Raw genomic sequence first — 230,686 nt, 5'->3', positions numbered from 1 at the left:
GTTGGTATATACGATTCCTAATTTATTTGGTGAATCGCCAGCGGTACAAATCAGTCCTGCAAGAGCCACGCTTAAGGCAGATCAAGCACTGCTAGGTAAAGTTGAGGCAGCACTAGAACTAGCAGGCATTCCTTTTGATGGCATTTATCTCGATGCTTCTGGCGTTAAAGTACGATTCAACAACCCTGAGGAACAACTAAAAGCCAAAGATAGGCTGATTGAAAACTTAGGTAAAGACTATACGATTGCATTAAATTTATTATCCCAAACACCCGATTGGCTGCTAGCGCTAGGTGCAAAACCAATGTATCTGGGTTTGGATTTGCGTGGCGGGGTACATTTTTTATTGCAAGTTGATATGCAAGCAGCATTAACAAAGTCTGTAGAAAGTACGGTTGGCGATTTTCGTTCGGCACTGCGTACTGAAAAGGTAAACTATACTGGCGTATCGCGTGAAAATCTCGAAGTAGAAGTAAGCTTTGAAAACGAAGCAGAAAGAGAAAAGGCCCGTAGATTACTAGCGACTACCTATCCAGATATGACTTATAGCACCAGCGGTAGTGGCGCAGATCTAAAACTAAAAGCAATCCCAAGTGAGCAAGCAAAAAAACAAATTCAAGAATTTGCGCTAAAACAAAACTTACTCACTTTACATAACCGTATTAACGAACTCGGCGTAGCAGAGCCAATTGTGCAACAGCAAGGTTTTGACCGCATTGTAGTCCAATTACCTGGTGTGCAAGATACGGCAAAAGCAAAAGAAATATTAGGTCGCACCGCAGCACTTGAAGTACGCATGGTTACTGCGCACGGCACGCGTAGTGATGCGAGAGATTTTGATCCTAAAAAAATAGAGGATGCACTTAAAGGCATCATACCAGCAGGTAGCGAGCTCCTTTATTCCAGAATCCAGGAGCCACTACTGGTTTCTAAAAGCATGGTATTTTCTGGAGAGAATTTAGTATCTGCTAGCCCTAAACCAAGTCAACAAGGTGCAGGTGCTGAGATCGCTGTTAGTTTAGACTCTAAAGGTGCTGGGTCGATGAAGTTAACAACGCGTGAAGGCATCAACCGCAGAATGGCTGTTATCTTGGTCGAAAAAGGTAAAAAAGAAGTCTTAACCGCACCAACCATTCAAGCCGAGCTTTCATCTCAGTTTGTCATTACAGGCATGTCCAATTTGCAGGAGGCGAATGATTTGGCCCTGCTCATGCGTGCTGGTGCTTTGGCAGCGCCGATGGAAATCATCGAAGAGCGTACTGTTGGTCCAAGCATGGGTGAAGAAAACATTAAAAGTGGTGTTAACTCTACCTTGTGGGGCTTTGCAGCGATTGCTGTCATGATGATGCTTTATTACATGCTGTTTGGTGTTGTATCAGTCACAGCGTTAGCGATTAATTTATTGTTATTAGTTGCCTTGCTCTCTATGCTACAAGCAACCCTGACACTTCCTGGTTTAGCTGCGATTGCTTTAGCTCTCGGCATGGCTATTGATGCCAATGTATTGATTAATGAGCGTATTCGCGAAGAGTTGCGTGACGGTAACACGCCACAAGCGAGTATTCGAATTGGCTATGAGAAAGCCTTCGGCACTATTATGGACTCGAATATTACCACCCTCATTGCTGGCGCTGCCTTATTTATGTTTGGCACTGGTCCAATCAAAGGCTTTGCCGTTGTGCATGTGCTTGGTATCCTTACTTCAATGTTTAGCGCCGTGACCATTTCACGCGGGATTGTGAACTTAGTTTATGGATACCGTCGTAAAATCGATAAACTTTCTATTGGTCAAATTTATAAAGCCGATTAACTGTCAGAATTGAATGAGTCAATAACTATGGAATTTTTTAGAATCAAAAAAGACATCCCGTTTATGAGTTATGGTCGTTTAACAACAACCATCTCTTTGGTGACTTTTATTTTAGCCGTCTTCTTTTTAGCTAGTCGCGGCTTAAATTATGGGGTTGATTTTACTGGCGGTACCGTAATGGAAGTCAGCTACCCACATGCAGCAGATATTGACAGCATTCGCCAAGCAATTGATGCGATTGATTTAAAAGATGCAACCGTACAAAATTTTGGTACGAGCCAAGACGTGCTAATTAGGCTACCAATTAAAAAAAATCTTTCGATTGCGCAATTATCTGAAGAAGTAACAGCAGCACTAAAAACGGCAGATAGCGAAGTAGAAATACGCCGTGTTGAGTCTGTAGGTGCCCAAGTAGGTGACGAGCTATTTGAAAATGGTGCATTAGCTTTGTTGATTGTGCTTATTGGTATTGCTGGCTATCTTGCGATGCGTTTTGAATGGCGCTTTGCTATTTCTGCCATTATTGCCAATATGCATGATGTGGTGATTATTTTAGGCTTCTTTGCTTTTTTCCAATGGGAATTTAGCCTTACTGTGTTAGCGGCAATCTTGGCAGTCTTAGGCTATTCGGTGAATGAGTCTGTTGTGGTTTTTGACCGCGTCCGTGAAAACTTCCGCAAAATGCGAAAAGCAAACACAATCGAAGTGATTGACAACGCCATTACAAGGACACTTTCTCGAACAGTCATTACGCATACCTTAACACTGACCATGGTTGGGTCAATGCTACTCTTTGGTGGCGAGGTATTGCATTACTTTTCACTCGCATTAACAATTGGTATTTTATTTGGCATTTATTCCTCTGTCTTGGTTGCCTGCCCAGTTGCGCTCTTATTGGGAGTGAGTCGTGCCAACTTAATTGGAGAAGTTGGTAATAAGAAAAATGAGCATGAAGATGAAGAGGCTATCGTTTAGCTTGTGTTAGCATCAATAAGCATTAACAACCACCCTTTTTAAGGGTAAACTAAACCATTACACAATAAACTTAACTAGCGCTTGGACAACATTCCTATTTCTTGGCAGTTCGGTGGATTAATTCTACTGCTGTTGCTATCGGCATTTTTCTCAATGTCTGAAACCGCGTTGATGTCAATCAATCGCTATCGATTACGTCACTTAGTCAAACAAGGACATCGAGGTGCAAAATTAACCCATGCGCTGTTGTTGCAGACAGACAAGCTGCTCGGTGTTATTTTGCTGTGCAATAACTTTGTTAATACTGCATTAGCAACTTTAGTCACCATCATTACTGTCAACTTATTTGGTGAAGGCAGATGGGCATTGATGTATAGCACCATTACAGTCACGTTCGCCATTCTTATCTTTAGTGAAATATCCCCAAAAATCATTGCTGCTGCCTATGCAGAAAAAGTGGGTATTTATGTCAGCTATATTCTATACCCACTGCTACGTGTGTTGTATCCAGTGGTGTGGTTTGTCAATCTGTTTGTCAAAGCCTGGCTTAAATTACTTGGCATAAAAATTAATTTTGGCGACGGTGTTAAATCACTCAGCATGGATGAGCTGCGCAGCATTGTAACGGATGCTGGGAAATTTTTACCGAACAAACATCGAACCATTTTACTCAATCTATTTGAGCTAGAAAAAATTGAAGTTGACGATATCATGACAGCGCATACGCAAGTTGAAACAATCAACTTTGATGCTTCATTAGATGAAATATTGGCTCGCATCAGCAATAGTCATCACACGCGACTGCCTGTTCGTGAGGGTGATAATGATGAGATTTTTGGTATATTACATATCCGTAAGGTGCTTAATCAGCTCCGCTTACATCATAAAAAAGAAGAGGATGAATTATCTAAAGAGTCGCTACGCTCGGCCATTTCTGCGCCTTATTTCATTCCTTCCGGCACCCCGCTGTATACACAAATTCAGCAGTTCCAAGAAAATAAGGAGCGTATAGCGCTAGTAGTTGATGAGTATGGTGAGTTGAAAGGATTGATTACCTTAGAAGATATTCTAGAAGAAGTTATTGGTGATTTTACAACCCAATCGCCAAGTCGTATTGGCAGTTTCCATCAAGAAGAAGACGGCGGATGGCTGGTAGATGGCAGTAGCTCATTACGTGAACTCAATAAAAAATTAATGCTATCGTTACCTTTAGATGGGCCGCGCACCCTGAACGGCTTAGTGCTTGAACACTTTCAAGACATACCTGAAGCAAGCACTAGCTTCAAAATTGGCGATCATATTTTAGAAATTGTGCAAACACAGGATAGAGTTGTCAAAAGCGTCAAAATATTCCCTTAATATTGTCTTTTTTTAAACCCCTATTGATATTAGGCTTGAATTTTCTTTGATTTAGCTCAAAATAGACATTAAAGTATTATTAAAAGAAGCGCATGGCTACAAAGCAACCCACTGGTGATATCGCAATAGAACCAAGCAAGATTGAAACAAAACTGCCAAACATGTTTAAAGTTTTATTGCAAAATGACGATTACACTCCTATGGAGTTTGTCGTAGAAACAATTCAACGCTTTTTTAACAAATCGCGGGAACAAGCAACAGATATTATGCTCCAAGTACATACAAAGGGAGTAGGTGTTTGCGGCGTGTATCCAAAAGATATTGCAGAAACAAAAATGAACCAAGTACTAAAAAGTGCACAAGAATCTCAGCACCCATTACAGTGCGTAATAGAGCCAGCGTAACAGCAGAAAAAGAGGATATACATGATTGCACAAGAACTAGAAGTTAGCCTACACATGGCATTTATGGATGCTAGGCAAAATCGCCATGAACTGATCACAGTAGAACATTTATTGTTGGCAATGATAGACAATCCAACAGCGGCTAATGTATTGCGTGCTTGCGGTGCTAAGTTTGAAGTATTGCGTGCTGAGCTCAATCAACATATTGCGGAACACACACCGATTGTTACGGGTGAAGATGAAGTTGATACGCAACCAACATTGGGATTCCAACGCGTGATTCAACGTGCAATGCTCCATGTACAATCATCAGGAAAAAAAGAAGTAACAGGGGCAAACGTGCTTGTTGCTATTTATGGCGAGAAAGATTCTCATGCCGTATTCTTTTTACATCAGCAAGGTATTACCAGACTAGATGTAGTTAATTTTATTTCTCATGGCGTAGCAAAAATGCCCGGTGAGAATGCAAGCAGTACGGAAGGTGCAGAAAATGCAGCGGAGAGCGAATCTACACCAAACACTGCATTGGAAAACTACACACTCAATTTGAACCAAGAGGTGATGTCTGGCAGAATTGATCCATTAGTTGGTCGCGAAGGTGAAATTGAACGTGTCATTCAGACGCTCTGCCGTCGCCGTAAAAACAATCCGCTTTTAGTAGGAGAAGCCGGAGTAGGTAAAACTGCAATTGCAGAAGGACTGGCGCATCGTATTGTTGAAAATGATATCCCGGAAGTACTAGAAAATGCCACCGTGTATTCTTTAGATATGGGAGCTCTACTGGCTGGCACTAAATACCGTGGCGATTTCGAGCAACGTTTAAAGGCTGTCATGAAACAACTAGAGCAAGAAGAAGGCTCTATCTTATTCATTGACGAAATTCATACTTTAATTGGCGCTGGCGCTGCAAGTGGCGGCACACTCGATGCCAGCAATTTACTAAAACCAGCCCTATCCAGTGGAAAATTAAAATGCATTGGTGCGACAACTTATCAAGAATACCGCGGTATTTTTGAAAAAGACCATGCACTCTCTAGGCGCTTCCAAAAAGTAGATGTAGTTGAACCGAGCATTGATGAAGCAATTGCAATACTGAAGGGACTAAAATCTAAATTCGAAGAGCATCACAATGTCAAATACAGTGCAAGCGCACTGACAACGGCTGTTGAATTATCGGCTAAATATATTAATGATCGTTTTCTACCCGATAAAGCCATCGACATCATCGACGAGGCTGGTGCAGCACAACGTATTTTACCCAAGCCAAAGCGCAAAAAAATTATTGGCAATAAAGAAATCGAAGATATTGTGGCAAAAGTTGCGCGCATACCACCCAAAAACATATCAAATGACGATAGAAGCACGTTAAAAACATTAGAACGCGACTTAAAAGCAGTGGTGTTTGGACAAAACAAGGCGATTGAGACATTAACTTCTGCCGTAAAAATGGCCCGCAGCGGTATTGGTCAAGGCAATAAACCCGTCGGTAGCTTCTTGTTTAGTGGTCCAACAGGTGTTGGCAAAACGGAAGTGGCTAAACAGCTTGCTTACATCATGGGTATCGAACTTATTCGTTTTGATATGAGTGAATACATGGAGCGTCATGCGGTCTCTCGTCTTATTGGCGCGCCGCCAGGCTATGTTGGTTTTGAGCAGGGCGGCTTGCTCACTGAGGCTATTACAAAAAAACCGTATTCTGTGTTGATTTTGGATGAGATAGAAAAAGCACACCCAGATATTTTTAATATTTTGCTTCAAGTAATGGATCATGGCACCCTCACCGATAATAATGGGCGTAAAGCCGATTTTAGAAACGTCACTATTATCATGACAACTAACGCAGGTGCGGAAAGTCTATCAAAAGCCAGCATTGGCTTTACTAACGCAAAAGAGGTTGGCGACGAAGCAGCCGATCTTAAACGCTTATTCTCACCAGAGTTTCGCAATCGTTTAGATGCTATCGTTTCATTTGCGCCACTTTCACAAGAAATCATTGTTCGTGTGGTTGATAAGTTCCTCATGCAATTAGAAGATCAATTGCATGAGAAAAAAGTAGAAGCCACATTTAGTGACGAGCTGAAGCTGCATTTAGGTAAAAAAGGGTTTGATCCTTTGATGGGCGCGCGTCCAATGTCTCGCTTAATTCAAGATACAATTCGCAAAGCCTTAGCAGATGAATTACTGTTTGGTCGACTTGTGAACGGCGGTACAGTACACGTTGATATTGATGAAAATGAAGAAGTTAAATTGTCGTTTCCATCAAACAAATCCAGCGATCAGAAAGACTTGGCCACTGAAACTGAGTAAATCTGATTGTGCTTAGCGAGCCCAAATCAAACACCCAATTTATGCAAGATAAGTTGGGTGTTTTTTCATGATGCTGTCGAACAAATCTGATTGAATAAGCGAGGTTAGCCACTGGTTGACGTTAACATAGGGCGCGTTATCGAACCAATCGCTATCCACGCCTTTGAATTGTCTAATAAATGGAAAAATAGCAATATCTGCGACAGTGAGCCGCTGACCACATAATCGGTGATGTTGCTCAAGTCGTCTTTCTAACTGCTCAAGAAAAACTTCTCCGGCTGCGCGATGCTCGGCTATTGTTTTTTCTGGATATCGATCTGCATATTTATAGGCATCTAAAGCGTTTTTAAACCATCCATCATTGGTTTTTATTAAGTCTTTTGCTTCTGCTAAATTAACATCCAGCCAGCCATCAGTATCTTGCTGATTTAAGGCCCAAAACATAATCTCTAGGCTTTCATCTATGACTGTTTTATCAGGCAAAACCAACACAGGCACGGTCGCTTTGGGTGAAAAAGCGATCATCTCTTGAGGTTTATTACGTAGCGATATTTCACGAATTTCAACAACGATACCAGCATACTGAAGCGCCATTCTAGCGCGCATGGCATATGGGCAGCGCCTATAGGAATATAAAATAATTTGCGCCATGCGCATTAACCTAAGGTTTTACAAACAGCAGTTATTAATGCAGGCCCTTTATAAATCAACCCACTATAAATCTGCACTAAACTAGCACCAGCCGCTATTTTCTCAACGGCATCCGCCCCAGAAGAAATACCGCCTACACCAATAATTGGTAATGCTCCCTGTAACTGCTTAGATAGCTGCTGAATAACAATTGTCGATTGATGTCGCACTGGAACGCCTGAAAGGCCACCGCTTTCCTCCGCGTGCGGTAGACCTTGGACTGCGTCTCTAGATAACGTAGTATTGGTTGCGATGACTGCATCTATTTGATGCTGCATTAATAAATCTGCAATTTCAACCACTTGCAATTGTGTTAAGTCTGGTGCAATTTTTAACGCAATTGGCACATATTGACCGTGTAGCTGTGTTAACTTGACCTGTTCCTGTTTGAGTGTAGCAAGCAAATGAGATAGCGCTTCTTTTGCTTGTAAATCACGTAAGTTTTTTGTATTCGGAGAAGAAATATTCACTGCAATATAACGCGCATGTGCATAGACTTTTTGCATACAAATCAAGTAATCATCAACCGCTTTTTCATTGGGGGTGTCAAAATTTTTACCAATATTAATTCCAAGAATGCCGCGATATTTGGCAGACTTGACATTCTCTACTAATTGATCGACCCCTACATTATTAAAACCAAAACGATTAATAATACCCTCTGCCGATTTGACTCGAAATAAACGTGGTTTATCGTTTCCTGGTTGTGGCCTCGGCGTTACAGTACCAACTTCAATAAAGCCAAAGCCTAAGGCGGCCATTCCATCAATTACTGCGCCATTCTTGTCCAACCCTGCTGCCAAACCGACAGGATTAGCAAAAGTGAGCCCCATTACTTGTCTAGGCTGACAAATCGGCTGTTTGATTACTTTTAAGAGCCCTAATTGTTGTGCTAGCTTTAAGCTTTTGAGGGTAACATCATGTACATATTCGGCATCTAATTGGAATAAGATTGGTTTTGCAATCGCATATATATTCATAGGCATATTTTACGCGATAAATAAAAAAAGTAATTGCTTTGTGACATATTCACATGATGGTCTTAACAGATGCCAATCTTGCTTTATAAATCGCTTGTTTAATGCAGTCTGGCTCAACATATTGTTTTGCAATTTCTCCTGCATTAATTTGCATGGCAGCGGCAAGGGCTTTACGCATGATATCAGCTTCAGGCAATGCAGTATTTTCCAAACCTAATCGACCTCTTGAATCTGCTTCACATGCCTGCAAAAAATACGCAAACCGCTCTGGCTGACGTATCGCATCCAGGTCTATTAAAAACTTAAGCAGGGTTTCTGCTCTCATGGCCAGCACCTGATGCGCTTTGATATGAAATTTAGCAACCATATGCGCCAAAGCATGACAGTCATTTGGCACACGCAAGCGCTTACTCACTTCAGTAACTAACTTAGCACCTCGTATATCATGTCCAATATGTCTTGGCAGCACCTCTTTTGGTGTCGTTCCTTTACCTAAGTCATGCATCAACACTGCATAGCGTACAGCTAAATTAAATTGTTGTTTTGCTGCATAATCCACTGCCATCATCACATGAATACCCGTATCAATTTCTGGGTGATATTGCGCTGTTTGTGGCACTCCCCATAAACAAGCCAACTCTGGGATAAGTCGCTCTAAAGCCCCACAACGTTGCAAAACATCAAACATGCGACTAGGCTGTTTTTCCATCAACCCTTTGGCTAATTCCTGCCATACGCGTTCAGGTACTAAGGCATCCACTTCTCCATCACTAACCATTTGCTGCATTAACTGCATTGTTTCAGGTGCGATAGTAAAATCTACAAACCGCGCTGAAAATCGTGCCGCACGTAAAATGCGAACGGGATCCTCAACAAATGCTTGCCCAACATGTCTGATTATTTTTTGCTGGATATCCAGTTGCCCATTAAAAGGGTCAATTAACTGGCCATCAGCTGCTTTTGCAATCGCATTTATCGTAAAATCACGTCTTGCCAAATCGGCTTCTAATGTCACATCAGAGTCGGCATGAACAACGAATCCTTTATAGCCTTTACTGATTTTGCGTTCGGTTCTGGCTAGCGCATATTCTTCGTGGGTTTTAGGGTGCAAAAAAACAGGAAAATCTTTACCAACAGGTTGATAGCCACGTTTCAGCATTTCATCCACGCTACTGCCAACCACAACATAGTCACGGTCTTTGACTGGCATGTTTAACAATTCATCGCGTATTGCACCACCAACACAATAAACAATTAAGGGCTTATCTTCTGGCATTAATCACCCTACCCGCCGCAGCACGATATTGATCATACGCTGCACGTGGTGTTTTGTTCTGGATATAGGTAGGCATGACTGCATCCAATGGTGTGAGTGTCTGTTGAATCTCTTTTGCCATTGGTCCTTCAGCAGTGCTATTGACTGCCATAGAGCGCACATTATCTCGGCTCATGAGCTTGATTGGCAACCACTCCATCATCCAAGCTTGCAAATATGACAGGCGGTCACCCAATCCAATAATCGGCCGCCGCTTATTCAGAGTATGCATCACTTTCTCAACCAGTTGCTGCAAAGTATAAGTATCTGGTCCTGCGAGGTCATAACGGTTGCCAAAAGTATCATCATTTTGCAGGCTATTGACGAAGATATTGGCTACATCCTCTACCCAAATAGGTTGAAATTTAGCTGCAGGTTTTGCTAATAGAATAATAGGTAAGTATTGGATTAGTTTGGCAAACAAGTTTAAAAATTGATCATCGCGACCAAATATAACAGAAGGTCTAAAAATCGTCACATTGATTGATTGTCTGAAACGATTTAACGCTGCCTCACCGTGCGCTTTAGAGCGTAAATATTGGCTTGGCGCATTCTCTGACGCCTGCAATGCACTCATGTGTATCAACCGCTTAATCCCTAACTGAACACATATTTTAGCAATGCGTTCGGGCAGTTGATGGTGAATGATGTCAAATGTACTGTGTTTACTTTCATGCAAAATCCCTACCAAATTAATCACTGCATCACAATCTTTTAGAGCATCTGCTAACGCACTATCATTATGCACCTGACAATTAGCCACTTGCACATTTGGCAATAAAATTAAATGTTTTGCCCGCTCACGATGACGCGTCAATACTTTTACTTGATAGCCAGCCGCATCTAATTTGCTAACAATGCTGCTACCCACAAATCCAGCACCACCAATTACTGCTATCCGTTTATTTTTCATGCTATTTTTCCATTACTTTATCAATTATTGTCAATTGTTAAGCGTCTTTGCAGGGGTACTACCCATTAGCTGCTTAAGCGTCATATTGGTCATTCCTGCTTGCTTCTTATACATATACATATTTGCCATCACTCGTTGCACATAGACTCGGGTTTCATCAAAAGGAATTGTCTCTGCATAAATAGCCCCTTCCAAACGATACGGCGCAAGCCATCTTTTAGCCCTACTCGGACCCGCATTATAGCCCGCTGTAGCCATGACTTTATTCCCATTCATGACACTTAAAGTATGACTTAAATAATAAGTGCCAATCGTGATATTTGTATCCAAGTCATAAATCATACTCCCTTTATAACGATGAATACCTGCTGATTTTGCAGCCCATCTTGCTGTCGTTGGCATTAATTGCATTACACCTGCTGCTCCTGCATGTGATTTTGCATCATGCACAAATCGACTCTCTTGTCTGGCAATAGCATGGGTCCATGCCGCATCAATTTGCTGCTGTTGAGCGGCTTTTACCATTTGCTGTCTATAAGGCATCAAATATCGCATCGAAAAATCATGTGTGCTACTTGTATCATCCGCTGTATTAATGGCTAGGTCGTACCATGATTGCTGATTTGCAAAATAAGCTGCTGCAAGTAATTTTTTATCATCTAAAGATGCCATTGCGTTTTTCCACTCAAGCTTTCCCTCCCAGCGTAAATCTAAGTCTAATAATGCTTTTGCTCGCATGATTGCTGGCAATTTGCCGATGTCAGCAACTTCTTTCGAACTTGGTCGATATTGTAATGATGTCGCTTGGCTATCGTTTTTCAGTTCACTTTGTGCCAACCAGCCATAGTAATGCCGCTCTGAAGCAAGATTAGTTAATATATCAATTGCTTGCTTATTCTCTTGTTGCAGTGCAATGAATGCCCGCGCCTTCCAATAACGCCAGCGCGCTTCTTCTGCTATTTCTGGTTTCATTTGGCTAATCACGCTAAGTAAATGTGTCCAATCTGAAGCACGTAAACAGGCGCGCGCGTACCATGAGACTTGTTCATCAGTCATTGATGTCATACGCGCTTTTTCTAACAGCGATAGCGCCTCTGGCTCATGTCGTTTAGCAGCGGCAGTGCCCAGCGTTGCGTAGAAATAGCTTTTTTCATCATCACTCATCTGAGCTTCAATCGTTTTAAACGCATTAGTCGCTTGCCCCGTGTCTTTCTTTGCCAACTGCGCGAGCGCAAACAAATGCACTTCATGATGAAACTTTTGCTTAAAAGATCCAATTGATGTTTTCAACAATCTATCAGGTGATTGATAGGCAGTAGCTAATAATTTTTCTTGATTAGGATGGTAGTCTTTACTGCGCTTTAGAATCGCTTTAGCCAGGCCAATTTTGGCTTGTGCAGTTGCCATTCTAAAACGTTGCCAAATTGACTCTTCGTCAATTATCCCGTTAGCCAGCATCACTTCAAACAAGCCATCACAGTGGGTTGGCTGGTCTTTTCCAGTCAGCCACAGATGTTTTACAGAGATCAAATCATCTTTGCTTTGCACTGCATTTTTTGCTTCAGCGGCAAGACATTCTACAGCAGCGTTATCCTTTGATTGATAGCGTGCATATTCTTGGTCAAATAATACCCACTCTTTTTGCTTCCCTAACTTCTTTAAGAAATGACCGCGCAACAGGCGTGCAAACGCATAATCTTCATGTTGACTTAAAAAAGCAGCAATATCTTCATTATTTGTGTTGTCCAAGTTTAACGACATTAGCCAAAACTGTGCATAAGGTGCAAGAATATGCTTTTCCAATTGCAATTGGTCAGCATATTTTGCTAATGCCGTGACATTTTCTTTGTCATAAGCCTCACGTGCTTTGAGAACAATCATATCGTTGCTGGCTGCAACGCTAGCGCTTGCAATGATGCTGGTCATGCACAAGACTAGCAAACGAATGCGTAATAATTGATGGAGATTTTGCATTTACAACTTAATCACCCGTGAAATTACACTTAATAAAATGACAATAACGCCAAACCAAGCGACATATTGATATAGCCGTTTAATCGCAATGAGGTAATTTTTGTTTCGAGAGAAAAAATAGCCGGCCACCAGCACAAAAGTAGCAATGAGTAGCAAAGCGACTATTATGCGTACAATGAACACTGTGTGTCTAAGCCTCTAATTAAAATGCGGCATCAGATTCGGCGTGAAGTAAGCAGTCTGCTCTTTAAAACCAACAGGCGCTTCATTGATATCATTGAATGTCACATATTCCCATGCATCTGCGTCTGCTAATAATGCACGAATTAGTTTGTTATTAAGCCCATGTCCAGATTTATAAGCAGTAAAAGCACCCAATAAAGGATGGCCTAACATATACAAATCGCCTATTGCATCTAATACCTTATGTTTTGCAAATTCATCTTCATACCGTAAACCATCGCTATTTAATACACGAAACTCATCTAGCACAATCGCATTATCTAAACTACCACCACGCGCCAAACCATTTGCCCGTAGATATTCAACCTCGTGCATAAAACCAAATGTGCGTGCACGACTAATTTCAGCAATATAAGAATTGTCGGCAAAATCGATCTTGACATTATTACCCGATTCTTCAAACACAGGATGCGCAAAATCAATGGTGAAATCCATTTTAAATCCGTGATAAGGCTCAAATTTAGCCCATTTATCTTGTTCAATAATTTCCACATTTTTTTTAATACGCATGAATTTTTTAGCTGCAGCTTGCTCAACAATGCCAGCCGATTGCAATAGAAAAATAAAAGGGCCTGCGCTTCCATCCATAATCGGTATTTCCGAAGCATCCAGTTCTACAATCACGTTATCAACGCCCAATCCTGCTAACGCAGACATTAAATGCTCTACAGTAGCAACACGCGCACCATTTTTCTCTAGGGCAGAGCACATGCGCGTATCACTCACCGCATCGGGCGTTGCTGGTATTTCAGGCATGCCGGGCAAATCGGTTCGTCTAAATACTATACCAGTGTCGATTGCAGCAGGCAGAAGCGTCAGCTTGACTTTCTCACCATTGTGCAACCCAACGCCTGTGGCACTGACTTTTTTTTGTAGGGTTCTCTGTTTTAACAATTATTTTCCTATTCACTCGAACAGTTCCGCTTGATGAAGCGCATTTGCTTCATATAGTAGCATAATCCAATATTGCTACTGCATTTGTCAGTTGCGCCTAATCAGCCTGTTTACGTAAAAATGCAGGAATGTCATACTCTTCTACACCATTAGATTTCATTGCATCCACTTGAGCACGACGACTGTTAGGACTAAACACAGCTGGTGCATCATCCTCTTCTACATAAACACTATTGTTTGTACCATTTCTGACTGTGGTCATCACGCGTAGTTCTGGTTTTTGTTCACGTTTAGCAATGGCACCATTCAAACCTGTTGCAACCATCGTTACACGCAATTTATCACCAATACTCTCATCCATGACAGTACCCAGTATGACAGTTGCATCTTCTGCAGTGAACGCTTTGATGGTGTTCATTACATTGTAATACTCTTTCATTTTCAGGCTACTACTTGCCGTGATATTCACTAAGACACCGCGTGCATTCGCCAAATTCACATCTTCTAATAATGGACTCGCTACTGCTTGCTCTGCTGCTATCACTGCACGATTATCGCCGCTGGCTTCTGCAGACCCCATCATCGCCATGCCCATTTCACTCATCACTGTACGGACATCAGCGAAATCCACATTGACCAACCCTGGGCAATTAATAATTTCCGCGATACCTGAAACGGCATTATGCAACACATCATTGGCCGCACGGAATGCTTCTAGGAAAGGTACATCTTCACCCAGCACTTCCATTAACTTTTCATTAGGGATGACAATTAATGAGTCTACATATTGTGACAGCTCTGCCAATCCTTCTTCTGCCACCTTGGTGCGCTTACCTTCAAATGCGAATGGCTTAGTCACAACTGCCACAGTTAAAATACCCATTTCTTTTGCTACTTCCGCAATAATAGGTGCGGCGCCAGTACCAGTCCCGCCACCCATGCCGGCAGTAATAAACAGCATGTCTGCACCTTCAATCATTTCTGCAATTTGATCACGATCTTCAATGGCTGCTTCGCGCCCAATTTCTGGTTTTGCGCCAGCACCTAAGCCCTTAGTAATATCTGAACCTATTTGCAATGTTCTGGCCGCTCCGCTTTTCAGCAACGCTTGTGCATCAGTATTCGCGCAGATAAATTCTACGCCACCCACTGCTTTACTGATCATATGATCAACTGCATTACCACCGCAGCCACCAACCCCGATCACCTTAATCACTGCTTCTTGTGAATCTTTTTCCATAATTTCAAACATTTTATATCTCCTTTTTTGCCTACATGTTTTGAGCTTATTTTCATAAACTCTGCCCTGTTATTACACTTTGTTTTGTTAGTGATTACTTAAAAATTACCTTTAAACCAATCTTTCATACGTTCAAAAACACGTAGTACGGAATGAATTTCCATTTGCCCAGTTAATTCACGTTCAATTTGTTGTTTGCCCATCAACACCAATCCAACAGCTGTCGCATACCTAGGATTATTGATGACTTCCGTCAAGCCTTCTATGTAGCGTGGCATGCCTAGTCGCACTGGCATATGAAAAATTTCCTCACCCAACTCAATCATGCCGCGCATCATTGAAGAGCCACCTGTAATCACAATGCCTGAGGCAATCATTTCCTCCATACCACTTCGACGCAGCTCTTGTAAGACCAATTCATAAAGCTCAACAACTCGAGGCTCTATCACCTCTGCCAACGTCTGCAAGGAAAGCTGTCTTGCCTCTCTCCCATCAACACCTGGCACCTCCACAGTTTCACGTGGGTCTGCTAATTGTCGCAAAGCGCAACCGTGTTTTACTTTAATGTCCTCGGCCGATTGTGTGGGCGTTCGAAAAGCCACTGCAATATCATTAGTCACTTGATCACCTGCAATTGAAATAACTGCCGTATGTCGAATTGAACCACTTTTAAATACCGCAATATCAGTAGTACCGCCGCCAATATCGACTAAACAAACACCCAATTCTTTCTCATCTTCGGTGAGTACTGCGTTGCTAGAAGCCAATGGCTGTAAAATAAGGTCACTGACATCCAAACCACAGCGTTTAATGCATTTCACAATGTTTTGAGCAGCTGCAACGGCGCCGGTGACAATATGCACTTTTACCTCTAGCTTTAAACCACTCATCCCCATTGGTTCACGCACATCGTCTTGTCCATCAATAATGAATTCTTGTGTCAAAATGTGCAGTATCTGTTGATCCGCAGGCAATGCAATCGCGCGCGCTGTTTCCACCACTCTATCGATGTCCATTTGTGTTACTTCTGCATCTTTAATTTTTACCATGCCGTGTGAATTAAGACTTTTAACATGGCTACCTGCAATACCTGTAAACACGCTAGTTATCTTGCAATCCGCCATTAATTCAGCTTCTTCTATAGAGCGCTGAATCGCTTGCATAGTTGAATCTATGTTAACAACAACACCTTTTTTAAGCCCTCTAGACGGATGCTGTCCTAGCCCAATGACTTTTGCACTGCTATCTGGCAATAACTCTGCCACTATCGTCACAATTTTAGATGTGCCGATATCCAACCCGATAATCAGGTTTTTACCTTCGCGCACTTTACTCATTTACACTCCCTTTTCATGTCTGGCCAACTATGTTCATCTGTCTTAGAGGCGGTTGTTGCATTGATTGTTTGTTCGTTTGAAGCAGCGAAAATCCATTCGGATAACGCAAATCTGCATATTGTATTGTTGTGTTCAAATGGCTTAATACCGTTTGGTAGGCGATTGAAAACTGAGCCAATCTTGCGTTCATATGCTCTCTTCCCAGTGCTATCGATACATTTTTATCGGTTTTAATTTCCCAGGAAAAACGTGGTGACAAATTAACTTGTGTGACTTGCATATCAATATCGAGCAAAATTTCTTTAAATTGCGCATACTGTTGAGCGACCTCTTTTACTGCGTTACCTGCGCCATAAAATACAGGCAAATCGTCATCAGAAGCGCCATGAAATAATTCGCCATAGGTGTTCACCAATGCAATATCTCCCCATCTGGCCAATGCTTTATGCTCCTCTATTTCCACATTGATCGTACTAGGCCAATGTCTACGCACACTCACGTTTCTTGTCCATGGCAATTTTTCAAATGCATCGCGCGTTTTCTTTAAATCCAATGTAAAAAAATTACCTGTTAAGTGTTCTTCTACAATCAATTCCACTTGCTTTCTACTCACGTGTTCAAGCTGACCACCCACTTCGACTACATTAATCGGAAAAATAGGTAAGCGTATAAAAGCGATGATGAGTCCATACAACAACATCATGATTGCTGCTGCATATAAACAATTTGCAAGCCAATTCAATTGATTAGGCTGATGCCACATCGCTCACCCTCTTGTTTAATGTCATCTGTAAAATAGTGACAACCAATGTATCAAAATCAATACCTGCCGCTTTTGCTGCCATAGGGACTAAACTATGGTCAGTCATACCTGGACTGGTGTTCACTTCTAAAAAATAGTAATTGCCTGACTCATCCATTAAAAAATCAACCCGCCCCCAACCACTACACCCAATCGCGTTAAAAGCATATAAAGCTTCTTGTTGAATTTGTGCCTCAAGTTCTGCACTTAAACCACTAGGACATAAGTACTCAGTATCGTTACGGAGGTATTTCGCTTCAAAATCATAAAACTCCGTCTTTGGCACAATACGTATAATCGGCAGTGCTTTTTGACCCAAAATCCCAACCGTATATTCACCACCACTAATACAGGCTTCCGCTATCACAAGTGGATCTGCTTTAGCCGCTATTGCATAGGCTGCTTTCAGCTCTCCCGATTGTTTTACTTTCGTAATACCAATGCTTGAACCCTCATTTGCAGGTTTAACAAAAATTGGGAAACCTAATTTTTGTTCTATTGCTGCAAAATCGCTTTGTGCATGGACCAGCTCAAATGCTGGTGTTACCACTCGCGCCTCATCCCACTTTAATTTGGTTTGCCATTTATCCATACCAATTGCTGAAGCCGTAACGCCACTACCCGTATAAGGCACTTCCATTGCATCTAATATGCGTTGAATGGTGCCGTCTTCACCATATTTACCGTGTAATGCAATAAACACACGGTCATAATTTTCCAAATCAGCAACGTCTTGCTGACCAGGGTCAAATGCCACAGCATCCACACCCTGTCGAATTAATGCCGCTAACACAGCATGACCACTCTTGAGCGATATTTCACGCTCTCCAGATTCACCACCTAGCAGCACTGCAACACGGCCAAATTGATTCATCTCTTGTTTATGCATGTTCACCAATCACCTTTACTTCTTGTTGCAACATAACGCCTTGTTCTGTAAATACTGTTTGTTTTACGTGTTCTATCAGAGACTCAATGTCTTGCGCAGTACAATCCCCAAGATTCACGATAAAGTTGGCATGCTTTGGTGATACTTGTGCCTGACCTATTTGAAAACCTTTTAATCCACTTGCTTCAATTAACCTTGCGGCAAAGTCACCTTCAGGGTTACGGAAAGTCGACCCACCGCTTGGATAGTTCAGTGGCTGACTAGCCAAACGCTTTGCTAATAAATCTTTAATTCTGTTAGTTGATGCTCTTGGATCACCTTCTGCCAACTTAAACCAAGCAGCAGCAAACCATTCATCTGCAACTGGCATACTGACACTGCGATAGCCGGTCACAAACGCATCTGCTTTTCTAATATGTGTATTACCGTATCGATCAATTGTTAATACTTGTTCCACAATATCCCACGTCACTCCGCCATAACAACCCGCATTCATGGCCAAAGCGCCACCAACAGTACCAGGAATACCTGCCATAAATTCAGCACCCATTTGGCTATTAGCCGCACTAAATTTGGCTAGCTTGCCGCAAGTAATGCCTGCTTCTGCATAGAGATAAGCACCATCTATTTTAATAGTCTTCAATGCTTGATGCATCACAACAACCGTGCCACGCACACCACCATCTCTGACTAATAAATTACTGCCTAAGCCAATAAAACAAACTGACTCATCTGGATCTAACTCAGCCAAAAATGCAATCAACTCATCTAAACCATCCGGCACAAATAAAGTATCTGCTGCGCCACCAACACGCCAGCTGGTATAACGTGCCAAAGGTTCGTTTTTCAACAGTCTCGTGTTTAATTCGGTTTGCATCATGTCATCAGCGCTTTCGTTCTGTGTGCAACTTGACCAATACTGCCAGCCCCCATCACAATCACCACATCATCTGCTTGTACAACATTCATAATGGCTTCTGGCAATGCTTCTGTTGTTTCTATATAAATGGGGCTCACCTTATCCAACACCTTAATTGCGCCAATCAGCGTCTGTGTATCGGCGGCCACTATAGGTATTTCTCCCGCAGAATACACTTCTGTTAACAATGCAACATCCACGCTAGAAATCACCTGCACAAACCCCTCAAAACAATCTCGGGTGCGGGTATAACGGTGTGGCTGAAAAGCCAAAACCAGCCGTCTATTGGGAAAAGCATCGCGCGCTGCAGCAATCACTGCACGCATCTCAACCGGATGATGACCGTAATCGTCAATCAAAGTAAACGTTCCACCTTTACCGGTAGAGACTTCACCATAACGTTCAAAACGACGGCCAACGCCTTTAAACTCTGCCAATGCTTTGATAATGGCGGCATCTGACACATTTAACTCACTGGCAATGGCAATAGCAGCCAAGGCATTTAATACATAGTGTTTACCAGGTAGATTTAATGTCACATCTAACTCTGTGACCACGCCATTTGTACGCGTTACTTTAAAATGCATTTTGCCGTTATCTGCACGAACATCAGTTGCACGAATACCTGCATCATCACTAAAACCATAGGTAGTGACAGGCTTGGTAATACGCGGCAAAATTTCACGCACATTGTGATCATCAATACACACCACAGCCATGCCCCAAAAAGGCAATTGTTGCAAAAATTCAACAAAGGCATTCTTCAGCTTATCAAAGCTATGCTCATAGGTTTCCATATGGTCACGGTCAATATTCGTCACCACCGCTAATATTGGGCTCAAATGTAAAAACGATGCATCAGACTCATCAGCCTCAACCACAATATGTTCGCCTGCCCCAAGTCTTGCGTTCGTGCTGGCCGACTCGAGTTTTCCGCCAATCACAAAAGTTGGATCCATGCCTGCTTCTGCTAATATGCTAGCCACCAAGCTAGTTGTCGTTGTTTTGCCGTGGGTGCCTGCAATCGCAATACCTTGCTTAAAGCGCATCAACTCTGCCAACATTAAGGCGCGTGGCACTACTGGTATATGATGCTCTCTAGCGGCAATCACTTCAGGATTTCGCTCACTCACCGCTGTTGAAACAACCACCACATCAGCATCGCCTAGATTTTCTGCCGCATGACTTTGATACAACTTTGCCCCAAAACTTTCTAATCGCTTGGTCGTCGCATTACTCACTAGGTCGGAACCACTGACCTTAAATCCCAAGTTAATCAACACCTCAGCAATACCGCTCATGCCGATACCACCAATACCAACAAAATGAATATTTTTTACTTTATGCTTCATGCTGTGATTCCCGCTAATCCGATGCATATATTGGCCACAGACACAGCAGCATCTGGCTTTGCTAAGGCGCGCGCTTTGTTTGCCATTGCTAAACAATCATGCCGTGTGAGTTGCTTCAATATTTCGCTGGCTTTTTCTACACTAAAGGCTGTTTGCTGAATTAATATCGCCGCGCTCTTTTCACTTAAATAGTGTGCATTGCCTGTTTGATGATCATCCACCGCATGCGGGAAAGGAACCAAAATACTCGCAACACCAACGCAAGCTAATTCAGCCACGGTTAATGCGCCCGCTCTACAAACCACCACATCAGCCCATGCATAGATAGTGGCCATATCTTGGATATAAGCTTTAGTTTCGGCGACCACGCCCGCCTGTAGATAATTAGCTTCCAAGGTTGCAATATGTTTTTCACCTGCTTGATGCACCACTTCCGGACGCTGCGCTTCTGGCAAGGTCGCTAGCGCCTTTGGCAAAACATCATTCAAAGCAGCAGCACCCAAACTACCACCAAGTACTAACAATTTTATTTTTCCTGTTCTTTGTGCGTAACGTGTTTCAGGTAAGGGCAACTCGGTAATATCCTGACGAACTGGGTTACCTACCAATTCAGCTTTAGCGCCAAATGCTGCTGGGAAAGCAGCCAGCACCTTATTGGCTAGCACACTTAATGTTCGATTGGTCAATCCCGCAACTGCGTTCTGCTCATGAATCACCAAAGGCTTACCTAACACTTTAGCCATTAATCCGCCTGGAAAAGCGGCAAAGCCACCCATACCCAACACGACATCCGGCTGATACTGCATTATTGCCGAGACGCTTTGCTGACATGCAATGAATAATTGAAATGGTAAAAATACCCAACCTAATAAACCTTTGCCTCGTACACCACGCATAGTGATCATCGCTTTGCGATAAGCTTTGTCTGCAATTAAACGGTTTTCCATTCCACCTTCAGTAGCAAGCCAAACAATTTGCCAGCCTCGTGATTGCAAATAATCAGCGACCGCAATTGCAGGGTAGACATGACCGCCCGTGCCGCCAGCCATTACCATTAATGTTGGTTTTAGTTGCTTAGCTGTCATAGTGGCAAGCCTTTTTGAATCAGTCTATTTTCATAGTCAACCCGCATTAACACAGCGATTCCAACACAGTTAGCCAAAATACCACTGCCACCAAAAGAAAGTAGTGGCAGCGTTAATCCTTTTGTTGGGAGTAGCCCCATATTGACACCAATATTGATAATGGCCTGCACGGCAATCCAAACGCCAATGCCTTGTGCTAGTAAAGCTGAGAAATATCGCTCATTTGCATTCGCTTCTTTACCAATCCCAAAGGCACGAATGACTAACCAAGCAAACAAAAATAATACGGTTAACACACCAACAAAACCAAGCTCTTCTGCAATAACAGCAAATAGAAAATCTGTATGCGCTTCTGGCAAATACAATAATTTTTCTACGCTGGCGCCTAATCCGACACCAAACCATTCACCGCGACCGAAGGCAATTAAAGCATGTGAAAGTTGGTAGCCTTTGCCAAAGGGGTCAGCCCATGGATCCATAAAGCCGATGACACGTTGTAAACGATAAGGCGAGCTGACAATTAAAAAGTAAACAGCAACTGGTAACGCTGCTATCAGGCCAATAACTATCCAAACATTAATCCCCGCCAACCATAAAATAGCAATTGAAATACTGGCGATTACTGTAAGGGCACCAAAATCTGGCTCTCTGAGTAATAAAAATCCAACCAATACCATCACTGCCAACATCGGCAAGAAGCCGTTAACAATACTGTCCATTTGCGCTGATTTTCGCACTGCATAATCTGCAACATACATGGCTGCAAAAAGCTTCATTAATTCAGATGGCTGTAAATTAATCACAAACAGGGACAACCAGCGCTGACTACCATTAATGTTTCGACCAACACCTGGTATTAATACTAAAATTAATAAAGCAATGGCAAATACAAATAAATAAGGTGCCAATTTTTGCCACCATTCCATTGGCACTTGAAAAGCAATATAACCAGCAACAAGACTAATGCCGATAAAAATAGACTGTCTGACTAAATAATAAGTACTTTGATGTCCAATTGATGCATTTGCTTCTGCGATGGCAATTGAGGCTGAATAGACCATCACCAGACCCAAGCCAAGTAATATCAATGTAATCCATAACAACAATTGGTCGTACGAATTGATAGTCGCTTGCTGTGGCGTGGATATTTTGTTTAGCATGTCACTGCCTCTTGCTGTCTGACTGCATCAATAAATGCTTCTGCCCTATGTATATAGTTGGTATACATATCAAAACTGGCACAAGCAGGTGAAAGCAGTACCGCATCGCCAGCTTGCGCAATGCGTCGTGCAATAACAACCGCTTCACGCATATCTTGCGCGTGATACATTGGCACATCTGTTGTAATCAATGCTTGCTCAATCAAACTGGCATCGCGCCCAATTAATATCACTGCGCGCGCATGTTGACTAACAGGTGCTTTCAATGGTGTAAAGTCTTGTCCTTTACCATCACCGCCTGCGATTAAGACCACTGTTTGCGGCAATCCTGAGATAGCAGCGCAAGTAGCACCAACATTGGTTCCTTTTGAATCATCAAAATAATCAACGTCATCTACCGTAGCAACCCATTGCACGCGATGCGCTAAGCCTTTGAAGTTATATAAGGCATTTAATAAAGGGGCATATTCCAAGCCAATAGCTCGACAAAGCGCGATTGCCGCTAATGCATTGGCAGCATTATGCGCACCTTTAATCGGTAAATCCGCTACATTCATTAAATGTTGCTGACCATCGCACAGCCAGATTTCATTATGTTCATCATGAATACCAAATGCGTTTACATCAAAATCCAAACCAAAGGTCGTCACTATTGCGCTTGGGCGTTCCATAATCATGCTCCAAGCGTCGTCGCGGTTTAGCACTTGGTGCTTGGCTTTATAAAAAATATGGGCCTTAGCAGCGGCATAGGTAGCCATATCACTATAGCGATCCATATGATCTTCTGTGAGGTTCAACATTGTTGCGGCGTCAACCACCAAATGATGCGTGGTCTCTAGTTGAAAACTAGACAGCTCTAATACATAAACATCTGGCGTTTCCATAGCAAGCGTAGCCAAGACTGGCAATCCGATATTACCAGCCACAATCGTTTTTAAGCCCGCGGCTTTACACATTTCACCCACCAATGTCGTCACTGTTGTTTTACCATTGGAGCCAGTAATTGCGATTACTTTTGCTTCAGCAGGCCGATAGCGTGCGAACAATTCAACATCACCAACCACCGAGACCCCAGCTAATATGGCTGCTTGAATCGCCGGCTCTGATAACGCAACCCCTGGACTAACAACCAATAAATCCGCTTTTTTCAAAGTCTCCTCATCTAGGGCGCCTAAGAACAGATTGATATCAGGAAATTCAGCTTCCACCAGTTCTTTATTTGGTGGATGATCACGCGTATCAGCTATAGCGACACGTGCACCTTGTGCAGATAACCAGCGCAATGCGGATAGGCCCGTTTCACCGAGTCCTAATACCAATACGTATTTATTTTGTAAGTGGTTCATCATCTAATTTTTAATGCTGATAGCCCAACTAAAACCAACATCATGGTAATAATCCAAAAACGCACAACAACCTGGGTTTCTTTCCAGCCTTTTTGTTCATAATGATGATGTAAAGGCGCCATCAAGAAAATTCGCTTCCCAACGCCAGTTTTGTATTTGGTATATTTGAAATACAGCACTTGCATAGCAACAGAGCATGTTTCAACAACAAAGACACCGCCCATAATAAACAGCACTATTTCTTGTCGCACGATAACCGCAACAATGCCCAATGCCCCGCCTAATGCCAATGCACCCACATCACCCATAAACACTTCTGCGGGGTAAGCGTTAAACCATAAAAACCCTAAACCGGCACCAGCCATCGCTGCACAAAACACCATTAATTCACCGGCACCAGCCACATAGGGCACACCAAGATATTTTGAAAAATACACATGGCCGGCAACATAGGCAAAAATACCCAAAGCACTGCCGACCATCACAGTTGGCAATATGGCCAAACCATCCAAACCATCTGTCAAATTGACAGCATTGCTGCTGCCAACAACAACCATATAAGTGAGCGCTAAAAACCCAACAAACCCCAAGGGAAGCGCTAGATTTTTCATGAATGGAAAGATCAGCGTTGTTTCAATCGGTGATGCTGCTGTTTTATAAAGAAAGATAGCAACGCCAATTCCAATCAGACTTTGCCAAAATATTTTTGCTTTTGCAGACAATCCCTTCGGGTTTCTATGAACGACTTTACGATAATCGTCAACCCAGCCAATTGCACCAAAACCCAAGGTGGTCACCAATACCACCCATATAAATCGATTATGCAAATCAGCCCACAACAATGTCGAAAATGCGATTGCCACCAGTATTAATGCGCCGCCCATGGTTGGTGTGCCTGCTTTAATCAAGTGGGTTTGCGGTCCATCATCACGTACTGATTGCCCAACTTTGTATTGGGTCAGTTTTTTAATCATCTTAGGCCCGATGATAAATGATATGATGAGCGCCGTTAACGTTGCCATGACAGCACGAAGTGTAATGTAGTTAAATACGTTCAACCCTTTGATATCTTGCGCCAAAAAACGGGCTAGCTCTAATAGCATTAATGTGCTCCCTCTATATTTTTATTGCCAACTATAGCGTTAACAATTCTCTCCATCCTCATCGAACGCGATCCCTTAACCAGCACACAAGTATCAACTTGCATGTCTGCTTTAATCGCTGCAACCAAAGCGTCTAAAGAAGTAAAGTGTTTACCTCCTCTGCCAAAAACGGCACTTGCTTGTTGACTCATCTCACCAAAGCTCAGCAAACAAGAAAGCCTTTTTGCCTTTGCATACTCACCAATCTCGATATGCATCGCACTTGATTCATGTCCTAACTCAGCCATATCGCCCATCACAAAAATCAATTTCTTAGCATGCGTATTGCCTTGCGAAACCAACACATCAATCGCGGCTTTCATCGAGTCTGGATTTGCATTGTATGTATCATCAATGACGGTTGCTTGTTGATAACCAGTATAGAAAAACAAACGGCCTTGGACAGCATGAAAGGCAACAAGACCTTGTGCAATCAATTGATTGGGAACACCTAGCGCAACAGCAACAGCACTAGCCGCCAACGCATTTAATACGTTGTGCTTTCCTAAAGCGTTCAAATCGAATGCGATTGTGCCTTCTGGCGTTTTAAGTCGAATGTTGGTGTGGGAATCTAGTGAAGTATATTCAGCGGTTACATCGGCCGATTTATCGACACCAAAGGTGATAATTTTTCGTCCTTGATTCAACGAAAACCAATAAGCAACAAAATCATCATCTGCGTTAATGATGGCCGTACCATCACTTGCTAAGCCCTCAAAAATCTCTCCCTTTGCTTGCGCAATTGCTTCACGTGAGCCTAGCTCGCCAATATGTGCAGTGCCTGCATTATTAACGACAGCCACTTGTGGACGTGCAAGATGCGATAAATAGCGAATTTCATTTAAATGGTTCATGCCCATTTCAATGACTGCACAGCGATGTTCTGCGCGCAGATTAAGTAAAGTGAGTGGTACGCCAATATCGTTATTAAGATTGCCTCTCGTTGCTAAAACATTGCCTTTAGCCAAATGCAAGATACTAGCAATCATTTCTTTAACCGTTGTCTTGCCATTACTGCCTGTCACCGCCACAACCGGTAATGTGAATTGATTACGCCAATACTGAGCAAGCGTTCCTAAGGCAATACGGGTATCTTTTACTAAGATTGCGGGAGTTGCATCACTGTGCTCATCAGAAATTAACGCAGCAGCAGCACCAAGTTTAATGGCTTCTGTTGCAAAATTGTTTCCGTCAAAGCGCTCACCTTTGATGGCGACAAATAGCTGCTGATTGACAATAGCTCGACTATCAGTTCCAACACTTGTTATGTTAACGTCAACACCGTTGATTGATGCATTGAGCGCGGCTGCAATTTCTGACAACATCATCATACAGATCCTTCCTGATAGTGCTTTAATGCTTGTTCCACTTGCTCCACATCGCTAAAGTGATATTGCACCCCCGCTACTTCCTGATACGCTTCATGGCCTTTTCCAGCGATTAGCACAATATCTTCTTTGTGTGCATTGCCTATCGCCATTGCAATTGCTTTCGCCCTATCAGCCTCAATAACGCAAGTACCTTCTACTCCCTTTACGATGGCTTGAATAATGGTATCTGGACTTTCATGGCGCGGATTATCACTGGTCACAACCACCTTGTCAGCAAACGTACTCGCCACCTTACCCATCATCTCGCGCTTGCCGGCATCCCGATTGCCGCCGCAACCAAACACACAAATCAATTGTTGCTTGGCTTGCACCCTTAAAGTCATCAACACATTTTGTAAAGAGTCTGGCGTATGCGCATAATCAACAACAACCAATGGCATGTTGCCACCACCAAACTGCTGCATACGACCATGTAGCACTTTTAATTGTTTAATCGCATGAATTGCATCTTGTAAGCACACATCTGAGATTAGCAGTGTCGACAACACCGCCAACACGTTATAAACGTTAAATCGCCCAACCAAATCAACTTCTACATCAGCCGCTCCATATGGTGTTGTCACCTTGAATTGCATAGCGGCGTTTTCAAAACGAATATCAGACGCACGCACCTCACCACTATCGATACCATACGTCAATATGTTGACTGAGGCTGTACTGCATTTTTGCTTAATCCGCAAACCAAAATCATCATCACTATTCAATACCACATGCTTCAAACTATCCCATTTGAATAACTTCTCTTTAGCAGAGGCATAATTTTCAAACGTACCGTGATAATCAAGATGATCTCTGGTTAAATTAGTGAGTACGGCTACATCAAATTGCACCCCATTCACCCGACCTTGACTCAAGCCATGAGAGGAAACTTCCATCGCAACAACATCAATTTTTTGCTCGACGTAACCTGCCAATAGCCGCTGCAGTAATAAAGCATCCGGTGTGGTATTTGATGTGGGTGTTAACTGGTTTAATACACCATTGCCAAGCGTACCAATGACCGCCGACTGCCTGTTTAATACATCAAAACACTGCCCCAACCATTGAGTAACGGATGTTTTACCGTTAGTTCCTGTTACCCCAATCATCCATAATTGGCTTGACGGCTCTGCATAAAAGTTGGCTGCAATCTTACCTGCTTCTTGTTTTAAGTTGGTTACCGGAAGATTCTCTATTTGCCAATGCTTATCCCAAATAAAACCTTCCGCCTCCCATAAAATGGCGCTGGCACCATTATTAATGGCATCTATAATATATGAGCGACCATCAGTCGACTCTCCAGGATATGCCAAGAACAATGCACCAGGCACCACTTCTCGACTATCCGCAGTGATTGCACTCGCTTTAACATGCCTCAGATAATCAGTCATACCATCTCCTGAACATCATCATCAGCAAATTTTGGCACGATCACATTGGCATTGGGCGCATCCTGTGGTATCGCCAAGAGCCTCAACACTTCTGACATCACACTGCTAAATATAGGTGCCGCTACGGTCCCACCATAATACTGTCCATTGGTTGGCTCATCTACCATGACCGCCATAATCAAACGCGGATTGGACGCAGGCGCAAGCCCAACAAACGAACCTACATATTTATCCCGTTCATATCCATTTGCACCTAATTTATGCGCAGTGCCTGTTTTACCCGCTACGCGATAACCTGTAACTTGCGCTTTTGTGCCAGTGCCGCCATCTTGCACCACCAATTCCAGCATATCTTTGACACTATTTGCCACGGCAGCAGAAAATACCGACTGCCCCTCGGGCGCCTCGTCTAATTTAATTAATGATACTGGTTTTAATTCACCATTATTTGCGAATACCGTATAGGCCCTGGCAAGCTGTAATAAAGTGACACTAATCCCATGCCCATAAGACATCGTTGCCTGCTCAATAGGTCGCCAAGTCTCATAATCTCGCACCTTTCCACGCACTTCACCTGGAAAACCGATATCAGTTTTCTCACCAAAACCCAATTGATTGAATACTGTCCATAATTTCTTTTTATCTAAACTGAGCGCAATTTTTGCAGACCCCACATTAGAAGACTTTTTCACCACTTCAGACACCGTTAATTCTGCGTAAGCATGCGTATCATGTATGGTTGCCGGTCCAATTTTCATATACCCAGGCGCTGTATCCACTTTTGTTTCTGCAACATACCCGCCAAACTGTAAAGCCGCGGCAGCGGTTATGGGCTTCATCGTTGAGCCAGGCTCAAACACATCAGTTAAGGCGCGATTGCGTGTTTTACCTTTTATATTGGTTGGATTGTTAGGGTTGTAAGTTGGCAAATTAACCATCGCCAGTACTTCGCCCGTTTTGGCATCTAACACCACTGCAGAACCTGCTTTGGCTTTATAGTATTCGATTGATTTAGATAGCTCTCTAAAGACCAGATATTGGATGCGGCGATCAATACTTAAAACCAACTCATTACCATCACTGGGTTGTCTGACTACCTCTAACTCTTCAACGATTTGACCAGACCTGTCTTTAATAACGCGGCGCTGGCCTGCTAAACCAGCAAGCTCATCGTTACGTACAAGCTCGAAGCCTTCCTGCCCATTACCGTCAACCCCAGTAAAACCAACCACATGAGACACAACATCTCCAGCTGGGTAAAATCGCTTATAGTCACGCTCCAAAGCAATACCTGCGATATTAAGCTTTTTTACTTTTTCTGCTAAATCAGGCGCAATACGTCTTCTGATATAGACAAACTCTTTTTGTTTATTACTGATTTTTTGATCAATGACTGCCACACGCATGTCTAGCAATTCTGCTAACGCTTTTTTTTGCTTTTCACTCATCTGAACAACTGAAGGGTTTACCCAAACAGATGCAACAGGACTACTTCCAGCAAGAATTTCACCATTTCTATCTTTTATTTTTCCTCTATCAGCTTGGAGCTCTAATGTACGGATATAACGATCTCCGCCTTTTTTCTGCAAAAAATCCTTATTCATACTTTGCAAATAAACACTTTTAACAAGCAACAAGACAAAACCAAACAAGACTGCAATCAACAATAAGCGTCTACGCCATTCTGGCAAGCTTAGTGCTTTTAGTTGTTGCTGCTGTTGTCGTTTAAATTCCATACTACTGAACACCTTTGTCTAACACGATGACTTGAACTTCTTTTGGGATCGGCACTTTCATCTGTAATTTTTTTGTTGCCATTTCTTCAATACGGGAATGCATTGCCCAAGTGCTTTGCTCTATCTGCAACTGCTCAAACTCTGTTTTATATTTTGCCGCCACTACCACTAATTTTTCATGTTCGGCATGTAACTCGCGCGCTTCATGTTGTGATGTCACCACACCCAAACCAATAACAACCAATACTAAATATAAAATTAAGTTCAGCTGCATTACAGTACCGCCGTTCGCATTGCCACTCTCATCACCGCACTTCGAGACCGAGGATTTAATGCTACCTCACGGTCACTGGGCTTCACTGCCTTTCCCACACTCACCAACCGCGACTGCGGTAAATCTTTCGCTTTGACTGGAAAGTTGGATGGCAAGTCATCACGATTCGACTCACTCTTGATAAAACGCTTCACCACTCTATCCTCAAGCGAGTGGAAACTAATCACCACCAAACGTCCACCCTCTGCCAATAAATTCAAACATTGCGGCAACACTAACGACAACTCTTCAATCTCCTGATTTGCGAAAATCCGTAAAGCTTGAAAGGTGCGCGTTGCAGGGTTCTTGCCCGGCTCAATCTTTGGGATTGCATTTGCCACGATCTTGGCAAGCTGCCCTGTAGTGGTGATGGCGCGCCCGTCATTGCGCTCCTTAATAATCGCCCTTGCAACCTGCTTAGCAAACCGTTCTTCACCATAATCTTTTATGACCTCCCCTAGTTGTTTTTCTGTTATCGTCTCTAGTAACGTTGCTACCGTTTTGCCACGCGTTTGATCCATCCGCATATCCAATGGACCATCCAACCGAAAACTAAACCCTCGCCCACTCACATCCACTTGCGGCGATGAAATACCCAAATCCATCAAAATACCATCGACACTGGTTAATTGATGCTTTGCCACCAACTGATCCAACTCTGAAAAGTGCAAATGCTCCATATAAAAGCGCGCATCATTAATCTCATGCGCAGCTGAAAAAGCGGCCATATCGCGATCAATGGCAAACAAACGACCTTTAGGTCCCAATTGACTCAGAATGCTTCTACTGTGTCCGCCGCGGCCGAATGTACAATCAATATAAGTACCCTCTTTTTTAATTGCCAATGCATCCACCGCCTCAGCTAACAAAACGGTAATATGTGATGCTTGTTCAGCATTTGCCTCCCCCAATACTGAAGAGGGCGCCACTTCAGCGCCCTTTGTCATAGTGAGAAACCCTCTAGTTCCGATGGCATTTCAAAGTCACCGTCCTCATTGACCGCTTCCTTACTCTGCCTAAACCAAGCTTCCTTACTCCACAGCTCAAAGTGACTTCCTTGACCAATCAACATCACTTCCTTTTCGAGCCCTGCTAATTCGCGCAAGGCTGGAGAAACCAATAGTCGACCTGCACTATCCAAGCTGACATCTTCCGCGTAACCAACCAAACGGCGTTGCAAAGCAGCCGACTTTTTATCAAAACTAGACAAGCTCATGATTTTTGATTGAATAGGCTCCCAAGCGGATGTTGGGTAAAGCAACAAACATGGATGCGAATGCGCAGTGAGCACAATCTCGCCCGCAGATTGCGCGAGTAACGCCTCTCGGTGTTTAGTTGGAATGACTAAACGCCCTTTTGCATCCATATTGAGATTTGTTGCACCCTTAAACACGTTAATTCGCAGCCTTTATGTGCTTGTTAAATAAATAAGCAGTAAAAAAAGAAATAGTTAAACCATACACACACTAACGTCTATACAAGTTATATTTCCCACAAAATACCACTTTCCCCCACTGCTGACCACTATAGATAAAAAAAAAGTGCTTTGCAAGCACTTTTTAATGTTTTTTCTTTACAAGACAATGACTTAGCGGTTTTTTGCACAAAAAACAAATTTCTTAATAAACATATAGTTATATGATTTACTGAATGTCATGTGTCAGCAGTTTTTGATAGGTGTTTGAATTAGTTGATGTGTAAAAACTAATCTGGTTAATATACTAATACGCTAGTGATTTGGATGTTAAAATGCTCTTCAAGTTAGCCAGACAGTCGCCGCTTAGTAATAAGGGGAGGAAAGTCCGGGCTGCACAGAGCAGGATGACGGCTAACGGCCGTACGCCGTGAGGCGAGGAACAGGGCCACAGAGACGAGCGTATTAAGTTACGGTGAAACGCGGCAACCTCCATCTGCAGCAAGACCAAATAGACTGGCAATAGGCGTTGCTCGCGCTGCTAGTGGGTAGGTTGCTTGAGCATGTGAGTAATTGCATGCCTAGATGAATGACTGTCCGTGTAGCAGTACATGACAAAACCCGGCTTATCGGCTAACTTTTTTTACTCGATTTGAGGCAATGCTTGCTGGCGCATTCTCCTAGCTGCATCCAATGCAGCAGCCAAAAAGACCCAGCGCACCAATGCTTTCACAAGCGCTTTCCAAACACTTTATTTGGCAAATATTCATCAATAAAAAGTAGAGCGGGCATCATCATCGACTCTTTATGGCATGCGATAACAACTTATTTCATTTTCCACTCAACCATTTCGCCGGCCCTAAACGGCACAAGCATATCACCTGCATAAGGATAGCACTCAGGCACTTGCCAACTTTCTTTTACTAGCGTCACTTGCTCAGTATTTCGTGGCAGGCCATAAAAGTCGGGACCATAAAAACTTGCGAATCCTTCCAGCCGATCAAGCGCGTATGATGCTTCAAATACTTCTGCATAAAGTCCTATTGCCGCATGTGCGGTATACATGCCAGCACATCCACAAGCACTTTCTTTGGCATTTTTTTCATGTGGCGCACTATCAGTGCCTAAAAAGAATTTGGGACTACCAGAAATCGCCGCTTTCACTAAGGCCTGCCTATGCTCTTCACGTTTTAATACTGGCAAACAATAATGATGTGGTCGAATGCCGCCTTTGAACATGGCGTTGCGGTTCATCATTAGATGATGCACAGTAATCGTGGCAGCAACATTATCTGGGGCAGTAGCAACAAACTCTGCTGCATCCTTGGTAGTAATATGCTCGAAAACGATTTTTAATGCTGGATATCGAGCTATTAATTGCTTCATGTGCTGATCAATAAAAACTTTTTCTCGATCAAACACGTCGACATCAGCATCGGTAACTTCTCCATGCGTCAGCAGTGGCATACCAAGCGCTTCCATTGCCGCCAACGCGGGCGCACATTTATCCAAACTGGTTACACCAGAATCTGAATTGGTAGTTGCGCCAGCAGGATAGAGTTTAATACCATGAATAATGCCGCTATCTTTGGCTTTTTTAATTTCTTGGGCAGTCGTATTATCTGTTAAATACAAAGTCATTAGCGGCTTGAAATCTACACCCGCGGGCAATGCTTGCATAATGCGCTGACGATAAGCTATAGCAAGATCCGTCGTTGTTACTGGAGGGCGTAAGTTAGGCATCACAATGGCTCGAGCAAACTGCTTTGCGGTATCTGCGACAACAGCCTTAAGCTGCTCACCGTCTCGTAAATGTAAATGCCAGTCATCTGGCCGTGTTATGGTGATTGATTTTGTCATACTTTCGTTTGCCTTATTGTTCACTCTGTCTTTTTTAACGCTAACGCGTGTTGGTACAAATCATTTTTTTTGACTCCTGTAATCTCAGCCGCAAGTTTCACAGCCTGCTTCAAAGGTAGTTCCGCCAGTAGCGTTTTAAGGTGACGCTCAGCATTTTCATTAATTGCAGCTTCTGCTTTAAGTGGCGCAGCCTCAATCAGCAACACAAATTCACCGCGTTGCTGATTAACATCATGTTCTAGCCAAGCCTTGGCATCACTTAACAGACAGCGATGAAAAGTTTCAAATGTTTTGGTCAGCTCACGCGCGATCGTCACACGACGCTCTGGTCCTAAAATATTAGCCATATCCTCTATACTCTCAACAATCCGATGCGGCGCCTCATAAAAGACGAGCGTATGCTGTAATGCGCAGAGCATGGTTAATTTTTTTCTGCGCTGAGAGCCACTCGCCGGCAAAAAACCAATAAAACTAAAGCCATTATCCGTAATGCCAGACGCTGATAGCGCAGCAATAACAGCACTTGCGCCTGGAATAGGCACCACATCTACACCCGCGTTGCGTAGCACGTCCACAACAATCGCACCAGGATCACTAATACCAGGCGTGCCTGCATCTGTGACTAATGCAATACTTTCACCCGCTTTTATGCGTGCTAGCAAAAGCTGTGCTGATTGATATTCATTATGCTCATGTACGGCAATCAGGCTTTTTGTAATGCCAAAATGGTTAAGCAACCCAGCCGTATGGCGCGTATCTTCAGCCGCAATTGCATCAACCTGCTTTAAAATATCTAAAGCACGCAATGTAATATCGGCTAAGTTTCCAATTGGGGTTGCAACCACATATAATATGGCTTGTTTTGGTATCGCTTGCGTCATTTATCAAATTTTAACGCGAAGCCTTTATAACACCTATTAAAAAAATAAAAACAAGTAATGAAAATAAATAAAAACAATGCAGGCCTTGAAGCGGAAAAAATAGCCGCAACTTTTTTAGTCACTCAAGGCCTTATTTTGATAGTAGAAAATTATCATTGTCGATTTGGCGAAATCGATTTAATTATGCAAGAAGCCAAAACACTAGTCTTTATTGAAGTAAGACTGCCATCCAACAATCAGTTTGGTGGCGCAGCAGCCAGTATTACGCGACAAAAACAACAAAAATTGATTGCTACAGCACACCACTTTTTACAAACTCAACCGAGTTGCGAATGCCGTTTTGATGTAATTTTGATGGACACACTCAACCCCAATCGTATCCAATGGCTACGTAATGCATTTGACGCATAATCAGCGTATCATGCACAATCATTCATCTATTCTCTATTTATTAGATAGGAAAACGCAATGACCTCTATTTTAAAATCTTTTATTTATCCATTTCTACTGCTTGCGATGACCTCTCAACTGACTGGTTGCTTTACTGCAGCAGTTGGTGGCGCTGCCATAGGTGTTGCGATAGCAACCGACAAACGAACATCCGGTATTTATATTGAAGATGAAAATATTGAAATTAAGGCCTCTCAACAAATCCGTAAAACCTTAGGCGAAGAAGCGCATATTAACGTGACGAGCTACAACTTGAATGTGCTGTTAACAGGTGAGGCGCCTAACGAGACAGCGAAAGCTGAAGCAGAAAGCATTACTAGAGCAGTTGAACATGTAAAGCACATCACAAATGAAATTGTTGTGGGTCCAAAAAGCCGTATTAGAGACCGCGCCAACGACAGTTACATTACTTCCAAAGTGAAAGCAAAGTTTCTTGCAGAAAAGAATTTTTCTGCAAATGACGTTAAAATAGTGACCGAAGCAAGCGTTGTGTATTTGATTGGCATTGTGGGCCCCCGCGAAGCGGAGTTAGCCACGGAAATTGCTCGCACAACCGATGGCGTAACCAAAGTAGTCAAAGTATTTGAGTATCAGAATTAAATCCGTTTAAATGAGGGCGTTAACGTAAATTATGGCAAACAATCCTGAAGAAATCATTATTCAAAGTCTCACCCGTGCTGGCAAACCTTTCCGCCCTAGCGATTGGGTAGACCGCATTTGTAGCAGCTACGCCACATTTGGCGATGATCGCAAGTTACGCTACTCACCTTATCTAAAACCTGAAATGATTGACGGCATTCGTTGCTTGGCGGTCGATTTGGAATTGCGCAACGCCAATCCAGATGGGTTTGCAGAGTTAATGCAGTTCGCTGAGGAAAATCAGCTCAACATTCTTAATAGTGAAGGTGAGTCAATCAGCCCGCCTAAAACACTAACACCAGAATCTGACGCTTAGTTGAGCTGCTAGTTTACTCACATGATGCTGTCTAGCATGATAGTTTCTAGATAATGTCTAGAAACTATGCCTCGCTTGGCTCTGATCATTGCTCCTTGGGGATTAAAGATGTAGGTCGTTGGTAATACAGCTGCACTACCAATTTGTTTGACTATCGCTTTATCTCCTAACACAACTGGGTAAGCGATCAACATATCATCAATGTAACGCTTCACTTCTGCTACATTTTCATAATCAAACACAACACCAATCACCATTACATCATCAGCACTACGTTCATCATATAAAGCAACCAACTCTGGAATTTCCTCTAAGCAGGGCGGACACCATGTTGCCCAATAATTGACGATGAGCCACTTACCTTTATATTGTGCAAGACTGTGCTGCGTTCCCGACAGGTCATTCAACACAAAGTTACTTGGAGGATCGGCATTAACAACTGTCGCAGCAAACAGCAGCCAAGCTACAATCAGCTTTCTTATTAATCTCAAATCGCCTCGCCCCTTTTAAAAACAACACGCTAAACTCATATTAACTTAAGGCAATTAAGAGCGGTGCTTAAATCAATTGTAATAGCGCTTGATATTTTATCAATGGTATTGTTATACTCTCCTTAAGGTTATAATAGCAATTCTGTTAGAATATAAGCGTTAGCATTTACATTATTATTTACCAAATTAAATACCAGGTCATACTGACATCTTCGATATTATAATTTGCTTAAACCTGGTTTAACCTAAATATTCAACCGTTGAGGTACTCATGAGCGAAAAAATCATTCATCTTAGCGATACTAGTTTTGAACAACAAGTACTGCAATCACAACTACCCGTTTTAGTCGACTACTGGGCAGAATGGTGCGGTCCATGTAAAATGATTGCCCCCATTTTGGAAGACATCTCAGAAGAGTATGGCGAGCGATTAGTCATCGCAAAATTAAATATCGATGACAATCCACAAACCCCACCCAAATATGGCATTCGAGGCATTCCAACATTAATGTTGTTTAAAAATGGTAACGTAGAAGCCACTAAAGTAGGCGCCTTGTCAAAATCTCAATTAATGGCATTTATTGACAGCAACATTTAAATATACACCTAGCTTCTTGCAAAACTTAGAAGCTAGATTCCTTTAACTTCCTGTTTTATTAAAAATCCTTCCAGCGAGTTTCTTGATGCACCTATCTGACCTTAAACATTTACCCGTTACCGAACTAGTAGACATGGCAATTGCCGAAGGCGTCGACAACGCCAGCCGTATGCGAAAGCAAGATGTTATTTTTGCTATTCTCAAAAATAAAGCTAAAAATGGTGACAATATATTTGGCGATGGCACATTAGAAGTACTACAAGATGGATTTGGTTTTTTGCGCTCACCAGATACCTCCTATCTAGCAGGCCCTGGAGATATTTACGTTTCGCCTTCACAAATTAGACGCTTTAATCTACATACGGGTGATAGCGTGCAAGGTGAGATTCGCACGCCAAAAGATGGTGAACGCTATTTCGCATTGGTTAAAGTGGATATGGTGAATGATGAAAAACCAGAAAACACTAAACACAAAATTTTATTTGAAAACTTAACGCCGCTTTTTCCAACCGAACCGCTAACATTAGAGCGCGATATTAAAGCAGAAGAAAACATTACCAGCCGCGTCATTGATATGATTGCACCAATCGGTAAAGGACAGCGCGCCTTGTTGGTCGCCAGTCCCAAAAGCGGCAAAACGGTAATGATGCAAAATATTGCGCACGCCATTACTGCTAATCACCCAGATGTAACTTTAATTGTATTATTGATTGATGAGCGCCCAGAAGAAGTAACTGAGATGACTCGGTCGGTAAAAGGTGAAGTGGTTGCTTCTACTTTTGATGAGCCTGCAGCACGACACTTACAAGTGGCAGAAATGGTGTTAGAAAAAGCAAAACGTTTGGTCGAGCACAAAAAAGATGTTGTCATTTTGCTAGACTCCATTACCCGCTTAGCGCGTGCTTATAACACGGTCATTCCATCCTCAGGCAAAGTATTAACAGGTGGTGTTGATGCTAATGCGTTACATAAACCTAAACGTTTCTTTGGTGCGGCACGTAACATTGAAGAAGGCGGCTCACTGACCATTATCGCAACAGCATTAGTTGATACTGGCTCGCGTATGGATGATGTGATTTACGAAGAGTTTAAAGGTACTGGCAATATGGAGATTCACTTGGATCGCCGTATGGCTGAAAAACGTATTTACCCAGCGATTAATGTCAATAAATCAAGTACACGTCGTGAAGAATTGCTGATCGAAAAAGATGTGTTACAGAAAATTTGGGTTCTACGTAAACTGCTTTATCCAATGGATGATTTAGAAGCGATGGAGTTCTTGCTAGATAAAATCAAACAAACGAAAAATAATGCAGATTTTTTTGATAGCATGAGACGCAGCTAACATCAGGTCAAAACTCAACATTTATACTTGCCTAGCTTGATAAAAAGCAATACAATGCTGAGTTCTCGAAAAAGAATTTAATCTTAGCGGCTATAGGCAGGCTAACAACAAAGATAAGGTTTATTATGAAAGATGGTATCCACCCAGAATACAGAGAAGTCGTGTTCCAAGATATTGGTGCAGATTTTAGTTTTATCACACGCTCAACCATTGCTGCCAAAGATACAATCAAGTGGGAAGATGGTAAAGAGTATCCTTTAGTTAAGATTGAAGTATCATCAAAATCTCACCCGTTTTACACTGGTAAACAAGTGATTTTAGATACTGCTGGTCGTGTTGATAAGTTTCGTAAAAAGTACGGCATGTAGATTAAATCGACATGTTGACAAAAAAGGCAGCTACGCTGCCTTTTTTTATGCATATCAGCCATTGGCGCTATGAGAATGTTAAAATCACTTGAGAAATTGACACGAACAAAACCATTAATAATGAAATTTGCAATTAAATCCTATGCGTTTTAATCTTGAGCATGACTGGCAAGGCAATATGTCCACTCCACCCACAAGGGTAGGAGAGCGTGCCAAAATTCGTTTACTCATTTTGCTGTGTGCGGTTTGGTTACTGATGGGACTTATTGGTCATGAGCCATGGAAGCCACTAGAATCTAATGCCATTAGTACTATTAAAAACCTATTAGATAATGGCATGTTACTTGCACCAACATCTGCCAGCAGCAGTCAATTATCCAATCCACCACTGTATTACTTAAGCGCAGCGCTATCAGCCAACATATTAAGTAATGTACTACCGCTGCATGATGGTGCGCGATTAGCTACTGGAATATGGATGCTACTTACCTTGGTAGTGATTGGCATGACAGGTAGAGAATTATGGGGAAAGGGATTTGGACGTCAAACCACATTTATTTTCATTAGCTCAATTGGTTTAATTATCAGCGCACACACTATAACACCAGAAGTTGCCGCTTTAACTGGTGTTGCAGCTTGCTTTTATGCACTTGCCTTATCAAGAAGACGCCCATATCGAGCAAGTCTATTATTAGGGCTAGGCATGTGTGTTGGCTTTTTATCTACGGGGCTACTTTCAGTTACCATGGTCTTACTAACCTGTATATTATTACCTCTTTTCTTTAATCATTGGCGTACAAATAGTTTTGCTAAAGTAGTCAGCATTGCTATTTTAGTTGCTACGCCCATAATAGGGGCTTGGTTATTATTATTCTGGCATGTTGCACAATCATCGTTTAATCATTGGTGGCTGTCATCTTTAGTGAGCTTTAATGCATCCTCACACCTCTACTTTCTCAATATATTACTTTGGTATGCCTGGCCATCCCTGCCTTTAGCGGCATGGGGATTATGGCGATATCGCACGCGATTATTGCATCAGGCCAAATTTCAACTATGTATTATTTTTTTTATTAGCGCTTTTTTGACTACTGGCTTCCTCGGCGAAAGTAGGGATCTTTATGCCATGCCTTTTCTTATCCCCTTAACTGCATTAGCAGCAGGTAGCATAGAAACATTAAAACGCGGGGCAGCTGGGGCATTAAATTGGTTTGGTTTAATTCTATTTGGATTCATGGGTTTTTTAATCTGGCTTGGTTGGGGCGCGATGATGTCAGGAAATCCTGCTAAACTAAAAGAGCGCCTTATCTTTTTATCTGGATTACCACAACTCAACTTTAATATGCTTGCTTTCTCAGTCGCTTCAGCAATGACTATCATTTGGCTGTTTGCAACATTACGCTCGCAACACTCTAACCGTGCCGCAGCAACCAACTGGGCAATTGGCATGACATTTGTTTGGACCTTATTGATGTCATTATGGCTACCCATGATTGATTCTGCTCGAAGCTATCGCGATGTTTTTGGTAGCTTAAAAAATAGCTTACCGCCACAATACTCCTGTCTGTCAACTGAAAACCTAGGTGATTCTCAACGCGAACTACTCCATTACTATGCCAACATTAAACCCTATTCATCTTTTACAGAAGCAAGCAAAAACTGTGATTTATATCTTATTCAAGATGAAAAATATCCAAAAGTAGTGAGTCTTGGCGATAAGTGGGTACAGATTTGGCATGGCAAGCGTGCGAGTGAAGGTAAAGAAAGCTTCAGATTATTCCAACAAATACATTAAGCAGTTAAGATCATTTTGCTACCCGCAACGAGGAGCACCAAAGCAAGTAGCCGCCGGATTATTGGATTTGCTAAACGACGACTGCCATATTCAGCACCAATTGCGCCTCCGATTACCGCTGCCAAAGCCCAGAATAGCAATCCTTCTGGTAGTGTAAACCCCTTTGTAATCACGCCTGCGAGACCTGATAAAGAATTAACTAAAATAAATGCAGCTGCTATACCAGAAATCATTTTAGTTTCAGCCCAGTTCATCAAAATTAAGATTGGACTTAAGAAAATGCCTCCACCAACACCAGTTAAGCCAGATAACAACCCCAAGCCAGCTCCCATGCCAACCAAAGCAATTTTAGAGGGTCTTTGATGTATCTGTGTTGAATCGCGCTTGGCTCTTACAAATATCTGCCATGCAGCCAATATTAATACCAGCCCAACAATCGGCTTATAGAGGTGAGATGGTAATGAAATCAGACCGCCTACAAAGGCAAAAGGCACCGAGCCTACAGTAATAGGCAATAGCAACTGCCATGAAAATGCTTTAACACGATAAAATTTGTAAAGCGCTATACTACTCACCAACACATTTAAGATTAATGCCGCGGGTCGCATGGTTTCTGGTGCAACAGTAAGCAATGCCATCACTGCCAAATAACCAGATGCTCCGCCATGTCCAACTGATGCATACAATAAAGCAGCAAAAAAAATTAAAAGAACAATCAGTGAGTTACCGGAAACAATATCCATTAAAAGATTTAAGCTAAATGCAATTTGATAGCGTCAATTACTCTTGGATGCAACCCTTTTCCTTGATGCTGTTGAACGTGCTTAACAATGGATTGGATCATGACAGAGTTCCAAAAACTATGTAAGTGATTGGCTATTCCTGCCATAGCTTCTGCTTCACTTGGGTAAGCCTCGAAAAAGTCGCCAATTTGATTGGCCATTGCGATTAATTTTTCCGTTTCCATACAGTACCTATTCTATTATTCTATGGGCATGACTATATGCCACGTATTGCTGTTCTCGTACAAAACCCAATAATGTAATGCCATACTCTTCTGCTATCCGAACTGCCAAACCAGTGGGTGCGGATATAGCAGCCAATACATCAAAACCAACCATGGCTATTTTTTGTACCATTTCATAACTGGCGCGGCTGGACGTTAAAATAAATCCACCTTGCTGATGATGTTGGTGCAAAACGCCTATGAGTTTATCTAAAGCGTTGTGTCTGCCGACATCTTCTCTGATAAATTGAATATTGCCCTCAGTATCTGCCCATGCGCAAGCATGGGTAGCGCCCGTTAGCTGCTGCAGCGTTTGTTTTTGCTGAATCGTATCGTGCGCTTTAAACACACTGCGCATACTTAACATTGTCTGCACTGAGTCATGATGAGATGCTGGCAAGTGAAAAACTTGGTTTAAACTTTCTGCACCACACAGCCCACAACCCGTTCTCCCTGCCATATTGCGCCTACGTGATTTAAGCAAAACGAATCGTTCAGTGGCAATATGTAAATGTAATTCAATGCCATTATCCTTCAACTCAACTTCAACACTATAAAGGTCTTTTTTATCTTGCAAAATACCTTCTGTTAAAGAAAAACCTAAAGCAAACTCCTCTAGATTTTGTGGTGTCGCCAACATAACAGCATGTGACACTCCGTTATAAATCAGTGCAATCGGCACCTCTTCTGCTAACTGATCGTTTGTGTGCGTCAGCTCACCCGCTTTCCAGCGTTGTATCGCATACGGTCGTGTTGGTGCGCCAATATCTGCTGCGAACCTTGCCATCATTGATTAGTGCTCAATGACAGCAGGCTTACTGGGTAATATACCTGTTAATTCAATTTGGGTTTCACTGAAGGTTTTATATTCTTTTTGCCAATCTGATACTTGATTTACTTTTTTCACCTGGACTGCAGTGACTTTATATTCAGGGCAATTAGTCGCCCAGTCTGAGTTATCAGTAGTAATGACATTCGCACCAGACTCAGGATGATGAAAGGTGGTATACACCACGCCAGGCTGTACGCGCTCCGTGATTTTAACGCGTAATACCGTCTCACCTGATCGACTAGTCACACCAACCCAGTCACCATCTTGTATCGCTCGTTCTTGTGCATCATGCGGATGTATTTCAATAATATCTTCATGGTGCCATGCAACATTTTGCGTACGCCTTGATTGTGCACCCACGTTATACTGACTCAAAATACGCCCTGTGGTTAAAATTAACGGATATTTACCATTCACTTTTTCGGTCGTTGGGACATATTGAGTAATGAAGAACTTACCTTTGCCACGCACAAATGTATCAACATGCATAGTGGGAGTACCGCTAGGCGCCTCATCATTACAAGGCCATTGTATGCTACCTAATTCATCTAATTTTTTGAAACTAACACCTTTAAAAGTTGGTGTTAATTCGGCAATTTCATCCATGATATCGCTCGCATGACTGTATTGCATTGGATAGCCAAGCGCTGTTGATAGCTTAGCGGTAATTTCCCAGTCTTCCATACCGTTCTTAGTTGCCATGACTTTACGTACTGGGGATATACGGCGCTCTGCATTGGTAAAGGTGCCATTCTTCTCTAAAAATGAAGCACCAGGGAAAAACACATGCGCGAACATTGCCGTTTCATTTAAAAACAAATCTTGCACAATGACGCATTCCATACTTTCCAATGCATGAGTCACATGCGTAGTATCTGGATCTGACTGTGCAATATCTTCACCCACGCAATATAGCGCCTTAAAGCTTCCCTCTGCTGCTAAATCGAGCATATTTGGTATACGCAAGCCTGGATCAACACTTAACTTGACTCCCCAAGCACTTTCAAACTCTGCACGCGCTTGATTGTCATTAACATGACGATAACCAGGGAACTCATGCGGCATAGAACCCATATCACAAGAGCCTTGCACATTGTTTTGACCACGCATAGGATTAACGCCAACGCCTTCACGACCAACATTACCCGTTGCCATTGCTAAGTTTGCAATAGCCATCACTGCAGTCGATCCCTGACTATGCTCAGTTACGCCTAAACCATAATAGATAGCCGCATTTCCACCTGTGGCAAATAGGCGAGCTGCTTCTCGCACTTTCTCTGGCGATACGCCTATGTCTTTTTCTAGTGCTTCAGGAGAATTTTCTGGCTTTGCCACAAAATCACGCCATAACACAAATGAATCCCACTCACAGCGTGATTTAACAAAATCTTCTTTTACTAGACCTTCTGTCACAACAACATGTGACATAGCGGATAGCAATGCCACATTGGTACCTGGGCGTAAATTCAAATGATAATTGGCACGGATATGCGGTGAACTTTCAACCAAATCAATTGCTCGTGGATCAGCTACAATTAGCTTTGCACCTTCACGTAAACGACGTTTCATTTGAGAACCAAATACTGGGTGTGCATCTGTCGGATTAGAGCCAATCACAAAAATCACATCTGACTGCATAACAGAGTCAAATGTCTGCGTACCTGCTGACTCGCCTAAAGTTTGTTTTAAACCATATCCAGTAGGGCTATGACAAACACGCGCACAAGTATCAACATTGTTGTTGCCAAAAACAGCACGAACGAGTTTTTGTGTGACATAGACTTCTTCATTGGTACATCTTGATGAAGTAATGCCGCCTACCGAATCTCTACCATATTTCGCTTGAATGCGTTGAATCTCGCTTGCCGCATATTCAATCGCCTCATCCCAACCTACCTGCTGCCATTCATCATGAATACTTTTACGTATCATTGGCGTAGTAATACGATCTTGATGAGTAGCATATCCCCAAGCAAAACGGCCTTTAACACAGGAGTGTCCATGGTTTGCACCGCCTTCTTTATTGGGTGTCATACGCACAACTTCATCACCCTTCATTTCCGCATCAAAACTACAGCCAACGCCGCAATAGGCGCAAGTTGTAGTGACTTTATGCTCTGGAGTACCTGCTTCAATTACCGTTTTTTCCATCAAAGTTGCCGTTGGACAAGCTTGTACACATGCACCACAAGAAACACATTCTGAATCCATAAAGTCTTTATTACCTGCAGACACTTTACTTTCAAAACCACGACCTTGTATGGTTAATGCAAATGTGCCTTGCGTCTCTTCACACGCACGAACACAGCGCGAGCAAACAATGCATTTAGACGGATCAAAAGTAAAGTATGGATTGCTTTCATCTTTTTCAGCTTTTAGATGATTCTCGCCTTCATAGCCATACCGCACTTCGCGCAAACCAACCGCTCCTGCCATGTCTTGCAACTCGCAATCCCCATTAGCAGCACAAGTTAAACAATCTAACGGATGATCTGAAATATACAACTCCATTACACCACGACGGGTATCCGCTAATGCTTTGGTTTGCGTTTTGACTTTAATACCTTCTGCAACGGGTGTGGTGCAAGAAGCTGGCATACCACGACGACCTTCTATTTCAACCAAACACAACCGACATGATCCAAACGGCTCTAGAGAGTCAGTCGCACAAAGCTTGGGCACGGTAACTCCACTCAATTGCGCTGCATGCATAATAGAAGTGCCTTCTGGCACAGTCACATCAACGCCATCAATAGTGAGCGTGACTAAAGTTTCACTGTCTTTTTTTGGCGTACCATAATCTTTTTCAGGATCGTATTTTAAGATATTCGGTTTAACTGTCGTATATTTAATATCATCCATGATGTTATCCTTTGTCGTATTTAAACGACACTCTCTTTTTCATTAAGTCCAAAATCTTCACCGAAATGGTTTAGCGCGCTAATAACCGGATAAGGCGTCATACCGCCTAGCGCACATAGAGACCCATTCAACATAGTATCGGACAAATCTCGTAAAACTTGAATATTTTTTGAGTGCTCAGTGCCTGCGGTTATCTTATCCATTACTTCCACCCCACGTACTGCGCCGATACGGCAAGGCGTACATTTACCACAACTTTCTACTGCACAAAACTCAAATGCATAGCGTGCCATTTTTGCCATATTGACAGTATCATCAAAAGCCACTATTCCGCCGTGACCCAATACTGCCCAAATACTAGAAAATGATTCATAATCAACAGGTGTATCAAATTGACTCTCTGGCAAATAAGCACCCAGCGGCCCGCCTACTTGTACAGCGCGAATTGGCCGACCACTGGCTGAACCACCACCATAATCATAAAGCAATTCCCTGAGTGTAACGCCAAATGCCAGCTCAACCAAGCCGCCTTGTTTGATATTGCCCGCTAATTGAATGGGCAATGTACCACGTGAACGTCCCATCCCATAATCAGCATAATACTGTGCACCTTTATCCAAAATAATTGGCACAGTTGCTAAGCTGATGACATTATTGACAACCGTTGGTTTCCCAAATAACCCTTCTATTGCAGGTAAAGGTGGTTTAAAGCGCACTAAGCCACGTTTGCCTTCTAGGCTTTCTAGTAATGAGGTTTCTTCTCCGCATACATAAGCACCAGCTGCGCGACGTACTTCTAAATGAAAGCGCTTACCAGAACCACATATATCATCGCCTAAATAATGACTAGTATAAGCCTTGGCAATTGCTTCATTTAATATATGCAACGCATGTGGGTATTCACTACGCAAATAGATATAACCTTGCGTGGCACCCACTGCGAGGCCTGCAATCGTCATACCTTCTATCAATACAAATGGATCGTTCTCCATAATCATGCGGTCAGAATAAGTGCCAGAATCACCTTCATCTGCATTACATACGATATATTTTTGCTCGCCTTGCGCACCTAAAACGGTGTTCCATTTAATCCCTGTAGGAAATGCTGCACCGCCACGTCCACGCAAACCGGAGTCTGTCACTGCTTTCACGATATCGGCTTGTGTCATCGCTAGCGCGTTGTTAAGCCCTTTGTAACCGTCATGCGCCAGATAATCGTCAAGCGAAACCGGGTCAGTAATACCGACGCGAGCGAAGGTTAAGCGCTGCTGATTTTTTAAATATGGGATATGGTCCGTTAATCCAAGACAAAGCCTATGCTCACCACCATGAATAAAATCAGCTTCAAATAAGCTGACAACATCACCCGCCTTAACGGGCGCATAAGCTATCCGACCTTTTGCCGTTTCAACCTCGACCATTGGCTCAATCCAGAACAAACCACGCGAGCCATTTCTAATTAACTCAATATCAATACCACGTTTTTTTGCTTCTGTTTCAATCGCAGCTGCTGTGCGATGAGCGCCTAGCGAGAGTGCGCTCGAATCTCTTGGAACAAATACTTTAATCTTAGCCATTTTTCACCTCGCCGACTAAAGTAGCAACTGCTTGCGCATCCACTCGACCATAAACCTCGTCATCCATCATAACTGCAGGGGAACAGGCGCAATTACCTAAGCAATACACTGGCAATAATGTTATCTCACCATCGGCTGTCGTCTCATGATAATTCACGCCTAATTGCGCCTTAATATCAGCTTCTAACTTTTCAGATCCCATTGCTTGGCAAGATTCAGCACGACAAACTTGCAGCACATGCTTACCAACTGGGTGCGTTCTAAAATGATGATAAAAGGTGACAAAACCATGCACCTCAGCAACAGACAGTGCCAATGCTTGTGAAATTTGTGTATAAATCTCTTCAGGGACATAACCAATATCATCCTGAACGGCATGTAACAAAGGCATTAATCCTCCAGGCATGCTTTTATAAGCAAGAATATGTGATTCTATTTTTTTCAAATCACTGTTAGAAAGCTGTTTAGCCAAACTGATCCCCAAAAATGTTACACAATTGTAAATAATCTCTAATGATATACCTAAAACACTACTTGTTAAACCCCAAAAATGGCATAGAATAATGACTTAATTCTCATATCAGCACCGCCAATTTACATTATGGTCAACTCCCAACAACAGCTTATCGATCAATTCGGCAGAAAAATCGACTATATTCGCCTGTCGATTACAGATCGTTGCGACTTCCGCTGTCAATATTGCATGGCTGAAGATATGACCTTTTTACCACGCATAGACTTATTAACTTTAGAAGAATGTGCGCGTATTGTTAAGGTATTTGTCCAGTTAGGTGTCACAAAAGTTCGCATTACTGGAGGAGAACCTTTGGTTCGCAAAAACGCATTATGGCTATTTGAAACAATTGGTCAGTTAAGCGGCTTAGATGCATTAGTCATGACAACCAACGGCAGCCAACTAAGCAAGCAAGCACAACAGTTAAAACAAGCGGGCGTAAAACGTATTAACATTTCATTAGATAGCTTGCATGCGGAGCGTTTTAAAGCCATTACGCGTACCGGCGATTTAGCAAAAGTATTATTAGGCATTGATAGCGCCATTGAGCAAAGGTTTGAAGGTATCAAACTCAATACCGTTTTAATGCGCGGCATCAATGATGACGAAGTCTTCGATTTAGTACAATTTGCCATTGATAAACACATCGATATTAGCTTCATTGAAGAAATGCCCTTAGGCGATGTCAACCATGACCGCGAAAACACTTTTGTGAGTAATAATGACACACTAAATCAACTAAAAAGTAAGTACTTGCTACTACCAAGCACAGAATCGACAGGTGGTCCAGCTAGATATTGGCGTGTAGCTGATAAGCAAACAAAAATTGGTTTTATCTCGCCACATAGTCATAACTTTTGCGAAAGCTGCAACCGTATCCGCATCACATGCCAAGGTGAACTCTATTTATGCCTTGGTCAAGAAGACAATATAGAGTTAATGCCTTTATTAAGGAACAATCCCAATAACGACGCGCCATTAATGGAAGCGATTATCAACAGTATGAAAATCAAACCTAAAGGCCATGATTTTGATTTGCAACGTGCAACGCCTGCTGTGGTCAGATTCATGTCACATACTGGCGGATAAGTTTATCGTCATGACTGCCATTTCAGCTATTATTCTTTCAGGTGGTAGAGCAACAAGAATGGGGGGGGTTGATAAAGGTTTGGTTCGGTTACAACAACAGCCTTTTATTCAATATGTTATTGATCGGCTAAAACCACAAGTTGATCAAATACTCATTAATGCCAACCGCGAGATTAGCCAATATCAATTACTTGGCTTGCCTGTATTGCAAGATGAGCAACCACACTTTATCGGGCCTTTAGCTGGGTTTAGTGTTGGACTACAACATTGCAAACATGCTTATCTGTTAACCACGCCATGTGATTCTCCATTCATACCTGAAGACTTATCTAGCCGGCTATTGCATAGTCTTACAATGCAAAATGCTGAAATTGCAGTTGCCACAAGTGGCGGATTTGCTCACCCTGTTTTTTGCTTAATGAAACAATCCGTACTCCCCTCTCTGACTGCATTCATTGCGCAAGGTAACCGCAAGGTAAACCTATGGCAGAAAAGTTTGGCGTACACCGAAGTTTCATTCGACGATTGCAATGACGCTTTTGTCAACGTGAATACGGTTGAAGATTTGGAAACTTTGGCATTAAAATTAAGTCATGATTAAGTTACCAATTTTAGGCATTGTTGCAGCTGGCAGCAATGCAGGCAAAACCACCATCATTACGCAGCTTATTCCTTTACTAGCAGCAAAACAGATTCGTGTTTCGGTGATTAAACATGCGCATCACAAATTTGATATTGACCATGTTGGTAAGGATAGTTACAACATTCGCGAAGCGGGTGCCGTGCAAACACTCATTGCTTCAGACAGACGCTGGGCACTCATGACAGAGATGCAAGGCACCTCTCATCACAATGGCGAAGCGGATTTAACAGCGATGATTGAACAACTAAACAATGCGTATGCTGACTTAGTCTTAGTGGAAGGTTTTAAACAAGCTAATATCCCCAAAATTGAAGTACACCGACCTGGTTTAGGTTTACCGCTATTGGTTGAAAATGATGACAATATTATTGCGGTGGCTTGTGATAAACCAATAGTCTGCACAAAGCCGCAATTACCACTGAATGACCCGCAAGCAATCTGTACGTTTATTTTAAAATGGATGCAAAAACAGCATGACTAAAACAACCTTAACTCAACTCGCTACCAATCCAAGTTGCATGGATGATTACGATCCAAATGCCATGTCTGTGCAACAAGCACGTCACTTTATTCAACAATTTTTGAATCCAATTGTGGAGACAGAAACGCTATCTATACGTGATAGTTTAGGATATATCTTAGCAGAAGATGTTATCTCCCCCAGCAATGTTCCCAATCATCATAATAGCGCGATGGATGGCTTTGCTTATCAACATAGTGACGGCATCAAAATGATTAAAATCATCGGCACTGCATTTGCGGGCAGACCATTTAGCCAAAACGTAAAAGCGGGAGAATGCGTCAAAATTATGACAGGTGCGATGATCCCACAAGGCGCTGATACCGTAGTGATGCAAGAAAAAACCGTTAATAAGGGCGAGTATATTCATGTTTTAGAAGCGCCAACAAAAGGGGCTAATGTACGTTTGGCTGGTGAAGATTTAAAAATTGGGGAGGTGGTCTTACACAAAGGACATCAAATACAAGCTGCCGACATGGGATTGCTGGCTTCTTTAGGCATTGATCAGATTGCGGTCAACCGTCAATTAAAGGTGGCTTTTTTTAGTACAGGTGATGAACTAGTCAGTGTTGGCAAGCCGCTGAAAAAAGGGCAAGTTTATGACAGTAATCGCTACACAATTTACGGTATGTTAAGCCAATTAAATACCTGCATTACAGATTTAGGCGTAGTGCCAGATATACCAGACTTACTTGAAAAAACGTTATTAGACGCAGCTCTTCATCATGATGTCATCATTACCAGTGGCGGCGTTTCAGTCGGCGAAGCTGATTATATGAAGACATTGCTTGCAAAGCATGGAGAAGTTTTATTCTGGAAAATCAATATGAAACCAGGCCGCCCATTGGCGTATGGCAAAGTAGGTCATGCGCATTATTTTGGATTGCCAGGAAACCCTGTTTCTACTATGGTGACATTTTATCAATTTGTAAAACAAGCCTTATGGCAGCTTATGGGGAGGACCACAAGCACATCGCCGATGTTTATGCTCCCTTGCTCCGCACCCATTAAAAAGGCTAAAGGGCGCACTGAATTTCAGCGTGGCGTGTTATTTGAAGAAAATAAACAGTGGAAAGTAAAACCCTTAGCCAATCAAGGCTCCGGCATTTTAAGCAGTATGAGCAAAGCTAATTGCTTTATCGTACTGGATGAATCCGTAGGTGATTGCGAAATCGATACGCTAGTCAACATACAACCTTTTAGTGGAGCAATCTAGCACCTTTGATGATGTTGACGATAGTGGCGCACATTGCCAAGTTAACAAAGTCACGCCAGCCATAGTATAATCAAACGCTTAACTTTTAAAAAATATTGCTTTGGATATAATAATTAACCGCCAGCGCCTTGATGGGAGGGGCATCATTTGGGCTGTAACAGCCTCAATATTTGTGCATGCACTTGCTGTAGTGGTCGTGCCTAACTTTGATTTTTCTGACGCGAAACAAGAAATACAAATATTAAAAATTGAGTTGCTACAACCAGAACCAGCTGCATCAGCAGCTATCGAAGAACCTTCACCTCCAGTTGAAGTGCCTGAGCCGCCAAAACCAAAGCCCATTAAAAAAAAACCAAAGCCAATCATTAAGCCAACACCAATTAAGCAGATTACACCACCAGATCCTGCCCCGCAAACAGAGGATGCGCCCAGTACTGAGATTGAAGAGGTCATTGCGGTAGCGCCAACCACAAACCGAAAATCAGAATTCGTCGCACCAACACCCCCAACCGTTATAGAGCCCCCTCCCGGGCCTAGTCAAGTTGACATTGATAGTGCCAGAAATGCTTATGGAAACTTATTGGGACGTGCCATTGCAAAGCATAAATCTTATCCTAAAATTGCTGAGAGACGAGGCTGGGAAGGCACTGTTGTACTGGATCTTCAAATTGATAACCATGGCAATGTATTGTCTGCCATCGTACGCGAAAGCAGTGGATACGACGCTTTGGATAAACGCGCATTAGAAATGGTTGAAAAAGCATCTCCTTTTCCTGCACCGCCAAAAGTACTTCAAGGCAATATATTCAATATCTCAGTCCCTGTTGCCTTTAAACTCGCAAATGGCTAGGCTGACCAATATAATCAAAAAAAAATCGCTGAGAGACTTGCTTTTAGCTCATGAGTTAATTTTTATCATATTGATTTTGCTGGCAGTCATGGGGGGTGTTTTCGGCATTCATTTATGGGATAAGTCAGCTAAAGAATCACAGCGGATTCATATTCTAGTGCAGGAAATTCAACAAACCCGTGGTGATCTCTACCGTCAAATGAAAGAACTATTTGATGCCTTCCTTTTGAGTGACAACAACGCAATTGAAGAATACAACAGCTATACGCAATCTATTCTGATACATTTTAAAAGGTTAGAAAAATTAGCAGTTGGTTCTGCTGAGCAAAAAGCCATTGCCGATTTGAAAGAAAATTATCAAGTGTTTGTTGCAGAAGCACCTAGTATGTTTCTTCAGTATCAAGCTAGCCCTAACAGCGAATCTCGCAAAAGACTCTATCACGATATGGAAACTGGCATCTTTAGTCGTTATGAAACTGTTTCTAAACGCGCAGAAAACTTACTAACATTAAAGCAAAATGAACTAAAAATGCGCCTAGAAGACGCCAAAAAAGCCTCAATTATCATATTAATCATCCCTGTTTTATTGGCTGGTCTTTTACTGATCGTGTCCCGTATTTTTCTAAAACGTGCCATTGTTAATCCAATTCATGCCATGATGAAAGCAACAAGAGAAATTAGTGCTGGCAATTTAGCGCATCAAGTGCCCAGCACGGGAGCGGAAGAACTCTCGATTCTATCCCTAGAAATTAATAAAATGGCTGACGATTTAGCAGAAAGCCGCAATGCCTTAGTGCGCACAGAAAAGCAAGCCGCCCTTGGTCTGCTTGTCCCAATGCTGGCGCACAACATCAGAAATCCACTCGCTAGCATCCGGGCAACGGCACAAGTGATTGATGTGAATAAGGACGACAAAGATACGCAGGAATCAATCAATGGCATCATTAATACCGTGGATAGGCTAGAGCGCTGGACCACTTCTTTACTCGCTTATTTACATCCCGTAAAACCCGCTTTTAGTCATGTGTTATTCAAAAAAATCGTAGACAGTGCCATTGTGCCATTGCAACCAAAGCTGCAAGAGAAGCAGATTAAGCTGGTGATAAGCGTCAAGCCCGAAAAACAATACTTGCTAACTGATGAACATTTACTGGAACAAGTGTTTTATAACCTGATTTTGAATGCGATTGAAGCATCCCCTCCAAATAGCCAAATTCAATTCAGCACTTCATTAAAACAGAAGATATTCGAAATTAACATTATAGATCAAGGCGGCGGGATGCCTTTTACTCCCTTAGCTAATGCATTTAGTCCAGGCAGATCGACTAAAAGATTTGGCACAGGCTTAGGTATCCCTTTCGCTTTTAAGGCATGTGAGGTGCTGAATGGCACGATTAAGTTTCAAACAACGGCACATCCTGGCACCCAAATTACATTGCAATTCCCGCAGTAGTAGCATGCTGTAACCACCAATTCAATAACACCATCATAAGAATAAATTTCTTTCGATTCTACTTGCTTTAATTGCTAATTTTTACAACAATAGAACTGTCTTTCATATAGCCACTCAAACAAATATCGTGACTATCAATCATATAGATAAAATAAATTTATGCTTAATCAAACTGTTCCAGATTTCGAACTTCCCGCAACCAGCGATCACACATTTAAACGCTCAAATTATTTAGGTAAAAATCTAGTCATCTATTTTTATCCCAAAGATGCTACGCCTGGCTGCACTACACAAGGCATGCAATTTAGAGATTTTTATTCTGCCTTTCAGGCGGCCAATACAGAAATTGTTGGCATTTCTCGTGATAGCTTACCATCACACGAAAACTTCAAAGCTAAGTTTAGCCTGCCATTTGAATTGCTTTCAGATGCAGAAGAAGAAGCCTGTCATTTATTTGATGTGATTAAAATGAAAAACATGTATGGCAAACAAGTTCGTGGCATCGAGCGCAGCACTTTTGTTATCGATAAAAACGGCACCCTCATTAAAGAATGGCGTAAAGTAAAAGTGAACGGACATGTAGAAGAAGTCTTGGCATTTATACAATCCATTTAACCATTTATACTTAATCATTTCTCTTATGGCAAAAAAAAATTCGACATCCACAAAACTCTTTGTATTAGATACCAATGTATTGATGCACGATCCATCCTCACTGTTTCGGTTTGAAGAGCATGATATTTTTTTACCAATGGTCACCCTTGAAGAGCTTGATAACAATAAAAAAGGATTGACGGAAGTTGCACGTAATGCTCGGCAAGCAAGTCGTTATTTAGAAGAAATTGTTGGCACTGATTTAATTGATTTAGCTAAGGGTTGTCCGCTTGCTATCCAAGGCAACCGACATGTCACTGGACGACTCTTTCTTCAAACTAATCAGATCAATACAGAATTGCCCGGTTTGGCTGGTAGCAAAGCTGACAATCAAATTATCAGCGTTGTCCTTAATCTACACACACAACAGACCAATCGTGAAGTTGTTTTGGTTAGTAAAGATATTAATATCCGCATCAAAGCCCGCGCTATGGGGCTACTGGCAGAAGACTACTTCAACGATAAAGTATTAGAAGATACTGACTTACTTTACTCTGGCAGTAGAGAATTACCAGAAGATTTTTGGGAAAATCACAGTAAAGATATGGAATCATGGCAAGACTCTGGCAATATGTACTATCGCATTACAGGCCCGTTGGTCAGCAGCTTTATGGTGAATGAATTTATTTATTATGACTATGAAAAACCATTTCATTCCATCGTCCGTAAGATTGAGAATAACAGTGCCGTTTTACAAGTCATTCAAGATCACTCACAATCTAAACACAATGTATGGGGCATTACTGCACGTAATCGTGAGCAAAATTTTGCGCTTAATTTGCTCATGGATCCAGATATCGACTTTGTCACGCTGCTTGGCCAAGCAGGCACGGGAAAAACACTGTTAACATTAGCAGCCGCGCTTACACAAACCTTAGATAAAAAAATCTATTCAGAAATTATTATGACACGCGTTACCGTGCCAGTTGGTGAAGATATTGGATTCTTGCCTGGTACAGAAGAAGAAAAAATGGCGCCTTGGATGGGCGCTCTCGAGGATAACTTAGATGTTCTCAATAAGACGGATGAAGAGGCTGGTGAATGGGGTCGTGCGGCAACCCAAGATCTGATTCGGACTCGAATTAAAGTAAAGTCTCTTAACTTTATGCGCGGACGCACTTTTTTACATAAATTCCTGATTATTGATGAAGCGCAAAACTTGACACCAAAACAAATGAAAACCCTGATTACACGCGCAGGGCCAGGAACAAAAGTTGTCTGCCTGGGTAATATTGAGCAGATTGATACGCCATATTTGACAGAAGGTAGCTCTGGACTCACTTACGTAGTGGATCGGTTTAAGGACTGGCCACACAACGGCCATATGACACTAATCCGAGGTGAACGCTCTCGCCTAGCTGATTTTGCAGCGGAAGTATTGTAAAGAAAACCAATAGACGATGCTTTCACAACAATCACTGGTCTAGCTTGATGAATAAGCAGTTTCATATTATCTTGATAGCACAGTTTTTATCGGCGCTTGCTGACAACGCATTGTTATTTACTGCCATTGCACTCCTGTCAACCTTGAGTGCCCCAGACTGGCATACCCCGTTGCTACAGCAGTTTTTTGTTATTTCTTATATTGTACTTGCTCCTTTTGTTGGTTCTATTGCCGATGCTTTCCCAAAAGGCAGTGTCATGTTTTGCTCAAATCTGATTAAAGTCTTTGGCTGTGCGGCGATGATATTTGGCATGCCCCCTCTCTATGCTTATGGTATTGTCGGTATCGGCGCTGCGGCTTACTCACCAGCCAAATATGGCATATTGACTGAATTATTACCTAGCAATCAACTTGTCGCAGCGAATGGCTGGATGGAAGGCTCAACTGTCACAGCCATTATTTTTGGCGCTATTCTTGGTGGTATGCTAGCTACTAATCATCTTCAAATAGGCATGTGGATGATTGGTGGTTTATATTTAGCTGCCGCTGTCTTTAATTACTATATTCCAAAACTACCAATAGATCACAAACCAGAACAAAAGCGTTTATTCTTTATTATCCAGGATTTTTTACATGCTTTTCGAACGCTATGGAAAGATCCGCTAGGACAAGTTTCTTTGGCTGTGACAACGTTATTCTGGGGCGCCGGGGCAACACTGCGATTAGTCGTGCTATCTTGGGCCGCTATTATCTTAAACTTTACAATTGAACAGTCAACGCAGCTTATTGCCATGGTCGCTATCGGCATTGCGGTTGGTTCTATCATCGCATCGCGTTACATTACCCTAGAAAATTCCGTAAAAGTATTACCAGCAGGCATCGTGATGGGTGGACTTGTTATTGCAATGGTGTGTATTACTAACTGGGTGATTGCTGGTATATTATTGTTTATCATTGGCGTATTGAGTGGCTTTTTTGTGGTGCCCCTGAATGCATTACTGCAACACAGAGGTCACTTACTCATTGGCGCTGGCCACTCTATTGCAGTCCAAAATTTCAATGAGCATATTGGTATACTTATTATGCTTGGGCTTTACTTAATGATGGTAAAAAGCAATATTCCTATTAACTCAATCATAGCAATTTTTGGTCTATTTATTATTATTAGCATGTCTATTATTAACCGAGTTTATCGCAATACTAAGATGACTAACTAATGCAACTTCACCTGCGGCTCAGTTCTTCGTGAAATAAATCTTCCTAGCGATTGCAATAGTACCGAAAAGAATCCATGTAATGCCACCAAATGCATTTGATAGAGTGATCGATACATCAGACGTGCAATCAGACCTTCTATATACATAGACCCCCCAGATATAGCACCCATTAAACTACCGACTGTTGTGTAACGCCCCAAATTAACTAGGGAACCATAGTCTCTGTATTTATAGGTTGGTAATTTATGTTTGCCTGCTACTCTTTGTTTCATTGTCTTTATCAGCAATGATGCTTGTTGATGGGCAGCTTGCGCCCGTGGCGGTACATTTGACGTATGTCCAATCCATGGGCAAGCTGCACAATCGCCAAATGCAAATATATTTTCGTCTAACGTAGTTTGTAGCGTTTGCTGAACCACTAACTGATTAATACTATTTGTTTCTAATCCATCTATATGCTTAAGAAAATTGGGTGCTTTAATACCGGCAGCCCAAACAACCAGCGCTGATGGAATAAAGCGGCCACTATGGGTATGCACGCCTTTTGCAGTCACCTCTGTTACTCGCTCACCTGTATTCACTTGCACACCCAATTTATTAAGCTCCAATGTAACAGAGTCAGCCAACTGCTTAGGTAATGCAGGCAACACTTGTTCACTCGCCTCAATGATTGTTATCTTTACATCTTTATCAGCATTGATATTATCTAAACCATAGGCGGCTAATTCACGCGTTGTATTATGTAGCTCCGCAGCCAATTCAACACCCGTTGCGCCAGCGCCTACAATAGCAACATTGAGTTGCCCCTCTTCAATAGGTGTTGTTTGTGTTTGTGCTCTCACTAATGAGTTATGCAGTTTACGATGGAATCGCTCAGCTTGATCTTGTGTATCTAATGCAATTGAATGCTCTAGTGCACCTTTAATACCGAAATCATTTGTTGTACTTCCAACAGCAATCACTAATGTATCGTAATGAATACCCCTTGCAGGAATAACCTCAAAACCATCCTCATCGTGATATGGCCCAAGTAGCACTTCATTATTCTTTCTATCTAAACCATTCATACGCCCTAAACGGAACTTAAAATGATGCCAATGTGCCTGGGCGAGGTAATTAAGTTCATGCTTTTCTGGATCCATACTACCCGCAGCAATTTCATGTAATAACGGCTTCCATACATGAGTGCGGCTACTATCGATGAGAGTAATTGCTGCCTTTTTTTTCTTACCCAAAGTATCGCCAAGGCGAGTAGCGAGTTCTAGCCCACCTGCGCCACCACCCACAATAACAATATGATGTAATTTTTTTTCCACTGTCATTTCATTCACTCTTCTGAAAACTTGCGTCTAAAAAAACGCGCTTACAAATCTAGTTGGTAAGCGCGTCATCGCTAATCATATAAACTGGTCAATTAAGCGCATGTCTAAGAAGCGCCGCCCAGCATTATTCCAACCATGGCTTGCCGTCTGTACCTTCGTAATGGGTGCGAATATAAGCAATTGCTTGTAATATTTCATCGGTGGTTAAACCATCACCAGTATGTCCTTGAATCTGCTTATGCCATTTAAACATTACACCTTTTTCTGATTTACCTGGAGTTCCGGCTGCAATCGTTTGAAACATACCTTTATCTGTCGCATTTTCTGGGTAAACCCATTGGTTATCCCATATACTTTGACCACCTTGAGGTTGCTTTTTCAGTCCAGGTGCCATCACACCTTCTAATTTACCACCGTGGCATCCTGTACAGTTATTATAATTGTAAGCACGCTGACCAAGTTTTTTTAATTTTTCAGGGTCATTTGCGAAAATTTCATTGTATGGATTTTTACACGTTTGCAAAAATGTTTTTGCAGCCTCTGAATCTTCGGCTGCTACTTTAATGTTCAAAGGGCTACCATCAATCATTGAAACGAGATTGCAACCTGCACCATCCGCTTCCGCAACCGCATTGCTTTCTGTAGCACTATCTTCTTTACCGCCACAACCCGTTAATATGGTTACCAATGCCAATAGAGCAATACCAAATTTAACTTCTTTCATTCCTAACTCCTTACTATTGATTAAATAATGATGTTATTAGCGATGTCTATGAAAGAGCATAGTTTACCTGCTATTGGTCAATTATCAAAAAAAAACGGCCACACTTGATGTGTAACCGTTTTGAATATCTACTCTAGATTGCAGAGGTTATTTCAACCAAGTTTTACCATCCGTACCTTCATAGTGAGTACGAATGTAAGCAATTGCTTGTAATATCTCATCCGTCGTCAAACCATCACCGGTATGGCCCTCAACTTGCTTATGCCATTTAAACATAGCACCTTTTGCAGATTTACCAGGTGTGCCGCCAGCAATTGTTTCAAACATACCTTTATCTGTTGCATTTTGTGGATAAACCCACATGTTGTCCCATTGACTTTGACCACCAACTGGCTGTTTTTTCAAACCAGGCGCCATCACACCTTCTAATTTACCACCATGGCAACCTGTACAGTTATTATAGTTATATGCTCTTTTACCTAACTTCTTAAGTTTCTCAGGATCTTTTGCGAAAATTTCATTGTATGGATTCTTACATGTTTCCAAAAATGTTTTTGCTGCTTCTGAGTCTTCAGCTGTTACTTTAATATTTAACGGACTACCATCAATCACTGAAACTAATTTACAAGCAGCACTTGCTTGAAAAGAAACTGACATTCCTGCGATTGTTAACAAGCCAACCATTAGAGTTGACTTCAATGTTTTGTTACCTAACATGTGATCTCCCTGTATCTACTTAACAAAATGAGTGTCGTTAGTTTTTACACTTACCGTATTAACCACGTACAAACATTAAACGAACAATAAATTATTTGGTTGACAGAACTTTTGATTTTGCATAACTCAAATAAGCCCAACATTTTACCTAAGTTTTAAGCCTTAGTCACCCGACTTTAGCTGTTTCTTTTTATTATCTTTAAAGGTTTTCATAATATTGTCATCTTCAACAACTGGCACGGTCGGAATGCCATAATCTGCCAAAATTTTCATGATTTTATCGTGGTTGCGATCTAAAGCGCCTTGTATTAATTTCATACGCTCTTTATCGCTATGACGTACACCAATTGACATATTCCAGTAGGTTTTTCCACGCGCATTGACCTTCTCATATTCTGGTGCAAGCCTTACTACCATTGGCACTGTAGATTGCTTTGCAAAATAACCACCAATTGGTCCCCACGCAACTGCTACATCAATTTCACCTTTTGCAAGATCATCAATCATCTCACTAGGTTTTTTGTTCAAATCACGCTGAATTCGATAAGGCTTAGCGTTGCCAATAATATCATTATCATTCAGTGGAACTGTTGTAGGTGATTTATCTGTTGTTCCAACTAATCCTTTTTTAAGGTCCGGAGAATCCCACCCATTAATGTCATAAGCACTTTCTTCACGCCATACAAAGACATGGCCAGTGCGATAATAAGGTTTAGAGGTTTTTACTGGGTCATAATCCGGTGGTACACCCATCAATACATCACAGCGTCTTGCATTAATAGTGTTTCTTAAAAATCCAAAACGGTTGAATGCATACATAAATGATAATTTCTGTCCTAAATCTTCTGCAAGCACTGCTGCAATCTTATCTTCAAATCCTTCTTGTTTGTTATTTGAAAAGGGCATGTTATCTGGATCTGCACATACTCTAAACTCATCTAAGCTTGGCACTCTTGCCTGCTCACCAGGTCTTCCTTCATCTGGGTTTAACGGTGGAATTTCATCAATTGCATCTGCATAACTAAAACTCGAAATCGTCATAAAAACTGTTGCTAAGCCCAGCTTTTTTAATTTATTTAACATTATTTATTTCCTTTTGGATTCAAGAATGAATTTTAATACTTTCCAACTAAAGATAGAGTATAACCAGCACTAAAAGTTCTTACCTTAATTAAAACCATGAATATCTGCACTGCGATTTAAACCTATATCACTCACGATGTACCACTTTTTTTATACGTAATATTTTTGTGATAGCACCTAGATTAATTAGCAGGAAGCACAGCTATAAAAAACAAACACCTCGCCGAAGCGAGGTGTTTTTATTACTTCATACTAAACTGAATTTAGCTATAAATTATAGACTAAACACTGTTAATGCACCGCCACCAGGAGCAGCGTTGTATTTCACTAGTTCAGCATAACCACCAGCAGCACCAAGTGCGTCTGTTGGTGTAGTCAAGCCAAGGTTCATCGCAACGCCAGCCCAGCCACCAATACCTGATAGTGTACCAACGTACTGTTTACCTTTATGACCATATGTAAATGCATTACCAATCACACCAGAACCAACTTGGAATTTCCATAGTTCTTTACCTGATTGTGCATCTAAAGCTTTAAACCAACGATCAAGAGTACCGTAGAACACTAAGTTTGAAGCAGTTGTTAAAGCACCACTCCAAGCAGAGAATTTCTCTTTGTTGTACCATACTTTTTTGTTGGTCATTGGGTTATAAGCAGCAAAACCACCCATTACACCGTCTGGACCTGGGAACATAGTCAATGTAGCACCAACCCATGGTTGACCTGCAACATATTTAGACTCAACTGGCTCGTATGTCATACATACGTGGTTTAGTGGAGAATAAACAAGACCTGTTTTAGGTGAGTAAGCAGCAGGCTGCTGATCTTTAGTACCTAACGCAGCTGGGCAGATGCCTTTTGCGTTGTAGTCTTGGTGAGTTGAAGCTGATGCCACTTTTTGTGGAACACCAGTTTTCATGTCAACGTGTGTTGCCCAGTTAACAAATGGATGTACTTTCTCAGCAGCGATTAATGAACCATCGTGTGCGTTGAATGTATATGCAAAACCGTTACGGTCATGATGCCAAGCGTATGTTTTGCCACCTTTGTCGAACAAGATTACTTCGTTAATACCATCATAATCCCACTCATCGTGTGGAGTCATTTGATAGCCCCATTTAGCAATACCTGTGTCTAGGTCACGTGCAAAAATAGTCATTGACCATTTGTTGTCACCTGGACGTACATCTGGGTTCCATACTGAAGGGTTACCTGTGCCGTAGTAAACTAAGTTTGTACGTGCATCATATGGCCACCAGCCCCATGTAGAACCACCACCATGTTGCCAACCATCTTTAACTGCTTGTGGTTTCAACCATGTACGTGTACCAAGTTCTTTTTCGCCGATTTTCATCTCGCCAAGTTTAAGTGCTTCAAAAGAACCACCTTCTTTGTTACCACCGTTGATGTCTTTGTATACTGACAACGCACTGTATTGTGGGTTTGCAGAGTTGAAGTCATCACCGATTAGCATTTCAGCGTCAGGACCTGTTGAGTATGCTTTCCATGCCAATGAACCATCTTTAGCATTGTAAGCAACTAAGAAACAACGTACACCAAACTCAGCACCAGAACAACCAGTGATGATTTTGTCTTTGATTACGTGTGGAGCATTTGTGTTTGTTGCACCAACTTTAGGATCGTTAACCAATGTTGACCATTGTTTAGCACCAGTTTTAGCATCTAAAGCAACTAAGTTACCGTCATTTTGTTGCAAGTAGATTTTGCCATCACCATAACCAAGACCACGTGATACGTTATCGCAGCACAATACAGCTTGTACTGATGGATCTTGTTTTGGGAAGTATGACCATACGATTTTTTGATTATCGTTCAAATCAAGTGCGTATACGTTGTTTGGGAATGCTGTATGTACATACATCATGTTACCAACAACAACAGGTGAACCTTCGTGACCACGGTTTACACCAGTAGCGAATGTCCAAGCTGCTTTAAGGTTTTTAACGTTACCTTTGTTGATTTGCGCTAATTCACTAAAGCCGTTATTCGTGTGATTTCCACGTGGATGCGCCCAGTTGTTAGCGTTTTTAATAGCTGCTTCTTGGTCAGCAGCAGCTGAAGCAACCATTGGCATTGCCATTGTTGCAGCTACTAAGCCTAAAGCTAGCTTAATTTTATTTACTTGCATGTTTTTCTCCAAAGTCAATTACTAAGGGTTTAAAGAAGTACTGTTCAAATTTAAGGCTTTAGTTTTAACTACAAAATCACTAAGGCTTCAAATTTTTACCGCACCTTTTATTTCACATTTAACATGTGAGGATTGCAATATAAAACAATTAAATTATAAATGCAACACTTTGGTTACAATTTATTTACATTTTAACAAAAAAAATTTCATTATTATTCGTGTAAAATAAAATACTTAATAAAATCAGATAGAAAGCGTTAATTTAAAATGTGTCCATCCACTTACAATTTATATCCTGAAATAGATAGTTATCACAAGAGTTGGCTAAAAATAGATGATTTGCACGAAATTTACTATGAAGAATCAGGCAATTCAACTGGCAAACCCGTTGTTTTTCTACATGGAGGACCTGGCAGCGGTTGCAACCAAAGCCAGCGGCGCTTTTTTGATCCAACGCATTATCGCATCATCTTGCTAGACCAGCGTGGGTGCGGTAAAAGTAGACCGCAAGGTGAGCTTTTGAACAATACCACAACTGATTTAGTCAATGATTTAGAGGCGTTGCGCCAACATTTAAATATTGACAGCTGGCATGTATTTGGGGGTTCATGGGGAAGTACACTTGCTTTAGCTTATGCAACCGAACATCCCCAGCATGTCATTTCTTTAACATTGCGCGGTATTTTTCTTAGTCGACAATCCGAATTAAATTGGTTTCTGGGCGATATTAAACACTTTTATCCAGAAGTATGGCAAACCTTAGTTGATTATTTACCAAGTGATGAACAAGCGGATGTCTTAACTGCCTTTGAAAAACGAATAGCCTCTGAAGATAGAGCGATTAGCCATCCCGCTGCGATTGCATGGAATAATTACGAAAACAGCATCATGCGTCTCGATCCTATTGCTTCAAAAGCAACGCCTAGCAAACTGACAGCATCGGAGCAAATTGCAGAACAACTTGCTGATATTGCACGCGCTCGCGTACAAATTCATTATATTCGTCATTTGTGCTTCGTTAATGGTGAAGCGATATTACAGCGTGCTGCTTTGCTATCAAGCATCCCTACAGTGATTGTACAAGGGCGTTATGATATGGTGTGCCCGCCATACACGTCTTGGCTACTTGCACAGGCAATGCCACATGCAACCTATGTTATTGTGCAAGATGCGGGCCATTCTGCAATGGAACCAGGCATTACTTCCGCGCTCGTTGCTGCCACAGAACAATTTAAAGCATTGTAAATTAATGGTTAATTAACCAATATTAAGCGAATAACCTTGAATAAATTAAGCGCCGTCAAAGCAGGTATCAAAAAATTTGCAAAGCATCCCGCCATTAGCAAACCACTTGTCGCCTACTCTAGAAAAGAATACGCAACACTCTTGTTTATTTTTCGCGAAACCTTAGCGGGCTTTGGCAGACACAATGTGCTTGGGCTATCTGCATCGCTATCGTTTTATGCTTTATTTGCGCTTATTCCGATGGTATTACTCATTTTTTACTTATTAAGCCGCCTTGTGTTTTCATCTGATTATGCAATTGTCAAGTTAGCTATACTCACCAGCAATATCATGCCAGACTTTAGCGGTAAAATTATGACCGAAGTGTATAACGCCTCAACAACCAAAGCCGCTTGGGGCGCACTTGGTCTATTTGTTTTATTTTGGACAATTACGCCACTTGCACGGGCAATGCGCACTTCTTTTTATCATATTTCATCTGTCACTGAGAAGCCTTCATTTTTTAAAAGTAAAGTTGCAGATATTGCTTCTGTGCTCGGGATTTTGTTGCTATTTTTTTCATTTACTGCGGCAGGCTATGTAGTAGAAGGCATTGTGCAATTTTTGGCAGAACTCTTACCAAAAAAGACACTTAGCTTTATCGGTGACGCCATCACCCTATCATTGACAACCTTATTCATTGCATTGTTCTACAAGATGTTTTTTCCGATGCGCGTGATTATGCGTCATATTTTAATGGGCGCGTTATTAACGGCTTTATTATGGCTTTTGATGCGTCCGGCATTCACGCTATTCTTCTCACTTAATCCCAATTATGGCGCTGTATTTGGCAGCATGAAAAATATGTTTGTTTCCATTACTTGGCTATATGTCAACTTTGCAGTTTTTTTATTGGGCTCAGTCTTCATTGCTACCCTACGAAAACAAGATGTATTATTGCTCAAAGGCTTATTTGATGAGGCATCTGACAAACGAAACTATATAGAAGCGCTGATGCAACGTTATGGTATTACGCTACAAGCAAATGACTGTGTATTTAGCATTGGTAATACAGAGCGCAATCTTTATTATTTAGTATCAGGTACGGTTGATTTGACGATAGATCATACTGTACTGCGTACAATCAGGCCGGGACAATATTTTGGTGAAACGGCAATCTTGACGCAACATCCAACTGCAAATAATGCCATTGTAACTTCTGTACAAGCGCATATTATTGTTATCTATGCAGAAAATATTGATACGATGTTGACAGATTATCCAAGTATCGCCATGCGCCTGTTGAAACAATTGGCTGCAAGGCTGGAGAGCGCAAGTGCCTGATACAATGACTTTTAACGCAACAGAATATTGAGTAATATGACAATCCAACCAACTAAAACTGTACGATACAATCAATACTATGGCAAGCACAGCACAACCTAGTCAACAAGCAACTCAAGACCTGATTCAACAACTAAACAATGGTCAACTGGCGCTAGCTGAACAAACAGCAAACAACTTAATCGTCCAGTATCCATCCGCTTTTATATTACATCACATCCTAGCATTAGCTTTAGATGGGCAACAGAAATTTGCAGCCTCTATCAGTAGTTACCAGCATGCGATAAAGCTACAACCCAATTCACCTGATTTGTACTTTAATTTAGGAATTGCCTTAAGCCATGAAAATCGACTTGAAGAAGCCATCGATGCTTATCAACAAGCGATTAAACGCAAACCAAATTTTTTTGAAGCGTATGGTAACTTAGGCACTGTATTACAGCGATTAGGTCGTTTAGAGGAGGCGGTGACTAGCTATCAAAAAGGTCTAAAGATCAACCCACAAGATGCCCGCGGCTACTTCAATTTAGGCACAGCATTGCGCGATAAAGGCAACCTAACTGATGCTATTGCCAGTTATCAACAAGCCATCTCGCTTTTTCCTAACTATACCGATGCCTATAACAACCTAGGCGAAACACTACGCGATCATGGCGACATGGATGCTGCAGTTAAGCACTATCAGGAAGCATTATCACGCAATCCTGATCATCCCAATGCTAATTACAATATGGGCGAATTTTATTATCTGGCTAAGCAATATCGCGCAGCAGCCAGTTACTTTGAGCGTTCTCAGCTTGATGACTGGCAAGCGCGTCAAATGTACTCACTTTATAAAGGCGAGTATTTTGATGATTTTAAATACCTATTAGACGATGTTGTTAATAACAGCCGACACACATCGCCATTTATCGCCACATTAGCAACCCATTATGCAACTAACTTTGATCAAGAAGATAGATATAACTTTTGCAAAAATGGGTTTGATTTCGTCTATCAAAATAGTATTCAAGCATTAGCTGAACCGAATAGTCCTTTACGAAAACAATTACTACATGACATTGAGTTTGCCGATATTGCTCAACGTGTGCAAGGTATGCTACATCATGGCAAACAATCCGCTGGTAATTTATTTAAACGCCCTGAGGATTCATTTAAACAGCTGGCAGCGCTCATCAAGCAAGAGTTCATCAATTACAAACATCAATTTGCACATGCCAATTGCTCGCTCATTCAAGACTTTCCAGAAGAACTTGAGTTCACCAGTTCGTGGTATGTCAGTATGCAACGCGGCGGGCACTTAACTGCACATATCCATGAAATTGGCTGGATTAGTGGCGCTGTATATTTATCTATGCCAAGCCCTGAAGGCGTAGAAGGCGCCTTTGAATATGGCATTCACGGTGACAATTACCCTATTCAACCACCTAAAAGTGAACTAGACTTTCCGACTAGATGTTTACTACCTAACGTTGGTGATATTGTGCTCTTTCCCTCTTCACTTTTTCATCGCACCATTCCCTTTAATGCAGATGAGAAGCGCATTTGCATTGCATTTGATTTAAAGCCGCATATTCGGTCAAACTAGCACGGTCTTTAGCCAAGATAAGTTGTTTAAAAATAGACAAATCGCCACCCAAGTTAAACACCGCTTCATCTTGAGAAGCAAGAACAAGATAATTAACTTGATGCAAAGCACCTTCATATGCAATCTGACCTTGTGTATTAAGTAAGGCAGTTTGTCGTTGCAATAGACTTTGCATACAAGTTTTATTAAAACATGGCCTTGGTGTTGGTCGCATCAGATACCACATAACACCAAATTCACGCTCGAAACGGCTATCAACTTGCTCAGCGCTAAGATTAAGCTGGTTAAAATCGAGGATATTATTCATATTAAGCTCCTGTAGTGATTGCATTGAAAAAACTAATCTTTTTCTTTTTCATTCATGTTTGTTCTCCGCCTTACCCAGCCCACTTAAACATGAGACCAAAAAATACATCAATAAAAATAATATAAGCAATTGATTTAAATAAGTTATATATATTTTTGATGTATCGTTTACTTATTATTAGGTTAATATCAAAATACTACGCGTATTTTGAGAGATTAAACACCTCCGTACTGAAGATTTAAACCAAAAAAAACGGCTTACATTTGTATAAGCCGTTTTTTATTTTCTTGCGTGCAACGATTAGATTGCGTCTAATTAATCACGATGAAGAGGGTTGTGGTGATGACTTTCTGCCCGGTGCTGCTGGTGGTATATAACCAGAAATTCTGCACAGGCGGCCTTCAATGGCAACGCCGTTCTCAAAATTAGTAACGCTGCAACTAGACACTGCCTTACTTGATTCCAATTGTGTAATTGAATCGTGTACTTGCTCAAGAGAAATACCAGTCTGTTGCGCAATTTCTCTATCTAGCTTCTGTCCATGTTTTTTAAGGTATTCGAGTACTAATGTTGTATTCAATTCATGCTCCTCTGATGTGTAATGATAAGAAAACAAATTTTGCATTGTTAACAATGTGTGGTGGCCCCCCCGTGAGTCGAACACGGCACCAACGGATTATGAGTCCGCTGCTCTAACCAAGCATGAGCTAGAGGGCCAAAAACCTTTATTTCAATTAATCCTGACCTGTTTCTAAAAAGCTTTTTAATCTTTCAGAACGCGTAGGATGTCTTAATTTACGTAGCGCTTTTGCTTCAATTTGACGTATGCGCTCGCGTGTCACATCAAATTGTTTGCCGACTTCTTCAAGTGTATGATCGGTATTCATCTCAATACCAAATCGCATACGCAATACTTTTGCTTCACGTGGTGTAAGCGACTCTAATACCTCAGAAGTTGCGTCTCGTAAACTACCATAAACTGCAGCATCCATTGGTGCCAATGTTGTCGTATCTTCAATAAAGTCACCTAAGTGAGAATCCTCATCATCCCCAATTGGCGTTTCCATTGATATTGGCTCTTTGCTGATTTTTAAGATTTTACGGATCTTATCTTCTGGCATTTCCATTTTTTCGGCTAATAAAGCTGGATCAGGCTCTTGTCCTGTCTCTTGTAAAATTTGACGACTAATACGATTCATTTTATTAATCGTTTCTATCATATGGACAGGAATACGAATCGTACGCGCCTGATCAGCAATAGATCTTGTAATCGCCTGCCGAATCCACCAAGTGGCGTAAGTAGAGAACTTAAAACCACGGCGATATTCGAACTTATCAACCGCCTTCATCAAGCCAATATTACCTTCTTGAATTAAATCCAAAAACTGTAAGCCACGATTGGTATATTTTTTCGCAATCGAGATCACCAAACGTAAGTTTGCTTCAATCATTTCTCGCTTCGCACGACGCGCCCTTGCTTCGCCAGTTGTCATTTGCTTATTAATATCTTTTAGTTCTTTAATAGGCAAACCCACTTTTTCTTGTAAAAAGATCAAGCGATCTTGCTGATCGATCACCGAGTCTTTGTAGCGAGCCAAGACTTCAGTATAGGGCTTATCAGAAGCTAGCTCATCATCCAGCCAGTTTAGATTCACTTCATTGCCAATGAAACTTTTAATAAAGTGTTGCCGTGGCATTCCAGACTTATTCACACAAAACTCTAATACTTTACGTTCATGCATACGAATGTCTTGTACCAGATTACGCACCTGATTACACAACAACTCAACTTGTTTAGCAGAGAAACGGAACACCATTAACTCTTGCAATACTACTTCATGTAACTGTTTATACTCAGGATCCTGAGAGCCTCTTGATTCGCGGATTACGTTCATCTTGGCATTTGTTTCACGTATCACAGCAAAGCGAGTAATCACTTCTTCTCTTAATTTAGACAGCGCTTCTGCAGAAATTGCCTCAGCCTTTGCTTCAGCCTCTTCTTCATCGCCATCATCATCGCCATCATCGTCACTATCATCGTCCGTTTTAGCAACTGCGGCATCTGCAACAAATGCTTCATCCAGACCAATATCATTGTCAATTAAGCCATCAACAAGCTCTTCGACGCTAATTTCTTCACTCTCAACACGATCAACAATACTCAGCAGTTCAGTAATCGTTGTTGGGCATGCAGCAATCGCTTGCACCATGTGTTTCAAGCCATCCTCGATACGACGAGCGATTTCAATTTCACTTTCGCGCGTCAACAAATCTACAGTGCCCATCTCACGCATATACATACGTACAGGGTCTGTGGTGCGTCCAAACTCGGAGTCGACGGTTGCTAGCGCTTGCTCTGCCTCTTCTACAGCATCATCATCAGCAATTGGCGTAGGCACATCATTCATTAACAAGGCTTCTGCATCAGGCGCCTGCTCATATACTTGAATACCCATATCGTTAATCATACCGATAATGCCGTCTATTTGATCGGTGTTGGATACGTCGTCAGGCAGGTGATCATTGATCTCTGCATAGGTTAAATAACCGCGCTCTTTACCCAGTACAATTAAGGTTTTTAATCGCGTGCGTCTTGTCTCTGCATCCAGGGCAACAGCTGCAGGGTCTTTTAGCGCTTCAGTCGCAAGCTTTTGCTTTTCTTTTTCTAAGGTTTTCTTTGATTTAGGTCTAGCCATGCACGTCCTTCAATTCTCTTTAAGTATCGGCAACAAACAGTTAAAAACGAGAGTAATGATTAATTTCGGGTAACCGCGGATTATACATGATTTTAACTTCTATTAACATGCAAAAACAGATAAAAACACAGCAATCTCATTACCTCTTTTATTGATCATTTTAAACAGGTTATTGTTTTATTTCACTCCCAGCTTTTTCAACAACTCACGCTCTTCTAGTGTCAATGCGCTAACTGGCTTTTCTTTAATCTGGTTCAATAATTGCGTCTCTTTTATTTGCTGCATCTCCCCTGAAAGCTGGGCACGCACACCATTAAATTCAAGAGCAAAATCCACATTTTCTTCTAACAAATGCAACTCTCTTTCAATTTCTGTCTGTAGCTTTATATCAACGTTCTTAATCGCATGCAGAAGCGCGGCGGGCTTAAAGCTCGGATTCGCTAAACAAACATACAATACTTCTCTTAAAAAAGTATCCTCTATCATGCCACTTTGAGCTAAGGTCAAATCTTGACTGACCACCAAGTCTGGTCGCATGAGCGCCATTAGAATAAATCGTTTTTTTAAGGATACTGGCAACCTTGATTGTCTTTGCATTCCCTTTTTGGGTGCCATAACTGGCTTAGGAAGTTTTAAGTGTCTTTGCATTTCCTCTTCTGTTAGCCGCGCCAATTCAGCAATTTTTTTACGCAGCATTAAAGCAAGCATGGGCGCTTTAATTTGCCCCAGAATTGGCTCAGCGTCTTTTAACAACCTTATTCTATCTTCATCGGAATGCAAAGGATTATGCTCACTCAAATGTTGCACAATATATTGTGAGAGAGGCATCGCATTTTGAATTTCAGCTTCAAATTTTTCCTTACCAAATTCACGCACATAAGAATCAGGGTCATGTGCATTTGGTAGAAACATAAAGCGAAGCTTTAAACCGTCTGTCAATGCTGGCAATGCATTCATCGCGGCTCGCCAAGCTGCTGTGCGCCCCGCATGATCGCCATCAAAGCTAAATACAATTTCATCTGTCTGACGCATCAATTTAGTAATATGAAATGGCGTCGTTGCCGTTCCCAAAGCAGCAACCGCATAATCAATACCATACTGCGCGAGTGCTACGACATCCATGTAACCTTCCACCACTAACGCGCGACCAGCATCTCGAATCGCACGTCGTGCTACGAATAAACCATATAATTCATGCCCTTTTTGAAAAACTGGCGTTTCGGGAGAGTTGTAATATTTTGGTGTATCTTCAGGGTTGATGACGCGCCCACCAAAGCCAATCACTTCACCCTTTTGATTATGAATTGGAAACATAATGCGATCACGAAAACGGTCATAGCGTTTCCCTTGCTCATTTTCTACTACCAACCCGGCAGTGGCTAATACTTCGTTGTCATATTGTGGGAAAACGCTTTGTAGATTTTGCCAGCCTGCCGGCGCATAACCCACCTGAAATTTAGCCGCTACTTGACCACTCAAACCACGTCCTTTTAAATACGCAATCGCACGCTGTGATTTTTTAAGTTCCGCCTTATAATAAATAGCCGCTTGTTGCAAAGCATCTTGTAAGCCTACCACTCTTTGTTGTCTTGGCTTATCTGGATCATGTGCTTGTTGCGGCACTATCATGCCCACTTGCTTGGCTAAATCATGAATCGCTTCCACAAAACTTAAACCGTTATATTCCATTAAAAAAGTAATCGCTGTACCATGCGCGCCACAACCAAAACAATGGTAAAACTGCTTGGTAGGACTGACTGTAAAACTTGGCGATTTTTCATTATGGAAAGGACAGCATGCTGAGTAATTTGCACCTGCTTTTTTAAGTGGAACGCTTTTATCCACAACATCGACCACATCGACGCGATTGAGTAGCTCTTGGATAAACTGTTCAGGAATCATAGTCTGAAATATTATGGTGTTGTATGATAATAGCGTAAATAAAAAAAAGGAGCTATTCGCTCCTCTTTTACTTTTGATTGCCCACTAGGCCAATCGAGATTTAATCAAGCCAGATATCTTACCCATATCGGCTTTACCAGCAACTAACGGCTTAATTGCTGCCATTACTTTGCCCATATCTTTCATATCAACCGCTGCTGTGTCTGCAACCACTTGCTCTAGCAGTACAACCACTTCATCATCAGTTAATTGCTTAGGCAAATAGGTTTGTAATACCACCACTTCTGCTTTTTCAATATCGGCCAAATCAGCCCGATTGGCGGACTCATAAGCAGTGATAGAATCTCTACGTTGTTTGAGCATTTTTTCTATCACAGCAATTACGTCGGCGTCGTTTAGCTCAATTCTTTCATCAACTTCACGCTGTTTTATTGCTGCTTGTAACAATCGGATTGTGCCTAAACGCGTGCTATCTTTAGCGCGCATTGCAGTCTTCATGTCCTCAGTTATCTGAGTCTTTAATGTCATCAGTAAGCGCGAATGAACTAATAAAGTTTTGTTGGCAATTGTTGATTACGTAAACGACGATATTGACGTTTAACGGCAGCAGCCGCTTTACGCTTACGCTCCCATGTTGGCTTTTCATAATACTCACGCGCACGCAAGTCATTAATCAAACCAGTTTTCTCAATCAAGCGTTTGAAGCGGCGTAGCGCAACATCAAACGGCTCATTCTCTTTAACGCGAATTGAAGACATTAAATCACCATTCCTTAAAAATTCTTTATCAAAAATCAACACTACATTGATGTAGCGTCGAAAACCGCGTATTCTAACGCGTTAATTCAGTTTAAGCAAATTTTATATGGCAATATTCGCATGTTAGTTTTAGGTATAGAGTCGTCCTGCGATGAAACCGGCATCGCTCTCTATGATACTGAGCAAGGTCTATTAGCAGATGCATTACATTCGCAGGTGGCAATGCATGCTGACTTTGGCGGCGTGGTGCCAGAATTAGCTTCGCGTGATCATATACAACGCGCATTACCGCTTACGCAGCAAGTGCTAGAAAGCGCCAACAAAACTTTACAAGACATTGATGGCATTGCTTATACGCAAGGACCGGGTCTATCGGGCGCGTTACTCGTCGGAACTAGTATCGCACAATCACTTGCGTTTGCGCTTAATGTGCCAAGTATCGGCGTCCATCATCTCGAAGGGCATTTATTAGCGCCTTTGTTGGAAGATAACCCGCCACAATTTCCATTCGTCGCACTACTTGTTTCAGGTGGACATAGTCAATTAATGCGCGTTGATGGCATTGGCCAATATCAACTATTAGGCGATACTTTAGATGATGCTGCAGGTGAGGCTTTTGATAAAACAGCCAAGCTACTCGGACTCGGGTATCCAGGAGGTCCGGCATTGGCAACAATTGCTTTGCAGGGCAAACCTCGATTTACTCTACCAAGACCCATGTTGCACAGCAAAGATTTAAATTTTAGCTTTAGTGGATTAAAAACTGCTGTTCTCACTTTGGTTAGTAAGCATCAGCCACTAGATAAACAAGCGCAAGCCGACGTTGCTTGGGAGTTTCAAGAAGCGGTGACTGAAATATTAACCACAAAATGCATGACGGCTTTACGTGAAACTGGCCTAGATAATTTGATTGTATCCGGTGGCGTTGGCGCAAATACGCGATTGCGTGAGCGCTTAAATAAAGCAACAAGCCGTAAAATGTGCACAGTGAGCTATCCACGCTTAGCATTTTGTACAGACAATGGCGCTATGATTGCGTTTGCTGGTGCCCAAAGATTAAAAGCAATGCAACACAACGTGCAAAAAGACTATAGCTTTGGCGTGCGTCCGAGATGGGATTTAGCTGAACTAATGGCGCCGTAAAGGATAAAAAAGGTTACTTTTTCTTTTTAAAGCCATCTTCCGTACCATTTAACAGTTTTTTAATATTGCCTCTGTGTCGCCAAATTAATAAACCTGACAACACTAATAACATAAAAAAGAAATCTTTATATGGTCGCAAATAATAATAAGAATGAATGGGCACAAATAAAGCCGCGACAATACTGGCTAATGAGGCATAGCGACTAAATGCAAACACAATCACCCATGTTACTAATGCTGCCAAGCCTAACAGCGGCGAAATAGCAATCATCATGCCCAATGCAGTCGCAACACCTTTTCCACCTTTGAATTTAAAATAAATCGGGTATAAGTGTCCTAAAAATACCGCAATACCCACCCAGCTGACTACCCACATCAACTGATTTGATTGCAACGCCAACCACACAGGTAACCACCCCTTAAACGCATCACCAAGCAACGTTAACAAGGCAGCCGATTTTTTACCACTGCGTAATACATTGGTTGCTCCTGGGTTTCCACTGCCTACGGTTCTTGGATCATCTAGGCCAAACAATTTACTGACTAAAATTCCAAACGAAATTGAACCCAACAAGTAAGCGCCCACTATCCAAAGCACTGGCATCAAGGTAACAGGAATAAAACCAAACTGATTCATAGTAGACCTTTTAAACTATCTTTTAAATTGGATGATTAGTGTTTAGAAACAATATGCACTAAAATCTAATCATTGCATTTTAAACCATAGCCCAATCGTTAGGCATCAAATTTTATGGATACGATATTTTTAGAACAAGTCGCAGTAGAAACTATACTTGGCGTTCCTGAATGGGAACGTTTGCAACCGCAAACCATTATGCTAGACATTGAAATTGGCTACGACTTAACTAAATCATGTCAAAGCGACGCGATTGAAGATACCATTGACTATGGCATGGTTGTGAAGCGTATTCGTGAAACATTAAAAGAAAATCGTTTTAAACTCGTTGAAGCGTTGGCTGAACATCTTTGTCAATTAATTTTGCAAGAGTTTAAAGCCGAAAGTGTAAAAGTTAAAGTGGCAAAACCAAATATATTGGCTGGATTAAAAGCACTAGGCGTCATGATTGAGAGAGTTAAAAAGTGATTATTATTTATCACGCAGCCAATAGCCTTGATGCCCATATGATTAAAAGCTTGCTAGCGCAATCCAATATTCGTGCATTTATTCAAGGCGAGTATTTACAAGGCGGCATGGGTGAACTACCTGCCGCCGATTTGGTAACAGTTAGCGTTGATGATGAGAATTATATTGAGGCTAGACAGATTGTTATTGAATGGGAAGCCGCAACAATTATCGCCGAAGCGCCAAGCACTAACCTCTTGGGTGGTGTGCTGAATGCAGACTCTTAAGTCGCTCTCTGGCGACATGGGTATAAATCTGGGTCGTTGAAATATCCGAGTGACCTAACAACATCTGCACAACACGCAAATCAGCACCATGATTCAGTAAATGCGTAGCAAATGCATGACGTAAGACATGCGGCGACATTGGTTTATTAATCCCAGCTTGTAATGCATAACGTTTGATTAAGTACCAAAAAGCTTGCCGCGTCATTGCAGTAGCTCGGTTAGTAACAAACAAACTATCACTCATTCTCTTTTGTAAAATTGCTGGACGCGCTAATTTTAGATATTGGACTATCCAATCAGCCGCCTCCTCACCCATTGGAACTAAGCGGGTTTTACTACCTTTGCCAGTGACACGCACTACGCCATCTTGCGTGCTGACTTCATTCACCTTAATAGTCACCAATTCAGAAACACGCAGGCCACTTGCATATAATAATTCTAGCATCGCCCTATCTCGTAAGCCAATGTGCTGATTAATATCTGGAGCATTCAATAAGTCTTCTACTTCTTGCTCATTTAAACTTTTAGGTAAACTACGTGGCAGTTTTGGTGATTCAATTTGCAAGCTAGGATCTATTTGAATTAAGTTCTCTCGCAAGCAATAGCGATAGAAGCGACGCATACTCGCAATTAACCGACCAATACTGCGCGGTTTACTCAGTGGAAATTTGATTGCCAAATACTGCTGAATATGCGCCTGATTGGCCTGCAGTAAATCAGCTTGTTGCTGCTGCAGCCAATGGGCAAACTGTGTTAAATCAGCGCGATAACTTTCTAGTGTATTTTTCGACAAACCATCCTCCAACCACAGATGGTCAATAAAAGCATCCAGTTGCTGTATATTCGGTAATGCACTTGAAACAATCAAAGATTGACCCCTTCATGTTTAAGGAGCGCAGTTTTAATCAGCCTTCCTTGTGGGTGACCGCGCATAAAACCACCCAAACCATCTTTGGCAACCACACGGTGGCATGGGATTAGCAATGGCAAATGATTAGCACCACAGGCATTTGCAACAGCACGTGCGCCAGAACCAAGTTGATGAGCAAGGGTTTGATAGCTCCTCACCTGGCCAACTGGAATTTCACAAATAGATTGCCAAACGAGTTGTTGGTAAGGTGTACCGTTCAGCGTTAATGGTAAATTAAATACATAAGTAGCATTATTGAAATAAGCATTGATTTGTTCCGCAATCAGTTTAACCAATGGATGCACTACTGATTTAGCTGGGTATTGCCCACGCAATAATTCAGTCGAGACTTGACCTTGATGAATAGCGACACCAACAGCGCCAAAAGGGGCTTCTATGACAGCGTCGAACTGCAGTGGACGGTGGTAAGTAAGTTGCATGATTTAATTAGACTGGAAATAACTAAGCTTCGCAACTAGATAAACAACAAAAAAGCCTCAAAACTTCACTTAGTTTTGAGGCTTTTGATTGATATCAAGCATTAATCTGCTGATGATTCTGTTGCTATTTCTCTATCTCTTAATACCAATTTTTCTTTAATACGCGCAGAACGACCTGAACGCTCACGCAAATAATACAGTTTTGCACGACGAACATCACCACGACGTTTCACCTCAATGCTTGCAATTAAAGGTGAATACATTTGGAATGTACGCTCAACGCCTTCGCCTGAAGAAATTTTACGCACGATAAATGATGAGTTAAGACCACGGTTACGTTTTGCAATCACAACGCCCTCAAAAGCCTGTACACGCTTACGCGTACCCTCAACCACGTTAACACCAACAACCAATGTATCGCCTGGTGCAAATGCAGGAATATTTTTGCCTAAACGGGCAATTTCTTCCTCTTCTAACATTTTAATAATATCTGCCACTGTGTGCTCCTTTTAGTTATGAAGATGCTTGTTCCTGCTCTATTTCTATGAGCAGCCGAGCTTCTTCTTTCGTCAACGACCTTGCGGCCAATAAATCTGGGCGTTTTGCCCTTGTTAGCGCCAGCGATTGCTTCAATCGCCATTGCCTAATCTTTTCATGATTACCTGACAGCAACACCTCAGGCACCTGTTTATCTTTATACACCTCTGGCCTAGTGTAATGCTGACAGTCAAGCAAACCATTCACAAACGAGTCTTGCTCTGCCGATGCTGCATCGCCCAACACGCCTGGTAGTAAACGAATGATCGCATCCATCAACACCATGGCTGGCAACTCTCCGCCACTTAACACATAATCACCAATGGATATTTCTTCATCAACATGCGCATCTAACAAACGCTGATCAATACCCTCATAACGACTTGTTAACAAGAGCAAGCTTGGTAGCTGACTCAGTTCTAACACCTTTTGGTGCGTTAAAGCTTTTCCACTAGGTGACAAGTGAACTACTTTAGTCTGCAAACCTTGATCACTCTGCTTCTGTTTCACCGCCATAATAGCTTTTTCTAGCGGCTCTGCTAGCATGACCATACCAGGGCCGCCGCCATAAGGCCTATCATCAACTGTTTTATGATTATCCGTTGTAAAATCCCTTGGATTCCAGCACCTCAAATCAACAATCTTGTTCTCAAAAGCACGTGCAGTTACGCCATGCTTAGTAATTGCTTCAAACGTCTCTGGAAATAGAGTAATGACATCAAATATCATTTTGTTAACTCGATTAACTGAAACAGTTAATAGTCTTCACCCCAGTCAACCAGCATAGTTTGCTGTTCGATATCCACTTTAATAACCGTGTGTTCTGCAAACGGGATTAATCTTTGCGTTTCCCCTTGAACAACGATGACATCATTAGCACCAGTTTCAAACACATCAACAATCTTACCAAATGCAATGCCTTGCTGATTAGTTACTGCCAACCCAATCAGATCGGACCAATAAAACTCATCTTCATCATTTAGCGCTGGCAAAGCATCTCTAGTCACTGCAATTTGCATGCCTTTGCAAGCAAATGCTGTATCTCTATCATTAACACCTTCAAGCTTGACCACCAACACATCATTATGCACTTTGCCAGACATGAGTTTCATGCGCTTCCAATCACCATCCTTGCCTACTTGCCAAGTTTGATAGTCCAACAAACCGTCTAATGCTTCCGTGTCAGGCAATACTTTAACCCAGCCTTGCACACCATATGGGGCGACAATGCGCCCCATGATAACCAAGCTATCTGCTCCCGTTTTCATTGAAAACGGCTAAGCCTTATTCAGCTTTTGGCTCTTCTGTTGCTTCAGCAGCCGCTTCTTGTGCTGGCGCTTCTTCAACAGCAACTTCCGCTACAGCTTCTTTTTCTGCAGCAGCTTTAGCATCGGCTTCTGCCTTCGCTTCAGCTTCTGCGGCATCTGCAGCAGCTTTCGCTTTAGCAGCTTCTGCTGCCGCTACTTTTGCTTTTGCAGCATCAGCTTTCGCTTCATCTTTTGCTTTTGATTTTGCCATGCCTTCAGGACCAGTTGCATATAACTTTACCAAACGCTTAACAGTGTCAGAAAGCTGAGCACCAACGCCAGTCCAATAATTGACGCGATCTTGGTCAACGCGCAACGCTTCTGCCGCACCGCTTGCAGATGGATTATAAAAACCAACGCGCTCGATAAAACGACCATCACGACGATTACGAGAATCAGCCACAACTAAATTGAAAAATGGGGTCTTTTTAGATCCACCACGTGATAAACGAATAACAACCATATATATTCTCTTATTAAATAATTTTCTGCAGAAAGGCGCGGATTATACGTCACTTTAATTCAGATAGCAAAGAATAATTAATACAAAGCTTGCAGAAAACCTTGTTTTATATTACCGAAAACCAGCGCCTTAATCTAAGCCTAGCCTCTATAAGCTGTTGGATCGATAATGCCTGCTTTAACAAAACCTTCTTTTCTTAAGCGACAAGAGTCACAAACACCACAAGCACGTCCATTTGCATCTGCTTGATAACAAGAAACCGTTGCGCTGTAATCCACACCTAACAATGTCCCTTGCGCAATAATTTCAGCCTTAGTCATGTCAATCAACGGCGCGTGTACCTTTATTTGCTGTCCTTCAACGGCGCTTTTGGTAGCCAAATTAGCCATTTGCTGGAAAGCTTTTACATACTCCTCACGACAATCTGGATAACCAGAATAATCTAATGCATTAACACCAATAAAAATATCTTGCGCACCCAGCACTTCAGCCCAAGCCAAACTCAACGATAGCATAATGGTGTTACGTGCAGGTACATACGTTACAGGAATACCTTCCGATGCATGCTCTGGCACATCAATTTTATTATCGGTGAGCGCCGAACCTCCAAATAAACTCAAATCAAGCTGCGCCGTCTTATGCTCCTGCGCACCTAAACTGATAGCAACTTTTTTAGCCGCATACAGTTCGGCAATATGACGCTGATGATAATCTAGACTTAAGCAATAGCATTCAAAACCTTGTGATTTTGCAATCGCTAGGCAAGTTGCAGAGTCTAATCCACCCGATAGTAGCACCACTGCTTTTTTATTCATGGCTACACACCTTACCGTACAACAATAGTTGTATTAAACACCGGGCTTTTCTCCCCACAAAATTTTGTGAAGTTGCATCTGCATCCGCACCGGCAGCTGGTCCGCTAATACCCATTCAGCCAAGTCGGTTGGATTTAGCTCACTAAAACTAGGTGAAAACAAAATAGGGCATTTATCTACCAAATTTAATTCAAGCATTTTTTGTTTTGCCCAGTCATAATCATCACGGTCGCATAAGACAAATTTAATTTCATCTTTTGCTTTAATCACATCTAAATTACGCCAAAGCATATTTTTGTCTTCGAGAGAGCGTGGCGTCTTTATATCTAAAATAACAGAAACCCTCGGATCGACAGGCGCAATATCCATGGCACCACCCGTTTCTAGCGAAACATCAAAACCTGCATCGCACAAGCTGCTCAACAAAAGATAACTCTCTTTTTGTGCCAATGGCTCTCCACCAGTGACCGTGACATATTTCGTACCAAAAGACTGCACTCGATTTAAGATCGCCTCAATCTCCATATTATTGCCACCAGAAAAAGCATACGCCGTATCGCAATAACTACATCGCATTGGGCAACCTGTTAGCCGCACAAAAACGGTAGGCAGTCCAATGCGCGAACTTTCACCTTGTAATGAATAAAATATTTCGTAAACTTTTAACGACATGCAAATAGTTTCATCTTTAAATTAATGCCTAAAAAAAACGCCAACAGCAAAGTTGGCGTTATTTTAAAGCAAAACAGCTTAACTCACTATTGCGCATCCGCTTTAATCGACTCTAATACTTTCAAACGCGCCTGTGCGTTTGGTGTCACAGCAGCAGTTGGGTATTTTGCAATTAAATCACGCAATGCTTTTTTGGCATTATTGATTTGCCCTAGCTGTATCTGACTGTTGGCAATACTGTACATTGCATTAGGCGCTTTTGCACTATTAGGATAAATCGATAGCAACTTTTGTTGACTTGCCATTGAAGCTTGATAATTTTTTAATGCAAATTGAGAATACCCCAAGCCATAAAGTGCATCAGGCGTGTATTTACTATCTGGATATTGCGTAATAAATACATTAAAGGCCTCATATGCTTCCTTGTGCTTATTTTCTTGACTTAAGTTATAAGCATGCTTGTAGGCTTTATAAATTTCAGCATCAGCATTAACTGCCAGCCCTGAAACATCAGCATCTTCATCAAGGCTTGCTAGAGGTGCACCGCTCTCTAATTTACGAATACGCGCATCCGTGTCAGCATACAAATCTTTTTGCCGCCGCTCTGCCATTGCTACTGCATGATTGGCAACTTCTAATGCGCCTCTTAGCTCCGCAATCTCCTGCTTTAGCAGTTCGATTTCACTTTGCAAATCCAGCATCCCTTGACTGTATACACCCATGCGCTTATTTAAATCTTCAATCTCAACAACTTGCGTCTGGTGATTGGCCAAAGATTTAACCTCAACCTCTAAGATTTTTTTTCGCGCCTCAGTATCGTCAAAGAGTGCAGCTTGCGCATTAACAATCAATGCGCATAAGCTGATTGCAAGACTTGCTTGCAGTTTATCCATCGCTTAGCCCGTTATTCGTTTGGATAAACGATTTCTACACGGCGATCAGCTTGATAACAAGCTTCATCACTACAAGCTGGATTTGCGTTCTCTTCACCATAGCTAACTGTTTCAATTTGACTGTCTGACACGCCCAACAGATTCAGTGCCGCTTTAACAGAAACTGAACGACGTTGACCTAAGGCCAAGTTGTATTCACGTGTGCCGCGCTCATCCGCATTACCTTGCAGCGTTACTTTTGCATTAGTGTTTGCCTGCAAATATTTAGCATGCGCCTCGATATTTGGACGGAACTCTGCACGTATTGCATCACTGTCAAAATCAAAGTAAATGTTCCGCTGCGATAGAATATTGTTTGGGTCATTTAATTCATTAGTACTGGCATCAGCACTTGCACTGTCAATCACAGCACCTTGCACATCAGCACTGTCACTTGTAGATGTTGATGCACTATTATCTTCCACAGCTGCATCATCTTTCATTGGTGTACTTTTACAGGCCACCAAAAACATTGGTATCGCAAGTGCCATCAATAATTTAGTGTGAATTTTTGTTACGTTTTTCATACGTTTCTCCTTTTACGTTACGGTTTTTCTATACAGATTATATTGCAGTTACTTAATTAAAAAATTATTTGAGCATTGGTCCCCATGCTGGCTCACGAACATCTCCGCTGGCTTCACTTAGACTTTGACGTACTTTACCATCAAATGAGACAGATGACAAAGAACCCTTAGCTCCAACTTTTATTGCATATAGTATAACGCGTCCGTTAGGTGAGAAACTAGGCGATTCATCGAGGCGCCCATCACTCAGTAATTGCACCTGTCCATTCGTTAAATCTTGCATCGCAACCCTAAAGCGCCCACCATCATTACGGATATAAAGAAGCTTACTTCCATCTGGTGCAAAACGCGGGCTAACATTATAAGCACCCTCAAAAGTCACACGTGTAACTTCACTGCCACCATTGGCACTCGTTTTGTATATTTGCGGTTTCCCACCGCGATCTGAAGTAAAGTAAATCCACTTGCCATCGGGCGAAAATACTGGTTCAGTATCGATGCCACGACTTTTAGTTATTTTTTGTAGATCTCCTCCGCTCGCATTAATCGTATAGATTTGCGAGTTAGCGCCATAAGTTAACACTATCGCTAATTTCTTACCATCTGGCGACCATGCAGGCGCACTATTATTTCCCTTGTAATTAGCCACAATTTTACGCTCACCAGTTGCTAAGGTGTGTACAAAAACAATCGGCTTCTTTTTCTCAAAAGATACATAAGCCATTTTCGACCCATCTGGTGACCATGCAGGAGAAATAACAGGCTCATTTGAGTTGACTAATGCCTGTGCGTTGTGGCCATCTGAATCGGCTACATATAAAAAATGTCGCTCACCTAACTTCTTAACATACGCTATTCGACTAGCAAAGGCACCAGGATGACCTGTTAATTTCTCATAAATGACATCTGCTATTTTGTGCGCAGTCATACGCGCATATTTAGCCTGAAGCTGAAAGTCCATATCAACTAGTGGTTGTTGTTTTAGCACATCTGCTAACTGAAATGAAACATTTAAACGCCCATCAGGCAGGGTGACGATACTGCCCACCACAATGGCTTGCGCTTGCAACGCCGCCCATTCTGGATATTTAATTTGCGCGACATTAATGGGCAAATTTGGCATACCATTGATGTTAAGCGGCCTAAACAAGCCACTCCGATACAAATCATCACTAATAATTTTAGCCATGTCGTCTTTCATGCCTTTGCTATTACCAAAGGGCACAACTGCAATTGGTGTTTGTTGCGCACCGCCACCCGTGATTTCGATATCTAGTGCAGCTTGGGCTGTCAAACAGCAAAAGGCTATAACAACAAAAGTGATCAATCTAGTTATATACATAAATGTCACTATCTATTCCAAAGTTAAATAAACTGATTTTATCAAGGTAAACGCCTATCATTGTAATGAAGCTGTTGCATCTTTCAAGCACGTATTTATTGCAGTATAGCATTGGGTTTAAACTTTAAATTTAAGTTTCTAAACTGACTAAAGGCGTCAGGATCTGTTGGCAGCGGAAACGGCTCTGATGCGATGATTGCACGTTCAACTGCACTATCGCATGCCGCGTTACCGCTTGATTTTGTTAACACAGGTTGACTTATAAACTCGCCATTAGGCATTAAACTAACTTTAAAAGTCAATTCAAGATTCCCCTCTCCACATAGTGATCGATTCACATTACCCCGTATTTTAGCTTGAATCTTAGCCATGTATTCATTGACTACCCCCTGATTAGCAGCCAAGGTTGGCTTGCTGACCTCACCTCGCATTTCAGCTTGTAATTGTTTAAATGCGACATCATTTTCTATTTGGTTTGTATCGGTTTCTTTTAAGACCTCTTTTTGCAACGCTGCAATTTGATGTTTTCGCTCTGCTTCTTCTGTTTTCTTTTGTTCTGCCAGCTTTTCTGCCTCTTTCTTTTTCTTCTCTAAAGCAATATCCACTTCTGGCTTAGACTCCTCAACTTTAGGTTCTTCAATTGTTGATTTGACTACTTTCGGTGAATCAACTGGCTTTGGCTCAGGCTTTGGCTCCGGTTTGGGTTTGGGTTCAGGTTTTGGTATAGGTTTTGGCGACTCCTTTGGCTTTGGTGTATTACTAATATTGGGCAATGCATCCCACAGCTCTACCTCACTTACCGCCACAACAATGTGCGCTGCTTTCCAATTAAATGAAGAGATTAAAGCACCCAACAAAACGATATGCACCAGCATGGCGAGCAAGCCAGACTTCCAAGCAATTGAGGCTTCGTGAGTTCTAAACATAAGTCATCAATATTAGCGCGAGGTTAACAACAAGCCTACCTTTTGAATATTCGCTTGCTTCAGCAAATCCATCACTTTTACCATATCACCATATTCAGTTTTTTCGTCTGCTGCTACTACAACTGACCGCGACTCTTCATCAAGTTGAGATTTCACCTGAGCCAGCATTTGATCGAGAGGTAATGCCTTCCCATCTATTTCTGTATCGCCATTTTTTTTAACTGTAACCACTATTGGCGCCGCCATTTGTTGCAAACTTTGTCCAACAGAGGGCAAGTCCACGACTCCTGGATTAGTCATTGGCGCGGTCACCATAAAAATAACCAGCAAGACCAATGTCACATCAATATAAGGCACAACATTAATTTGGTTCATCATGCGGCGTTTACGTGCTCTTGCCATTTAATACTCCTTTTGCCCAAGAACAGTCACTAAGCGCGACGTTGCAAAATATTGGTAAACTCTTCGATAAAACTTTCATAACGCACTGCAAGCCTATCAACACTGGCTGCGTAACGGTTGTAAGCGATTACAGCAGGAATAGCGGCAAATAAGCCAATAGCCGTTGCAATGAGCGCTTCTGCAATACCAGGCGCAACTTGGCTCAATGTCGCTTGCGCCACATTAGATAAACCACGGAATGAATTCATAATGCCCCAAACAGTACCAAACAAACCGATATACGGGCTAACCGATGCAACAGAAGCAAGGAAAGGCAAGTGCGCATCCAAATTATCCATTTCACGGTTAAAGGTGGCACGCATTGCGCGTCTTGCACCTTCTACAATGTCAGCTGACTCTTGGTCGCCATCATTTTGGTGTTTTCTAAACTCGTCGTAACCAGCTTCAAATATATTGGCCATCCCTTGTAACTTACCCCGTCGTTTACTGGCAGTCACCGCATCATAGAACTTATCTAAATTACCGCCCATCCAAAAAGTAGATTCAAAATCATCAGCGTCTCTTTGCGCGTCTTTAATCGTGAACAGTTTCAAAAAAATATACCACCACGATAACAGAGAGGTGACTAACAAAATAAGCATCACAATTTGTACGGGCAAACTAGCACCCGTGATTAAAGTGATTAATGACATGTCATTGACTGCATTCATATTGACTCCATGCTACGTTTTATTGAGGCGGGAATTCCCGTTGGTTTGTAAGTTGTGGCGTTCACACAGGCAATCTTAACCTGTGCTTGTATGATGGTTTCTTGTTCTCTTAAAATGATTTGGCTGCATTCAAAGCTGCTTAATTTTAAATACGTTAATTGTGTATCAACGGCTAGCAAGTCATCAAACCGTGCTGACCTTTTAAATTGGATTTGCAAGCTATGTACGACAAATAATATATCTAAAGAGGCTCTTAATGCTGCTTGTTCAAAACCTAATGAACGCAACCATTCTGTACGAGCACGCTCCATAAAGTTCAAATATTGGCTGTGATACACCACGCCGCCTGCATCGGTATCTTCATAATAAACGCGAATAGGCCAATGAAAGACTGGTGAATTAATCATACACAATCATGATGTCTGCTGCCAAAGCTCGCCATTTACCAAATGGCTTGGCACAGCCAACCCAAAATGCTGATAGGCCAAACTGGTTGCCACTCGGCCACGCGGTGTACGCATTAAATAGCCTTGCTGAATCAAATAAGGCTCTAATACATCTTCAATCGTATCGCGCTCTTCCCCGATGGCTGCCGCTAAATTATCCAAACCAACCGGCCCGCCACCAAACTTTTCTAATACCGCTTGCAATAGCTTTCTATCCATTACATCAAAACCTAACTGATCAACATCGAGCATTTGCAAAGCAGCATCTGCGATTTCTGCACTAACCACGCCATCTGATTTTACTTGGGCATAATCTCGCACACGTCTTAGCAAGCGATTGGCAATCCGCGGCGTTCCTCTTGAGCGCTTGGCAATTTCTGCCGCACCTGTATCGGTCATTGTCAACTCTAACAAGCCTGCGCTACGCGAAACAATCCGCCCCAATTCCTCTATCGAATAAAATTCTAAACGCGAAACAATACCAAATCGATCGCGTAAGGGATTTGTCAACATACCAGCGCGCGTTGTTGCGCCAACTAGCGTAAATGGCGCCAAATCTAAACGCACAGATCGCGCAGCTGGCCCCTCACCAATCATAATATCAAGTCGATAATCTTCCATTGCTGGATATAAAATCTCCTCCACCACTGGAGATAAGCGATGAATTTCATCAATAAACAAAATGTCATTGGGCTCTAAATTGGTGAGCAATGCCGCCAAATCACCCGCGCGCTCTAAGACTGGGCCTGAAGTTTGCCGCAAATTAACGCCCATTTCTCGCGCAATAATGTGTGCCAGCGTGGTTTTTCCCAACCCTGGCGGACCAAACAACAACACATGATCTAACGCTTCACTTCTGCCACGTGCTGCATCAATAAAAATAGCCAATTGGCCGCGCGCTTTTTCTTGCCCAACATATTCGTCTAATACTTTAGGCCGTAAAGCGCGCTCTACCGCTTCCTCTTGAGGACTTTCTGCTGCTGGTGCTATTAAACGCTCAGTTTCAATCATGGAATCTCAATTATCTTGGCCTGTGGTGTGAACTTTGCCTACTTTATAGCGAGCACATTACTTAATGTTCAGTGCTTAAAAGTTACGATTCTACCTTAGAAAGACTTTCTATCAAATGTTTCAACTCAACAGGCTTGCCTAAACGGTTGCCTTGTCCATAAGCCACGCCAATTGCTCTCAACTGATGCAAAATAGCGTCATTTTCCACATATTCAGCAACGGTCTTCATGCCTAATGCTTGCGCTACTGCATGGATAGACTGCACCGTTGCATAATCAATCGCATTAAGGTGCATCTCTTTTACAAAAGAACCATCAATTTTTAAATAGTCGACGGTAAATTTTTTCAAATAGGTAAAAGAAGACATACCACTACCAAAATCGTCTAAAGCAAATTTGCAACCTAATTTTTTCAATGTTGCGATTAACTGCACTGTTTGCATATGATTCACAATCGCTGCAGTTTCTGTAATTTCAAAGCAAATGGCTTTAGGCGGAATAGCATAAATAGCAAATTGCTCTTGAATATAGTTCAAAAAATGACTATCGCTTAACGATTTACCAGACAAATTAATTGAAAGTAGGTAGTTCACTTTACTCGAGTGCGCATCAAGCAATTTTCTGCAAGCAGAGAAGGTTTGCTTAATCACCCATCGATCGACATTTGGCATCAGGTTATAGTGCTCTGCAGATGATATAAACGTCTTGGGCAAAGTAATTTCACCTTTCGCACCAATTTGTCGAATCAAGACTTCATAATGTTGTTGATCTGGCTCATCTAAAGAAAGCGGCACAATGGGCTGACAATACAGCACAAAGCTATCGTCATTAATCTTATCGGTAATACCAGATATGGCATGTACAGCATGATGGCGCTGCAAGTTGGCGCTATCGCCATGGTTGTATAAAAAGCTTTGATTGCGCCCAGCGTTTTTGGCGCCAACACATGCGGCATCTGCAGCATGCATCACATCGCTTGCAGTAGCAAAGCTGGCATCAATCATGACAATACCAACACTAACACCAATATTAAAAGTGCGCTCTTGATAGATAAAGCGGTAATCTTTAACCAACTTAAATAGTTGAGCAATAATAATATTTGCGTCTTTTACGCTTTTATCTCTCAACAACAAGCCAAATTCATCACCATCCAACCGCGCTAACGTATCGCTTTGACTCAGCTGACTTTGAAATAATCCGCCAATTTGTTTAAGCAACGTATCGCCTGCAATATGACCACAGGTATCGTTAACCAGTTTAAATTGATCTAAATCGAGATAGCAACAAACATGCTGCCTCTCTAGTCGACTTACTTCCAGCAAACAGGTTGATAACCTTGCTTCAAACTCACGTCGATTAATCAAGCCAGTTAAATCATCATGCTGCGTTTGATATCGCAGTTGTGCTGTCACTTCATCAACTCTTTCTTGCATATAAGCATAAGCGTTTTTAAGTCGCTGCGACATGGCATTAAAGCCTGCTTGCAATATTTTCAACTCGCCACTGGAGTCTTCAACAATCACATGCGAGAAATCGCCATTACCAATCTTATCTATTGCAATAGCGATATCTTGGATTGGTTTAGTAATGTGTCGGCCAATAAACCAAGCAACCAAAGCACTAAAGAGTAAGCCAAGTAGTCCAACCAACACCATATTTTGAAATAATTCGTTTTCCAGCGCATGCAATTTGGCTTTACTTAATTCAACATACACATAACCTATCAGGACATCTTCTTTTTCATCTCGCATCCTAATCGGTGATGAAAAAATCACACTCTCTGCTTTGCTCAATGTTTCTAAACGATTAGTCGCCATTTGCTGAAGCAGAGCCTCATCAATCGATAGTCCACTACTTGCCAGCACATTGCCATTTGGGTCTGCAATAATCACCGCGCGTAACGCTTGCTGAATAGAAAGCAACTGCTGCGTCAATGTTTGCAAGCGTTGTGTATCTTCCAAAATCAGGTCATTTTCTGCCGCTGGTGCCAACTGTGCGGCAATCATACGTCCGCGTTCATGATGGGCGCTGTCTAAGGTTTTAAAAACCGTTGCTATTGCATTACCCGCCAACATGATAGAGAAAAGTATAGCCGGCAAAGTCCCTAATAAAACAACTCTTGATTTAATCCCCAAATTTTTCATTTATGTTGACAACGCTTTTAGTGCTTGCTTGATACCTGCTGAAACTGAACTATCTTTGTCTAATAATTTAACAGCAGCCATCGCCTCACGTTCGTTATATCCTAATGCCAGCAAGGCATTTAATACATCCTGCGCGGCTGTCTTTTGTCCTACTGCGGCATGTAAACCAGTCGCCTCAAATTTATCTTTGAGCTCCAACAATAAACGTTCTGCTGTTTTTTTGCCCACACCTGGAATGCGCGTTAATAACGCAATATCTTGGCTACTAACTGCTGCCACCAAATCGTCAATAGAAACGCCACTCAGAATAGCAAGAGCAGATTTCGCACCAATGCCATTCACTTTTAATAGCTGTCTGAACGTGTTTTTTTCTTGCGCAGTGCCAAATCCATAAAGCAATTGGGCATCTTCTCTCACCACCATATGAATAAGCAACATCAATGGCGACCCCACTTCCGGCAGACCATAAAAGGTACTCATTGGCACTTCAACCTCATAGCCAACACCAGCGCAATCAATCACAATCAAAGGGGGTGTTTTTTCTAACAATTTGCCATCAAGGCGAGCAATCATTTTTTCATCCTAATATTAAACTAACCAATTAATCGGCCATTCTTGACCCGAAAACCTTTTGTTGATAACTGCCCTAATCCTTGCCCACCATGCACATGGCAAATAGCGCACGCTAGTGCATCGGCAGAATCTTCACTTGGTGTAGCAGGCAAGGATAATAAACGCTTTACCATCTCTTGCACTTGCTCTTTTTTTGCATGGCCATTCCCAACCACAGATTGCTTGACCTGTAATGCCGTATATTCAGCCACTTCTAACTCGCGAATGACCGCGGCACTGATTGCCGCACCACGCGCCTGACCCAATAAAAGGGTCGATTGTGGATTCACATTCACAAACACTTTCTCAATCGCCACCTGAGTTGGTTGATAGGTATCAATCACCTCAAACAAGCCCTCTAAAATGATTTTTAATCTTGCAGGCAACTCTTCTCTATCTGTTTTTTTACCACTCGCTGTTTTAATCGTTCCGCTAGCGACATATTGAATTTTTTCGCCAACTTTCTCAATCACCCCAAAACCCGTGAGACGCAGGCCTGGATCAATCCCAAGAATTCTTAAATTGGTCACGGCTGACTACGTTCCAGCAGGCCTATCAAATCTAGCCACTGATTAATCATCTTCAATCACTGCAGATGTATAGACTTCTTGTACATCATCTAAATCTTCTAGCGTATCAAGAATTTTCTGCATTTTTGCACCTTCTTCACCCGTTAATATCACTTCTGTTTGTGGCTTCATGGTCACTTCCGCCATTGCTGCAATGTGCCCAGCGGCTTGCAATGCTTCTTTCACTGTCATAAAGCTTGTCGGCGTTGTAATCACTTCAATACTGCCATCATCATTGTTAATAATATCGTCGGCACCTGCCTCTAGGGCAATCTCCATAATGGCATCTTCATCGGCCCCAGGCTCAAAAACCAGTTGTCCACAATGATCAAACATAAAAGCAACAGAGCCATCAGTGCCAAGATTGCCGCCATTTTTTGTTAGCGCATGACGCACATCGGCTACCGCACGTTGCTTGTTATCCGTCATACAATCAATAATAATGGCAGCGCCATTAATACCATAACCTTCGTAGCGGATTTCCTCATAATTAACGCCTTCTAACTCACCAGTGCCTTTTTTAATTGCACGCGTAATATTGTCAGATGGCATATTCTCATCTTTAGCCGCAATAATCGCTGCCCGCAAGCGAGGATTCATATCAGGATCGCCGCCACTCAAACGAGCTGCAACGGTAATTTCCTTAATTAATTTGGTAAAAATCTTACCGCGCTTCGCATCTTGACGTCCTTTGCGGTGTTGTATATTTGCCCATTTACTATGACCAGCCATAATGCTTAACCTTACCCATTTTTTTAAAAAACTAAATTCTATCATGTTCGCTATTTTGCTTAACTAATCTTGCGCCATTGTGGGGTCAATAGGTCGTTGTTGATTAATACTAAAATATGAAATTAAGATTAATGCCATCCCAATCAGCAACATTCCCCATAATTCAGCCTTATTTGGTACTTCATTCAATTGTATCCATGCCGCCATCACGCCAACAACAGGCGCCAACATACTGGTCATACTAGCTACACCAGCTTGCAAACGTTGGAGCGCATACAGCCACAACAGCCAAGCCAGCGCATTACAAAAAACAGCGTTATAGATAACTGCACCAATAAAATAGGGCGTCCAGTGAATAGCAGGCGCCGGCATTAAACACGCAGCAATTAAAATTGGCACACTACCAAATAGCATTTGCCAAGCTGTGAGTGTCAATAAATCAAGTTCGGGTGCTTTTTGATGCAGTTTTTTGGCAACAATAACGGCCAATGCCCAGCAAACACCTGACAGAACAGCAAGCAACATACTGAACTGATCGGCACCCAAATGAAGTGGGTCGAGGATAAACACAATACCCATTGCCGCCAAAATGGCTGCTAGCCATTGTATGCCTTGCAACTTTTCTCCTAACAGCGGCCAAGCCAATAGCATGACCCAAAAAGGCATGGTATACGTTAATACTGCCGTTTTGCCTGCGCCGCCTTCTACAAGCGCCCACATGAGCAAGCCTGTAAACCCACTGGTTTGCAATAAACCAAGTAACAGCAGTGTAGGCCAACATTGAATCTTTAAGGGCTTGCGCATGATGGCAATCAACATGAATAAGCAGGCGGCACCAATGGCTGTTCGTAGCGCAATAAATTGAAACACGCCAGAAAACTGCAAAGCAGTTTTCATCACCACCCAGTTATACCCCCACAATAATGCGAGTATCAGTAATGCTAAAAATGCTTTAATGACTTGTGTATTATTCATCATCCATACTTAATTATTTGCAGAGTGCATTATAAGGTGTATATTTTTATCTCATTGCGAGAGGGAGAAAAAACATGAAAACATTAAAACAAATACTCAAAGAAAAACAACATCAAGACGTTATCAGTATTGCACCAGACAAAACTGTGTTTGAGGCCTTAGGTCTTATGGCAGACAAGGGTATCGGCGCACTGGCTGTCATGGAAAACAATACACTTGTTGGTATTTTTTCAGAACGCGATTATGCGCGTGAAGTGGCATTAAAAAACAAAGCATCCAAAACAACAACAGTGAGCGCGGTGATGACGAGCAAACTGATTTATGGTCAGGCCAGTGATTTTGTTGCTAGCGCAATGAACACCATGACCAACAAGCGGGTGCGCCATTTACCTGTGATGGAAGACGATGAAATGATAGGCATGCTATCGATTGGTGATTTGGTAAAAGCCACGATCGAATATCAAGAAGAGCTGATCCAACAATTGGAAAGTTATATCCGCAGTTAATGGATATGAGTAGTTAGTTAATTAATATTCATGGTTAATTAGATTGGGCGCTCAAAATCATGAGGCGCGTTCATGATTTTGGTGAAGTCGCAATCATGAATGTTATCTATCTTGGCTTCTCTCGTTTCGACATAATAGCTTCACGGTGATGCAATGCATTGCCGCTTAATTTTAATTTAGGAGATTATTATGTGGACAACACCAGCAGCTACTGAAATGCGTTTTGGCTTTGAAGTAACAATGTACGTAATGAATAAATAAGCTTATATTCAAAAAGGGAGCAATTGCTCCCTTTTTTTATGCCCTGAATCAACTGACTTATTCACCAATAATTTTTACCAGCACACGCTTGTTGCGTCGTCCATCAAACTCACCATAAAAAATCTGCTCCCAAGGACCAAAATCCAACTCGCCTTCCGTCACCGCCACCACCACTTCGCGCCCCATCACTTGGCGTTTGATATGTGCATCTGCATTATCTTCGCCCGTATCATTATGGCGATAATGTCCTAGTGGCTCATGCGGGACTAGCGCCTCTAACCATACTTTATAATCATGATGTAAACCGCGCTCGTCGTCATTAATAAAAACACTGGCTGAAATATGCATGGCATTCACAAGGCACAAGCCTTCTTGAATCCCGCTCTCACGCAAACACTCTCCGACTTGACCAGTAATATTCTGAAAATCCATACGCGCTGGAATGTTAAACCACAGCTCTTTTTTATAACTTTTCATGACACATTCTCCACTTTTATCTTGAGGCATATCCTCTTAGGTGCTTGTATTTATTTTAACATCAAACGGATAAGCAATAAAAAAGGCCTCATTGAGGCCTTTTAAAAATGCGTTAATGGCTAGCTTTTGACTTCGACTGCTTGTTTAAATGTTTTACCTTCATTATCTGTTGCCACCAATTCAAATGTGCCTGGTTTTTCGGGTACAAAGTTAAATTGAAAGTAAGGATCTTCTGCTGTACCAACATTCACATCAATGGTCATCACAGGCTTACCATTATAAGTAAAGCTTGCTTTATTGATATAAAAAGCAGGCAAAAACCCCTGCGATGCTAAATCGCGTTGCAAACCCGTACGCATGATATGTTTAATATTCACCTTGGCAGAGGTTGTCGTTCCAAATTTCTCCGGCGCTTCTACCTTCATTCTGATTTTGCCCGCCGCCGCTCTTACCGCTTCCTCATCATTAGACACCATACCGCCACAACCCCCTGCAGCACGAATGGGGCGGGATGCTAAATAGAGTTTCCCGTTAGCATCTTCACCCACTAAACGGACAAATGCATCTGTTTCAAATCGAATACGGGTTGATAAATGAAAGTCGCCCAATGCATCGGTTAGATGATAAGTCGCAGTCAATGGAATTGGATTGGCATCTACAAATGCATACAGTTTAACGATTTTAGCACCAGCTACTTTTGCTGCAGCAGTATCAATCGAATAGGAAACTGGCACTTGCGCGCCACTTTCAGCACGTTTAGGTGCTTCAATTTTCATAAATTCAACTTCTTGCATTGGCCTTTGTTCAAAAAAAGCTTCTTTCATTATAGGCCAAAGCTTAGGGTCAGCCTCTGCATAAGCGGACACACTGATGATTAATAGCATCGCAGCTAATATCCAAAAAACATTTAATTGATTACTCACCTTCATGACTCACCCCACTCAACGCTATCATCATTATTTTAGGTATCGCTATTTTTAATCGCCTTATCTGCGATAAATGAACGGCTTAACTAATATTAAGACTACTAGCTCCTATTTTAGTTTTTTTCTAATAAAAATCTGTGACCAGCATCACATTCATACTGAGTCATTGCATAACAAAAAAACGAACAAATACCTAAACCATTTTGCTAGGCTCACCTGAAGGTCGCATTTCATAGTCAGGATCGCCAAACTCTTCAAAATTGAGCTCAACACCATTGCCGGCAGGATCTTTTAAATTAATTTGACGTACGCCACTTGCCAGGGTTCTTGTTGTATACGGAATATTGTGTGCATTGAGGTTCGCCTCAATAGATGGCATATCGGTACAAGTGAACGAGACATGATCATAGGTGCCATGCACATGCAATTGCGGCGGTTCTGGCGTTTTATATTCTGCCAAATGCACCACATCATTATTACCAATATATAACCAATATCCATAAGAAGTGCTAGCAACCCGTTTACCGACAGTTAAGCCTAAAATATCGCAATAAAAATCACGTAACAAATGCATGGTTTCACGATCAGTACGGAAATTAACATGATTGATTTCGGTTAATGGCATAACAACTTTCTTTCTGACAGACTCAAATATTTAAAGACTTACACATTGTAGCGCATGGCTTATTCGCCTTCAAACGCACACAATGCAAACGATGATAGACCCAATTCTTGCAAGCGTTTCACACCACCTAAATCAGGCAAATCAATCACAAAAGCGCATTCAACGACCTCACCACCCAGCTTCTGAATCAGCATAGCAGCCGCCTCCGCTGTTCCGCCTGTTGCAATCAAATCATCCACCAGTAAAATACGCTCGCCTTGCGCAATCGCATCAGCATGAATTTCAACGCGGTCAGCGCCATATTCCAACACATAATCATGCCCCATCGTTTCCGCTGGCAACTTACCCGCTTTACGCACTGGCACAAACCCCACACCCAGCTTATAAGCCAACGCCGCCCCAATAATAAAACCACGCGCCTCAATACCAACTATTTTGTCGATTTGTTGGTCTTTATAACGGATATAAAAATCATTAATGACTTGCTGAAAACCTTTTTGGTCAGCGAGTAAAGTAGTGATATCGCGGAATTGGATACCTAGTTTTGGGTAATTGGGGATGGTGCGAATAAGCGATTTTAGAATCATTACTCATCAACAAAATAATCAGAATCTATCTTTTTCACTTTATAGGTTGAAACGGTGGAAACACCAACATCGTTTTCTATCATGAGCTTTGCAAGTGTGAATCCGTCAATTAATACCACTTTATTTTGTATATTCTTGACATAATCTTTTGCAGCTTTTGTAAAGTCAGAGGTTGTAATAAACACCCCTTTATGCGCTCGATTACCTTGTAACGCACCTACAAATTTTTGTATTTCAGGGCTACCTACACTTCCCTCCCAACGCTTTGCTTGAATATAAATTGAATCAAGGCCAAGTTTATCTTCATCAATAATGCCATCTATTCCGCCATCTGCACTTAATTGTGTTGCTCTGCCAGCCTCAGCTCTTGAGCCTCCATATCCCATCGCCAACAACAGCTCAACAACTAACTTTTCAAAAAAAGCTGGCGAACAAGATTTAATTTCGGAAATGATATCTGCTGATAGTTGAGTATTAATCTTAGCAATGCCACTCTCAATACTTTCTTCTGGCGTGGATTCCAAATTATTCGAGAAAACATTTTGGTTGGATTCATTTTTCCCTGCATCTCTAAACTCAATAAACTCAGGAAATTGCTCTAAGAACTTTGAATCAATTCGTGTTGGGTTAGATCTGATTACATCCAATCCTCTAGGTGTAATCTTTAAAAAACCTCTTTTAGGTTGCTCCAACAATCCTGCTTTTTTTAAATACGTTCTTGCCCATCCAGCTCGGCTTTTTATTGTTGTCATTTGCCCGCTTGGCAACAGCTGCTTTTGCTCTTCCGGCGACAACTTAAAGCTCTCAGATAAAACTGAAACGAGCGGGCTAAAATGATATTCCTGACCATCTTTAATAAGATTAAGAAGAGGCAACATCAAAGTTTGATAATCTGGAATCGCCATTTAAAGTCCTAAAATGTTATCACGAGTCGAGAACAAGACACATCCGCGTAGACAGTACGATTAGTACGGCACGCGGATGTAACGACGTTATCGTGAAGTGAGTGCATTTTAACCCACCGTATTTTGAGTGCGGACGCGAATGTGTAACTCGCGAAGTTGCTTCTCATCCACCGCGCTCGGCGCATGTGTCATCAAACATTGTGCTTTTTGTGTTTTGGGGAAGGCAATCACATCGCGGATGGATTCTGCACCCGTCATTAAGGTGACCAAACGATCTAAACCAAAGGCTAAGCCGCCATGTGGTGGCGCGCCATACTGTAATGCTTCGAGCAAGAAGCCGAATTTTTCTTCTGCTTCTTGTTTGCTAATCTTAAGCGCGTCAAATACTTTAGATTGCACGGCTTGTTTATGAATACGAACAGAACCGCCGCCGACTTCCCAACCGTTTAATACCATGTCATAAGCTTTTGATAAACACGCGCCTGGGTCTGTTGCTAATAAGTCTTCATGGCCATCTTTTGGACTGGTGAATGGATGATGCAATGCATTCCATCGGTCATTTTCTTCATCACGTTCAAACATGGGAAAATCAAACACCCATAATGGCGCCCATCGGCGACCATCGACATGTCCTTTATCATGACCGACTTTTTGACGTAATGCGCCTAATGCTTCGTTGACAATTTTAGTGGTATCGGCACCAAAGAAAATAATGTCGCCATTTTGCGCGCCTGTGCGTTCCATAATGGCTTTTAATGCGGTTTCGTGAATGTTTTTTACAATAGGGCTTTGTAAGCCTTCTTCGTTTAATTGCGTCACATCATTGACCTTGATGTAAGCCAAACCTTTTGCGCCATAAATTTTAACAAACTCAGTATAAGCATCAATTTCTTTACGGCTAATTTCAGCGCCGTTCGGTACACGAATCGCGGCTACACGACCGTTGTCGCTATTGGCTGGGCCTGAGAACACTTTAAAATCGACATCTTTCATCACATCTGAAAGTTCAGTGATTTCTAATGTAACACGCATATCTGGCTTATCTGAGCCATAACGGCTCATGGCTTCGGCATATGGCATGCGTGGAAATTCGGCTGGCAAATCGACATTTTGTACTTTTTTCAACATCTGGCGAATCATCTCTTCGACCAAGGTCATGATGTCGTTTTCTTCTAAAAATGAAGTTTCCAAATCAATTTGGGTAAATTCTGGCTGACGGTCTGCACGCAAATCTTCGTCGCGGAAGCATTTGGTGATTTGAAAGTAGCGATCAAAACCCGCTACCATCAATAGCTGTTTAAATAACTGTGGTGATTGTGGTAAAGCAAAAAACTCACCATGATGAATACGTGATGGCACCAAGTAATCCCGCGCACCTTCTGGGGTACTGCGATTCAACATGGGTGTTTCGACCTCGATAAAGCCATGTTCATCTAAGAAATCACGAATCACTTTTGAAACGCGATAACGCAATTTCATATTCTCTTGCATCACTGGGCGACGCAAATCAATATAGCGATGTTGCAAACGCACTGTTTCCGTCAAAGTGTCGTCATCTAACATAAATGGTGGCGTGAGTGATGGATTTAAAATTTCAATCTCACTGGCTAACATCTCTACTTCGCCGGTAGGAATATTTTTATTAACCGTACCTTCTGGACGCGCACGCACTTTACAAGTGACTTTTAACACAAACTCATTACGCACAGATTCGGCAATGGCAAAGGCTTCTTTGGTGTCTGGATCAATGACGATTTGCGCCATGCCTTCACGGTCGCGCAAATCAATAAAAATCACGCCACCGTGATCGCGACGGCGATGCGCCCAACCACAAAGGGTAACAGTTTGTCCGATAAGTTCGCGGTTTACATGGCCGCAGTAATGTGTACGCATCATAATGTTTTGATCTATTTATTTAAGTTAAATTGTTTTGGATTGTTTGGCTTTTTTCGCTAATTTGGCATTGACTACTGATTTAATTTCCGGCACCACAGTACCCATGCTAATAATGTATTTCAAGGCTTGATCAACGCTCATATCAAGCTCTATCACATCTTTTCTTTCTATCATCAAAAAATAGCCCCCAGTTGGGTTTGGCGTTGTTGGTACATAAACACTCACGTAATCACCTAGTAAGTGATTACTCACATCACCACCTGGCTGACCAGTTAAAAAAGCAATGGTCCATGCACCTTTGTGCGGAAACTCAATTAATAAGGCTTTACGAAAAGCATTGCCAGAATCTGAAAAAATAGTATCAGAAACTTGCTTCACACTCGCATAAATGGATTTTACCACTGGCACGCGTGACAGTACTGCCTCCCATAACAAGATGAGTTGCTGCCCAAAAATATTGGTCGCAATAAGTCCCATCAAGAAAATACCCAAGACTGTCAAAATAGCACCCAATCCTACCATGCTAAATCCAAATAACTGCTGTGGTTGCCACTCTTCGGGTAGCAATAATAAACTTTGATCCATGGTATGAATAAGTGCGCTCAGCACCCAAAAAGTAATCACAACGGGCACCAATACCAGCAAACCTGTAATAAAGTATTTTTTCATCAAATTAAAGCGGTTATCAAAGTGATCATTTCGTGGTCACCGTATCGGCACTAGCGTGAGTAACAGCTGGCGCTTCTGCTGTTTTTTCAGGTGTCATTTTAGCTGTTGCTTTAGGTTTATCTTTAAAGTCTGTGGCATACCAACCTGTTCCGTTCAACTGAAAAGTTGGCGCTGATAACATTTTAGAAAATGTCGCTTGTTTGCAGCTTGGGCAATCCATTGTGCTTGCGTCACTCATTTTGCGCACCACCTCATCTTGATAACCGCATTCAGTGCATTTGAAATCATAAATTGGCATAAAGGTTAATAGTTTACATTAATCAAAAGCGAGATTATAACTGATGTAACCCAATTGGTTAATCTATTCAAGTATTTAGGCTAGCAAATACACAAAACAACAACAGCCATAAAAAAGGCCTTCAATAGAAGGCCTTTTCATCAAATGGATAAAAGCTTAAAACGGAATATCGTCATCAAAATTATCAAACGCCGCACCCCCGCCTGCAGCCGTTGAAGATGCTGGCTGGGTTATTGGCTTGCTAGCGGCTTCACTTGGAGGCGCTTGGTTATAATCCTCAGGTGGACTATCTTGCCCACCATCATAGCTAGCACCACCACCATCACCCTTAGTGCCAAGCATTTGCATTTGGTCACCAATAATTTCTGTTGAGTAGCGCGTTACGCCGTCTTTTTCCCACTTACGGGTTTGCAGACGACCTTCTACATACACTGGACGGCCTTTTTTTAAATATTCGCCAGCAATTTCTGCTAAACGCCGATACATCACAATGTTGTGCCATTCTGTTTTTTCTTGCTTTACGCCGCTTTTGTCTTTCCAGTTTTCAGTTGTGGCAATACTAAAATTACAAACAGCTTCTCCATTAGGCATATAACGGACTTCTGGATCGCGCCCTAAATTACCCACTAATATCACTTTATTGACTGATGCCATTATTTACCCCCTATCAATTTCAATATATTTTGCTCTATTGCAAGTTGCGCTTCAACCGTTTGTTGATTATTAATTTTAACAATTAAAGTACTTTCTTGCGCCAATACAGCCACCTCTTCCACACCCAGCATGCTTTCTACGGATTGTTTCAATGTTGTCGCCTGTTTTTCGCCCAATGCTTCAACATGATACATCTTTGTTTTAACGCTAGGGGGTGTTTTCATCCCAAAAGCAGAGATTAACCAAATGCCCATTAGCACCGAACAAAATACAAAAACACTAGAAAACCCATAATGACCTGACAAGAAACCACCAACAACCGCACCAATAAAAATACCGAGTGATTGAGCGGTATTGTGCACACCAATGGCTGTTCCTTTAGACGCGGCAGGCGCCATTTTAGAAATTAAAGAAGGCAGGGTGGCCTCTAATAAATTAAATGCCAAAAAATAGAAAAACAGCGCAGTAACCACGCCCCAAAAATGGTGAATATTGGCGGCAAATAACAATTGTGCAAACAACATGGTGGCAACCGCGCCAATAAATACTGGTTTTAATTTTGCGTATTTTTCGCCATAAATAATGGCAGGCAACATCATGATAAAAGAGACCGTTAACACTGGCAAATAGACCAGCCAATGTTGATTCTCACTCATGCCACTGGTTTCTTTTAACGCAAAAGGCACCACAACAAACATCGCCATTTGCGCCGCATGCAAACTAAACGCACCAAAATTGAGGCGCAATAGTTGGCTATTACTGAGTACTTCTTTAATTTTATCTGGCGCTGTTTCGGTGTCGGAATGAAAATGACTATTGACGGGATCAGGCACCAAAAACTTAACAACTCCGATAGCAAAGATAGACAAAATTGCAGTCATCCAAAAGATACCTGGCACCCCAATAGACTCATTGAGTAGAGGTCCTGCAACCAATGATAATGCGAAAGTCACCCCGATGGTGCCACCGATAGTTGCCATCGCCTTAGTGCGGTGCTCTTCTCTTGTTGAGTCGGCAACCAATGCCATCACAACGGCAGAAACGGCACCCGCACCTTGAATTGCCCGTCCAATAATGACAGTGATAATATCGTTGCCCATGGCAGCAACCACGCTACCAATCACAAAAATCAACATGCCAACATAGATGACTTTTTTACGTCCGTATTTATCGCTTGCAATACCAAACGGTAACTGTAATAAAACCTGTGTCAAGCCATAAGCACCAAGCGCCAAACCAACCATGGTGCTGTCTTGACCCCCTTCTAATGTTTGTGCATAAATGGCAAAAATCGGCAGGATTAAGAACATGCCAAGCATGCGTAAGCCATAAATTGCGGCTAAACTGATGGTAGCGCGTTGCTCTGCTGAAGACATCTTTTCAGAAATTTGCATGAAACCTTAGCTGAAATCAAAATAATTGCGTATATTAGCAGGTTGCCCCAATTTTTAGTTAAAGCAATGATGGAATTTATTAAAATTCGCGGTGCTCGCACCCACAACTTAAAAAACATTTCTCTCGATATTCCACGTAATCAACTCGTTGTTATTACAGGCTTATCGGGATCTGGCAAATCATCTCTGGCGTTCGATACGCTGTATGCAGAAGGCCAACGACGTTACGTTGAAAGTCTCTCTGCATATGCACGACAATTTTTAGCGCGCATGGATAAACCAGATGTCGATTTAATTGAAGGCTTGTCGCCAGCCATCTCTATCGAACAAAAATCGACTTCTCACAATCCGCGCTCTACTGTCGGCACCGTGACAGAAATTCATGATTACTTGCGCTTACTGTATGCGCGCGCTGGTGACCCCGAGTGTCCTGAACACGGCATCAAGCTTGAAGCACAGACGGTGAGCCAAATGGTAGATGCTATTTTAAAACTGCCTGAAGAAACCAAACTGATGATTTTGGCGCCAGTGGTGTCTAACCGTAAAGGTGAGCAGCTAGATTTATTTGATGATCTAAAAGCCCAGGGCTTTGTGCGTCTGCGTGTAGATGGCAAAATTTATGAAATTGATGCGTTACCACAGCTAGCAAAAACAACCAAACACAATGTTGATGTCGTTATTGATCGCTTAAAAATACGTCTTGATATGAAACAGCGTATTGCAGAAAGTTTTGAAACTGCATTGCGACTAGCAGATGGCAAAGCCATTGCATTAGAAATGGATACCGATAAAGAACATCTGTTTTCTGCCAAATTTTCTTGCCCAGTGTGTGATTACTCACTCGCAGAATTAGAACCACGTTTATTTAGTTTTAACAGTCCATTAGGCGCTTGTCCAACCTGCGACGGTTTGGGTAGCGTCAATTTCTTTGACCCTGCACGTGTGGTTGCTTTTCCGACATTATCACTCGCTAGTGGCGCAATTAAAGGTTGGGATAAGCGTAATCAATTCTACTTTCAAATGCTATCCAGCTTAGCCACCCACTATGGATTTGATTTAGAAACGGCATTTGAAGAGCTTACGCCAGAAGTCAAACATGTGCTGCTCAACGGTTCTGGTAAAGAACAAATCGCCTTTAAATACATTAATGAGCGCGGTACTTTTTTTACCAAATCGCATTCCTTTGAAGGCATTTTAAACAATATGCAGCGCCGCTATCGTGAAAGCGACTCATCGGCTGTGCGAGATGAACTTGCCAAATACATTAATGTTTCCAGCTGTCCTGATTGTAACGGCACGCGTTTGCGTCGTGAGGCGCGTCACGTCAAAGTCGGTGACAAAAATATTCATCAAGTCTGTGAATTGCCATTGAAACATGCCCATACTTTTTTTGATACGTTGGCATTAGAAGGCTCGAAGTTAGCCATTGCCGATAAAATTGTGAAAGAGATTGGCAACCGTCTAAAGTTTCTAATCAATGTTGGCTTAGAGTATTTATCACTGTCCCGCTCCGCAGAAACATTATCAGGCGGAGAAGCGCAGCGTATTCGATTAGCTAGCCAAATTGGTAGCGGCTTAACAGGTGTCATGTATGTATTAGACGAGCCTTCTATCGGCCTGCATCAACGTGACAATGACAGACTGCTAGAAACACTTAAACGTCTACGCGATATTGGTAACAGTGTGATTGTGGTCGAACATGATCAAGATGCGATTATGACGGCTGACTATGTAATCGATATTGGTCCTGGCGCTGGTGAACATGGTGGTGCCATTGTGGCAGAAGGCACACCAGCTGAAGTATTAGCCAATCCTAAATCGCTAACAGGCCAATATTTAAGTGGTAAAAAGCAAATTATCTATAAAAAAGCACGCACAAAACCTGACCCTGCACGTTGGATAGCACTCAATCATGCAACTGGTAATAATTTACGTGATGTTTCTGTAAAAATTCCTGTCGGCTTGCTCAGTTGTATTACGGGCGTTTCAGGCAGTGGAAAATCAACACTCATCAATGACACGCTTTACCGTGCGGTTGCACAACATTTGTATCGCAGCAATGCCGAACCAGCCGCCCACAGCAGTATTGAAGGATTGGCTTTTTTTGACAAGGTCGTTGATGTAGACCAAAGTCCAATCGGGCGCACACCACGTTCCAACCCTGCAACTTATACCGGTTTATTCACACCAATTCGTGATTTATTTGCTGCTATGCCTGAAAGTCGAGCACGGGGTTACGGTCCAGGTCGATACTCATTTAACGTAAAAGGGGGTCGCTGTGAGGCCTGCCAAGGTGATGGTGTAATCCGCGTTGAAATGCACTTCTTGCCCGATGTTTATGTGCCTTGTGATGTGTGTAAAGGTCATCGCTATAATCGGGAAACGTTGGAAATTCATTTCAAAGGTAAAAATATTCGTGAAATTTTAGAGCTGACAGTTGAGCAAGCGTATACCTTTTTTAGCGCACAACCAACCATTGCGAGAAAACTCAAAACCTTATTAGATGTTGGTTTGGGTTATATTACATTAGGTCAAAGCGCAACAACCCTATCAGGCGGCGAAGCACAGCGTGTCAAGCTGGCTTTGGAGCTGAGTAAACGTGATACAGGTCGCACACTTTATATTTTAGATGAGCCAACCACTGGTTTACATTTTGCGGATATTCAATTATTGCTAGATGTGATTCATCGCTTACGCGACGCAGGTAATACAATTGTCATTATTGAACATAATTTAGATGTGATTAAAACAGCTGACTGGATTATTGATATGGGCCCAGAAGGTGGTGATGGTGGCGGCATGGTGATTGCAGAAGGCACGCCTGAGCAAGTGGCCGATAATCCTGCTAGCTATACGGGTCAATATCTTAAAGAAATGCTCAAATAAGGCACACAATGTCAGTTAATGCCTGTTGAATATACGGGCAATTTATAGATAAGCTTTTGCTTCTGCTACAAATACGCGATAAGACACAATGTGCTCTGCTAAAGCAGCGCCATCTTCCAAGCCTAACTTAGTAGCGACATCTGTGTGTAAGGTTGCCGCAGTGAGTAAGGGCTGTTGATCAGCATCCAAACCAGAGGCGATATGGACTGCCGCATAAACGACAGCAGCTATATCAGCGGCATGCTCGTTTAGTGGATCGGTATAGTAACGAACCACATTTGAGATTACTTCAGGAAAATGCCAATGTTTTGCCAATTGTTCGCCAACTATATGATGATCGACGCCTAAAATAGCTTGTTCAACTTGATGACGCGTTAGGACACTTTGACCCGCGCAAGCAATCTCAATATCAGCAGCAGCTTGCGGATAAGCCATATACATCGGTAATTGACCAATTCTGTGCATTAAGCCTGCTATATAAGCAGTATCTGACTGCAAGCGCAATGTCGTTGCAAGCTGTCTAGCAATACTGGCGGTAATCAAACTATGTTGCCAAAATTGGGTTAAATTTACACCCGGCACCCCTGAAAAGGCGGATGTTACACCTGAGGCGACGACTAGTGCTTCTAACCTTGCCAATCCAATTAAAGAGATGGCTTCTTCTATCCTACCAATCTTGCGACTAAACCCAAAATAAGCGGCATTTGACAAGCACAACACGCGCGCGCACAGCACTTGATCATGATGAATTTTATCGGCTAAGGGTTTAATATCCACATCATCAGCATGTAACAACTGCATAACCTCTTGCACCACTTTGGGCTGCATCGGCATATGATGCGCTTGCTCAAAAAATTCGTCCATTCACGTTATCCTTAGCCAAATTAATTACTCAGCTAAAGCTTAATTGTCAATAGAACATATCCATTGCTGGAAAAAAGCGAGGAACCAGCCTCACTTAATTGATTGGCAGATTATGAGAAATATAGATAGGTAAACATCACCATAATAATAAGCGCTAATATGAGCTTAAGTATCAATGCCACCACAAACCCTAAACCAGCAGCAAATCCTACTCGCGCCACATCTGCCGAATGGTTACGCGCAATCAATTCACCAATTACAGCGCCAACAATGGGCCCGATTATCAAACCGACAATACCGCCAACAATTCCAACTACCGCACCAATGAGTGTGCCATAAAGCGCCAGCTTACTCGCATTGGCTTTTTTGGCGGTTAAATAGGACCCAAAGAAATCAACTAACCATGCCAATAATGCGATCACCCCGATTATGATCATGCTCGTTTGACTCACACGCGAGAAATCGTCTATCCAAGCGGCTAGCAATAAGCCACAAAAAATTAACACAATACCTGGCAAGATAGGGACTAATAATCCAATAAATCCTGTAACAACCAACAACACAACAAGCAACCAATACCAGTCCATTTACGGCACCTGTACTTGGTATAATCGCGCTTGTATTGTTGCTGTACGTCGATTGATATAGCCGGTATAACGATGTTTATCGTAAAAGCGAGGATTTGGCACTATAACCGCCAATTTTGCCGCCTGTGTTGCAGTTAAATGATGGGCACCTGTTTTGTAGTAGTGACGTGCGGCCGCCTCTACCCCAAACACACCATTGCCCCACTCAATCATGTTGAGATAAATTTCATAAATGCGCTGTTTGCTTAGGATATTCTCTAGCATGATTGTGATGATGACCTCTTCACCCTTTCTAAACAAAGAACGATTACTAGATAAAAACATATTTTTAGCCAGTTGCTGCGTAATCGTTGAACCACCAGCAACCAATTTGCCTTTTTTAATATTCTTTTTATAAGCTGCTTCTATGCCTTGCCAATCAAAGCCTTTGTGCTGCAAAAATTTTGCATCTTCACTGGCAATCACTGCGCGCTTTAAATTTTTGGATATTTTTTCATAATCAACCCACTCATGTTTGATGGTTGCCTCTGGATTTTCTGCGCGCAACTCACTTAATCGAATACGCATAAATGATGATGAAGAGGGGTTAAACTGAATCCACCATGCAATATTCAACAACACCCAAAGATTAAATATCAACAACCACAACAAAAGCACGACAATCAGGCGATTGACGTAACCCAAAAAAACCAACGGCTTTGCATTTGGCTTATCGTTAAAGAACCAAACTAACAATTAGTTAGCCCTCAGTTGTGCAATCACCGCCTGTGTATCAGGGCGCACGCCGCGCCACAAGTAAAATGCATGTGCGGCCTGCTCGACTAACATACCCAACCCATCTACCGCCCTTGCACCAGCAGCGCGCGCTTGCTGCAAAAAGGGTGTTTCGCGACCATACATCATGTCATACGCCAGTGTATTCGATGAAAAAATGCCATTGGGTATAGGTAAGGCAGAATCCGTCAATCCTGCGGAAGTTGCATTAATGACAATATCAAATGCTTGGCTTCCCAAGCTTTCAAAAAGTGAAGCGGTAATCGTTGTAACAGGCGCCTCTTTTATTGCAGCCACTTTTTGCTGCATGGTATAAACCTTTTCAATAGAGCGATTTACCACAACAAACACGCTAGGCAATTGCTTAGCAATATCGGCAGCCACACCTTGTGCGGCGCCACCAGCACCAATCAACAACACACGCTTTCCCTGCAAAGCAATTGCTAGATTGTGCTGTATATCGGTCACTAATCCAACACCATCCGTGTTCTCTGCAACAATCACATTTTCACGAAATAATAAGGTATTAGCCGCCTCCGCATTCATCACACTCATATTGCGCTGATGTGCCAGCTGAAACGCCTCAAACTTAAATGGCACTGTGACATTCACACCTTGATAACCATCAGCCACCAATTGCTTCAGCGTATCAGCAAAACCATCTAGCGGCGCCAATATCGCCTCATAACTAATATCTTGATGCGTTTGTTTTGCAAACGCAGCATGAATCATCGGTGATTTGCTATGCGCAATTGGATGACCTAATACCGCATATTTATCTGTCATACTTTAATTATGCCAAGGCAGCCCAGCATGACGCCATCCATTAATTAAGGTACGTTGATGCTCAGCATTCGCCTCACCCTCAAAGCCCTCCAACATATTGTAGGCTTCTGCAAACCCCAAAGATGCAGCCAAAGCGGCTGCATGATGTGAGCGCCCGCCAGTGCGACACATAAAGATAACCAACGCCTCTTTATCAACTTGCATTTCTAAATGCGCGGCAAAATCCGGGTTTGCCACCATGCCAGGATAAAAGGCCCATTCAATATTCATAGCATTAGGCACTTGACCAACCAATGCAAGTTCTGCATGTGTACGCACATCAACCAAAACCGCATGTGCTGCTTTTTCCATCACGTCATATGCTTCGGTAGGGGTCAGTGCACCAGAATAAGCGAGCTTATTGTCTTCGGCCCGTTTTTTTGCGCGTTTGAGTATTTCATTAATCGCTTCCATCGTCCTTAATCCTTTCTTCATCAAGATTACATGCATGAGATGATGCGTTTTCAACATGCACCAATATTAGCTGAGTATATCGTTTTTTCATTTGAAATAAACAACCATATTAAGCACCAATACAGTGCAATTTTTGCAAAAAAGCACTGTATTAGTGCAACCATACACTATTGAACCCCCGAATTTGGCTTGCACCCTCGTTTTAATGCTTTTTATAATGGCATACTTCCTGCTAATATTCGGTATTGAATTCTTTTTTTTAAATAATTATCTATATTCAATTTTACGTTTAATTCATTCAATATTAGGAGATTGTAATGTCCGTAGCAAATGTAATGAAGCTTATCAAAGAAAACGACATCAAATTTGTCGATTTCCGCTTTACAGACACTCGCGGTAAAGAGCAACACACCAGCGTTCCAGTGTCAGCATTTAACGAAGAAAAATTTACAGAAGGCCATGCTTTTGATGGCTCTTCTATTGCGGGCTGGAAAGGCATTCAAGCTTCTGATATGCAATTGATGCCTGATGCATCCACTGCAAATATTGATCCATTTATGGACGAACCAACATTAATCTTGACCTGTGATGTGATTGATCCAACAGATGGCAAAGGCTACGACCGTGATCCACGTTCCATTGCTAAGCGCGCTGAAGCTTACTTAAAATCAAGTGGCATTGGTGATACCGCTTACTTTGGCCCAGAGCCAGAGTTCTTCATTTTTGACAATGTTGCTTGGAATGTTGGCATGGGCGGCAGCTCAGTTAAAATCAACTCTGAAGAAGCCGCTTGGCAATCAGGCGACTCATTTGAGGGTGGCAATACAGGTCACCGTCCAAAAGTAAAAGGTGGTTATTTCCCAGTTCCTCCCGTTGATTCATTGCATGATATTCGCTCTGCAATGTGTATGACTTTAGAAGAGATGGGTGTGCCCGTTGAAGTACATCATCACGAAGTAGCAACTGCCGGTCAATGTGAAATTGGTACGCAATTTTCTAGTCTTGTGCAACGCGCAGACTGGACACAAATTTTAAAATACGTGGTTTTAAACACCGCGCACGCTTATGGCAAAACAGCAACCTTTATGCCAAAACCACTCCTTGGCGACAACGGCTCTGGTATGCACGTACATCAATCTGTATGGAAAGATGGTAAAAACCTGTTTGCAGGTGACGGCTATGCTGGATTGAGTGAGTTTGCGCTTTTTTACATTGGCGGCATTATTAAACATGCGCGTGCTTTAAATGCAATCACCAACCCAAGCACCAACTCATACAAACGTTTGGTACCAGGTTTTGAAGCGCCAGTTAAATTAGCTTACTCTGCCAAAAACCGCTCTGCTTCTATTCGCGTACCATTCGTACACTCTGATAAAGCACGTCGTATTGAGGCACGCTTCCCAGATCCTACTGCCAACCCATATTTGGCTTTTGCTGCATTACTCATGGCGGGTCTTGATGGCGTACAAAACAAAATTCATCCAGGTGAAGCAGCAACTAAAGATTTATACCATCTTCCACCAGAAGAAGATGCAAAAATCCCAACGGTTGCCTCTTCATTAGAGCAAGCATTACAAGCACTGCAAGATGGCCATGAGTTCTTAACTCGTGGCGGCGTCTTCTCGCAAGATTGGGTAGATTCCTACATTACATTCAAAATGGATGAAGTGACGCAACAACGCATGACACCAACACCATTAGAGTTTGATATGTACTACAGTTGCTAGTTTTTTTTATAGCATCAAATAAAGGACAGCTTGCTGTCCTTTATTTATTATTGCGTCGCAAGTCTCAATTACACAATTCTAAATTACATTATTCAACACTATTGCATAGAGCAAAATTGCTATGGTCAACCAATTTAACAATATCATCGTTGCTAACAATCACACTCTCATCTAAACTAGTTATATGTATAAATTGCTCCTAATTATTTCGCTGTAATTCGCTTCCAGTCTACCTTTTCTCAGCATGGCAGATATCTATAAGCATGTTGATGAAAGTGGTCATGTCACCTATTCAAATGTAAAAATAAAAGGTAGCAAAAAAATAGACCTCGGTTCTAAAGGCACCAGCTTTGGTACCAATCAAGACAGCGCATCCAAAACTAAATCTTCGACACCAACGCAATTTCCTAGCGTCGATAACGATACACAAAAACAAAGAGACCAAGCACGAAAAGAAATCTTATTATCCAAACTCGCCGCCGAGAGAGCAGCGCTAGTAGCCGCCAAAAAAGCCTATGCAGAAGGCGAAGCGAATCCAGAAATCTCTACCATTAGAAATGCAAATGGCACTACGCGCACCTTCCGTAATGTACCTAAGTTTCAAGAAAAAATGAAACAGTTAAAAATGAATGTCGATGTGCATCAGCGCAATATTATTTTACTAGAGCAAGAAATAAGCAGGATTAAGTAATATAAAGCTGGCTTATATTTTGCTTAGATAAGGGCATCAATCTCAATTAGTGCTAGTATTATTCATGGTTCAAAAAATCCCAGCATGTTTTACAGGTTTAGAATATCTTGCCAGCTCTGTCATTTTGCTGAGTGCCAATAAGCAAGTGATCTACATGAATCCAAGTGCAGAGATATTATTTGCGCTTAGTTCAACTCAGGTGGTCAATAACGATATATCTGCCTTATTTATCAATTGCGACATTTTAGATACCGCTATCGAAAACGCGACTAAAAACAATAATCCATTAAGAGAGCATGAGCTAATCATCACCACGGTTCGCCAAGAGTCTTTTTCTGTCACCTGCACCATCACACCAATTGACATGCATGACGCAAAAATACTACTAGAATTTCAACAAATGGATCAGCAATTACGCATTGCAAAAGAAGATCGCATGTTGATTCAACAACAAGCAAACTCCGAATTATTGCGTAATTTAGCGCATGAAATTCGCAACCCATTAGGTGGATTAAGGGGCGCAGCGCAATTGCTAGAGCACGAGCTGCCACACCAAAATTTGCGTGAATATACGCAAGTGATTATAAAAGAAGCCGATAGACTACACAGTCTAATGGATAGGCTATTGGTGCCGCATCGTGTGCCTCAATATGAACCAACCAATATTCATGAAGTGCTTGAGCGGGTACGCAGCCTTTTATTAGCAGAATCGCCCAATAATATTATCGTACAGAGAGATTACGATACCAGCCTGCCAGAACTAATTGGCGATCGTGAAAAACTCATCCAAGCAGTACTCAACATCGCACGCAACGCTGTGCAAGCACTATTGTCACATCAAGTACAAGAAGCAAAAGTCACATTAAGGACGCGTGCGGAACGACAAGTCACATTAAGCAAAAAACGTTATCGCGTCGCCATTAAACTAGAAATCATCGATAATGGCCCTGGTATCCCTGCTGATTTATTGGATAAAATATTTTATCCTTTGGTCTCGGGTCGCGAGGGTGGATCAGGCTTAGGGCTTGCTTTAGCACAAACATTCATTACCCAACATCATGGCATGATTGATTGCAAAAGCCAGCCGGGCAATACCTGTTTCACTATTTTGTTACCAGTAGAAAGTACTGTCATTAAACATGCCATGATTGCACAATAAAATTCGAGTAACAATTTAAGCAAAGCACACACATATGAAACCAATTTGGATATTAGACGACGACAAATCGATACGCTGGGTATTTGAAAAAGCACTTGCCCGCTCGGAATTAGCCTTTAAAACTTTTTCCTCTACTGCCGATGCGCTAGCTATGCTCGATACAGAGTTACCGCAAGTGATTGTGAGCGATATCCGAATGCCAGGTGGTTCTGGCTTAGATTTTTTATCAGAAGTAAAAGAAAAGCATCCCGATATTCCTGTCATTATCATGACTGCTTATTCCGATTTAGAGAGTGCAGTTGCTGCATTTCAGCATGGTGCGTTTGAATATTTAGCAAAACCGTTTGATGTCGATCAAGCGATTGATGTGATTAAACGTGCTGTCGATGAAACACTACGCCAAGAAGTTGAAAGCATTGCCTTGGAAGAAACACCTGAAATAATTGGACAAGCGCCGGCCATGCAAGAAGTATTTCGCGCCATTGGCCGCCTTAGCCGCTCACACGCAACCGTATTGATTAATGGCGAGTCTGGCAGCGGGAAAGAGTTGGTCGCAAGCGCCTTACATCGGCACAGCCCTCGAGCAGATAATCCGTTTATTGCGATTAATACCGCTGCCATTCCGAAAGATTTATTAGAATCAGAATTATTTGGACATGAGCGTGGTGCCTTCACTGGCGCACAGGCAGCTCGACTCGGACGTTTTGAACAAGCCGATAAAGGCACATTGTTTTTAGATGAAATTGGCGATATGCCTGCCGATTTACAAACAAGACTATTGCGCGTGCTCAGTGATGGCCAGTTTTACCGCATTGGCGGTCACCAGCCTATTAAAGTCAATGTAAGAGTCATTGCAGCGACGCATCAAAACTTAGAAGAATGCGTTAAACTTGGCTTATTCCGCGAAGACTTATTTCACCGTTTAAATGTGATTCGCTTACGCCTACCTGCATTGCGCGAACGACGCGAAGATATCCCATTACTAGCAAAATACTTCTTACAACAAAGCGCAGTGAATTTAGGGGTGGATGCTAAGGTATTGTCTACAGACGCACTCAAGTATTTAAGCACAGTCAATTGGAGCGGCAATGTACGCCAGCTAGAAAACGTCTGTCACTGGCTGACTGTGATGGCACCAGGCCAAAATGTCGACGTGGCTGATTTACCCCCAGAGCTAAAAGAAAATGGCTCGCAAAAAGCAACAAACAATAGTTGGCAAGAGGCATTAGCGCAAGAAGTGGCCGATGCCCTCAATCGTGGTGAACAAGGTATTCTCGACAGCATTACAAAAGACTTCGAACGGGTCATGATCAAAAAAGCCTTACAACACACCGGTGGTCGCCGTATTGAAGCCGCAACACAACTTGGCATGGGTCGCAATACGCTCACCAGAAAGATACAAGAGTTGGGTATAGAGGATTAATCAACATAGACTGCCGCGCTACGCTCGCAGTGACGGCCGTGCATGACACAGAAAGCTGTCATCGCGAACGCAGTGAAGCAATCCATTGAACACCAGACAGCCGCGCTTTGCCGACAGTGACAGTGATTCATGATTGAGAGGATATGATAGCCCTCAAACAATACAGCTATTGATGTTTACACCTTAACTTGTTGGCTTCGCCAAACTGGAAACGAGTTATATTTTTGGGCATCTATCTTGCTAACAAAAAACACCTGCGCCAATCGCGAATCTTTTAATGTTTTGCCAAAAAACGTATTAGCCGCATGGTAATGCCTACCTTCATACAATATCAGGGTGTTATAGACATTATTAATGCGTACTACCTCATCAAACATATCATGATAAGAGGTATCCATAATGATTTTTCCTTCATCAAAGCGCCTATCATTATCTTTGAGACTCCTTTGATATTTTTCTTCATCAAACTGACTATTTGGTTTGAATAAAGAAGTGCCTGCATTTAACGGCGCATCGGGTGTTAAGTATAAAACAGCAGCAAACACAGTATTTTGATCAGCATGAATCACACCTCGCCCAAACTCAGCAGAAACACTTTGAAAGCTAGTGGTAATCGCCCATTGCATATAATCATGCTCTGGGTTGTGGAACAATGAGATTATTCTTTTGCAAACACGCTCAAACATGGGTTTATTAATAATAGATAAATCTTTTGTACGGCAGCCAGGAAACACATACTCCACTCCTTTTAGCTGGCGTCTAAATTGGTACTTTTGGCTTAATGCAAAGGTTCTCACCGCATCTGGATCGTCATAAAAGTTTTCAACAATAGTAACTGGATATAAATTCATGGTTAACCTTAAAGACTGCATTGATTATATTCAACATTTTGAATATCAATAAGTTTAAATGAGTACATGGTTAACAGCAACCATAGTTGACTTTTCTGTAAGATGGAGCAGCGCAACAACACAAACTATGTTGCAGCATTGACAACAACCAACAGAACACCAAGCTAACCACGCACAATGACCAATAAAAAACGGCAACCGAAGTTGCCGTTTTATATCACATTACAGCGTAATGCTGTATCAGATTGATTTTATCCTAGAAGAATAAGATCGCACCAAGTGATACTGTTCTTGCTTTTGCTGTCTCATCAGCAGCGCCTCTGTTGTTCACATCACGCTCTGACTCTGAATATTCAGCAACCAAGTTCAAGTGTTTTGTGATTGGGTGGTATGCACCAATAACCCACATTGAATCTTCGATATCACTAAATCCATCAACACGGTTACCATCTAAAGTAGACTCACCATATGACACACCAACTTTAGTTGCTGTTGGTAGTGCGTATGTCGCTTGCACATACCATTGGTCTGAATCACGTGAGCGACCAGTTTCATCAAAACCACCTGCTAATTGAACTGTTTGACCAATACCATCACCACTACCATAGTAAGCAGTTAAACCTAAACCTGCAACATTAACAGTTGTACCAATATCGAAAGCTGTTGCGCGGTCATCGCTTAGAGCAACTTCAGAACCAGACACAAATGCAGATAATCCTTCAACTTTTTGTGAAATAAATGATGCCCACACTTTACCAGCAACATCACCAGTCCACTCATAAGATGCTTTACCCTCGTAAGCTGATTGTGAACCACCACGTCTAGTACTAAACGCGCTTGTTGTGTCAGTTGAAATATCGCCGTCGCCAATAGCATTAAATGCTTGCGTAACACCAACTGTGAAACTAAAGCCATTCCAATTTGGTGATGTGTAAGCCACTTGTGATTTCCAGTCAGCATACATAAAGCCAGTACCAATACGACCTAATGTTGTTGTATTACCAGCTAATGATCCAGCACTTGAACCCACGCCTAACAAGGTCATGTCGTTAAGAATCGCATCTGATGCATAGATACCAAGATCTTTACCAAGTTTGATAGAACCCCATGAAGCATCACCAAATGTTAAGAATGCTTGACGGTTTTCTTGTTGTGAACCTTGGAAACCAGCTTGTGTTGTAGAAGCACCTGGGTTAATAGAGATCGTGAAAGCAACATCTAAATCATTTTGACGTGTTTTACCAGAAACTGATAGGTAATTTGGTAGCAAACCTGTTGTGATGTTATTTACTGAATCAGCATTACCATCACCTAAACCCAATGGACCTGCACCTGCTCCAGTATCGCCGCTGAATGATGTATTTGTGTAGTAAGCGTTTACCACACCGCCGATGTCTAGTGTCCAATCACCAGCTGGGATCATGATACCAGCTTGTGCGCTTGAAGCACCAGCAACTAACGCTGCTGCAACTGCTAATTTTAACTTGTTGTTCATGTAATTCTCCTAAAGTTTTTTACTTAAATTTTTACTGCTTTTTTACTACTTATATTTATATATGCTCACTTTAATTGATGACTATTATCTAAACTAGTCAACATAGTGAGTATTGTTTTAAACATTCTTTAGCTGTAATGGTTAATTGAATTGACCATTTAAGCCAAGAAGGTTATGGGCTAGTATGCCAAAGCTTGGTCTTGCCAAGCAAGCCTTAACTTATTTTTACCTTGTGTTTTTTTCATTTGTTGTGTTATTACAACAAATTTGCTTGCTTGTGGCTTTTTTTATGTTGTTTGTCAAAGCATATTGCATTATCGCGCTTTGCTCGCAGTGACCTTTATTGTCTTTGCGAGGAACGCAGTGACGAAGCCATCTATTGGCTTGCAATAAGTGGTTTGCCATGCAGAAAGGCATGTGAGAAATGCTATAAAAGTCTATCGTGTTGCGATCACTATCATCAATGATAGTGATCTAATGATAGTGATCTAATGATAATGATCTAGGGTTAATTGCAGTGCTTTGCTGTCATATTCACTGGTCATCAAGGCTTTACCTATCCCTTGCTGCAAGACCAATCGGATTTTTCCATCTTGTACTTTTTTATCCAATCCCATCAGTTCAAGATATTTTTCGACACCTAATGCTGGGGGTATTTGTGGTAGCTTGGCGGATTGAAAGATGTTTTGCATGCGTTGTACGTCGCTTGTATTTAGCCAGCCCATACGTAATGACAGATTGGCCGCCATCATGGTGCCTGCCGCTACTGCCTCGCCATGTAACCAAACGCCATAGCCCATTGCATTTTCAATTGCATGGCCAAATGTGTGGCCAAGATTCAGCAAGGCACGTTCGCCTGCTTCTTTTTCATCGGCGGCTACAACATCGGCTTTATTGTTGCATGAGCGATAAACAGCTTCGCAAACGACAGCTTCATCCAATGCCATTAATGATGACATATGCTTTTCTAGCCAATCAAAAAAAGCGGCGTCACGGATAAGCCCATATTTAATGACTTCAGCAACACCTGCCGATAGTTCACGTTGAGGCAAAGTGTGCAGCGTATTGGTGTCGATTAACACGAGTTGTGGCTGATAAAACGCACCTATCATGTTTTTGCCTTTTGGGTGATTGATGCCAGTTTTGCCGCCAACACTAGAGTCTACTTGCGATAATAAAGTGGTGGGGATTTGAATAAATGGCACCCCGCGCAGATAAGTTGCGGCGGCATAGCCAGTTAAATCGCCAATAACACCGCCACCCAAAGCAATCAGTGTTGTATTTCGTTCACAACGCGCATTAATTAAGGCGTCATAAATCATATTGAGTGTTTCAGTATTTTTATATTGTTCGCCATCTGGCAGAACAATCTCAACCACCCGCACTCCAGCATCACGCAATGGCTGTGCAATTTTTGCTAAATACAGTGGCGCAACGGTTGTATTACTCACAATTGCCACCTGCTTTTGCTTTAGGTGTTGTAATAATAATGCTGTTTCGTTCAGCATGCCTGGCCCTATGTGGATAGGGTAGCTGCGTTCGGCTAAGGCGACATTCAATATTTGTTTCATAATGCTTTATAAGTTTTCTTAATTTGATTAATCAGCACACTGGCTGGCTGTCTTCCAGTATCGACAATACAATCGGCGACTTCTGTATAAATAGGATGCCGTTCTTGATAGAGTTGTTCTAGCTTGGCTTGTATATCAACATTTTGCAATAGCGGCCGCTGTTTGTCATGGCGCATTCTTTTATATAAATCATTGACAGTTGCACGTAGGTAAATGACATAGCCATTATGTTGAAGTGCCACTCTGTTTTCGGCAAATAAGACTGCACCACCACCCGTTGCTAATACAATATTATCAAGTTGTGTTAGTTCATCAATGACCGCCGCTTCTCGCTTTCTGAATCCTTCTTCACCTTCTAAATCAAAAATCACGGCCACTTTAACACCTGTTCGTGCTTCTATTTCATGGTCGGCATCATAAAAAGTTTTGTCTAGTTGCTTTGCAAGCTGTTTACCAATGGTGGTCTTACCTGCGCCCATCAGTCCGATCAGAAATAAGTTATTTTGCTTGGACACAATAAAAATGCCTATCAATAGAATGATAGGCATTTTAAGGCAAAGTCGACGTTCTGTCAGGTCAAGTTAAGATTGCAAACTTGACTAACAACGTTAACATTAATGCAAGGCCAAGGTTTCATCCATAATTTTTGGCGTTACAAAAATCAACAACTCGGTCTTATCGTCTTGTCTTCTGCGCGTTTTAAATACATTGCCAATGACAGGCAAATCGCCGAAGAATGGCACTTTATTGACCTGATTTCTTTCTTCTTGTTCATAAATGCCACCCAATACCGCTGTTTCGCCATTAGACACCAGCACCTGTATTGTGATGTTTTGTGTATCAATAGACGGCACACCGGCAAAGACTGTACCTACACGTTCTTTTCGCACATCCAAATCCATGATGATTTTATCATCGGGCGTAATTTGCGGCGTGACTTCCAAACTCAATACGGCCTCTTTAAATGATACGGTGGCAGCACCACTAGCTGCAGCCTCCAAAAACGGAATCTCGGTACCCTGTGCTATTTTTGCTTTTTGTTGGTTCGCGGTGGTGACGCGCGGGCTTGAAACAACCTTACCACGATTATCTGTTTCTAAAGCGGTCAGTTCTAGATTGAGTAGCAAGCCTGCTGGCAATCTAAATAAACTGAAGGCAAGACTTCCCAGATTGGTAGAGCTAGTTACAGGGAAATTAGAAGCCAAACCACCAGTACTTGCTGTTTGGACCACTGTCGAACCATCTGCGCTTATCCGTTGCACAGCACTAGTAGAATCTAGGCTACCGCCAATCGCTAGCGTATTTTGCCCCGGCGTTGTGAACGACTCCACACCGAATCTGGCGCCAAGCTCTTTACCAAATTTTTCATCTGCAATCACTAAGCGCGACTCTATCATTACTTGCCTTACAGGAATATCCATCTTATCAAGTACAGCGCGAATCTCTTCTAATTTTCGCGGCGTATCTTGAATAAACAGTGTGTTGGTTCTTGGATCTGAGTTAACCGAACCACGCAATGAGAGAATAGAGTTTCTGTTCATCATCCCTCCAGCACCAGCGCCACCAAAACCGCCGCCGCCACCACCTACGCCGCCTGCACCACCCATATCGCCCCAAAGTAAAATTTTAAAATCATCGGCTTTTTGGTACTTTAATTGAAAGACCTCTGTGACTAAAGGCTCTAACTCTTCAACTGCTTTTGTTGCTTCAAGTGCAGCCTTCTCTTTTGCTGCCACTTCTTCGGCTGGGGCAACAGTAATCACGTTGCCTACTTTACGCATCGTTAAAGCTTTATTTTGCATGATAATATCAAGTGCTTGATCCCAAGGCACATCTTTTAATCTCAGCGTTAAGTTGCCGACCACATTATCACTAGCGACAATATTCAACCCTGTAAACTCGGCAATCACCTGTAAAACTGAACGCACTTCAACATCTTGAAAGTTGAGTGATAGCTTTTCTCCGCTATACCCAGGCTTCACACCTTTAACTAGCTTATTTGGATCTTCTACGACTTTACGTACATCAATAATAAATTTTTTATCCGCTTGATATGCAGACTGCTCCCATTTACCTTGTGGCTCAATCATCACGCGGCTGTTATTGCCCTGCTTGATGGTATCAACATACATAACAGGCGTGTTAAAACCAATGACATTTAAACGGCGTTGCAAGGCGGCAGAAACATCGGTATCTGCAAAATCCACAATGATTTGCTCGCCTTGTTGTTTGATATTGATGCCAGTATTTGGATCTGCTAAATCAATAATGACACGCCCTTCACCGTTTTTACCTCGCGCGAAATCAACATTGGTGATGGCATGATTCCCTTTATTCGCTGGGCGCTCAGCAAAACGCGTTTCAATTGGTGTCTTTGCCACCTGTTCCGCTACACCCAGACTAATGATGACATCACTGCCATCTAATACAGTATTGTAGTTCACTGTTTTTGCCAGATTTAATACTACTCTTGTACGATCTTTGCCTTGTGCTAGGGCAATGCTTTTCAGCAAGCCTTGACCACCTTTGATATTACTTTCTTTTAGGTTGTTGCGTACATTAGGAAAATCCAGCGCGATTCTGGCAGGGCTTTGTAAGGCAAAACTTGCTGGCGGACTTGCTAAGGGTGAGGTCATTTTTATACGAATACTCACTCTGCCGCCTGCCAATGAGGCAAAGTCAACACTTTCTATGTTGTTACTGAAGTCTCCTTCAGCTGCCAAACCAGACGCCATTATACTTAAACTGGATATCAGTAGGATGCCAATCCATTTTTTCATTATTACCGTCATGTTTCTTCCCATTATTTATTCTTGTAAATTGATACTAGCGTCACGTTCAACCCAATCACCATGAAAATCATCCTGCACAACTTCTTTTATGGTGATTGCACCATCTTGAATTGAGTTGATTAAGCCAAAATTTGGCCCAATATAATTGCCAACTCTTAATTGATGTAATACACCATCGGGTGTTTTAATTAATGCAAATTTTGAACCTTGTTTACTCATTGAGCCCACATAGAGCAAACTCTCCAATGGAAAAGACTCCATCAGTTCTTTTGGTCGATTTGTATTCGGCTGTAAAGAGCCAGCACCACGCTTTGTTTGCCGTGCTTTAAAGGGATCTACCAACGTATCATCTGCGTTATAGGGCAAAGGCGTATAGGGCAAAACCTCTGGTAAAGGATCAACTGTCATACTCATATTTACAGCTGCATTTTCCATAAACTGATCAAGATCGTCACCCTGCCCACCATCGCATCCAGCTAAGAAGCAAGAAAGCAAAACAACCACGGCAACATTAAATTGCATGCTACTCAACCTCATTTCTGAACCCTTTTTTATCTTCTTCTGCTTTTCTCTCGGCTACTTCCGATGCGTCAAGATAACGATAGGTTTTTGCTACTGCTTCTAGCACCAACTTGCCACCCCCACCTTTAACATCTTTTTGCAAGGGCGTAATTGATAAATTATCTAACGTCACAATACGTGACAATCTTGAGACGTCTGTGGCAAATGCACCGATATCGTGGTAATTACCTAATACTTTAATTTGTATGGGCATCTCAGCGTAGAAGTCAGCCACTACCTCCTGTACTGGCTTAAATAATTCGAATTCCAAACCACGCCCGAGGCCAGATTGATTAATATCCGTTAATAAGCCATCCATCTGAGAACGATCTGGTAATTGTTTTAATAGGGCACCAAATGTTTTCTCAATATCAACCATTTGCTGTCGATATGCTTCGATTTTAACCGCTTGGCTTTTTTTCGTTAGGAAGGTTTGTCTCAGCTCCTCTTCCTTCGCTTGCGCTTGATCATAAGCTTCTATTGCTGGGCTCCATAACAGAAAATAGCCGGCAATCAATAAAAACAATGCCAATATTCCCAACAACACTAATTTGACTGGAACCGGTAAACTACCCGCGCTTTTCAGATCAATATTATTAAAGTCATCTAATTTCATGATGGCACACTCGTTGATTGAGCAGCTTGCTCTTGGGTTTCGGTTTGCTCTTGGGCTTGCGTTTGTTCTTGGATTTGCGTTTATTCTTGGGTTTCCACTTGCTGTTGGTTTTCTGCCTGCATTTTGAGATTAACATTGACCGTAAAATCGTTTTCTTTGATGTTATTAACTTCCATTGTTTTAATTTCAATTAACACTGGATTTTCTAACCACTGAGAGGCACCTAAATTTCTCACCAACGTCGCCACGCGTGCATTTGTATCAGCAACACCTTCCATTGCAATTTGGCTTTCGGTTTGGTGAATACTTTTGAGGTATAAGCCTTCAGGCAACTGGCGCGCTAGCTCATCCAACAAGACAACCGCTTGACTACGATTGCTTTGCAAATTTTCAACAATGCGCTTTCTTTCTAACACATCATTGATTTGATTTTTCAACTCGCTAATACCGGCAATTTCCATCTCTAAGACTGTAATTGCCTGTTATAACCGTGTATTACGCTCTAACTGGGACTGTTTTTTTGCCCCTATATAACTCCACCCAATAAAGAGAATTGCTGCGGCAGAAACCGCAACAAATAGCGCCATTAAAGCAAATTCTCGTTGCTTTTCGGCACGTCTAATCTGGCGATGTGGAAGTAAGTTAATCCGGACCATTTACTCGACTCCTCGCATGGCCAAACCACATGCAACCATCAATGCTGGGGCGTCAATTGCAACCTTCTGCGGCTTAACTTTTGCACTGAGTGACATGCGATGAAATGGGTTAGCGATGATGACATTGATTTGTGTTTTGGCTTGTACTGCGCTATCAATGCCAGTAATGGCGGCACCACCACCTGCCAAAACAATATGATCAACACGGTTATATTGGGTTGAGCTTGTGAAAAACTGTAATGCTCGAGCTACTTCAACCGATAATGTCTCGACAAAAGGCTCTAATACTTCTGCCTCGTAACTTTGCGGCAAACCACCCTTTCGCTTGGCAATCTCAGCTTCTTCCAACGACAGCCCAAAACGGCGTTGAATTTCTTGTGTCAATTGCGCACATCCAAAAGCCTGTTCACGGATGTAGATTGACTGGTTATTGTGGAGTACATTCAGATGCATGATGGTTGCGCCCATATCAACAATCATGACAGTTTGTCCTTTACCAGAATTTGGCAATTGTGCTGCCACTAACTGATAAGCAGCTTCAGTGGCATAAGTATCCACATCCATCACAATAACCTTGAGCCCCGCATCCTCTGCCGCCGCAACCCGATCTTCTATTTTTTCCTTACGCGCCGCCGCAATGAGCACTTCTACTTCCTCGGGATTGTTGGGCGCAGGGCCAATGACTTGAAACTCAACATTCACTTCTTCTAGTGGGAACGGAATATATTGATTTGCCTCGCCTTCTACCTGCACTTCCATCTCATCTTCTCGCAAGCCTGCCATTAACATGACTTTTTTGGTAATCACTGCTGATGAAGGTAGTGCTAATGCGGCGTTTTTCTGTCTGGTACCTAATAGTTTCTAAGCAAGTTGCACTGCATCAGACACTTGCTCCAAACTCACCACATTACCGTCGACAATCGCATCTTTAGGGATAGCCGCCATTGCATAACCTTCGAGGTGATACCCTCTGCGACCACTGCTGGATAGTTCCACCATCTTAATAGCAGAGGTGCTAATGTCTATACCGATTAATGGGGGGGTGCTTTCACTGAAAAAGTCGAATTTCAAATTAGCATCTTCTTTCTATTTTCATTAGTTATGCGCAAGTGCGATAAATTGCATTAAATCGTAGCAATAAGGCTGAGCGCTGTAAAGAAGTTTCTAACTTTTTAATGGCTCAAAAATAGCTCTGGGTCTGCTTTTTGCGATTTAAGCGACATTAAATCTGAAGAAAGTGCTGTAAGTGGTTTGGTTAATGTGCATAACATTATATACTTCTGTATTACATTAGTTTGATATCAAAATACCAGTTATGAGCCCTAAAAAATGGTGGCATTATCTTATTCTTTTTGCATTAGTGAGCGGCATGGCAGTGACGGCGCTTATCGCGTTATCGATTACACTCATCTACCCAACTTTGCCTTCATTAGAAAAAATCACTGACTATAAACCCATACAACCCTTAAGAATTTATTCAGCAGATGGTTATTTAATGGGTGAGTTTGGCGAAGAAAGACGCGCCTTTACAACAATTGAGAATATTCCAACGCAAATGCAAACTGCAGTATTGGCGATCGAAGATAGGCGTTTTTATCGCCATGGTGGTGTTGATCTAAAAGGCATTTTGCGGGCAATTAAAAATAACCTCTCTGGCGTAAGCCACGAGGGCGCAAGTACCATTACGATGCAGGTGGCTAAAAACTTTTTTACTGGGCCTAATAAAAAACGTAATTTCATCACTAAAATCAAAGAGGCGCTTCTAGCAATCAAAATAGAAAAAACGTTAGAAAAAGATCAGATTCTTGAACTCTATTTAAATCAAATCTATTTAGGCCAACGCTCATATGGATTTTCCGCCGCGGCCCAGGTCTATTTTGCCAAATCACTTGATGAACTAACGCTTGCTGAATGTGCGCTATTAGCCGGCTTACCAAAGGCCCCTTCAAGTTATAACCCATTTAATCGCCCTAAAAAAGCGATTGCAAGACAGCAGGAAGTATTACGCGATATGCGTCGGTATGGGTTGATTGACCAGGCGCAATTTGATGAAGCAGTTGCACAAGCGCTGGTGTTCAAGAAAGCAGAAAAAAGTGCGCTCGCCTTGAATGCTGACTATGTGGCTGAGTTGGTTCGTCAACAATTGTATAAACGCTATGGGGATGATATATACAATAGTGGCTTGAAGGTGCATACCACCATATTAAAGGCTAATCAATCAGCGGCAAATCAAGCTGTTGTTGATGGCATCTTAGATTATCAACAAAGACAAGGCTATAAAAAAGCTGAAAAATGGATTGATTTGTCTCAGCTTAATCAGACCAATCTGGCAGAAGAGATGGAAAAAAGCTTGTCCAACATCATGGCCTATAACGGTTTTATGCCAGCGATTGTGACCAAAGTATCGCCCGACATGGTTGATGTTTTTACCAAAAATGGTGACACCGTTAGTATCACAGAACAAGGTCTGCGTTTATTAAAAAGTAACCTAGCGCTTAAAGATAAAAAGCAACACAAAATTAAACCAGGTTCAGTTGTGCGCATTATTAAAAATAAAGATAGTTGGCAGATTGTGCAATTACCAGAAGTTGAATCTGCTTTGGTCGCATTAAATCCTAAAAATGGCGCTATTACTGCGTTGGTAGGCGGCTTCAATTTCTACAAGAACAAGTATAACCATGTCACACAAGCCTATCGTCAAGCGGGCTCCAGTTTCAAGCCGTTTGTTTATTCGGCAGCTTTAGAAAAAGGGTTTACCCCAGCGAGTATTATTGAAGATGACCCTATTTCAATGACAGGTAGAGAGGTGGGTTCTGGAAAAAAATGGGAGCCAAAAAACTATGATGGGGAATATGACGGTCCAATGCGCATGCGCACAGCGTTAATCAAATCCAAAAATACGGTCTCTATTCGTATTTTAGAAAGTATAGGCACAAAATATGCACAAGATTATGTACAAAGGTTTGGGTTTTTACCAAAACATAATCCAGCCTATCTCACCATGGCTTTAGGCGCTGGTGAAGTAACGCCGCTGGAACTAGCCAACGCTTATGCTATTTTTGCAAATGGTGGTTACCGTATTGAGCCACATTTAATCACCAAAATAGTGGATAGCGAAGACAATATAGTGGAGGAAATGACTTTCCCTATTGCAGAAAAAACAGCACCCCTTGTCATTGATGAGCGTAATGCATTTATCATGACTTCTATGCTCCGCGATGTCGTGCAAAGAGGTACTGCAGCAAGAGCCAAAACACTTGGTAGGCAAGATTTGGCAGGCAAAACAGGCACCACGAATAATACAATTGATGCTTGGTTTGCTGGCTATACGTCTCACGAAGTCGCTGTTTCTTGGATGGGCTATGATCAACCACGTTCACTTGGCAAAGTTGAAACTGGTGGGCGGGCGGCGTTACCTATTTGGATTCAATACATGAAAGCAGCGCTGAAAGATAAACCAGATTTACCCTATCACGAACCAGCTGGGCTAATGTCTTTACGTATTGATCCAATCACGGGCACGCTAGTTGAATCTGGTGATTATGGTATAGATGAGTTTTTTTATAATGAAAATCCGCCACCGTTCCTAGAACTGAATCTACCACCACTAACGGATGTGTTTGACTCTGGTTTTAATCCATTGCAGCCCAATACGTCGACATTTGCCAATCCACCTGCTGACATTAAGCCAGACGTAATGGATAATCAAAATAAAGACGGTTCAACTAGTGGAGCAACCTCTGAGGATACCAAAATCAAAACGCAACGTAAAAATCCAACGAGTACCGATAATGCCAAAAGTGTATTAAACCCTTCTGGGTTTTAATACACCCTTTGATTGAATATGGCACGCGAACGCACAGATCAGCTAAGGCAAACGATTGCTCAACAAGCTGCCCGTATGATGGTAGAGGATGGCATTAGCGATTTTGCTTATGCAAAAAAGAAAGCAGGTCGTCAGATAGGTGTTTTAGATAAAAGTGTTTTGCCTAGTAATGCTGAAATTGAAGCAGAAGTGAGAACCTACCACGAGTTATACAATGCTGATGAACAGCCGCATGAACTCAAGATGCTGCGACAAGCCGCATTAGCGACGATGCAACTATTTGAACGATTCAATCCGTTTCTCACTGGTAGCGTGCTGGATGGCACAGCAGGTAAAAATGCGCAAACCAATATTCATTTATTTGCAGACAGCGCAAAAGATGTTGAGATTTTTTTACTCAGCCAACAAATCCCCTTTGAGAGCGACGAAAAAACCTATCGGGTATCCGACCGGCCCAGTAAAAATAAAAGAGAAAAAGCACACAAAACTGTACCTGTGTTCACTTTAGAAACCGAATACGGGCTGCAACGGCTGAGCGTATTTGAGTTTGATGATATGCGTATTGCCACCAAACGCCCAAGTGATGGCAGTAATGCGGATAGGGCTGATATTGCTGGCTTACAAGCATTGCTCGCGCAAGCAACCTAAAATAAAATAATCCTTAAAATAATCCTAAAGTACTGTTATCTCTCATCTTGAGTCTGCAACCAACGCGCCACATCCATTGCAAAATAAGTCAAAATACCATCAGCACCCGCGCGTTTAAATCCTAACAAACTCTCCATGACACAAGCTTGTTCATCTAACCAGCCATTTTGCGTGGCTGCTTTTAACATGGCATATTCGCCACTCACTTGGTAAGCATAGGTCGGCACACCAAACTCTTGTTTAACACGGCGTATAATATCCAAATAAGGCATACCAGGTTTGACCATGACCATATCGGCACCTTCTTCAATATCCAGCGCCACTTCTTTCATTGCTTCATCCGAATTGGCAGGATCCATTTGGTAGTTATATTTATTACCTGTACCAAGGTTAGCAGATGATCCTACTGCATCTCGGAATGGGCCATAAAAGGCCGATGCATATTTGGCTGAGTAGGCCAAAATACGGGTGTAAACATATTCCTCATTTTCTAATGCGGTGCGAATAGCACCAATACGTCCATCCATCATGTCGGATGGGGCGACAACATCAGCGCCAGCTTTGGCATGGCAAAGTGCTTGTTTAATCAAGACTTCTACCGTTTCATCATTGAGCACATAACCATCATCATCAATAATGCCATCCTGCCCATGCGTGGTATAAGGATCTAATGCAACGTCGGTAATAATGCCTAAATTTGGGAATGCTTGTTTTAACGCTTTGACAGTTCGCGGTACTAGGCCATTGCTGTTATAGGCTTCTTTAGCCGTTAGACTTTTATATTCTTCAGGTATCACTGGAAAAATAGCCAAGGCTGGAATACCCAATTGCACACATTCTGCTGCCGTTTTGAGCAAAACATCAATCGATTGACGTTGCACGCCAGGCATGGAAGGCACTTCCTCTGTTCGGTTTTCGCCTTCTAATACAAATACAGGGTAAATTAAATCATTATTTGTCAGTATATTTTCACGCATCAGACGGCGTGAGAATGCATCCTTACGCATGCGACGTGGGCGGTGAGCAAGCAATTGGTTAGCCATAAAACTTCCTTCATTATCTTATCAATCCGGCACAGCTCATTCTGATGATGCTGCACCTTAATTGTATTAAGCGTGTTATTTTAAGTGTACTTAGGCAAAGACTTTTTTGAACTCTGCGCCCGGGTCTGGCTGTCGCATAAAGGCTTCACCGACTAAAAATCCATTGACGTTATTACTGCGCATCAACGCAACATCTTCTGGGGTAAAGATACCTGACTCGGTAATGACAAAGCGATCATCTGGTAGTTTATCTAATAAATCCAATGTTGTTTGTAGGGTTACGTCAAAAGTCCTTAAATTACGGTTATTAATTCCGACTAACGGCGTTTCTAACTGCAGCGCCAATTCAAGTTCTTTACCATCATGTACTTCAACCAATACCGCCATGCCTAGTTCATGCGATATCTCTTCTAATAATTGCATTTGTTTCAGCTCTAATGCCGCAACAATCAACAAAATACAATCGGCGCCCATCGCGCGCGCTTCTACCACTTGATAAGGGTCTATCATAAAATCTTTGCGCAACACTGGTAAATGACAAGCTGCGCGTGCTTGTTTTAAATACTCAGCTGAGCCTTGAAAATATTGTTCATCCGTCAGCACAGACAAACACGCTGCGCCTGCCTGCTCATAACTTTTTGCTATTTCAGCGGGATTGAAATTCCCACGAATCACCCCTTTGGATGGGCTGGCTTTTTTAATTTCTGCAATCACCGCAGGCAGATGGGCTGCATCTTTTTTTGCCAGACTACCGACGAAATCACGTGGCTCAGATTGCGCTAAAGCTTCTTCGTGTATTTGTTTTAATGATTTAATAGCGCTTGCCTTAGCAATTTCTTCGCGTTTGGTCGCTAATATTTTATTTAATATATCTGACATTGTTTTTGTCTACTCTTTATGTTTTCTAATCATATTGACAGATGATTGACGCAACTGATGGCTATTATTGATAGGTAACGCCATTGTGTTTAATCCAACCAGGTTCATGACGGTTTCTGGGATCAAGATGGGTCCAATGCACCACACCGCCTTTAGCGTTGTATACATACGCTCCTCTAAATCCAACTTCATCGCCAACTTTTAATGCATCAATACGTGGCGCTAAATCGATATTATGAGCCAATAACAGGGTCTGTCTATTCTCAATTGCGACTAAAAATCGTTGATGACGCGAACCTTCATTATCATCTGCTAATAGTCGTATAACGCGCCCTTTGCCATCCACCATCTCATCATTTGCTTGTCGGGCAAATAGCTGACTGGCCGAAGCAAATTGTGTTGCTGGTTGTACCTGATCTGTTTGCTCTGTTTGTTGCCACAACGATTCAAGCGAGGCAAGCGAAGATGGCGCTATTTGAGTCAGTACTACTACAAACAATAATAGCACTGCAATCAGATGTTTTTTCATCTCGCCTGCAGCGCTAACAGTGTTGCTAGTGCCTTACCCTCATCTATCATTTGTGCCGCTTTTTGTATCCCAGCTTCTAGGCTAATCACCAAGCCAGCCACGTAAATCGCCGCGCCTGCATTCATTAATACAATGTCGCGAGCCGCCCCTTTTTTTCCATGCAGTACATCCATAATCATGGCTTTTGATTCTGCCGCGTTCTGAATTTGAATGTCTTTTAACGTATGTAAACTTAACCCAAACTGAATTGGATTGACTGTATATTCAGTCACTTTGTCATCTTTTAATTCGGCTACATAGGTGTCACCTGTGAATGAAATTTCATCCATTCCATCTGCACCATGCACGACTAATACATGCTCACTGCCTAATTTTTGCAATACTTGCGCCAACTTACCCGTTAACTCTTGATCAAAAACACCCATCAGTTGACGTCGTGCTGAAGCAGGATTGGTGAGCGGGCCCAGCAAATTAAAAATAGTACGCACACCTAAGGCTTTTCGGACAGGCGCCGCATATTTCATAGCACTGTGATGGTTGGGCGCGAACATAAAACCAATGCCAATTTCATCGACGCTCGCAGCTACTTCATCTGCGGATTTATTCACATTAACGCCTAAAGCCTCAAGCAAATCAGCGCTACCGCATGTTGACGATACCGAGCGACCACCATGTTTTGCCACTTTTGCGCCTGCTGCTGCGGCAACAAAGGCAGAGACAGTCGATACATTAAACGTTTGAATACCATCGCCACCAGTTCCACAAGTATCAACAAGATACTGTGTCTGTTTGGTGTCTACTTTTGTTGATAGTTGTCGCATCACTGTCGCGGCGGCAGCAATTTCATCCACCGTTTCACCTTTAAGACGAAGTGCAATTAATAGTGCCGCTATTTGGGCTTCGTTTAACTCACCCATCATGACTTGCTGCATCACCGCCAACATTTGGTCATGTGATAAATCTTTTGCTGCTAATAATTGATTTAAGGTATCTTTAAACATCATTAATACGCTTTAATAAAGTTATCTAGTAATTCATGCCCATACTCTGTTAACACAGATTCAGGATGAAACTGCACCCCTTCAATAGCTAAGGTTTTATGGTGTACACCCATAATTTCGCCATCTTCTGTCCATGCAGTGATTGCTAAACAATCCGGCAAACTTTCTTTTTCAATCACCAATGAATGATAACGCGTTGCCGTATATGGATTGGCTAAACCTTTGAACACGCCTTCATTATTGTGATGAATAAGTGAAGTTTTGCCATGCATTAAGGTTTTGGCTTTAATGATGTTGCCGCCAAAAGCTTGCCCAATGCTTTGATGTCCTAAACAAACCCCTAACAACGGAATTTTGCCAGCAAACGCATGAATAAGCGGTACAGAAATACCTGCTTCATTTGGTGTACAGGGGCCTGGTGAAATCACAATATGGCGCGGGTTCAGTTCAGCCACTTTTGCCAAATCAATTTCATCATTGCGATACACCTGCACATCTTGGCCTAGTTCGCCAAAATATTGCACCAAGTTGTAGGTGAAAGAGTCGTAATTATCGATCATGAGCAACATATTAATACCCTGTCTTCGAGGCTGTTTCTAAAGTGAAGTCCAGACCAGCTTGCACCAATTCAGCCGCACGCAAAACCGCTTTTGCTTTATTTTGTGTTTCATCCCATTCGCTTTGCGGCACAGAGTCAGCAACAATACCAGCGCCAGCTTGTACATATAACTTGTCATTTTTAATCACGCCAGTTCTAATCGCAATCGCGACATCCATATCGCCGTTAAAACCCAAGTAGCCAACCGCGCCTGCATAAATACCACGCTTACTTGGCTCAAATTCATCAATAATTTCCATTGCTCGCACTTTAGGTGCGCCCGACACTGTGCCAGCTGGGAATGTGGCTTTTAATACATCAATTGCATCCATATTTGGCTTAAGCTGACCTTCTACATTACTCACAATATGCATCACATGCGAATAACGTTCTATCATCATATTATCCGTTACTTTCACTGTTCCAGTTTGCGCTACACGACCAACATCATTTCTGCCTAAATCCATCAATTGCACATGTTCTGCACATTCTTTTGGGTCAGCCAATAACTCTTTTGCCAGTGCCACATCGTCTTCTCGTGTTTTACCACGTGGGCGCGTACCCGCAATTGGTCTTGAAGTCACCACACCATCTTCCAATCGCACTAAAATCTCAGGCGAAGCCCCAACAACATGGTGATCGCCCATGTCGTAATAGAACATATAAGGCGATGGATTGAGACTACGTAATGCGCGATACAGTGATAATGGCGAAGCAGTAAAGTCTTGCGATAAACGCTGACTTAACACAACTTGCATAATATCGCCTTCTAATATGTAGTTCTGCGCCTTCTGAACAACCGCTTTAAAATTTTCCTCACCAAACTCTGAAGATGCTTGTGTCGCTGTAGATTGTTGAGATATTGGAATTTCTACCGTTTGACGCAATTGTTGCATCAATGTCTTAATGCGTTGATGGGCTTGCTCATAAGCACCTTGCTCTTTGGGATTGGCATACACGATAAAATAAAGTTTACCGCTTAAATTGTCTACAACAGCTATTTCTTCTGACACCATTAACAAGATATCTGGCGTACCAATTGCATCTGGCTTTTGACTATGTGCTAATCGCTTTTCGATATAGCGAATTGTCTCGTAGCCAAAATAGCCAGCTAAACCGCCGGTAAATCTTGGCAAACCTTTATATGGCGGCGTTTTAAAGCGTGCTTGAAAGGTTTTAACAAAATCGAGCGGATTGGTATTGTCGTGCGACTCTAATACTTGGTCATCTTGCAGTACTTGCACCTGAAAACCATTGGCAACAATACGTGTTTTTGCAGGCAGTCCAATAATGGAGTAGCGACCAAAACGCTCGCCACCTTGCACACTTTCTAATAAATATGAGAAGGGTTGGTTAGCGAGTTTGAGATATAAAGATAATGGCGTATCTAAATCGGCAAACGTTTCTTGAACCAATGGAATACGGTTATAGCCTTGTTGCGCTAAGGCATCAAATTCGTTTTTGGTAAGAGCTTGAAGCATGATTTTCCTTAAAAAGTTGTCTACGATTGGCGTAAGCAAAAGCATACGCTTGGAGCTAAATTAAGCCCCACCATCGCCCACTTACAGTTGCTTGCATTTTAAGGAAATCCATAATGAATGCTACTTAACAGTTGCTAATGCATCACGCATTGATTTAACGACAGAGTCATAGCGATGTGGATCAGTATCTTTTGGCTTACCAAAAATAGCACTGCCTGCCACAAAGGTATCAACGCCTGCTGCGGCAATCTCAGCGATATTGTCTGGATTTACACCCCCGTCAATTTCTAACCAAATTTGACGGCCAGTTTTGGCAGTGTACGCATCAATGATTGCACGTGCTTGATTTGCTTTTGCTAATGTTTGTGGAATGAACTTCTGACCGCCAAAACCAGGGTTGACTGACATGAGTAAAATCATGTCAACTTTATCCATGACATGCTCCAAATAGTGCAATGGCGTGGCTGGGTTGAATACCAAACCAGATTTACAGCCTAAATCACGAACCATAGAAAGACTACGATCAATATGATTAGATGCTTCTGGGTGAAAAGTAATGATGTCGGCACCTGCTTTAGCAAAATCAGGAATAATACGGTCAACTGGCTCAACCATTAAATGCACATCAATCAATGCACCCACATTGTGAGATAAATCGCGAATTGCCTCACAAACCAAAGGGCCAATCGTTAAGTTGGGTACATAGTGATTATCCATCACATCAAAATGCACAATATCGGTTCCAGATTGAATCACATCTTCAATCTCTTGGCCTAACTTAGCAAAATTAGCTGATAGGATACTTGGGGCAATTCTATATTCACTCATAATCGTTTCCGTTATCTATTGATGATTTTTGGTAAAATTAAAACGCTATTTTAACGCGATTTCTACATTTGGATAAGCGCTTTGCTGAATGTTTTGGTGAACTAAACCAGTTTTCAAACGTTAGTTTATTTTCCAACAACATGAATGACTTGGTAAAATAGCGAAATGCAGTTGTATACAATAGGTGTCAATCACACCACCGCCCCTATCGAAATTCGTGAGAATGTCGCGTTTAGCATCGACAATATGCACGAAGCATTGTTCGATTTAACCGTTAAAAGCGCGACAGAGGCGGCAATCTTATCTACTTGCAATCGTACAGAGATTTATGTGCAGTCAGCTGATGCGCTGCCAGTGGTGCATTGGTTAGCCAATTATCACAAGCTAGATGTTAATCATATCCAACCTTACACTTACACACTCGCTAATCAAGAAGCGGTCAAACATGCCTTTAGAGTGGCTTCTGGCTTAGACAGTATGGTACTAGGTGAGGCGCAAATATTAGGGCAATTTAAACAATCGGTAAAACTCGCGCAAGAAGCGGGCACATTGGGCACGCATTTGCATAAATTATTTCAGCGTACGTTTGAAGTAGCAAAAGAAGTGCGTACTAACACTGATATTGGCGCTAGCTCCATCTCTATGGCTGCGGCAGCGGTTAAACTGGCACAGCGCATCTTTGGTAACTTATCAGAACAAAACGTATTATTTATCGGTGCAGGGGAAATGATATCCCTCTGCGCCAATCACTTCGCCGCGCAAAAACCCAAAAGCATCACCGTCGCAAATCGCACAAAAGAACGTGGGGCTGCGCTAGCAGATAAAATCCATGCAGAAGCGATTTTGCTTAATGATCTGCCAGAGCGATTTGCAGCGTTTGACATTGTGATTACCAGCACGGCGAGTCAATTGCCAATTGTTGGCTTAGGCATGGTTGAGCGCGCGATTAAAGCACGCAAACACAGACCAATATTTATGGTCGATTTGGCCGTCCCACGCGATATTGAAACCGAAGTGGCACAACTAGATGATGTTTTTTTATATACGGTTGATGATCTTGCGCAAGTGGTTACCGATGGCATTGGTAATCGCCAAGAGGCTGCAATGACAGCAGAAACGATAGTCAGCGCCCAAGTTGAAACATTCATGCAATGGCTGCATAAACGTGGTTCTGTGCCCACAATTAAGGCCTTAAGAGACCAAGCAGAAATGATGCGGGCGGCTGAACTCGATAAAGCAATCAAATTGATTCAAAAAGGTGAAAGTGCAGAGAAAGTATTAGAGATGATGAGCTTGTCTATCACTAAAAAACTGCTACACGCACCTAGTCATGCGCTCAACCAAAGTCACGGTGACGAACATGAGCGATTAGCGCAATTGCTCCGCCACATTTATCAAATTAAGAATTAACTCAACATGAAACCCAGCATATTACAAAAGCTCGCCAATTTGAGCGAACGCCTTGATGAATTGAATCGTTTAATGTCTACCGAAGACATTACCAACGACATGGATAACTATCTCAAAATCACGCGTGAACACGCAGAAATCACGCCCATTGTTGAGCAATACCGACGCTATTCGCAAACTGAAGCCGATATTAAAGAAGCACAAAACATGCTGAGCGATCCTGAAATGAAGGCCTTCGCACAAGAAGAAATTGAAGCGGGCAAAGATCGATTAACAGAAATTGAATTGGACTTGCAAAAGTTATTGATTCCGAAAGACCCCAATGATGATAAAAACGTCATTTTAGAAATTCGTGCAGGTACAGGTGGCGATGAGTCTGGGTTATTTGCTGGTGATTTATTCCGTATGTACAGCCGTTATGCAGAGAAACAACGTTGGAAGCTAGAAGTATTATCAGCCAGCGAAGGCGAAGTTGGTGGTTACAAAGAAATCATTGCTAAAATTGAAGGACAAGGTGCTTACTCTAAGCTCAAATTTGAGAGTGGCGGCCATCGAGTGCAACGTGTGCCCGATACAGAAACGCAAGGTCGTATTCATACTAGCGCTTGCACAGTGGCTATTTTACCTGAAGTCGATGCTGTAGCTGATGTGGTGATTAATCCAGCTGATATTCGCCTTGACACATTCCGCGCTTCTGGCGCTGGTGGCCAGCATATTAACAAAACCGACTCTGCTGTGCGTATTACCCATGCGCCAACGGGCATTGTGGTTGAATGCCAAGATGGTCGAAGCCAACACGCCAATAAAGCACAAGCCATGATGGTATTGGCGGCAAGGATTAAGCAAAGAGAAGAGGATGCGCAGCACGCAAAAATTTCATCTGAACGCCGCAATCTCATCGGTTCTGGCGATCGCTCACAACGTATTCGCACTTATAACTATCCACAAGGTCGCATTACTGACCATCGTATTAATTTAACGTTATACAAAATTGATGCGATTACCGAGGGCGAACTTGATGAATTGATTGTGCCTTTAGCGGCTGAGCACCAAGCCGACATGTTGGCAATGCTGGGTGATGATAATTAACGATGAAGGTTCATGCAGCATGGCATGAGGCAAGCTTAGCGCTCAAACAAGCAACCCAAAATGACGAGGCACGACTGGAAGCACAGTTATTGCTAGAACATGTGTTAAACGTTAACCACGCTTGGTTAATAGCACATGCTGACGATGAATTGGATCACCAAAGCCAATCTGCATTTCAAATAAGCATTGAACGGCGCGTCAAAGGTGAGCCAATAGCTTATATTTTGGGTAAACGCGAGTTTTATGGTTTACCGCTATTGGTCACTTCAGATACCTTAATTCCAAGACCAGACACAGAAACATTAGTCGATGCCGCTTTATCCTTAATACCCAACAATACAGCGAAGTCTATTTTAGATTTAGGCACAGGCTCAGGGGCAATTGGTTTGGCCATTGCCAAACACGCACCAAACACAAAAGTCACCGCTGTAGATTATGCAACAGCTGCTTTGCTAGTTGCTCAAGAAAATGCGCAAAATCTCAATATTCATAATGTTGCGTTTTTACATAGCGATTGGTTTAACGCGCTACAAGGTCAGCGCTTTGATGTCATCGTCAGCAACCCCCCTTATATCGAAGCGCTCGATGCCCATTTAAATCAAGGTGACTTAAGGTTTGAGCCCTTCGCTGCGCTAGCTTCTGGCAATGATGGGTTACATGCCATTAGACATATTATTCGTCACGCCAAACAACATCTAAACATCAATGGCTGGTTACTGATTGAGCATGGCTACAATCAATCGGGCAAAGTGGCTAGCTTAATGCAAGAAGCGCAATTTAATGCCATACAGCATATTCATGATTTAGGAGGTATAGCACGCGTGACCATTGCGCAACATTAGCGTCTTATTATTGTGAAAGAGCCCGCGCTATCCATGCTGAGACAACAGCATCTGCAGTGAGCGCTAGCTTGGCAAGCACCAAAACTCATCCGTTAAAGTTTAAAAACGAATGGTCGTTAACAAGGTTGTTGATAGCTGTTTTATCCTTTACTGAAAGCGCAACCATGTTAGAAGAGCATCATTTATCCCTTTTAGCTTATACCAGTGTGGCTTGTCATCACATGTCACATGAAGAACTTGTCACGCTATTATCCAACTGCAGAAAGAAAAACGATGCGCGACATGTATCTGGCATGCTGTTGTATATGGATGGTTGTTTTTTTCAAGTACTAGAAGGCGAACGTGCAATTCTGGATAGGTTGTTTGAAAAAATATCAAAAGATGTTCGCCATCATCATGTCATGAAGTTAATTATGGAGCCGATAGAGGCGCGCACTTTTGGCAATTGGACGATGGGATTTAAAAATATGACGCCAGCAGAGCTAGTATCCATTACCGGTCTTACCGACTTTCTAGATCGCGACAACAAGGGCTTTAATGGCATTGAGTCTAAACGAGCACGACAATTGATTGATGCTTTTAGAGACCATCGCTGGCATCGACATGATTTAACGCAATATCAACGTATTAACATGGGCAGCTAATACACTTTTTTAAGAGTATGATTTTTTGATTTCCAGCATAGTATAATAGCAGCATGTCTGAACTTAACTCTGTTGGCATTGTTGCGCCAAAAACTGCACACTTTAATAAACCGCTCGTGCTTAAGAGCGGTGAAGTATTGCCTGCGTTTGATTTGATTTATGAAACTTATGGCCAACTAAATGCGGATAAATCTAATGCTGTTTTAATCTGTCACGCCTTGTCTGGCACACACCATGTAGCGGGTAAATATAGCGTTGAAGACAAAAACCCTGGCTGGTGGGACAATTTAATTGGACCTAACAAACCCCTAGACACCAATAAATTTTATGTCATTGGGGTGAATAATTTGGGTGGTTGTCACGGCTCTACCGGCCCTGCAAGCATTAATCCAGCAACGGGCAAACCGTTTGGCGCCAGCTTCCCAGTTGTCACAGTAGAAGATTGGGTGAACTCTCAAGCCATGCTTGCCGACCACTTAGGCATCCAAAGCTTTGCAGCAGTCGTTGGAGGCAGTTTAGGTGGTATGCAAACGTTACAATGGAGTATTGCTTACCCCAATCGCATTCAACATGCTTTAGTGATTGCATCAGCACCCAATTTAACAGCACAAAATATGGCGTTTAACGAAGTCGCGCGTCAAGCGATTATTACCGACCCTGAATTTTATGGTGGCGACTATTACGCGCACAACGTAGTACCTAGACGCGGCCTACGAATTGCGCGTATGTTAGGCCATATTACCTATTTATCTGATGATGCCATGGGCGCGAAATTTGGTCGCAAACTCAAAGACACCATTAAATATAGCTTTGACGTAGAATTTGAGATGGAATCTTATTTGCGCTATCAAGCGGATAAATTTGCAGGTGAGTTTGATGCCAATACGTATATTCGTATGACACGCGCTTTAGATTATTTTGACCCAGCAGGCGATTTTAATGGCGACTTGTCTGCCGCATTAAACAAGGTAACGGCTAAATTTTTAGTCATTTCATTCACCAGCGATTGGCGCTTTTCAACCAAACGCTCACGTGAAATTGTAAAAGCATTGTTAGATAATGAGTTGCCAGTGAAATATGCAGAAGTGACGGCCGCGCATGGTCATGATGCTTTTTTAATGCCCGATCCGCATTATCATGCCATTGTCAGTAGCTATTTAAGCCAGATTGAGACCTCACCAACATGACAACAGATTCCACTATTAATCATTTATACCGTCAAGATTTCGCCATCATTGCTGGCTGGCTTGGTTTCGGCTCTAAGGCACTTGATTTGGGTTGTGGTGATGGCTCTTTGCTTAGCTATGTACGCGATAGTTTAGAAATAAAAGGCTATGGCGTTGAAAAAGACGATACCAAATGGCTCGCCGCCATGCAAAATAACATTGACGTCATTCAAATGGATTTAGAAGCGGGATTATCTGAGTTTGAAGACAACTCATTTGATACGGTCATTCTTTCCCAAACCATACAAGCCATGCATCACACTGAGGCTATTCTGCAAGAAATGTTGCGCGTTGGTCGTGAAGCAATTGTGACATTTCCCAATTTTGGTTATTGGCGCAATCGCCTGCAAATTATTGCAGGCAAAATGCCTGTTTCTGAAGATTTGCCTTATGAATGGTATAACACGCCCAATGTGCATTTATGTACGATCAACGACTTTGATCAATTGTGTAAAGCCAATAATATTGCCGTTATTGAACGCAAAGTGATTACCAATGGCAAGGTCATCACATTCATGCCCAATTGCTTTGGCAATCTTGCCATGTATCGCCTAAAACGCGGTCCTTGAGCTGTCTATTACCGCATATCTTGCGGCGTATCAACATCTCGATGAATACGATCATCATGCCAATCAAGCCAAGTAATGGTTGCTGCTGTTAGTAAGTCACGCGCGCCTGCGTCGCCTTGCAAATTGACTAACTGATGATACCAACCCGCCCCAAAAGCCACAGGTTGTCCGCGTTTACCATTAAATCGCGGCGCAACAACGGACTGTGGTGTTGTCGTTAGCGCAGCCAATTGCTGGATTAATGTCACTGGTATCCAAGGCATATCGGCAAGTACAATCAGCCAACCACTTGCTTGATGTGTTGCCCGTACAGCGGATGCAATTGCATAGGCCATACCGTCTTTTGCTTGCTCGCTTTCAATGACCGTATATCCTATGTCTTGCAGTATTTGTTTACGTACAATTTGCTGGGTTTGTACTACGGCGACACTATGAGGGAGCGCCTCTTTTAATGCCATCGCACTTTGAACAAGCATGGTTTGTTGATTCGGCAATACTGCCAGTAACTTATCTTGCTCGCCTGAAGAGTCAGCTTGAAAGCGCCGACCAAATCCCGCTGCTAATAATATCCCTTGCATGATGATGTTGGTATTAGATGCGGCAACTATTTAATGTATCTTCTGCAATATCTAGCGCAGTTTTTGCGTCATTTACATTAAATAAGCGATTCGCTTCAACACCATTTTTCACCGCTATTAATTCCGCAGCAATCGAAACAGCAATTTCACTGGGCGTTTTGCTACCGATAAACAGCCCAGCAGGGCCACGTAAATTTTCCACTTGATCAAGCGTGACATCAAAAGAAAGTAAGCGCTCACGTCTTTGTCTATTATTGCTGCGCGAACCGAGTGCGGCAACATAAAATGCAGGTGACTTCAGCGCTTCCATCAACGCCAAATCATCTAATTTTGGATCATGCGTTAATGTAATGACTGCTGTACGTGCATCGGGTTGCATTGCCATCACGACATCATCGGGCATTTCACGGCGCAATTGGGTATTGGGTACATGCCAACCATCGGCATACTCTTCTCGTGGATCGCAAATAGTGACAGCAAAATCTAAACTGAGCGCAATATTAGCCAACAGTTGAGAAAGCTGGCCAGCACCAATCAAAATCAAACGGTAACGCGGGCCATAAATACTGGTTAACTCACCGTCTTTTAGTTCAGTTGTCTGATCTGAAGTGGCGATTGCTATGCTACTTTTCATCGCATTGATATCCAAACGTCGCGCCACCAATTGACCTTGATTGAGTACACATAATACTTCATCAAGCGCGTTAGCTTGTGTAATCGGCTCAAGTACCAATTGCATACTACCGCCACAAGGTAAGCCTAGACGCCGCGCTTCTTCGGCAGTTTCACCATAAGTAACTAACTCGGCGCGTTTTGGCATTCCCTCTTTACGCAAACGATACATTAAGTCGTCTTCAATACATCCACCAGAAATGGAACCCGCTGCCCGTCCATCATGCCGTAATGCAAGCAATGCGCCAACAGGTCGCGGCGACGAGCCCCAAGTTTTAACCACGGTCACCAGTAACAATGGGCATCCATTTTGTAGCCAGCGCTGCGCTTGGGTAAGGACTGCTAAGTCTTGACTATCCATCGCTTAGGCGCTTAATTGGTCACCAATTGGTAACTGCGTAATATGTTTACCTGTTGCCGCAAAAATAGCATTCGCTAACGCTGGTGCGAGTGGCGGCACACCCGGTTCGCCAACGCCAGTTGGACTTTCTGCTGAAGGCACAATATGCACTTCTACGGTTGGCATTTCAGCTATTCTGAGTACAGGGTAGCCATCAAAATTGCTTTGCTCAACTACACCGTCTTTTAACGTGATTTCACCCGTTAATGCTGCGGCTAACGCATAACCAATACTGCCTTCCATTTGCGCTTTAATCACATCAGGGTTGACTGCTATACCACAATCAACGGTACAGACTACCCGGTCAACGATTAGATTATTTTCAGCATCAATTGTGATATCGACAATCTGCGCAACAAATGTATTAAATGACTCATGAACTGCCACGCCACGCCCTTGTCTAACACCTTCTTTTTTTGCTAGCGCATTGGCTTTATCTGCCGCCAAACGCAATACGCCAGCATGACGTGGCTTATCTTTCAACATCGCCAATCGATAAGCAATCGGATCCTGCTGTGCTATTTTTGCAAGCTGATCAATAAATACCTCTGCTGCATAAGCAGTGTGCGTACTGCCGACTGAACGCCACCATTGAATAGGAACAGCAACGCTGTCATTTGTGGTGTGTAAATCGACTTGTAGATTAGCAATTTGATAAGGCAAGTTGCTTGCACCCTCAACAGAGGTAGAGTCAACACCATCTTTGACCATTTGTCCTTCAAATGCCGTGCCTTTGGCAATTGATTGTCCAACAATTGTATGATGCCAAGCACTTGGAAAGCCCTGTTCATCCAGTGTCGCATTCATTTTATGCACATACATCGGCCGGTAATGTCCTGCCTGCATATCATCTTCGCGAGACCAAACTAGTTTAATCGGTTGTTGTGAGTTTACGGCTTTGACAACATGCGCGGCTTCGACAATATAGTCAGACTGTGGATTACCACGACGACCAAAACTACCGCCTGCATATAGCGTATTAATCTTAACCGCTTCTGGTTTAATACCGAATACTGCTGAAAGTGCATACTGGTCTATACTGTGTAACTGATTGCCGTTCCACACTTCGCATATACCGTCTTTCAATTGCACAACGCAGTTCATCGGCTCCATCGCGGCGTGTGCTAAGAATGGAAATACGTACGCATGTGAAACCACTTTTTTACTCTTTCCAAGCACACCCAATGCATCACCGTCTTTGCGTGCGACATTGCCAGGTTTTGTAACCAGCACTTTATAATCGGCAATAATTGCATCCGTACTTTTTTTGAATGCTTTACTTTCATCCCACTCAACTTTAAGTGCATCACGGCCTTTTTTGGCTGTCCAATAGTTGCTGGCCAATACCGCAACACCTGAAGGAATCTTAACCACATTAACAACGCCTTTGACCGCCCTTGCGTCTTTATCGTCAAACGATATCACTGTTGCGCCAAAGGTTGGCGGGTGTGCCACAACCGCTACCAGCATATTATCCAACTGAATATCTTGCGTAAAAATGGCTGAACCATTGGTTTTTGCTTTGCTGTCTTTACGAGGCGCTACTTTACCAATCAAGGTAAAGTCTTTTGGATCTTTTAATGTCACTGTTTCTGGCACAGCTAAAGTAGAAGCCGCCTCAGCAAACGCACCAAAGTTAGCTTCTTTACCACTTGCGTGACTTAACACACCTGCTTTCACCGTTATTTCACTGGCTGGTACATGCCAAGCAGTCGCCGCCGCCTGTACTAACATCGCACGCGCTGTTGCACCAGCATGACGCATTTGTTCGAAAGAATTCGCTATCGCAGAACTACCGCCTGTGCCTTGATAAGGACCCCAAGCCAAGTTGTTATAACGCTTAGCATCACCAGGGGCGCCTTCCACTTTAACTTGCGCCCAATCTGCGTCAAGCTCTTCCGCAATCAACGTCGCAAGACCAGTATATGTGCCTTGTCCCATTTCTAAATGTTTAGCAATGACCGTTACTGTGTTATCAGCACCAATCCTCACAAAGGCATTGGGTTCAAATAAAATAGCATTTTCCATCACCGCATCGATAGCGGCAGTTTCACTATCTGGGCTTTTGGTACAACCCGGAATCATGATGGCAATAGTTAAACCAAGACCTGCTTTTAAAAAACCACGGCGCGAAACATTCTGTAGATGATTCATCATGGTCTCCTATGCCAAGTCTTTAGCTGCTTGATGAATGGCGGCACGAATCCGAACATAAGTCGCACACCGACAAATATTGCCATTCATCGCATTATCAATGTCTGCATCGGTTGGTGCTGAGTTAGCAGCTAATAACGCTGTGGCAGACATGATCTGTCCTGATTGGCAATAACCACATTGCACCACATCTAAGTCTTGCCACGCTTTTTGAATCGCTTGACCCGCTTTGGATTCATGCACCGCTTCAATTGTTGAGATTGTCTTACCTACGGCGGCAGAAAGTGGGGTTAAACATGAGCGAATAGGCTGTCCATCCAAATGGACCGTACAGGCGCCACATAAACCTGCACCGCAACCAAACTTAGTACCTGTCATTTGTAAACTATCGCGTATCACCCACAATAAAGGGGTGTCATCATCATAGTCGGTACTGCGTGTTTGACCGTTAATATTGAGTTCAGTCATGCGGGTTCCTTACATTTAAAATTCATGTCGAAAGTTTTTATCGTCAATCAATTGACTGCAGTATTGTGAAATTACTTTTACAGTTTCTAAAGCGTTTTATTCTTGTTTACTAAACTATTTGCTATTACTTGAAAAAGATTGCTAGTATCTTTTAGAGATTAGTCTATTTTAGATACCATATTAATCAAGTCAATTAGGCACTAAGGAGTAACCTATCATCATGCGTCAAACCGATATACCAACACCAGATATTCACAAAGCTTGCTGCCCTTCACGCCAAATACTCAGTCGCATTGGCGATAAATGGAGCGTTGTTATCCTGAGCAGTCTAGAGCAAGGGCCTGTACGCTTTGGTGAACTCAAACGCATGTGTGATGGCATCTCACAAAAAATGCTCACCCAAACACTACGCTATCTTGAGCGAGACGGGCTGGTTCATCGGCGTGTCCTAACTGAAAAACCTTTACATGTAGAATATGCATTAAGTGACTTGGGTATTAATTTGCTGACACTGCTTAACCCCGTGATTGATTGGGTGCATCGACACTGCATACAAATTTCACAGGCCCATGCCAGTTTTGACAACGATAGTTGAGTTGCTTACATGAAGCCATGCAATTTCATCATTACAAGCATGTATTACCATAAATAACCAACACTAAACAACAAGGTCTTGTCCGTCTTTTCCTTACCTGTGGCTGGTTGATTCGCATAATCGACATTGAGTTGAGTAGAAGCGTTTAGGTTCTCTGCAATTGGCACCCTTAAGCCAGTTTTCGTAAACGCCAAGGTGTTCGCTATCTCCTCTAAGCTAAATAAGACTTCGTGCTGATGAAAGAATTTGATGTTCTGAAATACCAATTGATCATATTTCAACGCCCATCGCCCACTGGCATAACGCTCATCTTCGGCATCATTAAAGTCCGTGCTAATATAGTTAAGACCACCTTCAATCGACAAATTCAAATCTTCGCGCTCATAAAGCTGATAGCCAGAACCTACACCAGTGCTTGATCGTAAATGAATGTCTCTAAATTGATCATTTTCTAAAGAAGCGTTGCTATATAAATACCATTGCTTGCTTAAAAAATAGTCATGTTGAATATAGCCTTTGCTATTAAATGCGGTACTTTCACCCTCTGCTTTTGCTCTATTCAGGTAGGCACCAACCGTGAAGCGCTTGTCTTTTGTTCTCGCAGTCGTCTCAAAATCAGCTCGCAATTGGCTATTATCAGTATTACCGGATGTGACTGCCCCGCCCACATTGGCATAACCTGACCACTCGATACCTTGACCAGACACTGCTGGACTTGGGTTGAGATAAGTCAGCGCTTGTAAATTTAATTCTTTACTCATTTTCAAGCCAGCATTCAACATGTTGACTCGACCCACACTTCTTTTTTCTAATCGAGCGTCATGGATAGCCTCATCAGACAAAACAACCTTAACGGGTGCATCGGTATTTAATGTTGCAATTGCTGACCACAGAATCTTAATTTCGCCTGCATAATTGGTATTGAAAATAAGCTGATCAGTTTCTTTTTTAACGATAGTGCCTGTCATCCTGTCGCCATTCTTCAGTATGACAGTATCAGCCATGACTGTATGACTCAATAAAATGGACAATAGCCCAACCATTTTTATTACCTGCATAGACTCCCAAAAAATGAACATACTGATACCAAAGCCGTTGGCTCAGTATTTAATTGAAAAATGAACACCACGCTATCGGTGCGGTTAATGTTGCCAAAGATTAAAACAGTATTTCTATCTGTCGACTGACAGGTCAGAAAGTTCCCAATCATTGGCTGCGGCATTGCTCACTAGCATACTTAACTAAACAATAAGCCCTTTATTTGTCAGCAAAACAAGGTAAACTACAGCAATGTTTTTTATCAATCAACAACGCTACTTGGTTTTTTTAATCATGTTGCTCGGCCTGTTATCTAGGCCAGTTTACGCTATTAATTGGGCATGGCAGCTCGAAAATGCAACCATTTTTGAAAGCGTCATTGCCATTAAGCAGGCTAATGGTAAGATTATCCGCCATCATTTTCAGTGTGATTTAACCGATGCATTAAATGAAAAAACGGAACTGTCTTCCTCTATTGAAATCGTCACACCCATATCCCATCCAGAGGGTGTATTAATTGTTACTTGTTACCAAGCAGCAAACACTCAAATGATTGCCATCGTTGATCCGTTAGAAGCTAAGGTGGTCTACAAAAAAATGGGTAGTTATTTTGTTGACTGGCACTTGGAAAATGGGAAAATCATGATTGATTACGATAAGCCGTGCGAAGATACAAAAGATCATACATGTGCTGATCATTCTGATAATCAGTTTGTTACCGTCTCGCAATCTTGGCCATAAGTCTTCGCAAATACGCAAATCAATTATTGTTTTGCGTCCCTCATCGAAACCATCAACAACGTTAATCAATTCAATATGGCCAGACTCAACTTAACCAATATCCTATTTAATCAACGTATGTTGGCTTGTATTGTACTCGGATTTAGTTCTGGCCTACCCTTATATTTACTTTTTCAACTGCTCCCAGCATGGTTGCGTAGCGAAGGCATAGACCTCAAAACCATTGCCGTATTTGCCTTGATTCAATTGCCTTACACGTGGAAATTTGTTTGGGCACCATTGATGGATCGATACAATTTGATTGCGCCAATGGGCAGACGACGAAGTTGGATGCTAGTAACACAAATCGCGCTATTTATTACCATCTGCGCCTATGGATTCTTTAATCCACAATTCAACATCACGAGCATCGCTGTCGTTTCTACTCTAGTTGCCTTATTTTCTGCCAGCCAAGATATTGTGATTGATGCATTTAGGCGTGAGATTTTAAGTGATGAAGAATTAGGCTTAGGTAACAGCATTCATGTGAATGCTTATCGTGTTTCAGGCTTAGTACCGGGCGCACTGGCCTTGATTTTATCCGATCATCTTCCTTGGTCATCGGTGTTTTGGATTGTCGCTTTATTTATGATTCCTGGCATATTGATGACAATCTTTACCAAGGAACCACATCGAGCAGAGGCGCCAAAAAGTCTAAAAGCCTCTGTGATTGAACCATTCACCGAATTTATTAACCGTGCAGGCATTAAACATGCGCTATTAGTGCTGCTGTTTATTTTGCTTTATAAACTGGGTGACAGCATGGCAACCGCGCTTGCCACCCCGTTTTATATTGATATGGGCTTTAGCAATACTGACATCGGCACCATTGTCAAAGGTAGCGGTTTAGTCATGCAAATATTAGGTGGATTTATCGGCGGCATTTGGATGGTTAAAGTCGGTATTAATCGCGGCTTATGGGTGTTTGGTATGGTACAGCTTTTCACTATTCTCGGCTTTGCATGGCTTGCTCATGCAGGTCCATTTGCAACCATCGGCACTATTGAACGTGGCATGTTAGCCATTGTGATTGGTGGCGAAGCACTTGGTGTTGGCTTGGGAACAGTCGCTTATGTTGCCTATATGGCGCGCGAAACAAACCCAGCTTACACGGCCACCCAACTTGCCTTATTCACGAGTTTATCCGCGGTGCCAAGATCCATTTTTAATGCCCTGACTGGTAGCATGGTCGAAGCGCTGGGTTGGGAAATCTTCTTTTATGTCTGCACCTTACTGGCGATACCTGGGATGTTGCTTTTATTTAAGGTTGCACCATGGCATACCAGGGGTGCAGACCAACAAAAACTAACCACTCAGATGTAAGAGAGATAGCCCAAAACCGCTGCTTTTGGTGGAATTGGTTAGTGATGCATCGACCAGCGGAGAGAATAGCAAGCGGGAGTGAATCATGGTCGAGATTTGCCGTATGTCTAGGTGGTGCGCCAATGAATGGGCGCTACATATGTGTCACGCATCTTGGTAATCAATCACCAGTGGCGCATGGTCACTAAACTTTTCCTCTTTATAAATTGAGGCTGAGATGGCCTTTTCAGCCAATGCAGGTGTAACCACTTGATAGTCAATCCGCCAACCAACATTGTTGGCATATGCTTGTCCACGATTACTCCACCAGGTATAACAGGCATCCGTCGTATGAGGATATAGCTTGCGATAAACATCAACCCAACCAACACGGTCAAATAAATCGGTCATCCATGCACGCTCTTCTGGTAAGAAGCCTGAATTCTTTTTATTGCCTTTATAGTTTTTTAAATCGATTTCTTGATGGGCAATATTCCAATCACCGCAAATAATAACGTCAAATCCGCTATTAATGCACCGTTCAAGATGTGGCATAAAACGGTGCATCACGCTCAATTTAAAGGCTTGTCTTTCGTCTCCACTAGAACCGCTTGGTAAATACAATGACACTACTGCGAGCTTGCCAAAACGACATTCTATATAACGGCCCTCTGCATCAATATCATCAATGCCTAAACCAATAATGACTTCATCTGGTTTTTGCTTAGAATAAATACCAACGCCGCTATATCCCTTTTTTTGTGCATAATGAAAGTTACCGTAATAGCCAGCTGGGGCTTGCATTTCTTCAGTTAAATTATCAGCCTGCGCTTTTAATTCTTGCAAACAAATAATATCGGGCTGGGTTTGTTGCAACCATTGAAAAAAGCCTTTATTAGCGGCCGAGCGGATTCCATTTAAATTCAACGTTATAATACGCATTTAATTCCTTTAATTTAGATAAGCGATGTCAGTTAATTATCATGATTTATCACAAGAGTTCATCACATTTTGCATCGAGCAACAGGTGCTTAAATTTGGTGAATTTAAGACAAAGGCGGGACGCTTAAGTCCTTACTTTTTTAATGCTGGATTATTTAATGATGGTGATAGTTTATTAAAATTAGGCGAATTTTACGCCAATAGCATTGAAAAATCAGGTATTGCATTTGATATGCTGTTTGGTCCTGCTTATAAAGGCATTCCGCTAGCGGCCAGTATTGCAATTGCTTTTGCAAAACGGGGTCAGAATTTACCTTATGCTTATAACCGCAAAGAAGCCAAAGACCATGGAGAAGGTGGTACAGTTGTTGGTGCGCCGCTTAAGGGTCGTGTTTTAATTATTGATGACGTTATTTCGGCTGGCACGTCAATACGTGAATCAGTTGACTTGATTAAAGCAAATGGCGCAACTGCTTGCGGTGTGAGTATTGCGTTAGATAGACAGGAAAAAGGGTTAGGCAAGTTATCCGCAACACAAGAAGTGGCGCAAAATAACCAAATGCCTGTAATTAGCATCGCAAAATTGAGTGATTTATTGGCACACATTGAACGTAGCGATGCTTTAACATCATATTTAGCGGTAATAAAAAAGTATCAGCAGCGCTATTGCCTCACTGCTTGATCACAAATAATATTAAACTAAAGCCTGAACAAAAATGAATGCTGTTACCATTAAATTGCGATTGCATGCTGTGATGATTGCGAGCACATTAGTTTGTCAGTTTGCGCACGCTTATAGTCAAAAAATTATCAAATGGATTGATAACCATGGCGTTACCCATTACGGTGACAAACCACCTATGCCTGATGAAATTTCAAATCAATCTAGCGTACTAAACAAGCACGGCGTCATAATCAAAAAAACGATCATCGAGAAAGAAAAAGCAACAACCTCAGCTAAAGAGGGTAAGCAATCTGCCGATCAAAAACGCTACGACCGTGCACTGCTGTCTTCGTATACTTCTATTGAAGAAATTGAACTTGCTCGCAAACGAAACGTGAGAATAGATAAGCTGGCGTTAGAAGACTTACAGCAAAGACGAAAACGCATACTAGAGTCAACCGAGCAATTTGACAAAATAACCTTGCAAAAAATAGAAGCACAGATTCACAAACAACAAACAGTGATTGACAACATTAATCAACGTTACGAAAATGACAAAAAGCGCTTCAATGAATTAACAGCTAAAAACAACCAATAAACAGTATAAAAGTTCGACTAATAGCAATCATTAACTGGTTAGTTTTTCTTTTAACAAGCTATTTACTTGTGCTGGGTTCGCCTTGCCTTTTGACGCTTTCATGATTTGTCCAACCAGCGCATTAAATGCTTTTTCTTTACCGGCTTTATATTCTTCAACCATGGCTTGATTAGCAGCCAACACGGTATCAATGATGGCTTCGATAGCGCCAGTATCTGAAACTTGCTTCAAACCTTTTGCTTCAATAATCGCATCAACATCAGATTCTCCTAGCCACATTACTTCAAATACTTGTTTAGCCGCATTATTTGAAATAGTGCCATCAGCAATTCGCTTGATCAATTGTGCCAAAGTAACCGCAGCAATTGGCGAATCTGTAATGCTTTTATCTTCTGCGTTTAGCTTAGCACTAATGCCACCCATCACCCAATTTGCGGCCAATTTTGCATCGCCGCCAACATGAATAACAGATTCAAAATAGTCTGCAATATTTTTGCTTGCAGTTAATGAAGACGCATCATAAGGCGAGAGTGCATACTCACTTTCAAAGCGCGCTTTCATTGCTTCTGGCAATTCAGGCATAACCGCCTTCACCGCTGCCTTATCGGCCTCTGTGATTTCTAATGGCAATAAATCAGGATCTGGGAAATAGCGATAATCGTTCGCTTCCTCTTTGCTCCGCATGGCGCGCGTTTCGCCCGTATCAGGATTAAATAACACAGTTGCCTGCTGTATCTTGCCACCATCCTCAAGTGTTTCGATTTGCCACTGCGTTTCATAAGCAATGGCTTGTTGCATAAACTTGAATGAGTTTAAGTTTTTAATCTCACGTCGTGTGCCCAACGCTGAAGTGCCTTTTGGTCGCACGGAAACGTTGACATCACAACGGAAACTACCTTCTTGCATATTGCCATCACAAATACCTATCCATTGCACCAGCTCATGCAGTTTTTTGGCATAAGCAACCGCCTCCGCTGCACTACGCATATCCGGCTCCGTCACAATTTCTAGCAATGGCGTTCCCGCTCGGTTCAGATCAATACCACTCATTCCTTCAAAAGCGCCATGCACCGATTTACCGGCATCTTCTTCCAAATGTGCTCGGGTAATATGAATCACTTTTTCATAGGCTTCATTTTTGCCAGATGCTGGCACTTGTATTGTTACTTTACCTTGCCCAACAACTGGCGATTCAAACTGACTAATTTGATAGCCTTTTGGTAAATCTGGATAAAAATAATTTTTACGTGCAAACACAGATCGTGACGCAATGTCTGCATCAATCGCCAAGCCAAATTTAATGGCACATTGCACCGCCTCTTTATTGAGCACAGGCAACACACCTGGCAACGCAATACTCACTTCACACGCTTGTGAATTGGGCTCTGCGCCATAGGCGGTTGAGGCGCCACTAAAAATTTTGGTTTTTGTTTGTAGCTGAGTATGCGTCTCTAGCCCGATAACAACTTCCCACTCCATTATGCAATTCCTTTAGGCATTTTAGTATGCCAATCTGTCACTTGTTGATAGGCATGTCCAACATTCAGCATGCGTGCTTCATCAAAATAATTACCAATAATTTGCAAGCCAACTGGCAAATCATGACTAAACCCTGCTGGAATACTCATACCTGGCAAACCTGCCAAGTTGGTTGCAATCGTATAAATATCTTGTAAATACATCGCCACTGGATCACCCGTCTTTTCGCCAGTTTTAAAGGCTGTCGAGGGTACAGTTGGCCCCATAATAATGTCACATTGTTCAAATGCAGCTTTAAAATCATCGGCAATGAGATGTCTAATTTTCTGCGCTTTTACGTAATACGCATCGTAATAACCGGCACTAAGCACATAAGTACCAATTAAAATACGCCGCTTCACTTCTTCGCCAAATCCTTCTGCACGGCTTTTCATATACATTTCCATCAAGTCATCATATTCTGCGGCACGATGTCCATAGCGCACGCCATCATAACGAGATAGATTACTAGACGCTTCTGCAGGCGCTAGCACGTAATACACTGGGATTGATAATTCAGCGTTAGGCAATGATATATCGACAAACTCAGCGCCTAATTTTTTGTATTCTGCAATGGCAGCCTCAATGACTTTTGCCACATCGCCATCCAAACCTTCAGCAAAATATTCCTTAGGCAAGCCCACTTTTAAACCAGCCAATGGTTGATTTAATTTGGCAGTGTAATCTTCTTTAGGATGATTCAAACTAGTTGAATCACGCGCGTCAAAACCTGCCATCACATTCATCATCAATGCACAATCTTCTGCCGATTTTGCCATCGGACCTGCTTGATCTAGACTAGAAGCAAAAGCAATCATGCCGTAACGCGACACTAAACCATAGGTCGGTTTTAAGCCCGTAAAGCCGCAAAGTGAAGCTGGCTGGCGAATAGAACCGCCCGTATCGGTACCTGTTGCCGCTGCACATAACCGCGCCGCCACAGCTGCAGCTGAACCACCACTACTACCACCCGGTACTCGGTTAAAATCCCAAGGATTCTTAACACCACCAAAATAGCTCGTTTCGTTCGATGAGCCCATCGCAAATTCATCCATATTGGTTTTACCCAAATTCACTGCGCCAACATCATTAAACTGCGCGATAACATGTGCATCATATGGCGCAATAAAGTTTTCCAGCATTTTGGAGCCACACGTTGTTTTCCAATCTTTAGCACAAAAAATATCTTTTTGTGCCAACGGAATGCCAGTTAAGGTTGTCGCTGTACCATTAGCAATGCGCAGATCAGCAGCGTTGGCTTGCGCCAAACTTTTATCTGCATCGACCGTAATATAAGCATTAATCTCAGGATTGTATTGACCAATACGGTCTAAGAATATTTGCGTCATTTCAACGCTAGAGATGGTTTTATTCGCCAACATTTGGCTTAAGATTTTAAGGCTGTCGTTAATCATGGTTTTCTAAGTATTCAAAGCAGTCTAATTCGGGACAAGTTGTGTCGTCTATTTATTGTGTCTATTCAATCACTTTTGGCACCAAATACAGCCCACTATCAACAGCGGGCGCATTTGTTTGGAAGGCTTCACGCTGATTGGTGGCTGTCACAACGTCATCTCTTAGCCGCTGCACCACGTCTTGTGAGTGAGACATAGGCGATATACCTGTGGTATCAACCGCCTGCATTTGCTCAATTAAGGTCAAGATGCCGGTCAATTTGGTAAGCGTTTTATCGGCTTCTGCATCACTGATGTCGATGCGTGCTAAATGTGCAATGCGCTTAATATCGGAATTATCTAATGCCATAAATTACTTCTACTCTTCTGTTTCTTCGCTTTAGTGTAATAAACTTTAATTGCGACTTAATTTTAAGCCAAATATACGTTATTATACCTTGATTTTATATCCCATCTTATTTTAGGCATGTGATTAATAAGCTCGTTAGATAAAGCACAGGAAAAAACATATGTTCGGCTCGTTAAACAACTACTTTTCAAATGATTTAGCCATCGATCTAGGTACCGCAAACACACTCATTTTTTCACGCAACAGAGGCATTGTTCTCAACGAACCATCGGTGGTCGCGATTCGTATTGAGGGTGGCACCAACGGCAAAAAAGTATTACTCGCTGTTGGCACTGAGGCTAAAGGCATGCTGGGTCGCGCACCAGCGAATATTCAAGCGATTCGTCCTATGAAAGACGGCGTGATAGCCGATTTTACTGTAACTGAGCAGATGTTGAAATTCTTCATTCGCAAAGCACGCGACTCTCGCTGGTTTTCACCAAGCCCGCGTATTATTATTTGCGTGCCAGTCGGCTCTACGCAAGTAGAACGTCGTGCAATCAAAGAATCTGCCGAGCGCGCTGGGGCTAAACAGGTTTTCTTGATTGAGGAACCTATGGCGGCAGCGATTGGTGCAGAAATGCCCGTAGCAGAAGCAACAGGTTCTATGGTTGTGGATATTGGCGGTGGCACCACAGAAGTGGGCGTCATTTCAATGGGCGGTATCGTTTATGCCAAATCTGAGCGCGTTGGTGGCGATAAGTTCGACCAAGCCATCATCGACTACATTCGCCGCAATTATGGCATGCAAATATCTGAACCAACCGCTGAGGCCATGAAGAAAAAAATTGGCTCAGCCTTTCCTGGGTCGGAAGTATTAGAAATGGAAGTAACGGGACGCAACCTTGCAGAAGGCTTGCCACGTAAATTTACCATTTCTAGCAATGAAATTTTAGAGGCATTAACCGAGCCACTAAACGCAATTGTGGGCGCTGTAAAATCAGCTTTAGAGCAAACACCACCAGAACTAGGCGCAGATATTGCAGAAAAAGGCATGGTCATTACCGGTGGTGGCGCATTATTACGCGACATCGATCGCTTACTAATGGAAGAAACAGGGCTACCTGTGATTATTGCAGAGGATCCGTTGACCTGTGTGGCGCGTGGTTGTGGGCGCGCGTTAGAGGACATGGATAAATTAGGTAGCGTATTTGCGCATGAATAATCGTTGCGCATTTCAATTCAATCTATTGCAACGGTATGCTTAAGGGTGTTCATCAGAAATTAGAGCCTCAACAAACACCAGCTTTTTTTGTCCGTGGCGCAAGTCCATTCTCTCGAATGGCATTTTTCTGTGCTTTGTCCATCATTTTAATGGCCGTTGATGCCAAGTTAAATTACCTGTCCCAGGTCCGCCAAGCCTTTATTGGCGGACTACATCCTATAGAGGTCATTGCCAATATACCTAGCGAGTTTATTCGAGATGCCAAGCGGTATTTTTCTGTTCATAATGCGCTAGTCCAAGAAAACTATATGCTAAGGCAGCAGGCTTTCGAACATGCGATTAAATTACAACGGCTCAATAGCTTGCAAGCTGAGAATGCACATTTACGTAGCTTACTTGGCGGGGATATTCCCATTCATCCAAGAGCAATCTTAGGTGATATTTCACATACAGGCAGAGACCCATTCAGAAACGTTGTGGTTGTTAATCGTGGTAGCCAACACAATATACAAGCTGGGCAAGCTGTTGTTGATGCAAAAGGCATCATCGGCCAGGTTACCCGTGTTTACCCATTTAGCAGTGAAGTCACCTTAATTACAGACAAGAATTTATCTATTCCAGTACAAGTTGAGCGAAATCAATTACGCGCGATTGCGTTTGGACAGAGCGGGAATACGCTTGATATTCCTTATCTACCTTCCAATGTTGATATTAAAATTGGTGACAAACTGGTCACTTCTGGTATTGATGGCATTTATCCTGCAGGACTGGCTGTTGCGACTGTTACAAAAATCAATCAGGATTCTAAATCTCCTTTTGCAAAAATCGTGAGCACTCCTACAGCGCAAGTAAGCCACCATTTACAACTCTTAATATTAGAATTACCTGAGTCCAAAGCTGCCACTATTGAGCAGCCAAAAACTGTAGAAGAGGATCCGATAAAAACCACCGAGGAAAAGGTTCAACCAGATGCGCGCACCTAGCCGATTATTGGTTTACGGCACTTTATTTGTCGCTTTGCTTTTGCAGCTTTTTCCGTGGACAGGTGATGGCGTTATTTTACGCCCTGATTTTATGCTCGTAGTGTTGATTTATTGGATTTTTCGTGCGCCTTATTTTTGTAATATAGGCACTGCTTGGCTTGCCGGCGTACTGGTTGATTTGGCTACAGGCAGTCTACTAGGTCAATACGCTTTAGCATTCACACTTACAGCGTATATGGCACTGCTCTTTCAGCGTCGGCTGGTTCTGTTTAGCACATTCCAACTATTGTTTTTCACCTTTACTTTATTAATTTTTACACGCATCACCATGTTAGTGTTAAAACTGTTCTCTGGTCACGATGCACCAGATATGCATTATTTCTGGCCTGTGATTTCAGGTGTTTTATTGTTACATCTTATGCGTTTATTTCTTGGACCAATTACGCAGTCAGCATCCAATAAGGCCAACTAAACAAATATGCGCCGTCGGCCAGAACTAAAAAACCATCAAGATGAATTGCATCATTTCAAAGTGCGGCTAGCAGTGCTTGGCGCACTTGTGATTATTGGCTTTACTGTCCTTATGCTGCGGTTTTATTTTTTGCAAGTGACCCGTCATGATCACTATCATACGCTCGCAGAAAACAATCGGATTTCTGTCATTCCTGTTGCGCCTACTCGCGGTATCATCACGGATAAAAATGGCATCACAATCGCCCATAATTTTTTTGTATATGCGTTAGAAATCACACCATCAAAAGTTGATCATCTCGAAAAAACCATTACAGAAATTAGTCAGCTGGTTGAAATATCCAGTAGCGATATCAAGCGATTCAATAAACTAAAAGAACGCACGCATGAATTTGAATCTATTCCAATACGTACCCACTTAAACGAGATAGAAGCAGCGAGATTTGCTGCCAATCGTTTTCGATTTCCTGGCGTAGAAATTAAGTCAAGATTATATCGTCACTATCCAAATGGTGAATTAGGTGCGCATATTGTGGGCTATATTGGTCGTATTAATGATGACGATCTGGCTGAGCTAAAGGCATCTAACGATCTCTCTAATTACAAGGGTTCCGACCATATCGGCAAAAGCGGTATTGAGCAGTATTATGAAAAGCAACTGCATGGCACAACCGGCTTCCAACAAGTTGAAATTAACGCAGACGGAAAGGCCGTGCGTGTCCTCTCCAGCAAAGCGCCTATTTCAGGCAATAACTTAGTACTTTCTATTGATCTGACTCTGCAAGAGATCGCTGAGAAAGGCTTTGGTGATAGACGAGGTGCGTTGGTTGCTATCCAACCAAAAACAGGTGAAGTGCTTGCCTTAGTCAGCATGCCCACTTTCGATCCTAATCTGTTTGTTGGGGGGATTGATACAAAAAATTGGCGACGTTTAAATGAGTCTGCCGATAAACCACTGATTAACCGTCCATTACGTGGCATCTACCCACCAGGCTCGACATTCAAACCGTTTGTTGCACTGGCAGGTCTTGAGGCAGGCAAGCGTCATCCGCCATTTAATATACAAGATGCAGGGTATTTCACGCTGCCTAACAGCAGCCATCGCTACCGAGATTGGAAAGTTGGGGGGCACGGCTTGGTCGATATCTCGCGTGCGATTACTGTTTCTTGCGATACGTTTTTTTATGGCTTAGCCATTGAATTAGGCATAGAAAAACTCACTTCATTTGTTCGTCATTTTGGTTTTGGTGAAAAAAGTGGCATTGATATTAATGGCGAAAACAGTGGATTACTCCCTACACCAGAATGGAAACAACGCCGTTTTAAACAGCCATGGTATGTTGGTGAAACTGTTATTGTTGGTATTGGGCAAGGTTATACCCTAGCCACACCTATGCAACTTGCTTATGCAACAGCTGTGCTTGCTAATGGTGGCGCGGCAATGAAACCACATTTAGTCACAACAATAATGGATGTAAAAACAGGCCAGACAACCGCAATACAACCAACACTGACTGAAACAATCCCATTAAATGCAGGCAATTTAGAAATTGTGACTAAGGCCATGATCGATGTTACCTTACCTGGCGGCACAGCATCGCTTGTTGGTAGAGATGCGGGTTATAGTATTGCAGCAAAAACAGGTACTGCACAAGTGATAGGTATTAAACAGAATGAAAAGTATGATGAAAAAAATATCAACGCACGCCATAGAGATCATGCTTTGTTTATAGCGTATGCGCCGGCAGAGAATCCTACAATCGCTATTGCAGCCATTGTAGAAAATGGAGGGCATGGCGGCTCAGCAGCTGGTCCGATTGTGCGGCAGGTGATGGATTACTACTTGCTTGGTAAAAAACCGCCCGAGCTAGCCACAAAAATTAACCCTCTTAAAATAGCGATTGATGCACCAATATCGGAAGTTGCTCATGATTAATCAAATTGCGCATGTGCTGACTAAACACATCGACTCCATTTTAATGAGTTGTATTCTGTTCACGATGTTGGTGGGCTTGTTTGTTTTGTATAGCGCTTCAGGAGAAAGCTTTTCTAGAATCAACGCTCAACTAATCAATATTACCATCGCACTATCTGCGATGTGGCTTGTTGCTAATATAGAGCCGCGATTGATGGAACGCATGGCGCCGCCACTTTATCTAGCAGGTGTGTTGCTCCTTCTTGGTGTCGCACTGTTTGGCAATATCAGTCATGGCGCCAGAAGGTGGTTAGACATAGGGATAATGAAAATACAACCTTCCGAATTAATGCGGATTGCTGCCCCAATGATGCTTGCTTGGTTTTTTTCTCAACGGGAAGCATCATTACGTTTAATCGACTTTATCATTGCTTTTTTCATCCTCATTGCACCAGTTCTTTTTATTCTTAAACAGCCCGATTTAGGCACCTCATTACTGGTTACTGCCTCCGGTTGTTTTGTTATTTTTTTGGCTGGGCTTGGCTGGCGTTTTATTATTGGTAGCTTTATTTCCGCTGGGGCACTTATTCCTGTTTTTTGGTCGATGCTGCATGATTATCAAAGAAGACGTGTACAGATTCTCATAGACCCTACACAAGATCCATTGGGTGCTGGCTACCATATTATTCAATCAACCATTGCACAAGGCTCTGGCGGCCTGACGGGAAAAGGCTGGCTAAATGGCACCCAGTCTCAGCTTGATTTTTTACCTGAACGCACAACCGATTTCATTTTTTCTGTATTCAGCGAAGAATTTGGCATGGTTGGCAATTTGCTGTTATTGTTATTGTTTAGTTTAATCATCGCGCGGGGCATTTATATCGCATCGCAAGCAAAAAGCACATTCTCGCGCTTATTAGCTGGTAGCATCATCATGACTTTCTTTATATATATCTTTGTTAATATCGGCATGGTCAGTGGCTTATTGCCTGTTGTAGGCGTGCCGTTGCCTTTAGTGAGTTACGGCGGCACATCGATGGTGACCATACTAGTCGGCTTTGGCATACTCATGAGTATTCATACACACAAAAATTTAGTCGCATCGGGATAATGGCATGATGAGTAAATTACATTTTTTTGTGATTGCCGGCTGTCTCATATTGGCATCTTGCGGTAGCAGCCCCAGCATCAAGCAAGCGCCAACCAGCAATAATAAAACGACCAAACAGGGTGGATATTATAAGAACGACGGTCCCGATGAAAGGCCGCCAAGTCATTTAGATAGCATACCTGATGCTACGCCTAAGGTTGAAGCACTACATCAATACTCTCGCAAACCCTATATTGCTTTGGGTAAAAAATATTACCCACTTGAGACTGCGAAAAACTACAAAAAAAAGGGCATCGCTTCTTGGTATGGAAAATTGTTTCATGGCAAAAAAACAGCCAGTGGAGAAACCTACGATATGTATAGTATGACGGCTGCTCACACCGTACTGCCATTGCCAAGTTACGTAAAAGTAACCAATGTTGAGAATGGCCGATCCGTTATCGTTCGTGTGAATGATCGTGGTCCATTTAAGCACGAAAGAGAAATCGATTTATCTTATGCGGCTGCGTATAAATTACGTTTAATTGAAAAAGGCAGCGGATTAGTAGAGGTAGAAGCAATTGACCCAACACAATATGTGCCACAAGACGTTACACGAGCACAACAATCAACGCCATTAGAAGATACAAGAGCGGCGCGTCATTATGTTCAAGCTGGTGCTTTTGGTGATGAGAATAACGCAATTTCATTACAAAACCGTTTATTGAGTTTAAATATCGAAGAAGTTACTAAAATTAATCGCATGTATAATGGCAGTCTATACCGGTTAACGGTTGGCCCTTATCTCACAAAAGAGCAAGCAGAAAAAATAGCAGAAACTATCCAGAAAAAATTAAATATATCCACAATTATCACAACCAATTAACAGAATATTATGCGCCAAACAATCATTCCATTTATTGCACTACTTCTATTTTCAATCTCTAGTCTAGCTGCAAATGTTCCACCCCCCAATCTTGAAGTAAATGCTTACTTACTAAGAGATTTTAATAGTGGCACCAACATTGCTGCCCATCATAATTCAGCAAAATTAAAGCCTGCCTCACTGACTAAAATAATGACCGCTTATATTGTTTTTGACGCCATTAAAGAGGGTCTTCTTACGTTGGATAAAACAGTACCTGTTAGCAAAAAAGCTTGGGAAGCTGAAGGCTCAAGAATGTTTATCGAACCTCAAAAAGTCGTGACCGTCGATGAATTGCTACATGGACTTATCATTCAATCTGGCAATGATGCGGCGATTGCTTTAGCAGAAGCGGTGGCGGGCAGTGAAGCGCAATTCGCCATTATGATGAACCAACAAGCACAAAAAATCGGGATGCGCCACACGCATTATATGAATTCAACTGGCTTACCTGATGAGAACCATTACACGACAGCAGATGATTTGGCGCTGATGGCGGAAGCACTCATACGGGACTTTCCAAAAGAATATAGTCGTTTGTACCAACAAAAAGAGTACACATACAATAAGATTACCCAAATGAACCGAAACCGCTTATTGTGGCTAGATTCTAATGTAGACGGAGTGAAAACAGGGCACACAGCAGCTGCAGGCTATTGTTTGGTGTCTTCTGCCAAACGCAACAACACGCGCTTGATTGCCGTTATATTAGGTGCCAAAAGCGAATCCATGCGCGCATCAGAGAGTCTACGTCTGCTCAATTATGGTTTTCAGTTTTATGAATCAACGTTGGTTTATCGCCAATCTAAAACCATTGCGAAACTGGACGTATATAAAGGGAGCGAGAAAACAGTCTCTGCTGTCGTCCCCAATCATTTATATCTTTCTCTACCCAAGGGCGATTACGCTCGTGTGAAAGCAACAATGACCGCCACACAGCCATTAATTGCACCTATCAAGGCAGGTCAAGTGATTGGCAAAATGACCTTTCTATTAGATGGAAAAGTGATTCAAGAGCAAAAATTAGTGGCTGCGAAAAACGTTGATGAAGCTGGTTTTTTTGGCAAAATTATCGATAGTATTAAGTTACTTATACAATAATGACCGATAAAAATACAGATACAGAAGAAAGCTTAATCGAATTTCCATGCGAGTTTCCGATTAAGGTAATGGGCAAAACACAAGATAATTTTAGTATTGAAATTATCAACATTATTCAGAAATATGTACCTGGTTTTGATGCAAGCAAGATAGAAATGAAAGACAGTGCGAAAGGGAATTACACGAGCCTAACTTGCTTGTGTCAGGTTGAATCCAAATTACAGCTAGATAATATCTATCGTGCATTAACCAGCCACCCACTGGTTAAATACGTGCTTTAAAGTTTACGATGTTACTGATTACGCGCAATCTTGGGCGCACTGACTACCAAACAACCCTTAAAAAAATGCAAGTGTTTACCCATAGTCGTACAGCGGAAACCCATGATGAGCTATGGCTAACGGAGCATGATAGTATTTACACCTTAGGCTTGAATCGCAATCAGGTCAGATTACCGCAAAACCACATTCCTGTTGTAAATGTCGATCGCGGTGGGAAAATAACTTATCATGGCTTAGGTCAGGTTATCATTTATTTAATGATTGATTTAGCTAGACGAGGGCTGAAGGTGCGTGATTTAGTCGATATCATTGAGGGCAGTATGATTGAATTATTAGCAGCGCATGCGATCCAAGCAACAACACAAAAAAATGCCCCAGGCGTTTATATCAACAATAAAAAAATTGCATCTGTTGGGTTAAGATTAAAAAAGAACTGTTGTTATCATGGCTTGAGTTTAAATGTTGATATGGACTTAACCCCTTTTTCTGCTATCGATCCATGTGGTTATGCTGGCTTGGAAATGACACAAATGAAAGACTGGAATGTTGAGCAAACACCGCATGCAGTTGGCGAGGCTTTACTCAGCATATTGGAAAATAAATTGAGCAAATGCAAGAATGAAATAATATGACGACATTCGACATGACAACAACAAGACCACCAAAAAAAATCGCTGGGGTCAAAGAAATTGATGCAGAAAAAACATCGCGTATTCCAATTAAAATTGTGCCGCAGCCAACGCTGCGTAAGCCAGAGTGGATACGGATGAAAATGCCAAATGGCAAACGTTTTCAAGAAATTAAACAAGCGCTCCGCAATAACAATTTGCATACCGTTTGTGAAGAAGCCAGTTGTCCCAATATTGGTGAATGCTTTAGTAGTGGCACAGCTACCTTTATGGTTTTAGGCGATATTTGCACACGTCGCTGTCCATTCTGTGATGTTGCACATGGCAAACCATTACCACCAGATGTGAATGAGCCGGCGAACCTAGCAAAAACGATTGCAGAAATGCAACTTCGTTATGTAGTCATTACCAGTGTCGATCGTGATGATTTGATAGATGGTGGCGCCCAGCATTTTGTTAACTGTATCAAAGCAATACGCTCAGCTTGTCCTAACATTAAAATTGAGATTCTAGTACCTGATTTTCGTGGTCGTTTAGACGTTGCTTTGCGCATTTTAAAAGAAGCCCCGCCTGATGTCATGAACCATAATTTAGAGACTATTCCTCGCCTTTATAAACAAGCGCGTCCAGGCTCTGATTACCAAAACTCTCTTAATTTGCTCAAAGCTTTTCATGAGATTTACCCACAAATTCCAACCAAATCAGGCTTGATGCTAGGTTTAGGCGAAACAGATGATGAAATAGTAGCGGTCATGAATGACTTGCGCGCACATCATGTCAGCATGCTGACATTGGGACAATATTTACAACCCAGCGTGCACCATTTACCAGTGATGCGTTATGTAGAACCTGCAGCGTTTGATGCACTAAAACAAAAAGCTGACGCCATGGGCTTTAATAATACGGCAAGTGGCCCCATGGTAAGAAGTAGTTATCATGCCGACTTACAAGCAGGTCATGTTATTTAACCGCCTCATTATATAGAGAGTATCGATGGTCCCTCATTTAACAACTGCATTAAGCGGTCCTCTTTTAGATTTAGAAAAACGCATGCTGCAGTCTATGCCAGATATTGAGCACTGGTTTCGTACACAATGGTTAGAGCATAGCTCCCCTTTTTATGCCTCTGTTGATTTACGTAATAGCGGCTTTAAATTAGCGCCAGTGGATACCAACTTATTCCCAGCTGGCTTTAATAATCTCAATCCTGAGTTTCTCAGTTTAAGCGTCCAAGCCGCTATGGTTGCTATTGAAAAAGTCTGTCCAGAGGCCCATCGTCTACTGATTATTCCAGAAAATCATTCGCGCAATACCTACTACATACAAAATGTAATTGCGTTAGTGCATATGCTTAAAGCGGCTGGCTTAGATGTGAGAGTCGGCAGCGTCTCGCCAGAAATAACAGAACCCACAGCGCTTGCCGGTCAAGATGGACAAACCTTGCTAATCGAACCTATTGTGCGTGAAGGTAATCGTATAAAGCTAAAAAATGCTGAGCTTGGTGATTTTGATAGCTGCGCTATTTTGCTGAATAATGATTTATCAGGTGGCATTCCTGAAATATTGAAAAATCTAGAGCAAAACTTAATTCCTCCCTTGCACGCTGGCTGGCATTCACGTCGCAAAACTAACCATTTTTCAGCCTACAATCAAGTTATCGCTGATTTTGCAAGCATACTTAATATCGATGAGTGGTTACTGAATCCTTATTTTGAAAGTTGTGAAGGGATTGATTTTAATGCCCGCACTGGTGAAGAGTGTTTGGCTATTAAAGTCAATGCGCTACTCAAGAAAATCAAAATTAAGTATGCAGAATATGGTATTGAGCAAGAACCCTATGTGATTATCAAAGCCAATGCAGGCACGTATGGCATGGGGATTATGACGGTTAAATCGGCGGATGAAGTGCGCGGACTGAATCGTAAAACACGCAATAAAATGTCCGTCATCAAAGAAGGTCAACAAGTATCTGAAGTGATTATTCAAGAGGGTGTTTATACATTTGAGAGCATTGATGGTGCTGTTGCTGAACCTGTGGTGTATATGATGGATCACTTTGTGATTGGCGGCTTTTACCGTGTGCATACCAATCGCGATACAGATGAAAATTTAAATGCACCTGGTGCGCATTTTGTGCCGCTGGCTTTTGAAAAGCCTTGCACTTTACCGGACTGTGCAGATTCACCTGATACTGTCCCTAATCGCTTTTATGCGTATGGTGTTGTGGCCCGACTAGCCTTATTAGCAGCTTCTATTGAACTTGAACATGCAGATCCGATGCGGGAGTTTCTCGCTGCATGAAGTTCCTCTTCATTCTCGACCCTTATGCCAGCCTAAAACTGGTAAAAGATACCAGCGTCGCTATGATGCGTGAAGCTGCTGCGCAAGGTCACCAATTATTTGTTTGCCAACAACAAGATATCTTTTTACGTCATGATGTTGTTCATTTAAAAACACAAGCATTTTCTTTTTCGAATGCAGAAAACTGGTATGCCTTATCAGAAATCACAGAGCAGTTGCCAACAGACTTTGATGCAATCATCATGCGCAAAGACCCGCCGTTTGATAATGAATATTTATACAGTACTTATTTATTAGAGCTTGCCAACAAACAAGGTGGTTATGTGATTAATAATCCAATCACTGTGCGTAGTTGGAATGAAAAATTATCTGTTGCCAGATTTCCACAATTTTGCCCTGCGTTTTTAGTAACCAGCCAAGCTGATTTGATTATTGATTTTTTAAACAAACAGCAAGAGATTGTGGTCAAACCGCTAGATGGTATGGGGGGGGCGAGTATATTTAGACTCACAAAAAACGACCTGAATCTGAATGTGATTTTAGAGACCATTACTCACTTCGGTAAGCAAACCATTATGGCGCAACAATATTTACCAGCAATTACACAAGGAGATAAACGTATCATTGTGATTGATGGCAATCCGTTACCTTATGCGCTGGCACGCATTCCCAAAGCAGGGGAAACACGTGGCAATTTGGCAGCTGGTGGTAAAGGCGTGGTGCGACCGCTTTCTACACGCGATTTGGAGATTGCAACAACAATAGGCAAAACGTTAAAAGAAGAAGGCTTATTTTTTGTTGGTTTGGATGTCATTGGTGATTATTTGACCGAAATTAACGTCACTAGCCCCACAGGTATCGTGGAGATAGCAGCACAAACAAACTGCAAACCGGCACAAATTTTCTTAAATGCTTTAATAAGCAAGCTAGAATCTAAATCACACTAGCGTTATAGTAGCGCTTATGCGCCAACTTTTCTTACTGTTCACGGCATTACTACTGATTAGCTGTAGTCCGAAAGAACCTCTCTACAATACCCAAGCCTACGTTTTTGGCACTTTAGTCGATATCTCTATTTACGGGGAAACCGATGCGCGTGCCCAGTCGATTGCTACTGCAATTATTCATCAATATAACGTTTTACATCAACGTCTGCATGCTTGGCAACCAAGTGAAATCAATACCATTAACCAAGCATTTGCAACAGGCCAAACACCGATTACCGTGAAGCCTGATATTGCAACCATGATTGCTGATATCACAAGCTTATCGACTCAATCTCAAGGTGCTTTTAATCCAAGTATCGGTCAATTGATTAATCTATGGGGATTTCAAAGCGATACGTTTACGCCACATAGGGTTGATACAAAAGCGGTGAACAATCTTCTGGCACAAAATCCAACAATGACCGACATCGTTGTTAATGGCAATCAAATTCATAGCACGAATGCCAGTGTGCAGTTAGATTTAGGTGGCCATGCGAAAGGTTACGCGCTTGATAAGGGGCTGGCTTATTTAAAACAACAGCGTATTAATCATGCGCTCATCAATATTGGTGGCAATATTATTGCACTTGGTAAACACGGCAATGCACCTTGGCGTGTTGGTATTCAACACCCTCGTCAACCCAATGCGATAGCCACTATAGCATTACCTAGCGGCTGGGCGATTGGTACATCTGGTGATTATCAGCGTTATTTTCATCTGGATGGAAAACGCTATTGCCATGTAATAGACCCCAAAACGGGTTATCCTGTGCAAAATATACAATCAGTAACCGTATTAATTCCACCGCAATCTAATGCAGGTGTATTATCAGATGTTGCATCTAAGCCTATTTTTATTGCAAAGGCTGATGCGAGATTAGAGGCTGCAAAAGCAATGGGTGTTAAGCACTTTTTAATTATATCTACTGAACACAATATTCAAGTTAGCCATGCGATGCAAAAACGGTTGTCTTGGTTAGATAACAGCACAGAGAAACAGCTGAAGGTCATTCACATTGATTAAGTTTAATAAGGGAAGCCAGCCGTTATTAGGCGACTGGCTCGTCATCGTCATCAGTGCAATAACGGTCATCTGGCTATTCCAGACACTATGGAGCAACGCACCTGCAAGCCAATTACAAATTCGCCAAGCAGATAAAATGATTGGTACTTATGATTTAAATCAAACACGCGAGCTTCATATACATGGCCCACTAGGTGAGTCACACATCAGCATCCATCAAGGTAAAGTACGTTTTAAGCAATCACCCTGCACCAATCAATATTGCGTACATCAAGGTTGGCTAGCACGAGCAGGGCAGGTCGCCATCTGTTTGCCCAATCAGATTAGTCTACAGCTCATCGGCGAAAAAAAGCCTTATGACTCGCTCAGCTATTAACACACACTGGCGCAATGAAAATAATTAGCCTACAAACCACCAAAGAAGATCATCACATTGCTAAACTCACGGCATTAGCAATTGGCTTGCATGTGCTGGAAGCCTTATTTCCATCGCCCTTACCCGGCGTCAAACCAGGGCTTGCCAACATTATTACGCTATATGTGCTCATCCAATACGGATTTGGCACGGCAGCATGGGTAAGTATCTTGCGCGTATTTGCCAGTAGTCTATTGCTTGGTCACTTCCTATCACCTGCCTTTGTGTTGAGCTTATCTGGCGCATTAGTTAGCTTAGGGGTATTGTGGCTTGCACAGCATTTACCAAAACAATATTTTAGTGCTATTACGTTGAGTATTCTAGCTGCATTTGCACACATTGCAGGGCAACTTTTAATCGTTAGATTGTGGCTTATTCCACATGCAGGCGTCAGTTACTTAATCCCAATATTTGCATTAGCTGCTTTATTATTTGGTTTTGTAAATGGCGTAATATGCTCAAGACTCATGCAAAAGGAACGCTTTTCTACTGGTCATGCTTAATCGCATGAGCTGATTGTTCAAAACTAAACTGGACATCCTGATAGGAATTGACATCCATACGATCACGTCGTGCTGGTAAAAAAACGGTTTTAAATAGCAACTGTTCTAATGTGCTGACAAACAGATCATCTTGCGCCAGTACACCAATACGCTCAATCTTGACTAATCGACCAGCCATATTAATAAATAGTCGCAAACTTATTGGCAAACCGGAATACGGTATTGCATTGAGCGCAAGCTCGTCAATTGTGGATTGAGGTAAAGCCTTTCGATCAACCTCTTGATTCGAATAAAACACCACATTAGCATCATGACCCCTTTTTTTCTGCTTGGCTTCATTGATAACCTGGGCATTTTCAGTGTCATGACTGATGATAGCTTTGTCATTGTTCGGCGGCTGTGCAACTGCCTGCGCTTGTGGTATTGCCAATACCATGTCTATATTGGCGAATGACGAACGATATCTAACCTTTGGTGTTAATTCTAAATACCAAATAACTGCTTGTATCATTAACACATGCAACATTACAGAGATGAATAAAGCTACAGCGACTTTTAACATGGTATTTATTAATGATTAACAACTAAAAGTCAGCTATTTATTTAAAAAATAGCTGACTATTCATCTATTACTCTGCACTGGGCAAATCACGCCAGTTAAGTTGTTTAAAGTTTGGTGATGGTCTTGTCTCGGTTGGTGGAGCATCTTCACTACCCCCGCTACCGTCTGGATTCTGATAACCAAACCGTGTGCGAACCGGCCCATTTGGATCATCTGTTTTATTACGATAGAGCGTAATATTTGTGATAATGCCTGGAAATTGGGTAAAAGATACATTCGACGCTGTTTGACCAGAAGCGAAATTAATTTGAAATCCTCTACCTGCACTCGTGGCATCACAAATGTCACCGACCACTCTATTTGCCGCAATATATAAAATGCCTGCATTAGGTATCATATCAACATTGATCATATAATTATCCTCCAAGTCCATAAACCAACCTAGAATATTAGCCGCCGGACTCTTGATGCCTTCTGTCGCGAATAAAACACTATTATTATTTAAATTTGCCCGTCTAATTGGGTAGCTAACGCCTGCAGGCAGTGTAGCGCTTGTTAGGAAGCCATTCATACCGATCGTGTCTTTGTATCAGCAATCCACTCAGCAAAGCTAGGCGCTACCAGCGCTGCAGTAATGCCCAATATTGCAACCACCACCATCAGCACAATTAGACTAAATCCGCGCCTAAAGAAATAAGCATCGCTTGTTGGTCTAGCTGAATCATCAGATGGTATTCGAATCATTAACACGAACCGCCTTTAGTCGTCACCCAGCAAGAGTTACTATTTCCCCATGGGGTAGCGGATGTCTTGGTATTTTGCTGATTCAAATTATATCTAAAGCCAGCCACAAGACCAGAACCTGAGGCGGTTAAGGTATAAGTTGTAGCAGCAGATGTACAGGAAACACCAAACTTTCCTACGGTTACAGATGTGCATGGCCCTGCCGAGGCATAGGTTCTATTATCTTGATAAAATTGCTCCATCAGTGCCCGCCTAGAAGACAGCTCACTCGTTGCCTCCACAATATAAGCTCGCATCACATAATCTCTATAACTAGGAATGGCAATAGAAGCCAAAATACCAATAATTGCTACCACAATCATAATTTCGATTAATGTGAATCCTTGTTGTATTGCTTTTTTCATATTGATACCTTACTTATACGTAGTCCAATCATGCACAATCAAGTTATGGACTCTCTAGCCTCAGCCGATAATCGGTAAATAGGCTGGGATGAACGGTAAAAGTGATTGCATATTCAGCCTGATGAAACAGAAGGTGATAAAATATCAACTTAACTTTTAGCGATTACGCATTATGTTTAAATCATTATTGACCATTACTATGTTGTGCATCGGGCTTGTTGCCTGCGGCACAACTGGGCCTTTGTATATTCCTGAACAGCGCTATCCGTTACCAGATGAAGCCCAACAAGCTCCCGTAACACAACCAGACAACCAACTGACCAAAGAATAAAGACAATCACGTGAATTTTTTTGAATTAAAAAATGGTGTGTTACACGCCGAAAATGTTGCCGTAACAGAAATCGCTAGCCAGCATGGCACACCTTGCTATGTTTACTCTAAGCAAGCGTTAATCCATGCATTTAATGATTTTCAAGCAGGGCTTTCTCATACCGATCACCTTATTTGCTTTGCAGTGAAGGCCAATCCCAACTTGGCTATACTGAATGTATTTGCGCAATTAGGTGCAGGCTTTGATATTGTATCTGGCGGCGAATTAGCTCGGGTGTTAGCCGCGGGGGGCGACCCGCAAAAGATAGTGTTTTCTGGTGTAGGTAAAACAGCTGATGAAATGCGTGACGCGCTAAATGCTGGAATTTTTTGCTTTAACGTGGAATCATCCAGTGAGCTTATCCGATTAAATCAGGTGGCTGGTGAAATGGGTAAAATTGCGCCTATTTCTTTACGTGTAAACCCGAATGTAGATGCCAAAACGCATCCTTATATTTCAACTGGCTTAAAAAATAATAAATTTGGCGTGGCATTTGAAGAAGCAATTGCAGTCTATCAACAAGCTGCAGCGATGCCGAATATTGCAGTGCACGGTGCTGATTGCCATATCGGTTCCCAAATTACCGAAATAGCACCATTTATTGATGCCTTAGATCGTATTTTAAGCTTGGTTGAAGCATTAGAAAAACAGGATATTCACATTACCCATATTGATGTTGGTGGTGGTATTGGTATTACTTATGATGCGGAGACGCCGCCGGCTTTTAAAGAATATACGCAAGCTATTTTAGCTAGACTACAGCAAAAACAAGTAAAACTCTTGTTTGAACCAGGTCGTGCATTAGTTGGTAATGCAGGTGTACTATTAACCAAATTAGAATACCTAAAACCAACTGAAAGTAAAAACTTTGCGATTGTGGATGCAGCAATGAATGACTTAATGCGCCCTGCTTTATATGATGCTTATCACGATATCGTGGCAGCAAAGCCACGCGCTGGCGCAACAACCGTATATGAAATTGTGGGCCCTGTATGCGAAACAGGCGATTTCTTAGGGCATAATCGCGCTTTAAACCTGCAGGAAAATGATGTGTTAGTGATTAAATCTGCTGGCGCCTATGCCATGAGCATGGCAAGTAATTACAATACACGTGCAAGAGCCACTGAGATTATGGTGGATGATCATCAATGCCATGTTGTGAGAGCGCGCGAACGAATTACTGATTTATTTGCTTTAGAAAAAATACTACCTTAACGATAGCAAAAGCGCTTGAGGTGAAATTGCGCCTGATGATAAATAGACAAATAAACTGTTGCCAGCGATGCGATGGCTACTGCATAAATATGACCAAGCAAGCCAGTCTCATTGCTTCAATCAAATACTTCAATCCTGCCGCAAACAATCGCTTTTATGTGTGCATTGTTTAGTTCGCTAGCGTCGCTTTTGTAGGTCGGTATGTCTGCAATTAAAGACGGCTGACAACAGCAATCTAATCAAAAACTACCGTTTTGTTGGCGTATGTCAATACACGATTATCAATATGCCAGCGCACTGCTCTTGATAAGACAATACGCTCTAAATCACGCCCTTTTTGCAATAAATCCTCTACTTGGTCGCGGTGCGATATTCTGGCAATATCTTGTTCAATAATCGGTCCTTCATCTAACACTTCCGTTACGTAATGCGCCGTCGCACCAATCAGTTTAACACCTCGCTCGAATGCGCGATGATAAGGCTTAGCGCCTATGAAAGCTGGTAGAAACGAATGGTGAATATTAATAATGCGTTGCGGATATCGAGCAACAAAATGAGGCGATAATATTTGCATATAACGCGCCAATACAATCAAATCAATTTGGTAATCATCAAACAATTTGAACTGTGTATTTTCTGCGTCTTTTTTTGTGTCTTTCGTCACTGGTACATGATGAAAATCAATGCCATAAAAATCAGCTAATGATTTGGTATCTAGATGATTGCTAATAATCAAGGGGATATCACATGCAAGCTCGCCCTGCTGATGGCGATGTAACAAATCAATCAAGCAATGATCATATTGCGACACCATTAATGCCACACGTGCTTGATGCGCAGAAAACTTCAGCTGCCATTGCATTGCAAATTGCGTGGCAATTGCTTCGAAGTGCTGAGCAAAAGCAGTTTCATCTAAGTCAAACTGGTCCAAATCCCACTCGACACGCATTAAAAATAATTTATTTTCCGCGTCTTGATGCTGATCTGCGTGTAAAATATTTGCATTGTGTTGATGTAGAAAATTGGCAATAGAAGCAACAATGCCTTTTGCATCTGGGCAAGTAATGAGTAATGTAGCGGTATTTTTCATGCTATCTTTTCAAGCTTTAAGATGTGTGATTATACCTCAAGCTGATTAAAAGTAACGGCAAGTCAGCTGTCACTTAACACTGATAAGCAACCTTAAATCGTGTCATAAAATCATGTATCATAGGCAACCATGACAAAACTAGAAAAAAATATTCAAGCCGATATTGTCCTCGCTAATCCACGCGGTTTTTGTGCGGGAGTTGATCGAGCGATTATTATCGTGGAGCAAGCTTTAGAAAAATTTGGCGCACCTATTTATGTGCGGAATGAGGTTGTTCATAATAAATTCGTGGTCGATGAATTACGGGAAAAGGGCGCAGTTTTTGTTAAAGATTTAGATGTTATTCCAAAAGGTAGCACGGTTATTTTTAGTGCTCATGGTGTCTCTAAAGCAATTCGCGCCGAAGCTGATGCACGTGGATTAACCGCTTTTGATGCCACCTGCCCTCTAGTCACTAAAGTACATATTGAAGTTGCTAAGATGCGTAAAGACGGCATGGAAATTGTCATGATAGGTCACAAAGGCCATCCAGAAGTTGAAGGCACAATGGGCCAATCAGAAACAGGTATGTATTTGGTTGAAACCCCTGAAGATGTGCTGAAATTAGCAGTTAACAATCCCAATAAGCTGGCTTATGTGACACAAACAACGCTGTCGATGGATGATGCTGCCCAGGTTATTCAATCGCTGAAGCAAAAATTTCCTGCTATTCAAGGTCCAAAAAGTGATGACATTTGCTACGCCACCCAAAATCGTCAAGATGCTGTAAAAATTATGGCAAAAGATTGTGACCTCGTCATTATTGTTGGCTCTCCTAATAGTTCTAATTCTAATCGTTTACGTGAAGTCGCTGAGCATCAAGGCGTAGAAGCATATATGATTGATAACGCCTCTCACTTAAAGCCTGAGTGGTTGATCAACAAGAAGAAAATTGGCGTTTCTGCAGGGGCATCTGCACCTGAAGTTTTAGTTAAAGAAGTGATTGCCACCTTGCAGCAGTTAGGCGCCAATCATATCTCAGAGTTACAAGGCGTTGTAGAAAGTGTTATTTTTAAATTACCCAAGGATTTAACCTCTGCAAAAAAAATATAAAACACCTATTTCTGCACTTGTGCTTATCTATAGCGTTGATTTAAAAGTGCTCATCTTAGAGCGCGCTGACAAAGCTGGTTTTTGGCAATCGGTGACTGGCAGCATTGAAGCCAACGAAACGCCTTATCAAGCTGCTATTCGCGAAGTGAAAGAAGAAACCGGACTAGACGCGCTTGCCTACGATTTTCAAGACTGGCAAGCTCAAAACACTTATGAGATTTATCCACATTGGCGTCATCGTTATGCTGAAGGTGTCACTGAAAATGTAGAGCACTTATTTGGTCTATGCTTACCAGCAATGACTGATATTACTTTAGCGCCAGATGAACACCTTCGCTATGAATGGGTTGATTGGCGCGAAGCAGCAAAGCGCGTTTTTTCTTGGACGAACGTTGATGCACTTAAAAGATTAGGTGAGAAACACCAAATGACGCTATAGCCATTTCCATTATCAATCGCATCGTTATAAAATAATTCTTTACGAAACCTTTAAAACTTCAACTATATGATGCAAGCTCAAGCTGTTGCTATTCAATTCGACCATTTTCAATCTAAAAAAGACGATGATTGCCAAGCACGAATTTTGGCTGCTCGTGAAAAATTAGGTAAACGCCTGGTGATTCTTGGTCATCATTATCAACACGAAAGCGTATACCGTCATGCTGACTTTTCAGGTGACTCGCTCAAACTTTCTAAATACTGTGAAAATTTGGATGCTGAGTTTATTGTCTTTTTAGGTGTTCATTTTATGGCGGAGGTGGCTGATATTCTCAGCCGGCCAGATCAAGTAGTGATTTTGCCAGATTTAGCCGCTGGCTGCTCGATGGCAGACATGGCCAATTTAGCCAAGGTAGAACGTAGCTATCGCGAATTAAACAAAGTGTTAGATTTCGATACGCAAATTACCCCTGTCACTTATATTAATTCTGCTGCCGATTTAAAAGCCTTTTGTGGCGAACACGGCGGCATTGTCTGCACCAGCACCAACGCACCTAAAATATTGGAGTGGAGCTTTAATCAACGCGAAAAAGTGTTATTTTTCCCCGATCAAAACTTGGGTCGCTGGAGTGGTCATCAAATGGGTATTCCACTAGAACAAATGCCGATTTGGGATCCTGACCAGCCACAAGGCGGCTTAACAATAGAGCAAATTAAGAATGCAAAAATTTTATTGTGGAAAGGGCACTGCGCAGTACATCAAATGTTCCGCTTGCAAAACATTGAACAATTCAAAAAACAACATCCAGATGGCCATATTATTTCACACCCTGAAGCGCCATTTGAAGTTTGCTTAAACTCCGACTTTGTTGGTTCAACCGAGTATATTTTAAAAACGGTGTCTGAAGCTGCGCCCAATACCAAATGGTTAGTGGGAACTGAATTAAATTTAGTCACACGCCTGGCCGAACAAATGAAACCGCAAGGCAAACTGGTCCAATTTATGAGCCATGTAGTGTGCGAGTGTTCTACCATGGCACGCATTGACCCGCAGCATTTGGCTTGGTGTTTAGAAAATCTAGTAGAAGGCAATATTGTTAATCAAATTACTGTGCCCGCGGAAGAAGCTCAGTTAGCTAAGCTCACCCTAGATCGCATGTTGGCCGCTTCTTAAGTGATCGATAATCAAGACTGTGTGCTGTGTAAACCAAGTACACACCTTATTTTATGGCAAGATGATTTTTGCCGTGTGGTACTACTAAATGATGCTGATTATCCAGCTTATTGTCGAGTCGAACTCAAAGCGCATGTCAAAGAAATGACAGACTTAGCACCAGCCGAACGCGCCCGTATCATGAAAGTAGTATTTGCTGTGGAAACTGCCCTGCGCGAGGTAATCCAACCAGATAAAATTAACTTAGCCAGTTTAGGCAACAAAACACCACACGTACATTGGCATCTCATTCCACGGTTTGAAACTGACAAACACTTTCCGAACAGTCATTGGGGAGAGGCCACGCAAGCAGGAAAGCAAACTGGGCTTTCGCTGACATTATTAGGTCAATTGAAAACAAAAATCACCGTACACCTTACTGGTGATTTAAGCAAATAAACTAATCAACTAGCAAACGCTTCACGACGTTGTTATTGATTAAATGGCTGTCAATAATCTCATCAATATCTTCATTATCGACAAAGGTATACCAAACTGCCTCAGGATAAACCACCATCAGCGGCCCCTCATTACACCGATCTAAACAACCGGCACGATTCACCCGTACCTTGTCTTTTCCATTTAATCCTAATTGTTTAACTTGCTTTTTCATATAGTCAAAAGCCGCTTCCGCGCCTTTGTCTTGGCAACAGGACTCGCCATCTGGCCGTTGGTTTAAGCAAAAAAAGATGTGGTGTTTAAAGTGTAATGTCATGGTGGCAATTGCGTAATAGATGAGTTGGTATTATAGCGGATTGGTAAAAAAATTAAGATGGCCGCACGACTGGCTGGGCATTAAGCTTGGCAGGCTAAGTCAGATATTTTCGCCATCTGTAAGGCAAACAAAAAGCGCCGCGTGGCTATGCTAGAGAACGATTATTTAGTATAAAGCGCATCTTCATTGGTAAACGTCCACGTCCTTGTGATGCCTAAAATATCGGTTGTTTTTTTCATCTCGTCTGAAAATTTTGCATAAGGCGCAGCTAAGTTAACAATATTAATCGCTGCTTCATCTAATAACTGAGAGCCAGAGCTTTTGTCTATTGTAATATTTTCTACAGAACCATCAGCGCGAATAGAAACAGTTAGTTGCAATGTGCCATACAGTTTCTGCGCTCTTACTGTCGCGGGGTAATTCATATTACCTATTCGCTCGACCTTTTGCCGCCACGCTTCTAAATAAAGTGCATCTTCTGCGGCTTTGGTGCGCGCACCCAATAAGCGCCGTTTTGGACGCTTTTGATAGGCCTCTTGTTGTTTGGCAATTTGCGCCTCTAAACGGTCAATTTCTAAACTAGCAGCGAGTAAAGCATCGCGATTGAATTTTTTTGACAGGACATTTTCTTGCGCCTGTTCAGGTTCAACGAAACGAGTCATCGCTTGTTGGGCTGCATCGGGTACTGTAGCGGCTGATTTTAGTTGTGTTAGCAAGTCCTCAGCTTGCTTCTCCAATTGAGTTACTCGTTTTTCCTCTTGCTCTTTATTGGCTTTTAATTTGACAGACTTTGCAGCTGTCTGCGCTTCTTTCTTTTCTTGAAATTTAATTTCTGCTATCTGACGTTGCGATGCTGGCAATGCTGTTTTCATTTGTCGGTTGTCGTCGGTATTACCTCCTCTGTCCAAATTAGCTTGTGCAATCAGCTCAGCATTATCGGGTGCTTGCTGGGTTTTAGCATTCACTAACACCACCTCAAGTGATGGCAAGCGCTTAATTGCATCTTTCAGCTCTGACTCAAATTGAATGGCTAATAGCACGGCATGCACCGCTAGCGAAAACCCTATTGCCATCCCAAAAGGGGTCAAATTTTTTAAGAAATTATCCACTTAATTCACATTAAAGCATCAAGAATTTTTTGATGAATACCGCCAAAACTGCCGTTACTCATGACCAATATATGGTCGTCAGGTTGCGCCATTTTTGCGATCGTAGCAATTAATTCATGCATATCAGCAAACACGTTTGATTTGCTTTGTATCGGCACTAATGCCTGTGAGATATCCCAATCGACATTTGCACTGTAACAACATACGATATCTGCATCAGTCAAACTGGCGGCCAATACTGCTTTCATCGTTCCAAGTTTCATTGTATTAGAACGTGGCTCTAGCACTGCAATTATGCGTGCTTGGCCAACTTTTTTTCGTAACCCCGCAAGCGTAGTTGCAATGGCGGTTGGGTGGTGAGCAAAGTCGTCATAGACGTGAATATGATTCACCACACCACGCAACTCCATGCGGCGCTTTACATTTTTAAATACGGTCAGTGCTGCAATACTTTGTTCTACAGGCACGCCGATATGCCGTGCTGCAGCAATACTGGCTAATGCATTCATTTGGTTATGTTGCCCAATAATATCCCAAGCCAATCTTCCTTGATGCGCTGCCCCAAACATGACATCAAAACCGCCATTATTATCTGGGTTGGTAATATGCCAACTATCTTGATTACCAAAGCTTTCGACTGGCGTCCAACAACCTTTGGCGATAACCCGCCGCAGGCTTGCTTCTTGATTACTCACGATAAGGCCATTTTGTGGAATCGTTCTGACAAGATGATGAAACTGTGTTTCTATTGCCGCCAAATCTTCAAAAATATCAGCATGGTCAAACTCTAAATTGTTGAGTACAGCGGTGCGCGGATGGTAGTGCACAAATTTTGAGCGTTTATCGAAAAATGCCGTATCGTACTCGTCTGCTTCAATCACAAAAAACGGTGAAACGCTGTTTTTATCTTGTGTTGGTCTAGCAGGCAACCGTGCGGAAACAGAAAAGTTTTCTGGCACCCCGCCAATTAAGAAACCTGGTGCCAAGCCCGCATATTCCAATATCCAAGACAGCATTGATGAGGTGGTGGTTTTACCATGCGTGCCAGCAACTGCGAGCACCCATTTGCCTTGTAACACATGCTCCGCCAGCCATTGCGGTCCTGAAATATAAGGCAAACCTTGATTTAATATCGCTTCCATTAACGGATTGCCACGACTCACCGCATTGCCAATTACAAAGATATCTGGATTGAGTCTAATTTGTTCTGGCGTATATCCCTCTATTAATTCAATCCCTTGTGCTTCTAATTGCGTACTCATTGGGGGATAAACATTCGCATCACAGCCCGTTACTTTAAATCCAGATTGCTTTGCTAATGCAGCAATCCCACCCATAAATGTACCGCAGATGCCTAAAATATGAATATGCATGAATGTTCTGTCTCTATTATTAAATTGCACTGTTAAACTGAATTAATCACACTAAAGCATGCATGTAATGATGTAAAACAAAGCTAATATTTTTTTAATTTATCATTAAAGTAATGCGCCAAACTGTCGTAAAACAGTTGTATCCTGATTACGTAATAATAAGCCAAAGTAACCATAAAAACACAGATTAAATGCCCTAAAAAAAGAAGAGATTAATGAATCAACCCATCATTTCATCGATAGCAACGCATCCAGAAGAAGTGTTCTTAGGACGCCACCCAATACTAGACAAACATCAAAAAATTATTGGCTACGAATTATTGTTTCGTGCAAAAGAGGAAGATAACAACAGCAATATTAACGACTTATCTGCAACAGCTGGTGTGATTGTCAATCTACTCAGTCAGTTTGGAATTGATAATATCCTGCAAAATAAATTAGTTTTTAAATATTGCCGCCAGTTCACTCTTAAGCGAAACCATAGAATTACTACCAGCGAAACGTATGGTACTAGAAATTTTAGAAGATACGCCGATTAACGCACAGATCATCACTAGATGCAAAGCACTCAAAGAAGTAGGCTTTAAACTTGCCATTGTGAACTATAGCAACCGTCCAGAGCATATGGTGTTATTACCCTACACCGACTATGTGAAAATGAATTGTTCTCATATCGATGTTGATGCGTTATCAGCATTAAGTGCACGGATTCGAAAAAAATCTTCTGCAAAGATAGTGGCAGAAAAAGTAGAAGACGAAGCGATGTTCTTAACTTGTAAACAACTTGGTTTAGATGCTTTTCAAGGCTATTTTTTTGCAAAACCGACTATATTAAAAGGCTCGCAACCATAGCCAGACCAAATGTGTTTGATGCGGATGATCGGCATGCTATTGGGCGATGATGACCTAGTTGAGCTTGAAACATTGTTTAAGAACAGTCCAGGCCTAACGCTGAGCTTGTTAAAGCTGGTTAATTCTGTTGGCATTTATGGTGGTAATGAACCAGTTGAATCTATCCGTCATGCGATTGTGATTCTTGGACAAAAACAAATGTTACGCTGGGTACAATTGCTCATGTACGCAGCGCCAAGTAATCCAGCAAGTCATCCTATTATGCTGCAAGTTGCCAGTCGAGCAAGACTGATGGAGCGCATTGCTCAACATATTGAGGTATATGAACCTAACTTCAGCGATCAGGCTTTTATGGTTGGCATGTTATCGCTTGCTGATGCAGTGATTCAATCACCATTACATGATATATTGCGGGACATAGGCCTTTCTAGCAAGCTCCAACAAGCTATCCTTGAAGAGTCAGGAATGCATGGCCAGTTACTAAAATTAGTCAAAGTTTTGGAAGTTGGCAATTTCGATGCAGCACAATACGAATTACATACATTCAATATTTCAGCAGAAGATTTAATGAATATGCAAGTAGAATGCATGGCATGGGCTACACAGCTCAGTAGCACTAATGAGTCAATTTAAGCGCCTTAACTCACGATAAATTAGGGGAAAGCCAACGCGCTAAATATTCTATCGACACACCGCGCCGCTTTGCCATGTCTTCTAGTTGGTCTGTTCCAATTTTATCAACGCTAAAATATTTGCTTTCTGGATGCGCAAAATAGAAACCACTCACAGCAGCGGCTGGCATCATGGCAAAACTTTCCGTCAGTTGCATGCCAATTTCATCACATTGTAATAACTTAAACATATCGGTTTTAACAGTGTGATCTGGACAGGCTGGATAACCAGGCGCAGGACGGATACCTTGATACTCTTCTTTGATTAATGCTTCCGTATCTAAATGCTCATTCGGCGCATAACCCCACAAATCAGTTCTAATCCGCTCATGCATATATTCTGCAAAAGCTTCAGCTAAGCGATCAGCGAGTGATTGGAACATGATGCCGCTGTAATCATCACTTGCGTCTCTGAAGTGTTTAGCGATTTTGTCTATACCCAAACCGCCAGTTACCGCAAACAAACCAATATAATCTTCTGCCTCACCTTTTGGTGCAACAAAATCGGCTAAGCACTGGTTTGGACGTGGTACACCATCAATCACTGGCTTTTGTGTTTGTTGACGCATGCCATAATAGGTAAAAGCAACGTCGCGACGGGTGTCATCAGTATAAATTTCAATATCGTCGTCACCGATGCTGTTTGCTGGCATCAATGCAATCACGCCATTAGCTACAAGCCAACGACCATCAATCAATTTTTTCAACATTTCTTTTGCTTCTGTGAAGACTTTAGTTGCCGCCTCGCCAACCACCTCATCCTTTAATATTGCGGGATAAGCACCTGCCAAATCCCATGTTTGGAAGAAAGGTCCCCAATCGATATATTGGGCAATGAGATTTAAATCAATATTTTTAAATACCCGGCGACCAATAAACTTTGGTTTGACTGGTGCGTTGTGGCCTGTAAAACTTAATTTCGCTTTATTAGCCCGCGCTTGTGCAATTGTCAGCATGGGCACACCTTTTTTGTTAGCATGCTGCAGACGTGCTTTTTCGTAATCCGCTTGTATCTCAGCCAAATAAGCGCCACGCGTTTCTGGTGTTAGCAGGTTTTGCATCACAGATACAGAACGTGAAGCATCGGGCACATAAACCACAGGACCATCATAATGCGGGGCAATTTTAACCGCTGTATGTGCCCGTGAAGTGGTTGCACCACCAATTAACAATGGCGTTTTTAAACCGCTAAAGTGGGGATCGCGCTGCATTTCTTTGGCGATATACGTCATCTCTTCTAGCGATGGTGTAATCAAACCGCTCAAGCCAATGATATCGGCATTTTCAGCTTTTGCCATGGCTAAAATCTCAGCTGCAGGGACCATAACACCCATATTCACTACTTCAAAATTGTTACATTGCAACACCACACTCACAATATTTTTACCAATATCGTGCACGTCACCTTTGACTGTTGCAATCACGACCTTACCTTTTGGCTTGGCTACAACACCTGTACGCGCCTCTTCAGCAACTTTTTCTGCTTCGATAAACGGAATTAAATGCGCTACTGCCGCCTTCATCACCCGCGCTGATTTCACCACTTGTGGTAAAAACATTTTGCCTTGGCCGAATAAATCCCCAACAACATTCATACCATCCATCAGCGGGCCTTCAATCACTTGAATCGGCAGGCCATTTTTCGCCGCAATTGCAAGTCGGGCTTCTTCGGTATCTTCGATAATAAATTCAGTAATACCATGCACCATGGCGTAGCTCAGTCGTTTTTCCACTGGCACAGGCTGCTCAGTTGTACCGCGCCATTCCAAGGTCGTACTTTCTTTTTTATCGCTTGCCACCAAAGTGCCTGCGATTTCAATCATACGTTCTGTTGCATCATCTCGCCGATTCAGTACCACATCTTCAACACGCTCTTTGAGCTCAGCGGGCAAATCATCATAAACGCCCATCATGCCGGCATTGACAATCCCCATTGTCATACCAGCTTTAATGGCGTGATATAGGAATACAGTATGAATTGCCTCGCGGGCGGGATTATTGCCACGGAAGCTGAAACTCACATTAGATACGCCGCCAGAAATCTTGGCATGTGGTAAGTGTTGTTTAATCCAACGCGTTGCTTCAATAAAATCAACAGCATAATTATTATGCTCTTCAATACCGGTAGCAATCGCAAAAATATTTGGGTCAAAAATAATATCTTCGGGTGGAAAATCATTGGCAACTAGCAAGTCATAAGCGCGCTTACATATCTCTGTTTTACGTTCAAAAGTATCAGCTTGGCCTTTTTCATCAAACGCCATCACAATAACAGCCGCGCCGTAACGACGACATAAGCTTGCTTGACGTAAAAACTCTGCCTCTCCTTCTTTCATCGAGATGGAATTGACAATGGCTTTGCCTTGCACACACTTCAAGCCAGCTTCAATCACCGTCCATTTAGAAGAATCTAGCATAATCGGTACGCGAGCAATATCAGGCTCCGAAGCCACAAGATTTAAAAAGTGCGTCATGGCTTTGACTGCATCTAGCATGCCTTCATCCATATTGATATCAATGATTTGAGCACCATTCTCTACCTGCTGGCGCGCCACACTCAACGCCTCATCGTATTGCTCGTTAATAATCAATCGGGCAAAGGCTTTTGAGCCAGTCACATTTGTTCGCTCACCAACATTTACATATAAAGAATCATCATCAATAATAAAAGGTTCTAAGCCCGCCAATTTGGTAACAGGCGCTTTTGATGGTATTTGTCGAGGCGGACAATCTTTAATCGCGTTATAAATAGCATTAATATGTGGCGGTGTGGTGCCACAGCAACCACCGGCAATATTGATAAATCCACTATTTGCAAACTCTTTGACTAAGCTAGAAGTCACATCTGGCGTTTCATCAAAACCTGTATCGCTCATTGGATTTGGCAATCCAGCGTTGGGATAGATGCAAATAAAAGTATCGGCTACCTTAGACAGCTCTTCTGCATATGGACGCATTAACGTTGCGCCCAATGCACAGTTGAGTCCAATAGTGAGTGGTTTTGCATGACGCACCGAATGCCAGAACGCGGTAACCGTTTGGCCTGATAAAATACGACCCGATGCATCGGTTACTGTGCCAGAAATCATCAATGGCATTTTATAACCCACTTCTTCAAAGAAGGTATCAATTGCAAATAATGCTGCTTTACAATTGAGCGTATCAAAAATGGTTTCGACCATTAGAATATCTGCGCCACCTTCAACCAAAGCACGTGTTTGTTCTAAATAAGCGGCTACCAACTGATCAAACGTCACATTACGCACTGCTGGGTCGTTTACATCTGGCGAAATGCTGGCTGTTTTTGGTGTTGGCCCTAATGTGCCTGCAACAAAGCGCGGTTTATCTGGTGTACTATATTTTTCACAAGCAGTTTTAGCCAGTTTGGCAGAAACGACGTTCATTTCATAAACCAGCTCGGCCATGTGATAATCATCTTGCGCAACGCTGGTAGCACCAAAAGTATTGGTTTCAATAATGTCAGCACCCGCTGCAAGATATTGCTCGTGAATCTCTTGAATCACCTGTGGCTGGGTTAATGATAGCAACTCATTATTGCCTTTGACAAACAACTCGCGCTCACCTGCTGGCGCGCTAAAGGCTTTAAAACGCTCACCCCGATAGTCAGCTTCTGTTAGTTTATACTGCTGAATCATAGTGCCCATCGCACCATCCAAAATCAGAATGCGTTCTTTTAGCAGTGCGCGAAGTTGCGCTTCTACTGGTGAAATGTCGTTTTGGCTCATAGCAGATAATAAAATGAATAATCCATCATTTTAACATGCAAAGTGCAATCAATTAACCATCACTCCTTCTATACTGTATCGCCTCAGCGATATGGGTTGATTGAATAGCTGATTCATCCGCCATATCGGCAATGGTGCGTGCTAGTTTTAGAATGCGGTGGTACGCTCTAGCAGATAAATTTAACGTTGTTATCGCTGTTTTTAGTAAGGTAAGGCCAACATTGTCAGGTTGACAAAAAGTTTCAATTTCTTGCGTACCAAGCTCCGCATTGGTTTTGCCCTGGCGCATGAGTTGCAGGGCACGTGCACGATCTACTCGAGCTCGGATGGTGAGGCTATTTTCTGCAACACTTGCACCAGTCAACTCCTCCTCTTTCAGTGCGGCTACTTGAATAATCATATCAATACGATCTAACAACGGCCCTGAAATTTTCGCTTTATACCGTGCAATTTGATCAGGTGTGCAGCGGCACTTATTTTTAAAGTGCCCAAAATAACCACATGGACAAGGGTTCATGGCATCAAGCAATTGAAGCTGTGCGGGGAAGTCAGCCTGTCTCGCTGCGCGTGAAATAGTAATGAGTCCGTTTTCTAATGGCTCGCGCAACACTTCTAATACCTTGCGATCAAATTCTGGCAGCTCATCTAAGAATAAAACACCATGATGCGCCAATGAAATTTCTCCAGGTCTTGGCACACTGCCACCACCCACCAATGCAACACCTGAAGCGGTATGATGCGGCGATCGAACATTTCTACGCTTCCAATCGCTCATCTTGTAACGACCACTTAAGGATTGAATGGCTGCACTTTCCAGTGCTTCACTTTCTGTCATCTGCGGCAAGATACTCACAAACCTTGATACCAACATACTTTTTCCAGTACCGGGCGGACCGCTCATTAATACGCTGTGCCCGCCTGCGGCGGCGATTTCCAAGGCACGCTTTGCTTGGCTTTGCCCTTTTACCTCATTAAAATCTGGGTAAGCAATTCGTTGTTCTTCTAATTGACTCTGATAAGCGCTTATCTTTGTATGGCCGGTAAGATGCGCACAAACAGCTAAGAGACTATTGGCTGGATAAATAGTGGCGCCTTTCACCAAGCTTGCCTCTTCAGCACTTTGTTTAGGCAGTATAAAGGCTCGCTGTTGGCCCGCCACTTTATTCACCATGTGATACGTCATGGCTAATGCACCACGAACAGGCCGCAATTAACCTGTTAATGCTAATTCACCTGCAATTTCATATTGATTGAGCTTGTATGCAGGAATCTGACCACTAGCCGCCAAGATACCCAAGGCAATGGGCAAATCGTAGCGCCCACTTTCCTTAGGCAAGTCGGCTGGAGCAAGATTAACGGTAATTCTTCTTGCAGGAAACTCAAACTGAGCGGTTTGGATGGCAGCGCGAACACGGTCTTTACTTTCTTTAACTTCAGCTTCTGGCAAGCCAACAATGGTAAATGTAGGTAAGCCATTGGCTAGATGGACTTCAACCACGACTTCAGGCGCATCCATGCCACTCAAGGCACGGCTGTATAGGACAGCAAGGTTCATTTATTATTATTTTTCTTGGTTATTATGATGGGTTATTACTTGTTTATTTTTTTAACAACGATTCTAACTCAACCAGTTTTTCTTCACATAACTTTAACTGCTCTCGTGTATGTCGCAATACTTCGGTTTGCACATCAAACTCTTCTCGCGAAACAAGCGCCATTTTGGTGAGCACGCCCTGAATTAGTGCATGGAGGTTTTTATCGACATCTTCTAATGGAGAACTTTTAATTATCTCTTTGATTTTAATTGATAAATCATTTAACACTTGCGACGTGATCATGTTTAATTGCCCTTTAATTTAGAATAGTTTACCAGCTTTTCCTCGCATTAATCAATGTTGGCTAGCCACTTACTCTCACTAAGCAATTGATATTGATAATATTTTTATCTGGCACAGCCTTTGCTTAATAACTAAAGTATTTTTTTAAATACCGTTGCAGCTATTTTATTAATTAATAAGGGGATTAAAATGCGTAAATCGCTACTATCATTGGCTATATTAAGTACATTGAGTGTATCAACATTATCATTTGCAGATGAGGCACCGGTTGTTGAAGCCGCGCCTGCTGCTGCATCAGCTGAATCTGATTGGGCGTTCAGCTCTAATGTTGCCTTCACTTCTGATTACTATGTTCGTGGTATTTCACAAAATTTCCATAAACCCGCATTACAAGGCGGTTTTGATGTAGCCCACAGCAGCGGCTTTTCTGCTGGCATTTGGGCATCCAACGTTTCACCAAACACCTTTCCAGACGCTTCATTAGAAATTGACTACTATGCTGGTTACGGCGGTGAAATTGGCAAGACAGGTATTGGTTACTCTGTTGGTGTGATTGCTTATACTTATCCAGGTGGTAGCTGGGGAGATTGTCAATTTGGTGGATCACCTGGCTGTTATAAAGCTGATGGCGTAACAACGGCATCAAATGATTCTTGGAACACTTATGAAGCAAACTTTGGGCTTTCATATAGCTACTTCAGTGCACAAGTTTCAACTACATTGGGTGATTACTTTGGTTTAGACACCGATACTGGGTATGATGATGACTCAAGATTCACTACTTACGTCGAATTAAATGCTGAATACCCATTTGGTAATGGCTGGGCTTTAATTGGTCACATTGGCCACTTAAACGTATCGACTAAAATTGCGGACACAAATGCTGTTTATTTAGCGTATAACGGCGAAGCTAATCCTGACTACACTGATTACAAAGTTGCTGTATCTAAGTCTTTTTCGCTAGCCGGCTCTGAAGGATGGGCTGCTGAACTCGCTTATGTTGGTGCAAACGATACAGGTTATTGGCAGGCAGATGGCTGGGGTGGCTCTAGCTTTAACGGCCGTACAGAAACAGCAGACTTAACGGATGACCGCTTCACATTCACAGTAAGCCGTGCATTTTAAATAATACGTTTTTTAGTAAAAGGTACTTGATGCTAAGTACCTTCTTGTCAACGAAAGGGAAAAATATGAAATTTATATCCGCAATAATCAAGCCGTTTAAGCTTGATGAGGTGCGTGAGTCTTTGTCTGCTATTGGCGTTCAAGGAATCACCGTCACAGAAGTTAAAGGCTTCGGCCGTCAGAAGGGTCATACAGAGCTTTACCGCGGTGCAGAATATGTAGTCGATTTCCTGCCTAAAGTTAAAATCGAAATTGCTATTTCAGATGAAATTTTAGATCAAGTGGTTGATGCGATTGAAAAAGCAGCTGCTACTGGCAAGATTGGTGACGGCAAAATTTTCGTCTTTAACTTAGAGCAAGTTTACCGTATTCGTACTGGTGAAACTGGCACTGAAGCACTATAAGGGGTAATCCAATGAAAAAATTATTATCAATATTATCACTTGTTGCCTTTATGGGCGCAGGTGCAATTGCAACCAGTAGCCTTAGCTATGCTGAAGATGACATAGCAGAAGCAACTGAAGCAATGACCGAAATGGTTGAAACAGCAGAAACAATGTTAGACGAGGCCGCACCGGCTGAAGAAGCTTCAGAAGAAATTGCTATTGCTGAAGCAGCGCCAACGGAAGAGGTTGCGCCAACTGTAGACAAAGGCGACACGGCTTGGATGATGGTAGCCACCATACTTGTTATCTTAATGATAGTACCAGGCCTAGCATTATTTTATGGTGGTTTGGTGCGTAGCAAAAATATGCTTTCTGTTTTGATGCAGGTATTGGTTGTTTTCTCACTCATTTCAGTTGCGTGGGCAATCTATGGCTATAGCTTAACATTCGGCAGCGGCGAAGGTCTGATTGTTGGCGACTTTGGTAAAGTGTTTTTATCAGGCGTAACGATGGACTCTCTTGCTGCTACTTTTACTGACGGCGTAATGATTCCAGAAATGATTTTTATCGCTTTCCAATGCACCTTTGCTGGCATTACTTGCGCATTGATTGTTGGCTCATTTGCAGAGCGCATGAAGTTTAGTGCAGTGTTATTATTCTCTTTAATTTGGTTCACCATCAGCTATATTCCAATCGCACACATGGTTTGGGGTACGGGTGGCTATCTGCTTGACAAAGGTGCATTAGACTTTGCTGGCGGAACAGTAGTACATATTAATGCTGCTATTGCGGGTTTAGTTGGCGCTTATATGGTTGGCAAGCGTATTGGTTACGGTAAGGAAGCATTTACACCACACTCATTAACCATGACAATGGTGGGCGCTTCATTACTATGGGTAGGTTGGTTCGGCTTCAACGCTGGCTCTAACTTAGAAGCAACTGGCGGTGCTGGCTTGGCTTTTATTAATACCCTATTCGCAACTGCTGCAGCTGTATTAGCATGGTCTCTCGGTGAGTCGCTAACCAAAGGTAAAGCTTCTATGCTTGGCGCTGCGTCTGGTGCTGTTGCTGGCTTGGTTGCTATCACACCTGCATGCGGATCAGTCGGACCGATGGGTGCGATTATTATCGGCTTTGCCGGCGGCTTCTTATGCTTGTGGGGCGTGACTGGCTTGAAAAAAATGTTAGGCGCCGATGACTCACTTGATGTATTTGGTGTTCACGGTGTAGGTGGTATTGTCGGTGCATTATTAACTGGCGTGTTTACTGCCCCTAGCCTTGGTGGCACTGGTGGTGATGACTTTTCTATTGCCTCACAAGTGATGATTCAAGGTGAAGGCGTGATCATTACCATAATATGGTCAGGCATTGCTGCTTATATTAGCTACAAAATTGTAGACATGGTGATTGGTCTGCGTGTATCTGAGGAAGCTGAACGTGAAGGTCTTGATACTTCTTCACACGGTGAACGTGCATACATGCTATAACTTAGTAGTATAATAAGTTTGAATGTCTTAAAAAAGCCTCTTTATAAGAGGCTTTTTTGGGATTATTGACATTAATTGAGATTAGTACGGAACTTTATGCCGAAAGCATTGACCATTATCATGGCTAACGCGCGGCCTTTACGCAAGCAACATTAAATAAAGCACTCAGTGCTTAATGGGATTATTCAAACTTACAATGGCTGGCTTTAATAATAAGAGTCCAATAGAACGACTCTTTGATGTTATCAAACTCGAGCGTAATGATATTTACTTCTTAGCGATACTAACCTTTGGCTATGGCTTGTTGGGTATTGCTACTCCCGTCGCAGTTCAATCGCTCGTTAATATCGTCACTATGGGTGGCGTCTTACAGCCCTTATACATTATCTCTTTTATTTTATTTGTTCTATTGGTTCTGTCTGGCATTCTCTATGTTTTAGAAGGATATGTTGTTGAACTCATACAACGACGACTATTTATCAGAAACGCGCTTGATGTGGGTAAAAATGCGCAAGGCGTTAAAATTCAATTGTATGATAATCACAACCCTGTTGAACTGATGAACAGGTTTTTTGATATCGTTAATTTACAAAAATCTGCTGCTGTCTTATTAACTGTTGGCTTAACCGCTTTGCTACAAGGTTTGATTGGTAGCTTTATATTAATGTTTTATAGCATGTATTTTTTAATTATTATTATTTCAATGCTGGCATTTTTATTCGTGATTATATGGCTACTTGGCAAGAATGGATTACCAACAGCTATTGAAGAGTCGCAAGCCAAATACAAGATGGTTGATTGGCTAGAAACCATCGCAAGAAATGTGTATTTATTTAAGTTTTTTCATACAGAAAAGCGCACGCACGATCAAACGGACGCACTTGCTACTGAACATCTGATTAAGCGCTTTAATCACTATCAAATATTATTATTCCAAAATATTGGCGGCGTTACTTTATATGCCGTTATTGGAACAGCCATGCTGATGTTAGGTGGCGCTTTGGTGATTCAAGGTCAAATTAACTTAGGTCAATTTGTTGCTGCTGAGCTCATTATTTTTGGGGTATTAGCTGCATTTCTTAGATTAATTAAGCAACTTCAATACTACTATGACATGTTGACAGCGCTTGATAAATTAGGCATTTTGCATGACTTCCCTCAAGAATCGACGGGGACATTCATTCCCGAGGATAATCAGTATCGTGATGTTAATCTTGAAGGGGTTGCCTTTTCTTTCACCCCAAAAATGCCTCTGATGGAAGATATTACTCTTCAATTGTCTAGAGGTCAGAGCCTGTCCATACTGGGTGCTTCTGGCTCAGGAAAGTCGGCACTGGTAGCATTGCTTACCGGCCTTCGCTCACCCGATAAAGGTTTTATTCATGTCAATGGCATCGATTTAAGACAACTTAAATTAAATCCATACAGAAGTAAAATTGGTTTAGCGAATAAAATAGAAATCATTGATGGCTCTATACTCGACAACTTAACGCTTGGCAGAGACATTCCTATCAATCGAATTCATCAAGTGCTAGATACTTTAGGCTTAAGTAATGATTTTGCGAAACTCGAAAATGGTATCGATACCAAGCTTACTGCTTTTGGCGCCCCGCTATCAACCACACAAATGCAAAGGTTGATGTTAGCTAGGGCAGTAATTGGTGAACCAGATATACTCATTATTGATGGCTTGCTAGACGCACTGACAGCTGAAGAGCTTGATACAATCCTTACTCTTCTTAAACAACATCAAGAAAATTGGTTGCTGATTGTTACGACAAGAATTGCGCGTATTGCTGACCAGTTTGATAACACATTAAACTTAAATTTGGATGTGGGTTAATCGTATGACATCTAACAGTTTACATTTGGCAAAAACCCCTGCTAGGGTAGAGAAGTCAATTAAGTATCTCGCTATGTTTTTTTTCGTATTCCCCTTTCTGACTTTATTTTTGCCTTGGCAACAAAACGTCACCGCACTTGGCAAAGTAACTGCTTATTCGCCAGCTGAGCGAACGCAAACAATTGATGCACCCGTTGGGGGCGTCATTACCAAATGGCATGTGCAAGAGGGCACAAAAGTGAAGAAGGGCGATGTATTAATTGAGATTAGTGATATTGATGCACAATTTAAAGATCGATTAGAGTATCAACGCGATAACTTAAAAGATAAATTATTAGCAAAAGAACAAGAACTTAAAACATATCAAATACAACAACAGAATCTGCTCAACTCTCAAGATGCTAGAATTGCATCATCACAATTCAAATTAGATGTTGCAAACCAAAAAATCTTAGCCGCTTCAGAGGCTATCAGCGCATCAGAAGCAACTGTAGATGCTGCAACGCAACAAATCAATCGCTTGCAACGTCTATTGCAAGATGGTCTCGTATCTAAACGCGATGTTGAGGTGGCAGAACGAGACCATATTATTGCAACCCGCAATTTAAATAGTGCGCGCGCGCAATACCAATCAGCCAAGGCAGAAGCGCAATCTGCAAAAGTAGAAATTGAGCAAATTAAAGCTGACACTCAGGCGACACTAGAATCAAATAATGGTGTCATTAATAAAATCAAAGGCGAGTTGGCCGATAGCCAAAATAGTCTTGCCAGTTCTGAAGTGAGCTTATCTCGCCAAAGTATGCAGCGCATTGTCGCACCAAGAGATGGCACGATTTATAGGTTGCCAGTTAACTCTCAATCACAGGTTATTTCACAAGGACAACCGCTATTGGTCATTTTGCCTGACACAGAAGAGCGCTCAGTTGAGTTGTGGGTTGATGGTCGAGATGCGCCGTTAATTGTCAAAGGTAGCGAGGTGCGCCTTGAATTTGAGGGATGGCCAGCGATACAGGTTGCGGGTTGGTCTAATATAGGCTTTGGTACATTTCCAGGTAAAGTCGCTTTTGTTGACCCAACGGATAATGGTAGCGGCAATTTTCGTGTCATGATAGTGCCCTCTACTAGTGAATGGCCATCTGCTAGATTTCTAAAACAAGGCATTAGTGCTAAAGGTTGGATCCTGCTAGACAGAGTGACGATTGGTTACGAAATTTGGCGTATATTAAATGGATTCCCACCGCGTATTCCACAAGAAGAAGTATTGATTAAGAAATGATGATAATCCGCATGTTGTCAACGATGAACGTCATCATATGCTTATTAGCGCTATTTTTTTTTGCACAGACTAACATTGCCTTAGCTGCAAATAAAGCAGTGCAATTACGTGTTGATAAACAGTTGAGCACTGACAATACTTTTTCGCCAGAAACTTATAGTATTGAGCCGCCAACTAGTTTGCAATCTGAAATTGAAAAACAAAAAAAAGTAATCCAGCAAACAAAGCCACTGACCATTGATATACAAAAGGCACTCATCCCTTTTGATCGTCCAGACAACCCTGATGGCATCAATCCAAATTTACTCAAAGAAAGTGGTCAATTTGTTTCTATTGCAGATATCAGGCAAAAAGCGCTGATGAATAACTTAGAAATTAAAATCATCAATTTTCAACCAACCCTTGCCCAAACTATCGTGAGAGAGGAAGAAGCCAAATTTGATAATATTATTTTTGCTTATGCAAAACTGGTTGAAACAGACTTGCCGGGCTTTTCATCTGATAGTGTTAAGTTTACGGCCAGCGACCCTGCGTTAAATAATCAAAATGTTAAATTAAATGTGCTAGAGCAACAATCAAGATATCTTGATGCAGAAGCTGGTGTGATGGTGCCACTCAGGACGGGCGGTACGGTTACATTGAGTTCTCCGCTACAAAGAAAGATGAGTGAAGGCCTAACAGATAGTAAAGAGTACCGTAGCGCCTTACAATTTTCATTCAGCCAGCCGTTGTTAAGAAATGCTGGCGTCCGCGTCAATGAAGCGAGCATCAATATCGCCAGCTTAAATAGGCAAGAAGAAGACGTTAAAACACGCTTACAAAGCATGCGTATTGTGGCCATCATTGATAAAGCCTACTGGGAGCTGTATGAAGCATGGGGTAATTTAGATATTCGCCGTCAACAATACGAATACGCTAATCAAAATTTAGAGATGGTGAAACGCAGAGTAAATGAAGGGTTAACCGCTACAATAGAAATCAATCGTGCAGAAATTGGTGTTGCTGACAGAATGGAAGCATTGATTATTGCAGAAACAAATTTAAAATTAGCGCAGCGGCAAATTCATTTTTTTACCAATGATATCAACGAAACGACCGAACAGATTATCATTCCGAAAACACAACCTAGTTTAGTCAAGTACCAATTCAATAGAAATCAGTTGTTACAAGATGCTTTGTCTAATCGTCTCGAGTTACTACAACAAGAAGTGAAATTGGCTGCTGATGCCATCAATATTAATTATTTAGAAAACCAAACGCTACCTCTGTTTACCTTAGATTATCAATATGGCGCGCTGTCTAATACCACGAATAGTTTCAACAATACCTATCGCAATGTGCTTGACGGCAACTTCAGTGATTGGTCAATTGGGTTTAAGTTTGAAATGCCGTTCACAAATGAGGCAAGAAAAGCAAAACTAGAAAATGCTGTTCAACAGCGATTACAACGACTGACAACAAAAGCGTTGCAAACACTCACAGTCAAAAGAGAAATTTATGACGCTTTAGATAAAGTAGACCAAGACTGGCAACGTATATTAGCCGCCAGACAACAAGTCTTAATTGCTGGTATTAACTATGAGGCCGAGCTGAAGCAGTTCAATGAAGGTCTCAGAACCATGACAGAAGTATTAGAAGCATTAACGCGCTTGGGAGATGCGCAAATAAAAGAAATTCGGGCGATTAGTGATTATCAAACAGCATTAATCGATACCGCTTTTGCGACAGGCACATTGCTCGGCTATAGTAAAATCAACTTTCAATAGTGCATTGCAACGGCATTAATCGATGCTCGTCTTAAATGCACTTGCCACCTTTGAAGCACCTCATTGATTTCTCCAAAACTGTGAATGGCTTAAACAAGATGGGCTAGGGATGATAAACTGCTTCGCTATAGGAACCATAGGCTGACAGGCAATTCGCTTTATACAACTAATCCATGAGTAATCAATTCCAACTATTTAAAGCGCAACGGTTTAGGGCATTATTCTTGACCCAATTCTTAGGCGCTTTTAACGACAATGTCTTTAAAACGGCATTGATTACCTTGGTTGTTTTTCGTACCAACCAACTCACCAGCATAGACGCAACAACGATGGCCACGCTTCTGCCGGGCTTATTTATCCTCCCCTTCTTTTTATTTTCGGCCACTGCTGGGCAAATTGCCGACAAATTTGAAAAATCACAACTCATCCGAATAGTAAAAGCATGTGAAATCATCATCATGTTGATTGCCAGTATTGGATTTTTGATGCACAGCATGCTTTTGCTGGCTAGTACACTCTTTATGATGGGTGCGCAATCAGCACTTTTTGGGCCAGTTAAATACGCCTATCTACCACAACAATTGCATGAAGATGAGCTATTAGGCGGTAATGGTATGATCGAAACAGGCACCTTTATTGCTATTCTATTAGGTCAAATATTAGGTGCTTGGCTCGCCATGCACAGTCATCGCGAATTCAACATTAGTCTATCTATTATTACATTAGCCATGATAGGTTACTGGTGCAGCCGCAGCGTGCCAGCCACGGCTGCCGTCGATCCTAAACTAGCCATCAACTGGCACCTATTTAGAGAAACCGTCTGTAATCTAACATTTGTTTGGCAACGTCAATCTCTTTGGTTAGCTATTATTGGCATTTCTTGGTTTTGGTTTTTTGGCGCTACTTTACTGGCACAATTGCCCAACTTTGCAAAACTCACCCTTTACGGTGATGAGAGTGTCTTTATTTTAATGCTGTCTGTTTTTTCAATGGGTATCGGCATTGGCTCACTCTTATGTGAAAAACTATCAAATCACCGCATTGAACTTGGACTTGTACTGTTTGGTGGCATTGGTATTACCCTATTTGGTATTGATTTATATGCGACTAGCACGCACGTTTCAACCGCAATAGCGCCCACAATAGCGCATTCTTATCTGTATTTTCTGTCCAGTTTCACGCATCTGCATTTGCTATTAGATATACTATTGATTGGTATATTTGGCGGTTTCTACATTGTTCCCTTATATACCTTTATTCAATGCCCATTAGAAAAAAGTCACCAATCTAGAATTATTGCAGCCAACAATATAATGAATGCCTTATTTATGGTGGTTTCTGCCTTATTTTCACTCTGTATTTTTAGCCTGGGTTTTAACATTCCACAATTGTTTTTAGTCACCTCCATGTTAAGCGCCATCTTCATGATTATCCTGTGCATGCGTCAACCGGTTTTTTTATCACGGTTTTTAGCTTGGACTTGTATTCGTAAGCACAAATAAGGCAGACTCCATGTTTTATCATTTCACATTTATAATGGTTATTTAATTGCTTCAGTCAAAGATGAAATCAACACCCACTTCGTCCGTCACGCCTCATTTTAATCACTTACAAAGGCCCGTGAAATGACAACAAAACAACATGCGCCATTTATCAAGCAAATGCTGCTAAACACCTTGGTATATCTGCTAAAAGGTGGCTTTTACCTTCGCAACGCACACTTACCACCAGCTAATGGCCATGTTATTCCGAACAATTTTTTAGGTATTTGCGTCGCTTCAAACGCCAATATCGAAACAGATAGTTATATCATTCATCAATTGAAAGTATTAGGTATTGAGCATGTGCGGCTAGATTTTACTTACCATGATTTGGATAGCTTCAATGCGCGTTTTTTACAAAGACTCATCACAGAAGGGTTTGAAATTACCTTACATCTAATCGCACCGTTTGATGCCGCAAAAAATATGCATGAACAGCAGGAACAAACACACTGGCAGCAATTTTTAACCACAGTACTCAACCGATATGGTGCATCGATTAAACAAATAGAAATTGGCAACACCATTAATCGCAAGCGCTGGGCAGGCTATCACATTCATGGCTTTTTAATTGCTTGGGAGATTGCCTATAAAGCCATTAAATCGTACAACATACCCTTACTAGGCCCTAACGTCCAAGATTTTGAACCCATGTATAACATTAGTCTACTCAAGATCTTACAAGCTAAAAACCAATTACCCGATATACATACCGACAATCTATTTGTAGAACGCGTAATAGAGCCAGAACGCAATGACCATCGTGTTTTTAAATATATTTGGACACGGGTATTCAAATTCAATTTGATCAAAAAAGCACGTCTATTGCAAAAAATCGGACATGATTTTGGCGTTGCGCAAACGATCTCGTCCGCCGCATTTTGGGCGATTTATCGTATTAAACGCATCCTGCCAGATGGTGAACAAAAGCAAGCAGATTATTTAACACGCTATTTCACCTTATTAGCTGCTTCAGGCGCCTTACAACATGCCAACTGGGGTGCGCTAATCTGTCATCGTGAAGGGCTAATCAACGATGGCTTAACCGACGCTGAGTATCCGCAGTTAGAGCGCATCAGCCATTATCAATCAGCAGATGGTGAATTAGCGCAATACAAGCGACATCCTAGTTTTGATGCCATGCAAACCCTGGTTAAAAAATTTAATGGTGCGCGCTATCAAGCCGCCATTGCCAACGGTAAACATTTAGAAATTCACCATTTTACCCAAGGCAATATCCAATATCATATCGCCTGGACAACAAACGGTAAAGTGGCTTATCTTGCTGACATCTACAGTGAGGCGTCGTTAAAATCTGCAAAAATACTAGATCGTGATGGAAGTCCGCTAAACAGAAATAACGAATTTATTTCCGAATCACCTATTTATTTATGTTGGGAAGCAAACGACAACATTACCGTTCTAGCAAAACCAAGTGTGGCGCATCATGTCGCTATGTATCCTCACATACACAATTTACAATATTTTAGATTCAACCAAGATGGCTGGAGCGGTTTAGTGTTAGCAAACGATGCTAACCAAGCCAAACAACTGATAGACGGGCTGCACCCAGACAAGCTGACTGCGCCGGATAAATCACAATCATTGCGTCATGCCCGTAATGCTATTTGGGCAATCCAAGACCCTAGAAACGCACAGGCCAAACTGACTGTTAAACAGCCTATCAAAATGTATCCACACAAAACATTACTTGATCGTTTTAAACCGAGCAAAGCCAGACGCAGCTGGAATGGTGCAATTGAGTTATTAAGACGCGGTATCGGTACCGCACAACCAATCGCCTACTTCGAAAAAGTGGGCGATAACACGCTCAAGCAAAATTTTTATATTTGCGAACACGTAGAGTCCCACTTCAGTATTGGTGAAATATTTGCTGCTTTTGCACGAGGTGAACAGACATACCATGGGTTAACACCTGAAGAAGTCTACAAACAATTTGCGCAATTTTGTCACATCATGCACGGACGATTTATTTTCTTTAGAGACTTTTCGGGTGGTAATATTTTGGTTAAACAAGATGAGCATAACCAACTCCACTTTTCGTTAATTGATACCGCACGACTTCGTGCACTAGAAACATCACCATTCCCCATGCAATACAGGCTGGCCGATCTTGTTCGCGCTTGTCATAAACTGCATCAAGCAGGACGTGAACGCTTTATGCAAATTTATTTGGGATTAAATGGCAAACAGTTTGATCGCTCAGCAAAAATGGCTTTCTTAGCCTACGACTGTAAAGTCAAACTGAAACGCACCATCGGTCGCAAAGGCATCAACAAACTCATCAAACGCATCAAAGCTAGCAGTTAACACAATCTAATGAAAATCATGACTTGCTTTTAAGTAGATTAGACACGGTGTTTTTTTAGCCTAGCAGTAATATCTTTCCTACGTAATGCAATAGCTTACGAATTTAAACAAAAGGAGAATTACTATGTGGACAACACCAGCAGCTACTGAAATGCGTTTCGGTTTTGAAGTTACAATGTACGTAATGAACAAGTAATTTTTGTTTTTATGTATTAAATTAAAGGCGCCAATGGCGCCTTTAATTTTTGAGGTTCTTAAATCCCCCTTTATCAAGCTGAGTAGCGCAAACAAAATAAGATGAAGGCGAGGACTGTTTGAGCACCGCGACAGACCATGATTTGTGTGGTCTGTTAGGGCGAGTTCCGCAGTCGCTTATTTTGTTGAGCAACGCAAGGGACCCGAAGGGCTTGATAGCAGGGTGTGTGTTTCTTTGGTTACTTTCTTTGGCACAAGCAAAAGAAAGTAACTCGCCTAAAGGCGAAAAGGAAGGCTACTTAAAAGAGATACCTTGTGAACCAAATACGTTATAGCACCCGCAAGGGGCGTCCCCAACCTCGCTAACCGCTCAAGCGGTAAGTCGGTTGTGAAAAGTGACTAGCTGTCGGGCTACCCCCGACTTGGTGAATAGTTAATCAATACTCAACCGGCGGATAGCGCTACGCTAATCTACCGGAGTAGATTTAGGCGCATAGTCTGCCTCTTTGCCATAAAAATCATCTAATACAAACTCAATCATTTCTTTGATATTTAGTTAGACTGAGAAAATTCGGTAATGCATTTTTTATTATGAGTGGCTGATTTTTCTCTCAGTACACAATTTTTGCATCAATCGACCCTAAATCTGAATGAGCTAAAACTGTATCCCTTAAAGATATAAGCTTGTCATGAATCTCTTTCATTTCTGAACTAAACTGAGGTTCTAGCATTTTGAGTTTCGCAGTAATTATTCCTCGAGATTTTTTAAACGGCTTACAGTATTCGATAATTGTCATTCTATACGCCATAGCCCAAACTTGAGTTCCTGGTGGGATAGCTTCCAGTTCACAGATGGTTCTCAATGCTCTGTTTAAGCAAGTGATTGACTCTTGGTAATATATATATTTTTCTTCCATATATCGTTACCTAACGCTAAATAAACGAATTATCTCTATCTATCGAACTGCAAATAAGAAGCCATTCATACCTACTCCCCAACCACAAACCCCTTAGGCAACAACACCCAAATCTCGCCCTGTTGTTTCATCGACCCTGCCTTAGCGCCAGCCGCATCACCCGCACCCCAAAAGAAATCAGCTCTGACGCCACCGCGAATCGCACCACCGGTATCTTGTGCCAACATTAAGCGCTTGAGTGGTTTGTTGCTGTTTGGTTCTGTGGTGGATAAGAAAATGGGCGCGCCTAACGGAATAAATTTTGGGTCGATGGCAACGCTTCGCTCTGCGAAAATCGGCACGTTTAATGCGCCTAATGGTCCAGGCAAACCTGCTGGTAACTCTCTAAAAAACACATAGCTGGGATTGCTATTGAGCAAATGCTGTAACTTATCTGGATGATTACGCGCCCAATTTTTAATACCTTGCATGGAAGCTTTATCTAAGGTGAGCTCACCTTGTTCTACCAAAAGGCGTCCAATTGATTTATAAGGATAGCCATTTTGGTTGGCATAGCCCACTTGCACTTGCTCGCCATTGTCTAATTGCACGACGCCTGAGCCTTGTATTTGCAAAAAGAACACATCAATGATGTCGTCTATCCAAAATAATTCATCACCCGCTAATGGTGACGGCTTGGTATCAATTTCTGCCCGTGTGCGATAGGGCACCAACTTTTTACCTTCGAGCTTACCTCTTATTCGTTTAAATTTTAGCTCAGGATAAGCCTCGGCCAATTCAACCGTGATTAAATCTGCTGGCTCACGATACAAGGGATAAGGATATTGTGTTGACTGCGTTTTGCTGCCATTTAAAAGCGGTTGGTAGTATCCAGTTATTGTGCCAGTTGAGGTGCCATCTTCGTTGTAAGCGCGATAAACATCAAAGTAATTTGAAAAATAATCAATAATCGCCGCATTATTTGGCTGTTTCATTAATTGTGCGGTGTCGCATGCGGCTTTCCAGTGCTCTTTTTTACCCAAGCGCATACAGCTTTGCAGCCAAGCTGGCCATGCATCAGTCACATTATCTTGCAACAGACCATCTAAATCTTGCCAGTTGGCTGGTTTTAGCAAGGTATATTGTGCAATCTCCTCTGTTGGCGTGACGTGTTGCTGTTGATCAGTGGTTGGCTGTTCAGACGCAGGCTTTTCAGTTACTGGCTTTTCAACGCGCGCTTTATCGGCAGGAGTAGGTGCTGGTTTTACGGCTTGTTTTGAGCAAGCGACTGTCATCAACATCACGCATATAAATAAGCTTATTTTTTGCATAGTCAATCAAACACTTTATTAGTGAAGCACTCTTGGGGCTGCAAGGGTAAAGGGCGCAATCGTTGCCTCGAATGATGTACCATCAACCGCAACAATTTGATAGCTACCATGCATCTGGCCTACTGGGGTATTGAGCACGGTGCCACTGATATAAGTAAATGTCTCACCAGCCTGAAGCAAAGGTTGCTCACCAATGACGCCTAAGCCTTTTACTTCTTGCAGGTGATTATCTGCATCAGTAATGATCCAGTGACGGCTAATCAGTTGCGCCGCCACGCTACCGGTATTGATAATCGTGACGGTATAAGCAAAAGCATAACGGTTATCTTCTTCGCTAGACTGGTCCTCTAAATACGCCGTTTCTACTTGAACGGAAAATCGATATTGTGTTGTCATTAAGCTATCATCCCTGTCGTTGGTGAACTTGGGCTTGCCATGTATAACTTTTTAGCCATACGACCTGCCAAATAAGCTTCTCGACCAGCTTCAACTGCTTTTTTCATTGCCGATGCCATTAATATGGGTTGATTGGCGCTTGCAATTGCCGTATTCATTAAAATTCCAGCACAACCTAATTCCATGGCAATCGCCGCATCACTCGCTGTACCAACACCGGCATCCACCAGCACAGGCACACTTGCATTATCGATGATGATTTCTAGATTCCATGGGTTCAAAATGCCCATACCGGAACCAATTAATGACGCTAAAGGCATAACCGCACAACAGCCAATGTCTTCTAGTTGTTTTGCAATAATCGGATCGTCTGACGTATAAACCATGACATCAAAGCCTTCTTTGACCAGCGTTTTAGCGGCAGCAATGGTTTCAATCACATTAGGATATAAGGTGTTAGGGTCGCCTAATACTTCTAATTTAACCAAGTTATGTCCATCCAACAATTCGCGCGCTAAGCGCAATGTACGCACTGCATCATCTGCCGTATAACAGCCTGCAGTATTAGGTAAATAGGTAAACTCTTCTGGTGGCAAGTAATCCAATAGCGATGGCTCACCCACGGTTTGGCCTATATTGGTTCGACGGATGGCTACCGTCACTATCTGTGCACCACTGGCATCAATCGCCGCGCGCGTCTCTTGAAAATCTTGATACTTACCTGTGCCCACTAACAGCCGTGAACCATAGGTCTTTCCTGCAATTACTAACTGATCTGTCATATTTATTTTCTATCCGTTTTATTTTAACCACCACCAACTGCGCCAACTACCTCTAACGTATCGCCATCTTGCACCATGGCTTGCGCATATTGGCTTTTCGGTACAATTTCACCATTACACTCAACTGCAATCCGTTTTCCTGTAAACCGTAATTCACTGAGTAGCTGAGCAACCGTCAACTGACCCACATCAAAATGTTTAACAGCTCCATTCACCATTATCTGCATATTAAAAAAGACACTCCCGCATCATCAATTGTTCACATCACGAATCTATTATAACTAGCATTCAATCACATTCTGTTAAAAACGTTAACACCAAGCGTGATGAAACGCGATGGGCATTTGTTTCAATTTCGCAACAAATTTGAATATCAATGCATAAAACCTAATGATTTTAATGATTTGTTTACGATGACTGTTCACAAATACGAACTATCTTGCTAGATTGCACTCAACGTTATTGCAGACGTAGAAGTATATATAAACCCATGTACCGAAACAAAATTTCAGTACATTTAACTCCCAAAAGGAAAAAGCACCATGAATCAAGCTGTTAACCATGCAGATAGCAACAAAACATCGTCAGATAAAGAGACGATTGAGCAAAAAGCCAAAGAACTAAACAACTCAGAAGATAAGCGCCTGCTGAAACTAAAAGAAACTAATCAGTTCCATCGTTATGTAGAAGCAAGTTGCGATTGCGTTTAATACGCACGTAAAAATAAAAAAGTATAAAAAAAGAGGATGACCTTAGTCACCCTCTCTTCTAGTAAGTGCAAATTACCGTTGATTAATCAATAGCAATCTGCGGACGACCCGGCTCTGGCCAATCTAAGTGGAAGAACTCACCGCGCGGTCTATCTTTGCGCTCATAAGTATGCGCACCAAAGTAATCACGTTGACCTTGCAACAAGTTTGCTGGTAAATCTGCACTACGATAACCATCATAATACGCCAAAGCAGCTGCAAAACCTTGTGCGGGGATGCCATTGGTCACAGCCAATGCAATCACTTTACGCCAACCTTCTTGTCCTTTGTTCATCTCTTCAGTGAAATATGGGTCTAACATCAAGTTTTTCAGACGTGAATTAAGTGAATAAGCATCAGTAATTTTTTGCAAGAAACGTGCGCGAATGATACAACCACCACGCCAAATTTGAGAAATCTCACCAAAATTAAGTTTCCAGTTATAAGCCACTTGTGCTTTATCAATTAGTTGGAAACCTTGGGCATAAGCACAGATTTTTGAACAATAAAGCGCGTTTTTAATCGCTTCGATTGTTGCTTTTTTCTCAGAATCTGGAATTGCTGTTACTTTAGGTCCTTTTAGAATCTTACTTGCAGCAACACGCTCTTCCTTCACGCTTGAAAGTGCACGCGCATAAACAGCCGCAGCAATCGCATTCGCCGGCGCACCCAACTCAAGTGCGTTCGCTGCTGTCCATTGGCCTGTTCCTTTTTGACCTGCCGTATCGAGAATCATGTCTACTAAAAACTCTTTAGACATTGGATCTTTTTGCTGCAAGATATCTGCGGTAATCTCAATTAAGAAGCTAGACAACTCACCTTTATTCCACTCTTCAAACACTTTACCAATCTCATCAGACTTCATACCTAGTAAGTGTTTCATGAGCCAGTAAGCTTCACAAATCAGTTGCATATCAATATATTCAATACCGTTATGCACCATTTTTACATAGTGTCCTGAACCATCAGGGCCAATGTATTCAGCACAAGAGAAACCGCCAACCACAGGCTTGCCTGGTTCTCCACCTTCTAGTGGCTGACCCGTTGCAGGGTCAACTTTCGCTGCAATGGCTGTCCAAATTGGCTCTAGCGAAGCCCAAGCCTGGCGCGTGCCAGATGGCATTAATGAAGGACCAAACCGCGCCCCTGTTTCACCACCAGATACACCTGAGCCGATAAATTCGATATCTTTTGCTCTGAGCTCTTTTTCGCGACGAATGGTATCTGTCCATAATGCATTACCACCATCAATGATGATGTCGCCTTTTTCCAAGAACGGTAGTAATGCGTTAATTGTTAAATCAGTTGCCGTACCTGCTTTAACAAGGAGAACAATTTTACGAGGGCGTTTAATGCTGAGTACAAACGTAGCTAAGTCCGCGTGTCCAATTACATTAGCATGTGATGGTTCATTTTTTTTGCAATACTCGATAAACTCTTTCATTTTATCGGTACTTCGGTTATAGACAGCTACGTTATACCCATGATCTGCCATATTCAATACGAGGTTTTGCCCCATTACGGCAAGGCCAATCAGGCCAATATCAGCGTTTTTTGTGGTCATTTTTCCAATACTCTTTCTTTAAATTGATAATTTAAATTAATAATTAAGCTATTGCTTGTGGCGCAAGCTTGCGATGTTTACTACTTTAGTGTGTTACAAAACATTTGTGTGGCTAACTGATAGCCTGTTGCTGCTAATTGAGGGTCATAACGTTCGCCTTCATCGCGCATAAACGCATGCTGCCCATTAAACTCATGCCATGAAAAGGACAAGTTAGCATCGGTTAGTTTTTGGTAGACCATCATACGTCCAGCTGTAGGAATATGGTTATCTTGTTTGCCCCAAATCATCATCAGTTCGCCTTTGATATCTCCTAAGCGATCCATGCTATGTTGATTTGGTTTGTTTGGAATAATATTAGTATGCAAATCAGTCGCATAAAAGCAGGCTGTTGCTTTTACTTCTGGCTGCAGAGCGGCGCGAAAAGCCAAATGGCCACCGATACAAAAGCCCATTGCACCCAAATAACCGTCATACCAACTTTGCGTATTTAAAAATTCAATCATCGCACGATTATCAGTGTCGTAACCCTGTACATCTTTGGCTGATTTATCAGCATTACCTTTGTCACGACCAGCATCGTCATAACCCAAAACAGTGCCAATCGGGTTTAATTCATGAAATACCTCAGGCACAAGCACGGCATATCCTTGACCTGCCATCATTTTGGCAGCACGCTCTATGGGACCAGTCTGATGAAAGATTTCTGAATAAAACAAAATCGCTGGCACTTTTTTATTATGTGTTGGTCTATGGATATAGGTTCGCATGATGCCAGTTGGGGTATTTAAATCGACAATTTCTGATTGTATTAACATAGTTTTGACTTCATTTATCCATTAGTTGTCTATTCTACAAGGCTTTATTGTCTGTTTCACCCCCATTGGTATAATTTTGTTAAATTATTTGCTGTGCTTAAGTATATCGATAGGATGTAAAAATTGATTTACTGAGGTCATTAAGCATTTACTTTTGTTAATTCGAGACTATTTCGAGACCATGAAGATACATCACTTTATTGCCTTTTTCTTATTGATTTTTATACATGGCCACCTGCTTGCCGAACCACGCAATGAGTTGAGTTTTAAACTCAAAGCATCTGTTGTGAAAGTGCATGTTGGCACTAAAACAGGGGGATATGGAGTTGGCACTGGTGTTGCGATTAGCCCAGACTTAATCGCCACCAATTGCCATGTATTGGCCAATAGCACTGGTGTTAGCATCACTAAATATGGCAATACGCACACGCCCGTTGCGCTTAAAGCTGACTGGAAGCATGATTTGTGCATTTTACGTTTTCAATATGCCGATTTGACACCGGTTGAACTTGGTGACTCTGAACACTTACAATATGAACAGGATGTTTTTTCTATTGGCTTTCCAGGCGGGCCACCAAAACCACAATATACCGAAGGCAAAATTAAGGCAATTTATCCATTTGATGATAGTCACATCATTCGTACCGACGCCTCTTTTGTGATGGGCGCAAGTGGCAGCCCGATATTTGATGTCGATGGTAAGCTACTTGCCATTAGCACATTTAAAAGTCCTGGCAAGCACGCTTATTATTACAATATTCCTGTTAAATGGATAAAGACATTATTAAAACAGCCTGATATCACCTCAATGGAAACAGATATCTTGCCATTTTGGGATGCACCAGAAGCGCAACGCCCTTTCTTTATGCGGGTTGTACAGCCTTTTAAAAACGAAAAATGGGATGAAGTGCACGACATTGCCCAACTTTGGTTGCAAAGCGAGCCTACTTCAGCAGAAGCTTTATACTACGCAGGCATTGCAGAAGAAAAAATGCATCACCTAACAAAAGCCAAACAATACTTCGAGCAGGCGTTAGTAATACATCCAAAACATCCGGCAGCGATGATTGGCTTAGCATGCACTGAAGAGGTCACATTGGCCTGTAACGACCATTTTTAATAATCACTGCTACGACCTGTAGAATAGCCCTGCGGCACGTCATTTTGCCATTCTCCACATGCGTGACAAAGATGATCATGCATAGTGGGGCTTAATGTTAACTCTTTACTGCCACAAAACTTACATGTTGTAGGATGTAATGCTGGTGCTTCTTTGTGATGTGCATCATGATGCACTTGTGCCACTTTTGTACTTCCCAAACCATACTTATTATCCATTTAAGCACTCCAAGCGTACACGACTGAGTGCTACCGAAAATACTCGCTTTTGTCGTTGATGACAAGCAGTTTTTACTGCGTTTTATGTGAAGCACGACTTAAACGATCGTGAATCGCCAACCATTCTGGCGATATTGGTGGGCTTTCTATCAATAACTTCGCTACTTTTAAGGCATCCATTTGATGCAAAACGTCATATAACTTTTCTGCCATTTCAATAGGGTTATTCGGCACATTAAAGGTTTTGGCATTGGGGATTTCACCTTCGCCCAATAGCAGTGCGGCACAATGCTTTTCAAGAAGAGCCGCTTGCATTAACGCTGCTCTAGAAATAAACAATTCTATTGGCGTTTGTGGCGAATAGTGTAACAAATGCTGTCCCGGCGCCTTCGGCAATATAGGCTTTGGTGTCGCTTTTACGCCGGCGACAGATACTATGTCCATTTCGGTAATCATCCCTAAACGTAATAATTGCCACTGATTACCATCTACTGCAACGATAGTAGACTCGATACCCACTAAACAAGCACCGCCATCTAGCAAGGGGATATGCTCACCTAAGCCATCCGCCACATGCTTGGCTGTTGTTGGGCTTAATTGCGTGTATTTATTGGCTGACGGGGCGGCTAAACCTAAACCCGTTTGTTGTAAAAGCGCTTGTGCAATTGGATGCGCAGGCACACGCAAAGCAACGGTTGGCTCGCCAGCACGTACAATCATAGAAACCGTTGATTTTGCTGGTAATACCAACGTCAGTGGCCCAGGCCAAAATGCATTGGCCAACTGTTGCGCCAATGGAGGGAACGTTTCTGCCCAATCAAGCACTTGATCACTTGAACCAATATGCACAATTAAAGGGTTATCGGCAGGGCGCTGTTTAATCCGATAAATCTCACGTAAGGCGTCTTCGTTACGCGCATCAGCAGCGAGGCCATAAACGGTCTCGGTCGGCATTGCCACCACATGGCCACGCTTGAGTAAAGCAACGGCCTCAGCCAAATTAACTTGCATGCGATTTGTTTAAATAAAAACTAAAAATCACATTTTACCTGCTTTACGAAAAGTTAAGTTAATCCGTCTGCGGCCTAATAACGGATGAGTAGCGGCTTTTAATGGCAGCACCCCATGATAATATAGTCGACTACTTGCTCCCCAAACAACGACATCGCCATGAATAAGGGGTATTTTCAAGGTTTTTGTCGTTCGTGTTAGCCCACCAAATTGAAATGTTACTGGTAGCCCTAATGAAACCGACACAATTGGATGACTAAAATCAGCCTCATCTTTATCTTGGTGCAACCCCATTTTGTCGCCAATGCCATACACATTCACTAAGCAACTATCAGGCATGAAATCAGCATAGCCTGCTTGTTCACCAGCGCGCTTCGCCAAATCTAGCAACAAATCTGGCATTGCTGGCCAAGACTGATTCGAATGCAAATCTTTAGTTGCATAACCATAACCTTGCTTTGTTGCAACCCAACCAAATGCGCCAAAACTGGTGGTATGCACCGACATCTTGTAACCCATCGGTGTCATCATCTGTTGCGGTGGATGTGTTTTAAAATGCGCTAGCAGTAGCGCACAAAGGGCATTGGCTTCTGCCAAGGCAAAACCACGCAACCAATAAGCACCATCGGCAAGCGCAACTTTCGACTCCATTTGTTCCGAAAATAAATCTGTTGTCATGGCTATCTTTAAGCTATTTTTCAATTGGGGTTAGCACGCCTAATCTATATCGGCAGAGTCACACTAGGTCAACGACGGCTCATCCATATGCTTGCGCATACTTACTACCTTATTCACTGTGCTAACCAAATCATTGTACACAATTACAACGCCCGTGATGGTCTTAACGCTAGCAACAATTAGTTACACTCACTTGATAGATTTAAATTTATAATCCGCGCATGCTGCTTTCTATTAATCAACTTTTTAGCAACCATCAATATGCCTTTCCGAAGTTGCTCGCATTTCGCGTACAAATGGTATTGGCTTATCAAATCATGGCAGTTGTTGCAGGCTGGCATATTTATGAAATCACACACGACCCATTAGCATTGGGATTAATCGGCCTGGCAGAAGTGGTGCCTTATTTTTCCAGCGCTTTGTTTGCTGGACATGCTGTTGATCATTATTATTCACGCCGATTATTTGGCATTTTAGCCGCAGCATTATTATGCTTAAGTGCGTTAACCCTTGCTATTGTTTCAAAAGGCATCATTAGTGGCAATGTTACTTTTTGGATTTACGCCTCGGTTGCCTTAACTGGCTTTGCACGTGCATTTATTGCGCCAAGCTACAATACTTTATTTGCCATTATTGTGCCGCGCGCAACCTTTGCACGTGGCGCTAGCATTGGTAGCGCCATGTTCCAACTTGGCTTAATTGTTGGTCCTGCCATTGGCGGCTTATTGGTTGGTTTTGTCAATAAGACTGCGGCTTATAGCTTAGCTGCAATGCTTTGTGCGGGCGCAATCATTGCGTTATTTCGGCTCTCTGTTACAGAGCCTTTAGCAAAAAACGCCCACCCTGTTTTTAAGAGTATTGCTGAAGGCTTGCGGTTTGTCTGGGGAAACCAAATCTTACTTGGTGCGCAATTATTAGATATGTTTGCAGTTTTGTTTGGTGGTGCGGTGGCGTTATTACCCGCTTTTGTACATGACATTTATCAAATGGGTCCTGAAGGTTTGGGTATGTTACGGGCAGCGCCAGCGGTTGGCGCCATCTTAACAGGGTTATGGTTAACTAAAAATCCGATTAATTTACATGCTGGACGATGGTTGCTATCGGCGGTCGCCGGCTTTGGTCTGTGCATGATTGCGTTTGCACTTAGCACTTCTTTTTGGTTATCGACCATCATTTTAGCTGCAGCAGGGGCATTAGATGGTGTTTCGGTCATTTTACGCAGTACCATTATGCAACTGGCGACACCCGATAGCATGCGCGGTAGAGTGTCCGCCATTAATGGTATTTTTATTGGCTCATCTAACGAATTAGGCGCCTTCGAATCTGGTGTGATGGCGCGGTTGATGGGCTTGATACCTTCTGTGATATTTGGTGGCTTGATGACGTTAGGCGTTGTGGCTGTTACCGCTAAAAAAGCACCCAAACTACGGCAGTTAGAATTACAGCAACTCCACTAAATACGATAGAATCAATGTTTTATAACCGTAACGCTTACTGGAAAATTATGCATCAAATCACTGTTAAAAATAAACCATCGCAAGCTGAGTTAGATCAGCTGAATGTCAAAAAATGGCCAACATGGGAAAAAGAAGTTTCAGTTTTTGACTGGTATTTTCCAGAGCAAGAAATTGCTTATATTATTGCTGGTGCGTGTGTGATTACGCCGCTAGATCACCAAGGCAATAGCGGAACACCCGTTACGTTTGGTGCTGGTGATTTGGTCACGTTTCCGGCTGGCCTTTCAGCAAAATGGGAGGTTAAACAGCCATTGCACAAGCATTACAAGCTAGATGGCAATCTTTTCACGCAAACGTTTTTACGCATCAAAGCAAAGTTTTGTCAGTAATCAACGCACTACAAGGCACATTCAAATGGCACATATGTATGACATTAGTATTCCACCACTCATCCTGGCGTTAAACAATTGTTTGCATATTCTCAAAACAGGCAGGCGATTTGCAGATGCGCGCAATATTAATCATGCTGAATTACTGAATGCAAGATTGGCACCCGACATGTATCCATTAATCAGGCAAGTGCAAATTGCAACGGATATGAGCAAAGGTGCAGGCGCACGTTTGGCAGGGATGCCTGTGCCTCAGTATGCAGATGATGAAACGACATTTGCAGCACTAGAGCAGCGTTTACTCAAAACCATTGCTTTTTTGGAAAGTATTGAGCCGCAACAATTAGATGGTGCAGAAACACGTCATATCGAATTGATGGTGCGTGATGCTAAACGGGAATTTGTTGGGCTAGACTATCTATTACGCTGGGTACAACCCAATGTTTATTTTCATGTTACCACTACCTATAACTTGCTTCGCCATCATGGTGTCGAGCTTGGCAAACGTGACTTCTTAGGGCCAAAATAAATCACCGACACTCAATCATTAACGAATTTGTGTTCCAGGCCCAAAAAACTCTTGCAACATAAAGGCTTCAAGTGCCTCCGTATCTTCTGCTCTTGCTGAAAGGGTAATGACACGCCGCAAACGATGCGACTCCCAATTAAAATCACCTTGATAATCACGGCGAATAATTTCTATCATTTTTCTAATGACTGCGCGCTTAATTTCCGTACCATCTGATGCAGACACATCAAACACTTCTAAGCGTGCGGTATTAATATTATTTTTCCAACCCTTAAAACTAAACTGCGCGCTGCGAAGACCTAAATAACGAATCTCGAAGATGCCATTTTTCCCGTCTAGATTCAGATTTTCTTTAATTTTCGCATCTCGTTTATCACCCTCGCTCTGTGGATTATTACTGGCAATTACCGCCTCAACATCCTGCTCTGATAGCCCCTCTTTTGCCAATTTAGCCTGCTGCTGTCTTTTAATATACGCTTGCATATCCTCGCCTGGCAAAGGGGTAATGGGTGTTTCCGGCGGTTGGAATTGGGGGATTTTTTTATTCAGTTTTTTCTCTTTTGGAATAAACAAATCAGATTGCTCAACCAAACTAACAGCCGGCGCTGCTGGTTGGGCTGGCTGAGGCGGTGCGCGGTTTGCTGGCGTCTTCTTGGCAGGTGCCAGCGGCACTTGTTGAATCACCTCTGGTGACGGCTCAACCGCCTCACTTGGTGCTACTTGTTCTTTTTGTGGAGGCCCTAATGTAATTTCTAATGGGGGCGCATCCGCCGTTGGGGTGCCTATAGAAAACAACTTAGGCGCAAAAATCCATAGCATAGAAAGATGAATCAGAATGGATATCAACAAGGTCAACACGATATTGCGATTAACCCGCAATGTCAACACATCAGCGTTGCGAACCGGCAATGACCAAATCTCGTTAGAATTAGGGGGTGTTTTTATCATGCGCATTTAACAGTCTTACCTAAAGCTTTTCCTACCGTGATATTGATTCAAAGAGTTAATCGTCATTGATTTTGGACAACGACTCATAGTAAAAATGCAGTCTAACATAGTGAATTGACTGGCCAGTCTGTTTCTTTTTGCAAAATTGAAATGCCAATTGGCATAGCTCCTTGCTAACACTACGTTAGCAATATTAGTCAATATTGAGCCCAGCAAATATAGACGCACTAAAGCCTGCTTTTTTGACATGCTTATCATATTCTAAAAGAGACGCGCATGCTCATGCATCTTTCTCGTCGTTATCCGCTTCCATGGTGCATGTGCACTCATGTTGTGCAATTAGAGCCCCTGTTGGTCTCAGCTTGCTGGCGATACAAACGATTCTCAACACTTATCCATCGTGCTCAGAACATTTTTTTGTTCTGGCACGTCATTTGCTTAGTAATTGTGTAACAGAATCAATTGAGTGGCACTATGTTGAGAGTAAGAACTCGATATTCTGATTATCTATACCCAAGCTCCAAGCTAGGCGGTATTAGATACTATTTGATAGAACGCAACATAATACAAAACCAGTTGTGATGATTTACAAGATGGTGATAAAGAAGTCGTTAAAGCGGCCACTAAAGCGGGAGGGAGTGCATATGTAGTAGGAACGATTTCGAGCGAAAGGTTAACCCCAGTGATAGAAGCGGCAATTGCAAGATTTGAAGAAACGAAACCACTTACACAAGAGCTAAAGCTAGCGAATGAAAAGTTGGATGAACGAAAAGTTGTTGAGCGTGCAAAAGACATGTTAATGCGACAACGTAATCTCAATGAAGATGAGGCTTATAGCATGCTACGCAGCATGGCGATCAAAAAGAATATGAAGTTGGCTGAGTTATCAAGCCAACTTATCGATGCAGCAAAAATGTTAACGATTTAGCAGTCATTACAAATAAATCAGATAACGATATCCATACAAACAAGACATTTATTGTCGTTAGCTTAGTGATGATGCTTTCAGTTAGCTATATCAATCAGCGCTGTAAGTTCTAAGCTTAAGAGTTGGGCGTAGCTTCCCCATTTTTCAACCAATAGTTTGGTCTATCGCCTTCTCCCATTGGTAATATCATATTGGCGCGCCTTAGGTTTTCTAGTGCCTCATTCACAGAAATATGATTTTTTTCGGCTAGTTTTTGGGCAACAGATTGACTGTAATTTAACCAAACTGGATTTTCAATAAAGCCATGATCTTGCATGCACATTTTAAAAACGCGTGCTTTTCGACCGATAATTTCTAGTCGTTGAAATTCGACTATTGCAACCAAATCAGCTGCAGCTCTTTCTGTAATATCACCGCATTGCTCAATCGCTGTTTGCAATACCGTATCTATTTGCACTGGCACTTCCGTTTCTTGTTGTGTGCAGGCGCCAAAAAAAGCAGGTAGACCAGCCAATACGATCACTAACACTAGTGTTTTTTTTGAAACCAGCATATGGTTATTTAATATAAATGGCAGATTCTAGCTTGGCTGCAGCTTCAGTATCTAACTGGGTCAATAATGCAATATTGGTTAATGCTTCCATATGTCTACCTGTTTCTTCCGCAATTAATGCAAGATAATAAATAGCTTGGCTATGTTGCGCATTTGCCGCAGTGACTTGTCGTAAATGCGTTTCTGCATTAACTGTGTCATGGATAGCATATTCTGCGACCGCAAGATAAAACAAAGCTTCATTGTTATTAGGCTCTGCAATGGTCCATTTAGTTGCAATTGATAATAATGAAGTCCAATTTTTATTTAAATAAGGGTGTACAACTTGCATAAAAAACGGCCATTGATTGGCTGGTAGCGCCCAAAATGCTGGTTCCGCTTGTGTATTAAGCGCTAATACTGGCTTATCCATGAGTGCTTGCACCCATTCAACTGGCATATTGTAATAATATGCCTGCCTGCCTGGACTTTTTAATGTTATTACACCAACTAAATTGCCTGCGTCGTCAAACACACCGCCGCCACTTGCTCCTAATCTAAAAGCACTACTTGCTCTAATAATGACACTGTCATCCATTGAGAACAAACCTTTAATATGTCCTGCAGTACTGGATGGTGCGGGTGAAAAATTTGGATAACCAATGGCAAACACTGCTTGTTCATATTGCAAGTGTTTACTTGAGCCAATTGTTGCAATTGGTGCTGCCATCTGTGCCACTTCAACCAAGCAAAGATCATGGCGCCAATCCGGCACAATACCACTCACTTGATAGGTTTCTCCGTTTGCTCTAACACTGATACTTGTTGCATTTGCAATCACATGGCAGTTGGTTACTACACGATCTTTTGCTACCACCACCCCAGAGCCAGTCCCATTGTTTCCGTTAGATAGTGAGACATGTATCTTCACAACATGCTGAGTGACTTTTTGTATCAGTTCATCAGTGGGTAATGCTTGTGCTGAAGTAATCACATTCAGATACAATAAAACGAACAGCTTTTTCATGGTAGCCTCCAAGCAAACGATCAAAAACTTAACAACGCTGGTTTACTTAAAGCAAGTGACGTGCCAAACCAATAGCAATACGTCTTACTTGAGATTTTTATCAAAAAGACTAACCATAACAACTGGTTAAAATGGCTAGCAACCTGACATGAAGCATAGCGCTTTAGCATGATTCAACAACATAGCAACAAACAGCCATACAATGCACCTAAATGGTGCGGCGTTTATCAATGCGTCCTTATTACAAAGTTTATTGGTCAATTAATTGAATATTTGTTTTAGTCACTGGCTATGACGATGCTATTCATTTCTGTAAAAAAAGTATGTACGTCTGGCGTCACACTTTGCATTAGCGCCTATTAATTGGCAGCTCGCAAATTTACATTAGACCCAATATCTGTATCAACAGCATCCGCTTCGGATTGGTCATCAAAGTGGCTAAAAACATGTCTAACCGCATTGAGCATCAGTAGGATTGCTATATGGTTTGTTGAAAAGAAGGATTTGATTGATGCAAAAATCGATGCATGTTGATAATTAAATTAAAGTAAGTCCAATACATGAAATATTGTTAATTTTTAATTTATGCAATAATGGAGCATCTCATTTAAAAAGCACGATATGGCAGACTTTTCTCTTACAGCAATCTCTTCTCAGGTGCTGTATTTAACGATTGTTTTTATGCTGCTTGTTTTTCCCAGAGCATTACAAAAATACAATATTCCTGCACCACTGACTTGCTTCGCGCTGGGCATGGTTGTCATTTTGACAGTTGCTGATTATAGCAATGATAAAACCTTAGATTTTTTATCTGCGCTTGGCATCTCCTCATTATTTTTGTTTGCTGGTTTAGAAGTCAATCTGCAAGAACTCAAAAAAGGATTTTGGCCGTTACTTAACCATCTATTTTTACGATGTCTTGGTATTTTTGGCTTTACTTGGATAGGCATTCATTACTTCGAATTTTCAATGCAAGTCTCTGGACTGATTGCATTGGCCCTGCTTACACCCTCAACTGGTTTTATTCTGGAATCGCTAACAGGATTAAACTTAGACGAAAATGAAAAGTTTTGGGTAAAAAGCAAAGCTATTGCAGGGGAGCTGCTCGCACTATTATTACTGTTTATTTTTCTAAAATCAGACTCACCGAGCGAACTTGCTAGCTCCTCAGTAGTGCTAATTGCCATTGCTTTTGGTCTGCCATTGCTATTTATATTTCTTGGTCGCATTGTTATACCATTTGCACCAGGCTCCGAATTTTCCCTACTGATTATGGTTGGGCTTATCGCTGCTTACCTCACCAAACAAATCGGTGTTTACTATCTTGTAGGGGCTTTCTTTACAGGCTTTGCAGCACGACAATTACGAGAAAGAATGCCCACACTTGCTTCCGATGATAACTTGCGTGCAGTACAATTATTTGCCTCCTTTTTTGTACCTTTTTATTTTTTTCATGGTGGCATGTCGGTACCATACGGCGCATTTCAGTTAGCATCATTATGGACCGGCTTGGCTTTCACAGCCGTTTTATTACCGTTTAGAATTGGCTCTGTCGCAATACAAAGATTCTATGTCAATCAAGATTCTACAAAAAGTAGTTTCGACGTTGCAGTCGCACTCACGCCAACGCTCATTTTCACATTGGTTATCGCAACGATTTTGCATGAAAAGTTTGGCATCAGCGATACGCTATTCGGTGGCTTGCTCGTCTACGCTGCCATCACGACTATCCTGCCATCATTTGTATTGAAAAAACCACTGAGTCTGGATGTAGACAACTCACCTGTGCACTAAACTTAAGCTTTGCGTAAAGGCATGAGTAGTTCATACAAACCATTATGGTCTATTTCATGCATCAACTGTAATAACCGCCCTAGGTCATTATGAGGAAACCCCTCACGTGCAAACCAATTGAGGTAGTGACCTGGTAAATCTGCTATTAGCCTACCCTTGTATTTACCGTAAGGCATTGCCGTCGTCACTAACTGTTGTAAATCTTCAGCATTCATTTTTCTTAGATGGCATTTCTATCATGATTTATTTAAGTACAAAGACACTTCAGAAAACCAATGATCTGCCGATATACATTCATAGCATAGGTTATATGAAAATGAATCAAATGGATATTGGCGAAACATTAAAACAAGAAAACCAACGATTTTGGGATCTACTTATCCTAGATACTACTTTACTCAATCGATTAGAAGATGAAAACGTCCAAATAGCGGACGCATACATTATTGAAGAAATAGAAAGCATATAAACAACAATGGCAAATAGATAAAAAGAAGGCTATTTTGCCACGTTAAACAGCAAGCAAATTCGTCAGGGTGTCATTATATTGACACAGTATTGGGGGAGAATTGTAATGATTAACGTCGCACAATAAAAAATGTATTAAGACATAACTTTAAGTATTAACCGTATTACTATGAAATAGTTTAATAAAATGTAAGCTGTTAATTTTAATAAACTTTTGATGCAGAATTTACTCAAAAGTAGATGAAAGACTGTATGAATCGACTTAACGCTAAGGAGTGCAGCATGACAATTTACCAGGTATTAGACGAACAAAATCATCCAGTATTTGAAGCTGATAGTTTCTTATTAGCTCAACAAGAAGCAGAACTACTGAATCTTTCTTTTGATGATCATTATTTCTTTGTAGAAGCCGCAGCAACAGAGCAAGCACACTAGTTGCCAGAATGAAAAAGGGTTACAGCTTGTAAGCTGCAACCCTTTGAATAGTGGCGGAGCGGACGGGACTCGAACCCGCGACCCCCGGCGTGACAGGCCGGTATTCTAACCAACTGAACTACCGCTCCTAAAAGTATTGATGCGAACAAAAATACAATTTAGTTTTTATTGTTGAATGGTGGGTGCTAACGGGGTCGAACCGCTGACATTCGCCTTGTAAGGGCGACGCTCTACCAACTGAGCTAAGCACCCAAATCAACAACAAGCCGCGCATGATACAGTCATTTCAGAATTTTTCCAAGTGGTAATTCACCATTAGATATGGTTTTTTTAAATTTTTTCGCAAAATCAATGGATTCAGTTCAAAGTTGATGGATATCTTGAAAAAAGCATTTCTAAATACAAACGAATCATGCCTTAGCCACGCTAGTGGATAATTGCCGAATAAAAGTATGCATCTACAGCGGCTAACCAACTTTATCTAAAGATTGTGCAATTGACGCCGAAATAATAGGTAGATATAACACCATTGATATAGGATAAAACGTCATGACAGCAGCAAATGAATTACTCAGCGACCAAGAAGATCAACTGTATAAAGCATATAGGCATATCTATGACCGCTTGATGGCAACACGAGATTTTGTTAGCTGGGATGATGCATTATTTTATCAAATGGAAGCGCTAGAACTGGCCGTGGATTTGGAGCTTTATATAGAAAAGGGCTGAGATCAACCACGACATTTTAATGAATTAAACCCGATATTGTGCTTTTTTCTAAAGATTAATATAACAGTGTCGATAATAACATGTACATAACAAAGTTAATGGAACGTTTAAAGTGACAGTATTGAAAGTATGTTAAGCCGTTAAAGTCAAAGATTAATTTTTTTGTCTCCTCCCCCTGAGCCTACCCCCAAGTAGGCTCTTTTTTTTACAACCGACTTAGCACTTCAGTGCTTAGCGAGGTTGGGAACGCCACCTATCATGAAGTGGTAATAGTATTTGGCAATATTGGGAACCTACCACCATCCCTCTTGTCTTTATATGCCTTATATTATTTGTCTTTCAAGCTAGCAATGTTAAAGTAATTAAATACATCGCCCTCTTGCATTAAAACAACCAATAATGATCAGAAATACATTAATAGAGAATTACCAACAAGTACGACAGGCGACACTTGATATATGTAGTGCCATCGAAACCGAGGATTTTGTCGTACAGCCCAGCGCAGAAGTCAGCCCACCCAAGTGGCATTTAGGGCATACTACGTGGTTTTTTGAAACAGTCATTTTAAAAAAATTTAACCCTAATTATCAATGGGTTAACCCAGCCTACAATGCGTTATTTAATTCTTATTATAAAGCCATTGGTGGGCACACAATGCAGTCAGAGCGCGGCAACTTATCAAGGCCAACTGTGGCTGAGATTATGGATTATCGTACGCAAGTTGATGGTGCAATCATGACTTTATTAACAGAAATAAAGATAACTGATGCACTGGCGTCACTGCTAGAAATAGGCTTGCATCATGAACAACAGCATCAAGAGCTGTTATTCATGGATATTAAGTGCATTTTTGCAAGCAATGTGCTCCCAATCCAATATACCGCATCAGGGTTGCCTTCGGCGCCGTCACCCAAAAGCACCTGGATTGATATAGAAGAAGGCTTAGTTGAAATAGGTTACGATAAGCCAAAAGGCAATGACGGCTTTTCGTATGATAATGAAAGACCGCGTCACAAACATTATCTTTATCCTTTTTCTATCTGCCAAAGTCTGGTGACTAATGGTGAATTTTTAGCTTTTATAGAGGACGGCGGTTATCAGCAAGCAACATATTGGTTAAGCGAAGGCTGGGATTGGGTGAACCAAACAACAGTAACACAGCCCTTATATTGGTCTAGGATTGATGGCGATTGGTTTGAATATACCATGCATGGCTTAATGCGCTTAGACATGCATCGACCATTGGTACATATCAGCTATTTTGAGGCGGATGCTTTTGCTAAGTGGAAGGGCTGTAGGTTACCCACAGAACAAGAGTTAGAAATCTATCTCAATAGTACTAGCCGCCAATCGACGCTAGGAACCACTTTTCATCCTACCGATGCCAATGCAGCAGAACAAGTATGGTGTTGGACCAGTAGTCAGTACTCTGCTTATCCAAGATTCAAAGCCTTTGATGGCTTATTGACCGAATACAATGGCAAATTCATGTGCAACCAATTTGTTTTACGTGGTGGTTGCGTTGTAACGCCAAAGCATCATTACCGAAACAGCTATCGCAATTTTTACTTACCCCACCAACGCTGGATGTTTTCAGGCATCCGTCTAGCAAAGGATACCATTTGAAGATTACAAACTTAATTGAAACAGACCAATCTAGCTTACATCAAACTACATTTATTGCGGATGTAATTGCAGGACTCAGTGCCCAAGAAAAAGCGATTTCTGCCAAATATTTTTATGATGATATTGGCAGTGAATTATTCCAAAAAATTACACAACATCCGGATTATTATCCAACCAGCACCGAATTTTCTATTCTGCAAAGTATTAACCATCTTTTGCCTGGAATCATCAACGCACCTGAACTCGATATTATCGAGCTGGGCGCAGGAGATGGTCATAAAAGTGAATTAATTATAAATGGCTTTTTAAATCATGATTGCAAGGTTAATTTTTACCCCATCGACATTTCTGAAAAAGCCATGCAGCTACTGGATGACAATCTTAGCACGCACCCAAGTTTACATACCCATGGTGTGGTTGCCGATTATTTTCATGGACTTAATTATCTTAAAAAAATATCTAGCAATAAAAAGCTCGTGCTATTTTTAGGCTCTAATATCGGTAATTTTAACAAAGTCCAAATAGATAGTTTCCTTAGCCAATTACAAGATTCACTAGATACAGGCGACTATGTCTTAGTTGGTTTTGATTTAAAAAAAGACACGCACGTACTGAATCAAGCCTATAACGACGCTGATGGACTAACCCGCCAATTTAATTTAAATTTACTGAATCGCATTAATCGTGAGCTGGGCGGTGATTTTAATGTATCTGCGTTTGAACACTATGGTTTTTACAACCCCAAGCTGGGTGCGATGGAGAGCTATTTAATCTCTTTAGACGATCAAATAGTAACCATAGAAGCAGCAGATAAACCTTTTTATTTCACTCAACATGAAGCGATGCACTTAGAATATTCTTATAAATTTTCTACAGCAGCTATTACCCAATTGGCGGTGCAGAACGGGTTTACAATCACACAACTATTTTCTGATAGCAGAGATTATTTTATTGATGCATTATGGCAAGTAACCTGATAATTGGAGTAGCCACTTGATTGAGCATGTTGACTTTGACCAAATCGTCAATCGGGAGGATACGCTTAGCCTAAAGTACGATGCCAGACAAACACTATTTGGTCGCGCCGATGTTACACCAATGTGGGTTGCCGATATGGATTTTGCGGTACCAGCGGCGGTAACTGATGCCCTCACTGAGCGCGCGAAGCACCCTATTTTTGGCTATACGACTTATCCAGAAAGTTTATATGCGGCCCTGATTAGTTGGTTTAAACGACAACATGGATGGGCTATCCAACGCGAATGGATTATGCTTTGTCCGGGCGTTGTACCCACTCTTCATGCCGCTGTCATGGCATTTACTGCACCAGCTGAGTCTGTCATTGTGCAACCGCCTGTTTATTTTCCATTTTTCTCTTCGGTGACCAATACTGGCAGAACCCTCATCAATAATCCATTAAACATACAGCACAATCGATATTTGATCGATTTTGACCATTTAGAACAATGCGCTAAGGATGCACGCATGTTGCTTTTATGCTCTCCGCATAACCCAGTTGGTCGCGTATGGCAGCTAAATGAGCTTAAAATGCTGTTAAAAATAGCAAAAAAGCACGATTTATTGATTTTTTCAGATGAAATACATGCCGATCTCGTCTACCCAAAGCATCGACATCATGTCTTAGCAACTGTAGCAACATCTACTGATAACATTATCACCGCGGTTGCACCAAGCAAAACATTTAACATCCCCGGCTTAGGCTTATCTGCATTAATTGTTAGCAATGCAAATCATAGAAAACGAATGCAAGAAGCTTTTGAATCTATGCATGTGAACGCTGCAAATCCGTTTAGTATTACTGCATTTGAAGCTGCCTATCATCATGGCGATGCTTGGTTGCAGGCCTTGCTTGCATATCTGACAAAGACAAGGGATTTTGTTATTGAATATCTAGCATTACATCTGCCACAAATAAAAGTCATTGCGCCAGAAGCCACCTACTTACTTTGGTTAGATTGTCGTGCTTTACAATTAACTGATCGTGCCTTGAAAACAATGTTTGTTGAAAAAGCGCACGTAGGTTTAAGTCCGGGCACGTTATTTGGCGCAGGCGGTAGTGGTTTTATGCGCATGAACATTGCGGCACCAAAAAAAGTAGTTGGTGACGCACTTAACAATATCAAAATAGCATTAAGCTGCTAGTCGTTATCATGCCCATGGGCAATAGCGAAGATCACACATCGGATACTGGCGTTTCTTTAGCGGCAGATTGTTTTTGTTGATACATCTGACGGTCGCTTTCACTGATTAACTCATGCAGGCAAGCTGGTTGCATCGGGTTCGATTCAACAATACCTAAGCCTCAAGGAATCTTGGTTATCTCCATAAAAAGTGGCAAAGTTTTCGCTCTGTTGCTGAGCAGTTGGTGGGATAAATGTTCTATTTTAAAGAATTGTTTAATAGTAATTATATATTATACAGAATTAATTATTTGGTCGACAATAACAGCTATTTACGTCACTAGGTGCATCACATTGGTTAATATACAAAACTTACTAACTCCAGCCATTTTGTTTTTTGCATTGGGATTTTTGGCGCAACTGATTCGTTCAGATTTAAAACTACCATCTGAATTGACCAAATCTATCACCATTTATTTGCTCATTAGTATTGGCATTCATGGCGGCCTAGCCCTCTCTCACGTACATTTCTCTGAAGCAATTCCATCTATTTCAGTCGCCATATTGCTTGGCATTATGCTCCCAATCATTGCGTACGCCATTATTCATGGTATTGGCAAAATTGATCATTTAAATGCAATTGCGATTGCAACCCATTATGGCTCAGTCAGCGCCGGCACATTCTTGACCGCAGTCGCCTTTTTACAATCGATGAATATTGAGTTTGAAAAGTATCCAGTCATTATGCTTGCCATCATGGAATCACCTGCCATTCTGGTTGGTTTAGTGATGGCATCAATCGCAAGAAGAAAATTGCTCAATAACAAACATGATGAAAGTGATGAAAAAGGCGATATTGGTTTGTTAATCAGAGAGGCGTTTACCAACGGCAGCATCGTATTACTCATTGGTGGATTGATCATTGGCGATATTTCACCAGAGCAAAGTCTTGCATCAGTCCTTCCCTTTTTTGATCAGCTTTTTATGGGAGTTTTATGTGTGTTTTTACTCGCCATGGGAATGGAAGCTGGCAAGAAAATAGCAGACTTTAAATTGGCCAGTAAATTCTTAATTTGCTTTGGCATTTTAATGCCTATCGCAGCAGGCTTAGTTGGGGTTGTCATTGGTCATTATGTATTACATTTTGCTATAGGTGGCGCTACCCTAGTGGGCGTTCTAGCGGCCAGCTCTTCTTATATCGCTGTGCCGCCAGCAATGCGTATGGCAATACCAGAGGCAAACCCTTCTATCTATTTAACGTTATCGCTGGGCGTTACCTTTCCATTCAACGTGATATTAGGCATTCCTATCTATTACAGTTTTGCAAACACAATCATTTAAAGGTGACCAAACCATGTTTAGTGTAAAAAGAATTGAATTAGTGATTGAGGCAATCGAAAAAGAAAAAGTGATTGCCACATTAAAAAGCATCAATATCAATAGCTACACCATTTATCACAATGTCGGCGGTGATGGGGAGAGGGGCATGCGAAACGAACTAGCGTTTGGTGAGAAATTTGAAAATGTGACATTTGTCATCGCATGCCCTGAAAAATACTTAATCCCGATTATAGAAGCCTTGAGGCCCATCCTGAAAAAATATGGGGGAATGTGTTTGGTATCCGATGCGCAATGGGTCATCCATTAAACAAAGGCGATAAATGTTATGCAAAATACACTTATTAAACGTAGCAACATTGCATTGATTGCCGGCTTAACCTTTGTAATGGTTGTTATTTATTGGCTTATCCAATTGCTCAGCATCAGTATGCAAGATGCTTCTAGAAAATATATAAAAAGCCATCCAAAAACCATCAATTATTATCAAAATGCGGATGCTCAACTGCCATTTTCAGCTCAATTGATGCAATTAGCTAGCCAAAATAAAACTTGTATAGTCAACGCCGTTTATACACCGAATAAAGCCAGTGTTTGTTCATCAAAGCCAATCAATAAAACAATATTGATCAAGAAAAGCATCCTTATTTAATAAAAACAGACTGGTAATAGTTCAATAGCGTACAGGAGAAATGCATGACGGATAAACTCGCATCTTTTGCTGGCAACAGCATACAACTTTTAGCTTTTATCTTTATATTGGTCATCGGACTGTTATGTTTATTGATGATTGTTTTGTATTTTGTTGATAAATTTCAAACCAAAAGTACTTTACGAAGAAACTATCCCGTTCTGGCTAGGTTCCGCTATTTGTTTGAACACATGGGCGAGTTTTTTAGACAGTACTTTTTTGCGCATGACCGTGAAGAAATGCCGTTCAATCGCGCCGAGCGTTCTTGGGTATATCGGGCGGCAAAAAATGTCGATAGTACCGTCGCGTTTGGATCAACTCGCGTGTTAACAGACCCTGGCACCGTATTATTTGTTAACTACGCTTTTCCTACCCTCGCTGAAGAAAATACCGACCCCACCACGGTCACCATCGGGCCGTATTGTCGGCAGCCATATCAAACAAATTCACTGTTTAATATCTCCGGCATGAGTTATGGTGCCCTGTCTATTCCTGCGGTACTGGCGCTATCTAAAGGTGCAAAAATGGCAGGCATTTGGATGAATACAGGTGAAGGCGGATTGTCGCCTTATCACTTAGCCGGTGGTGCCGATATTGTTTTCCAAATCGGTACTGCAAAATTTGGAGTGCGTAAACAAGAAGGGGGCTTTGATGCAGCAAGACTGAAAGCAGTTGCCGCACACCCTGAAGTTAAAATGTTTGAAATTAAGATGAGTCAAGGCGCAAAACCAGGGAAAGGTGGCATCTTGCCGGGCGTTAAGGTCAATGCAGAAATCGCTGCCATTCGTGGTATAGAAATCGGAGAAGATGCTATTAGCCCTAATCGACACCCAGAAATCAAGCAGGTAGAAGACTTACTGGATATGATTGACTATGTGCGCACCACAACAGGAAAGCCGGTTGGGGTTAAAATGGTGGTTGGTGCGACTGGATTTTTTGATGATTTATTTGCTGCCATTCATCAACGCGGGATAGAAAGTGCACCTGACTTTCTGACCATAGACAGTGCAGACGGCGGCACTGGAGCGGCACCCATGAGTTTGATTGACAATATGGGCCTGCCGATTAAAGAAAGCTTGCCACTAGTGGTAGATAAACTCATCGAGTATGGCTTACGCGAACGGGTAAAAGTATGTGCCAGCGGCAAACTCATCACCCCCGCAGAAGTAACCTGGGCTTTCTGTGCTGGGGCAGATTTTGTGAACTCAGCCCGCGGATTCATGTTTGCTTTAGGCTGCATTCAGGCGCTGCAATGTAATAAGAACACCTGCCCTACAGGTATTACAACACACAATAAAAAATTACAATACGGGTTGAACCCTGAAGATAAAGCAGTGCGTGTGATGCAATATGCAAAAAATATGCATAAAGAAATTGGTATATTAGCGCACTCTTGCGGGGTAACTGAAGCGCGTAAGCTAGAGCGTAAGCATGTACGCATTGTGCAGTCAAATGGCAGATCGACGAGTATGATAGATATTTATCCGCAACCAAGTACGTCTGAGCATAAAATGAACCAGGGTAGTTAAATATTATCTACGTTAATATATCAACTCATATGCAACTCTAACGAAGGCAATGAATCATGACATCAACTAAGAAAATACCAGAAAAGAAAATGAATGCGTCTGACTTATTTATTAAGGCCTTAGAAAATGAAGGGGTAGAAAGAATTTATGGCGTACCTGGTGAAGAAAATCTCGATTTTCTAGAGGCCATGCGTCAGTCCAGTATTGACCTCATTTTAACCCGTCACGAACAAGGCGCAGCTTTTATGGCGGCCACTTATGGACGCCTGACAGGCAAACCTGGTGTCTGCCTATCGACCTTGGGTCCTGGAGCAACTAACTTAGTAACAGGCGCGGCTTATGCGCAATTAGGCGGATTCCCACTGGTGATGATTACTGGTCAAAAGCCGATTAAACATAGCAAACAAGGGTTATTTCAAATTGTTGATGTTGTGAGCATGATGAAGCCTATTACCAAATACGCCAAACAAATTGTCAACGTGGACATGATTCCTTCTATGGTTCGAGAAGCGTTTAGATTGGCCACTGAAGAGCGCCCTGGCGCAGCATTATTAGAGCTACCTGAAGACATTGCCGCAGAAGAAGTCGCCTCTAAGACAACCCATATTTTCAACATTAGTCGAACGCGCTACCCCCATGCTGATCGAGAAATCCTTGATGTTGCAGCCAAGATGATTAAAGAGGCCAAACATCCATTATTAATGATAGGTGCTGGTGCAAATCGTGCGCGCATTTGGCAAGCGTTACACAATTTTGTTGATATGACAGGTATTCCATTTGCAAACACACAAATGGGAAAAGGCTGTATTTGGGGTCGGCAAGAAAAGCATCTGGGCACGGCAGCTTTATCCGATGGTGATTATATTCACTGCGCCATTGACCGTGCCGATTTAATTATTAACGTTGGTCATGATGTGGTAGAAAAACCACCCTTTTTTATGACCGAAGGTGGCGCCAAAGTCATTCACGTGAACTTCAAATCTGCTCAAGTTGATAATGTCTATTTTCCGCAACTAGAAGTGGTTGGCGATATTGCCACTTCTATCCAACGGCTTGCCAACCGTGTGGGAACAACAGCCACACATGATTTTTCTTACTTCATGAAAGTGCGTAGCCATGTGATGGAGCACATCCACGAAAGCAGTGAAGATAATAGCTTCCCAATGAAGCCGCAACGATTTGTAGCGGATATTCGAAAAGTCATGCCAGCTGATGGCATTATTGCGTTAGATAATGGGGTGTATAAAGTGTGGTTTGCACGCAATTATTTTGCGCAATTGGCCAATACGGTCTTGCTCGATAATGCGTTAGCTACGATGGGCGCTGGTTTACCATCGGCAATGGAAGCCGCCCGTTTATATCCCGATCGACGCGTGATGGCTATTTGTGGTGATGGGGGCTTTATGATGAACAGCCAAGAGCTAGAAACCGCTGTTCGCTTAAAATTGAATCTAGTCATTTTGATTTTGAACGATAACGCATATGGCATGATACGTTGGAAGCAATATGCAATGGGTTTCCAAGACTATGGATTGGAATTTAACAATCCAGATTTTGTCATGTACGCAAACAGTTATCGCGCCACAGGTCATCGGGTAAACAATGCAGAAAGTTTTATTCCATTGATTAATGCCTGCTATGAACAAGGTGGTGTACACCTTATCGATCTACCTGTTGATTATTCAGAAAATAATAAAGTACTGATCGATGAATTAAAAGCGAGGGTTTGTGTTTTATGATGAAAACTAAACAGCGCCAATCACTCACCATCAACTCGCCCTTCGATGGCACATTCATTGGTCATATCGATATGCATAACCTTGATGATGCTAATGCCATGCTTGATGCTGCGGCTACATTGTTTAACAACCGTCGTGCTTGGCTACCGCATCACGAGCGTACCGCCATCCTAAAAAGACTAGCCGGTTTAGTTGCCGCTGAAGCGGAACAGTTTGCTAGATTAATCGCCAAAGAAGGCGGCAAACCCATTACTGATGCACGCATAGAAGTCACACGTGCCATTGATGGCATTGAATTAGCCATCAAGTCGCTTAGTCATGTGATGCGTGGTGAAGAAATACCTATGGGTCACACAGCTGCATCGATGGCTAGAACTGCATACACCACCTACGAACCTATTGGTGTAGTAGTGGCTGTCAGTGCCTTTAATCATCCACTCAATCTGATTGTGCATCAGGTTGTGCCTGCCATTGCAGTAGGTTGCCCTGTCATTGTCAAGCCATCCCACGCCACGCCACTCAACTGTCAACGTTTTGTAGCATTGGTTCACCAAGCAGGCTTGCCTGCCAATTGGTGTCAAATGTGCGTGTGTGATAACACGGTTGCTGAAGCACTGGTCACCAGCCCACTCATCAGTTTTTTTAGCTTTATTGGTTCGGCAAAAGTCGGTTGGTGGCTAAAAAGCAAATTAGCGCCCGGCGTTAGATGTGCTTTAGAACATGGCGGTGTTGCGCCAGCTATCGTAGACAAGAGCGCCGACTTAAGCAAAACCATTCCGTCTTTATTAAAAGGTGGCTTTTATCATGCAGGGCAAGTGTGTGTATCCACTCAACGTATTTTTGTGCATCACTCACTTATTGATACTGTTGCAAAACAGTTAACCGATGGTGCGAATCAATTGATTGTGGGCAACCCAATAGAGGATAACACGGCAATCGGCCCACTTATTTTGCCAAAGGAAGTAGACCGTGTTGATGCTTGGGTAACAGAAGCCGTTGCAGCAGGTGCAACATTGCTTACTGGGGGTAAAAAGCTAAGTGATACTACCTATGCGCCAACGATTTTGTTAAATCCACCTATGGATGCAAAAGTATCAACTATGGAAATATTTGGTCCTGTTATTTGTTTATATGATTACCTTGAACTTGATAAAGCAATATCGATTGCAAACAGTCTAGACTTTGCCTTTCAAGCGGCAGTTTATACGTCTGATTTACAAGTCGCCAATGACTGTATTCAACACCTCGATGCCACAGCAGTCATGGTCAATGATCATACGGCATTCCGCGTTGATTGGATGCCATTTGCAGGACGCAAGCAATCAGGATATGGCATTGGTGGCATCGGCTACACCATGCATGATATGGTGCAAATCAAAATGGTGGTTATGCATCAATAATGGCAGTTCTACTCTATTACGCCCTATTTGCGCCAATAAAAAATCGATGATTAATGGCGCTTAGCATGCACAATCACCTCTTGAGAGGTCAATACAATCTCGAATAAAAAGCACATTAATGCCAAAATAACTGAAGCCATTGAGGCAATAAATGACCACATCACCACGTGCGGCATATTGATGCCGGACTCTACTGAGATAAACAAACTGGCTATCGACACACAGACACTTAAAGCCGCCAATGTAGCCAATGCAATCGCACGGCGTAGCCAAGTAATGCGGCTAATCACAATCTTTAATTCATCTTTGTAATTTTCCTCCCGCTCGTGCAAGTCCATACTTTGAATCAATCTTGCGCGATCAATCGCACGCACTAAACGTCCTGTAATCACGCCTAAAATAGAACCAATGCCTGTGAGCAAAAAAACAGGCGCAACGGCATCCCGTATGGCGACAGAAATAGTATGCACATCAGAAACTTCCATTAGCATGATTGACCTTTAAATCGAAATGTAAATGCCAGCCATTATGCGAAATTCTAGCAATAACGCAAAGCGCTTTTATCAAAAATAATACATGACGCGCTGTATCGAGCCGCTACTATGCTAAGCGTAGATTAGCTGGAAGCCAGAAAACATTGACGGGTACATGACTTTATAAATTCGATACGTGATGAAAGAAAAGACCATAAAACTAGCGCACTTCTAAGCATGATGTTGCAGCCAAAATAACTGAACGCCACACATGCATGAACTGCTGAATAAAGCCATGTTTACAAAGCGATTAAATTAGAACGTAACGCTATTTACTTGGCGCAACTGGTGCCTTTACTTTTTTAGGTTTTTTAATTTCCTTGTTACTTTTCTGACCTTTACCCATCGTGCACTCCTGTAACATTTTAGTTCAGTTATCATAAACTCATGGCTGAAATAAGGTGAATTATTTGGTCTATGATTGTGCTTTTCGCATGAGATAAAACAGTATAGTCCCAATTGCCATTAGGCCAGCAGCAATATAAAACCCCATCTCATAACCACCTTGCATACTTGCCAGCCAGCCTGTTATGGCCGGTGCAATCATTTGTGCAATACCGTAGGCAAGGGTCATTTTGCCCATCATTTTTGCTGGTTGCGCTGGATAATAACGCCCTGCCATCGTGAGCGTTAAGCTGACAATAGCAATCGCTGTTGCGCCATATAATATTGCACCTATCATAGCGCCAATTAAGCCCAACCCAAGTACAGGGAAAATAATGCCCACCACCTCTAATCCAGCTGCAATGATTAATGCATTCACATCGCCTATTTTGCGTGCAACCAAATCCCAAATAATGCAAGAAGGGGCAGCAATCAAACCAATCATGAGAAACACCCAACTGCCTCTATTCTCAAGCACAGGTACTGCATTAATAATCGCCACAATAAATGTAGCTGTAACCACATAACCAAAACCAGCGCAAAAATAGGCGGCGGTAAATAAACGCATAAACTTTGCATTGGGTGGCGCATGTTGCATGGATAGGTGTTGTTTTTGAATAGCATCATCAATTGGCGGCGGGGGAAACCAAACTAAGGCAGGAATAAGTAATAACCCACCTAAGCAAGCTAATACCATCCATTGGATATCCCATGCGACGTGATGGGTCATTAAAACAGCTGCCGCCGAACAAACTGCAATACCTAAACCAATGCCTGAAAAATGAATACCTAACTCGCTACGGTGATGTTGGCGAATTAACCAGTTTAATATCAAGCCACTGCCTAGCATCAAACCTGCAGCCGAACTTAAGCCAGCAATCCATCTTGACAGTGCCCAAATGGTAAAATCGGTCGTTATCGCCATCATGGCGGTGCTGATTACGGCCACCACCATCCCCCAGCGATACAAACGATCTTTCAACTTGGTATCGCCGATAGATGAAGCAACTAATACACCTATTAAATAACCAGCATAATTGATTGCCGCCAGCCATCCGCCACCAGCATGCGTCAGCGCGGCTTCTGTCATCATGATAGGCAGTAAAGGTGTATAGGCAAAGCGTGCAATTCCCATTGCCAAGACAAGGCTGCAAATACCAGCGAAAAGCACTTGAGTACGGGTGAGCATGCTAGAGGACATTGGTTATATAAAGCTGCAATGGATCAATAAGGCAGCAGATTATATCGCGCATTTTCATCGCATGCGTTAACTAAACAATATGCATCAAGGCAATCATCAATTGACCCAAGCATGGCCCATGCTTAAGCCCATGGCCAAAGACAATACAGATCTGCAATGCTCAAGTAGGCAAAGCATAATATCGCTAATCTTGCCCACTTTTTAATTGTTGAATTTTATTTGAAATTTCATCCGCATCAATAGTATCAATTGCGCTAACAGATACTTGTAAGGCTTCAAGTGCATGAATATCTTTTTGCAAATATGCCACGCGCGATAATGCAACCATCGCATCCAATTCACGTGCATTAATTTCAACCGCTTTGTTTAAGTGTTGTTTGGCTTCTGTAAGCAAACCAATTCCTTCTTCTGCCACACCCAGGTAATACCAAGCATCGGGCGATGTTGGCTCTTTGCGCGTCCATTCTTCGGCGATCGCTTTTAGCGTTTTCCACTCTGCGTTTTGATAAGGAATCACAACCCGCATAAACGGTGGTCTTTCCTCTAAAGGCACTGCCCAAAATGGGATTTCGTTTGTAGCTAAGCTTTGTGTCTCTGGCGCATCCATTAACTCTTTAATCCATTCGACGGGCAAATGGTAAAAATAACCTTTTACGCCGGGACTTTTAAATGTGGTGATGCCGATTAGATTAAACTGCTCATCAAACAAAGCACCGCCACTTGAGCCCATGGCAAATTCTGCCGTCGAACGAATAATTTCGCCACCTCCACCGCCATAGGCGTATTTCGCTTTAATCGTGCCGTAGGAAGGCTGCGGCACGTTTTGACCAATAGGGAATCCAATACTAAACACTTCTTCCTCATACTCTAAGCTGGTGCTATCACGCATTTGGACAGGGTTAAATGGCAAGTCGTCAAATTTGAGCAAACATAAATCCCGTTTCCAATCCGCTTTAATTGCTTTTGGCTGATACGCATCACGAAACTTGGCAACATTCGCCCCATTGGCGTTGGCAACCACATGGCAATTGGTTGCCACATATTCTTTGCTGACCACAACACCAGATCCACGGCCATTTTGACCATTCGGCAACTGGGTCGTAATCATCACCACGGAATGGCTTAACGCTAAGGTTTCAGCAAAACTGGGCCTTGCCAACAAACTGGGGGCATAGAGCAAACAGAAAATAATAAATAGCAGGTCTCTCATGTTAATCACACTCCAACATATCAATTTAATCAAATACATCACGTCAGACAGCCTATTGTCATTAACGTTTAAAAAATAGTCATGCGCAAACAATACTATCCCTTGTTTGTAAACACCCATCTAAGTTTGCAAGCAGTCACCCGATTTATTTTTTTACCTGTGTATTTTTGTGCAAGCGACATCGATCAGAACAATATTTAACATCGGCCCAAACCGCTTTCCATTTTTTTCGCCAATTAAAGGGGCGTTGGCAAACGACACAAAGCTTACTCGGTAAATCAGACTTTTTCACCCGCATCCATTCTTGTTAAGAAGTGCTTACTATCGTCTACTATCTTTTTCTTTATAGCATCATCCATTTTATTCAGCGTGTTGTATATCATTGCCATACGTGGATTGCGCGCTAATAAATCTTGATGACGAATTAAAAAGTCCCAATATAAATAATTAAATGGACAAGCTGATTCACCCTGTTTTGCTTTAACGTCATATTGACAACTTTTACAATAATTTGACATCTTGTTGATATAGGCGCCACTTGCTGCATAGGGCTTAGAACCCAATTGACCACCATCCGCAAACAGCACCATGCCAGAGACATTTGGCAACTCAACCCACTCATAAGCATCGGCATACACCAATAAATACCAGGCATTTACTTCATTAGGATGCATACCCGCCAACAAGGCAAAATTACCCAATACCATTAAGCGTTGAATGTGGTGTGCATAAGCATGTTGCTGGGTTTCTTTAACACATTGCTTAACACAATTCATATTGGTTTCTGCTGTCCAATAACATGGCGCTAATTGTCGTTGTGCGTTGAGTGCGTTCGCCTGCGCATAATCAGGCATAAATTGCCAATACACACCGCGCACATATTCACGCCAACCCACAATTTGCCTAATAAATCCTTCAACTGCATTTAATGGCGCAAGTTGTTGGTGATACGCCTGCTCTGCTAATTGGACACATTCCATCGGCAGTAAAAGTCCACTGTTTAAATACAAACTGATATGGCTATGAAACAACCAAGGCTCGTCTTGCATCATGGCATCTTGATAGTCACCAAAGTTTGATAAACGCGTTTCAATAAACTGCTTTAAGGCAATCAGGGCTTGGCTGCGATTAATTGCGTAATGAAATCCATCCATCACACCAAAATGATGTGAGAATCGAGATTGCACCAGCGCCATCACCGCTTGAGTAATCGCATCTGGCGCTTGATGATAGGTAGGCGGAATAACAACATGGGCAGGCAAGGGTTTTCGGTTGTCGGCATCGAAACTCCATTCACCACCAAGTGGCAAATCACCATCCATTAAAATGCCATAGCTTCTACGTATTTCGCGATAAAAATACGCCATGCGTAATTGTTTACGCCCATTTGACCATTTGGCAAATCCTTGATGAGAGCATAAAAAACGTTTATCAGGACGAATGTCTACTGGCACACCCAAGTTTGCTTGCCAATTTTTCATTGCTTGAAGCACGCGATACTCACTGGCCTCAGTCACTATGATGTGATTTGGCTGAAACTGCTCAATAGCACGCTTTAATTCACCAGTAATAGTGCCGCTATTGTTGGCATCATCCAGCATCACATAATGGACTTTAAAGCCCGCCTCACGCAATTCTGCGGCAAAATGACGCATAGCAGAAAAGATAAAAACCAGCTTCTTCTGATGATGCTTAACGTAAGTTGCTTCTTCTAGCACCTCACACATCATGATTAAATCTTGTGATTGATCAGCACCTTCTAAACTAGAGATGATTGGGTTGAGCTGATCACCCAACACCAAATGCAGATTCATAAGTTAACCCGCACAAGCACTGGCAGCGTTTTGTTTCATCTCTTCATACACTTGATCGGCACCCATGGCTAATGCATAAGGATTGGTCCGAATATATTGGATATACTCCATTTGATGCTCAGGAATCTTTAGCGCATATTGATCCACAATACAACCACAAGCACTTATGGTTGTATTGCTAGTACAATGTGAAAGCTCTTGCTGTTTGATTGCGTCCGACCATGGCACGTCATTACGCTGCGTTGCTGAGAGTTGCGCACGGTTTTGTGTCAAAAATGCGTACATCAGCTCTACGCTGGCTCTTAATTTACCCAGTGGTGCGGTTTGCAAAATATCCGCATCTGCGATGCTTAGCTGATCAACGTTCACACTAAATTCAGCGCGGTGGTCTATGCCCTGTGGCAAGGCATAACCTTGCGCAGCAAGCATAATTTTTTTGGCCGGTTGCCCATCCAAAAAGGCATTCGCTTCATCAACATCCGCTTGTGGCAGTTGCACCACCAACTGTGCTTTGCAGCCATCAAGTTCTACCGCTTGAATCTGCACCTTAATTTTTTTGTCGGCCAAGGTATGTTTAAAGACTGGTGGAATTTTCTGGGTTAAATAAGCCACTTCTGCTTGCGTTAACTGGCCTAGCTGACTATCAGACAAACAAGTGGCAAATGCACTCGATACTTGACAGATTACTAATAAAAAAACACTGATTTTTATCATCAACGAATCCAAAATAAAAGTTGTAAATCGGACAGTGTTGAATGAAAAGCGTTCCAAACAGACGCAAAATAATCCGTTAAGACGGTCAATAATGATAGCAAGCCAGGCATTACGGAATAATAGCGATGACTGTTTGTTGCAGCATCAAATGGATATCGCGATTTTATCGGTGCAGCATGTCTAGGCAAAAGCGTTCACTGTATAAACCTTTAAAACCCTAACGCATGCTTCATTACATAAAAAATATGCGTCTGCTCTTGCACACCCACAAATAAATGCGACATTGGGCCACCGGCAAAAATAGCCACATCCTCACCTGCATGGGTTGCCGATTTTAAAGGAATATTGGCTTCTTGTCGGAAATTAGGCTTCATCGTATTAATGTTCTCCAAATCGACAACGCGACCTGGTTGCAAGCTGACATTGTCTTCCTGCAGCTCGCTCTCATCACAATTATCTGCATGAAACCCCACACCACTTACATAATTTAATGTCGTGTAAGGCTTGCCATCAGCTGCTTTGGTTGTCGTCTTTGCGCCTGGCGAGATCACTTTGCCCAAAATTGGATTACCACGCACAGGGTAACCCGCTATATTAAAGGTATGACTGTGATCGGCAGTGACGATGACTAAGGTATTGTTTAAATCGACTTTTTCCAAAGCTGTTTTCACCGCATCGGACAAGGCGACCGTTTCACTTAATGCGCGGTAGGCATTTCCAGCATGGTGCGCGTGATCGATACGACCAGCTTCTACCATCAAAAAATAACCTTTTTTATTGTTTGCCAAGATATCAATTGCTTTACTGGTCATATCGCTTAAAGAAGGCTCATTAGTGACTTTACCGTTTGTTCTGTCATGTTCGTATTGCATATGCGATGGCGCAAATAAACCCAGCAAACGCTGTGTTTTGTTCGCATCTATTGCATCAAACTGTGTTTTATTCCAAACATACTGCCCATTAAATTTTTGCTGATACTCGTTAATTAAATGTCGCCCATCGGTACGCTCGCCTTTTTTATCAGCATATTCTGGATCAATCATGGTATTGGGCATAAACTTAGTACGCCCGCCGCCAAGTGCCACTTCCAGTCCGTCGCCAATACCGCCATCGCCAAAATGATCAATCAGCTGAGCCGCAATATCTTTTAACTGGGTATCTTTTGGTAACTGGGCATTCGCTTCCCAATCGCGGTTTGAACTATGTGCATAGGTTGCAGCAGGCGTGGCATGCGTCAACCTTGCGGTAGAGACAACCCCTGTTGACAGTCCTTTTAACTCTGCATGTTCTAGTATGGTGGTTAATTGTGCTGCCTTTAATTTGTTGATATCTTTTTCGCCACGACTGATACTTTGCGACACCGATATCATTCTGTCATTGGTCTTGACCCCAGTGACCATTGCCGTCATGGTTGGTGCAGAATCTGGTGTTTGCTGATTGGCGGAATAGGTTTTGGATAGCGCCAGATAAGGTAGCTTTTCAAAAGCAAGTTGATTACCCTCACCATCCATCCCTTTTTGCTGACCTTCAAATATGCGCGCGGCTGTAATGGTTGAAATGCCCATACCATCACCCACAAACAAAATCACGTTTTTTGCTTGCTGGTTGTTTGTTTGTAACTGTTGAGCCGCTATTAATGCCGCTTCGCCTTTTTTGACCCAAGACGCTGCATCTTCTGCACGGCTATCGGTAACAATTAATACAATGGCTAACATAAAACCAACTAATAGGATTAAACCTGTTTTTTTACATAAAAATTGCATGATTTACTCTATACGATATTGAAAAGTGTTTTTAACATTGGGCACATTAACAGCCTTACCATCCACAATGCGTGGCGTATATCTAAAGCTTTTGGTGGCAGTCAGCGATGGTTTAATAAAAAAAGGATGACAATCATCTAATACCTGAGGATTTTCTACGCGGCCTTCAGTATTAACGGTATAACGTACTGTACAAGCGCCTTGTATGCCTTTATCAAGTGCACGCGTTGGATAAGCGGGTGCATCTTTCTGCACTGGAAAATACTGGCTACTATCAAAAGGCTGATTGGTCGGTGCGTCACTGGCTGTGCTTGTTGTTGATTCTGCATTAGTAGACACTTGACTCGCCGTCTGCTGCGCAGCAACTGGCGCGGGCGCCTCTTCAATACGTGGTACTTCCGTTTCTTCAGTCTTATCTGGCGCACTGTCCACGGCCGTCATTTTGGGTTCATCTACCCGCTTTTTGGCAAACTCAGCTTCATTGATAGCTTGCACAGGTGGCTCTTTTTTCACGGGTGGTTTTTCTAACACAGGCGGCTCTGGTGGTTGTACGACAACATCCTCACTAACAGGGGAAACCACTGGCGCCTGAATCATTTGTATTTTGATGGTATTAACCGCAGCCGCAACGGGTTTGTTCTCTTGCCAACCAGCCAATAATAAAGTCATCATTAGCAGATGAATAAACACAGCCACGC

232 protein-coding genes, 3 tRNA genes, 1 other RNA gene and 5 pseudogenes (2 of these 241 cut by a window edge) are annotated in these 230,686 nt (G+C 42.1%); 100 read left to right on the top strand and 141 right to left on the bottom strand.

The window, feature by feature from the left end:
* From secD to clpA, 5 genes are all read left to right on the top strand, one after another.
* On the top strand, positions 1-1,810 hold the 3' portion of the coding sequence (gene secD / locus KFB94_07135) for a protein translocase subunit SecD (GenBank protein ID QVL45060.1). The gene continues 56 nt to the left of window position 1, outside the view; 1,810 of the gene's 1,866 nt are visible here — the last part of the coding sequence; its start codon lies off the left edge, out of view; the stop codon is at positions 1,808-1,810.
* Positions 1,811-1,837: 27 nt separating this feature from the next.
* Positions 1,838-2,785, top strand: a complete 948-nt coding sequence (secF, locus tag KFB94_07130; GenBank protein QVL45059.1) for a protein translocase subunit SecF — start codon at positions 1,838-1,840, stop codon at positions 2,783-2,785.
* Positions 2,786-2,866: 81 nt separating this feature from the next.
* Positions 2,867-4,144, top strand: a complete 1,278-nt coding sequence (locus KFB94_07125; protein ID QVL45058.1) for an HlyC/CorC family transporter — start codon at positions 2,867-2,869, stop codon at positions 4,142-4,144.
* Between the two features lie 92 nt (positions 4,145-4,236).
* Positions 4,237-4,548, top strand: a complete 312-nt coding sequence (gene clpS / locus KFB94_07120; protein ID QVL45057.1) for an ATP-dependent Clp protease adapter ClpS — start codon at positions 4,237-4,239, stop codon at positions 4,546-4,548.
* A gap of 21 nt (positions 4,549-4,569) precedes the next feature.
* Positions 4,570-6,855 carry an ATP-dependent Clp protease ATP-binding subunit ClpA gene (gene clpA, locus KFB94_07115; GenBank protein ID QVL45056.1) on the top strand — a complete coding sequence of 762 codons (2,286 nt, stop codon included), beginning with the start codon at positions 4,570-4,572 and terminating at the stop codon, positions 6,853-6,855.
* 39 nt (positions 6,856-6,894) lie between these two features.
* On the opposite strand, the gene KFB94_07110 is transcribed toward clpA, so the two are convergent.
* From KFB94_07110 to mraZ, 23 genes are all read right to left on the bottom strand, one after another.
* Complete coding sequence (locus KFB94_07110) at positions 6,895-7,506, bottom strand: glutathione S-transferase (GenBank protein QVL45055.1); 612 nt, start codon at positions 7,504-7,506, stop codon at positions 6,895-6,897.
* 5 nt (positions 7,507-7,511) lie between these two features.
* Positions 7,512-8,525: a quinone-dependent dihydroorotate dehydrogenase gene (locus KFB94_07105; protein QVL46609.1), complete on the bottom strand. Its 1,014-nt coding sequence runs from the start codon at positions 8,523-8,525 to the stop codon at positions 7,512-7,514.
* Between the two features lie 49 nt (positions 8,526-8,574).
* Positions 8,575-9,801, bottom strand: a complete 1,227-nt coding sequence (locus KFB94_07100) for a multifunctional CCA addition/repair protein (protein QVL45054.1) — start codon at positions 9,799-9,801, stop codon at positions 8,575-8,577.
* A complete protein-coding gene (locus KFB94_07095) occupies positions 9,788-10,753 on the bottom strand; it encodes a complex I NDUFA9 subunit family protein (GenBank protein QVL45053.1) in 966 nt (321 codons plus the stop codon). Before KFB94_07095 ends, KFB94_07100 begins: the two co-directional genes overlap by 14 nt.
* A 30-nt stretch (positions 10,754-10,783) precedes the next feature.
* A complete protein-coding gene (locus tag KFB94_07090) occupies positions 10,784-12,727 on the bottom strand; it encodes a lytic transglycosylase domain-containing protein (GenBank protein QVL45052.1) in 1,944 nt (647 codons plus the stop codon).
* Positions 12,728-12,910 carry a hypothetical protein gene (locus KFB94_07085; GenBank protein QVL45051.1) on the bottom strand — a complete coding sequence of 61 codons (183 nt, stop codon included), beginning with the start codon at positions 12,908-12,910 and terminating at the stop codon, positions 12,728-12,730. It lies immediately after the preceding gene.
* A gap of 15 nt (positions 12,911-12,925) precedes the next feature.
* A complete protein-coding gene (locus KFB94_07080; GenBank protein QVL45050.1) occupies positions 12,926-13,864 on the bottom strand; it encodes a UDP-3-O-acyl-N-acetylglucosamine deacetylase in 939 nt (312 codons plus the stop codon).
* Between the two features lie 97 nt (positions 13,865-13,961).
* On the bottom strand, positions 13,962-15,116 hold the full coding sequence (ftsZ, locus tag KFB94_07075) for a cell division protein FtsZ (GenBank protein QVL45049.1): 1,155 nt from the start codon (positions 15,114-15,116) through the stop codon (positions 13,962-13,964).
* Positions 15,117-15,202: 86 nt separating this feature from the next.
* Entirely contained in the window at positions 15,203-16,441 is a 1,239-nt protein-coding gene (gene ftsA / locus KFB94_07070; protein QVL45048.1) for a cell division protein FtsA, read from the bottom strand.
* A gap of 13 nt (positions 16,442-16,454) precedes the next feature.
* Positions 16,455-17,204 carry a cell division protein FtsQ/DivIB gene (locus tag KFB94_07065; GenBank protein ID QVL45047.1) on the bottom strand — a complete coding sequence of 250 codons (750 nt, stop codon included), beginning with the start codon at positions 17,202-17,204 and terminating at the stop codon, positions 16,455-16,457.
* Complete coding sequence (locus KFB94_07060) at positions 17,188-18,117, bottom strand: D-alanine--D-alanine ligase (protein QVL46608.1); 930 nt, start codon at positions 18,115-18,117, stop codon at positions 17,188-17,190. The genes KFB94_07065 and KFB94_07060 overlap by 17 nt, the downstream gene beginning before the upstream one ends.
* Before the next feature lie 7 nt (positions 18,118-18,124).
* On the bottom strand, positions 18,125-19,012 hold the full coding sequence (gene murB, locus KFB94_07055) for a UDP-N-acetylmuramate dehydrogenase (GenBank protein ID QVL45046.1): 888 nt from the start codon (positions 19,010-19,012) through the stop codon (positions 18,125-18,127).
* On the bottom strand, positions 19,009-20,403 hold the full coding sequence (locus KFB94_07050) for a UDP-N-acetylmuramate--L-alanine ligase (protein ID QVL45045.1): 1,395 nt from the start codon (positions 20,401-20,403) through the stop codon (positions 19,009-19,011). Before KFB94_07050 ends, murB begins: the two co-directional genes overlap by 4 nt.
* Complete coding sequence (murG, locus tag KFB94_07045; GenBank protein ID QVL45044.1) at positions 20,400-21,488, bottom strand: undecaprenyldiphospho-muramoylpentapeptide beta-N-acetylglucosaminyltransferase; 1,089 nt, start codon at positions 21,486-21,488, stop codon at positions 20,400-20,402. The genes KFB94_07050 and murG overlap by 4 nt, the downstream gene beginning before the upstream one ends.
* Complete coding sequence (gene ftsW / locus KFB94_07040) at positions 21,485-22,648, bottom strand: putative lipid II flippase FtsW (protein ID QVL45043.1); 1,164 nt, start codon at positions 22,646-22,648, stop codon at positions 21,485-21,487. The genes murG and ftsW overlap by 4 nt, the downstream gene beginning before the upstream one ends.
* Complete coding sequence (locus tag KFB94_07035; protein QVL45042.1) at positions 22,642-23,997, bottom strand: UDP-N-acetylmuramoyl-L-alanine--D-glutamate ligase; 1,356 nt, start codon at positions 23,995-23,997, stop codon at positions 22,642-22,644. The genes ftsW and KFB94_07035 overlap by 7 nt, the downstream gene beginning before the upstream one ends.
* Positions 23,994-25,097 (bottom strand): phospho-N-acetylmuramoyl-pentapeptide-transferase, encoded by a 1,104-nt coding sequence (gene mraY, locus KFB94_07030; GenBank protein QVL45041.1) that lies wholly within the window; start codon positions 25,095-25,097, stop codon positions 23,994-23,996. Before mraY ends, KFB94_07035 begins: the two co-directional genes overlap by 4 nt.
* A complete protein-coding gene (locus tag KFB94_07025) occupies positions 25,097-26,467 on the bottom strand; it encodes a UDP-N-acetylmuramoyl-tripeptide--D-alanyl-D-alanine ligase (GenBank protein ID QVL45040.1) in 1,371 nt (456 codons plus the stop codon). Before KFB94_07025 ends, mraY begins: the two co-directional genes overlap by 1 nt.
* A complete protein-coding gene (locus tag KFB94_07020; GenBank protein QVL45039.1) occupies positions 26,464-27,897 on the bottom strand; it encodes a UDP-N-acetylmuramoyl-L-alanyl-D-glutamate--2,6-diaminopimelate ligase in 1,434 nt (477 codons plus the stop codon). Before KFB94_07020 ends, KFB94_07025 begins: the two co-directional genes overlap by 4 nt.
* A complete protein-coding gene (locus KFB94_07015) occupies positions 27,894-29,633 on the bottom strand; it encodes a penicillin-binding protein 2 (protein ID QVL45038.1) in 1,740 nt (579 codons plus the stop codon). The genes KFB94_07020 and KFB94_07015 overlap by 4 nt, the downstream gene beginning before the upstream one ends.
* A 1-nt stretch (position 29,634) precedes the next feature.
* Positions 29,635-29,907, bottom strand: a complete 273-nt coding sequence (gene ftsL / locus KFB94_07010) for a cell division protein FtsL (protein QVL45037.1) — start codon at positions 29,905-29,907, stop codon at positions 29,635-29,637.
* Positions 29,907-30,893, bottom strand: coding sequence for a 16S rRNA (cytosine(1402)-N(4))-methyltransferase RsmH (gene rsmH, locus KFB94_07005; protein QVL45036.1), 987 nt, complete (start codon positions 30,891-30,893; stop codon positions 29,907-29,909). Before rsmH ends, ftsL begins: the two co-directional genes overlap by 1 nt.
* Positions 30,890-31,339 carry a division/cell wall cluster transcriptional repressor MraZ gene (mraZ, locus tag KFB94_07000; GenBank protein QVL45035.1) on the bottom strand — a complete coding sequence of 150 codons (450 nt, stop codon included), beginning with the start codon at positions 31,337-31,339 and terminating at the stop codon, positions 30,890-30,892. The genes rsmH and mraZ overlap by 4 nt, the downstream gene beginning before the upstream one ends.
* 364 nt (positions 31,340-31,703) lie before the next feature.
* Between mraZ and rnpB the strand changes: the two genes are divergently transcribed.
* An RNA gene (gene rnpB, locus KFB94_06995) (RNase P RNA component class A) lies at positions 31,704-32,005 on the top strand.
* 180 nt (positions 32,006-32,185) lie between these two features.
* On the opposite strand, the gene pyrC is transcribed toward rnpB, so the two are convergent.
* Positions 32,186-33,220, bottom strand: a complete 1,035-nt coding sequence (gene pyrC / locus KFB94_06990) for a dihydroorotase (GenBank protein ID QVL45034.1) — start codon at positions 33,218-33,220, stop codon at positions 32,186-32,188.
* A gap of 20 nt (positions 33,221-33,240) precedes the next feature.
* The gene (rsmI, locus tag KFB94_06985) at positions 33,241-34,101 is read right to left on the bottom strand and encodes a 16S rRNA (cytidine(1402)-2'-O)-methyltransferase (protein ID QVL45033.1); all 861 of its coding nucleotides are present in this window, start codon (positions 34,099-34,101) and stop codon (positions 33,241-33,243) included.
* A gap of 57 nt (positions 34,102-34,158) precedes the next feature.
* Between rsmI and KFB94_06980 the strand changes: the two genes are divergently transcribed.
* From KFB94_06980 to KFB94_06970, 3 genes are read left to right on the top strand one after another with little or no spacing between them, the layout of a single operon-like run.
* Complete coding sequence (locus KFB94_06980) at positions 34,159-34,512, top strand: YraN family protein (protein QVL45032.1); 354 nt, start codon at positions 34,159-34,161, stop codon at positions 34,510-34,512.
* A gap of 57 nt (positions 34,513-34,569) precedes the next feature.
* Positions 34,570-35,151 (top strand): BON domain-containing protein, encoded by a 582-nt coding sequence (locus KFB94_06975; protein QVL45031.1) that lies wholly within the window; start codon positions 34,570-34,572, stop codon positions 35,149-35,151.
* A gap of 31 nt (positions 35,152-35,182) precedes the next feature.
* Positions 35,183-35,506: a DUF3579 domain-containing protein gene (locus KFB94_06970; protein ID QVL45030.1), complete on the top strand. Its 324-nt coding sequence runs from the start codon at positions 35,183-35,185 to the stop codon at positions 35,504-35,506.
* A gap of 17 nt (positions 35,507-35,523) precedes the next feature.
* Here the strand turns inward: KFB94_06970 and KFB94_06965 are convergent, their stop codons facing one another.
* A complete protein-coding gene (locus KFB94_06965; protein ID QVL45029.1) occupies positions 35,524-35,997 on the bottom strand; it encodes a TlpA family protein disulfide reductase in 474 nt (157 codons plus the stop codon).
* 271 nt (positions 35,998-36,268) lie between these two features.
* Between KFB94_06965 and trxA the strand changes: the two genes are divergently transcribed.
* The 4 genes from trxA to KFB94_06945 all read left to right on the top strand — a co-directional run bounded on the left by trxA (position 36,269) and on the right by KFB94_06945 (position 40,103).
* Entirely contained in the window at positions 36,269-36,595 is a 327-nt protein-coding gene (trxA, locus tag KFB94_06960; protein QVL45028.1) for a thioredoxin TrxA, read from the top strand.
* 85 nt (positions 36,596-36,680) lie between these two features.
* Positions 36,681-37,940, top strand: coding sequence for a transcription termination factor Rho (gene rho / locus KFB94_06955; protein QVL46607.1), 1,260 nt, complete (start codon positions 36,681-36,683; stop codon positions 37,938-37,940).
* 125 nt (positions 37,941-38,065) lie between these two features.
* Positions 38,066-38,308 carry a type B 50S ribosomal protein L31 gene (locus KFB94_06950; protein QVL45027.1) on the top strand — a complete coding sequence of 81 codons (243 nt, stop codon included), beginning with the start codon at positions 38,066-38,068 and terminating at the stop codon, positions 38,306-38,308.
* Between the two features lie 142 nt (positions 38,309-38,450).
* Positions 38,451-40,103: a glycosyl transferase gene (locus KFB94_06945; GenBank protein QVL46606.1), complete on the top strand. Its 1,653-nt coding sequence runs from the start codon at positions 38,451-38,453 to the stop codon at positions 40,101-40,103.
* Here the strand turns inward: KFB94_06945 and KFB94_06940 are convergent.
* The 6 genes from KFB94_06940 to KFB94_06915 are packed head-to-tail and all read right to left on the bottom strand — an operon-like array spanning position 40,100 to position 46,852.
* Positions 40,100-40,846 (bottom strand): sulfite exporter TauE/SafE family protein, encoded by a 747-nt coding sequence (locus tag KFB94_06940; GenBank protein ID QVL45026.1) that lies wholly within the window; start codon positions 40,844-40,846, stop codon positions 40,100-40,102. The genes KFB94_06945 and KFB94_06940 overlap by 4 nt on opposite strands.
* 8 nt (positions 40,847-40,854) lie before the next feature.
* Positions 40,855-41,070 carry a formate dehydrogenase subunit delta gene (locus tag KFB94_06935; GenBank protein QVL45025.1) on the bottom strand — a complete coding sequence of 72 codons (216 nt, stop codon included), beginning with the start codon at positions 41,068-41,070 and terminating at the stop codon, positions 40,855-40,857.
* 7 nt (positions 41,071-41,077) lie between these two features.
* On the bottom strand, positions 41,078-41,899 hold the full coding sequence (fdhD, locus tag KFB94_06930) for a formate dehydrogenase accessory sulfurtransferase FdhD (protein QVL45024.1): 822 nt from the start codon (positions 41,897-41,899) through the stop codon (positions 41,078-41,080).
* Between the two features lie 3 nt (positions 41,900-41,902).
* On the bottom strand, positions 41,903-44,803 hold the full coding sequence (gene fdhF, locus KFB94_06925; GenBank protein ID QVL45023.1) for a formate dehydrogenase subunit alpha: 2,901 nt from the start codon (positions 44,801-44,803) through the stop codon (positions 41,903-41,905).
* Positions 44,804-44,823: 20 nt separating this feature from the next.
* Positions 44,824-46,380, bottom strand: a complete 1,557-nt coding sequence (locus KFB94_06920) for an NADH-quinone oxidoreductase subunit NuoF (protein QVL45022.1) — start codon at positions 46,378-46,380, stop codon at positions 44,824-44,826.
* Positions 46,373-46,852 carry a formate dehydrogenase subunit gamma gene (locus tag KFB94_06915; protein QVL45021.1) on the bottom strand — a complete coding sequence of 160 codons (480 nt, stop codon included), beginning with the start codon at positions 46,850-46,852 and terminating at the stop codon, positions 46,373-46,375. Before KFB94_06915 ends, KFB94_06920 begins: the two co-directional genes overlap by 8 nt.
* Positions 46,853-46,981: 129 nt before the next feature.
* Between KFB94_06915 and moaA the strand changes: the two genes are divergently transcribed.
* The 9 genes from moaA to lplT all read left to right on the top strand — a co-directional run bounded on the left by moaA (position 46,982) and on the right by lplT (position 55,920).
* Positions 46,982-47,983 carry a GTP 3',8-cyclase MoaA gene (gene moaA / locus KFB94_06910; GenBank protein ID QVL45020.1) on the top strand — a complete coding sequence of 334 codons (1,002 nt, stop codon included), beginning with the start codon at positions 46,982-46,984 and terminating at the stop codon, positions 47,981-47,983.
* Between the two features lie 10 nt (positions 47,984-47,993).
* A complete protein-coding gene (gene mobA, locus KFB94_06905) occupies positions 47,994-48,584 on the top strand; it encodes a molybdenum cofactor guanylyltransferase (GenBank protein QVL45019.1) in 591 nt (196 codons plus the stop codon).
* Complete coding sequence (gene mobB / locus KFB94_06900; GenBank protein QVL45018.1) at positions 48,577-49,107, top strand: molybdopterin-guanine dinucleotide biosynthesis protein B; 531 nt, start codon at positions 48,577-48,579, stop codon at positions 49,105-49,107. The genes mobA and mobB overlap by 8 nt, the downstream gene beginning before the upstream one ends.
* Positions 49,100-50,362 (top strand): molybdopterin molybdotransferase MoeA, encoded by a 1,263-nt coding sequence (locus KFB94_06895; protein QVL45017.1) that lies wholly within the window; start codon positions 49,100-49,102, stop codon positions 50,360-50,362. Before mobB ends, KFB94_06895 begins: the two co-directional genes overlap by 8 nt.
* A gap of 100 nt (positions 50,363-50,462) precedes the next feature.
* A complete protein-coding gene (locus KFB94_06890) occupies positions 50,463-51,212 on the top strand; it encodes an energy transducer TonB (GenBank protein ID QVL45016.1) in 750 nt (249 codons plus the stop codon).
* Positions 51,205-52,665, top strand: coding sequence for a HAMP domain-containing protein (locus KFB94_06885; GenBank protein QVL46605.1), 1,461 nt, complete (start codon positions 51,205-51,207; stop codon positions 52,663-52,665). Before KFB94_06890 ends, KFB94_06885 begins: the two co-directional genes overlap by 8 nt.
* 159 nt (positions 52,666-52,824) lie before the next feature.
* Positions 52,825-53,280: a peroxiredoxin gene (locus KFB94_06880; GenBank protein QVL45015.1), complete on the top strand. Its 456-nt coding sequence runs from the start codon at positions 52,825-52,827 to the stop codon at positions 53,278-53,280.
* A 25-nt stretch (positions 53,281-53,305) separates the two neighbouring features.
* The gene (locus KFB94_06875; GenBank protein QVL45014.1) at positions 53,306-54,703 is read left to right on the top strand and encodes a PhoH family protein; all 1,398 of its coding nucleotides are present in this window, start codon (positions 53,306-53,308) and stop codon (positions 54,701-54,703) included.
* Positions 54,704-54,750: 47 nt separating this feature from the next.
* Positions 54,751-55,920 carry a lysophospholipid transporter LplT gene (gene lplT, locus KFB94_06870; GenBank protein QVL46604.1) on the top strand — a complete coding sequence of 390 codons (1,170 nt, stop codon included), beginning with the start codon at positions 54,751-54,753 and terminating at the stop codon, positions 55,918-55,920.
* Here the strand turns inward: lplT and KFB94_06865 are convergent.
* The 5 genes from KFB94_06865 to KFB94_06845 all read right to left on the bottom strand — a co-directional run bounded on the left by KFB94_06865 (position 55,917) and on the right by KFB94_06845 (position 61,915).
* The gene (locus KFB94_06865; protein ID QVL45013.1) at positions 55,917-57,242 is read right to left on the bottom strand and encodes an NAD(P)/FAD-dependent oxidoreductase; all 1,326 of its coding nucleotides are present in this window, start codon (positions 57,240-57,242) and stop codon (positions 55,917-55,919) included. The two genes, lplT and KFB94_06865, sit on opposite strands and share 4 nt — an antisense overlap.
* 124 nt (positions 57,243-57,366) lie before the next feature.
* Positions 57,367-57,966: a c-type cytochrome gene (locus KFB94_06860; protein ID QVL45012.1), complete on the bottom strand. Its 600-nt coding sequence runs from the start codon at positions 57,964-57,966 to the stop codon at positions 57,367-57,369.
* A gap of 147 nt (positions 57,967-58,113) precedes the next feature.
* Complete coding sequence (locus tag KFB94_06855; protein QVL45011.1) at positions 58,114-58,683, bottom strand: c-type cytochrome; 570 nt, start codon at positions 58,681-58,683, stop codon at positions 58,114-58,116.
* 162 nt (positions 58,684-58,845) lie between these two features.
* Positions 58,846-59,766 (bottom strand): quinoprotein dehydrogenase-associated putative ABC transporter substrate-binding protein, encoded by a 921-nt coding sequence (locus KFB94_06850; GenBank protein ID QVL45010.1) that lies wholly within the window; start codon positions 59,764-59,766, stop codon positions 58,846-58,848.
* A 274-nt stretch (positions 59,767-60,040) separates the two neighbouring features.
* Positions 60,041-61,915: a methanol/ethanol family PQQ-dependent dehydrogenase gene (locus tag KFB94_06845; GenBank protein ID QVL45009.1), complete on the bottom strand. Its 1,875-nt coding sequence runs from the start codon at positions 61,913-61,915 to the stop codon at positions 60,041-60,043.
* 267 nt (positions 61,916-62,182) lie between these two features.
* Between KFB94_06845 and pip the strand changes: the two genes are divergently transcribed.
* The 3 genes from pip (at position 62,183) to KFB94_06830 (ending at position 66,071) form a co-directional block, all read left to right on the top strand.
* Entirely contained in the window at positions 62,183-63,160 is a 978-nt protein-coding gene (pip, locus tag KFB94_06840) for a prolyl aminopeptidase (protein ID QVL45008.1), read from the top strand.
* 30 nt (positions 63,161-63,190) lie between these two features.
* The gene (locus tag KFB94_06835; GenBank protein ID QVL46603.1) at positions 63,191-64,483 is read left to right on the top strand and encodes a YihY family inner membrane protein; all 1,293 of its coding nucleotides are present in this window, start codon (positions 63,191-63,193) and stop codon (positions 64,481-64,483) included.
* Between the two features lie 79 nt (positions 64,484-64,562).
* Positions 64,563-66,071, top strand: coding sequence for a tetratricopeptide repeat protein (locus tag KFB94_06830; protein ID QVL45007.1), 1,509 nt, complete (start codon positions 64,563-64,565; stop codon positions 66,069-66,071).
* Here the strand turns inward: KFB94_06830 and KFB94_06825 are convergent.
* The 7 genes from KFB94_06825 to rpsU all read right to left on the bottom strand — a co-directional run bounded on the left by KFB94_06825 (position 66,007) and on the right by rpsU (position 71,734).
* Positions 66,007-66,378, bottom strand: coding sequence for a hypothetical protein (locus KFB94_06825; GenBank protein ID QVL45006.1), 372 nt, complete (start codon positions 66,376-66,378; stop codon positions 66,007-66,009). The two genes, KFB94_06830 and KFB94_06825, sit on opposite strands and share 65 nt — an antisense overlap.
* A 319-nt stretch (positions 66,379-66,697) precedes the next feature.
* Positions 66,698-67,003, bottom strand: coding sequence for an ArsR family transcriptional regulator (locus KFB94_06820; protein QVL45005.1), 306 nt, complete (start codon positions 67,001-67,003; stop codon positions 66,698-66,700).
* A 13-nt stretch (positions 67,004-67,016) separates the two neighbouring features.
* Positions 67,017-67,095, bottom strand: a tRNA-Ile gene (locus KFB94_06815).
* Positions 67,096-67,112: 17 nt separating this feature from the next.
* Positions 67,113-69,074, bottom strand: coding sequence for an RNA polymerase sigma factor RpoD (rpoD, locus tag KFB94_06810; protein QVL45004.1), 1,962 nt, complete (start codon positions 69,072-69,074; stop codon positions 67,113-67,115).
* A gap of 177 nt (positions 69,075-69,251) precedes the next feature.
* Positions 69,252-70,976 carry a DNA primase gene (dnaG, locus tag KFB94_06805; protein QVL45003.1) on the bottom strand — a complete coding sequence of 575 codons (1,725 nt, stop codon included), beginning with the start codon at positions 70,974-70,976 and terminating at the stop codon, positions 69,252-69,254.
* An 84-nt stretch (positions 70,977-71,060) separates the two neighbouring features.
* Positions 71,061-71,504: a GatB/YqeY domain-containing protein gene (locus KFB94_06800; GenBank protein QVL45002.1), complete on the bottom strand. Its 444-nt coding sequence runs from the start codon at positions 71,502-71,504 to the stop codon at positions 71,061-71,063.
* Between the two features lie 17 nt (positions 71,505-71,521).
* On the bottom strand, positions 71,522-71,734 hold the full coding sequence (gene rpsU / locus KFB94_06795) for a 30S ribosomal protein S21 (protein QVL45001.1): 213 nt from the start codon (positions 71,732-71,734) through the stop codon (positions 71,522-71,524).
* A 120-nt stretch (positions 71,735-71,854) separates the two neighbouring features.
* Between rpsU and tsaD the strand changes: the two genes are divergently transcribed.
* Complete coding sequence (tsaD, locus tag KFB94_06790) at positions 71,855-72,877, top strand: tRNA (adenosine(37)-N6)-threonylcarbamoyltransferase complex transferase subunit TsaD (protein ID QVL45000.1); 1,023 nt, start codon at positions 71,855-71,857, stop codon at positions 72,875-72,877.
* A 13-nt stretch (positions 72,878-72,890) separates the two neighbouring features.
* Here tsaD and plsY read toward each other — a convergent pair whose 3' ends face one another.
* The gene (plsY, locus tag KFB94_06785) at positions 72,891-73,514 is read right to left on the bottom strand and encodes a glycerol-3-phosphate 1-O-acyltransferase PlsY (GenBank protein ID QVL44999.1); all 624 of its coding nucleotides are present in this window, start codon (positions 73,512-73,514) and stop codon (positions 72,891-72,893) included.
* A gap of 114 nt (positions 73,515-73,628) precedes the next feature.
* Here plsY and folB point away from each other — a divergent pair, with 114 nt between their 5' ends.
* Positions 73,629-73,982, top strand: a complete 354-nt coding sequence (gene folB / locus KFB94_06780; GenBank protein ID QVL44998.1) for a dihydroneopterin aldolase — start codon at positions 73,629-73,631, stop codon at positions 73,980-73,982.
* A complete protein-coding gene (locus tag KFB94_06775; GenBank protein ID QVL44997.1) occupies positions 73,979-74,248 on the top strand; it encodes a DUF2007 domain-containing protein in 270 nt (89 codons plus the stop codon). Before folB ends, KFB94_06775 begins: the two co-directional genes overlap by 4 nt.
* On the opposite strand, the gene xerD is transcribed toward KFB94_06775, so the two are convergent.
* From xerD to KFB94_06670, 21 genes are all read right to left on the bottom strand, one after another.
* Positions 74,211-75,116: a site-specific tyrosine recombinase XerD gene (xerD, locus tag KFB94_06770; protein QVL44996.1), complete on the bottom strand. Its 906-nt coding sequence runs from the start codon at positions 75,114-75,116 to the stop codon at positions 74,211-74,213. The two genes, KFB94_06775 and xerD, sit on opposite strands and share 38 nt — an antisense overlap.
* The gene (locus KFB94_06765) at positions 75,113-75,598 is read right to left on the bottom strand and encodes a methylated-DNA--[protein]-cysteine S-methyltransferase (GenBank protein ID QVL44995.1); all 486 of its coding nucleotides are present in this window, start codon (positions 75,596-75,598) and stop codon (positions 75,113-75,115) included. The genes xerD and KFB94_06765 overlap by 4 nt, the downstream gene beginning before the upstream one ends.
* Before the next feature lie 101 nt (positions 75,599-75,699).
* Positions 75,700-76,077 carry a 50S ribosomal protein L19 gene (gene rplS / locus KFB94_06760; protein ID QVL46602.1) on the bottom strand — a complete coding sequence of 126 codons (378 nt, stop codon included), beginning with the start codon at positions 76,075-76,077 and terminating at the stop codon, positions 75,700-75,702.
* Between the two features lie 34 nt (positions 76,078-76,111).
* Positions 76,112-76,864, bottom strand: coding sequence for a tRNA (guanosine(37)-N1)-methyltransferase TrmD (trmD, locus tag KFB94_06755; GenBank protein ID QVL44994.1), 753 nt, complete (start codon positions 76,862-76,864; stop codon positions 76,112-76,114).
* A 26-nt stretch (positions 76,865-76,890) separates the two neighbouring features.
* On the bottom strand, positions 76,891-77,403 hold the full coding sequence (gene rimM, locus KFB94_06750; protein ID QVL44993.1) for a ribosome maturation factor RimM: 513 nt from the start codon (positions 77,401-77,403) through the stop codon (positions 76,891-76,893).
* Positions 77,404-77,419: 16 nt separating this feature from the next.
* Positions 77,420-77,905, bottom strand: a complete 486-nt coding sequence (gene rpsP, locus KFB94_06745; GenBank protein ID QVL44992.1) for a 30S ribosomal protein S16 — start codon at positions 77,903-77,905, stop codon at positions 77,420-77,422.
* Positions 77,906-78,045: 140 nt separating this feature from the next.
* On the bottom strand, positions 78,046-78,720 hold the full coding sequence (queC, locus tag KFB94_06740; GenBank protein QVL44991.1) for a 7-cyano-7-deazaguanine synthase QueC: 675 nt from the start codon (positions 78,718-78,720) through the stop codon (positions 78,046-78,048).
* A 33-nt stretch (positions 78,721-78,753) separates the two neighbouring features.
* Positions 78,754-79,392: a 7-carboxy-7-deazaguanine synthase QueE gene (queE, locus tag KFB94_06735; protein ID QVL44990.1), complete on the bottom strand. Its 639-nt coding sequence runs from the start codon at positions 79,390-79,392 to the stop codon at positions 78,754-78,756.
* 86 nt (positions 79,393-79,478) lie between these two features.
* The gene (gene ybgF / locus KFB94_06730; GenBank protein ID QVL44989.1) at positions 79,479-80,285 is read right to left on the bottom strand and encodes a tol-pal system protein YbgF; all 807 of its coding nucleotides are present in this window, start codon (positions 80,283-80,285) and stop codon (positions 79,479-79,481) included.
* Between the two features lie 11 nt (positions 80,286-80,296).
* On the bottom strand, positions 80,297-80,851 hold the full coding sequence (gene pal / locus KFB94_06725) for a peptidoglycan-associated lipoprotein Pal (protein QVL44988.1): 555 nt from the start codon (positions 80,849-80,851) through the stop codon (positions 80,297-80,299).
* A 64-nt stretch (positions 80,852-80,915) separates the two neighbouring features.
* Positions 80,916-82,193, bottom strand: a complete 1,278-nt coding sequence (tolB, locus tag KFB94_06720) for a Tol-Pal system protein TolB (protein QVL44987.1) — start codon at positions 82,191-82,193, stop codon at positions 80,916-80,918.
* 95 nt (positions 82,194-82,288) lie between these two features.
* The gene (gene tolA / locus KFB94_06715) at positions 82,289-83,119 is read right to left on the bottom strand and encodes a cell envelope integrity protein TolA (protein QVL44986.1); all 831 of its coding nucleotides are present in this window, start codon (positions 83,117-83,119) and stop codon (positions 82,289-82,291) included.
* Between the two features lie 12 nt (positions 83,120-83,131).
* A complete protein-coding gene (locus tag KFB94_06710; GenBank protein QVL44985.1) occupies positions 83,132-83,521 on the bottom strand; it encodes a biopolymer transporter ExbD in 390 nt (129 codons plus the stop codon).
* 29 nt (positions 83,522-83,550) lie between these two features.
* Positions 83,551-84,231 carry a protein TolQ gene (gene tolQ, locus KFB94_06705; GenBank protein ID QVL44984.1) on the bottom strand — a complete coding sequence of 227 codons (681 nt, stop codon included), beginning with the start codon at positions 84,229-84,231 and terminating at the stop codon, positions 83,551-83,553.
* Entirely contained in the window at positions 84,228-84,638 is a 411-nt protein-coding gene (ybgC, locus tag KFB94_06700; protein QVL44983.1) for a tol-pal system-associated acyl-CoA thioesterase, read from the bottom strand. Before ybgC ends, tolQ begins: the two co-directional genes overlap by 4 nt.
* A 6-nt stretch (positions 84,639-84,644) precedes the next feature.
* The gene (gene ruvB / locus KFB94_06695; protein ID QVL44982.1) at positions 84,645-85,688 is read right to left on the bottom strand and encodes a Holliday junction branch migration DNA helicase RuvB; all 1,044 of its coding nucleotides are present in this window, start codon (positions 85,686-85,688) and stop codon (positions 84,645-84,647) included.
* Between the two features lie 82 nt (positions 85,689-85,770).
* Entirely contained in the window at positions 85,771-87,831 is a 2,061-nt protein-coding gene (locus KFB94_06690; protein ID QVL44981.1) for an EAL domain-containing protein, read from the bottom strand.
* Entirely contained in the window at positions 87,832-88,404 is a 573-nt protein-coding gene (ruvA, locus tag KFB94_06685) for a Holliday junction branch migration protein RuvA (GenBank protein QVL44980.1), read from the bottom strand.
* 20 nt (positions 88,405-88,424) lie between these two features.
* Complete coding sequence (gene ruvC, locus KFB94_06680; GenBank protein ID QVL44979.1) at positions 88,425-88,973, bottom strand: crossover junction endodeoxyribonuclease RuvC; 549 nt, start codon at positions 88,971-88,973, stop codon at positions 88,425-88,427.
* A 42-nt stretch (positions 88,974-89,015) separates the two neighbouring features.
* Positions 89,016-89,744 (bottom strand): YebC/PmpR family DNA-binding transcriptional regulator, encoded by a 729-nt coding sequence (locus tag KFB94_06675; GenBank protein ID QVL44978.1) that lies wholly within the window; start codon positions 89,742-89,744, stop codon positions 89,016-89,018.
* 63 nt (positions 89,745-89,807) lie between these two features.
* Positions 89,808-90,722, bottom strand: a complete 915-nt coding sequence (locus tag KFB94_06670; GenBank protein ID QVL44977.1) for an EamA family transporter — start codon at positions 90,720-90,722, stop codon at positions 89,808-89,810.
* 71 nt (positions 90,723-90,793) lie between these two features.
* Here KFB94_06670 and KFB94_06665 point away from each other — a divergent pair, with 71 nt between their 5' ends.
* Complete coding sequence (locus KFB94_06665; protein QVL44976.1) at positions 90,794-91,225, top strand: CBS domain-containing protein; 432 nt, start codon at positions 90,794-90,796, stop codon at positions 91,223-91,225.
* Between the two features lie 189 nt (positions 91,226-91,414).
* Positions 91,415-91,486 carry a pyrroloquinoline quinone precursor peptide PqqA gene (pqqA, locus tag KFB94_06660; GenBank protein QVL46601.1) on the top strand — a complete coding sequence of 24 codons (72 nt, stop codon included), beginning with the start codon at positions 91,415-91,417 and terminating at the stop codon, positions 91,484-91,486.
* 57 nt (positions 91,487-91,543) lie between these two features.
* On the opposite strand, the gene KFB94_06655 is transcribed toward pqqA (KFB94_06660), so the two are convergent.
* From KFB94_06655 to KFB94_06610, 10 genes are all read right to left on the bottom strand, one after another.
* Positions 91,544-91,963 carry a secondary thiamine-phosphate synthase enzyme YjbQ gene (locus KFB94_06655; protein QVL44975.1) on the bottom strand — a complete coding sequence of 140 codons (420 nt, stop codon included), beginning with the start codon at positions 91,961-91,963 and terminating at the stop codon, positions 91,544-91,546.
* A 119-nt stretch (positions 91,964-92,082) separates the two neighbouring features.
* Entirely contained in the window at positions 92,083-92,892 is an 810-nt protein-coding gene (locus KFB94_06650) for a quinoprotein dehydrogenase-associated SoxYZ-like carrier (protein ID QVL44974.1), read from the bottom strand.
* 190 nt (positions 92,893-93,082) lie between these two features.
* A complete protein-coding gene (locus KFB94_06645) occupies positions 93,083-93,514 on the bottom strand; it encodes a VOC family protein (GenBank protein ID QVL44973.1) in 432 nt (143 codons plus the stop codon).
* 59 nt (positions 93,515-93,573) lie between these two features.
* Positions 93,574-94,101: an adenine phosphoribosyltransferase gene (locus KFB94_06640; GenBank protein ID QVL44972.1), complete on the bottom strand. Its 528-nt coding sequence runs from the start codon at positions 94,099-94,101 to the stop codon at positions 93,574-93,576.
* The gene (locus tag KFB94_06635; protein ID QVL44971.1) at positions 94,101-95,006 is read right to left on the bottom strand and encodes a restriction endonuclease; all 906 of its coding nucleotides are present in this window, start codon (positions 95,004-95,006) and stop codon (positions 94,101-94,103) included. The genes KFB94_06640 and KFB94_06635 overlap by 1 nt, the downstream gene beginning before the upstream one ends.
* Before the next feature lie 108 nt (positions 95,007-95,114).
* Positions 95,115-96,902 (bottom strand): aspartate--tRNA ligase, encoded by a 1,788-nt coding sequence (aspS, locus tag KFB94_06630; GenBank protein ID QVL44970.1) that lies wholly within the window; start codon positions 96,900-96,902, stop codon positions 95,115-95,117.
* A 24-nt stretch (positions 96,903-96,926) separates the two neighbouring features.
* Positions 96,927-97,571, bottom strand: coding sequence for a DUF502 domain-containing protein (locus KFB94_06625; protein ID QVL44969.1), 645 nt, complete (start codon positions 97,569-97,571; stop codon positions 96,927-96,929).
* A gap of 25 nt (positions 97,572-97,596) precedes the next feature.
* Positions 97,597-97,869 (bottom strand): zinc ribbon domain-containing protein, encoded by a 273-nt coding sequence (locus KFB94_06620; protein QVL44968.1) that lies wholly within the window; start codon positions 97,867-97,869, stop codon positions 97,597-97,599.
* A 156-nt stretch (positions 97,870-98,025) separates the two neighbouring features.
* Positions 98,026-98,523: a single-stranded DNA-binding protein gene (gene ssb, locus KFB94_06615; protein QVL44967.1), complete on the bottom strand. Its 498-nt coding sequence runs from the start codon at positions 98,521-98,523 to the stop codon at positions 98,026-98,028.
* Positions 98,523-99,917: an MFS transporter gene (locus KFB94_06610; GenBank protein QVL44966.1), complete on the bottom strand. Its 1,395-nt coding sequence runs from the start codon at positions 99,915-99,917 to the stop codon at positions 98,523-98,525. The genes ssb and KFB94_06610 overlap by 1 nt, the downstream gene beginning before the upstream one ends.
* Positions 99,918-99,986: 69 nt before the next feature.
* On the opposite strand from KFB94_06610, the gene uvrA reads away from it, so the two are divergent.
* A complete protein-coding gene (gene uvrA, locus KFB94_06605; GenBank protein QVL46600.1) occupies positions 99,987-102,803 on the top strand; it encodes an excinuclease ABC subunit UvrA in 2,817 nt (938 codons plus the stop codon).
* A gap of 42 nt (positions 102,804-102,845) precedes the next feature.
* Here uvrA and KFB94_06600 read toward each other — a convergent pair whose 3' ends face one another.
* The 5 genes from KFB94_06600 to KFB94_06580 all read right to left on the bottom strand — a co-directional run bounded on the left by KFB94_06600 (position 102,846) and on the right by KFB94_06580 (position 106,267).
* Positions 102,846-103,667: an HDOD domain-containing protein gene (locus KFB94_06600; protein ID QVL44965.1), complete on the bottom strand. Its 822-nt coding sequence runs from the start codon at positions 103,665-103,667 to the stop codon at positions 102,846-102,848.
* A gap of 110 nt (positions 103,668-103,777) precedes the next feature.
* Positions 103,778-104,254 (bottom strand): DUF456 family protein, encoded by a 477-nt coding sequence (locus tag KFB94_06595; GenBank protein ID QVL44964.1) that lies wholly within the window; start codon positions 104,252-104,254, stop codon positions 103,778-103,780.
* The gene (gene mtgA / locus KFB94_06590) at positions 104,255-104,989 is read right to left on the bottom strand and encodes a monofunctional biosynthetic peptidoglycan transglycosylase (GenBank protein QVL44963.1); all 735 of its coding nucleotides are present in this window, start codon (positions 104,987-104,989) and stop codon (positions 104,255-104,257) included.
* Positions 104,990-105,814, bottom strand: coding sequence for a shikimate dehydrogenase (aroE, locus tag KFB94_06585; protein ID QVL44962.1), 825 nt, complete (start codon positions 105,812-105,814; stop codon positions 104,990-104,992). It lies immediately after the preceding gene.
* 3 nt (positions 105,815-105,817) lie between these two features.
* Positions 105,818-106,267: a rhodanese-like domain-containing protein gene (locus KFB94_06580; protein ID QVL46599.1), complete on the bottom strand. Its 450-nt coding sequence runs from the start codon at positions 106,265-106,267 to the stop codon at positions 105,818-105,820.
* A 311-nt stretch (positions 106,268-106,578) separates the two neighbouring features.
* On the opposite strand from KFB94_06580, the gene glnA reads away from it, so the two are divergent.
* The 4 genes and pseudogenes from glnA to ntrC all read left to right on the top strand — a co-directional run bounded on the left by glnA (position 106,579) and on the right by ntrC (position 111,267).
* Positions 106,579-107,994, top strand: a complete 1,416-nt coding sequence (gene glnA / locus KFB94_06575) for a type I glutamate--ammonia ligase (GenBank protein ID QVL46598.1) — start codon at positions 106,579-106,581, stop codon at positions 107,992-107,994.
* 184 nt (positions 107,995-108,178) lie between these two features.
* A pseudogene (locus tag KFB94_06570) lies at positions 108,179-108,685 on the top strand (DUF4124 domain-containing protein).
* Between the two features lie 64 nt (positions 108,686-108,749).
* On the top strand, positions 108,750-109,844 hold the full coding sequence (locus KFB94_06565) for a PAS domain-containing protein (GenBank protein ID QVL44961.1): 1,095 nt from the start codon (positions 108,750-108,752) through the stop codon (positions 109,842-109,844).
* A 34-nt stretch (positions 109,845-109,878) separates the two neighbouring features.
* A complete protein-coding gene (gene ntrC / locus KFB94_06560; GenBank protein ID QVL44960.1) occupies positions 109,879-111,267 on the top strand; it encodes a nitrogen regulation protein NR(I) in 1,389 nt (462 codons plus the stop codon).
* Positions 111,268-111,443: 176 nt separating this feature from the next.
* On the opposite strand, the gene KFB94_06555 is transcribed toward ntrC, so the two are convergent.
* From KFB94_06555 to KFB94_06515, 9 genes and pseudogenes are all read right to left on the bottom strand, one after another.
* Positions 111,444-112,118: a hypothetical protein gene (locus KFB94_06555; GenBank protein ID QVL44959.1), complete on the bottom strand. Its 675-nt coding sequence runs from the start codon at positions 112,116-112,118 to the stop codon at positions 111,444-111,446.
* A gap of 256 nt (positions 112,119-112,374) precedes the next feature.
* A complete protein-coding gene (locus tag KFB94_06550; GenBank protein ID QVL44958.1) occupies positions 112,375-113,613 on the bottom strand; it encodes a porin in 1,239 nt (412 codons plus the stop codon).
* Between the two features lie 488 nt (positions 113,614-114,101).
* Positions 114,102-115,184, bottom strand: coding sequence for a 3-dehydroquinate synthase (gene aroB, locus KFB94_06545; protein QVL44957.1), 1,083 nt, complete (start codon positions 115,182-115,184; stop codon positions 114,102-114,104).
* Positions 115,181-115,732: a shikimate kinase AroK gene (gene aroK / locus KFB94_06540; protein ID QVL44956.1), complete on the bottom strand. Its 552-nt coding sequence runs from the start codon at positions 115,730-115,732 to the stop codon at positions 115,181-115,183. The genes aroB and aroK overlap by 4 nt, the downstream gene beginning before the upstream one ends.
* A 66-nt stretch (positions 115,733-115,798) precedes the next feature.
* A complete protein-coding gene (gene pilQ, locus KFB94_06535; protein QVL44955.1) occupies positions 115,799-117,964 on the bottom strand; it encodes a type IV pilus secretin PilQ in 2,166 nt (721 codons plus the stop codon).
* Between the two features lie 27 nt (positions 117,965-117,991).
* Positions 117,992-118,513 carry a pilus assembly protein PilP gene (locus tag KFB94_06530; protein QVL44954.1) on the bottom strand — a complete coding sequence of 174 codons (522 nt, stop codon included), beginning with the start codon at positions 118,511-118,513 and terminating at the stop codon, positions 117,992-117,994.
* Positions 118,500-119,153, bottom strand: coding sequence for a type 4a pilus biogenesis protein PilO (locus tag KFB94_06525; protein ID QVL44953.1), 654 nt, complete (start codon positions 119,151-119,153; stop codon positions 118,500-118,502). The genes KFB94_06530 and KFB94_06525 overlap by 14 nt, the downstream gene beginning before the upstream one ends.
* Positions 119,154-119,233: 80 nt before the next feature.
* Positions 119,234-119,809 (bottom strand): annotated as a pseudogene (locus tag KFB94_06520) (PilN domain-containing protein).
* Positions 119,810-120,808 (bottom strand): annotated as a pseudogene (locus KFB94_06515) (pilus assembly protein PilM). It lies immediately after the preceding pseudogene.
* 316 nt (positions 120,809-121,124) lie between these two features.
* On the opposite strand from KFB94_06515, the gene KFB94_06510 reads away from it, so the two are divergent.
* Positions 121,125-123,635: a penicillin-binding protein 1A gene (locus tag KFB94_06510; protein ID QVL44952.1), complete on the top strand. Its 2,511-nt coding sequence runs from the start codon at positions 121,125-121,127 to the stop codon at positions 123,633-123,635.
* Between the two features lie 18 nt (positions 123,636-123,653).
* On the top strand, positions 123,654-124,283 hold the full coding sequence (locus KFB94_06505; protein ID QVL44951.1) for a hypothetical protein: 630 nt from the start codon (positions 123,654-123,656) through the stop codon (positions 124,281-124,283).
* Between the two features lie 35 nt (positions 124,284-124,318).
* Here the strand turns inward: KFB94_06505 and hemB are convergent, their stop codons facing one another.
* From hemB to rpe, 7 genes are all read right to left on the bottom strand, one after another.
* Positions 124,319-125,326: a porphobilinogen synthase gene (gene hemB, locus KFB94_06500; protein ID QVL44950.1), complete on the bottom strand. Its 1,008-nt coding sequence runs from the start codon at positions 125,324-125,326 to the stop codon at positions 124,319-124,321.
* Between the two features lie 90 nt (positions 125,327-125,416).
* Positions 125,417-126,205 carry an indole-3-glycerol phosphate synthase TrpC gene (trpC, locus tag KFB94_06495; GenBank protein ID QVL44949.1) on the bottom strand — a complete coding sequence of 263 codons (789 nt, stop codon included), beginning with the start codon at positions 126,203-126,205 and terminating at the stop codon, positions 125,417-125,419.
* Between the two features lie 64 nt (positions 126,206-126,269).
* A complete protein-coding gene (locus KFB94_06490; protein QVL44948.1) occupies positions 126,270-126,734 on the bottom strand; it encodes a DUF3465 domain-containing protein in 465 nt (154 codons plus the stop codon).
* The gene (gene trpD / locus KFB94_06485) at positions 126,731-127,738 is read right to left on the bottom strand and encodes an anthranilate phosphoribosyltransferase (protein QVL44947.1); all 1,008 of its coding nucleotides are present in this window, start codon (positions 127,736-127,738) and stop codon (positions 126,731-126,733) included. The genes KFB94_06490 and trpD overlap by 4 nt, the downstream gene beginning before the upstream one ends.
* Positions 127,738-128,304, bottom strand: a complete 567-nt coding sequence (locus tag KFB94_06480; GenBank protein ID QVL44946.1) for an aminodeoxychorismate/anthranilate synthase component II — start codon at positions 128,302-128,304, stop codon at positions 127,738-127,740. The genes trpD and KFB94_06480 overlap by 1 nt, the downstream gene beginning before the upstream one ends.
* A 1-nt stretch (position 128,305) precedes the next feature.
* Positions 128,306-129,814 (bottom strand): anthranilate synthase component I, encoded by a 1,509-nt coding sequence (locus tag KFB94_06475; GenBank protein QVL44945.1) that lies wholly within the window; start codon positions 129,812-129,814, stop codon positions 128,306-128,308.
* Positions 129,815-129,934: 120 nt separating this feature from the next.
* On the bottom strand, positions 129,935-130,645 hold the full coding sequence (rpe, locus tag KFB94_06470; GenBank protein QVL46597.1) for a ribulose-phosphate 3-epimerase: 711 nt from the start codon (positions 130,643-130,645) through the stop codon (positions 129,935-129,937).
* Positions 130,646-130,807: 162 nt separating this feature from the next.
* On the opposite strand from rpe, the gene KFB94_06465 reads away from it, so the two are divergent.
* From KFB94_06465 to metW, 6 genes are all read left to right on the top strand, one after another.
* Complete coding sequence (locus KFB94_06465; protein ID QVL44944.1) at positions 130,808-132,052, top strand: glutamyl-tRNA reductase; 1,245 nt, start codon at positions 130,808-130,810, stop codon at positions 132,050-132,052.
* Positions 132,053-132,058: 6 nt separating this feature from the next.
* On the top strand, positions 132,059-133,141 hold the full coding sequence (gene prfA / locus KFB94_06460; GenBank protein ID QVL44943.1) for a peptide chain release factor 1: 1,083 nt from the start codon (positions 132,059-132,061) through the stop codon (positions 133,139-133,141).
* A gap of 2 nt (positions 133,142-133,143) precedes the next feature.
* Positions 133,144-133,983, top strand: coding sequence for a peptide chain release factor N(5)-glutamine methyltransferase (gene prmC, locus KFB94_06455; GenBank protein QVL44942.1), 840 nt, complete (start codon positions 133,144-133,146; stop codon positions 133,981-133,983).
* A 164-nt stretch (positions 133,984-134,147) separates the two neighbouring features.
* Positions 134,148-134,627 (top strand): BLUF domain-containing protein, encoded by a 480-nt coding sequence (locus KFB94_06450; protein QVL44941.1) that lies wholly within the window; start codon positions 134,148-134,150, stop codon positions 134,625-134,627.
* Positions 134,628-134,680: 53 nt separating this feature from the next.
* Positions 134,681-135,814, top strand: coding sequence for a homoserine O-acetyltransferase (locus KFB94_06445; protein QVL44940.1), 1,134 nt, complete (start codon positions 134,681-134,683; stop codon positions 135,812-135,814).
* Positions 135,811-136,422, top strand: coding sequence for a methionine biosynthesis protein MetW (gene metW, locus KFB94_06440; GenBank protein QVL44939.1), 612 nt, complete (start codon positions 135,811-135,813; stop codon positions 136,420-136,422). The genes KFB94_06445 and metW overlap by 4 nt, the downstream gene beginning before the upstream one ends.
* Before the next feature lie 8 nt (positions 136,423-136,430).
* Here metW and KFB94_06435 read toward each other — a convergent pair whose 3' ends face one another.
* Genes KFB94_06435 through KFB94_06420 form a run of 4 tightly spaced genes read right to left on the bottom strand, consistent with a single transcriptional unit; the run spans position 136,431 to position 140,694 of the window.
* Positions 136,431-137,000, bottom strand: a complete 570-nt coding sequence (locus KFB94_06435; GenBank protein ID QVL44938.1) for a nucleotidyltransferase family protein — start codon at positions 136,998-137,000, stop codon at positions 136,431-136,433.
* A gap of 13 nt (positions 137,001-137,013) precedes the next feature.
* The gene (locus tag KFB94_06430; protein ID QVL44937.1) at positions 137,014-138,033 is read right to left on the bottom strand and encodes an XdhC family protein; all 1,020 of its coding nucleotides are present in this window, start codon (positions 138,031-138,033) and stop codon (positions 137,014-137,016) included.
* A 3-nt stretch (positions 138,034-138,036) separates the two neighbouring features.
* Positions 138,037-140,226, bottom strand: a complete 2,190-nt coding sequence (locus tag KFB94_06425; protein ID QVL46596.1) for a xanthine dehydrogenase family protein molybdopterin-binding subunit — start codon at positions 140,224-140,226, stop codon at positions 138,037-138,039.
* 9 nt (positions 140,227-140,235) lie between these two features.
* On the bottom strand, positions 140,236-140,694 hold the full coding sequence (locus KFB94_06420) for a (2Fe-2S)-binding protein (protein QVL44936.1): 459 nt from the start codon (positions 140,692-140,694) through the stop codon (positions 140,236-140,238).
* A gap of 220 nt (positions 140,695-140,914) precedes the next feature.
* Between KFB94_06420 and KFB94_06415 the strand changes: the two genes are divergently transcribed.
* On the top strand, positions 140,915-141,289 hold the full coding sequence (locus KFB94_06415) for a helix-turn-helix transcriptional regulator (protein QVL44935.1): 375 nt from the start codon (positions 140,915-140,917) through the stop codon (positions 141,287-141,289).
* Between the two features lie 44 nt (positions 141,290-141,333).
* On the opposite strand, the gene KFB94_06410 is transcribed toward KFB94_06415, so the two are convergent.
* Entirely contained in the window at positions 141,334-142,347 is a 1,014-nt protein-coding gene (locus KFB94_06410) for a DUF481 domain-containing protein (protein ID QVL46595.1), read from the bottom strand.
* A 232-nt stretch (positions 142,348-142,579) separates the two neighbouring features.
* Here KFB94_06410 and KFB94_06405 point away from each other — a divergent pair, with 232 nt between their 5' ends.
* On the top strand, positions 142,580-143,068 hold the full coding sequence (locus KFB94_06405; GenBank protein QVL44934.1) for a hypothetical protein: 489 nt from the start codon (positions 142,580-142,582) through the stop codon (positions 143,066-143,068).
* Positions 143,069-143,143: 75 nt separating this feature from the next.
* Positions 143,144-144,430, top strand: a complete 1,287-nt coding sequence (locus tag KFB94_06400) for an AmpG family muropeptide MFS transporter (GenBank protein ID QVL44933.1) — start codon at positions 143,144-143,146, stop codon at positions 144,428-144,430.
* A 144-nt stretch (positions 144,431-144,574) separates the two neighbouring features.
* Here the strand turns inward: KFB94_06400 and xth are convergent, their stop codons facing one another.
* Entirely contained in the window at positions 144,575-145,351 is a 777-nt protein-coding gene (gene xth / locus KFB94_06395; GenBank protein ID QVL44932.1) for an exodeoxyribonuclease III, read from the bottom strand.
* A gap of 25 nt (positions 145,352-145,376) precedes the next feature.
* On the opposite strand from xth, the gene pyrE reads away from it, so the two are divergent.
* The gene (pyrE, locus tag KFB94_06390; protein ID QVL44931.1) at positions 145,377-146,033 is read left to right on the top strand and encodes an orotate phosphoribosyltransferase; all 657 of its coding nucleotides are present in this window, start codon (positions 145,377-145,379) and stop codon (positions 146,031-146,033) included.
* Positions 146,034-146,067: 34 nt separating this feature from the next.
* Positions 146,068-146,613, top strand: coding sequence for a DUF4124 domain-containing protein (locus tag KFB94_06385; protein QVL44930.1), 546 nt, complete (start codon positions 146,068-146,070; stop codon positions 146,611-146,613).
* A 30-nt stretch (positions 146,614-146,643) separates the two neighbouring features.
* Here the strand turns inward: KFB94_06385 and gatB are convergent, their stop codons facing one another.
* The 3 genes from gatB to gatC all read right to left on the bottom strand — a co-directional run bounded on the left by gatB (position 146,644) and on the right by gatC (position 149,895).
* The gene (gene gatB, locus KFB94_06380; protein QVL44929.1) at positions 146,644-148,092 is read right to left on the bottom strand and encodes an Asp-tRNA(Asn)/Glu-tRNA(Gln) amidotransferase subunit GatB; all 1,449 of its coding nucleotides are present in this window, start codon (positions 148,090-148,092) and stop codon (positions 146,644-146,646) included.
* On the bottom strand, positions 148,092-149,546 hold the full coding sequence (gatA, locus tag KFB94_06375; GenBank protein QVL44928.1) for an Asp-tRNA(Asn)/Glu-tRNA(Gln) amidotransferase subunit GatA: 1,455 nt from the start codon (positions 149,544-149,546) through the stop codon (positions 148,092-148,094). Before gatA ends, gatB begins: the two co-directional genes overlap by 1 nt.
* 61 nt (positions 149,547-149,607) lie before the next feature.
* Entirely contained in the window at positions 149,608-149,895 is a 288-nt protein-coding gene (gene gatC / locus KFB94_06370) for an Asp-tRNA(Asn)/Glu-tRNA(Gln) amidotransferase subunit GatC (protein ID QVL44927.1), read from the bottom strand.
* Between the two features lie 160 nt (positions 149,896-150,055).
* Between gatC and KFB94_06365 the strand changes: the two genes are divergently transcribed.
* The 15 genes from KFB94_06365 to KFB94_06295 are packed head-to-tail and all read left to right on the top strand — an operon-like array spanning position 150,056 to position 163,723.
* Positions 150,056-151,099, top strand: a complete 1,044-nt coding sequence (locus KFB94_06365; GenBank protein QVL44926.1) for a rod shape-determining protein — start codon at positions 150,056-150,058, stop codon at positions 151,097-151,099.
* 35 nt (positions 151,100-151,134) lie between these two features.
* Entirely contained in the window at positions 151,135-152,082 is a 948-nt protein-coding gene (mreC, locus tag KFB94_06360) for a rod shape-determining protein MreC (protein ID QVL44925.1), read from the top strand.
* Positions 152,069-152,554, top strand: coding sequence for a rod shape-determining protein MreD (mreD, locus tag KFB94_06355; GenBank protein ID QVL44924.1), 486 nt, complete (start codon positions 152,069-152,071; stop codon positions 152,552-152,554). The genes mreC and mreD overlap by 14 nt, the downstream gene beginning before the upstream one ends.
* Before the next feature lie 6 nt (positions 152,555-152,560).
* Entirely contained in the window at positions 152,561-154,489 is a 1,929-nt protein-coding gene (gene mrdA, locus KFB94_06350) for a penicillin-binding protein 2 (GenBank protein ID QVL44923.1), read from the top strand.
* Entirely contained in the window at positions 154,482-155,579 is a 1,098-nt protein-coding gene (rodA, locus tag KFB94_06345; protein ID QVL44922.1) for a rod shape-determining protein RodA, read from the top strand. The genes mrdA and rodA overlap by 8 nt, the downstream gene beginning before the upstream one ends.
* Positions 155,580-155,586: 7 nt before the next feature.
* Positions 155,587-156,444 carry a septal ring lytic transglycosylase RlpA family protein gene (locus KFB94_06340; GenBank protein ID QVL46594.1) on the top strand — a complete coding sequence of 286 codons (858 nt, stop codon included), beginning with the start codon at positions 155,587-155,589 and terminating at the stop codon, positions 156,442-156,444.
* Positions 156,445-156,453: 9 nt separating this feature from the next.
* Positions 156,454-157,584, top strand: a complete 1,131-nt coding sequence (locus tag KFB94_06335; GenBank protein ID QVL44921.1) for a D-alanyl-D-alanine carboxypeptidase — start codon at positions 156,454-156,456, stop codon at positions 157,582-157,584.
* Positions 157,584-157,865, top strand: coding sequence for a DUF493 family protein (locus KFB94_06330; protein QVL44920.1), 282 nt, complete (start codon positions 157,584-157,586; stop codon positions 157,863-157,865). Before KFB94_06335 ends, KFB94_06330 begins: the two co-directional genes overlap by 1 nt.
* Positions 157,866-157,873: 8 nt before the next feature.
* Positions 157,874-158,497, top strand: coding sequence for a lipoyl(octanoyl) transferase LipB (lipB, locus tag KFB94_06325; GenBank protein QVL44919.1), 624 nt, complete (start codon positions 157,874-157,876; stop codon positions 158,495-158,497).
* Positions 158,494-159,462, top strand: coding sequence for a lipoyl synthase (lipA, locus tag KFB94_06320; protein QVL44918.1), 969 nt, complete (start codon positions 158,494-158,496; stop codon positions 159,460-159,462). The genes lipB and lipA overlap by 4 nt, the downstream gene beginning before the upstream one ends.
* Positions 159,463-159,487: 25 nt before the next feature.
* On the top strand, positions 159,488-160,795 hold the full coding sequence (gshA, locus tag KFB94_06315) for a glutamate--cysteine ligase (GenBank protein ID QVL44917.1): 1,308 nt from the start codon (positions 159,488-159,490) through the stop codon (positions 160,793-160,795).
* Positions 160,792-161,742, top strand: coding sequence for a glutathione synthase (gene gshB / locus KFB94_06310; GenBank protein QVL44916.1), 951 nt, complete (start codon positions 160,792-160,794; stop codon positions 161,740-161,742). The genes gshA and gshB overlap by 4 nt, the downstream gene beginning before the upstream one ends.
* A 16-nt stretch (positions 161,743-161,758) precedes the next feature.
* On the top strand, positions 161,759-162,805 hold the full coding sequence (locus KFB94_06305) for an FAD:protein FMN transferase (GenBank protein ID QVL44915.1): 1,047 nt from the start codon (positions 161,759-161,761) through the stop codon (positions 162,803-162,805).
* The gene (locus KFB94_06300; GenBank protein ID QVL44914.1) at positions 162,798-163,181 is read left to right on the top strand and encodes a NusG domain II-containing protein; all 384 of its coding nucleotides are present in this window, start codon (positions 162,798-162,800) and stop codon (positions 163,179-163,181) included. The genes KFB94_06305 and KFB94_06300 overlap by 8 nt, the downstream gene beginning before the upstream one ends.
* 14 nt (positions 163,182-163,195) lie before the next feature.
* Positions 163,196-163,723 (top strand): Gx transporter family protein, encoded by a 528-nt coding sequence (locus tag KFB94_06295; GenBank protein ID QVL44913.1) that lies wholly within the window; start codon positions 163,196-163,198, stop codon positions 163,721-163,723.
* On the opposite strand, the gene KFB94_06290 is transcribed toward KFB94_06295, so the two are convergent.
* The 4 genes from KFB94_06290 to KFB94_06275 all read right to left on the bottom strand — a co-directional run bounded on the left by KFB94_06290 (position 163,707) and on the right by KFB94_06275 (position 165,433).
* Complete coding sequence (locus KFB94_06290; GenBank protein ID QVL44912.1) at positions 163,707-164,285, bottom strand: hypothetical protein; 579 nt, start codon at positions 164,283-164,285, stop codon at positions 163,707-163,709. The two genes, KFB94_06295 and KFB94_06290, sit on opposite strands and share 17 nt — an antisense overlap.
* Positions 164,286-164,352: 67 nt before the next feature.
* Positions 164,353-164,856, bottom strand: a complete 504-nt coding sequence (locus KFB94_06285) for a hypothetical protein (GenBank protein QVL44911.1) — start codon at positions 164,854-164,856, stop codon at positions 164,353-164,355.
* The gene (locus tag KFB94_06280; GenBank protein QVL44910.1) at positions 164,853-165,029 is read right to left on the bottom strand and encodes a hypothetical protein; all 177 of its coding nucleotides are present in this window, start codon (positions 165,027-165,029) and stop codon (positions 164,853-164,855) included. The genes KFB94_06285 and KFB94_06280 overlap by 4 nt, the downstream gene beginning before the upstream one ends.
* Positions 165,029-165,433 (bottom strand): prepilin-type N-terminal cleavage/methylation domain-containing protein, encoded by a 405-nt coding sequence (locus KFB94_06275; GenBank protein QVL44909.1) that lies wholly within the window; start codon positions 165,431-165,433, stop codon positions 165,029-165,031. The genes KFB94_06280 and KFB94_06275 overlap by 1 nt, the downstream gene beginning before the upstream one ends.
* 172 nt (positions 165,434-165,605) lie before the next feature.
* On the opposite strand from KFB94_06275, the gene KFB94_06270 reads away from it, so the two are divergent.
* Both KFB94_06270 and lysA read left to right on the top strand, forming a co-directional pair.
* Complete coding sequence (locus tag KFB94_06270) at positions 165,606-165,764, top strand: lipoprotein (GenBank protein ID QVL44908.1); 159 nt, start codon at positions 165,606-165,608, stop codon at positions 165,762-165,764.
* A 10-nt stretch (positions 165,765-165,774) separates the two neighbouring features.
* A complete protein-coding gene (lysA, locus tag KFB94_06265) occupies positions 165,775-167,019 on the top strand; it encodes a diaminopimelate decarboxylase (protein ID QVL44907.1) in 1,245 nt (414 codons plus the stop codon).
* 235 nt (positions 167,020-167,254) lie between these two features.
* On the opposite strand, the gene purU is transcribed toward lysA, so the two are convergent.
* Positions 167,255-168,109 carry a formyltetrahydrofolate deformylase gene (gene purU / locus KFB94_06260; protein QVL44906.1) on the bottom strand — a complete coding sequence of 285 codons (855 nt, stop codon included), beginning with the start codon at positions 168,107-168,109 and terminating at the stop codon, positions 167,255-167,257.
* Positions 168,110-168,238: 129 nt separating this feature from the next.
* Here purU and ispH point away from each other — a divergent pair, with 129 nt between their 5' ends.
* From ispH to KFB94_06240, 4 genes are all read left to right on the top strand, one after another.
* The gene (ispH, locus tag KFB94_06255) at positions 168,239-169,201 is read left to right on the top strand and encodes a 4-hydroxy-3-methylbut-2-enyl diphosphate reductase (protein ID QVL44905.1); all 963 of its coding nucleotides are present in this window, start codon (positions 168,239-168,241) and stop codon (positions 169,199-169,201) included.
* Positions 169,185-169,640, top strand: a complete 456-nt coding sequence (gene nudB, locus KFB94_06250; GenBank protein ID QVL46593.1) for a dihydroneopterin triphosphate diphosphatase — start codon at positions 169,185-169,187, stop codon at positions 169,638-169,640. The genes ispH and nudB overlap by 17 nt, the downstream gene beginning before the upstream one ends.
* A gap of 69 nt (positions 169,641-169,709) precedes the next feature.
* Positions 169,710-170,813: a quinolinate synthase NadA gene (gene nadA / locus KFB94_06245; protein QVL46592.1), complete on the top strand. Its 1,104-nt coding sequence runs from the start codon at positions 169,710-169,712 to the stop codon at positions 170,811-170,813.
* A 3-nt stretch (positions 170,814-170,816) separates the two neighbouring features.
* Complete coding sequence (locus KFB94_06240; protein ID QVL46591.1) at positions 170,817-171,251, top strand: HIT family protein; 435 nt, start codon at positions 170,817-170,819, stop codon at positions 171,249-171,251.
* Position 171,252: 1 nt separating this feature from the next.
* On the opposite strand, the gene KFB94_06235 is transcribed toward KFB94_06240, so the two are convergent.
* From KFB94_06235 to mpl, 3 genes are all read right to left on the bottom strand, one after another.
* A complete protein-coding gene (locus tag KFB94_06235; GenBank protein QVL44904.1) occupies positions 171,253-171,567 on the bottom strand; it encodes an NAD(P)H-dependent oxidoreductase subunit E in 315 nt (104 codons plus the stop codon).
* A 161-nt stretch (positions 171,568-171,728) separates the two neighbouring features.
* Positions 171,729-172,640, bottom strand: a complete 912-nt coding sequence (locus KFB94_06230) for an energy transducer TonB (GenBank protein QVL46590.1) — start codon at positions 172,638-172,640, stop codon at positions 171,729-171,731.
* Between the two features lie 41 nt (positions 172,641-172,681).
* Positions 172,682-174,049 (bottom strand): UDP-N-acetylmuramate:L-alanyl-gamma-D-glutamyl-meso-diaminopimelate ligase, encoded by a 1,368-nt coding sequence (gene mpl, locus KFB94_06225; protein ID QVL44903.1) that lies wholly within the window; start codon positions 174,047-174,049, stop codon positions 172,682-172,684.
* A gap of 215 nt (positions 174,050-174,264) precedes the next feature.
* On the opposite strand from mpl, the gene KFB94_06220 reads away from it, so the two are divergent.
* The 3 genes from KFB94_06220 to KFB94_06210 are packed head-to-tail and all read left to right on the top strand — an operon-like array spanning position 174,265 to position 175,534.
* The gene (locus KFB94_06220; protein ID QVL44902.1) at positions 174,265-174,588 is read left to right on the top strand and encodes a hypothetical protein; all 324 of its coding nucleotides are present in this window, start codon (positions 174,265-174,267) and stop codon (positions 174,586-174,588) included.
* Positions 174,554-174,901, top strand: a complete 348-nt coding sequence (locus KFB94_06215) for an EAL domain-containing protein (GenBank protein QVL44901.1) — start codon at positions 174,554-174,556, stop codon at positions 174,899-174,901. The genes KFB94_06220 and KFB94_06215 overlap by 35 nt, the downstream gene beginning before the upstream one ends.
* 18 nt (positions 174,902-174,919) lie before the next feature.
* Entirely contained in the window at positions 174,920-175,534 is a 615-nt protein-coding gene (locus tag KFB94_06210; protein ID QVL44900.1) for an HDOD domain-containing protein, read from the top strand.
* A 10-nt stretch (positions 175,535-175,544) separates the two neighbouring features.
* Here the strand turns inward: KFB94_06210 and metH are convergent, their stop codons facing one another.
* The 3 genes and pseudogenes from metH to KFB94_06195 all read right to left on the bottom strand — a co-directional run bounded on the left by metH (position 175,545) and on the right by KFB94_06195 (position 181,156).
* On the bottom strand, positions 175,545-179,318 hold the full coding sequence (gene metH / locus KFB94_06205; GenBank protein QVL44899.1) for a methionine synthase: 3,774 nt from the start codon (positions 179,316-179,318) through the stop codon (positions 175,545-175,547).
* A gap of 52 nt (positions 179,319-179,370) precedes the next feature.
* Positions 179,371-180,873: pseudogene (locus KFB94_06200) on the bottom strand (YifB family Mg chelatase-like AAA ATPase).
* A gap of 43 nt (positions 180,874-180,916) precedes the next feature.
* Positions 180,917-181,156, bottom strand: a complete 240-nt coding sequence (locus KFB94_06195) for an accessory factor UbiK family protein (GenBank protein ID QVL44898.1) — start codon at positions 181,154-181,156, stop codon at positions 180,917-180,919.
* A gap of 189 nt (positions 181,157-181,345) precedes the next feature.
* Between KFB94_06195 and KFB94_06190 the strand changes: the two genes are divergently transcribed.
* The 9 genes from KFB94_06190 to pqqA (KFB94_06150) all read left to right on the top strand — a co-directional run bounded on the left by KFB94_06190 (position 181,346) and on the right by pqqA (KFB94_06150) (position 193,107).
* Positions 181,346-182,281, top strand: a complete 936-nt coding sequence (locus tag KFB94_06190; protein ID QVL44897.1) for a TorF family putative porin — start codon at positions 181,346-181,348, stop codon at positions 182,279-182,281.
* A gap of 65 nt (positions 182,282-182,346) precedes the next feature.
* A complete protein-coding gene (gene glnK / locus KFB94_06185; protein ID QVL44896.1) occupies positions 182,347-182,685 on the top strand; it encodes a P-II family nitrogen regulator in 339 nt (112 codons plus the stop codon).
* Between the two features lie 11 nt (positions 182,686-182,696).
* On the top strand, positions 182,697-184,154 hold the full coding sequence (amt, locus tag KFB94_06180) for an ammonium transporter (GenBank protein ID QVL44895.1): 1,458 nt from the start codon (positions 182,697-182,699) through the stop codon (positions 184,152-184,154).
* Positions 184,155-184,350: 196 nt separating this feature from the next.
* Entirely contained in the window at positions 184,351-185,997 is a 1,647-nt protein-coding gene (locus KFB94_06175; GenBank protein ID QVL44894.1) for an ATP-binding cassette domain-containing protein, read from the top strand.
* Between the two features lie 4 nt (positions 185,998-186,001).
* Positions 186,002-187,273 (top strand): HlyD family efflux transporter periplasmic adaptor subunit, encoded by a 1,272-nt coding sequence (locus KFB94_06170; GenBank protein QVL44893.1) that lies wholly within the window; start codon positions 186,002-186,004, stop codon positions 187,271-187,273.
* Positions 187,274-187,296: 23 nt separating this feature from the next.
* Entirely contained in the window at positions 187,297-189,039 is a 1,743-nt protein-coding gene (locus tag KFB94_06165; protein QVL46589.1) for a TolC family protein, read from the top strand.
* 173 nt (positions 189,040-189,212) lie between these two features.
* Complete coding sequence (locus KFB94_06160) at positions 189,213-190,541, top strand: MFS transporter (protein ID QVL44892.1); 1,329 nt, start codon at positions 189,213-189,215, stop codon at positions 190,539-190,541.
* Positions 190,542-190,664: 123 nt separating this feature from the next.
* Complete coding sequence (locus tag KFB94_06155) at positions 190,665-192,911, top strand: hypothetical protein (GenBank protein QVL44891.1); 2,247 nt, start codon at positions 190,665-190,667, stop codon at positions 192,909-192,911.
* A gap of 124 nt (positions 192,912-193,035) precedes the next feature.
* The gene (pqqA, locus tag KFB94_06150) at positions 193,036-193,107 is read left to right on the top strand and encodes a pyrroloquinoline quinone precursor peptide PqqA (protein ID QVL46588.1); all 72 of its coding nucleotides are present in this window, start codon (positions 193,036-193,038) and stop codon (positions 193,105-193,107) included.
* Positions 193,108-193,717: 610 nt separating this feature from the next.
* Here pqqA (KFB94_06150) and KFB94_06145 read toward each other — a convergent pair.
* The 5 genes from KFB94_06145 to thiS all read right to left on the bottom strand — a co-directional run bounded on the left by KFB94_06145 (position 193,718) and on the right by thiS (position 196,738).
* Positions 193,718-194,023, bottom strand: coding sequence for a hypothetical protein (locus tag KFB94_06145; protein ID QVL44890.1), 306 nt, complete (start codon positions 194,021-194,023; stop codon positions 193,718-193,720).
* A gap of 71 nt (positions 194,024-194,094) precedes the next feature.
* Entirely contained in the window at positions 194,095-195,333 is a 1,239-nt protein-coding gene (locus KFB94_06140; GenBank protein ID QVL44889.1) for a murein transglycosylase A, read from the bottom strand.
* A gap of 18 nt (positions 195,334-195,351) precedes the next feature.
* Positions 195,352-195,729 carry a Co2+/Mg2+ efflux protein ApaG gene (gene apaG / locus KFB94_06135; protein ID QVL44888.1) on the bottom strand — a complete coding sequence of 126 codons (378 nt, stop codon included), beginning with the start codon at positions 195,727-195,729 and terminating at the stop codon, positions 195,352-195,354.
* Positions 195,729-196,511 (bottom strand): thiazole synthase, encoded by a 783-nt coding sequence (locus tag KFB94_06130; protein ID QVL44887.1) that lies wholly within the window; start codon positions 196,509-196,511, stop codon positions 195,729-195,731. The genes apaG and KFB94_06130 overlap by 1 nt, the downstream gene beginning before the upstream one ends.
* 23 nt (positions 196,512-196,534) lie before the next feature.
* The gene (gene thiS, locus KFB94_06125) at positions 196,535-196,738 is read right to left on the bottom strand and encodes a sulfur carrier protein ThiS (GenBank protein QVL44886.1); all 204 of its coding nucleotides are present in this window, start codon (positions 196,736-196,738) and stop codon (positions 196,535-196,537) included.
* 315 nt (positions 196,739-197,053) lie between these two features.
* Here thiS and KFB94_06120 point away from each other — a divergent pair, with 315 nt between their 5' ends.
* Positions 197,054-197,221, top strand: a complete 168-nt coding sequence (locus KFB94_06120; protein ID QVL44885.1) for a hypothetical protein — start codon at positions 197,054-197,056, stop codon at positions 197,219-197,221.
* Positions 197,222-197,303: 82 nt separating this feature from the next.
* Here KFB94_06120 and gndA read toward each other — a convergent pair whose 3' ends face one another.
* Both gndA and KFB94_06110 read right to left on the bottom strand, forming a co-directional pair.
* On the bottom strand, positions 197,304-198,824 hold the full coding sequence (gndA, locus tag KFB94_06115; protein QVL44884.1) for an NADP-dependent phosphogluconate dehydrogenase: 1,521 nt from the start codon (positions 198,822-198,824) through the stop codon (positions 197,304-197,306).
* An 80-nt stretch (positions 198,825-198,904) separates the two neighbouring features.
* On the bottom strand, positions 198,905-199,642 hold the full coding sequence (locus tag KFB94_06110) for a dienelactone hydrolase family protein (protein QVL44883.1): 738 nt from the start codon (positions 199,640-199,642) through the stop codon (positions 198,905-198,907).
* Positions 199,643-199,823: 181 nt separating this feature from the next.
* Between KFB94_06110 and KFB94_06105 the strand changes: the two genes are divergently transcribed.
* Positions 199,824-200,762 carry a trypsin-like peptidase domain-containing protein gene (locus KFB94_06105; protein QVL44882.1) on the top strand — a complete coding sequence of 313 codons (939 nt, stop codon included), beginning with the start codon at positions 199,824-199,826 and terminating at the stop codon, positions 200,760-200,762.
* Here KFB94_06105 and KFB94_06100 read toward each other — a convergent pair.
* The 3 genes from KFB94_06100 to alkB all read right to left on the bottom strand — a co-directional run bounded on the left by KFB94_06100 (position 200,759) and on the right by alkB (position 202,669).
* On the bottom strand, positions 200,759-200,980 hold the full coding sequence (locus KFB94_06100) for a hypothetical protein (protein ID QVL44881.1): 222 nt from the start codon (positions 200,978-200,980) through the stop codon (positions 200,759-200,761). The two genes, KFB94_06105 and KFB94_06100, sit on opposite strands and share 4 nt — an antisense overlap.
* Positions 200,981-201,052: 72 nt before the next feature.
* Positions 201,053-201,991 (bottom strand): threonylcarbamoyl-AMP synthase, encoded by a 939-nt coding sequence (locus KFB94_06095; GenBank protein QVL44880.1) that lies wholly within the window; start codon positions 201,989-201,991, stop codon positions 201,053-201,055.
* A 27-nt stretch (positions 201,992-202,018) separates the two neighbouring features.
* Positions 202,019-202,669 (bottom strand): DNA oxidative demethylase AlkB, encoded by a 651-nt coding sequence (alkB, locus tag KFB94_06090; protein QVL44879.1) that lies wholly within the window; start codon positions 202,667-202,669, stop codon positions 202,019-202,021.
* 221 nt (positions 202,670-202,890) lie between these two features.
* On the opposite strand from alkB, the gene KFB94_06085 reads away from it, so the two are divergent.
* The 3 genes from KFB94_06085 to KFB94_06075 are packed head-to-tail and all read left to right on the top strand — an operon-like array spanning position 202,891 to position 205,044.
* A complete protein-coding gene (locus KFB94_06085) occupies positions 202,891-204,126 on the top strand; it encodes an MFS transporter (protein ID QVL44878.1) in 1,236 nt (411 codons plus the stop codon).
* A gap of 47 nt (positions 204,127-204,173) precedes the next feature.
* Positions 204,174-204,515: a cupin domain-containing protein gene (locus KFB94_06080; GenBank protein ID QVL44877.1), complete on the top strand. Its 342-nt coding sequence runs from the start codon at positions 204,174-204,176 to the stop codon at positions 204,513-204,515.
* Positions 204,516-204,540: 25 nt separating this feature from the next.
* A complete protein-coding gene (locus KFB94_06075) occupies positions 204,541-205,044 on the top strand; it encodes a DUF1993 domain-containing protein (protein ID QVL44876.1) in 504 nt (167 codons plus the stop codon).
* 18 nt (positions 205,045-205,062) lie between these two features.
* Here the strand turns inward: KFB94_06075 and KFB94_06070 are convergent, their stop codons facing one another.
* A complete protein-coding gene (locus tag KFB94_06070) occupies positions 205,063-205,992 on the bottom strand; it encodes a hypothetical protein (GenBank protein ID QVL44875.1) in 930 nt (309 codons plus the stop codon).
* 445 nt (positions 205,993-206,437) lie between these two features.
* Here KFB94_06070 and KFB94_06065 point away from each other — a divergent pair.
* Positions 206,438-206,920: pseudogene (locus KFB94_06065) on the top strand (ANTAR domain-containing protein).
* Positions 206,921-207,035: 115 nt separating this feature from the next.
* Here the strand turns inward: KFB94_06065 and KFB94_06060 are convergent.
* Both KFB94_06060 and KFB94_06055 read right to left on the bottom strand, forming a co-directional pair.
* Positions 207,036-207,473 (bottom strand): hypothetical protein, encoded by a 438-nt coding sequence (locus KFB94_06060; protein QVL44874.1) that lies wholly within the window; start codon positions 207,471-207,473, stop codon positions 207,036-207,038.
* A 4-nt stretch (positions 207,474-207,477) separates the two neighbouring features.
* Entirely contained in the window at positions 207,478-208,479 is a 1,002-nt protein-coding gene (locus KFB94_06055; GenBank protein ID QVL44873.1) for a trypsin-like peptidase domain-containing protein, read from the bottom strand.
* A gap of 621 nt (positions 208,480-209,100) precedes the next feature.
* On the opposite strand from KFB94_06055, the gene KFB94_06050 reads away from it, so the two are divergent.
* Complete coding sequence (locus KFB94_06050) at positions 209,101-210,273, top strand: cation:proton antiporter (GenBank protein QVL44872.1); 1,173 nt, start codon at positions 209,101-209,103, stop codon at positions 210,271-210,273.
* A 2-nt stretch (positions 210,274-210,275) separates the two neighbouring features.
* On the opposite strand, the gene KFB94_06045 is transcribed toward KFB94_06050, so the two are convergent.
* A complete protein-coding gene (locus tag KFB94_06045) occupies positions 210,276-210,488 on the bottom strand; it encodes a DUF3820 family protein (protein ID QVL44871.1) in 213 nt (70 codons plus the stop codon).
* Between the two features lie 95 nt (positions 210,489-210,583).
* On the opposite strand from KFB94_06045, the gene KFB94_06040 reads away from it, so the two are divergent.
* Together KFB94_06040 and KFB94_06035 are read left to right on the top strand one after the other, a co-directional pair.
* Entirely contained in the window at positions 210,584-210,742 is a 159-nt protein-coding gene (locus tag KFB94_06040) for a hypothetical protein (protein ID QVL44870.1), read from the top strand.
* Positions 210,743-211,023: 281 nt separating this feature from the next.
* Entirely contained in the window at positions 211,024-211,176 is a 153-nt protein-coding gene (locus tag KFB94_06035; GenBank protein QVL44869.1) for a hypothetical protein, read from the top strand.
* A 51-nt stretch (positions 211,177-211,227) separates the two neighbouring features.
* Here KFB94_06035 and KFB94_06030 read toward each other — a convergent pair.
* Together KFB94_06030 and KFB94_06025 are read right to left on the bottom strand one after the other, a co-directional pair.
* Positions 211,228-211,304: transfer RNA gene (locus tag KFB94_06030), tRNA-Asp, on the bottom strand.
* 48 nt (positions 211,305-211,352) lie between these two features.
* Positions 211,353-211,428: transfer RNA gene (locus KFB94_06025), tRNA-Val, on the bottom strand.
* A 297-nt stretch (positions 211,429-211,725) separates the two neighbouring features.
* Between KFB94_06025 and KFB94_06020 the strand changes: the two genes are divergently transcribed.
* The 10 genes from KFB94_06020 to KFB94_05975 all read left to right on the top strand — a co-directional run bounded on the left by KFB94_06020 (position 211,726) and on the right by KFB94_05975 (position 222,369).
* Entirely contained in the window at positions 211,726-211,905 is a 180-nt protein-coding gene (locus KFB94_06020) for a hypothetical protein (GenBank protein ID QVL44868.1), read from the top strand.
* A 399-nt stretch (positions 211,906-212,304) separates the two neighbouring features.
* Positions 212,305-213,531, top strand: coding sequence for an ergothioneine biosynthesis protein EgtB (gene egtB / locus KFB94_06015; GenBank protein QVL44867.1), 1,227 nt, complete (start codon positions 212,305-212,307; stop codon positions 213,529-213,531).
* Positions 213,528-214,508, top strand: a complete 981-nt coding sequence (gene egtD / locus KFB94_06010; GenBank protein ID QVL44866.1) for an L-histidine N(alpha)-methyltransferase — start codon at positions 213,528-213,530, stop codon at positions 214,506-214,508. Before egtB ends, egtD begins: the two co-directional genes overlap by 4 nt.
* 19 nt (positions 214,509-214,527) lie before the next feature.
* Entirely contained in the window at positions 214,528-215,694 is a 1,167-nt protein-coding gene (locus KFB94_06005; protein QVL46587.1) for a PatB family C-S lyase, read from the top strand.
* Positions 215,695-216,026: 332 nt separating this feature from the next.
* Entirely contained in the window at positions 216,027-217,013 is a 987-nt protein-coding gene (locus tag KFB94_06000) for a sodium-dependent bicarbonate transport family permease (protein ID QVL44865.1), read from the top strand.
* 13 nt (positions 217,014-217,026) lie between these two features.
* Positions 217,027-217,320, top strand: a complete 294-nt coding sequence (locus tag KFB94_05995) for a transcriptional regulator (protein ID QVL44864.1) — start codon at positions 217,027-217,029, stop codon at positions 217,318-217,320.
* Between the two features lie 18 nt (positions 217,321-217,338).
* On the top strand, positions 217,339-217,662 hold the full coding sequence (locus KFB94_05990) for a hypothetical protein (protein QVL44863.1): 324 nt from the start codon (positions 217,339-217,341) through the stop codon (positions 217,660-217,662).
* A 44-nt stretch (positions 217,663-217,706) separates the two neighbouring features.
* Positions 217,707-219,230, top strand: a complete 1,524-nt coding sequence (locus KFB94_05985) for an FMN-binding glutamate synthase family protein (GenBank protein ID QVL44862.1) — start codon at positions 217,707-217,709, stop codon at positions 219,228-219,230.
* A gap of 56 nt (positions 219,231-219,286) precedes the next feature.
* Positions 219,287-220,969, top strand: a complete 1,683-nt coding sequence (locus KFB94_05980; protein QVL44861.1) for an acetolactate synthase large subunit — start codon at positions 219,287-219,289, stop codon at positions 220,967-220,969.
* Entirely contained in the window at positions 220,966-222,369 is a 1,404-nt protein-coding gene (locus KFB94_05975; protein QVL44860.1) for an aldehyde dehydrogenase family protein, read from the top strand. Before KFB94_05980 ends, KFB94_05975 begins: the two co-directional genes overlap by 4 nt.
* Before the next feature lie 50 nt (positions 222,370-222,419).
* On the opposite strand, the gene KFB94_05970 is transcribed toward KFB94_05975, so the two are convergent.
* From KFB94_05970 to KFB94_05935, 8 genes are all read right to left on the bottom strand, one after another.
* Complete coding sequence (locus KFB94_05970) at positions 222,420-222,860, bottom strand: DUF2721 domain-containing protein (GenBank protein QVL44859.1); 441 nt, start codon at positions 222,858-222,860, stop codon at positions 222,420-222,422.
* A gap of 457 nt (positions 222,861-223,317) precedes the next feature.
* Complete coding sequence (locus tag KFB94_05965) at positions 223,318-224,475, bottom strand: YbfB/YjiJ family MFS transporter (protein QVL44858.1); 1,158 nt, start codon at positions 224,473-224,475, stop codon at positions 223,318-223,320.
* Between the two features lie 196 nt (positions 224,476-224,671).
* Positions 224,672-225,697, bottom strand: a complete 1,026-nt coding sequence (locus KFB94_05960; GenBank protein QVL44857.1) for a trypsin-like peptidase domain-containing protein — start codon at positions 225,695-225,697, stop codon at positions 224,672-224,674.
* A gap of 145 nt (positions 225,698-225,842) precedes the next feature.
* The gene (locus KFB94_05955; protein QVL44856.1) at positions 225,843-225,995 is read right to left on the bottom strand and encodes a DUF2256 domain-containing protein; all 153 of its coding nucleotides are present in this window, start codon (positions 225,993-225,995) and stop codon (positions 225,843-225,845) included.
* A complete protein-coding gene (locus KFB94_05950) occupies positions 225,976-227,511 on the bottom strand; it encodes a cryptochrome/photolyase family protein (GenBank protein QVL44855.1) in 1,536 nt (511 codons plus the stop codon). Before KFB94_05950 ends, KFB94_05955 begins: the two co-directional genes overlap by 20 nt.
* A 3-nt stretch (positions 227,512-227,514) precedes the next feature.
* Entirely contained in the window at positions 227,515-228,225 is a 711-nt protein-coding gene (locus tag KFB94_05945; protein QVL44854.1) for a hypothetical protein, read from the bottom strand.
* A 209-nt stretch (positions 228,226-228,434) separates the two neighbouring features.
* Positions 228,435-229,940, bottom strand: a complete 1,506-nt coding sequence (locus KFB94_05940; GenBank protein ID QVL46586.1) for an alkaline phosphatase — start codon at positions 229,938-229,940, stop codon at positions 228,435-228,437.
* 51 nt (positions 229,941-229,991) lie between these two features.
* A protein-coding gene (locus tag KFB94_05935; GenBank protein QVL44853.1) for an energy transducer TonB crosses the window boundary here: on the bottom strand, positions 229,992-230,686 show its 3' portion. Its footprint extends 85 nt past the window's final position; the window shows 695 of its 780 coding nt (coding positions 86-780); its start codon lies off the right edge, out of view; its stop codon occupies positions 229,992-229,994.

The organism is Methylophilaceae bacterium (assembly GCA_018398995.1).
GTDB lineage: Bacteria > Pseudomonadota > Gammaproteobacteria > Burkholderiales > Methylophilaceae.
Note: the sequence above shows the minus strand (reverse complement) of the source record. Positions and strands in the feature narration are given on the sequence as shown.

What these genes read in the sequence shown, in the direction of transcription:
- secF (QVL45059.1), top strand. Translation starts at nt 1,838, where the DNA reads ATGGAATTTTTTAGAATCAAAAAAGACATCCCGTTTATGAGTTATGGT.
- clpS (QVL45057.1), top strand. Translation starts at nt 4,237, where the DNA reads ATGGCTACAAAGCAACCCACTGGTGATATCGCAATAGAACCAAGCAAG.
- clpA (QVL45056.1), top strand. Translation starts at nt 4,570, where the DNA reads ATGATTGCACAAGAACTAGAAGTTAGCCTACACATGGCATTTATGGAT.
- KFB94_07110 (QVL45055.1), bottom strand. Translation starts at nt 7,506, where the DNA reads ATGGCGCAAATTATTTTATATTCCTATAGGCGCTGCCCATATGCCATG.
- KFB94_07105 (QVL46609.1), bottom strand. Translation starts at nt 8,525, where the DNA reads ATGAATATATATGCGATTGCAAAACCAATCTTATTCCAATTAGATGCC.
- KFB94_07100 (QVL45054.1), bottom strand. Translation starts at nt 9,801, where the DNA reads ATGCCAGAAGATAAGCCCTTAATTGTTTATTGTGTTGGTGGTGCAATA.
- KFB94_07095 (QVL45053.1), bottom strand. Translation starts at nt 10,753, where the DNA reads ATGAAAAATAAACGGATAGCAGTAATTGGTGGTGCTGGATTTGTGGGT.
- KFB94_07090 (QVL45052.1), bottom strand. Translation starts at nt 12,727, where the DNA reads ATGCAAAATCTCCATCAATTATTACGCATTCGTTTGCTAGTCTTGTGC.
- ftsZ (QVL45049.1), bottom strand. Translation starts at nt 15,116, where the DNA reads ATGTTTGAAATTATGGAAAAAGATTCACAAGAAGCAGTGATTAAGGTG.
- ftsA (QVL45048.1), bottom strand. Translation starts at nt 16,441, where the DNA reads ATGAGTAAAGTGCGCGAAGGTAAAAACCTGATTATCGGGTTGGATATC.
- KFB94_07065 (QVL45047.1), bottom strand. Translation starts at nt 17,204, where the DNA reads ATGTGGCATCAGCCTAATCAATTGAATTGGCTTGCAAATTGTTTATAT.
- KFB94_07060 (QVL46608.1), bottom strand. Translation starts at nt 18,117, where the DNA reads ATGAATCAATTTGGCCGTGTTGCAGTGCTGCTAGGTGGTGAATCTGGA.
- murB (QVL45046.1), bottom strand. Translation starts at nt 19,012, where the DNA reads ATGATGCAAACCGAATTAAACACGAGACTGTTGAAAAACGAACCTTTG.
- KFB94_07050 (QVL45045.1), bottom strand. Translation starts at nt 20,403, where the DNA reads ATGAAGCATAAAGTAAAAAATATTCATTTTGTTGGTATTGGTGGTATC.
- murG (QVL45044.1), bottom strand. Translation starts at nt 21,488, where the DNA reads ATGACAGCTAAGCAACTAAAACCAACATTAATGGTAATGGCTGGCGGC.
- ftsW (QVL45043.1), bottom strand. Translation starts at nt 22,648, where the DNA reads ATGCTAAACAAAATATCCACGCCACAGCAAGCGACTATCAATTCGTAC.
- KFB94_07035 (QVL45042.1), bottom strand. Translation starts at nt 23,997, where the DNA reads ATGATGAACCACTTACAAAATAAATACGTATTGGTATTAGGACTCGGT.
- mraY (QVL45041.1), bottom strand. Translation starts at nt 25,097, where the DNA reads ATGCTATTAGAGCTAGCCCGTTTTTTGGCGCAAGATATCAAAGGGTTG.
- KFB94_07025 (QVL45040.1), bottom strand. Translation starts at nt 26,467, where the DNA reads ATGATGATGTTGTCAGAAATTGCAGCCGCGCTCAATGCATCAATCAAC.
- KFB94_07020 (QVL45039.1), bottom strand. Translation starts at nt 27,897, where the DNA reads ATGACTGATTATCTGAGGCATGTTAAAGCGAGTGCAATCACTGCGGAT.
- KFB94_07015 (QVL45038.1), bottom strand. Translation starts at nt 29,633, where the DNA reads ATGGAATTTAAACGACAACAGCAGCAACAACTAAAAGCACTAAGCTTG.
- ftsL (QVL45037.1), bottom strand. Translation starts at nt 29,907, where the DNA reads ATGCAGCTGAACTTAATTTTATATTTAGTATTGGTTGTTATTGGTTTG.
- rsmH (QVL45036.1), bottom strand. Translation starts at nt 30,893, where the DNA reads ATGACAAAGGGCGCTGAAGTGGCGCCCTCTTCAGTATTGGGGGAGGCA.
- pyrC (QVL45034.1), bottom strand. Translation starts at nt 33,220, where the DNA reads ATGACAAAATCAATCACCATAACACGGCCAGATGACTGGCATTTACAT.
- rsmI (QVL45033.1), bottom strand. Translation starts at nt 34,101, where the DNA reads ATGACGCAAGCGATACCAAAACAAGCCATATTATATGTGGTTGCAACC.
- KFB94_06980 (QVL45032.1), top strand. Translation starts at nt 34,159, where the DNA reads ATGAAAATAAATAAAAACAATGCAGGCCTTGAAGCGGAAAAAATAGCC.
- KFB94_06975 (QVL45031.1), top strand. Translation starts at nt 34,570, where the DNA reads ATGACCTCTATTTTAAAATCTTTTATTTATCCATTTCTACTGCTTGCG.
- KFB94_06970 (QVL45030.1), top strand. Translation starts at nt 35,183, where the DNA reads ATGGCAAACAATCCTGAAGAAATCATTATTCAAAGTCTCACCCGTGCT.
- trxA (QVL45028.1), top strand. Translation starts at nt 36,269, where the DNA reads ATGAGCGAAAAAATCATTCATCTTAGCGATACTAGTTTTGAACAACAA.
- rho (QVL46607.1), top strand. Translation starts at nt 36,681, where the DNA reads ATGCACCTATCTGACCTTAAACATTTACCCGTTACCGAACTAGTAGAC.
- KFB94_06950 (QVL45027.1), top strand. Translation starts at nt 38,066, where the DNA reads ATGAAAGATGGTATCCACCCAGAATACAGAGAAGTCGTGTTCCAAGAT.
- KFB94_06945 (QVL46606.1), top strand. Translation starts at nt 38,451, where the DNA reads ATGCGTTTTAATCTTGAGCATGACTGGCAAGGCAATATGTCCACTCCA.
- KFB94_06940 (QVL45026.1), bottom strand. Translation starts at nt 40,846, where the DNA reads ATGGATATTGTTTCCGGTAACTCACTGATTGTTCTTTTAATTTTTTTT.
- KFB94_06935 (QVL45025.1), bottom strand. Translation starts at nt 41,070, where the DNA reads ATGGAAACGGAAAAATTAATCGCAATGGCCAATCAAATTGGCGACTTT.
- fdhD (QVL45024.1), bottom strand. Translation starts at nt 41,899, where the DNA reads ATGATGGCAAGGTTCGCAGCAGATATTGGCGCACCAACACGACCGTAT.
- fdhF (QVL45023.1), bottom strand. Translation starts at nt 44,803, where the DNA reads ATGGATGATATTAAATATACGACAGTTAAACCGAATATCTTAAAATAC.
- KFB94_06920 (QVL45022.1), bottom strand. Translation starts at nt 46,380, where the DNA reads ATGGCTAAGATTAAAGTATTTGTTCCAAGAGATTCGAGCGCACTCTCG.
- moaA (QVL45020.1), top strand. Translation starts at nt 46,982, where the DNA reads ATGGTCAACTCCCAACAACAGCTTATCGATCAATTCGGCAGAAAAATC.
- mobA (QVL45019.1), top strand. Translation starts at nt 47,994, where the DNA reads ATGACTGCCATTTCAGCTATTATTCTTTCAGGTGGTAGAGCAACAAGA.
- mobB (QVL45018.1), top strand. Translation starts at nt 48,577, where the DNA reads ATGATTAAGTTACCAATTTTAGGCATTGTTGCAGCTGGCAGCAATGCA.
- KFB94_06895 (QVL45017.1), top strand. Translation starts at nt 49,100, where the DNA reads ATGACTAAAACAACCTTAACTCAACTCGCTACCAATCCAAGTTGCATG.
- KFB94_06885 (QVL46605.1), top strand. Translation starts at nt 51,205, where the DNA reads ATGGCTAGGCTGACCAATATAATCAAAAAAAAATCGCTGAGAGACTTG.
- KFB94_06880 (QVL45015.1), top strand. Translation starts at nt 52,825, where the DNA reads ATGCTTAATCAAACTGTTCCAGATTTCGAACTTCCCGCAACCAGCGAT.
- KFB94_06875 (QVL45014.1), top strand. Translation starts at nt 53,306, where the DNA reads ATGGCAAAAAAAAATTCGACATCCACAAAACTCTTTGTATTAGATACC.
- lplT (QVL46604.1), top strand. Translation starts at nt 54,751, where the DNA reads ATGAATAAGCAGTTTCATATTATCTTGATAGCACAGTTTTTATCGGCG.
- KFB94_06865 (QVL45013.1), bottom strand. Translation starts at nt 57,242, where the DNA reads ATGACAGTGGAAAAAAAATTACATCATATTGTTATTGTGGGTGGTGGC.
- KFB94_06860 (QVL45012.1), bottom strand. Translation starts at nt 57,966, where the DNA reads ATGAAAGAAGTTAAATTTGGTATTGCTCTATTGGCATTGGTAACCATA.
- KFB94_06855 (QVL45011.1), bottom strand. Translation starts at nt 58,683, where the DNA reads ATGTTAGGTAACAAAACATTGAAGTCAACTCTAATGGTTGGCTTGTTA.
- KFB94_06850 (QVL45010.1), bottom strand. Translation starts at nt 59,766, where the DNA reads ATGTTAAATAAATTAAAAAAGCTGGGCTTAGCAACAGTTTTTATGACG.
- KFB94_06845 (QVL45009.1), bottom strand. Translation starts at nt 61,915, where the DNA reads ATGCAAGTAAATAAAATTAAGCTAGCTTTAGGCTTAGTAGCTGCAACA.
- pip (QVL45008.1), top strand. Translation starts at nt 62,183, where the DNA reads ATGTGTCCATCCACTTACAATTTATATCCTGAAATAGATAGTTATCAC.
- KFB94_06830 (QVL45007.1), top strand. Translation starts at nt 64,563, where the DNA reads ATGGCAAGCACAGCACAACCTAGTCAACAAGCAACTCAAGACCTGATT.
- KFB94_06825 (QVL45006.1), bottom strand. Translation starts at nt 66,378, where the DNA reads ATGAATAATATCCTCGATTTTAACCAGCTTAATCTTAGCGCTGAGCAA.
- KFB94_06820 (QVL45005.1), bottom strand. Translation starts at nt 67,003, where the DNA reads ATGCAAAATTTGTTTTCTTATCATTACACATCAGAGGAGCATGAATTG.
- rpoD (QVL45004.1), bottom strand. Translation starts at nt 69,074, where the DNA reads ATGGCTAGACCTAAATCAAAGAAAACCTTAGAAAAAGAAAAGCAAAAG.
- dnaG (QVL45003.1), bottom strand. Translation starts at nt 70,976, where the DNA reads ATGATTCCTGAACAGTTTATCCAAGAGCTACTCAATCGCGTCGATGTG.
- KFB94_06800 (QVL45002.1), bottom strand. Translation starts at nt 71,504, where the DNA reads ATGACATTAAAGACTCAGATAACTGAGGACATGAAGACTGCAATGCGC.
- rpsU (QVL45001.1), bottom strand. Translation starts at nt 71,734, where the DNA reads ATGTCTTCAATTCGCGTTAAAGAGAATGAGCCGTTTGATGTTGCGCTA.
- tsaD (QVL45000.1), top strand. Translation starts at nt 71,855, where the DNA reads ATGTTAGTTTTAGGTATAGAGTCGTCCTGCGATGAAACCGGCATCGCT.
- plsY (QVL44999.1), bottom strand. Translation starts at nt 73,514, where the DNA reads ATGAATCAGTTTGGTTTTATTCCTGTTACCTTGATGCCAGTGCTTTGG.
- folB (QVL44998.1), top strand. Translation starts at nt 73,629, where the DNA reads ATGGATACGATATTTTTAGAACAAGTCGCAGTAGAAACTATACTTGGC.
- KFB94_06765 (QVL44995.1), bottom strand. Translation starts at nt 75,598, where the DNA reads ATGCAACTTACTTACCACCGTCCACTGCAGTTCGACGCTGTCATAGAA.
- rplS (QVL46602.1), bottom strand. Translation starts at nt 76,077, where the DNA reads ATGTTAGAAGAGGAAGAAATTGCCCGTTTAGGCAAAAATATTCCTGCA.
- trmD (QVL44994.1), bottom strand. Translation starts at nt 76,864, where the DNA reads ATGATATTTGATGTCATTACTCTATTTCCAGAGACGTTTGAAGCAATT.
- rimM (QVL44993.1), bottom strand. Translation starts at nt 77,403, where the DNA reads ATGAAAACGGGAGCAGATAGCTTGGTTATCATGGGGCGCATTGTCGCC.
- rpsP (QVL44992.1), bottom strand. Translation starts at nt 77,905, where the DNA reads ATGGTTGTTATTCGTTTATCACGTGGTGGATCTAAAAAGACCCCATTT.
- queC (QVL44991.1), bottom strand. Translation starts at nt 78,720, where the DNA reads ATGAATAAAAAAGCAGTGGTGCTACTATCGGGTGGATTAGACTCTGCA.
- queE (QVL44990.1), bottom strand. Translation starts at nt 79,392, where the DNA reads ATGTCGTTAAAAGTTTACGAAATATTTTATTCATTACAAGGTGAAAGT.
- ybgF (QVL44989.1), bottom strand. Translation starts at nt 80,285, where the DNA reads ATGGATAAACTGCAAGCAAGTCTTGCAATCAGCTTATGCGCATTGATT.
- pal (QVL44988.1), bottom strand. Translation starts at nt 80,851, where the DNA reads ATGAAAAACGTAACAAAAATTCACACTAAATTATTGATGGCACTTGCG.
- tolB (QVL44987.1), bottom strand. Translation starts at nt 82,193, where the DNA reads ATGTATATAACTAGATTGATCACTTTTGTTGTTATAGCCTTTTGCTGT.
- tolA (QVL44986.1), bottom strand. Translation starts at nt 83,119, where the DNA reads ATGTTTAGAACTCACGAAGCCTCAATTGCTTGGAAGTCTGGCTTGCTC.
- KFB94_06710 (QVL44985.1), bottom strand. Translation starts at nt 83,521, where the DNA reads ATGGCAAGAGCACGTAAACGCCGCATGATGAACCAAATTAATGTTGTG.
- tolQ (QVL44984.1), bottom strand. Translation starts at nt 84,231, where the DNA reads ATGAATGCAGTCAATGACATGTCATTAATCACTTTAATCACGGGTGCT.
- ybgC (QVL44983.1), bottom strand. Translation starts at nt 84,638, where the DNA reads ATGATTAATTCACCAGTCTTTCATTGGCCTATTCGCGTTTATTATGAA.
- ruvB (QVL44982.1), bottom strand. Translation starts at nt 85,688, where the DNA reads ATGATTGAAACTGAGCGTTTAATAGCACCAGCAGCAGAAAGTCCTCAA.
- KFB94_06690 (QVL44981.1), bottom strand. Translation starts at nt 87,831, where the DNA reads ATGAAAAATTTGGGGATTAAATCAAGAGTTGTTTTATTAGGGACTTTG.
- ruvA (QVL44980.1), bottom strand. Translation starts at nt 88,404, where the DNA reads ATGATTGCTCGCCTTGATGGCAAATTGTTAGAAAAAACACCCCCTTTG.
- KFB94_06675 (QVL44978.1), bottom strand. Translation starts at nt 89,744, where the DNA reads ATGGCTGGTCATAGTAAATGGGCAAATATACAACACCGCAAAGGACGT.
- KFB94_06670 (QVL44977.1), bottom strand. Translation starts at nt 90,722, where the DNA reads ATGATGAATAATACACAAGTCATTAAAGCATTTTTAGCATTACTGATA.
- KFB94_06665 (QVL44976.1), top strand. Translation starts at nt 90,794, where the DNA reads ATGAAAACATTAAAACAAATACTCAAAGAAAAACAACATCAAGACGTT.
- KFB94_06655 (QVL44975.1), bottom strand. Translation starts at nt 91,963, where the DNA reads ATGAAAAGTTATAAAAAAGAGCTGTGGTTTAACATTCCAGCGCGTATG.
- KFB94_06650 (QVL44974.1), bottom strand. Translation starts at nt 92,892, where the DNA reads ATGAAGGTGAGTAATCAATTAAATGTTTTTTGGATATTAGCTGCGATG.
- KFB94_06645 (QVL44973.1), bottom strand. Translation starts at nt 93,514, where the DNA reads ATGCCATTAACCGAAATCAATCATGTTAATTTCCGTACTGATCGTGAA.
- KFB94_06640 (QVL44972.1), bottom strand. Translation starts at nt 94,101, where the DNA reads ATGATTCTAAAATCGCTTATTCGCACCATCCCCAATTACCCAAAACTA.
- KFB94_06635 (QVL44971.1), bottom strand. Translation starts at nt 95,006, where the DNA reads ATGGCGATTCCAGATTATCAAACTTTGATGTTGCCTCTTCTTAATCTT.
- aspS (QVL44970.1), bottom strand. Translation starts at nt 96,902, where the DNA reads ATGATGCGTACACATTACTGCGGCCATGTAAACCGCGAACTTATCGGA.
- KFB94_06625 (QVL44969.1), bottom strand. Translation starts at nt 97,571, where the DNA reads ATGAAAAAATACTTTATTACAGGTTTGCTGGTATTGGTGCCCGTTGTG.
- KFB94_06620 (QVL44968.1), bottom strand. Translation starts at nt 97,869, where the DNA reads ATGCCAATTTATGATTTCAAATGCACTGAATGCGGTTATCAAGATGAG.
- ssb (QVL44967.1), bottom strand. Translation starts at nt 98,523, where the DNA reads ATGGCATCAGTCAATAAAGTGATATTAGTGGGTAATTTAGGGCGCGAT.
- KFB94_06610 (QVL44966.1), bottom strand. Translation starts at nt 99,917, where the DNA reads ATGCAAATTTCTGAAAAGATGTCTTCAGCAGAGCAACGCGCTACCATC.
- uvrA (QVL46600.1), top strand. Translation starts at nt 99,987, where the DNA reads ATGGAATTTATTAAAATTCGCGGTGCTCGCACCCACAACTTAAAAAAC.
- KFB94_06600 (QVL44965.1), bottom strand. Translation starts at nt 103,667, where the DNA reads ATGGACGAATTTTTTGAGCAAGCGCATCATATGCCGATGCAGCCCAAA.
- KFB94_06595 (QVL44964.1), bottom strand. Translation starts at nt 104,254, where the DNA reads ATGGACTGGTATTGGTTGCTTGTTGTGTTGTTGGTTGTTACAGGATTT.
- aroE (QVL44962.1), bottom strand. Translation starts at nt 105,814, where the DNA reads ATGACAGATAAATATGCGGTATTAGGTCATCCAATTGCGCATAGCAAA.
- KFB94_06580 (QVL46599.1), bottom strand. Translation starts at nt 106,267, where the DNA reads ATGGAAGCGATTAATGAAATACTCAAACGCGCAAAAAAACGGGCCGAA.
- KFB94_06565 (QVL44961.1), top strand. Translation starts at nt 108,750, where the DNA reads ATGGTTCAAAAAATCCCAGCATGTTTTACAGGTTTAGAATATCTTGCC.
- ntrC (QVL44960.1), top strand. Translation starts at nt 109,879, where the DNA reads ATGAAACCAATTTGGATATTAGACGACGACAAATCGATACGCTGGGTA.
- KFB94_06555 (QVL44959.1), bottom strand. Translation starts at nt 112,118, where the DNA reads ATGAATTTATATCCAGTTACTATTGTTGAAAACTTTTATGACGATCCA.
- KFB94_06550 (QVL44958.1), bottom strand. Translation starts at nt 113,613, where the DNA reads ATGAACAACAAGTTAAAATTAGCAGTTGCAGCAGCGTTAGTTGCTGGT.
- aroB (QVL44957.1), bottom strand. Translation starts at nt 115,184, where the DNA reads ATGAAACAAATATTGAATGTCGCCTTAGCCGAACGCAGCTACCCTATC.
- aroK (QVL44956.1), bottom strand. Translation starts at nt 115,732, where the DNA reads ATGCCTATCATTCTATTGATAGGCATTTTTATTGTGTCCAAGCAAAAT.
- pilQ (QVL44955.1), bottom strand. Translation starts at nt 117,964, where the DNA reads ATGAAAAAATGGATTGGCATCCTACTGATATCCAGTTTAAGTATAATG.
- KFB94_06530 (QVL44954.1), bottom strand. Translation starts at nt 118,513, where the DNA reads ATGAGGTTGAGTAGCATGCAATTTAATGTTGCCGTGGTTGTTTTGCTT.
- KFB94_06525 (QVL44953.1), bottom strand. Translation starts at nt 119,153, where the DNA reads ATGAAATTAGATGACTTTAATAATATTGATCTGAAAAGCGCGGGTAGT.
- KFB94_06510 (QVL44952.1), top strand. Translation starts at nt 121,125, where the DNA reads ATGAGCCCTAAAAAATGGTGGCATTATCTTATTCTTTTTGCATTAGTG.
- KFB94_06505 (QVL44951.1), top strand. Translation starts at nt 123,654, where the DNA reads ATGGCACGCGAACGCACAGATCAGCTAAGGCAAACGATTGCTCAACAA.
- hemB (QVL44950.1), bottom strand. Translation starts at nt 125,326, where the DNA reads ATGGCTAACCAATTGCTTGCTCACCGCCCACGTCGCATGCGTAAGGAT.
- trpC (QVL44949.1), bottom strand. Translation starts at nt 126,205, where the DNA reads ATGTCAGATATATTAAATAAAATATTAGCGACCAAACGCGAAGAAATT.
- KFB94_06490 (QVL44948.1), bottom strand. Translation starts at nt 126,734, where the DNA reads ATGAAAAAACATCTGATTGCAGTGCTATTATTGTTTGTAGTAGTACTG.
- trpD (QVL44947.1), bottom strand. Translation starts at nt 127,738, where the DNA reads ATGATGTTTAAAGATACCTTAAATCAATTATTAGCAGCAAAAGATTTA.
- KFB94_06480 (QVL44946.1), bottom strand. Translation starts at nt 128,304, where the DNA reads ATGTTGCTCATGATCGATAATTACGACTCTTTCACCTACAACTTGGTG.
- KFB94_06475 (QVL44945.1), bottom strand. Translation starts at nt 129,814, where the DNA reads ATGCTTCAAGCTCTTACCAAAAACGAATTTGATGCCTTAGCGCAACAA.
- KFB94_06465 (QVL44944.1), top strand. Translation starts at nt 130,808, where the DNA reads ATGCAGTTGTATACAATAGGTGTCAATCACACCACCGCCCCTATCGAA.
- prfA (QVL44943.1), top strand. Translation starts at nt 132,059, where the DNA reads ATGAAACCCAGCATATTACAAAAGCTCGCCAATTTGAGCGAACGCCTT.
- prmC (QVL44942.1), top strand. Translation starts at nt 133,144, where the DNA reads ATGAAGGTTCATGCAGCATGGCATGAGGCAAGCTTAGCGCTCAAACAA.
- KFB94_06450 (QVL44941.1), top strand. Translation starts at nt 134,148, where the DNA reads ATGTTAGAAGAGCATCATTTATCCCTTTTAGCTTATACCAGTGTGGCT.
- KFB94_06445 (QVL44940.1), top strand. Translation starts at nt 134,681, where the DNA reads ATGTCTGAACTTAACTCTGTTGGCATTGTTGCGCCAAAAACTGCACAC.
- metW (QVL44939.1), top strand. Translation starts at nt 135,811, where the DNA reads ATGACAACAGATTCCACTATTAATCATTTATACCGTCAAGATTTCGCC.
- KFB94_06435 (QVL44938.1), bottom strand. Translation starts at nt 137,000, where the DNA reads ATGCAAGGGATATTATTAGCAGCGGGATTTGGTCGGCGCTTTCAAGCT.
- KFB94_06430 (QVL44937.1), bottom strand. Translation starts at nt 138,033, where the DNA reads ATGGATAGTCAAGACTTAGCAGTCCTTACCCAAGCGCAGCGCTGGCTA.
- KFB94_06425 (QVL46596.1), bottom strand. Translation starts at nt 140,226, where the DNA reads ATGAATCATCTACAGAATGTTTCGCGCCGTGGTTTTTTAAAAGCAGGT.
- KFB94_06420 (QVL44936.1), bottom strand. Translation starts at nt 140,694, where the DNA reads ATGACTGAACTCAATATTAACGGTCAAACACGCAGTACCGACTATGAT.
- KFB94_06415 (QVL44935.1), top strand. Translation starts at nt 140,915, where the DNA reads ATGCGTCAAACCGATATACCAACACCAGATATTCACAAAGCTTGCTGC.
- KFB94_06410 (QVL46595.1), bottom strand. Translation starts at nt 142,347, where the DNA reads ATGCAGGTAATAAAAATGGTTGGGCTATTGTCCATTTTATTGAGTCAT.
- KFB94_06405 (QVL44934.1), top strand. Translation starts at nt 142,580, where the DNA reads ATGTTTTTTATCAATCAACAACGCTACTTGGTTTTTTTAATCATGTTG.
- KFB94_06400 (QVL44933.1), top strand. Translation starts at nt 143,144, where the DNA reads ATGGCCAGACTCAACTTAACCAATATCCTATTTAATCAACGTATGTTG.
- xth (QVL44932.1), bottom strand. Translation starts at nt 145,351, where the DNA reads ATGCGTATTATAACGTTGAATTTAAATGGAATCCGCTCGGCCGCTAAT.
- pyrE (QVL44931.1), top strand. Translation starts at nt 145,377, where the DNA reads ATGTCAGTTAATTATCATGATTTATCACAAGAGTTCATCACATTTTGC.
- KFB94_06385 (QVL44930.1), top strand. Translation starts at nt 146,068, where the DNA reads ATGAATGCTGTTACCATTAAATTGCGATTGCATGCTGTGATGATTGCG.
- gatB (QVL44929.1), bottom strand. Translation starts at nt 148,092, where the DNA reads ATGGAGTGGGAAGTTGTTATCGGGCTAGAGACGCATACTCAGCTACAA.
- gatA (QVL44928.1), bottom strand. Translation starts at nt 149,546, where the DNA reads ATGATTAACGACAGCCTTAAAATCTTAAGCCAAATGTTGGCGAATAAA.
- gatC (QVL44927.1), bottom strand. Translation starts at nt 149,895, where the DNA reads ATGGCATTAGATAATTCCGATATTAAGCGCATTGCACATTTAGCACGC.
- KFB94_06365 (QVL44926.1), top strand. Translation starts at nt 150,056, where the DNA reads ATGTTCGGCTCGTTAAACAACTACTTTTCAAATGATTTAGCCATCGAT.
- mreC (QVL44925.1), top strand. Translation starts at nt 151,135, where the DNA reads ATGCTTAAGGGTGTTCATCAGAAATTAGAGCCTCAACAAACACCAGCT.
- mreD (QVL44924.1), top strand. Translation starts at nt 152,069, where the DNA reads ATGCGCGCACCTAGCCGATTATTGGTTTACGGCACTTTATTTGTCGCT.
- mrdA (QVL44923.1), top strand. Translation starts at nt 152,561, where the DNA reads ATGCGCCGTCGGCCAGAACTAAAAAACCATCAAGATGAATTGCATCAT.
- rodA (QVL44922.1), top strand. Translation starts at nt 154,482, where the DNA reads ATGATTAATCAAATTGCGCATGTGCTGACTAAACACATCGACTCCATT.
- KFB94_06340 (QVL46594.1), top strand. Translation starts at nt 155,587, where the DNA reads ATGAGTAAATTACATTTTTTTGTGATTGCCGGCTGTCTCATATTGGCA.
- KFB94_06335 (QVL44921.1), top strand. Translation starts at nt 156,454, where the DNA reads ATGCGCCAAACAATCATTCCATTTATTGCACTACTTCTATTTTCAATC.
- KFB94_06330 (QVL44920.1), top strand. Translation starts at nt 157,584, where the DNA reads ATGACCGATAAAAATACAGATACAGAAGAAAGCTTAATCGAATTTCCA.
- lipB (QVL44919.1), top strand. Translation starts at nt 157,874, where the DNA reads ATGTTACTGATTACGCGCAATCTTGGGCGCACTGACTACCAAACAACC.
- lipA (QVL44918.1), top strand. Translation starts at nt 158,494, where the DNA reads ATGACGACATTCGACATGACAACAACAAGACCACCAAAAAAAATCGCT.
- gshA (QVL44917.1), top strand. Translation starts at nt 159,488, where the DNA reads ATGGTCCCTCATTTAACAACTGCATTAAGCGGTCCTCTTTTAGATTTA.
- gshB (QVL44916.1), top strand. Translation starts at nt 160,792, where the DNA reads ATGAAGTTCCTCTTCATTCTCGACCCTTATGCCAGCCTAAAACTGGTA.
- KFB94_06305 (QVL44915.1), top strand. Translation starts at nt 161,759, where the DNA reads ATGCGCCAACTTTTCTTACTGTTCACGGCATTACTACTGATTAGCTGT.
- KFB94_06295 (QVL44913.1), top strand. Translation starts at nt 163,196, where the DNA reads ATGAAAATAATTAGCCTACAAACCACCAAAGAAGATCATCACATTGCT.
- KFB94_06290 (QVL44912.1), bottom strand. Translation starts at nt 164,285, where the DNA reads ATGTTAAAAGTCGCTGTAGCTTTATTCATCTCTGTAATGTTGCATGTG.
- KFB94_06285 (QVL44911.1), bottom strand. Translation starts at nt 164,856, where the DNA reads ATGAATGGCTTCCTAACAAGCGCTACACTGCCTGCAGGCGTTAGCTAC.
- KFB94_06280 (QVL44910.1), bottom strand. Translation starts at nt 165,029, where the DNA reads ATGATTCGAATACCATCTGATGATTCAGCTAGACCAACAAGCGATGCT.
- KFB94_06275 (QVL44909.1), bottom strand. Translation starts at nt 165,433, where the DNA reads ATGAAAAAAGCAATACAACAAGGATTCACATTAATCGAAATTATGATT.
- KFB94_06270 (QVL44908.1), top strand. Translation starts at nt 165,606, where the DNA reads ATGTTTAAATCATTATTGACCATTACTATGTTGTGCATCGGGCTTGTT.
- purU (QVL44906.1), bottom strand. Translation starts at nt 168,109, where the DNA reads ATGAAAAATACCGCTACATTACTCATTACTTGCCCAGATGCAAAAGGC.
- ispH (QVL44905.1), top strand. Translation starts at nt 168,239, where the DNA reads ATGACAAAACTAGAAAAAAATATTCAAGCCGATATTGTCCTCGCTAAT.
- nadA (QVL46592.1), top strand. Translation starts at nt 169,710, where the DNA reads ATGCAAGCTCAAGCTGTTGCTATTCAATTCGACCATTTTCAATCTAAA.
- KFB94_06235 (QVL44904.1), bottom strand. Translation starts at nt 171,567, where the DNA reads ATGACATTACACTTTAAACACCACATCTTTTTTTGCTTAAACCAACGG.
- KFB94_06230 (QVL46590.1), bottom strand. Translation starts at nt 172,640, where the DNA reads ATGGCAATAGGGTTTTCGCTAGCGGTGCATGCCGTGCTATTAGCCATT.
- mpl (QVL44903.1), bottom strand. Translation starts at nt 174,049, where the DNA reads ATGCATATTCATATTTTAGGCATCTGCGGTACATTTATGGGTGGGATT.
- KFB94_06220 (QVL44902.1), top strand. Translation starts at nt 174,265, where the DNA reads ATGAATCAACCCATCATTTCATCGATAGCAACGCATCCAGAAGAAGTG.
- KFB94_06215 (QVL44901.1), top strand. Translation starts at nt 174,554, where the DNA reads ATGGTACTAGAAATTTTAGAAGATACGCCGATTAACGCACAGATCATC.
- KFB94_06210 (QVL44900.1), top strand. Translation starts at nt 174,920, where the DNA reads ATGCGGATGATCGGCATGCTATTGGGCGATGATGACCTAGTTGAGCTT.
- metH (QVL44899.1), bottom strand. Translation starts at nt 179,318, where the DNA reads ATGAGCCAAAACGACATTTCACCAGTAGAAGCGCAACTTCGCGCACTG.
- KFB94_06195 (QVL44898.1), bottom strand. Translation starts at nt 181,156, where the DNA reads ATGATCACGTCGCAAGTGTTAAATGATTTATCAATTAAAATCAAAGAG.
- KFB94_06190 (QVL44897.1), top strand. Translation starts at nt 181,346, where the DNA reads ATGCGTAAATCGCTACTATCATTGGCTATATTAAGTACATTGAGTGTA.
- glnK (QVL44896.1), top strand. Translation starts at nt 182,347, where the DNA reads ATGAAATTTATATCCGCAATAATCAAGCCGTTTAAGCTTGATGAGGTG.
- amt (QVL44895.1), top strand. Translation starts at nt 182,697, where the DNA reads ATGAAAAAATTATTATCAATATTATCACTTGTTGCCTTTATGGGCGCA.
- KFB94_06175 (QVL44894.1), top strand. Translation starts at nt 184,351, where the DNA reads ATGGCTGGCTTTAATAATAAGAGTCCAATAGAACGACTCTTTGATGTT.
- KFB94_06170 (QVL44893.1), top strand. Translation starts at nt 186,002, where the DNA reads ATGACATCTAACAGTTTACATTTGGCAAAAACCCCTGCTAGGGTAGAG.
- KFB94_06165 (QVL46589.1), top strand. Translation starts at nt 187,297, where the DNA reads ATGAACGTCATCATATGCTTATTAGCGCTATTTTTTTTTGCACAGACT.
- KFB94_06160 (QVL44892.1), top strand. Translation starts at nt 189,213, where the DNA reads ATGAGTAATCAATTCCAACTATTTAAAGCGCAACGGTTTAGGGCATTA.
- KFB94_06155 (QVL44891.1), top strand. Translation starts at nt 190,665, where the DNA reads ATGACAACAAAACAACATGCGCCATTTATCAAGCAAATGCTGCTAAAC.
- KFB94_06145 (QVL44890.1), bottom strand. Translation starts at nt 194,023, where the DNA reads ATGGAAGAAAAATATATATATTACCAAGAGTCAATCACTTGCTTAAAC.
- KFB94_06140 (QVL44889.1), bottom strand. Translation starts at nt 195,333, where the DNA reads ATGCAAAAAATAAGCTTATTTATATGCGTGATGTTGATGACAGTCGCT.
- apaG (QVL44888.1), bottom strand. Translation starts at nt 195,729, where the DNA reads ATGACAACACAATATCGATTTTCCGTTCAAGTAGAAACGGCGTATTTA.
- KFB94_06130 (QVL44887.1), bottom strand. Translation starts at nt 196,511, where the DNA reads ATGACAGATCAGTTAGTAATTGCAGGAAAGACCTATGGTTCACGGCTG.
- thiS (QVL44886.1), bottom strand. Translation starts at nt 196,738, where the DNA reads ATGCAGATAATGGTGAATGGAGCTGTTAAACATTTTGATGTGGGTCAG.
- KFB94_06120 (QVL44885.1), top strand. Translation starts at nt 197,054, where the DNA reads ATGAATCAAGCTGTTAACCATGCAGATAGCAACAAAACATCGTCAGAT.
- gndA (QVL44884.1), bottom strand. Translation starts at nt 198,824, where the DNA reads ATGACCACAAAAAACGCTGATATTGGCCTGATTGGCCTTGCCGTAATG.
- KFB94_06110 (QVL44883.1), bottom strand. Translation starts at nt 199,642, where the DNA reads ATGTTAATACAATCAGAAATTGTCGATTTAAATACCCCAACTGGCATC.
- KFB94_06105 (QVL44882.1), top strand. Translation starts at nt 199,824, where the DNA reads ATGAAGATACATCACTTTATTGCCTTTTTCTTATTGATTTTTATACAT.
- KFB94_06100 (QVL44881.1), bottom strand. Translation starts at nt 200,980, where the DNA reads ATGGATAATAAGTATGGTTTGGGAAGTACAAAAGTGGCACAAGTGCAT.
- KFB94_06095 (QVL44880.1), bottom strand. Translation starts at nt 201,991, where the DNA reads ATGCAAGTTAATTTGGCTGAGGCCGTTGCTTTACTCAAGCGTGGCCAT.
- alkB (QVL44879.1), bottom strand. Translation starts at nt 202,669, where the DNA reads ATGACAACAGATTTATTTTCGGAACAAATGGAGTCGAAAGTTGCGCTT.
- KFB94_06085 (QVL44878.1), top strand. Translation starts at nt 202,891, where the DNA reads ATGCTGCTTTCTATTAATCAACTTTTTAGCAACCATCAATATGCCTTT.
- KFB94_06080 (QVL44877.1), top strand. Translation starts at nt 204,174, where the DNA reads ATGCATCAAATCACTGTTAAAAATAAACCATCGCAAGCTGAGTTAGAT.
- KFB94_06075 (QVL44876.1), top strand. Translation starts at nt 204,541, where the DNA reads ATGGCACATATGTATGACATTAGTATTCCACCACTCATCCTGGCGTTA.
- KFB94_06070 (QVL44875.1), bottom strand. Translation starts at nt 205,992, where the DNA reads ATGATAAAAACACCCCCTAATTCTAACGAGATTTGGTCATTGCCGGTT.
- KFB94_06060 (QVL44874.1), bottom strand. Translation starts at nt 207,473, where the DNA reads ATGCTGGTTTCAAAAAAAACACTAGTGTTAGTGATCGTATTGGCTGGT.
- KFB94_06055 (QVL44873.1), bottom strand. Translation starts at nt 208,479, where the DNA reads ATGAAAAAGCTGTTCGTTTTATTGTATCTGAATGTGATTACTTCAGCA.
- KFB94_06050 (QVL44872.1), top strand. Translation starts at nt 209,101, where the DNA reads ATGGCAGACTTTTCTCTTACAGCAATCTCTTCTCAGGTGCTGTATTTA.
- KFB94_06045 (QVL44871.1), bottom strand. Translation starts at nt 210,488, where the DNA reads ATGAATGCTGAAGATTTACAACAGTTAGTGACGACGGCAATGCCTTAC.
- KFB94_06040 (QVL44870.1), top strand. Translation starts at nt 210,584, where the DNA reads ATGAAAATGAATCAAATGGATATTGGCGAAACATTAAAACAAGAAAAC.
- KFB94_06035 (QVL44869.1), top strand. Translation starts at nt 211,024, where the DNA reads ATGACAATTTACCAGGTATTAGACGAACAAAATCATCCAGTATTTGAA.
- KFB94_06020 (QVL44868.1), top strand. Translation starts at nt 211,726, where the DNA reads ATGACAGCAGCAAATGAATTACTCAGCGACCAAGAAGATCAACTGTAT.
- egtB (QVL44867.1), top strand. Translation starts at nt 212,305, where the DNA reads ATGATCAGAAATACATTAATAGAGAATTACCAACAAGTACGACAGGCG.
- KFB94_05995 (QVL44864.1), top strand. Translation starts at nt 217,027, where the DNA reads ATGTTTAGTGTAAAAAGAATTGAATTAGTGATTGAGGCAATCGAAAAA.
- KFB94_05990 (QVL44863.1), top strand. Translation starts at nt 217,339, where the DNA reads ATGCAAAATACACTTATTAAACGTAGCAACATTGCATTGATTGCCGGC.
- KFB94_05985 (QVL44862.1), top strand. Translation starts at nt 217,707, where the DNA reads ATGACGGATAAACTCGCATCTTTTGCTGGCAACAGCATACAACTTTTA.
- KFB94_05980 (QVL44861.1), top strand. Translation starts at nt 219,287, where the DNA reads ATGACATCAACTAAGAAAATACCAGAAAAGAAAATGAATGCGTCTGAC.
- KFB94_05975 (QVL44860.1), top strand. Translation starts at nt 220,966, where the DNA reads ATGATGAAAACTAAACAGCGCCAATCACTCACCATCAACTCGCCCTTC.
- KFB94_05970 (QVL44859.1), bottom strand. Translation starts at nt 222,860, where the DNA reads ATGCTAATGGAAGTTTCTGATGTGCATACTATTTCTGTCGCCATACGG.
- KFB94_05965 (QVL44858.1), bottom strand. Translation starts at nt 224,475, where the DNA reads ATGCTCACCCGTACTCAAGTGCTTTTCGCTGGTATTTGCAGCCTTGTC.
- KFB94_05960 (QVL44857.1), bottom strand. Translation starts at nt 225,697, where the DNA reads ATGAGAGACCTGCTATTTATTATTTTCTGTTTGCTCTATGCCCCCAGT.
- KFB94_05955 (QVL44856.1), bottom strand. Translation starts at nt 225,995, where the DNA reads ATGCGGGTGAAAAAGTCTGATTTACCGAGTAAGCTTTGTGTCGTTTGC.
- KFB94_05950 (QVL44855.1), bottom strand. Translation starts at nt 227,511, where the DNA reads ATGAATCTGCATTTGGTGTTGGGTGATCAGCTCAACCCAATCATCTCT.
- KFB94_05945 (QVL44854.1), bottom strand. Translation starts at nt 228,225, where the DNA reads ATGATAAAAATCAGTGTTTTTTTATTAGTAATCTGTCAAGTATCGAGT.
- KFB94_05940 (QVL46586.1), bottom strand. Translation starts at nt 229,940, where the DNA reads ATGTTAGCCATTGTATTAATTGTTACCGATAGCCGTGCAGAAGATGCA.